The sequence below is a fragment of the Crateriforma spongiae genome (genome assembly GCF_012290005.1).
In the GTDB taxonomy this organism is placed as follows: domain Bacteria; phylum Planctomycetota; class Planctomycetia; order Pirellulales; family Pirellulaceae; genus Crateriforma; species Crateriforma spongiae.
The window spans coordinates 1-230,686 of sequence record NZ_JAAXMS010000003.1 but is presented as its reverse complement, the minus strand read 5'-3'; the positions used below and the strand labels follow the sequence as shown (position 1 = coordinate 230,686).

171 protein-coding genes and 1 riboswitch (1 of these 172 cut by a window edge) are annotated in these 230,686 nt (G+C 59.1%); of the genes, 107 read left to right on the top strand and 64 right to left on the bottom strand.

Translation table 11 applies throughout. From position 1 onward, the window contains the following. The 4 genes from HFP54_RS08915 to HFP54_RS08900 all read left to right on the top strand — a co-directional run. Nucleotides 1-1,830, top strand: partial view of a leucine-rich repeat domain-containing protein gene (locus tag HFP54_RS08915; RefSeq protein WP_168564869.1) — the 3' portion only. 957 nt of this gene lie to the left of the window's left edge; 1,830 of the gene's 2,787 nt are visible here — the last part of the coding sequence; the start codon falls outside the window, past its left edge; it ends in the stop codon at nucleotides 1,828-1,830. Further along, nucleotides 1,830-2,090, top strand: coding sequence for an RNA-binding S4 domain-containing protein (locus HFP54_RS08910; protein ID WP_146415530.1), 261 nt, complete (start codon nucleotides 1,830-1,832; stop codon nucleotides 2,088-2,090). The genes HFP54_RS08915 and HFP54_RS08910 overlap by 1 nt, the downstream gene beginning before the upstream one ends. A gap of 180 nt (nucleotides 2,091-2,270) precedes the next feature. After that, on the top strand, nucleotides 2,271-2,921 hold the full coding sequence (locus tag HFP54_RS08905) for a hypothetical protein (RefSeq protein ID WP_197138151.1): 651 nt from the start codon (nucleotides 2,271-2,273) through the stop codon (nucleotides 2,919-2,921). 368 nt (nucleotides 2,922-3,289) lie between these two features. After that, nucleotides 3,290-4,627 carry a tetratricopeptide repeat protein gene (locus tag HFP54_RS08900; protein WP_168564868.1) on the top strand — a complete coding sequence of 446 codons (1,338 nt, stop codon included), beginning with the start codon at nucleotides 3,290-3,292 and terminating at the stop codon, nucleotides 4,625-4,627. Between the two features lie 30 nt (nucleotides 4,628-4,657). Here HFP54_RS08900 and HFP54_RS08895 read toward each other — a convergent pair whose 3' ends face one another. Continuing rightward, nucleotides 4,658-6,424, bottom strand: a complete 1,767-nt coding sequence (locus HFP54_RS08895) for a hypothetical protein (RefSeq protein WP_168564867.1) — start codon at nucleotides 6,422-6,424, stop codon at nucleotides 4,658-4,660. A gap of 321 nt (nucleotides 6,425-6,745) precedes the next feature. Between HFP54_RS08895 and HFP54_RS26155 the strand changes: the two genes are divergently transcribed. Beyond that, on the top strand, nucleotides 6,746-8,467 hold the full coding sequence (locus tag HFP54_RS26155; protein WP_168564866.1) for a BBP7 family outer membrane beta-barrel protein: 1,722 nt from the start codon (nucleotides 6,746-6,748) through the stop codon (nucleotides 8,465-8,467). Between the two features lie 579 nt (nucleotides 8,468-9,046). Continuing rightward, nucleotides 9,047-14,116, top strand: a complete 5,070-nt coding sequence (locus HFP54_RS08885; RefSeq protein WP_168564865.1) for an Ig-like domain-containing protein — start codon at nucleotides 9,047-9,049, stop codon at nucleotides 14,114-14,116. Between the two features lie 39 nt (nucleotides 14,117-14,155). Here HFP54_RS08885 and HFP54_RS08880 read toward each other — a convergent pair whose 3' ends face one another. The 3 genes from HFP54_RS08880 to HFP54_RS08870 form a co-directional block, all read right to left on the bottom strand. Then, on the bottom strand, nucleotides 14,156-15,994 hold the full coding sequence (locus HFP54_RS08880) for a DUF4129 domain-containing protein (RefSeq protein ID WP_168564864.1): 1,839 nt from the start codon (nucleotides 15,992-15,994) through the stop codon (nucleotides 14,156-14,158). Between the two features lie 233 nt (nucleotides 15,995-16,227). Continuing rightward, nucleotides 16,228-16,452 (bottom strand): DUF4339 domain-containing protein, encoded by a 225-nt coding sequence (locus HFP54_RS08875; RefSeq protein WP_174820133.1) that lies wholly within the window; start codon nucleotides 16,450-16,452, stop codon nucleotides 16,228-16,230. 282 nt (nucleotides 16,453-16,734) lie between these two features. Further along, the gene (locus HFP54_RS08870; RefSeq protein WP_168564863.1) at nucleotides 16,735-17,508 is read right to left on the bottom strand and encodes a DUF6690 family protein; all 774 of its coding nucleotides are present in this window, start codon (nucleotides 17,506-17,508) and stop codon (nucleotides 16,735-16,737) included. Between the two features lie 144 nt (nucleotides 17,509-17,652). Here HFP54_RS08870 and HFP54_RS26520 point away from each other — a divergent pair, with 144 nt between their 5' ends. Together HFP54_RS26520 and HFP54_RS08860 are read left to right on the top strand one after the other, a co-directional pair. Further along, complete coding sequence (locus tag HFP54_RS26520) at nucleotides 17,653-18,981, top strand: class I SAM-dependent methyltransferase (RefSeq protein WP_168564862.1); 1,329 nt, start codon at nucleotides 17,653-17,655, stop codon at nucleotides 18,979-18,981. A 176-nt stretch (nucleotides 18,982-19,157) separates the two neighbouring features. Next, entirely contained in the window at nucleotides 19,158-21,914 is a 2,757-nt protein-coding gene (locus HFP54_RS08860; RefSeq protein ID WP_168564861.1) for a hypothetical protein, read from the top strand. Nucleotides 21,915-21,956: 42 nt separating this feature from the next. Here the strand turns inward: HFP54_RS08860 and HFP54_RS08855 are convergent, their stop codons facing one another. Beyond that, nucleotides 21,957-22,703, bottom strand: a complete 747-nt coding sequence (locus HFP54_RS08855) for an SDR family NAD(P)-dependent oxidoreductase (protein WP_146415538.1) — start codon at nucleotides 22,701-22,703, stop codon at nucleotides 21,957-21,959. 681 nt (nucleotides 22,704-23,384) lie between these two features. Between HFP54_RS08855 and HFP54_RS08850 the strand changes: the two genes are divergently transcribed. Together HFP54_RS08850 and HFP54_RS08845 are read left to right on the top strand one after the other, a co-directional pair. Then, nucleotides 23,385-23,708, top strand: coding sequence for a hypothetical protein (locus HFP54_RS08850; RefSeq protein WP_145294087.1), 324 nt, complete (start codon nucleotides 23,385-23,387; stop codon nucleotides 23,706-23,708). A gap of 176 nt (nucleotides 23,709-23,884) precedes the next feature. Further along, the gene (locus tag HFP54_RS08845) at nucleotides 23,885-25,213 is read left to right on the top strand and encodes a hypothetical protein (RefSeq protein ID WP_197138155.1); all 1,329 of its coding nucleotides are present in this window, start codon (nucleotides 23,885-23,887) and stop codon (nucleotides 25,211-25,213) included. A 26-nt stretch (nucleotides 25,214-25,239) separates the two neighbouring features. Here HFP54_RS08845 and HFP54_RS08840 read toward each other — a convergent pair whose 3' ends face one another. Then, nucleotides 25,240-25,443 (bottom strand): hypothetical protein, encoded by a 204-nt coding sequence (locus tag HFP54_RS08840; protein ID WP_146415539.1) that lies wholly within the window; start codon nucleotides 25,441-25,443, stop codon nucleotides 25,240-25,242. On the opposite strand from HFP54_RS08840, the gene HFP54_RS08835 reads away from it, so the two are divergent. Further along, nucleotides 25,442-26,755, top strand: coding sequence for a beta-ketoacyl-[acyl-carrier-protein] synthase family protein (locus HFP54_RS08835; RefSeq protein WP_168564860.1), 1,314 nt, complete (start codon nucleotides 25,442-25,444; stop codon nucleotides 26,753-26,755). The genes HFP54_RS08840 and HFP54_RS08835 overlap by 2 nt on opposite strands. Nucleotides 26,756-27,046: 291 nt before the next feature. Next, a complete protein-coding gene (locus HFP54_RS26150; RefSeq protein WP_168564859.1) occupies nucleotides 27,047-28,762 on the top strand; it encodes a SpoIIE family protein phosphatase in 1,716 nt (571 codons plus the stop codon). Between the two features lie 103 nt (nucleotides 28,763-28,865). On the opposite strand, the gene HFP54_RS08825 is transcribed toward HFP54_RS26150, so the two are convergent. From HFP54_RS08825 to HFP54_RS08815, 3 genes are all read right to left on the bottom strand, one after another. Then, nucleotides 28,866-29,747: a hypothetical protein gene (locus HFP54_RS08825; RefSeq protein ID WP_168564858.1), complete on the bottom strand. Its 882-nt coding sequence runs from the start codon at nucleotides 29,745-29,747 to the stop codon at nucleotides 28,866-28,868. A gap of 252 nt (nucleotides 29,748-29,999) precedes the next feature. Further along, on the bottom strand, nucleotides 30,000-32,015 hold the full coding sequence (locus HFP54_RS08820) for an ATP-dependent helicase (protein ID WP_146415543.1): 2,016 nt from the start codon (nucleotides 32,013-32,015) through the stop codon (nucleotides 30,000-30,002). Nucleotides 32,016-32,129: 114 nt separating this feature from the next. Continuing rightward, nucleotides 32,130-32,756, bottom strand: a complete 627-nt coding sequence (locus HFP54_RS08815) for a hypothetical protein (RefSeq protein WP_146415544.1) — start codon at nucleotides 32,754-32,756, stop codon at nucleotides 32,130-32,132. Between the two features lie 175 nt (nucleotides 32,757-32,931). Here HFP54_RS08815 and ispD point away from each other — a divergent pair, with 175 nt between their 5' ends. Together ispD and tyrS are read left to right on the top strand one after the other, a co-directional pair. Further along, nucleotides 32,932-33,795, top strand: a complete 864-nt coding sequence (gene ispD, locus HFP54_RS08810; protein WP_235951498.1) for a 2-C-methyl-D-erythritol 4-phosphate cytidylyltransferase — start codon at nucleotides 32,932-32,934, stop codon at nucleotides 33,793-33,795. Nucleotides 33,796-33,879: 84 nt separating this feature from the next. Continuing rightward, nucleotides 33,880-35,157, top strand: a complete 1,278-nt coding sequence (tyrS, locus tag HFP54_RS08805) for a tyrosine--tRNA ligase (RefSeq protein ID WP_315853866.1) — start codon at nucleotides 33,880-33,882, stop codon at nucleotides 35,155-35,157. A gap of 9 nt (nucleotides 35,158-35,166) precedes the next feature. On the opposite strand, the gene HFP54_RS08800 is transcribed toward tyrS, so the two are convergent. Then, on the bottom strand, nucleotides 35,167-36,321 hold the full coding sequence (locus HFP54_RS08800; RefSeq protein ID WP_168564857.1) for a hypothetical protein: 1,155 nt from the start codon (nucleotides 36,319-36,321) through the stop codon (nucleotides 35,167-35,169). 243 nt (nucleotides 36,322-36,564) lie between these two features. Between HFP54_RS08800 and HFP54_RS08795 the strand changes: the two genes are divergently transcribed. Both HFP54_RS08795 and HFP54_RS08790 read left to right on the top strand, forming a co-directional pair. Continuing rightward, nucleotides 36,565-37,881, top strand: coding sequence for an amidohydrolase family protein (locus tag HFP54_RS08795; RefSeq protein WP_168564856.1), 1,317 nt, complete (start codon nucleotides 36,565-36,567; stop codon nucleotides 37,879-37,881). Between the two features lie 216 nt (nucleotides 37,882-38,097). Then, on the top strand, nucleotides 38,098-40,659 hold the full coding sequence (locus tag HFP54_RS08790; RefSeq protein ID WP_168564855.1) for a YidC/Oxa1 family insertase periplasmic-domain containing protein: 2,562 nt from the start codon (nucleotides 38,098-38,100) through the stop codon (nucleotides 40,657-40,659). Between the two features lie 28 nt (nucleotides 40,660-40,687). Here HFP54_RS08790 and HFP54_RS08785 read toward each other — a convergent pair whose 3' ends face one another. After that, on the bottom strand, nucleotides 40,688-41,767 hold the full coding sequence (locus tag HFP54_RS08785; protein ID WP_168565201.1) for an aldose epimerase family protein: 1,080 nt from the start codon (nucleotides 41,765-41,767) through the stop codon (nucleotides 40,688-40,690). 587 nt (nucleotides 41,768-42,354) lie between these two features. Between HFP54_RS08785 and HFP54_RS08780 the strand changes: the two genes are divergently transcribed. From HFP54_RS08780 to thrS, 13 genes are all read left to right on the top strand, one after another. Then, a complete protein-coding gene (locus HFP54_RS08780) occupies nucleotides 42,355-45,363 on the top strand; it encodes a PSD1 and planctomycete cytochrome C domain-containing protein (protein WP_168564854.1) in 3,009 nt (1,002 codons plus the stop codon). Nucleotides 45,364-45,372: 9 nt separating this feature from the next. Then, nucleotides 45,373-46,818 carry a DUF1501 domain-containing protein gene (locus HFP54_RS08775; RefSeq protein ID WP_168564853.1) on the top strand — a complete coding sequence of 482 codons (1,446 nt, stop codon included), beginning with the start codon at nucleotides 45,373-45,375 and terminating at the stop codon, nucleotides 46,816-46,818. 244 nt (nucleotides 46,819-47,062) lie between these two features. After that, nucleotides 47,063-48,907 (top strand): tetratricopeptide repeat protein, encoded by a 1,845-nt coding sequence (locus tag HFP54_RS08770; protein WP_168564852.1) that lies wholly within the window; start codon nucleotides 47,063-47,065, stop codon nucleotides 48,905-48,907. A gap of 232 nt (nucleotides 48,908-49,139) precedes the next feature. Further along, entirely contained in the window at nucleotides 49,140-50,273 is a 1,134-nt protein-coding gene (gene carA / locus HFP54_RS08765; RefSeq protein WP_168564851.1) for a glutamine-hydrolyzing carbamoyl-phosphate synthase small subunit, read from the top strand. 70 nt (nucleotides 50,274-50,343) lie between these two features. After that, on the top strand, nucleotides 50,344-51,042 hold the full coding sequence (gene mqnB / locus HFP54_RS08760; protein WP_168564850.1) for a futalosine hydrolase: 699 nt from the start codon (nucleotides 50,344-50,346) through the stop codon (nucleotides 51,040-51,042). Nucleotides 51,043-51,157: 115 nt separating this feature from the next. Beyond that, entirely contained in the window at nucleotides 51,158-52,033 is an 876-nt protein-coding gene (locus HFP54_RS08755; RefSeq protein ID WP_168564849.1) for a 1,4-dihydroxy-6-naphtoate synthase, read from the top strand. A gap of 86 nt (nucleotides 52,034-52,119) precedes the next feature. After that, nucleotides 52,120-55,692, top strand: a complete 3,573-nt coding sequence (locus tag HFP54_RS08750; RefSeq protein ID WP_206036117.1) for an ABC transporter permease — start codon at nucleotides 52,120-52,122, stop codon at nucleotides 55,690-55,692. Nucleotides 55,693-55,696: 4 nt separating this feature from the next. After that, entirely contained in the window at nucleotides 55,697-56,440 is a 744-nt protein-coding gene (locus tag HFP54_RS08745; protein ID WP_315853865.1) for a lipoate--protein ligase family protein, read from the top strand. A 129-nt stretch (nucleotides 56,441-56,569) separates the two neighbouring features. Next, a complete protein-coding gene (locus HFP54_RS08740; protein ID WP_168564847.1) occupies nucleotides 56,570-57,970 on the top strand; it encodes a UTP--glucose-1-phosphate uridylyltransferase in 1,401 nt (466 codons plus the stop codon). A gap of 489 nt (nucleotides 57,971-58,459) precedes the next feature. Then, entirely contained in the window at nucleotides 58,460-60,241 is a 1,782-nt protein-coding gene (locus HFP54_RS08735) for an HlyD family efflux transporter periplasmic adaptor subunit (RefSeq protein WP_168565199.1), read from the top strand. Then, on the top strand, nucleotides 60,238-61,071 hold the full coding sequence (locus HFP54_RS08730; RefSeq protein WP_146415556.1) for an ABC transporter ATP-binding protein: 834 nt from the start codon (nucleotides 60,238-60,240) through the stop codon (nucleotides 61,069-61,071). Before HFP54_RS08735 ends, HFP54_RS08730 begins: the two co-directional genes overlap by 4 nt. A gap of 24 nt (nucleotides 61,072-61,095) precedes the next feature. Continuing rightward, the gene (locus tag HFP54_RS08725) at nucleotides 61,096-62,427 is read left to right on the top strand and encodes an ABC transporter permease (RefSeq protein WP_146415557.1); all 1,332 of its coding nucleotides are present in this window, start codon (nucleotides 61,096-61,098) and stop codon (nucleotides 62,425-62,427) included. A 275-nt stretch (nucleotides 62,428-62,702) separates the two neighbouring features. After that, nucleotides 62,703-64,913: a threonine--tRNA ligase gene (thrS, locus tag HFP54_RS08720; protein ID WP_146416209.1), complete on the top strand. Its 2,211-nt coding sequence runs from the start codon at nucleotides 62,703-62,705 to the stop codon at nucleotides 64,911-64,913. Between the two features lie 239 nt (nucleotides 64,914-65,152). On the opposite strand, the gene HFP54_RS08715 is transcribed toward thrS, so the two are convergent. From HFP54_RS08715 to HFP54_RS08705, 3 genes are all read right to left on the bottom strand, one after another. Further along, entirely contained in the window at nucleotides 65,153-66,595 is a 1,443-nt protein-coding gene (locus HFP54_RS08715; RefSeq protein WP_168564846.1) for a trypsin-like peptidase domain-containing protein, read from the bottom strand. Nucleotides 66,596-67,040: 445 nt separating this feature from the next. Further along, nucleotides 67,041-67,892: a glycerophosphodiester phosphodiesterase family protein gene (locus tag HFP54_RS08710; protein ID WP_168564845.1), complete on the bottom strand. Its 852-nt coding sequence runs from the start codon at nucleotides 67,890-67,892 to the stop codon at nucleotides 67,041-67,043. Next, a complete protein-coding gene (locus HFP54_RS08705; protein WP_168564844.1) occupies nucleotides 67,889-68,824 on the bottom strand; it encodes a hypothetical protein in 936 nt (311 codons plus the stop codon). The genes HFP54_RS08710 and HFP54_RS08705 overlap by 4 nt, the downstream gene beginning before the upstream one ends. 230 nt (nucleotides 68,825-69,054) lie before the next feature. On the opposite strand from HFP54_RS08705, the gene leuC reads away from it, so the two are divergent. The 3 genes from leuC (at nucleotide 69,055) to HFP54_RS08690 (ending at nucleotide 72,591) form a co-directional block, all read left to right on the top strand. Continuing rightward, on the top strand, nucleotides 69,055-70,476 hold the full coding sequence (gene leuC, locus HFP54_RS08700; RefSeq protein ID WP_146415561.1) for a 3-isopropylmalate dehydratase large subunit: 1,422 nt from the start codon (nucleotides 69,055-69,057) through the stop codon (nucleotides 70,474-70,476). A 125-nt stretch (nucleotides 70,477-70,601) separates the two neighbouring features. After that, nucleotides 70,602-71,195: a 3-isopropylmalate dehydratase small subunit gene (leuD, locus tag HFP54_RS08695; protein ID WP_145294019.1), complete on the top strand. Its 594-nt coding sequence runs from the start codon at nucleotides 70,602-70,604 to the stop codon at nucleotides 71,193-71,195. Nucleotides 71,196-71,202: 7 nt separating this feature from the next. Beyond that, complete coding sequence (locus tag HFP54_RS08690; protein ID WP_168564843.1) at nucleotides 71,203-72,591, top strand: BNR repeat-containing protein; 1,389 nt, start codon at nucleotides 71,203-71,205, stop codon at nucleotides 72,589-72,591. 45 nt (nucleotides 72,592-72,636) lie between these two features. On the opposite strand, the gene HFP54_RS08685 is transcribed toward HFP54_RS08690, so the two are convergent. Beyond that, entirely contained in the window at nucleotides 72,637-73,635 is a 999-nt protein-coding gene (locus HFP54_RS08685) for an adenosine kinase (protein WP_146415563.1), read from the bottom strand. Between the two features lie 296 nt (nucleotides 73,636-73,931). Between HFP54_RS08685 and HFP54_RS08680 the strand changes: the two genes are divergently transcribed. The 6 genes from HFP54_RS08680 to HFP54_RS08655 all read left to right on the top strand — a co-directional run bounded on the left by HFP54_RS08680 (nucleotide 73,932) and on the right by HFP54_RS08655 (nucleotide 77,918). Further along, nucleotides 73,932-74,258, top strand: a complete 327-nt coding sequence (locus HFP54_RS08680; RefSeq protein WP_168564842.1) for a prepilin-type N-terminal cleavage/methylation domain-containing protein — start codon at nucleotides 73,932-73,934, stop codon at nucleotides 74,256-74,258. A gap of 232 nt (nucleotides 74,259-74,490) precedes the next feature. Next, nucleotides 74,491-74,904 (top strand): GspH/FimT family pseudopilin, encoded by a 414-nt coding sequence (locus tag HFP54_RS08675; RefSeq protein WP_168564841.1) that lies wholly within the window; start codon nucleotides 74,491-74,493, stop codon nucleotides 74,902-74,904. Beyond that, nucleotides 74,901-75,344, top strand: a complete 444-nt coding sequence (locus tag HFP54_RS08670) for a type IV pilus modification PilV family protein (RefSeq protein ID WP_168564840.1) — start codon at nucleotides 74,901-74,903, stop codon at nucleotides 75,342-75,344. Before HFP54_RS08675 ends, HFP54_RS08670 begins: the two co-directional genes overlap by 4 nt. Beyond that, complete coding sequence (locus HFP54_RS08665) at nucleotides 75,341-75,877, top strand: hypothetical protein (protein ID WP_168564839.1); 537 nt, start codon at nucleotides 75,341-75,343, stop codon at nucleotides 75,875-75,877. Before HFP54_RS08670 ends, HFP54_RS08665 begins: the two co-directional genes overlap by 4 nt. Before the next feature lie 10 nt (nucleotides 75,878-75,887). After that, nucleotides 75,888-76,268 carry a hypothetical protein gene (locus tag HFP54_RS08660; RefSeq protein ID WP_168564838.1) on the top strand — a complete coding sequence of 127 codons (381 nt, stop codon included), beginning with the start codon at nucleotides 75,888-75,890 and terminating at the stop codon, nucleotides 76,266-76,268. Between the two features lie 192 nt (nucleotides 76,269-76,460). After that, the gene (locus tag HFP54_RS08655; RefSeq protein WP_168564837.1) at nucleotides 76,461-77,918 is read left to right on the top strand and encodes a sulfatase family protein; all 1,458 of its coding nucleotides are present in this window, start codon (nucleotides 76,461-76,463) and stop codon (nucleotides 77,916-77,918) included. A gap of 36 nt (nucleotides 77,919-77,954) precedes the next feature. Here HFP54_RS08655 and HFP54_RS08650 read toward each other — a convergent pair whose 3' ends face one another. Continuing rightward, nucleotides 77,955-79,805: a UbiD family decarboxylase gene (locus tag HFP54_RS08650; RefSeq protein WP_168564836.1), complete on the bottom strand. Its 1,851-nt coding sequence runs from the start codon at nucleotides 79,803-79,805 to the stop codon at nucleotides 77,955-77,957. A 209-nt stretch (nucleotides 79,806-80,014) separates the two neighbouring features. On the opposite strand from HFP54_RS08650, the gene HFP54_RS08645 reads away from it, so the two are divergent. Beyond that, the gene (locus tag HFP54_RS08645; RefSeq protein ID WP_168564835.1) at nucleotides 80,015-81,490 is read left to right on the top strand and encodes a leucyl aminopeptidase; all 1,476 of its coding nucleotides are present in this window, start codon (nucleotides 80,015-80,017) and stop codon (nucleotides 81,488-81,490) included. 14 nt (nucleotides 81,491-81,504) lie between these two features. On the opposite strand, the gene HFP54_RS08640 is transcribed toward HFP54_RS08645, so the two are convergent. Beyond that, nucleotides 81,505-82,140, bottom strand: a complete 636-nt coding sequence (locus HFP54_RS08640; protein ID WP_168564834.1) for a TetR/AcrR family transcriptional regulator — start codon at nucleotides 82,138-82,140, stop codon at nucleotides 81,505-81,507. 158 nt (nucleotides 82,141-82,298) lie between these two features. Between HFP54_RS08640 and HFP54_RS08635 the strand changes: the two genes are divergently transcribed. Continuing rightward, nucleotides 82,299-83,987: an efflux RND transporter periplasmic adaptor subunit gene (locus HFP54_RS08635; RefSeq protein ID WP_146415573.1), complete on the top strand. Its 1,689-nt coding sequence runs from the start codon at nucleotides 82,299-82,301 to the stop codon at nucleotides 83,985-83,987. Next, complete coding sequence (locus HFP54_RS08630) at nucleotides 83,984-87,355, top strand: efflux RND transporter permease subunit (RefSeq protein WP_168564833.1); 3,372 nt, start codon at nucleotides 83,984-83,986, stop codon at nucleotides 87,353-87,355. Before HFP54_RS08635 ends, HFP54_RS08630 begins: the two co-directional genes overlap by 4 nt. 4 nt (nucleotides 87,356-87,359) lie before the next feature. Here HFP54_RS08630 and HFP54_RS08625 read toward each other — a convergent pair whose 3' ends face one another. The 5 genes from HFP54_RS08625 to HFP54_RS08605 all read right to left on the bottom strand — a co-directional run bounded on the left by HFP54_RS08625 (nucleotide 87,360) and on the right by HFP54_RS08605 (nucleotide 92,935). After that, nucleotides 87,360-88,586: an AAA family ATPase gene (locus HFP54_RS08625; protein WP_168564832.1), complete on the bottom strand. Its 1,227-nt coding sequence runs from the start codon at nucleotides 88,584-88,586 to the stop codon at nucleotides 87,360-87,362. A gap of 83 nt (nucleotides 88,587-88,669) precedes the next feature. Further along, entirely contained in the window at nucleotides 88,670-90,238 is a 1,569-nt protein-coding gene (locus HFP54_RS08620) for a type II and III secretion system protein family protein (RefSeq protein WP_197138176.1), read from the bottom strand. A 178-nt stretch (nucleotides 90,239-90,416) separates the two neighbouring features. Beyond that, complete coding sequence (gene cpaB / locus HFP54_RS08615) at nucleotides 90,417-91,466, bottom strand: Flp pilus assembly protein CpaB (protein ID WP_146415577.1); 1,050 nt, start codon at nucleotides 91,464-91,466, stop codon at nucleotides 90,417-90,419. 366 nt (nucleotides 91,467-91,832) lie between these two features. Beyond that, nucleotides 91,833-92,390, bottom strand: a complete 558-nt coding sequence (locus tag HFP54_RS08610; RefSeq protein WP_145293972.1) for an A24 family peptidase — start codon at nucleotides 92,388-92,390, stop codon at nucleotides 91,833-91,835. A gap of 365 nt (nucleotides 92,391-92,755) precedes the next feature. Continuing rightward, complete coding sequence (locus HFP54_RS08605; protein WP_145293969.1) at nucleotides 92,756-92,935, bottom strand: Flp family type IVb pilin; 180 nt, start codon at nucleotides 92,933-92,935, stop codon at nucleotides 92,756-92,758. A gap of 175 nt (nucleotides 92,936-93,110) precedes the next feature. After that, nucleotides 93,111-93,220, bottom strand: a riboswitch (cyclic di-GMP riboswitch). Between the two features lie 263 nt (nucleotides 93,221-93,483). On the opposite strand from HFP54_RS08605, the gene HFP54_RS08600 reads away from it, so the two are divergent. Next, complete coding sequence (locus HFP54_RS08600; RefSeq protein ID WP_168564831.1) at nucleotides 93,484-96,894, top strand: hybrid sensor histidine kinase/response regulator; 3,411 nt, start codon at nucleotides 93,484-93,486, stop codon at nucleotides 96,892-96,894. A 28-nt stretch (nucleotides 96,895-96,922) separates the two neighbouring features. On the opposite strand, the gene HFP54_RS08595 is transcribed toward HFP54_RS08600, so the two are convergent. The 5 genes from HFP54_RS08595 to HFP54_RS08575 all read right to left on the bottom strand — a co-directional run bounded on the left by HFP54_RS08595 (nucleotide 96,923) and on the right by HFP54_RS08575 (nucleotide 103,348). Next, on the bottom strand, nucleotides 96,923-98,926 hold the full coding sequence (locus HFP54_RS08595) for a hypothetical protein (RefSeq protein WP_168564830.1): 2,004 nt from the start codon (nucleotides 98,924-98,926) through the stop codon (nucleotides 96,923-96,925). A gap of 76 nt (nucleotides 98,927-99,002) precedes the next feature. Then, nucleotides 99,003-100,271 (bottom strand): M16 family metallopeptidase, encoded by a 1,269-nt coding sequence (locus tag HFP54_RS08590; RefSeq protein ID WP_146415580.1) that lies wholly within the window; start codon nucleotides 100,269-100,271, stop codon nucleotides 99,003-99,005. A 103-nt stretch (nucleotides 100,272-100,374) separates the two neighbouring features. Further along, nucleotides 100,375-101,634: a M16 family metallopeptidase gene (locus HFP54_RS08585; protein WP_146415581.1), complete on the bottom strand. Its 1,260-nt coding sequence runs from the start codon at nucleotides 101,632-101,634 to the stop codon at nucleotides 100,375-100,377. An 80-nt stretch (nucleotides 101,635-101,714) separates the two neighbouring features. After that, nucleotides 101,715-103,160 (bottom strand): tRNA (N6-isopentenyl adenosine(37)-C2)-methylthiotransferase MiaB, encoded by a 1,446-nt coding sequence (miaB, locus tag HFP54_RS08580; RefSeq protein WP_146415582.1) that lies wholly within the window; start codon nucleotides 103,158-103,160, stop codon nucleotides 101,715-101,717. Then, nucleotides 103,157-103,348, bottom strand: a complete 192-nt coding sequence (locus HFP54_RS08575) for a hypothetical protein (protein WP_146415583.1) — start codon at nucleotides 103,346-103,348, stop codon at nucleotides 103,157-103,159. Before HFP54_RS08575 ends, miaB begins: the two co-directional genes overlap by 4 nt. A gap of 204 nt (nucleotides 103,349-103,552) precedes the next feature. Here HFP54_RS08575 and HFP54_RS26145 point away from each other — a divergent pair, with 204 nt between their 5' ends. Continuing rightward, entirely contained in the window at nucleotides 103,553-104,374 is an 822-nt protein-coding gene (locus tag HFP54_RS26145) for a carboxylesterase family protein (RefSeq protein WP_168564829.1), read from the top strand. A 23-nt stretch (nucleotides 104,375-104,397) separates the two neighbouring features. On the opposite strand, the gene HFP54_RS08565 is transcribed toward HFP54_RS26145, so the two are convergent. Further along, complete coding sequence (locus HFP54_RS08565; protein ID WP_146415585.1) at nucleotides 104,398-105,423, bottom strand: vWA domain-containing protein; 1,026 nt, start codon at nucleotides 105,421-105,423, stop codon at nucleotides 104,398-104,400. Nucleotides 105,424-105,755: 332 nt separating this feature from the next. On the opposite strand from HFP54_RS08565, the gene metK reads away from it, so the two are divergent. Next, a complete protein-coding gene (metK, locus tag HFP54_RS08560) occupies nucleotides 105,756-106,949 on the top strand; it encodes a methionine adenosyltransferase (RefSeq protein WP_146416210.1) in 1,194 nt (397 codons plus the stop codon). A gap of 166 nt (nucleotides 106,950-107,115) precedes the next feature. Here the strand turns inward: metK and HFP54_RS08555 are convergent, their stop codons facing one another. Together HFP54_RS08555 and HFP54_RS08550 are read right to left on the bottom strand one after the other, a co-directional pair. Continuing rightward, nucleotides 107,116-107,493, bottom strand: a complete 378-nt coding sequence (locus tag HFP54_RS08555) for a hypothetical protein (RefSeq protein ID WP_168564828.1) — start codon at nucleotides 107,491-107,493, stop codon at nucleotides 107,116-107,118. Then, nucleotides 107,490-107,882: a 4a-hydroxytetrahydrobiopterin dehydratase gene (locus HFP54_RS08550; protein WP_168564827.1), complete on the bottom strand. Its 393-nt coding sequence runs from the start codon at nucleotides 107,880-107,882 to the stop codon at nucleotides 107,490-107,492. The genes HFP54_RS08555 and HFP54_RS08550 overlap by 4 nt, the downstream gene beginning before the upstream one ends. Nucleotides 107,883-108,254: 372 nt before the next feature. Here HFP54_RS08550 and rplA point away from each other — a divergent pair, with 372 nt between their 5' ends. The 3 genes from rplA to rplL all read left to right on the top strand — a co-directional run bounded on the left by rplA (nucleotide 108,255) and on the right by rplL (nucleotide 109,998). Continuing rightward, nucleotides 108,255-108,932, top strand: coding sequence for a 50S ribosomal protein L1 (rplA, locus tag HFP54_RS08545; protein WP_145304643.1), 678 nt, complete (start codon nucleotides 108,255-108,257; stop codon nucleotides 108,930-108,932). Nucleotides 108,933-108,970: 38 nt separating this feature from the next. Further along, entirely contained in the window at nucleotides 108,971-109,495 is a 525-nt protein-coding gene (gene rplJ, locus HFP54_RS08540) for a 50S ribosomal protein L10 (protein ID WP_168564826.1), read from the top strand. Nucleotides 109,496-109,575: 80 nt separating this feature from the next. Then, nucleotides 109,576-109,998, top strand: a complete 423-nt coding sequence (gene rplL / locus HFP54_RS08535; RefSeq protein ID WP_146415588.1) for a 50S ribosomal protein L7/L12 — start codon at nucleotides 109,576-109,578, stop codon at nucleotides 109,996-109,998. 362 nt (nucleotides 109,999-110,360) lie between these two features. On the opposite strand, the gene HFP54_RS08530 is transcribed toward rplL, so the two are convergent. After that, nucleotides 110,361-111,971, bottom strand: a complete 1,611-nt coding sequence (locus HFP54_RS08530; RefSeq protein WP_146416211.1) for an amidophosphoribosyltransferase — start codon at nucleotides 111,969-111,971, stop codon at nucleotides 110,361-110,363. Nucleotides 111,972-112,224: 253 nt separating this feature from the next. Here HFP54_RS08530 and proB point away from each other — a divergent pair, with 253 nt between their 5' ends. Next, complete coding sequence (gene proB, locus HFP54_RS08525; RefSeq protein ID WP_168564825.1) at nucleotides 112,225-113,445, top strand: glutamate 5-kinase; 1,221 nt, start codon at nucleotides 112,225-112,227, stop codon at nucleotides 113,443-113,445. A 22-nt stretch (nucleotides 113,446-113,467) separates the two neighbouring features. Here the strand turns inward: proB and HFP54_RS08520 are convergent, their stop codons facing one another. Further along, nucleotides 113,468-114,334, bottom strand: coding sequence for a DUF2141 domain-containing protein (locus HFP54_RS08520; protein ID WP_168564824.1), 867 nt, complete (start codon nucleotides 114,332-114,334; stop codon nucleotides 113,468-113,470). 478 nt (nucleotides 114,335-114,812) lie between these two features. Here HFP54_RS08520 and rpsD point away from each other — a divergent pair, with 478 nt between their 5' ends. The 3 genes from rpsD (at nucleotide 114,813) to HFP54_RS08505 (ending at nucleotide 118,497) form a co-directional block, all read left to right on the top strand. Further along, nucleotides 114,813-115,421, top strand: a complete 609-nt coding sequence (gene rpsD / locus HFP54_RS08515) for a 30S ribosomal protein S4 (protein ID WP_145293918.1) — start codon at nucleotides 114,813-114,815, stop codon at nucleotides 115,419-115,421. Nucleotides 115,422-115,672: 251 nt separating this feature from the next. Beyond that, a complete protein-coding gene (gene lpdA, locus HFP54_RS08510; protein WP_146415592.1) occupies nucleotides 115,673-117,121 on the top strand; it encodes a dihydrolipoyl dehydrogenase in 1,449 nt (482 codons plus the stop codon). A gap of 53 nt (nucleotides 117,122-117,174) precedes the next feature. Then, nucleotides 117,175-118,497, top strand: a complete 1,323-nt coding sequence (locus tag HFP54_RS08505; RefSeq protein ID WP_168564823.1) for an MFS transporter — start codon at nucleotides 117,175-117,177, stop codon at nucleotides 118,495-118,497. A 36-nt stretch (nucleotides 118,498-118,533) separates the two neighbouring features. Here the strand turns inward: HFP54_RS08505 and HFP54_RS08500 are convergent, their stop codons facing one another. Genes HFP54_RS08500 through HFP54_RS08490 form a run of 3 tightly spaced genes read right to left on the bottom strand, consistent with a single transcriptional unit; the run spans nucleotide 118,534 to nucleotide 123,388 of the window. Continuing rightward, nucleotides 118,534-120,450 carry an IRE (iron responsive element) gene (locus HFP54_RS08500; RefSeq protein WP_168564822.1) on the bottom strand — a complete coding sequence of 639 codons (1,917 nt, stop codon included), beginning with the start codon at nucleotides 120,448-120,450 and terminating at the stop codon, nucleotides 118,534-118,536. Beyond that, nucleotides 120,447-122,333: an ABC transporter permease gene (locus HFP54_RS08495; RefSeq protein WP_168564821.1), complete on the bottom strand. Its 1,887-nt coding sequence runs from the start codon at nucleotides 122,331-122,333 to the stop codon at nucleotides 120,447-120,449. Before HFP54_RS08495 ends, HFP54_RS08500 begins: the two co-directional genes overlap by 4 nt. 2 nt (nucleotides 122,334-122,335) lie before the next feature. Then, nucleotides 122,336-123,388, bottom strand: coding sequence for an ABC transporter ATP-binding protein (locus HFP54_RS08490; protein WP_146415596.1), 1,053 nt, complete (start codon nucleotides 123,386-123,388; stop codon nucleotides 122,336-122,338). 525 nt (nucleotides 123,389-123,913) lie between these two features. Here HFP54_RS08490 and HFP54_RS08485 point away from each other — a divergent pair. From HFP54_RS08485 to HFP54_RS26140, 16 genes are all read left to right on the top strand, one after another. After that, nucleotides 123,914-125,443 carry a bifunctional folylpolyglutamate synthase/dihydrofolate synthase gene (locus HFP54_RS08485; RefSeq protein ID WP_168564820.1) on the top strand — a complete coding sequence of 510 codons (1,530 nt, stop codon included), beginning with the start codon at nucleotides 123,914-123,916 and terminating at the stop codon, nucleotides 125,441-125,443. A 194-nt stretch (nucleotides 125,444-125,637) separates the two neighbouring features. After that, nucleotides 125,638-127,437: a DUF1800 family protein gene (locus HFP54_RS08480; protein ID WP_146415598.1), complete on the top strand. Its 1,800-nt coding sequence runs from the start codon at nucleotides 125,638-125,640 to the stop codon at nucleotides 127,435-127,437. A gap of 73 nt (nucleotides 127,438-127,510) precedes the next feature. Continuing rightward, nucleotides 127,511-128,983: a DUF1501 domain-containing protein gene (locus HFP54_RS08475; protein ID WP_206036114.1), complete on the top strand. Its 1,473-nt coding sequence runs from the start codon at nucleotides 127,511-127,513 to the stop codon at nucleotides 128,981-128,983. Nucleotides 128,984-129,201: 218 nt separating this feature from the next. Next, on the top strand, nucleotides 129,202-131,658 hold the full coding sequence (locus HFP54_RS08470) for a secretin N-terminal domain-containing protein (RefSeq protein ID WP_168564819.1): 2,457 nt from the start codon (nucleotides 129,202-129,204) through the stop codon (nucleotides 131,656-131,658). A 55-nt stretch (nucleotides 131,659-131,713) separates the two neighbouring features. After that, nucleotides 131,714-133,285, top strand: coding sequence for a GspE/PulE family protein (locus HFP54_RS08465; protein ID WP_206036113.1), 1,572 nt, complete (start codon nucleotides 131,714-131,716; stop codon nucleotides 133,283-133,285). Beyond that, complete coding sequence (locus HFP54_RS08460; RefSeq protein ID WP_168564818.1) at nucleotides 133,285-134,490, top strand: type II secretion system F family protein; 1,206 nt, start codon at nucleotides 133,285-133,287, stop codon at nucleotides 134,488-134,490. Before HFP54_RS08465 ends, HFP54_RS08460 begins: the two co-directional genes overlap by 1 nt. 88 nt (nucleotides 134,491-134,578) lie before the next feature. After that, the gene (gene gspG / locus HFP54_RS08455) at nucleotides 134,579-135,013 is read left to right on the top strand and encodes a type II secretion system major pseudopilin GspG (protein ID WP_168564817.1); all 435 of its coding nucleotides are present in this window, start codon (nucleotides 134,579-134,581) and stop codon (nucleotides 135,011-135,013) included. A 10-nt stretch (nucleotides 135,014-135,023) separates the two neighbouring features. Continuing rightward, nucleotides 135,024-135,557 carry a prepilin-type N-terminal cleavage/methylation domain-containing protein gene (locus tag HFP54_RS08450; protein WP_168564816.1) on the top strand — a complete coding sequence of 178 codons (534 nt, stop codon included), beginning with the start codon at nucleotides 135,024-135,026 and terminating at the stop codon, nucleotides 135,555-135,557. Then, entirely contained in the window at nucleotides 135,554-135,982 is a 429-nt protein-coding gene (locus HFP54_RS08445; RefSeq protein WP_168564815.1) for a type IV pilus modification PilV family protein, read from the top strand. The genes HFP54_RS08450 and HFP54_RS08445 overlap by 4 nt, the downstream gene beginning before the upstream one ends. After that, complete coding sequence (locus HFP54_RS08440) at nucleotides 135,979-136,599, top strand: pilus assembly FimT family protein (protein WP_168564814.1); 621 nt, start codon at nucleotides 135,979-135,981, stop codon at nucleotides 136,597-136,599. Before HFP54_RS08445 ends, HFP54_RS08440 begins: the two co-directional genes overlap by 4 nt. Before the next feature lie 4 nt (nucleotides 136,600-136,603). Next, nucleotides 136,604-137,599 (top strand): hypothetical protein, encoded by a 996-nt coding sequence (locus tag HFP54_RS08435; protein ID WP_168564813.1) that lies wholly within the window; start codon nucleotides 136,604-136,606, stop codon nucleotides 137,597-137,599. A 28-nt stretch (nucleotides 137,600-137,627) separates the two neighbouring features. Then, nucleotides 137,628-138,347, top strand: a complete 720-nt coding sequence (locus HFP54_RS08430; protein ID WP_168564812.1) for a hypothetical protein — start codon at nucleotides 137,628-137,630, stop codon at nucleotides 138,345-138,347. Between the two features lie 33 nt (nucleotides 138,348-138,380). Then, nucleotides 138,381-139,715 carry a hypothetical protein gene (locus HFP54_RS08425; RefSeq protein WP_168564811.1) on the top strand — a complete coding sequence of 445 codons (1,335 nt, stop codon included), beginning with the start codon at nucleotides 138,381-138,383 and terminating at the stop codon, nucleotides 139,713-139,715. Further along, nucleotides 139,712-140,254, top strand: a complete 543-nt coding sequence (locus HFP54_RS08420) for a ubiquitin family protein (protein WP_146415609.1) — start codon at nucleotides 139,712-139,714, stop codon at nucleotides 140,252-140,254. The genes HFP54_RS08425 and HFP54_RS08420 overlap by 4 nt, the downstream gene beginning before the upstream one ends. A gap of 61 nt (nucleotides 140,255-140,315) precedes the next feature. After that, nucleotides 140,316-141,230, top strand: a complete 915-nt coding sequence (locus HFP54_RS08415; RefSeq protein WP_168564810.1) for a tetratricopeptide repeat protein — start codon at nucleotides 140,316-140,318, stop codon at nucleotides 141,228-141,230. Between the two features lie 274 nt (nucleotides 141,231-141,504). Next, complete coding sequence (locus HFP54_RS26140) at nucleotides 141,505-142,161, top strand: PEP-CTERM sorting domain-containing protein (protein ID WP_168564809.1); 657 nt, start codon at nucleotides 141,505-141,507, stop codon at nucleotides 142,159-142,161. Between the two features lie 39 nt (nucleotides 142,162-142,200). On the opposite strand, the gene HFP54_RS08405 is transcribed toward HFP54_RS26140, so the two are convergent. From HFP54_RS08405 to HFP54_RS25515, 3 genes are all read right to left on the bottom strand, one after another. Next, nucleotides 142,201-145,455: a protein kinase domain-containing protein gene (locus HFP54_RS08405; protein WP_168564808.1), complete on the bottom strand. Its 3,255-nt coding sequence runs from the start codon at nucleotides 145,453-145,455 to the stop codon at nucleotides 142,201-142,203. A 137-nt stretch (nucleotides 145,456-145,592) separates the two neighbouring features. Continuing rightward, nucleotides 145,593-146,855 carry a hypothetical protein gene (locus HFP54_RS08400; protein ID WP_168564807.1) on the bottom strand — a complete coding sequence of 421 codons (1,263 nt, stop codon included), beginning with the start codon at nucleotides 146,853-146,855 and terminating at the stop codon, nucleotides 145,593-145,595. 538 nt (nucleotides 146,856-147,393) lie between these two features. Continuing rightward, complete coding sequence (locus tag HFP54_RS25515) at nucleotides 147,394-148,014, bottom strand: hypothetical protein (protein WP_235951489.1); 621 nt, start codon at nucleotides 148,012-148,014, stop codon at nucleotides 147,394-147,396. A gap of 43 nt (nucleotides 148,015-148,057) precedes the next feature. Between HFP54_RS25515 and HFP54_RS08390 the strand changes: the two genes are divergently transcribed. Beyond that, entirely contained in the window at nucleotides 148,058-148,837 is a 780-nt protein-coding gene (locus tag HFP54_RS08390; protein WP_315853863.1) for a 4'-phosphopantetheinyl transferase family protein, read from the top strand. Here HFP54_RS08390 and HFP54_RS08385 read toward each other — a convergent pair. Continuing rightward, nucleotides 148,834-151,386 carry a U32 family peptidase gene (locus HFP54_RS08385; RefSeq protein WP_168564806.1) on the bottom strand — a complete coding sequence of 851 codons (2,553 nt, stop codon included), beginning with the start codon at nucleotides 151,384-151,386 and terminating at the stop codon, nucleotides 148,834-148,836. The genes HFP54_RS08390 and HFP54_RS08385 overlap by 4 nt on opposite strands. 241 nt (nucleotides 151,387-151,627) lie before the next feature. On the opposite strand from HFP54_RS08385, the gene HFP54_RS08380 reads away from it, so the two are divergent. Both HFP54_RS08380 and HFP54_RS08375 read left to right on the top strand, forming a co-directional pair. Continuing rightward, a complete protein-coding gene (locus tag HFP54_RS08380; protein WP_168564805.1) occupies nucleotides 151,628-153,493 on the top strand; it encodes a glycoside hydrolase family 2 protein in 1,866 nt (621 codons plus the stop codon). A gap of 166 nt (nucleotides 153,494-153,659) precedes the next feature. Beyond that, nucleotides 153,660-155,096: an arylsulfatase gene (locus HFP54_RS08375; RefSeq protein ID WP_168564804.1), complete on the top strand. Its 1,437-nt coding sequence runs from the start codon at nucleotides 153,660-153,662 to the stop codon at nucleotides 155,094-155,096. 61 nt (nucleotides 155,097-155,157) lie between these two features. Here the strand turns inward: HFP54_RS08375 and HFP54_RS08370 are convergent, their stop codons facing one another. The 3 genes from HFP54_RS08370 to HFP54_RS08360 form a co-directional block, all read right to left on the bottom strand. Beyond that, the gene (locus HFP54_RS08370; protein ID WP_168564803.1) at nucleotides 155,158-156,420 is read right to left on the bottom strand and encodes a hypothetical protein; all 1,263 of its coding nucleotides are present in this window, start codon (nucleotides 156,418-156,420) and stop codon (nucleotides 155,158-155,160) included. A 62-nt stretch (nucleotides 156,421-156,482) separates the two neighbouring features. Beyond that, complete coding sequence (locus HFP54_RS08365; protein ID WP_168564802.1) at nucleotides 156,483-157,901, bottom strand: SGNH/GDSL hydrolase family protein; 1,419 nt, start codon at nucleotides 157,899-157,901, stop codon at nucleotides 156,483-156,485. Nucleotides 157,902-157,929: 28 nt separating this feature from the next. Further along, complete coding sequence (locus HFP54_RS08360; RefSeq protein ID WP_146415620.1) at nucleotides 157,930-158,796, bottom strand: formyltransferase family protein; 867 nt, start codon at nucleotides 158,794-158,796, stop codon at nucleotides 157,930-157,932. Nucleotides 158,797-159,058: 262 nt separating this feature from the next. Here HFP54_RS08360 and HFP54_RS08355 point away from each other — a divergent pair, with 262 nt between their 5' ends. The 9 genes from HFP54_RS08355 to HFP54_RS08320 all read left to right on the top strand — a co-directional run bounded on the left by HFP54_RS08355 (nucleotide 159,059) and on the right by HFP54_RS08320 (nucleotide 166,425). Next, nucleotides 159,059-159,529 carry a YkgJ family cysteine cluster protein gene (locus tag HFP54_RS08355; protein ID WP_390657139.1) on the top strand — a complete coding sequence of 157 codons (471 nt, stop codon included), beginning with the start codon at nucleotides 159,059-159,061 and terminating at the stop codon, nucleotides 159,527-159,529. A 63-nt stretch (nucleotides 159,530-159,592) separates the two neighbouring features. Then, nucleotides 159,593-160,951: a histidine--tRNA ligase gene (gene hisS, locus HFP54_RS08350; RefSeq protein ID WP_168564800.1), complete on the top strand. Its 1,359-nt coding sequence runs from the start codon at nucleotides 159,593-159,595 to the stop codon at nucleotides 160,949-160,951. Then, entirely contained in the window at nucleotides 160,936-161,895 is a 960-nt protein-coding gene (gene folK, locus HFP54_RS08345; RefSeq protein ID WP_168564799.1) for a 2-amino-4-hydroxy-6-hydroxymethyldihydropteridine diphosphokinase, read from the top strand. The genes hisS and folK overlap by 16 nt, the downstream gene beginning before the upstream one ends. Nucleotides 161,896-162,119: 224 nt before the next feature. After that, nucleotides 162,120-162,518 carry a hypothetical protein gene (locus HFP54_RS08340; protein WP_168564798.1) on the top strand — a complete coding sequence of 133 codons (399 nt, stop codon included), beginning with the start codon at nucleotides 162,120-162,122 and terminating at the stop codon, nucleotides 162,516-162,518. A 171-nt stretch (nucleotides 162,519-162,689) separates the two neighbouring features. After that, complete coding sequence (locus tag HFP54_RS08335; RefSeq protein WP_168564797.1) at nucleotides 162,690-163,304, top strand: hypothetical protein; 615 nt, start codon at nucleotides 162,690-162,692, stop codon at nucleotides 163,302-163,304. A gap of 39 nt (nucleotides 163,305-163,343) precedes the next feature. Continuing rightward, the gene (locus tag HFP54_RS08330; RefSeq protein WP_146415626.1) at nucleotides 163,344-164,063 is read left to right on the top strand and encodes a hypothetical protein; all 720 of its coding nucleotides are present in this window, start codon (nucleotides 163,344-163,346) and stop codon (nucleotides 164,061-164,063) included. Between the two features lie 227 nt (nucleotides 164,064-164,290). After that, the gene (locus HFP54_RS25510; protein WP_235951485.1) at nucleotides 164,291-165,580 is read left to right on the top strand and encodes a hypothetical protein; all 1,290 of its coding nucleotides are present in this window, start codon (nucleotides 164,291-164,293) and stop codon (nucleotides 165,578-165,580) included. 190 nt (nucleotides 165,581-165,770) lie between these two features. Next, the gene (locus HFP54_RS26350; RefSeq protein WP_390621835.1) at nucleotides 165,771-165,869 is read left to right on the top strand and encodes a 50S ribosomal protein bL37; all 99 of its coding nucleotides are present in this window, start codon (nucleotides 165,771-165,773) and stop codon (nucleotides 165,867-165,869) included. Between the two features lie 37 nt (nucleotides 165,870-165,906). Next, nucleotides 165,907-166,425 (top strand): 3-hydroxyacyl-ACP dehydratase FabZ family protein, encoded by a 519-nt coding sequence (locus tag HFP54_RS08320; RefSeq protein WP_145293847.1) that lies wholly within the window; start codon nucleotides 165,907-165,909, stop codon nucleotides 166,423-166,425. Nucleotides 166,426-166,452: 27 nt separating this feature from the next. Here HFP54_RS08320 and mnmA read toward each other — a convergent pair whose 3' ends face one another. After that, complete coding sequence (gene mnmA / locus HFP54_RS08315) at nucleotides 166,453-167,592, bottom strand: tRNA 2-thiouridine(34) synthase MnmA (protein ID WP_168564796.1); 1,140 nt, start codon at nucleotides 167,590-167,592, stop codon at nucleotides 166,453-166,455. Between the two features lie 128 nt (nucleotides 167,593-167,720). Between mnmA and prfB the strand changes: the two genes are divergently transcribed. Next, nucleotides 167,721-168,834, top strand: a protein-coding gene (prfB, locus tag HFP54_RS08310; RefSeq protein ID WP_235951483.1) for a peptide chain release factor 2 whose coding sequence is annotated in 2 segments (ribosomal slippage) — nucleotides 167,721-167,789 and nucleotides 167,791-168,834 — 1,113 coding nt in all. Because the reading frame shifts where the segments join, the coding sequence is not laid out codon by codon here. A 29-nt stretch (nucleotides 168,835-168,863) separates the two neighbouring features. Here the strand turns inward: prfB and radC are convergent. Further along, the gene (radC, locus tag HFP54_RS08305; protein ID WP_197138192.1) at nucleotides 168,864-169,835 is read right to left on the bottom strand and encodes a RadC family protein; all 972 of its coding nucleotides are present in this window, start codon (nucleotides 169,833-169,835) and stop codon (nucleotides 168,864-168,866) included. 73 nt (nucleotides 169,836-169,908) lie between these two features. On the opposite strand from radC, the gene HFP54_RS08300 reads away from it, so the two are divergent. Together HFP54_RS08300 and bioF are read left to right on the top strand one after the other, a co-directional pair. After that, entirely contained in the window at nucleotides 169,909-170,247 is a 339-nt protein-coding gene (locus HFP54_RS08300) for a histidine triad nucleotide-binding protein (RefSeq protein ID WP_146415629.1), read from the top strand. A gap of 92 nt (nucleotides 170,248-170,339) precedes the next feature. After that, the gene (bioF, locus tag HFP54_RS08295) at nucleotides 170,340-171,500 is read left to right on the top strand and encodes an 8-amino-7-oxononanoate synthase (RefSeq protein ID WP_146415630.1); all 1,161 of its coding nucleotides are present in this window, start codon (nucleotides 170,340-170,342) and stop codon (nucleotides 171,498-171,500) included. A 35-nt stretch (nucleotides 171,501-171,535) separates the two neighbouring features. Here bioF and HFP54_RS08290 read toward each other — a convergent pair whose 3' ends face one another. Continuing rightward, nucleotides 171,536-173,398 (bottom strand): vWA domain-containing protein, encoded by a 1,863-nt coding sequence (locus HFP54_RS08290; protein ID WP_168564795.1) that lies wholly within the window; start codon nucleotides 173,396-173,398, stop codon nucleotides 171,536-171,538. A 370-nt stretch (nucleotides 173,399-173,768) separates the two neighbouring features. Here HFP54_RS08290 and HFP54_RS08285 point away from each other — a divergent pair, with 370 nt between their 5' ends. Both HFP54_RS08285 and HFP54_RS08280 read left to right on the top strand, forming a co-directional pair. Further along, nucleotides 173,769-176,819 carry an amidohydrolase family protein gene (locus HFP54_RS08285; protein ID WP_168564794.1) on the top strand — a complete coding sequence of 1,017 codons (3,051 nt, stop codon included), beginning with the start codon at nucleotides 173,769-173,771 and terminating at the stop codon, nucleotides 176,817-176,819. A 98-nt stretch (nucleotides 176,820-176,917) separates the two neighbouring features. Then, complete coding sequence (locus tag HFP54_RS08280) at nucleotides 176,918-178,249, top strand: amidohydrolase family protein (RefSeq protein WP_168564793.1); 1,332 nt, start codon at nucleotides 176,918-176,920, stop codon at nucleotides 178,247-178,249. Between the two features lie 10 nt (nucleotides 178,250-178,259). On the opposite strand, the gene HFP54_RS08275 is transcribed toward HFP54_RS08280, so the two are convergent. The 4 genes from HFP54_RS08275 to HFP54_RS08260 form a co-directional block, all read right to left on the bottom strand. Next, nucleotides 178,260-178,619, bottom strand: coding sequence for a TadE family protein (locus HFP54_RS08275; RefSeq protein ID WP_235951481.1), 360 nt, complete (start codon nucleotides 178,617-178,619; stop codon nucleotides 178,260-178,262). An 89-nt stretch (nucleotides 178,620-178,708) separates the two neighbouring features. Further along, nucleotides 178,709-179,731, bottom strand: a complete 1,023-nt coding sequence (locus HFP54_RS08270) for a vWA domain-containing protein (RefSeq protein ID WP_235951478.1) — start codon at nucleotides 179,729-179,731, stop codon at nucleotides 178,709-178,711. Between the two features lie 86 nt (nucleotides 179,732-179,817). Continuing rightward, nucleotides 179,818-180,291, bottom strand: coding sequence for a TadE/TadG family type IV pilus assembly protein (locus tag HFP54_RS08265; protein WP_168564792.1), 474 nt, complete (start codon nucleotides 180,289-180,291; stop codon nucleotides 179,818-179,820). 56 nt (nucleotides 180,292-180,347) lie between these two features. Then, complete coding sequence (locus HFP54_RS08260) at nucleotides 180,348-180,824, bottom strand: hypothetical protein (RefSeq protein ID WP_146415634.1); 477 nt, start codon at nucleotides 180,822-180,824, stop codon at nucleotides 180,348-180,350. A 320-nt stretch (nucleotides 180,825-181,144) separates the two neighbouring features. On the opposite strand from HFP54_RS08260, the gene HFP54_RS08255 reads away from it, so the two are divergent. The 7 genes from HFP54_RS08255 (at nucleotide 181,145) to HFP54_RS08230 (ending at nucleotide 189,844) form a co-directional block, all read left to right on the top strand. After that, the gene (locus tag HFP54_RS08255; protein WP_168564791.1) at nucleotides 181,145-182,338 is read left to right on the top strand and encodes a hypothetical protein; all 1,194 of its coding nucleotides are present in this window, start codon (nucleotides 181,145-181,147) and stop codon (nucleotides 182,336-182,338) included. Continuing rightward, nucleotides 182,335-182,568: a putative signal transducing protein gene (locus HFP54_RS08250; protein WP_146415636.1), complete on the top strand. Its 234-nt coding sequence runs from the start codon at nucleotides 182,335-182,337 to the stop codon at nucleotides 182,566-182,568. Before HFP54_RS08255 ends, HFP54_RS08250 begins: the two co-directional genes overlap by 4 nt. A gap of 98 nt (nucleotides 182,569-182,666) precedes the next feature. After that, on the top strand, nucleotides 182,667-185,522 hold the full coding sequence (locus HFP54_RS08245) for a DUF1549 domain-containing protein (protein ID WP_168564790.1): 2,856 nt from the start codon (nucleotides 182,667-182,669) through the stop codon (nucleotides 185,520-185,522). A 66-nt stretch (nucleotides 185,523-185,588) separates the two neighbouring features. Beyond that, entirely contained in the window at nucleotides 185,589-186,980 is a 1,392-nt protein-coding gene (locus HFP54_RS08240; protein WP_168564789.1) for a DUF1501 domain-containing protein, read from the top strand. Between the two features lie 168 nt (nucleotides 186,981-187,148). Then, nucleotides 187,149-188,783, top strand: coding sequence for a PQQ-binding-like beta-propeller repeat protein (locus HFP54_RS08235; RefSeq protein WP_206036112.1), 1,635 nt, complete (start codon nucleotides 187,149-187,151; stop codon nucleotides 188,781-188,783). A 54-nt stretch (nucleotides 188,784-188,837) separates the two neighbouring features. Beyond that, nucleotides 188,838-189,191, top strand: coding sequence for a hypothetical protein (locus HFP54_RS25205; RefSeq protein WP_206036111.1), 354 nt, complete (start codon nucleotides 188,838-188,840; stop codon nucleotides 189,189-189,191). A gap of 35 nt (nucleotides 189,192-189,226) precedes the next feature. Further along, the gene (locus HFP54_RS08230) at nucleotides 189,227-189,844 is read left to right on the top strand and encodes an RrF2 family transcriptional regulator (RefSeq protein WP_235951476.1); all 618 of its coding nucleotides are present in this window, start codon (nucleotides 189,227-189,229) and stop codon (nucleotides 189,842-189,844) included. A gap of 42 nt (nucleotides 189,845-189,886) precedes the next feature. On the opposite strand, the gene pgl is transcribed toward HFP54_RS08230, so the two are convergent. Then, nucleotides 189,887-190,591, bottom strand: a complete 705-nt coding sequence (pgl, locus tag HFP54_RS08225) for a 6-phosphogluconolactonase (protein WP_168564788.1) — start codon at nucleotides 190,589-190,591, stop codon at nucleotides 189,887-189,889. Next, a complete protein-coding gene (gene panB, locus HFP54_RS08220) occupies nucleotides 190,588-191,394 on the bottom strand; it encodes a 3-methyl-2-oxobutanoate hydroxymethyltransferase (RefSeq protein WP_168564787.1) in 807 nt (268 codons plus the stop codon). The genes pgl and panB overlap by 4 nt, the downstream gene beginning before the upstream one ends. A gap of 312 nt (nucleotides 191,395-191,706) precedes the next feature. Between panB and HFP54_RS08215 the strand changes: the two genes are divergently transcribed. The 3 genes from HFP54_RS08215 to HFP54_RS08205 all read left to right on the top strand — a co-directional run bounded on the left by HFP54_RS08215 (nucleotide 191,707) and on the right by HFP54_RS08205 (nucleotide 195,100). Then, nucleotides 191,707-192,750 (top strand): serine/threonine protein kinase, encoded by a 1,044-nt coding sequence (locus HFP54_RS08215; RefSeq protein ID WP_168564786.1) that lies wholly within the window; start codon nucleotides 191,707-191,709, stop codon nucleotides 192,748-192,750. Between the two features lie 276 nt (nucleotides 192,751-193,026). Continuing rightward, nucleotides 193,027-193,668: an FKBP-type peptidyl-prolyl cis-trans isomerase gene (locus HFP54_RS08210; protein ID WP_146415643.1), complete on the top strand. Its 642-nt coding sequence runs from the start codon at nucleotides 193,027-193,029 to the stop codon at nucleotides 193,666-193,668. A gap of 184 nt (nucleotides 193,669-193,852) precedes the next feature. Next, nucleotides 193,853-195,100 (top strand): PQQ-dependent sugar dehydrogenase, encoded by a 1,248-nt coding sequence (locus tag HFP54_RS08205; RefSeq protein ID WP_168564785.1) that lies wholly within the window; start codon nucleotides 193,853-193,855, stop codon nucleotides 195,098-195,100. Nucleotides 195,101-195,115: 15 nt separating this feature from the next. On the opposite strand, the gene HFP54_RS08200 is transcribed toward HFP54_RS08205, so the two are convergent. The 6 genes from HFP54_RS08200 to HFP54_RS08175 all read right to left on the bottom strand — a co-directional run bounded on the left by HFP54_RS08200 (nucleotide 195,116) and on the right by HFP54_RS08175 (nucleotide 203,576). Further along, nucleotides 195,116-197,284, bottom strand: a complete 2,169-nt coding sequence (locus HFP54_RS08200) for a hypothetical protein (protein WP_168564784.1) — start codon at nucleotides 197,282-197,284, stop codon at nucleotides 195,116-195,118. Nucleotides 197,285-197,377: 93 nt separating this feature from the next. Beyond that, complete coding sequence (locus HFP54_RS08195; RefSeq protein ID WP_168564783.1) at nucleotides 197,378-198,433, bottom strand: hypothetical protein; 1,056 nt, start codon at nucleotides 198,431-198,433, stop codon at nucleotides 197,378-197,380. Between the two features lie 201 nt (nucleotides 198,434-198,634). Then, a complete protein-coding gene (locus HFP54_RS08190) occupies nucleotides 198,635-199,534 on the bottom strand; it encodes a hypothetical protein (RefSeq protein ID WP_168564782.1) in 900 nt (299 codons plus the stop codon). Beyond that, the gene (locus HFP54_RS08185; protein ID WP_168564781.1) at nucleotides 199,534-201,774 is read right to left on the bottom strand and encodes a serine/threonine-protein kinase; all 2,241 of its coding nucleotides are present in this window, start codon (nucleotides 201,772-201,774) and stop codon (nucleotides 199,534-199,536) included. Before HFP54_RS08185 ends, HFP54_RS08190 begins: the two co-directional genes overlap by 1 nt. A 172-nt stretch (nucleotides 201,775-201,946) precedes the next feature. Next, entirely contained in the window at nucleotides 201,947-202,528 is a 582-nt protein-coding gene (locus HFP54_RS08180) for a hypothetical protein (protein ID WP_168564780.1), read from the bottom strand. Between the two features lie 238 nt (nucleotides 202,529-202,766). Then, nucleotides 202,767-203,576: a hypothetical protein gene (locus HFP54_RS08175; protein ID WP_168564779.1), complete on the bottom strand. Its 810-nt coding sequence runs from the start codon at nucleotides 203,574-203,576 to the stop codon at nucleotides 202,767-202,769. A 740-nt stretch (nucleotides 203,577-204,316) separates the two neighbouring features. On the opposite strand from HFP54_RS08175, the gene HFP54_RS08170 reads away from it, so the two are divergent. The 4 genes from HFP54_RS08170 (at nucleotide 204,317) to HFP54_RS08155 (ending at nucleotide 208,131) form a co-directional block, all read left to right on the top strand. Beyond that, nucleotides 204,317-204,547: a hypothetical protein gene (locus tag HFP54_RS08170; protein ID WP_146415651.1), complete on the top strand. Its 231-nt coding sequence runs from the start codon at nucleotides 204,317-204,319 to the stop codon at nucleotides 204,545-204,547. Between the two features lie 429 nt (nucleotides 204,548-204,976). Next, the gene (locus HFP54_RS08165; protein WP_206036110.1) at nucleotides 204,977-206,062 is read left to right on the top strand and encodes a hypothetical protein; all 1,086 of its coding nucleotides are present in this window, start codon (nucleotides 204,977-204,979) and stop codon (nucleotides 206,060-206,062) included. Nucleotides 206,063-206,160: 98 nt separating this feature from the next. Then, nucleotides 206,161-206,970, top strand: a complete 810-nt coding sequence (locus tag HFP54_RS08160; protein ID WP_146415652.1) for an SDR family oxidoreductase — start codon at nucleotides 206,161-206,163, stop codon at nucleotides 206,968-206,970. A gap of 72 nt (nucleotides 206,971-207,042) precedes the next feature. Continuing rightward, nucleotides 207,043-208,131, top strand: a complete 1,089-nt coding sequence (locus HFP54_RS08155; protein ID WP_168564778.1) for a sugar kinase — start codon at nucleotides 207,043-207,045, stop codon at nucleotides 208,129-208,131. A gap of 26 nt (nucleotides 208,132-208,157) precedes the next feature. On the opposite strand, the gene HFP54_RS08150 is transcribed toward HFP54_RS08155, so the two are convergent. After that, nucleotides 208,158-209,654, bottom strand: a complete 1,497-nt coding sequence (locus tag HFP54_RS08150) for a sulfatase family protein (protein WP_168564777.1) — start codon at nucleotides 209,652-209,654, stop codon at nucleotides 208,158-208,160. A gap of 73 nt (nucleotides 209,655-209,727) precedes the next feature. Here HFP54_RS08150 and HFP54_RS25945 point away from each other — a divergent pair, with 73 nt between their 5' ends. From HFP54_RS25945 to HFP54_RS08140, 3 genes are read left to right on the top strand one after another with little or no spacing between them, the layout of a single operon-like run. Continuing rightward, entirely contained in the window at nucleotides 209,728-209,850 is a 123-nt protein-coding gene (locus HFP54_RS25945) for a hypothetical protein (protein WP_261346784.1), read from the top strand. Nucleotides 209,851-209,865: 15 nt separating this feature from the next. After that, a complete protein-coding gene (locus HFP54_RS08145) occupies nucleotides 209,866-210,912 on the top strand; it encodes an ROK family protein (protein ID WP_235951474.1) in 1,047 nt (348 codons plus the stop codon). A gap of 26 nt (nucleotides 210,913-210,938) precedes the next feature. Continuing rightward, nucleotides 210,939-212,885: a 6-phosphogluconolactonase gene (locus HFP54_RS08140; protein WP_146415655.1), complete on the top strand. Its 1,947-nt coding sequence runs from the start codon at nucleotides 210,939-210,941 to the stop codon at nucleotides 212,883-212,885. Here the strand turns inward: HFP54_RS08140 and HFP54_RS08135 are convergent. From HFP54_RS08135 to pepT, 3 genes are all read right to left on the bottom strand, one after another. After that, nucleotides 212,882-214,393 carry a hypothetical protein gene (locus HFP54_RS08135; RefSeq protein WP_168564776.1) on the bottom strand — a complete coding sequence of 504 codons (1,512 nt, stop codon included), beginning with the start codon at nucleotides 214,391-214,393 and terminating at the stop codon, nucleotides 212,882-212,884. The genes HFP54_RS08140 and HFP54_RS08135 overlap by 4 nt on opposite strands. 89 nt (nucleotides 214,394-214,482) lie before the next feature. Continuing rightward, complete coding sequence (locus tag HFP54_RS08130) at nucleotides 214,483-215,061, bottom strand: hypothetical protein (RefSeq protein ID WP_168564775.1); 579 nt, start codon at nucleotides 215,059-215,061, stop codon at nucleotides 214,483-214,485. Between the two features lie 170 nt (nucleotides 215,062-215,231). Beyond that, nucleotides 215,232-216,476, bottom strand: coding sequence for a peptidase T (gene pepT / locus HFP54_RS08125; RefSeq protein WP_168564774.1), 1,245 nt, complete (start codon nucleotides 216,474-216,476; stop codon nucleotides 215,232-215,234). A gap of 210 nt (nucleotides 216,477-216,686) precedes the next feature. Here pepT and HFP54_RS08120 point away from each other — a divergent pair, with 210 nt between their 5' ends. The 3 genes from HFP54_RS08120 to HFP54_RS08110 all read left to right on the top strand — a co-directional run bounded on the left by HFP54_RS08120 (nucleotide 216,687) and on the right by HFP54_RS08110 (nucleotide 221,513). Next, nucleotides 216,687-217,679 carry a 3'-5' exonuclease gene (locus HFP54_RS08120; RefSeq protein WP_168564773.1) on the top strand — a complete coding sequence of 331 codons (993 nt, stop codon included), beginning with the start codon at nucleotides 216,687-216,689 and terminating at the stop codon, nucleotides 217,677-217,679. Between the two features lie 208 nt (nucleotides 217,680-217,887). Then, a complete protein-coding gene (locus HFP54_RS08115; protein ID WP_168564772.1) occupies nucleotides 217,888-221,124 on the top strand; it encodes an LPS-assembly protein LptD in 3,237 nt (1,078 codons plus the stop codon). Further along, a complete protein-coding gene (locus HFP54_RS08110; protein WP_146415661.1) occupies nucleotides 221,121-221,513 on the top strand; it encodes a diacylglycerol kinase in 393 nt (130 codons plus the stop codon). Before HFP54_RS08115 ends, HFP54_RS08110 begins: the two co-directional genes overlap by 4 nt. 11 nt (nucleotides 221,514-221,524) lie before the next feature. Here HFP54_RS08110 and HFP54_RS08105 read toward each other — a convergent pair whose 3' ends face one another. Beyond that, entirely contained in the window at nucleotides 221,525-223,036 is a 1,512-nt protein-coding gene (locus tag HFP54_RS08105) for an MATE family efflux transporter (RefSeq protein ID WP_235951472.1), read from the bottom strand. A 337-nt stretch (nucleotides 223,037-223,373) separates the two neighbouring features. Here HFP54_RS08105 and HFP54_RS08100 point away from each other — a divergent pair, with 337 nt between their 5' ends. Next, on the top strand, nucleotides 223,374-225,395 hold the full coding sequence (locus HFP54_RS08100) for a LamG-like jellyroll fold domain-containing protein (RefSeq protein ID WP_168564771.1): 2,022 nt from the start codon (nucleotides 223,374-223,376) through the stop codon (nucleotides 225,393-225,395). 78 nt (nucleotides 225,396-225,473) lie between these two features. Here HFP54_RS08100 and HFP54_RS08095 read toward each other — a convergent pair whose 3' ends face one another. Further along, on the bottom strand, nucleotides 225,474-226,211 hold the full coding sequence (locus HFP54_RS08095) for an RsmD family RNA methyltransferase (protein ID WP_168564770.1): 738 nt from the start codon (nucleotides 226,209-226,211) through the stop codon (nucleotides 225,474-225,476). A 175-nt stretch (nucleotides 226,212-226,386) separates the two neighbouring features. On the opposite strand from HFP54_RS08095, the gene HFP54_RS08090 reads away from it, so the two are divergent. Together HFP54_RS08090 and HFP54_RS08085 are read left to right on the top strand one after the other, a co-directional pair. Beyond that, nucleotides 226,387-227,700, top strand: coding sequence for a peptidylprolyl isomerase (locus HFP54_RS08090; protein WP_168564769.1), 1,314 nt, complete (start codon nucleotides 226,387-226,389; stop codon nucleotides 227,698-227,700). A 268-nt stretch (nucleotides 227,701-227,968) separates the two neighbouring features. Beyond that, nucleotides 227,969-229,342 (top strand): Gfo/Idh/MocA family protein, encoded by a 1,374-nt coding sequence (locus HFP54_RS08085; protein ID WP_168564768.1) that lies wholly within the window; start codon nucleotides 227,969-227,971, stop codon nucleotides 229,340-229,342. 977 nt (nucleotides 229,343-230,319) lie between these two features. On the opposite strand, the gene HFP54_RS08080 is transcribed toward HFP54_RS08085, so the two are convergent. Next, a complete protein-coding gene (locus HFP54_RS08080; RefSeq protein WP_168564767.1) occupies nucleotides 230,320-230,634 on the bottom strand; it encodes a hypothetical protein in 315 nt (104 codons plus the stop codon). Nucleotides 230,635-230,686: the final 52 nt, after the last annotated feature.

Genomic DNA, 230,686 nt, shown 5'->3' with positions numbered 1-230,686 from the left:
TACGGCGGCATCGGCGACGTCAAATTGTTGCGTCGCCGCATACGTGAACTGATTTTGGAGTGCCCCGAATACGGCAGCGAGATCATTCAGGTCAGTGAATGGAGTAACCTGCGTCGCATCGCGCTTTTGCGGCGAAAAAGTGGCACCAATCCCGATGTGCTTTCGATGTCCGTGGCGGACTGTCCGACGTTGGAATCCATCATGGTTTCGCCTCGACAAAGGATCAGTTTTAGCGCCCGTGATCTAAGCGTTTTCCGTGGCGTGTACGCGGTCGATGACGTCGATTTGGGCCAGATCGTCCGATTCCGTGGCCCCAGCGGCCCGCCAGAGATCACGACCGCCGGATCCGACGGCAAACCATCACGACCGCTGGCCCCCTGGGTCGCCAACACATCGCTGTTCGACTGTGACGGACTGGAATCGCTGATCTTGGACGCAAAGTCGATCGGGATTTTCACGATCGAAAAGTGCAAGGATTTGAAATACCTGGTACTGCTTGGATCCAAAGCGGGCTTGAGTCGCGACGCGGATGTTCCGCCGATCGATCGTGATGTTCGGCAAAAATTGCTGCAATCGTTGGCCGAGTTCAAGGATCCCGAACAGGTCGCGCTGCCGGGCATGAAATTGGACGACGTCAAGTTGGAACCACTGACCTACAACGTCAACATCAAGCGACTGGATTTGACCGGCGCCCAAATCGATTTGGCCAGCATGCGAACACTGGAATCGATGATCGGGCTACAAGAGTTGAATCTGACCGATGTTCCGTTGACTCCGAAAACGTTTGCCTGGATCAATCACGCATTCGCCAGCTTGGTCCGACTGACGATCAGCCCCGAAGCGGCCAACGCCCTGGCGTTTTCCGATCACGAGCATTTGGCCGAGATCCGCATCGGAGATTTCCAATCCACGCCGACACAGATTTTGGGTTTGGTGCGTCTGCCTCGTTTCCGAACGCCGATGTTGTTGTCCGACCAGTCACGCGAAGTCCGTATCAAAGACGTTCCGGAGCTTGGCGGGCTGGGCATCCCGAACCAGTGCGAATGCGAAATCTCCGGTGTCAAAGGTTTGCAGTGGTTTGCCAGTGGCGGCACCAATTGCGATGACGCGGCGGTGTCCGAAGTGTTGCAAGCCGATCAGATGAAGCGACTGGCGATCATCCGTCCGGTAGCCGCGGGGGATTCGTTCGGCGGCATGAAGCAGATGAAACTGCTGCGTCAGGTCGACATCACGGGCTGTCCGCTGGGCGATGAATTTTTGAATTCGTGGGACGTTCCGGCATCGTTGAACACGCTGGTGCTGGACGAATGCCCGATCAGCGACGCCGCGATCCCCAACTTGTTGTCTTGCGGTCAATTGCAGGCCCTGGGACTGGCCAAGACCAATCTGTCGGAATCAATGCTTCAGGCACTGGGACGATTAGGACGTTTGAAAGCCCTAGGATTGAGCGGATTGGATCTGGACGGGATCGACGAAGCAGGGCGTCCCATCGGATCACCGGCATTGGAAAGCTTCGCGGGGCTGGAAGAGTTGCATTATCTGGACCTTAGCGAATGCCAATTGCCGTCCAACGCGATCGACGTATTGGCGAAGTATCCGGCGCTGCGGGTGGTCAATTTGCGAGGTTGCGGTTTGTCCGCCGAAGCCTTGCAATCACTGCGTCTAGCCAAGCCGGACCTGCTGCTGGACGACGCATTGGAATCGCACGACTTTTTGCGATTGCTGCATCGTCCCGATGATCGCGACGATTCGATGCCCGGATATTCCATGCCCGATTTGGACCGATCCCAGTTTCCCGCGCGGGATGCCGCGGATCGTGACGACAGCTGATGCCAGATTCTGATGACACCCCACGGTCCGATCCGCCCGAAACCACACCGGCGTCCCCATCCAGCATCATTCGGCTGGACGACGTGCTGAAACGCAGCGGATTGGTCGGCACCGGTGGCGAAGCGAAACAGTTGATCCAATCGGGCGATGTTACGGTCAACGGCGAAGTGGAAACACGTCGACGTAAACAGTTGTCGATCGGTGATGTCATCGAATTCTTTGACCAACGCATTGTCGTCACGCCACTGGAAGACATGTGAACGCCTCGTCTGCATGCCCCCATCTGGGAAACTGTGCCGATTGAGAACGACTTTTCACTCGCGCACCCGGATCGTGGTTTCAGATTTTCGATTGTTAGAAAAGGTAGCCACCCGCGTCGGTCGATTGCTTGAACGTAGGTGATTGGACCCAACCCACCCCTCGAACGGAATCGATGCGGTATGAAAACCCAGTTCTCCGCCAAAGCCGCCGTCTTGACGCAACGATTCGGACGGATCGGATTGACCCGCCGAACAGCGCGTGTCTTGTTGCCGCTGACGCTGATCGTGCTGGGTGCGTCCACCGCGTCGGCGGACTGGCACAGTTTCTGGCACAGTTTCCACATCAAGTATGCCCGCAACCGTGCCTGGCCTGAACCGTTCACGGAAGTCGACGCGGCACAGACGATGGCACCGTTTGAGGTGATGAAACACAACGGTTGGCGGGCCCACAATACGATCGGACACGACCTGTTCCGGCGGGGTGATGGTGCGTTGTTGGCCGCCGGACGCGAACGGATCAAGTGGATCGCCACCCAGGCCCCTGAACAACGCCGCGCGGTGTACGTCTTGCAGGGCGAAAACGATCAAGAAACGCAAGCCCGCGTGACTTCGGTCCACGACATGTTGGAGCGTTTGCACTTCAACGGTGCACCGCCACGAGTCATGGTGACGCACATCGAACCGCCGTCCGCTCCCGGACCTTGGGCGGAAAAGATTCACCGCGAATGGCTCAATCGCTTGCCCGCACCTGTCCTGCCGTCGACGACCGCGGCGGGAACATCGGGCATCACCACGGCCTCCGGTGCAAGTGGTGGTTCATCCGGCCCGTGATCGCGTGACGGATTCAACCAAGACGTCTTGATCTGACGAACATGGCCGCGGCCGCGTTTCCCAAGTTTGGTAACGCGGCCGCGGCCTTTTTTTGGTTTGTGTGAATGTTTCACGCGGTGCGTCCGCCGATGCTGCGTTTCCTCGGCCGGCCCCACCGGGTGACGGCTCGGAACACTCGTGCTGGCGGTGGACGCGCAGGCGGCGTGATCAAACCGCAGGAAATTTCTCACGCGTCTTGGCACAAAGAACCCGTTCAGGCTGAAGAATCATTCTGATTGCGTCGATTCCTACCAACGGTACAAATCGCGCCACGTTATCCAGGATTGGCAGCGTTCGCGGTGACGCGTCGCCCGGGGAATCGAATTCGCATGAAGAAGACTATTGCAACCAAACGCAGCACCGGCGTTCGCCGTGCGTGGCTGGCCTGTCTGTTGGCTTGTGGCACCGTGGCAAGCACCGGGTGTTCGACCGGCGGCATGTCGCTGGCATCGATGAACCCGTTTTCGCGAAAAGACACCACCGGTGCACCGCCGGTCGGATTCGACGGCAGCGAAGCGATTGCCAAGAAAGACGACAAGAACGTCTTTTCGACGGTCAGTTCATCTACACGGGATGCGTTGAGCAAGACCGGACAATCGATCACCGGTGTGTTCACCCGCAAACAGGCCGAAGTCAACGGCGAAAAGATTGCCGAAGACGATCCGCTTAGCCTGACCAACGAGCCGGACGACATCAGTTCGGAAGTCTATGTGGCCAACGGTCAACTTTGGGAATCGACCGGAAATTTCCAGCGGGCGATGGAAGCGTACGACCGAGCCCTGGAAACCGATCCCAAGGATGCGGCGGCTCTGGCCAGCGTTGCCCGACTGCATTTCCGGCAAAACAACCACACCGAAGCGGCCAAACACTTCCATCAAGCGATCCAACAGAACCCCAAGGACGCGGGTCTGTACAACGACTTGGGGCTGACCCTTAGCCGGTTGGGCCAACACGGTCCTGCGGTCCAAACGCTGCAACAAGCTTTGAATTTGGCACCGGGAACGTCGCGATACGTGAACAATCTGGCCAGCGTCCAATTTGAATCGGGCGATGCCGCCGCCGCCATGAAGACGTTGGCGGAGGCCAATCAACCGGCGGTGGCCCACTTCAACATGGCGTACCTGTTCTATCGCAAGGGGCAGGTTCCCCAAGCGACCCAACAGTTGAATCTGGCGCTGAAGTACGAGGCGGATCAGTCGGCCGACCCGTCCACACGCAAGGCCGTCGAGCGTTCCAAGGAAATGCTGGCCCAGATCCAGCGTGGAACAACGCCCGGCAACACCCCCGCACAGCCGGGACAGCCCGGACAGCCGTCTTGGCCGGGAGCCAGCGATCCGGAAACGCGTATTGCCGCGGCACCCACGACGCCAACGGCGAGCGCACCCGCGACAGCTGCCCAGACAGTTTCCGCGCCCAAAACCGACGCGACAGGCCAATTGCCCACGTACCGGATTTCGCCCTACGGCGTGACGACGGTCCCGGCCTCGGCCACCACGCCATCGCCGCAGCCAGCGGCCACCCAGACGGCACCGGCACAAGCGGCACCGGCACAAACGCCGCCAACTCCGGCCGCACCTGCCGCGAACACACAGGCTCAGCCGGCCGCATCGCAACCGTCGCCCGCCACCGGTGGGACCGAAGGCGGATTTGCTTTGCCACCGAGCTGACCGACTGCTGTTGGGTCGGTCCAAATCAGGCTACTCGGTCGCCAGGATTTCGCCCTGGCTGCCCGTCACACGGACGTCAATCTTCGCTTCGGCGGCGACGTCATGGACCAGCGTGACCAGCTTGGCAACGCGGTCACCCAAGTCACTGATCCGCTGCGACGCCTGCTTGACGGTGTCGCGTCGTTGCCGGATCTCCGCCCGCTGGCTGCCCGATAGCGACGACATTTCGATGCGATCAATCTGGGCCAAAAACCGGTCCAGCTGCACCGCTTGGCTGGCCACCGTCGCGGCATAGGCTTCCATCTGGCCGGTGGTCACTTCCAGCCACGGCGTCATCGGCCCCAGCCGGACCGCGTACCGTGTCCGCACGCTCATCTTGCTGCCGGTTCGGACATCCAGCCTGACCGCCAGCACGGGAAAACCGAACCCGGCGGCCGGCAGAACTTCGGCGTCGCTGGGGAACAAAGCCACCACACCGCGGCAGCGGCGGGGCGACGCGTCCGCGATGGGCATCACCCAATGCGGGTTGACCGAATCGGGGGTTCGCACTTGGATTTCCAGCGTGGTTTCACGATCCAGATCCGCGGTGGAAATGGCAAAGGCATGCGTTTGGTCGGTCGAATCCAGCACGACGGCGATCGGATCGACGGGTTCGGCATCGCCCCCGGTCGCGGCGACGGGCGGATCGTCTGGCATATCATCGCCGCCGTCGACACCGGATTCTTCATCCCAGTCCGGCGGCAATGCCGTGGGATCGGCGACCGAATCCCCCATCGCTTGCCCCAAGTTTCCCGGATCGGGCAACGCGTCGCCGCTGGACGACAGGTTGGGACCGGTCAACAGTGGATCGTTCAGCCCCATCGTGTCAGCCGGATCCGGCGTTTCTGCGGTGGCGTCGCCTTCGGTCGCTGGCGTGGAGCTCAATACGGGCGGCGTTAGATCCAATCCCGGAATCGGGCCGCCGGCCAACAATTGCCCGGTCAAGTCGTCATCGTCAACGGGCAAGTCGGCCGAGTCCAAGGTTCGTGGGACGGCCGCAGGTTCGTCAAAGGATTCCACCAGCTCCATCGATTCCTGCGGGGCCGGCCCAGGGTCGGTCGAATCGATCGCGTCGGTCGAAACCCGGGCATCGGCCGGTTGCGTTTGGGAATCCGACGCTGGCGATGCGGGTCGTGTGGCGACGTAGCCGACACCGGCGATCACCAGCGTCGCCGCCGCAGCAGCCCCCCACATCCCGGCGGACGATTTTCGCCGTCGTCCAGGCGAATCACCGTCCGTGACATCGGCCGTCGGGGTCGTATCGTCGCCGGACTCCGTGACCGTCCAGGGCAGGGCGTTGTCGGTACCGGACGGAGCTTCGTCACTGGCATCCGACGCGTCGTCGTCAGGCTGAAAAGCATCGCCAGCCGTCTTGGTGTCTGACGACGAGCGCTCCGCCGATCCGGCCGTCGAGATCGATTTCGCATGCACCGCCGAGTCCGCCACGCCCAAAGAATCGGCGAGTTGTCGCAACCACAATTCGGAATCCGCGGCATCCCGCGGACGCTGTGAGTCCGTCGGACCATCCGGGGCGGCTGAGCCATGCAGCCGGCCGTCGCGTCCGATCGCCAAGTGGTCCCAAGCTTCTTTACCCGGCGGATGAATCGTGAAAACGGGGTCCGATCGGTCGCGATCGGCCAGATCGCATACCCACCGCTGAGCGACCGCTGCCGGCGGCGGCCCGAGCCGATCGATGGTCTGACGCAGAGTTTCGCGGGCACCGTTTTTTGCGGGGCGGAGCGGATCTGAACGGGTCATCAAGCAGCTTGTTTCCAGGCGGTATTTCAGACGAGCCGCACTTCGCCCCGGCGGCAGGCGGTAACGATTTTAACGGCGGGCGACAAGAGCGATTGGCAGGACCGGAAAACTTTTCCCACCCGGATCTCGCGGAATAACCGAATCTCGGGGTCAGTTCGTGCCGATAAGTCCGCCTGAAGCGATTATTCGGCAACCGCCGCGACGTGCACCCACAGGACGTGGGTCTGTGCCCGGCGTCCCTGTCGTCAGTCGTATGGAAAAGCCTTCCGGATTTCGGGGGCTTCGCCAAGGGGGGGAAACATTCGTGACGACCTGTGTCACGTGAGCATCGCTGAACGGATTCGGCGACGCCCGCGTGGCCGGTGCATGCTGCGACGTGATTCTCTGCTGGGCGAAGACGTGACCGGGCGCACATTTGTGGCGGCGGTGGCCGCGGAGACGTTTGCGATGCAACGAATGACTCAACAGAAACGATTAAACAGAGTGGCGAAGCCGAAACGGATTCGTCGTTGGTTGGGCGGCGGGATCATGGCGGTCATCGCCGTGGCTTGCTTTAGCACCGCAACGGCGTCACATCCGTCCGACCCGTCATCCGAAGTGGACTTCTTGGGCAGCGGATTCGCCAGCCCGGCCGGCTTGATGATGGCCCCTGGTGCTCCCAGCGGTGTCATGACGGCGGGAGGCATGCAACCGATGGGCCCAGCGGGTGTCCGCCAAGTCGGACTGCTGCAGGGCGGCCCCGGCTGGTTGAACTCCGGCTGCGATTCCTGTGATTCCATGGGATGCCAAAGCTGTGCCGGCGGCCCGATGATGGGCTGTGGCATGTGCGGCGGCGGCGGTTGCGGTGCCTGTGGCGGCGGCATGGGGTGTGGCCCCATGGGTTGCGGCCCGATGGGCGGCGGCTGTGGCATGTGCGGCGGTGCGGGCTGTGGTGCCTGCGGCGGCGGGGCATGCGGACCGGGCGGCTTGATGGGCAATATCCCCCGCTGCAACACCAGCACTTGGGACGCCCTTCGGTACCACTTGGGAACATTCAATCCGGCCGCGGTCGTGGCTTGGATGGCGCCCTACACCGACGGCGGTTGCTGTTCACAACGCTGGTACGACGTGTCGGTCGAAGCCCTGTTCTTGGGACGCAACACCAGCGGGCTTGGCAACGGCGGCGTGATCACGCGGCAAGGTGCCGGCCTGGGCGGACCCGCCGTATTGACCACCGACGACCTGGATGGTGGCGACCTGGAAGCCGGCATTCGCATCAGCGGTGCCTGGATCTTTGGTCCCGGCGGTAACCTGGAACTGACCTACATGGGCGGCCAAGAATGGGGCAGCTACGCACAGGTCAACGGGACCGACTTGTACAGCTACATCACCGATTTCGGCACCGACCCGCCGGGCGGTCTGGACGATGTCGACCGATCGACCATGCAGGCGGCTTCGTCGTGGGGCGATTTCCACAGCGGTGAATTCAACTACCGTCGTCGCACCGTCGGACCCTACTGTCGCTTCCAAGGATCGTGGCTGTTCGGGCTTCGCTACCTGCGATACGACAACGGTCTGGGCATCAACACGCTGAACGCGACCGCGTCGCCCAACGACTTCTTCAACGGCAGCGACGCCGTGAAGAACAACCTGTTCGGAGCTCAAATCGGCGGCGACCTGTGGTGGATGGTCATGCCGGGCATCAGCCTGGGCATCGAAAACAAGTTTGCCTGGATGAAGAACGACATCGATTCGCAACTGACTGTCAGCTCCAATTCGCTGAACAACGGTGGTGCGGGCACCCAATCGTTCGCTCGCAGCGTCGACAAGGGCACCCTGGCGTACGAATTCCAGACCAAGTTGGTCTATCGATTCAGCCACAGTTGGTCCTTCCGGTCGGCTTACTACTTGATCGCGATCGATGACGTCGGCCGGGCATCGCTGGACGGCGACTACCTGCAGAACTTCGCCGTCACGCCCATCGCCAGCGGCGTGGACCCCGGCGTGGATATCGGTTCGGTGGTCGTCCAGGGCTTCTCGTTCGGTACCGAATACATCTGGTAGCAACGGGAATCCGCCCGACGCTCCCCGACGTCGGCGAACCGCCAACACCAATCGACGACGCGGCCGCGGGTTTTCCCGTCGCCGCGTCTTTTTTATTGCCACGACGCGTTGCCGCAGCGGATTAGACTGGCCCCTGCAATCGTCAGTGCCGCGGCATGTCCTGCAGCGTCTGGCCCAAAGATGCCCCAGGACGGGGAGCATTCCCGCACCCCGATCCACCGGGTCCGAACCCCGGCGGGGGTGTAGGTTGTGACGAATTCACCGATTTAGCGGTGGATCGGGGAACTTTGGCCGGCCGACTACGTCGGACTTCAGGCTGTTCGTTGACACTAATACGGGTGCAACTAGAATCGCCCTTACCGCTTTTCTATCCACTGCATCTACCCCAAAGTGCCACAGTCGCTCAGTGATTCAATGTCACTGGTCACTCTGTTTCCCTTACCGGGACTGATCGACGCCGCACTCCGGGCCTATCCCCCTTCCACACAATCGCGACCCGATCGGCAAATCCGGTTCACCGGCCCCCACGAAGCCGCCGTTGAATCCGATCTTTGCCGTGACGCTTGGTAGAGACCCTCGATGATCAAACGAAGTGATTCGAAAATGCTGTCCGACAACACTTCTCGGCGAATCAATAAGAAGCGTCGCCGGGCCAAGGCGACCGGCAGCCAAGCGTCGGTGCGATCACGACGATTGTTAATGGAAGGATTGGAACAACGTCAACTTTTGGCGGCGGAAGTCGTCGACATCCCGACGGTCGACCCGGCCTTGTTCGCGCCGCAAACGCCGATGAACGTTGGGACGGTTCCCGCCTTTACGGTGAACGAACCGGAACACCTGGGCGGTGCATCGAACGACTCCTTCGCCAGTGCGACCTTGCTGCCATTGGGCACGCTTCCCGGACAAGAACCGGTGATCGATGTCCAAGGATCCTTGCCGGTTTCGGCGACGGTCCAGGGCAACACGACCACGGACATCGATTTCTACGCGGTTGACTTGCGTGCCGGTGACATTTTGGACATCAGCGTCCTGGGTGCCGCGGGCCGTTTCAACGTGTTCTATGACAACGGCGCCCTTTGGTTCGGATCCACCACCCAGCGTTTGGGCGGCCCGGACAATTCACCGCTGATGACCCAGGGCAATGCGGTCGCCGCACAAGTGGTGCCAGAAGACGGACGTTATTACATCCAAATTTCGCCGTCCAGCACGATGTCGTCATACGATGCAGGACTGCGTGTCCACCGGCCGATCTCCGAAAGCCTGCCGGTCGGTGCTCAGCAAATTCTGTATCTTGACTTTAACGGTGGCTACTTCCCCGGCACCATGTTCGGGCTAGGCACGCCCAACTTGATTGATCTGCCGGGCCTGCCCGAATCCGCCCCGCTGTTGAACATTGACATCCGTGACATCGATTCGCAAAACGAGTTGATCGATGGTGTTTTGGCGGAAGTCGAACGCGGCCTGGGCACGATCGCGACCAACGGAGGCAACGGCGACTTCAACGAAACCGGCGTTCCGGGCCAATATGCCGTCACCGTCTTGAACAGTCGTGACCACGCCGACCCCGGCTTTGACAACCCGTTGGTGACTCGAATCATCGTGGGTGGTGATTCGACCAGCAGCGGTTTTGCCACCATCGGTCTGGCCCAGTACGCCGATGTCGGCAACTTCGATCTCAGCGACACCGGCTTTGTCTTGCTGGACCAAATCTACGCCGCCGCAACGGCCTTTACGGTGGCCCCGACGGCCAGCGAATTGGACGTGGTCGCTCAGTATCTTGGGTTTGTGGTCACGCACGAAGCAGGCCACCTGTTCGGGTTGGAACACACCAACGGTGACAACCTGATCGGAAGCATCTCGGATGAAGGCCCCGGATCCTTCAGTGCCGAAGTCGCCACCGGTGTCGGACCGGACCAAATTTACGGCACCATCGACGACACCACGTTCGGCTTTGTCACCGACCAATTCAGCACCACCGAAGGCATCCTGATCGGTTATCAGCGTTCGGCCGAAGCGTTGGCCCACACTGTGGTCACCGGCACCCAAGGTGGAAGCATCACCGGCACGGTTTATAACGATCAGAACCGCAACGGTTCGCTGAACAATGAACCGGGCATCGGCGGCGTGCCGGTCTTCGCCGACATCGATGGTGACGGCGAACGTGATGAACTGGAACCGTTGACGGTCACCGCCGCCGACGGGACCTACAGTCTGTTTGTGTCCCCCGGCACATACAACGTCACGGCACTGATCCCCGACACCCTGGCTCCGATCTCCTCCCCCGCACAGTCGATCAGCGTTTCGCTGAACCAGTCGGTTGGTGGCGTGAACTTTGGCGCCGTTCCGGTGGGCGAATCGTTCACCGGCCGCGTGTTCTATGACGACAACGGAAACGGCCAACTGGACGACGGCGAACGAGCTTTCCCCGGTGTCTATGTCTATGCCGACTTGGACGGCGATGACCGTCCCGACCTTGGCGAACCACACGCCAAGAGCGGCGCCGACGGGACTTACACGCTGAACTTCCCCGCCGCGGGCACCTACACCGTCCGTGCCGTTGCCGAACCCGGTTTGGAATTGACCTACCCGGCCGACGGCGAACACGAAGTCACCTTCAACGGCTTGGTGACCAACGGAAGCAATTTCGATTTCGGTTACCGTCAATCGCTTGACTACAGCGACGCGGCTGCCAGCTACGGCACCGCCGCCCACGGCTTGATCAGCGGAATGAACTTGGGCGACTTGGTCGACCGCGACTTCAGCGTCTTCCAAACCGCACTGGCCAACGGCGACGACTTGGACGGCGCCGATGACGAAGACGGCGTGACGCTGAACGGACCGATCAGCCCGGGCAACCAGGCATCGATCACCGTCGACGTGACCAACACCACCGGACTAGCCGGCTATCTGCATGCTTGGGTCGACCTGAACCAAGACGGCGATTTCGCCGATGCCAATGAAAAGATCGTCAATGGGGTGCAACTGGCCGACGGTGCCCACACGCTGACCTTTGACGTGCCCAGCAGCATCGCCGTTGGCAGCACCACGGCACGGTTCCGCTACGCGACCGAACCCACCTTGGGACCGACCGGAACCTCGGCCGGCGGTGAAGTCGAAGACTACGTCTTTGACGTGATCCAAACCAGCGGCGTTGCCGTCGATGACGCGTTCAACGTGCCTCGTAACAGCAACGCGTTCCCGCTGGACGTGCTGGCCAACGATTTCCAAACTGCCAGCAACCCGCTGCAGATCGTCAACATCAACACCGCCGGTACGCAGGGTACGGTGGTGGTCGCCGGCGACGGCCAATCCATCTTCTACAGCCCTCAAAACGGATTCCTGGGCCAAGAAGAATTCACCTACACGGTGCGTGACAGCTTCGGCAATATGGAGACCGCCAATGTCACCGTGAACGTGACCTTCCAGTCGGACGTTCCGATCGCCGTCGATGACACGTTCGAAGTCCCACAAAACAGCAGCGACCGCCCGTTGAACGTCCTGGCCAACGACTTGGCTAGCACCGCCGGCGGTCTGACGATCACCGGCGTCACCCCCGGTTCGGCCGGCGGTATCGTTTCGATCATCAGCGGCGGCCTGTCGATTCGATACACCCCGCAGCCTGGTTTTGCGGGCACCGAAGAGTTCACCTACACGGTGCAAGACCCCGCGGGCAACCTGTCGTCCGCCACGGTGACCGTCAACAGCATGCCGGGTGCCCTGAACGACGATGTGGTCGACTTCACCTTGGTCACCTCCGGCTTGAACGGTGATCCGATCACCGACATCCAGGTCGGCGAAGAATTCAACCTGACCGTCTTTGTCGAAGATCTGACCAACCCGGTCGCGGGCGATCCCGAAGGTTTGGCTTCGGCATTCTTGGACGTGCTTTACAACGATCAACTGGTTTCGGTGATCGAAGAAGCCGGCATCATTTATGGTCGTCCGATCTTCAGCAATCCCAATGGCACCGGATCGTTCACCCAAGGTGATTTTGATACGCCTGGATTGATGAACGAAATTGGCGCGGTTCAAACCGATCTAAACCTGCAGACACACGACGAAGCCGTCCCGCTGTTCACCGTGCGTTTGAAAGCCGTCGCGCCCGGCGTGGCCGACTTTGTGGCGAACCCCGCCGATGAACTGACAAGCGAAACGGTGTTGGTGTTCAGCGACACGGCCGTTCCGGTTCGCCAACAACGTCTGGGATCGACCAGCCTGAACATCGTCAGCGACGGTCAGCCATTTGCGACCGCGGTGGACGATGCCTTCCTTGCCCAGTTGAACGACCAAGGCGGTATCCAGATCGCCAAGGACAGTATCGGGGCGGACATCGTTGCCGGTGCGACCAACCGCTTGAATGTCTTGGCCAACGACAGTTTCGGATCGACGGATTCGCTTCAAGAGTTGACCATCGAAGCGGCCCCGGGACAGGGCATCGTCAGCATCAATGACAACGGCACGCCGGACGACCTGACCGACGACTACATCCTTTACACCTCCAACACGAACGCATCCGGCTTCGATTCATTCGTCTACGGATTTGTCGCCGGCGACGGCGTCCGCAGCACCGCACGTGTCGACCTGACGGTCGGAACGATCAATGCGAACGACCTGTTGGTCGGTGTCGATCTGGCGATCGTGGATATCGACGGCAACCCGATTGCATCGGACGAATCGGTCGAGGTTGGCGACGTGTTCGGCGTCCAAATTGACGTCGATGACTTGCGATCTGCCTTGGATTCGACGTTCGTCTTTTCCGCCTACACCGATTTGCTGTACAGCCAACAGCTTGTCACGCCGGCAACGGACCCCGCTGACTTTGCCGGTCAGACGGACATCGATTTCCGACTGGGCTTTGCGGTCCGCTATGGCGATGAAGACGGTAACCCGTCGACCGGATTCAGCAGCACCGCGGCGACCGGCTTTATCGATCGCCCGGGCGTGATCGATGAGTTCGGCACCAGCGACCAAGACAACAATCCGTCGCCCAGCAGCTTCACCGATCCGCGTCGTCTGGCCACGCTGTTCTTCGAAGCCACCGCTGATGGCACGGCAACCTTCACCAGTTCGCCTGCCGATTCGTTCCCCTTCAGCGACACGCTGTTGTTCCGACGCGATAATCCGGTTCCGACGACTCAGATCGCATTTGATTCGACTTCGATCACGATTGGCGGAGGCGAAGGCGAATCGCCTCGCCAGAACTCGACGATGCCTGTCGATGTCAATGATGACGGCTATGTGACCGCGATCGACGCCTTGTTGGTGATCAACGAAATCAGTCGCGGTTCATCCAGTGCCGAAGGCGAATCGGCCGGTTTGGCCAGTCGCTACTTCACGGACGTGACCGGCGACAATCGCATCACCGCTTTGGATGCCCTGCGAGTCATCAACCACCTGAATCGCACACCGCAAGGTGGTTCTGCCGAAGGTGAAGCCGCTCCGCTGACCACTTCGGTCGTCACGCCGGCATCGGAATCCGACAACGACGCGGTCTTCAGTGAACTGGGTGGATCGACTCGCGTGGTCGGTGGCGGCGAAGCCAACGATAACCCGGTTGCCGTCCCGCAACTGACGTCCGACAACGCTTCGGATGGTGATGACGACGATGATTTGATTAGCGTCTTGGCGAACGACTTGGGCCAGTTCTGATTCGCTGAAACATTGGGCCGGCATCGCCCGCCGGCCCATCTATCTCAGGTGCTTCCACAAGTCACGCGCGGCTTGAACGTCATCGGCGTTCGGCCGCGTTTTTGCATACGCCAGTCGGTTGTAGGCATCGACGATTCGGCCGAACGGTCCGACCAAGGGTGCTAGTCTTGCGTCCCGGGATGCTTGTTGCCGCAATCGATGTGCAAATTCGCTGGGCGTTTCGTCATCACGCCGGGGAGTGACGTTTTCACGCATCCATGCATCGGCCGCGCCGAACGTGGTGGCAATGATTCGCGCGGCATCATTGTCGCGGCCCAGAGGATTGCGAAACTCTGAAAATCGACGCGGCGGTTCGAGTGAAGCCATGGGGTCGTCGATCAGCAATTGCTCCAACGCATCGGGTGCGTCCGATCGGCCAGCAAACAGGGACGTCAACCAAGCCCAAAAGCGACGCCCATGCCGCAGCAGATAGAAGCCGACAAAGGCCAACAGCGCTAGCGGTAGCAACCATCGTACGGCGTCCAACAGTCCGCGCACCATTGAAGTGACGCCGCCAAACGACTGGCTGGATCCGCTTTGGCCGGACGAAGACGATTCGCTCGAATCACTCGCCTCCCGCTGATTTGCATCTGCCTCCCCCGACTCTTCGCCACCTGATTCTTCGCCACCTGATTCTTCGCCACCTGATTCTTCGCCACCTGATTCTTCGCCACCTGATTCTTCGCCACCTGATTCTTCGCCACCTGATTCTTCGCCACCCGATTCTTCGCCACCCGATTCCCCGTCACCCGATTCCCCGTCACCCGATTCCCCGTCACCCGATTCCCCGTCACCCGATTCCCCGTCACCCGATTCCCCGTCACCCGATTCCCCGTCACCGACCTTTCCCGCCGGCGCTCCTTTCTCCGGCCGCTGGCCGCCCACTTCCTTTTCCGGATCTTGATCTTGGGATGTCGATGCGTTGCCTTCGGTTGATTTCTTCGCGGCTTCCTTTCCCCAGCCGAACCGACTGGCGGCGAAGTCTTTTGCTTCGGCAAGCGAGATGGGCGGTTCGCCTCCCGTGATGATTCGCCCCGGCGTGGGCAACAGGAACGCGGTGGCCACGATCGCGGCCACCAGCAAAGCACCGCCGCCAAGCCACCCGACCGTGACATCGACCGGCATGTCCACCCCGCGTTGTCGCAGGTAACGCCGTAATCCCAAGAAGCTGGTCGTCATCAGTAGAGCCAACGCGGCAAACAGATAGACCCCCAGGAATGTCTGCGCCGATGCGGAGGCTTGCGGATCCGAAATCCACACTTGGCCCAACCCGAATAACGGCAACGCGGCCAGGGCCAAGTACATGACGGTCCGCCCGGGTTGGTAAGCCCGTCGTCGCTTTCGTTGACTCGGTTGGGGTGCGGCAGAAGGTTCTGAATCTTTCTTTCTTGAATCACTTCCCTGGAAAAACAGTCGCCCGCTATCGATCAGCCCCTCGCCACTGCTGTCTTTGGATTCGTCGATCAGGGTGCAATCGAAGACAATGCGGTCGCTGAGATAGACGATCAGCGCGACCAGAATAAAACCGACCGCGATGGATCCGACGAACTGCGAAAGCACAACAACGCCGGCGGCCGATAACGCCAACATGTAGCCCATCGCGTACTTGCGGTCTTGCTCGATCGCCAACCGCGCGACCGCGACCGATCCCATCGTAAAGAACAGAACGACCCACTGGACCCGTCCGGAATAGCCGCCGCGGTACAACAGCGTGCACACGAACAGTGTCAGCGCGCTGATCATCAAGAAGATCAGCACCGGAGCGACGGCAATCGCCGCGTAATCGGCTGCCGTTTTGGACCGCTTGATCAATAGACTCGGTTCCCGCCGCAAATTCACCGGATCAAATCTGCGGCGATGGCATCAAACGGGGGTTCAGCCCATCAGTTCGATCGTTCGGCACCGTCCGCAGGCCCCGCCTGACAACCAAGGGGGCAACACCAAATCTTACTGCGGACGAACCTTTGGCGGGACGATGCCCGATCCAGAATCGGCACCGAAGAACTTCCGTGGTGGCTGTCGGCGTTTGCCAGATTCGCACCGCGGAAGTCGCGAGAAAAAGAGTCGACCGTTTAGTTCAGCGATGCATCGGGGTGATGTTTCCGCCAGCGGATCAAAGCCGGCTTGATGCTGGACATCGGGACCCACTTTTCGCGAGTCTTACAACTCCGCAACATCGTCGACGGCAAAATCTTTCCGGCATCGATTCGGTGCAACAGATCCGACTCCGAAATCGGGCCGACTGTCTTGGCCGTGCGGAACCAACGAGGCTTCATGTAGAACCATTGAGCACTCATCGCAAATCACCCTGTGCTAGATAGACGATTCTCTCTTCTTTCGCGGCAATCAAAATCCCGGCGATCGTCGCCGAACCGAGCGTTGATTGGCCCTGATCCTTCTATCGGTCATTAACACCGAACTAGACCGCCTAGTTCCGGCGTTAACGCGGTAAAACACATCCCTAGCGAAAGTATGAAGTCGAAGAGAACCTTCAGTGTTTGCATTGCGGATTCAGCTTGAAGAAAAGCGACAAAGGACCGCACCTCCACAGGACCAAGGCGTCCCCACCTCAACTGTGATCACCAACGTCCGGTGTTGCGATCCGCGTGGATGATCCGCTGTGCTTCTTCGCTGATCCCGTACCCCAAGTTGGGTTGGTTCAGTTCAATGAACACCGTGTATTTCTGGTGCACCGCGTCGGAATAAACGACAGGGGCGTGAGTGAGCCGCAAGAACTGAACCGGCATGCCGTTCCAGCGTTTGGTGTACACACCGGCTTCCAAAGTCGGTTCAGGCTTCAAGCCATAGAACTGAGTCATCGCTTGGATCAACCGAGAAGGATCGCCGGTGAACCCGTGCAACTGGATGCGTTGAAGCACGCCACCGTGATCGAAGTAATAGGTCAGTGTTCCGGCCAGATCACTTGCCTGGGTTCCAGTCACGATTGGAACACGAAGGCCTTCCAATCGCGTGTCGGCCAAGACCGTGCTGACACGAGCGAAACGCTCGATCACCCACCGATCATTGATGTCGAACCGCAGCACTTCACGCAGATCAGGGATCTGACCGCCCACCAGCGAATTGTCGTCTTCCAAGGCGGGCAATGATCCGCCAAGCTTGCGAGTCAAATCCGCTTCATAGCGATATCGCTGTGGATCTTGCGCCCGCAACGCTTCGACCTCATGATGGGAATGGATCGCGTATTCGTCCGAAAAGTTGACCGTCGAACCGTCCGTCGAAACCATTTGCACGACGGCATCGGAGGCACCGCGACCAAGGTCGGTTTCGGTCACCACGTAGGGTGTTCCGGCGGCGGTGATGATAAGAGCTGCTAGCCTGGTGCGTTTGAACATGACGATGTCGTTGCAACGAACGAAGTAGGTTGGGGGAGAGGAGACGACGGCACGGGCGTCCGTGGACGATGCATCATCCACAGCCGAACGGGCGCTGCGGGTCATCGAATTGTTTCGGCAGCAAAGACGCGGCGACTGTGAATCATGTCACCCACCTTGCGTGACCGATGCGTTTGCGACCACCGTTACGACCCGAACAACATGATTTCCGAACAAGCTCACCAAGCGTTGGCCGCCCTTTGTAAGCAGCACCCCGACGGGAATATCCCGGCCTCCGGTGCATTGATTCGTCAACTGAAGCAACAGCTCGGTGGCGACGCGGTTCACCAATGTGTCGCCGTTGCCATGCTGCAACCGAAAGCCAGACGCAAGTTCGGCGATGGCATTTGGTGGGCCACCGAAAGGTCGTTGCAACAGGCGACTCCATCGCAAGTTGCAAAAATCAAATCGAATTGGCTGCTTGATTCAGCCGGCCCGGAATGCCGAATCGTCGATGCCTGCTGTGGCATGGGGGGCGATACACTGGAATTGGCTCGTGCCGCAAAGGACGGTCAATGGATGTCACCTATCCTGGCGGTCGATCAGGACGAAACCCTGCTGCACATGCTGGAACAAAACGCCGCGCAATCGGGACTGTCGGACTGGGTCTGCCCGCTGCGACAAGACGTGCAATCGGTTCCGCTGGACGATCGCTGCGTTCTGCATATCGATCCGGATCGTCGATCCACGCCGGGTGGACGCACGGTTCATCCGGACGCTTATTCGCCGCGTTGGGACGAATTCGTGCCGATCGCCGTGCAAGCTCGATCGGCCGCAATCAAGTTTGCTCCCGCCGCACGATTGCAGCCTTTGATCGACGAGACCGAATCACTGCAACAGTGCCCGATGCACCGCAGCTGGTTCTCCTGGCGTGGCGACGTCCGGGAGCAAACGCTGTGGATTGGGTCCGTGGTCCAGACGGCGGGCTTGGCCGAATCATCCGTTTCGGCGGTGGTCGTGCGTGGCGACGGCAGCTTGCGCCACTTCGCACCCAGCGAATCCGAATCGGTGGACGAAAACGCGGTCCCAATCATTGCATCGATTGGCGAGGGCGATTGGATGGTCGATCCCGATTCCGCAATACGGGCGGCCGGGTTGACCACCGCGTTTGCACATCGAATCGGTGCCGGGCTGTTGCACCGGGCCAGCGGGTTTCTGTGTGTTCAAGACGCGGCACGGGACATCGCTGGCGATCTAGCCGGATTTGCGATTCATGGACGTGTGATCTGGGCGGGAACCGCCGACGATCGCAAGTTGCGCAAGCTGTTGCGACAAAACGATTGGTTCCCGCAAACGATCAAGGTTCGCGGCACCGATCACAATCCATCGTCATTGCAAAAGCGTTATCGCGAATGTGGCCAAACGCCGATCACGTTATGGATTGGCCGCCAAGGCAAGCGGGTTTTCGCCGCTGCAACCGAAGTTTTGCGATGATCATCCGGCACAATCGATACAGCCGATAAGCTTCGCGTGGTCACGTTGCTTTTTGGCATCATCCGACGTTGCGTTTTCGCATCATCGTCACCAACGGCGTGGTAGGTTTCGACGGCCGAACTCTGTTCGTCCCGAAAGCTTTACCCGATCGACAGGAATGTCCAAGCGCCGAAGTGATGAACGTGTCCATTGCAATCACCGCCGATACCCCGGAATCATCGTCGCTGCGACGACGAGGGCTCCGGTGCATCGCCGTGTTGGTGCCGCTTCTGGTGGTCGCCACGCTGGGAGGATGCAGCCGTCTTCGATTGCCGGCGGTGGATCCGACCGGCAGTTGCCTGTTCCAACCACTGCCCACCACGACATCTTTGGCCTTGCCCTGCACCAATGGCGAGGGCTGTCAGTGCATGCGTTGCATAACGGGCATCGGAGACTGCTTGGGAAATTGCCCGCTATTCCAAACGCCCAATCCGGCTTTTGAAACTCCGGTCGATCCGCCCGATTGCTTGGAACCCGCACCGGCCGGTGTGGCGGCAAGCGACGAACCCTGCGTTCCCGGCCCCGGGTGCAGCGGATCCTGCGCCACCGGACCGCCGGCGGTTCTGTTGGGTGCCGAAATCGATTCCGATCCGGCAACCTTGCCCCAGCGTGGACAGCGCGGCTGCATTTTGCTGACACCCCAAAAGATCATCGCACCGGTCGGTGGTGAGGTGATTCTGATGTCCGGCATTTGTGGTACCGATGGCTACCTGCAAATGGGCCAGCCTTTGGAATGGATGCTGTCACCTGAAAGCGTCGGACAATTCATCGACGTCGGTGATGATGATCCAGGCTTGCTGCACAAATTGGCCGGCATCAAGACATCTGAAAAGAAAGATCCGGGCTTTGCTCGTGGTGTGACCAGCACCAAGGCTGCCTTGATCACCCGCGGCAATCTGGATCCGCGTGACGATGTGAAGTTGGAAAAGGGTCAAACCTGGCTTTCGATCAACAGCCCGACCGAAGGCGTCAGCCGCGTTACGGTGCTGGCCCCGGAAAGCGATTGCTGGGACCAACGCAAAGCGACCGCAACGATCTACTGGATCGATGCCGTCGTTCAATTCCCGGCAACGCAAATCGTCCCCGCGGGAAGCCCTGTTTCGCTGACCACGCGTGTGATGCGAAGCGAAAACAATATTCCCGCCAAAGGTTGGCGTGTTCGCTATCAGCTTCGTCAAGGCGACCTGGCACGTTTCGGTGGCACCGAAGGTTCCGACGTCGTGGAAGTCGAAGTCGACGAAAACGGCAACGCGACCGCCGAACTGCTGCCGATCGAAGGCACCTCCGGCACCGCCGATATCGACATCAGCGTCATCCGGCCCGGCGGGCAAACCGACAACATGCCGACACTGACCCTGCGTCGCGGACAAACACGCGTGACGTGGAGTTCCCCGCAACTGCGCGTCGAAGCGTTCGGCCCCGAAGTCGCCGGTTATGAGCAACCGTACGTGGTCAAGGCGATCGTGTCGAATCCTGGTGACCAACCGGTGACCGACGTGCAGATCACGCTGAATAAACCCGACGGCGTCGTATTGGGCACCCAAGACCAGTTCGCCGTGGTCACGCCGGGCCAAATCGTCTGGAACGTGCCTCGGATCGAACCCCAGACCGAGCTGGAAATCCTGGCGGATGTGACCGCACGCAACAGCAACATCCTGACCTTCGTCGCTCGTGGCGAACCCGGTTTGGCCTCCCAAGCCGCCGTGCGGACCAACGTTTACCAGCCATCGCTAAGCATCGAAGTTCGGCCGCGACAGGACCGCGTGGAAGTCGGCAAGACCGCGGTGTTTGATGTCCTGGTTCGTAACACCGGCGACCGTCCACTTAGCAATGTCTTGCTGCGTGCCGAAGGCGACCAGGCCATGACTCACCTGCAAACCCAAGAACGTGTGGGTGAAAGTCCACGTGAAGAAGGACCGCTGCAGGCGGGCGGCACATGGGAAAGCATGGTCGAATACGTGCCGTCCGAGCCCGGGCAACGATGCATCACGGTTCAGGTTACCGCCGACGGCGGGCAACGTGACGTCGCGGAATCATGCATCATCGCGATCAATCCGGTTCCGCCGACGCCCGCAATGTCGGTCACCCTGGAATCCAACGAATCGTTCACCGTCGGCGAAACGCGATTCTTTAACGGGCGTGTGACCAACACCGGTCAAGTTCCGCTGGAAGACGTCCGTGCCGTGATGGTGTTTGACCCGCAATTGCAATTGCAACAAGCAACGCGTGGTGCCGATCAGTCTCGCTTGGGCGAATATCTGGTTTCATGGGCGATCGGCCGCATGGAACCGGGCCAGTCCGTATTGCTGCAAGGTCAATTCCTGGTGATCGCACCATCGGATCGATGCCAAGTCATCTTCACCGCGGAATCCGACCAGGGGGCTCGTGGCGAAGACAGCCGGATCGTCCGCATCGCTGCCGGAGCCAACGCCGGTCCACCGGAATCACCATCGGATCGCCCGGGTTTGCCGCCCACCGTTCCAAATACGAATCCACCCGCGGCCGGCAATCCGCAGGCCGGCGGCCCGCTTCAGCTGAACGTTCAACAACGTGAAATCAGCCCCCGGGCCAATCTGCCGATTCCCTACACGGTCACCATCACCAACAACACCACCGCCGTCGAAAGCGACGTGACTCTGGACATCATCGTCCCCGCAGGGGTTCGGGTTGAAAGCATCTATCCGACGCAAAATCCATCGGCCAATCAGTTCACCCGTTTCGGCGATCGCGTTTCGCCCGAACCGATCCGCAGCTTGTTGGCGGGTGAATCGTTGCAGTACCAGCTGACGGTGACCAGCACGATCCCGCAGGACTTTCAACTGGTCGTCGAAGCCACCAGCAACCGACCTTCGGCCGCCACCCGCGCCGTCGCGCAGACTCGCGTCACCCAGTAGCCCTTGAGCTCCGGTGCAATGCGATGCAACGAAAAATGCGTCTCATGATTTCACTGATTTGATCGACGACAAGCCGCCATCGACGGCAATCTCTTGTCCGGTGATCCAAGTCTGGTCGGGATGCAATAGCCAGACAATCAACGACGCGATGTCCGTCGCCGCGCCCAAGCGGCCCAGCGGATGCATCGCCAGACTGGCCGCTGCGGCGCGTTCGTTGCCCCAGACTTTTTCGCTGACCGGCGTTTGGACCAGACCGGGTGACACGGTGTTGATACGAATTCCCGCGCCGGCGTAGGTCGCCGCGGCGGATCTTGCCAATGCAGCGACACCTGCTTTGGCCGCCGCAATTGCTTCGTGATTGGCCAAACCAATGTCGGCCGCGGCGCTGCCCATCAGCACCACCGATCCACCACCACCACGACGCAAAATCGGTGCAACCGCTTTGATCAGCCCAAAGGCGGTGGTCACATTTTGGGCGATCGTTTCCTGATATTCGTCGAAACCCGTGATGTGTGCGGGTTTCAGCAACACCGATCCGGCCAGATTCACCGCCCCGTGTAGTCCGCCGTGGGTTTCCACACATTCCTGTGCCGCTTGGGCCAACGCATCCCAATCTTGGGCGTCGGCGACTCTGTGCGGTTGTCCCAGTTCCGTCGCCAAAGCCTGAAGAGGTCCGCTCGTCCGACCGACCAACATCAATCGGTGACCCTGAGCCACCAAACGACGACAAACCTCGGTACCGATGCCACCGGCGGCACCGACGACAAGCTGAACGGGAGACGATTCCATGGGAATTGGTTTCTGGGGCGAAGGGAAGCCGTTGAAAAGACAAACGTTGCACAGGACAGATTGGCTGCCCAATTACCGTACCGGGTGGGCAATCGCCGGCCCCAAATCCACTGCATGCCGACATGGTCGCGTTTGCGATCGCTGTCCATCCCCCCCCTGCCATTGGTCGCATCTCCGGATGTAACGCTTGGTCGCATTGAAGCTTTCGATCCAACTGGCGCGCTCATTCGCACGACAACGTTCGTTTGCAGCAAGCCAATCATGCCTGTGAAGCCAATGGTATCCGGCGCACCAGTTACACCTCGTACAAGGGCGAAACCGGGAATCGTCGTTTTTCGCTGGGCGTCGGTCCGATGCATGTAGGGAAGCGACACTCGTCCGCCTTTTCGAATCTTGCCAGGACGTGAACCCAGACCTCCGATCAAGTTCATCCATTGCCGCGTCGGTGTGCGGGTGAACGGTCATGAACGGATCACGGTTTTCACACCGACGGCATCGACGGCGGCATTCGTAGTCCTGAGTGCTCCGCGGAACACGACCTTTGGGTGACCCTCCCTAACAGCCCATCTGGTTTGCCAATCGCGAAGCCGACGAATGCCGCCGCCGACCGTCCTGGACGGATGCGGACGTCAATGAACGCCACCGATCGCACGAATCCCTCCCGCCGAAATCGGAGACACCATGGCCAAGAAAGACACATTTCGCGTCGTCACACGCGGCGGCGACGGATCGTTGTTGATTCGCGACTACCCGACGCTCGATCCGTTGATGGACCAACACACGCAAATCGGAATCGACGATTGCAGCACAGACCTGGCCCTGCGTGGCATGCCCGTGTTTCGCGGTTTGATCGGTCCGATGCCCGAGGGCAAGCATGTGGTCCGCTACGAATCGCCGGACGTTTTCGAAGCCCTGACCAAAGAATGGGGTGCGACCAAGCCCAAACGTCGCCGACGCCGTGCGGCCAATAAAGATGCCGCCGAAACCACGGCCGCCGCGTCTTGATCGGACGCCATTGACGAACGTCGAAACCGAAACCTTCATAACGCCAGCCCCGCCGACGAGCCTGATTCGTCGGCGGGGTTTCGTTTTTGATTCGTCTTGATTCGTGGCTCGGGAAACTCGTATAGCCGGGGATGAAATTGTCCACCCGACACGCGAGATCCCCGGGAATCCCATCGATGCTTCGATCGGTCACGCTGCTCAGCCTCTGTTTCGCCCTGTTGATCGTCCTGACCGGCGAACCGACCGTGGCACAGAACTTCCAGATGCCCAGTAGTCCATCGGTGGGCAGCGAAGGCTTCACCAGCCGCGCTCCGGCCCCCAACGCCCAAGCGAATCCGGCTGCCAGCACCGCTCGGGCCCCCAGCACTGCGGCACAAGCCTCCCCACAAAGACCTCCCCAACAACGAAACCAAGCTCCCGCAGCCAACCGGGGCACCGCCACCAGCCAGTTGGGCCAGGGCGGGAACAACAACGCCCTGTTGGCGGCCGCCGCGGCCAGTGGAAAATTGCCATCCACCCACGGCCAGTACCTGGAACGCTATGACTTGCGTCCGTACACCGGCTATCTGACCAAGATGGATCACCCGCAACAGGCGATCGTCGATTGGATCGTCCGCGAAACTGGCAGCGACGCATGGTTCCACGAACCGTTCGGCTACATGAGCGCCAGCCGCGATGAATTGTTGGTCTACCACAGCCCGGCCATGCACGAAGTGGTCAGCGGAATCGTCGATCGTTTTGTTGCCGGCGAAAAAGACCCTCAGGTTTTGCACCTTCGTGTGATGACCGTCGGCAGCCCCAACTGGCGCAGCCGAGCCCATTTGCTGATGCAACACGTTTCGGTCGATTCACCGGGGGTACAAGCCTGGCTGTTAACGAAAGAAAACGCTGCCGTGGTGATGAGCCAGTTGCGTGCCCGCACCGATGTCCGCCAAGTCCAGGCGTTGGACCTGATCACCCAAAATGGTCAATCGCAAAAGCTGGCCAGCACCCGCGGGCGTAACTACATCCGTAACGTCCGCCCGGCCCCCACCGGATGGCCACCCTATGAACCGGAAACCGGCGAAATTCAAGAAGGCTATCGCCTGGAACTCAGCCCGCTGCTTAGCGTCGATGGCCGGACCATCGACTGTGTGCTGAAAGCCGACATCGATCAAGTTGACAAACTAGTCCCCGTTGACTTGGACCTGCCCCTGCCCAACGCTCAGACCCACCGGGCACGAATCGATGTGCCGCAAGTCGTTAGCTGGCGTTTGCACGAACGGTTTCGCTGGCAAAGCGACATGGTTTTGCTGCTGTCATGCGGCGTCGTGGCCAGCCCCGAACGTCAATCTTCACCGCTGCCATTCTTGAACACCAATGTGTTCACCGGCACGACCGTCGGCCGCGCCGACGCGTTGATGTTTGTCGAATTCCGTGGGCGGGCCAGCGAGAACTTGACCACCACACCACTGGTCCCGCAAATGGCCAGTCAGCCGGGTGCCCCCAACCGCGGTCGTTACTAATTTCTGCCCCCGTAATTGTCGCTGTCTCACCACACCTCCGCTGCCGCCAACGGTCTGCCACCGCACTGGGAAATGCTGTCGGTGGCCGTCCCGATCCGACCATTCCACAGATTGCCGCATCCCCGTGTGGCCCGCATGTGAAAATGACGTGGGATCGCTAGAATGCCCGCTTTGCCACGCTCGCGGCGTTGATCATCGCGGACCCGACGATTCTTCTTTGACACGTTCATGCACACTGATCCTTCGCAACGCATCGTTATCACCGGACTGGGTGTCGTCACGCCTTTGGGTAACGACATCGAACCTTTGTTGTCCGGCCTACGCGAAGGCCGTTCGGGGATCCGCACGCTGACCCGTGTGCCGTTGGGCGTTCTGCCCGTCAACCACGGTGCCGAAGCAGCAGAATTCACCGGCCACATCGACGACTACGGCCCCCTGGAAAAAACCGTCAAGCGGAACATCCGAAAGGGCAGCAAAGTGATGTGCCGCGAAATCGAAATGGGTGTCGCGGTCGCCCAGCGTGCAATGGCCGACGCGGGGTTCACCCATGATGCCTTCGATCGTGACCGGACCGGCGTGGTCTATGGCTGTGACTACATCATGTCGTTGCCCGATGAATACGCCGCCGGCATGCAAGCTTGCTTGGACGAGGAAGGCAAATTCAGCTTCACGCGTTGGGGCGAACAGGGGCTGCCGAAAGTCAATCCGCTTTGGCTGCTGAAGTACCTGCCCAATATGCCCGCCAGTCACATCGCGATCTACAACGATCTGCGCGGTGCGAATAATTCGATCACCGTTCGCGAAGCATCCGCCGGCAATGCGATCGGTGAAGCTTATTCGACACTGCGGCGGGGTCACGCCGATGCGTTGGTGGTCGGATCGACTGGATCACGGATCCACCCGCTGCGAACGTTGCACGCATCGATGCAAGAAACCTTGGCGTCGGACCGTGACGATTGTGAATCGATGAGCCGTCCGTTCAATCGCGACCGCGACGGCGGCGTGTTGGGCGAAGGTGCCGGGGCGATGATGCTTGAAACGCTGGCTCATGCCGAAAAACGCGGTGCCAAAATCCTGGGCGAAGTCGTCGGCTATGGAAGCAGCGCCGTCGGCCCGGCGGCGGGCGACGAATATCTGAAAACCGCGATCGTCAACGTGTTGCGCGCCGCTTTGGGAACGGCCAGCCCGAACGAGATCGGTCATATCAACGCCCATGGCTTGGGCACACCGCAATCCGATGCGGGAGAAGCCGCTGCGATCGCCCAAGTCTTTGGCGACGCGTCATCCCAACCGCCGGTGACGACCGTCAAAGGCCACTTCGGCAACTTGGGTGCCGGCGGCGGAATGGTCGAAGCAATTGCCAGCCTTTGCTCTCTGGGCGATGAACTGTTTCCGATCCGCAACTTGACCGACTTGGACTCGAACTGCCCGATCAATGCAGTCACCGGATCGGGAACCCCTTCGGGCGATTCTTTCATTAGCGTCAACGTGACGCCGCAAGGCCAAGCCAGCAGCGTTCACATCCGCCGCTTCGCCGCCTAACGCAGCGTTGTTGCGAATCACTTGGCCACCTTTACGTGATCGATGCGATGGTGGCGTCTGGATCGATTAATTCGATTGTGCCAGCGTCTTTGTGATTTAGGCGATGCCCATCGACTTTTCCGATCAGCTTGACCGTGCCGCTGCGCCGATGCCTGTTTCTGAACCAGGACCAGTTCACGCCGCGTTGCAATGAAACCGTGGCGTCTTGTGGCTAGGAAGCCGTGCTGTACCCACGACCGGAATGTGACACCGACAATTGGTGTGACATCCCAAGCAACGGAATCCTCGCTCGTGTCAAAGTCTGATCAACGCCCTCATCATCTGCGTCTTCACATCAACCGTGGCGACGATTCAACGACGATCGCCACTTCCACACGACGTCGACCTTCGCGACGTGCCGGCGCATCAAAGGTGCGAACCGGATCTCACCTTGCGGACAACGATGCGATCGATCGTTTCCTGCGTGCCTACACGGACGTGACCGGATGGCGTCTGGATGACGGCGATGCGGCGATGAAAGGATTGAAAGGCCCCAATTTTCAGCTGACCGCCGACGACGCTTTCGACGCGATGATGACCGCCGAAGACTTTGATTCGGGGATCCTGCCGGCGATCGGAAAAGCCGATGCGGAAAAGTTGGCCGCCGCCGCAGCCGAACTGACACGCCAGTTGACCGACAGCCAAGCAGCCCTGCGTTGTCGCGAAGCGGAACTGGCGGTGCTGGAATCCAAGTTCGGACGTGCCAGCGTCAAAATCCCATCGATCGCAGATGAACTGCAACGGATCTTGTCCGACGGTGTGGCGGCAACCGGATTCGACGCCGCCGCGTTGTACTTGCTGAACGAAGACACGACAGAGCTGAAACTACGATGTCTGTTCGGCCTGGATCCAACACGGTTGCTGGACCCGCCCCGCGACTTGGCCGATTGCCGTGCGGACTTGGAAGCGATGGTGTGTGGCGTTTGCACGATCGAAAATCAGCACGCCGTGTTGATGGACACTTGGAACTGCCCGGAAAGCGAATTCGGTCGCGCGATCTGTGCGACCGTCAATGCGGATGACCTTCCGCTGGGAACGCTGTGGTTCTATGGCCAACAACCCGTCGATGAAATCAGTGATGCCCAGGCCGCCGCCGCACGCCTGACAGCATCGCAGATCGCCAATGAAATGAATCGTGTGTCCATCACGGGCGACGCACCAGACATTGCACCGTCGTCATCCGAATCTGGTCCGACAATTCGTATCGCTGACGTCACCGAATCAGCCACGGACAAACAAGTGACGGCGCGGCCCGATCGTGCCGACGACGCATCGCTGGCATCACACCTGAATCGCCTGGCCGCCTGGCAATACGAAACCTTGGCGATTGGAACGCGAATCAGCGAAGACTTGTTTGTCGATGGATTGATCGAGTCCCCCAAAACCTGGGCCGTCGGATGGCATCACTGGGACGTCTTGCCCGACGGCATGGTCGCCTGGCTGATGGCCGAAGCGAACGATCCGACCACCGCTGGCGCAATGACCGCCGCATTCGCAAAGGCTGCAGCGATCGCGCACCTGGGATACCGACATGAGCTGTCGGGACTGCTGCGACGTGTCGGCGACAGCCTGTGGCAAATGGGCGTCACCGGCCAAACGTGTTCGCTGATGTACGCACGCCTGTCACCCGACAGCGGCGAAGGTGAAATCGTTGCGGCCGGAAACTTGTCCGCCATGATCGGCGGCGCGTTCGGTCATCGGCCATTGATCGCGGCGAATCATCGCCCGTTGGCGACCGATTTTGATCCCAGCTTTGCCGAATCTGAGTTTCAGTTGCAGCCTGGCGAATCGCTGCTGGGTTACAACGCGGGTCTCATCGAATCCAGCACCACGGATCACCTCGGCGGGCTGCTTCGCAAGTCGTCGCGTGGCGGATCACGACGTCCGCTCGCACGCATCGCCAAAGACTTGGACGGCACTCGGCTACTTTCCGAGCGATCCGCTGCCGTGATCACTCGCCGCGGCTAAGTCCTGAATCTCAGCACTGTCACCAGCGCACAAAAAAGGGCTCACCGGAATCATCCGACGAGCCCTTAGTGTGTCTTAGCACGGTCTGCCTTCAGGCAACCGATCAAGCAACCTTCTTACGACGCACGCGGCGTGCAATCCAGCCACCACCGGCCATCAAAGCAAACGCAAACGACGACGGTTCGGGAACTGCCGTTGCCGTAAACGTCCCCGTTTGGAAATCATCAATGATGTAATTCTCTGTCACGCCTCCAGTCGGAGTTCCGCTGAACGTGATCTTCACGCGGTTGAAGTTTCCTGGATCCAACGGCCCTCCGATACGTTCGTAACCTACGAATCGCGGGGTCATCGATGATCCGCCCGTAATACCTAAATCCTCATGGATTACGAAATCACCACCTGATTGCGTTTGGAGGTACTGCACATCAACTGAAACCCCGGCGGAAACAATCAAGTCGAATGCGACCGCATCCAAGTACGCTGGATCACCAGCCACACCACCGTCCGGGGCAGGAGTGTCTCCGAATCGAAAATCGATAAACACGGTTTCAGGACCGGAGAAGACGGTGCCGCCAGTACCGGTAACGCCATTTGAAATGCGTTGGTCAGGTCCATTGAGCGGGCTACCGCCTTCCGAAATAGCATTTCTACGAAGGACTGGGTTCGGGCGTCCGTTACTTGACCCGCCGTCATTAAAGTAGACCCCACCTGCGACGGAGGAATCTTCGTAACTGAAGAAGATCGAGGGGTTCAACGAAGTCGAGTTCAATTGTGTCGTAACTTGTTGGACACCTTCGGGATTCTGGAAATTCCAACCGGAACCCAGACCATCCGTTTCGAATGTCACGACCTGAGAAGCAGACGTCGTCATATCGTTGATGTCGTCAACGATCCCCACAGATTCGCTGATCGCCCCTTGTGAGTAACTCGCAAAGAAAAGCGTCGCTGTGGCTGACAGTACTAGTGTCGAAAAATTCACTCTCATTGCTGGTCGTCTCAAAGCTGAAGATTTTGGGGGGGATGGCCGGCGAAGGGACCCCGTTCCATGCATCGACCGATGCTAGGAACTTAATCCGAGTTTGACGGCTATTCAACGCGACAAACGCCCCAAGCCGCAGGATGTGCTCACAAGAAAGTGATCGCGGGGGAAGATTTTCACGCTAGGCCGACACCCTGCCTTGCTCAAACCCCGCGTTTTACGCATTCATTTCGACGACAATCGGGCGTTTTCCAGGGTTTATCTTCTCTGAAAACCCGCACTTTTTTTTCGAAACTTTTTCGGATTTTCTGCCTTCCCCGTGATTTCGTACAGAAAGGGGCTGGGGACCGTCGGACGTGCCTTCCCCCATTTGCGGCGTGTCAGCGAAAGCGACAGCGTCAACTTCTCCTGCGCTCGGGTGATGCCGACGTAGCACAGTCGGCGTTCTTCGGCGATGTCTTCCTCCACTCCGCTCTTGACGCTGCGGCTGTGCGGCAGGATGCCTTCTTCCAACCCCACCATGTAGACGACCGGGAATTCCAGCCCCTTGGCGGCGTGCATTGTCAGCAGCCAGACCGAATTTTTCAGAGCCAGCTTGTCCTTTTCGTTCCCCATCTCGCGTCCCGACAACGCAATGTCGGCCAAGAATCCGGTCAGGTCGGCTTCCTCGCGAGAATCTTCGAAGGCCGAAACCGCGTTGGCCAGTTCGCCCACCGACGCCGAGCGAGCGTCCCGTTCGTTGGGGTCTTCATAGTTGCGGGCGATTTCATCCATGTAGGCGGTCCGAGCCAACAAGGTCTCCATCGCTTTTCCGATCCCCTCCCCATTGGCCCGATCGGTGACGTCACGCTGGATCGCGATCAAGTCGTTGATGCCGCGAAGCGCCTGGCTGTTCAAGCCTTCAATCGAATGAGCGTCATGCATGACCGACCAAATCGGCTGGCCACGCCGCACCGCATGCTCCATCAGCGTGGAAATGGTCTTTTTGCTAATTCCACGCGCCGGCTTGTTGATGATCCGCAACAGTGCGACCTCGTCATCCGGCTGGGCGACCCATTTCAAATACGCCACAACGTCACGGACTTCGGTGCGATCGAAAAACGACTGAGATCCCAGCATCACGTAAGGCACGTCGGCTTTGCGAAGTTCCGTTTCGAACAACCGCGGCTGTTCATTGGTCCGAAACAGAATCGCGATGTCGCGTGGCTGGATGTGTTCGTTTTCGATCAGGTGTTTGATTTCGCTGACCGTGACTTTGGCTTCGGCAATTTCGTCCTTGTGCTGCAGAATTCGTGGCCGTGGGCCTTGGGGCCGACTGGGCTTGAGAATCTTGTCGTGCCGATGGGTGTTGAAGGCGATCAACCGGTTGGCCATCTCCAGGATCGCCCCGGTGCTGCGATAATTGTCCTCCAGCCAGACCACTTTGGCATCGTTCCAGTCGTCCGCAAAGCTAAGGATGTGCGAGACATCCGCGCCGCGCCAGGCATAAATCGACTGATCGTCGTCACCCACGACGCACAAGTTTCGGTGACGCATCGCCAAGTGCTTGGTGATCCGATACTGACACCCGTTGGTGTCTTGGTATTCATCGACCAGGACATGGTCGTACCGCCCGGCCTCTTCGTCACGAATGTCGGGATGCTGGTCGAACAGCATTTCGGTGTGCAGCAGCAAATCGTCAAAATCCATCGCCCCGCGAAGCCGCAGGCCTTCCTGGTAGCGACGGTACCCCGACGCGGCGAAGTGTTCCTTGTCGGTCGACGCCACCGAAGTCGATTCTTCCGGATGAATTCCCGCGTTCTTCCATCCGCCAATGATCGACAGCATGTCGGCCGGTTTGAGCGCCGTGTTGGGCAAGCGCAGTTCGCGCAGAATCCCGCGAGCCAGCGATTCCTGGTCGCTGCGGTCATAGATGCTGAACTTCGCCGGAAACCCGATCGCAGGAGCATGTCGGCGCAGAATCTGAACACACTGGGCGTGGAAAGTGCTGATCATCGGCTTGGGCGGTGCCTTTTCGCCGCGGCGGGTCCGCCGGCCCTTCATGCCCAGCAATTCTGCCACGCGTTCCTGCATTTCACCGGCCGCTTTGTTGGTGAACGTCACGGCCAAAATGCGATCCGGCGCGGTACCGTGCCGGATCAGATTGGCGATGCGAAAGGTCACCACCCGAGTCTTGCCGGTTCCCGCGCCCGCCAGCACCAACATGGGGCCGCTCAGCGTGCGCACCGCTTCGGCTTGCGGGGGATTCAACCCCGACAAATTGAATTCAGACAATTCGTTTGCCTTCGATCCGTCGTCGACAGTACCAAGCGGAAAAGGCGGCCCAGCGGTGACGTCATCACCGACGGTACCGCCGCAAAGTCATTGGGAAAAAGCTGAACAGAAGGTCTATCGCAATCGATCCCGATCGGGGACCAAGCTTGCCCCGCCGTTGGCCAACGGGATCAGCGTTCCCGTTTGCGGCTTGCGCGAATTCTGCATCGCTTGGCTGAACGGCACGGCAAAGCAGACGAAGTTACCGGTCGAAGTGTCCAGCACGTACAAGACCGACGGTGCCAAACGTTGGTTGGCCGATCCCTGAAAGTTAGCCGCGCCGGTCACCATGATGTACTTGCCACCTTTTCCACCGGTGCCCAGCGCATCGTTGACGTTGGCCGTAAAGCTGGCCATGAACTGGTTCAACCGAGGATAGATCACGTGACACTGCAGCAGGCCGCTGTTGTGATCCAGTACGAACAAGCCTTCGGCACGATCGCTGATCGGTCCCGTGGCGATGCTGTAATCTTCGCTAGCGACCGCGGCGGTCGCATCGATCAACGGCAGCGAATTCAAATCAACGGTTGCACTCTGGGATTGCCGACCGGCGAAAAACGCGGCTCCCACTCCGGCCACTGCCACCAGTGCCGCACCGGCAAACCACAGACGCCGAAGTCCGCCACAGCAACCGGTCACGGGGCTGGCCGGCTGATCGCCGGGCATCGCGTCAACAACTGGCAATCGACTTGAGTCAGACATCGTTCGCTCGGCTCCGAAGAAAAGCGGGGACAGGGCAGGATTGTGGGTTCGAATTTCACAGGTCGACGGTCGGCAACGGGAATTTTAGCCCGCGCCGCGGTGCGGCTTCGCATTGCGATCGACCCCCGACATCATTGTATGGCCGCAGCGATCACTTTACGATTCGCGCCATTGAATGCAAACCCTGTCGCCGACCAACGCATGGCAGAGCCCGACGATCGGCCCGCCGAACAGCCCTATCGAAATGTTGCCAGACCGTGACCCCGATGCCTCCGACGATCGCCCCGAACGGGCGGAGAGCGAATTTGCCGCGACCGATCGATCGCAGCGCGACATCTGTGTGATCTTGCCGGCCGGCGGCAGCGGTCGTCGATTTGCATCGTCCGACAACAAGGTCTTTGCGGCTTTGGCAGGGATCCCGCTGTGGATTCATACCGCCAGGCGACTTTGCCGGTCATCTCAAGTTTGCCAGCTGATCGTGGCGGCGTCCCCGACCGATCAGCCCACGTTTCGGCAGCACCTGGAACGCTGGCCACTGCCACGCCCGGTCGAAATCGTCGACGGTGGCCGCGAACGATTTGACAGTGTCCGAAACGCGATCGCCGCCGTCGACACCGACACAGCCAACTGGGTTGCCATCCACGATGCCGCCCGCCCCCTGGTCCCGACATCGGACATCGATTCGGTATTTGACGCCGCACGAGAAACCGGAGCGGCCATTTTGGCCAGCCCTTTGGCCGGATCGATCAAGCGTGACATCGGCCAGGATTGCCGGAACGTCGACCGACGCGACCTATGGATGGCGCTGACACCCCAGGTTTTCAAGCTGGACTGGATTCGTGAGGCTTATCAACGTCATCGCGGCTACCCGGTCACCGATGACGCGGCGATGGTCGAAGCGATGGGGCGACCGGTGCAACTGGTCCAAGGGTCACCGGCCAACCTGAAAATCACCTACCCGGACGACCTTGCCGTTGCCGAAGCCCTGATGCAAGCCCAAACATCCGATGCCCAGAAAAACTCCGGTGCAACGAACTGAAACCCAGCCCCCGATCCATCGCTAGATGATCCGGCCCCGACGATCCATTTAAAAATCGACGCCTTCCAAAAACACCCGATAATCGTGAACAGTCTGTTAGAAGATCTTCAGTGGCGTGGTCTGATCCACCAATGCACCGACCAAGACGCGTTGTCCAAATTGCTGGATTCCGGGTCGCAAACGATCTACATCGGCTTTGACCCGACGGCGACCAGCCTGCACGTCGGCGGGCTGATGCAATTGATGATGCTGCGACGCTTTCAGCGTGCCGGCCACCGCCCCATCGCATTGGTCGGCGGCGCCACCGGCATGATCGGTGACCCCAGTGGAAAGAGCGAAGAAAGAAATCTGCAAACCGCCGACCAGTTGGAACGCAACGTCGCGGGTGTCGAAGCTCAGATGCGACAGTTCCTGGATTTCGACGGCGATGACGGCGCGATCCTGTTGAACAACTATCAATGGATGAAGGATTACAGTTATCTGGAATTCCTGCGCGACGTCGGCAAAAACTTTCCCGTCGGCACGATGCTGGGCAAAGACTCCGTGCGTTCGCGACTGGGCAGCGATGCGGGACTGAGCTACACCGAGTTCAGCTACATGCTGTTGCAAGCCTATGACTTTGTCTACTTGGCCCAACATCACGGCTGTCAAATTCAGGCCGGCGGAAGCGATCAATGGGGCAACGTCACCGCGGGCATCGACCTGGGTCGGCGAATGCTGGGCAAGACGCTTTACGGATTCACCGCGCCGTTGCTGACGACCAGCGATGGCCGAAAGATGGGTAAGACGGAAAGCGGCGCGATCTGGTTAGATCCCCAGCGAACCAGCCCGTATGCGTTCTACCAGTATTGGATCAACGTCGAAGATGCCGACGTGATGAAGTGCATCGCGTACCTGACAGAAATCGATCGCGAGGAATACGAATCGCTTCAAAGCGACACGGAATCCAACCCGGGCGCCCGCGCCGCACAGAAACGACTGGCTCAGTGGATGACCGAATTTGTCCACGGACAACAAGGTCTGGATTCGGCCCTACGCGCATCGAAAATCTTGTTCGGTGGCGAAATCGGCGACGCAGATGACGCTCAATTAAAAGAGATCTTTGCGGACGTCCCCAGCGAAACGGTGCCGCGCGACCGCTTGTCGGGCGAAGGCCTGTGGATCGTCGAAGCACTGCAGATTTCAGGGCTGGTATCCAGCAGCGGCGAAGCCCGCCGTGCGATCAAGGAAGGCGGCGTTTATGTGAACAACCAACGTGCCGGCGATCAGCAGATGAAGCTGACCATCGATGACTTGGCCAGCGAATCGATGCTGGTGTTGCGCCGCGGCAAACGCAAATACTCGCTGCTGCGTTTCGAATAACCGGAGCGATCATTCGCCACGGTGATACAAGCGGTTGAAACGTTCGGGATCAAACGGGTCACCGACCGGCGGCAATCGTGATGGTTGATCCGAGTTCACTGTGCTTGTGAAATCCGTTGACGATTCCTTTGCTTGCCAATCATCCCGATCGATCACCTCATCTGACTCACTATCACTTGCACCGGAGACGGTATCCGACGCGGGACGGTTGCGAATCCATTCTCGCAAACCATCCACCAGCGCTTTTTCACTGGGCTTGATCGGCGGATGCCCCGCACCACCGTGGGCGGTAGTCGCCAATTCGATGAATGACGCACCGCCGGTGCGATCCAACCGAGCCAGCAAGCCGTCCAGATTGCGACGCGTGCCATCGGTCGATGGTCGGCGACCACCACCGGGTACGACCATCTTCCAAGCCGAATCACCGGTGTGGCTGTGGCATCCACCACATCGGTTGATCAACAGCGGCTGGATCCGCCGCGTGAACTGGATTTGTTTTTCATTGTGCCGGCGACTAGCAGAACGTCGGCCGGGGGCTTCGATCGGATCATCGGTGTGATAGGCCACCGGACGAATTTCCGCATCACCATCGGATTCATTCACCCGCGTTTGCAAATCGGAAATTGCGACCGCTGGGGAGATGTCTTGCGTTTCGCTCGCCCGCGTCGCACGCAATCGTTGAATCTGTTGTTGCAAAACGGCGACTTGGCGATTGCCGGGATCGAAACGGTCGATCTCCGCCAGTGCCATCAGGGCATGATGCCACAAGCCGTACCGTAAACACCATCGAGCGTCGGCCAACCGGGTTTCCACGCGATCACCGCGTCGATGAGCCACTCGATACTGATAAATCTGTTCGATCGAATCCGCCCAGCATTTCACATTCTGGTAGGGCACCGTTAGTGCGGCGCCCGCGTCCTGTCGGATCTCCACCTTGGAACCGACCTGTTTCGCGACGCCGAAGATCACGTTGTCGTTGCTCAGCAAAACGCACGGCCGGGACCCAGCGTCTGAAGCGGAATCCGCCGATTCCAAATCCGCAGCGGATCCGGCAACACCGAAGCCCAGCAAGTTGACACACAGAAAACCGACGCACAGAAAACTGGCGCGAAGCAAACCGAACGTCATCGCACATCGCGCCATGCGGTCTTCGTGTTGCCACAACGCGTCGGCTGTCCGTGGGAAGGGGCAATGGCGTGGCTGGTCGAAACGTTGGATCCGGTGCACTTTCATGCATGGTGGCTATCAAACGATGGCGGTCGAAGTCAAGATTTTCTTGACGCTCGGCCGTTCAGCGTGCGGGTCTGTTCGACACAGGTGACCGGACGGCCCCGCCTTCTTTTCATCAGGCACAGCTCAACTTGTCAGGCACAGCTCAACAGGCTCAGATCAACAGGCACAGCGACGATGCACCTTTCCGGCCAACTGCTGCGACTTCGCATCCCCGACCGTGGCCCCATTCGAGCCGGCCAGCCGGGTCGCGCCGCCAGTGGCGACACTGCCACCGATCCTTCACTCGACCGCCCAGTTCCGCTTGATTCACACCCCGTCGAACTGGTCCCCGGCCAGATCTGGATCCGGCACGGGCGGATCGAACGCGTTGCGTGGGGCGAAACTAGCCAAGATGCGGACCTGGGGGGTGATGACTGTGTGATCATGCCGGGCTTGGTGGACGCCCACCTTCACTTGCCCCAGTTCGACGTCATCGGTGCCCACGGGACCACGCTCCTCCGCTGGCTGAACGAATCCGTCTTTCCCGCCGAATCTCTGTGGTCCGCTCCCGAATACGCCGCGGCGATGACCGAGCGTGTGATACGCCAACTGCATGGCGTGGGCACGACGGCGATTGCCGCCTACGCGACCGTTCATCACCAGGGGACGATGGCGGCCCTACGAACGGCCCAAAGAATGGGCGTGAAAGGAGTGATCGGCCAAGTCTTGATGGATCGCGAGGCCCCCGAAGCTTGGCTGGAAAATTCCGACCGCCAGATCGAAACCGCGTCGGCGACCTTGGACGCCTTTCCGCCCGGATCCCCGTTGTCAGCGGCCGTCACACCGCGATTCGCCGTCGCCTGTTCGATGGATCTGCTAAGGCGGGCCGGTGCACTGGCGAAGCAGACTCGAGCCATCGTTCAAACGCATTTGGCCGAAACGGTCGCCGAGTGCGATTTGGTTTCCCAGCGTTTCGATGGTCTGGATTACGCCGGCGTTTATGACCAGGCGGGACTATTGCATTCGCGATCCATCCTGGGCCACGGGATCCACCTGGATGAAAACCAAAGGAGAAGGCTGGCGGATCGCGGTGCCCACATCGCCCATTGCCCGACGGCGAACAGTTTTCTGCGTTCAGGTGTGATGAACCGAGAAACGCTGATCGAATCGGGCATTTCCGTCGGCTTGGGCAGCGATATCGGTGCCGGTTACGAACGCAGCATGGTCCGCGTCGCCCGCGCAATGATCGAAGCGGCCGCTTCGATCGGCCAGCGATTCCCGACGGCCGCTCAGGCCTGGTGGCAAATCACCCATGGCAATGCCCGTCTGATCGGCATGCCGCCCGGTGAACGCCTGTCGCCGGGCCGACCAGCCGACCTGATCATCGTGCGGCCGGATGACGATTGGCACAGTCGCCTTGCGGATCCGCTGGCGGGTCTGATGTTCGGTTGGGACGACCGCTGGATCCGGCAAACGATCGTCGACGGCCGGATCGTCTATCCATCGCGTTGAGCCGAATCGGACGACTTTCGCGAGCCGGGAACTTGCAACCATCGGCCAAGGTGTCAGGTTCGCCTTCCCAAGAACGGTCGGCCTGGACAGAATACCCAGCCAACATCCCTCGCTCGCGTGCGGGCCAGGTTGCGGCCGACCGTTCCCCGTTGCCCGCCGCCGACTTTCCATCGGCCTCGCACGCTTCGTCCAAGCACCGCCCAATGCGGAGTCATTGTGGAACGCCGCCTGTTTACCTTTGTCCTTGCCTCCTCGGCGTTTTTCGTCGTCTACATGGGTCTGCGGATCCTGTTCGATGTTCAACCGCCGCCCCCCGCCAACGGCGATCCTGCCGGAGTGCGACCGGCCGCGGAATCGCTGGCCGACGCCGACACCCCGTCGGATGCCGATGACGCGACGGCCGCCGACGATTCGGAGACCGCCGACAACGCGGAGGCGACCACCGATTCCGATCCGATTGTCGCAGCTGAATCCGCCGACGAATCCGCCGCCCAAACGCAGGCCGAAGACGCCGAAGCGGTGGACCGTCCCGGCCGTCAAACTTGGGCGTCCCTAGGGTCGATGGCCCCCGATTCGCCGTACTTCATGATGGTCACCCTGACCAACCGAGGCGGCGGAATTGAACGGATCGAGCTGACCGAACGCAACGAAAACGGCCGTCTAAAGTACCGCCGGGTGGACACCCGCAGCGGATACATGGGTTACCTGGCCGGCCAACCCGCGTCACGGATCGATGGCGTCGCCGTCAACGTCGTGGGGCAGGGGACCCCGGCGGCCACCGCGGTTGCCGAATCCGGCGAAATCGGGCTGCGTGTCGGTGACGTCGTGATCGCGGTCGCGGGCACCCCGGTCACGACTGCCGATGAAATCGATCAGGCATTGATCGACACCGAACCGGGCGACGAAGTCACGTTGGAAGTCATCCGTGGAAAGCCGCAAAACGATCCGGAAAGCGACAGTGCTTCGTCGTCAGATCAAACGTTGGTGTTCAAGGTCACGCTGACCGAACACCCATTGGATTTGGTTCGCTTGGCGTCCCAGGGTGGTCCGGAACAGGTCCCCGGCAACCTAACGCGGCTGTCGTGCCTGCTGTCGCTTGAAAAAATCAATCGCAAATCCATCCCGGCCGGCGGCAGTCGGATCAACGGGATGCTGGACGCGACCGCTGCGCTGTGGGAAAGCGAAATCACGCCGGCCGACGATGGCGATGCCGACAAACCGGCCGGCGATTTGCGGGCCGTGTTTCGGCTGCCCTTATCGGCGGCCGATCTGGATGACGCATCGTCGGGCCTGGAAATGCAACGCGGTTACACCGTGCGTCCTGGCAGCTATGACATCGGGTTGGATGTCCAGATTCGCAACCCCGGTGATTCACCCCAAGAAGTCGCCTATCGCTTGGAAGGCGTCAACGGGATGACGCTGGAAGGTTGGTGGTACAGCAACAAAATCAGCCCGAACTGGGGCGGTGCGGCCGCCCGCGATGTCGTCTACAAGACGCCCGCGATGGGTCACGATTTGATCAGCGGTTATGCGATGCTGAAACAAGCACGCAACGAACCGCAAAGCCCCAATCATGTGATCTTTGCCCCCGACGGTGATGACCGATCCAAACAGCTCAGCTACATCGGCGTGGACGCCCAGTATTTCACCGTGGCGTATGTGCCCGGCGAAGGCGAAGCGATGAATTCGTTCCGCCGTGCGGTCGCGGGAATCGTCGCGGACCCCAAGGCGATCCCGGATGATCAAGAACGTGCCGTCAACGTTTCGTTCTACGTCGACAGTAATGTGGCCCAACTGGGACCCGGCGAATCATTGCAAGAACAGTTGGTGCTGTTCGCCGGCCCCAAGCGGCCCGAACTGCTGGCCAATTATGGACTGGGCGACACGATTTATTACGGCTGGTTTTCCTGGCCCGCCAAATTGCTGGCCGGTGTCCTGCACTTCATGTATTCGCTGATCGGCAACTATGCGGTCGCGATCGTCATGCTGACGGTCGTGGTGCGTGGCATGATGTTTCCGCTAAGCCGCAAGGCAGCGATCAACGCCCAGAAGATGCAAGAACTTGCACCGGAGATGAAAAAGATCGCCGAGAAGTACAAGGACGACATGGAAGGTCGTTTGAAGGCCCAGCGGGAATTGCAACAACGCGTCGGGTTCAATCCGATGGCCGGTTGTCTGCCGATGTTCCTGCAGTTGCCGATCTTCATCGGTTTGTACCGCGCGCTGTCGGTCGACATTGAATTGCGACAAGCGGCGTTTGCGTCATGGACCAACTGGGCATCCAACTTGGCCGGTCCTGACATGTTGGCCTACTGGGGCGATTGGTTGTGGGAATACCTTTCCGGGCGTGGAACCGGATGGTTGGGACCGTACTTCAACATCTTGCCGGTGGTCGTCATGGGCCTGTTCTTGATGCAACAAAAGATGTTCATGCCGCCGGCAACCGATGAACAGACCGAAATGACACAGAAGGTGATGACCTACATGACCCTGGTCATGGGGCTGTTTTTCTTCCGTGTCCCGGCCGGGCTGTGCATCTATTTCATCACCAGCAGCCTGTGGGGCATCTGCGAACGCATGATCGTCAAACGCACGATCCCGCAGGGCAAGCACTTTGACTCGGCGGTCTTGGAAGGCACCGCGGCACGTTCGTCGTCGTCATCCAGCCTGGCCGACCGCTTGCGTCAACAGCTTGCACCGGAGGAGCCGCAAGCCGAGCGGCCGAACAAACGCAAACGCCCGGTGATCACTCAAAAGGGCGGCAAAAAGCGACGTTAATCCTTGGCCCAATCCGGTTGCCGCCGACCTATTCCTTCACGGTGAATTTCCACTTCGTCGTCGTTTCGTAAGCCTTACCAGGCCGCAGGATCGTCGACGGAAATTCGGGCTGGTTCGGACTATCGGGAAAGTGTTGGGTTTCCAAGCAGAACCCGCCACGATGCACGTAGGGTTGTCCCGACTTGCCCGTCAAACGACCGTCCAAGAAGTTGCCACAGTAAAACTGAACCCCCGGTTCGGTCGTGGTGACTTCTAGCACGCGACCGCTGATGGGTTCGTGAACGCGGGCGGCCAAGGCCATGCCCTTGCCTTCGCGGTCCAGCACAAAGTTGTGGTCGTATCCGAGACCGAATTTCAGTTGCTGGTGATCTTGGCCGATGTCACGGCCGATTGCTTTGGCCTCGGTGAAGTCGAACGGGGTACCGCTGACCGGTGCCAATTCGCCGGTGGGGATCAAGGTTTCATCGACCGGCGTGAATCGCTTGGCGTTGATCAACAACTCGTGATCCAAAATCGTCCCGCGACCTTCGCCCTTCAGATTGAAATAGGTGTGCTGGGTCAAATTGACCGGCGTCGCCTTGGTGGTCGTCGCGTGATAGTCGATGATGACTTCGTTATCGTTGGTGAGGGTGTAGGTCACCGTGACGTCCAGCTTGCCGGGATAGCCTTCTTCCATGTCTTTGGCGGTGTACCTCAACACGACCGCGTCACCCCGGTCGGTGGACTTTGTTTCGGCGTTCCAAACCACTTTGTCGAATCCAATGATCCCCCCGTGCAAATGGTTCGGCGGATTGTTCTTCGCCAGCGTGTAAGTCTGGCCGTCCAATTTGAAGGTCCCTTCGGCAATGCGGTTGCCATAGCGGCCCACGACCGCACCAAAGTACGGCTTGTCGACCGCATTGATGTACTTGTCGACGCTGTCATACCCCAGTGCGACATCGTCAAACTTGCCGTCACGATCCGGGACTTTGATGCTGGTAATGATCGCGCCAAAGTTGGTCACGCTGATTTCCATGCCCGACGAATTTTTCAGCGTGTAAAGCCGGATCGAATCAAAATCCGCCTGCTGGACATCCGCCATCACGGGACTTGCAACAAAGACCGCCATCAACACCAAGCACAGCCGCCGACAAATTCTCGGCAGTCCGATCGCAATGCGTGGTTTCGCCGGTCGGGTGTTCGAGGACGCAGCCAAATCGAATTCGGACATTTTCAGTTTCGTCGATGATGTGGAGTCGTGGGCCGTGAATCGGATCGCGCCGCGTAGGACGGACCGAGCAGAAATCTGATTGTGGTTCGCTGGACACGGGCGTGCAACGCAGGCGAAAGCCATCAGGCTAATCCAGCGAAAGCCATTGGGCACCGCAGGCAAAAGCGACTGGGCACCGCAGCAATTGACCACCTCACCGCGGCAGGGGCTACACTGAAGGCACTGGTGAACGTCGGTCTTGGTGAACGTCTTGAGACATTCCCCGTGCCGCTGCGAACGGCTTCGCTGCAAACGTTTTGCCAGGCCCGATACGTTTTGCCAGGCCCGATACGATGGATTGTCATCGTCCCGCCCCGACGCCTTGCTTCAACCCGCCGCCTTGCTTCAATCCCCTCATGATACGATCGTTCCCGCCACGATCTCGACCGGCAATTCGACCGAATCCCATTGGGGGTCTGCTGGCCGTGATGGCTGTCGCCCTCACGATGCCAATCTCGATTACCGTGCGTGCGGAATCGCCGGACACCCGGCCCGTGGATTTCGCACAAGAAATCAGGCCACTGCTGTCCAATCGATGCTTTGCCTGCCATGGTCCCGACGAAGCCGAGCGGGCCGCGGGTCTGCGTTTGGACACCGCGGAATCCCACGAAGACCTGGGGGGCTATGCGGCAATCGTCCCTGGCGACCCCGATGACAGCGAATTAATGCTGCGCGTGATGTCGGACGATCCCGACATGGTGATGCCGCCACCGGACAAGGGTTCGCCGCTGAGTGAAGAAGAAATCGCGTTGCTGCGTCGCTGGATCCAAGCCGGCGCGACGTACGATCGGCACTGGTCCTACACACCTCCCCGGCCCGCGCCGGTTCCCGAGATCGCAGACGACACCTGGTCGGCCGATCCGATCGACCGCTTCGCTTTGCAGAAGATGCAGCAACATGATCGACGCCCCAGCACCCGAGCGTCACGCCGTACACTGGCCCGTCGTGTCGCGTTAGATCTGACGGGGATCCCACCGACATGGGATCAGTCCGAGCGCTTCGCCCGAGATGACCGCCCCGACGCCTATTTGCGTTACGTCGATCGCTTGTTAGCCAGCCCAGAATTCGGAGAACGCTGGGCGCGACTCTGGTTGGACTTGGCTCGCTATGCCGATTCGGCCGGATACGCCGACGATCCTCCGCGCGAGATCTGGGCGTATCGCGACTATGTCATCGATTCACTGAACGCCAGTAAACCGTTCGACCAATTCACGATCGAACAGATCGCCGGCGACTTGTTGCCCGACGCCGACACGTCGCAACTGATCGCGACGGCCTTTCATCGCAACACGATGACCAACAACGAAGGCGGTACGAATGACGAAGAGTTTCGTAACGTCGCCGTCGTCGATCGCACCAACACCACCTTCGCCGTGTGGATGGGGACAACGATGGCGTGTGCCCAGTGTCACACGCATAAGTTTGATCCGATCACCCAAGAGGAATACTTTCGGATCTTTGCGTTCTTCAACAGCTCCGCCGACCAAGACCGCAAGGATGAATCGCCGACTATCGAAATCGTCACTCCACAGCAGCGCCAACAACGCGCTGACTTGAAGCGAGAAATCGAATCGCTGCAAAAACAGTTGCGGCAACCGTCCGCCGAGATTGACACGGATTTTACGCGTTGGTTGGACGAACATCGGTCGGCGCCACGTTGGCAAACCCTGACGCCGATCGCCGCAGAATCGGAATCTCGATCCTTGGAAATCCGTGACGACGGTACGGTCCAAGCGAATGGCCAAAAGGCGGACAAGGATCGCTACCGCATTCAGGTCAGCTTGGATCAACAGAACGCCCCGGCCGAATTCGAACATCTGCGTCTGCGGGTTCATCCAAAACAAACGGCCAATTTCGTGCTGACATCTTTGGAGATCCGCACATCGGCGGGTGAAGTGGTGGCGATACAAAAGGTCGCCAGTGACTATCACCAAAACGGTTTTGCCCCCGAAGGCATTCTGAAATCCGAAAAACCGAACGATCATGGATGGGCAATCGCCGGTCAGACCGGCCGCGAACACGACTTGACGGTTAGGCTGTCGCGAACGCTGACACCGGCCGATGGACCGCTAGAAGTGTTTTTGACACAGCGATCCAAGCACAAACGTCACCTGTTGGATCATTTTTCGATCCAGGCGACTGCATCGGACGATGCCATGCGTTGGGCCGAATTGCCGGTCGACGTGCGTCAAAAACTAGTGATCAAGAACGCGAATCGTTCCGACGCACTAATCAAGCGTTTGCGAGAATACCACCGTGGCATCACCCGTGTTCTGCGACCGACGCGACAGCGATTGGCCCGGGCCGAAAAAGAACTCGCCGCGATCCGGCCGCAAACGACGGTCCCGGTGATGAAAGAATTGCCGGCCGACCAACAACGCGTCACTCACATCCAAATTCGCGGCAACTATCAAAGCAAGGGCGATGTCGTTACGCCCGGAACGCCGGCGGCCCTGCATCCGCTGGTGCCACATCCGTCCAAACCGGCGCCCGACCGCATGGACCTGGCCCGTTGGTTGGTCGCCGCGGATAACCCGTTGACCGCCCGCGTCATTGCGAATCGCCACTGGGAAACGTTGTTCGGCATTGGCATCGTTTCCACCAGCGAGGAATTTGGTTCGCAAGGCGAACTGCCATCGCACCCCGAATTGCTGGATCACTTGGCCAACGAGTTGACGACCGGTGGCTGGGACCTGAAACGCTTGCTTCGCCAGATCGTCAACAGCCAGACTTACCGTCAATCATCCACCGTGGATGCGGCCTTGGCGGCAACCGATCCAGACAACCGCTTGCTGAGCCGCGGACCACGCCATCGCATTCCAGCCGAAATGATTCGCGACCAAGCCCTGGCCGCCGCCGGTTTGCTGTCGCACAAAATGCACGGCCCGCCGGTTCGGCCACCGCAACCCGAGTTGGGGCTGAAGGCGGCGTTCGGCAACGACACCGACTGGACCACCAGCACGGGCGAAGACCGATACCGCCGCGGCCTGTACACGATGTGGCGGCGATCGAATCCGTACCCGTCGATGGCCGTTTTCGACGCCCCCAGTCGCGAGGTCTGCACCGTTCGACGCGACCGCACGAACACTCCGCTGCAAGCACTGGTAACACTCAATGACCCGGTGTATGTCGAAGCCGCGCGAGGACTGGCGTTTCGACTGATCGCCCGACACGACAGCGATCTCCAGCGGGTCACATGGGCGTTTCGACACGCGCTGGCCCGTTCGCCAACCGACGCCGAAGCCCAGCGGTTGATCGGATTCGTTCGTCGAATGCGACAGCACTACACCGACCATCTGGATCAAGCCCGACGGTTGACCCGCCCGGAACATTTGCCGCCGCCGATGGCGGGATCGAGCGTTGCGGACGATGAAATGGCAATCGCGGATCAAGCCGCGTGGACGGTCGCCTGTAATGTGGTGCTTAACTTGGACGAAATCTTGATGAAGCGGTAACGCCCTACGATGCATCCAATTTTAGAACGACTGCAATTGCAAACGCGGCGGCATTTCCTGTCGCATTCAACCGCGGGTATTGGGGCCGCCGCTTTGGCGCACCTGGTCGACGGTGACGTCGCCGATGCGTCCAGTGACGACGACGAACGAGGCGAAAAACGCCCCGGGTTTGGGACGGCCAAGCGGGTCATTTACCTGCATATGACCGGATCGCCGCCGAACCTGGACCTGTTCGATTACAAACCTGCACTCCAGCAGCGTGACGGTCAAGATTGTCCGGATTCGTTCTTGGCCGGCCGCGAATTCGCCTTCACCACCGGCGTTCCCAAACTGATGGGCACGCCACGTCAGTGGAAACGAGTCGGCAAGTGTGGGATGTGGATGTCCGACGCGATTGAAAAACTGCACGACGTCGCCGATGACCTGTGTGTGGTGCATTCAATGCACACCGACCAATTCAATCATGCGCCCGCCGAATTGTTGGTCTACACCGGATCGCCGCGCCCCGGTCGCCCGTCGATGGGATCGTGGGTGACGTACGGCCTGGGCAGCGAAAACGAGAACCTGCCCGGCTTTGTGGTGTTGATCAGCAGCGGAGTCCAACCCAATGGCGGCAAAGCGTCCTTCGGAAGCGGTTTTCTGCCGTCGGTGTACCAGGGCGTTCAATGTCGCAGCCAAGGCGATCCCGTTCTGTATTCCTCTGACCCGCCGGGGATGCCAAGATCGATCCGTCGTGCCAGCCTGGACTTGTTGGGCGAACTGAACCAGATTCAAGCAGCCGAGATGGGGCACCCGGAAACGACGACCCGAATCTCGCAATACGAGCTGGCCTTTCGGATGCAAACGGCGGTCCCCGAAGTGATGGACATTCGCCAGGAAAGCCAAGCGACGCTGGATCAATACGGGGCGCGGCCCGGTGAATCCAGCTTGGCCAACAATTGCCTGCTGGCACGACGGTTGGTGGAATCCGGCGTCCGCTTTGTGCAGTTGTTCGACTGGGGCTGGGACTTCCACGGCACCGGTGAAGCGACGGGGCTGACCAAAGGATTGACCGAAAAATGTGCCACGATGGATCGGCCGGTCGCCGCGTTGATCCAAGATCTGAAACAACGTGGCTTGCTGGATGAAACGTTGGTGATCTGGGGCGGCGAATTCGGCAGGACTCCGTTCCGCGAAGGCCGAACATCCGGCAGCAAGATTCTGGGTCGCGATCACTACCCCGATGCGTTCACCATGTGGATGGCCGGCGGCGGTGTCAAAGGCGGTTTCGAATACGGCCAGTCGGACGAACTGGGATTTGGCGTCACCGAACATCCCGTGCACGTTCATGATTTCCAGGCGACCGTGCTGCACCTACTGGGCATCGATCACGAACGATTGACCTATCGGTTCCAAGGGCGTGATTTTCGCTTGACTGATGTTCACGGCAACGTGGTGACGCCGGTCCTGGCCTGAGACGCATCCGCGCCTGCCCAAGTAATCGTCTTCGCCCGGCTTGCCGGATCGGTCATAATGTGCCGGCCCGTTCGTTGCCGGTTCCTTGCGCAGACGACATGTCGATGTGACTTGTCCCGATCCGCCGCGAACGCTTAGCCAATACCGATCGAACACTACTTCCCTTTTGGGTGACTTCATGCCAACGCGATCCGGCCACCAGCGAAGCGACTTTCCGAACGTCCCAATCCCCTCAGCGACCACGATGATGTTTCGTGACGTCCGAGCTTGCCTGATGGTGACGTTGTTGGGTGGGCTGGTTTGTGTTGCCGCCCCGGCGGTGGCTCAAGAAGCGGGAACTCAGGACGACACCGGCGCGCAGGCCAACGACAGCGGGCAAGCCGATGACGGTGCGATCCAAATCGATCCCCTGCCGTCGCTGGACACCGCCCAAGATCCGGGCCAAGCCGATTTGGATGAAGCCGTTTCCAAACGGATCGACGCCAAAACGGCCGCTGAACTGGAATCCGTCGCCGCATTGTTGGAATCGGCGTTGTCCAAGGGCCTGGGCGATGAAAACAGCCGCTTTGCCAAGCAAATGCTGGGCAGCGTTCAGCTGCAACTGGGCCAAGGACTGTTCGGAGCCATGATGCGAGGCGCCGGCGGGAACGCGGCGGCGGTTCGTTTGGAAGCCCTCGAGCTTTTGAAGAAGGCAGTCGAAAACGATGACCAACTTGCCGACGCTCACGTCTTGATCGCCCAGTTAAATTCCCCCGCGGTGTTCCCCGACGCCGACGGCGCGCTGGCGGTCCGGTCGATCACCAAGGCGATCAAGCTGTACGAAGACGACCCCAAGAAACAAAGCACCATGTTGGCGATGCGTGCGGGTCTGCGTGATGATCCGGAGAAGCAGATCAGGGACTTGAACCGAGCCTTGAAGCTGGACCCGAAGAACACCAAAGCATTTCAAGCCAGAATCGTGCTGCGACTGGGTGATGGCCAAATCGACAAAGCCGTTGCCGACGTCCGTGAAATCTTGGACGACCAGCCGATGAACTTGGCGATCGTCGCGGCGGCCGTCGAACAATTGATGGATGCCGATCGCGATGACGAGGCGGTCGAACTGCTGACCGAAGCGATCGAAAAGCAGGCTTCGGACAACGACATTTTGGAACGTCTGTATCGAATCCGTTCACGAGTCCACACCAAACGACTGGATCAAGAATCAGCGATCGCCGACTTGAACAAATCGATTGAACTGCGTCCGGGCGACCCGCGCAAGCTGATCGAATTGGCCCAGCGTTGCTTGGAGAACGAAGATGTCACGGCGGCCAAGGGTTACGTGCAAGACGCGATCAACCTGAACCCGCGGGTGGCCGACTTGCCCGAAACGATCTTGGTCCAGTTCTTGATCGCATCCCAAGAGAAACGAATTCCCGATGCCATCAACGAAGTCAAAAAACTGATTGAATTCCAGAAAGACGATCCGCAACGCCAAGCGTTCTGGCAGGAACAATTGGGCCAGCTTTACATGGTGGACGACCGCCCGCGTCAGGCAATCGATGTCTTCGAACAGATTTTGGAAATCCAACCTGAAAACACCAACGCCCTGCGATCGCGCGGCGACGCGTTGCTGGCGATCGGCGAACATCAAACGGCGATCCGAGACTACGAAGACGCTTTGAAAATCTTGCAGACTTCGGACACCGGACCGGCCGAAAAGCTGAAGTCGACCGATATGGTGGCCCCGGATTACGCCGGCTTGATGAACAACTTGGCGTGGGTCCTGGCGACCAGCCCCAAAGACGATGTTCGTGATGGCCAGCGAGCCTTGGAATTGGCACGCCAAGCGGCACGACTGACGGATTACCAAAAGCCCCACATCCTGAGCACGCTGGCGGCCGCCCATGCCGAATCGGGAGACATCCCCAAGGCGATCGAATACAGCCAAGCCGCCGTCGACTTGGGGGCCGCCCAAGAAAACGACCAGCTGGAACAATTGCAGGAAGAATTGGATTCCTATCGCGCGGGCGACCCATGGCGTGAAAAACAGGAAACAGAAGAAAACGAAAAACCGATTCTGAGCGCCGAAGACCTGATCGACATTTAACGGCCGGATCAGCCTAACGGCGAACCATCGGCCGCTAGAGCGGTTCGCCGTGGGTCACCGGATCGGGCGCGAACGTTTTTGCCACATTCGCGTCCCAACCACCGGCCGCGATCCTTCGATAAATCGCGATTGTCTGTTAGAACGTGATATCAGTACGCGCCGGGCCACGGTGTGATACGAGACCGTGGCCGCGTCTGAACAAAATCGAGAGATCCCACGCGAGAGCTATTGCATGCCGATCACCGCCAAACTGGCCTTGGAAGACGGTTCCGTGTTCCCCGGCCAAGCCTTCGGAGCCGAAGGCGAAGTCACCGGTGAAGTCGTTTTCAACACCGCAATGACGGGGTATCAGGAAATCCTGACCGACCCCAGCTATGCCGGCCAGATCGTCACAATGACGTATCCGGAAATCGGCAACTACGGCACCAACACGGTCGACATCGAACATCATCGTCCGTCGTTGTCGGGATTCGTCATTCGATCCGAAAGCCGAATCCACAGCAATTATCGCAGCGAAGCGGCGCTGTCGGACTTCTTGAAACAGAACAACATCATCGGCATCAGCGGGATCGATACCCGCGCGTTGGTTCGTCGCATTCGCATCGAAGGTGCCATGCGAGGCGTTCTGTCGACCACCGATTTGGACGACGCCAGCTTGGTCGCCAAAGCCAAGGCCAGCGAAAGCTTGGTCGGCCGTGACCTGGCCAAGACCGTGATGCCCGCACAGGGGGTCCAGTGGGACGACCAGTTGCACGAATGGATCACCGTCGATGAAGCCGGCCAGCAACCATCGGGCGACCAGCCGCACGTGGTCTGCATGGACTTTGGCATGAAGTGGAACATCCCGCGGCACCTGCGTTCGCGTGGCAACCGCGTGACCATCGTCCGTGGTGATGTGTCAGCCGATGAGATTTTGGCACTCAAGCCGGACGGGCTGTTCATTTCCAACGGGCCGGGCGATCCGGAACCGCTGTCGTATGCGAAACAAACGATTTCGGAATTGGTCGACAAGATGCCGGTGTTCGGCATTTGCTTGGGGCACCAATTGCTTTCGCTGGCTTGTGGCGCCCAAACCTACAAGCTGAAATTCGGACACCGTGGTGTGAACCAACCGGTGCTGGATTTGACGACCGGCAAAGTCGAGATCACGACACAAAACCACGGCTTTGCGGTGGACGAAAAATCGTTGCCGGATTGCCTGGAAATCACTCACCGGCATTTGAACGATGACACCGTTGCCGGCGTTCGACACAAGACGTTGCCGGCGTTCAGTGTGCAATATCACCCCGAGGCATCGTCGGGTCCGCACGACAGTCACTATCTGTTCGAACGATTTCAATCCAGCCTCAGCGGGTCGCCGGCTTGACCCTGCTCTGGTGATCCTCCACCAGCGGTCGTCCCACGTTGTTGCGGTGCCGACCGCGGAGTCTATCTGAATGAGCATCCTGGTCCTGGTGCCCACGTCGGCGGAATACCGGATGGTCGATTGGCCGGCCATCCGCAAATCAGCAGGAGGTGATTTCACCACCGCCATCTGTGGTTTCGGCTTGGCCGCCGCGGGCATCGGCGCCATGCGACTGTTGGCCGAACAAACGCCTGACCATGTCTTTCTGGTCGGTCTGGCCGGCGGATTCGTCACAGAACCTGATGCCGACCCTCCGGCAATCAAGGTCGGTGATGCGGTCGTTTTTCATCGCGTGACCTGTCACGGCATCGGTGCGGGTGTCGACATGGCCGCGGCCCCCGATCAATTCTTGTCAGCAGATCAGATGGGATGGCCGCATCTGGAAATGGATGGCTCGGCCGTCACCGACCGACTGGATTTGGTCGTGCCCGATGCGGACGCCCGAGCGATGGGCCGACAGAAAACACTGCTGTCGGTAACCGCAGCATCGTCATCCCCGGACCACGCCCGGTGGCGGCGGAACACTTACCCGGATGCCGTCGCCGAAGACATGGAAGGCTTCGCCGTCGCGGTCGCTTGTCGGGTCAGCCAAGTTCCACTGACAATCGTGCGTGGCATCAGCAATCCGGTCGGAAACCGCGACACTCGAACGTGGCAGACCGCACCCGCGATGCACGTGGCGGCCCATCGTGTTGCCGAGTTGATCGCGGGTCTAGAATCAAACGTCTGAATCGGCCGCACGTCCTTCGCGGCAAAGCCGGGTCAGCCGCTTCAAACCGTCTCAGGCGGCTCTTTGTGACTCTTGCCGCACACACATCACGCACACGCAAACCGTTCCAAACAACATGGGCCACCGTATCCACATCGGCATTTCGACGTGTCCGAACGACACGTTCGCATTCGACGCGTTGATGCGGAACTTGGTGGACACCCGAGGCTTGGATTTCCATTTTGAACTGCTAGACATCCAACAACTGAACGACGCTTTGCGGGCGGGACGCTTTGATGTCGCCAAAACCAGCTTTCATGCCGCTTTGTTGTTGGCGGATCAATTGCGTGTCTTGCCATCCGGTTCGGCGTTGGGATTTGGCGTCGGCCCGCTGTTGTTGGCAGCGCGGGACGGTGCCGTTCCCCGCAATGCATCACAGCGGACACTGTGCCCGGGAAGCGATACCACCGCGACGCTGTTGATGCGGATTTTTTATCCGTCGACGACACAGATCGACCATGTGGTCTTTTCCCAAATCATGCCAGACCTGAAGTCAGGGAAAGCGGATTTCGGCGTCTGCATCCACGAGGGTCGATTCACTTGGCAGAACGAAGGGCTGCACCTGGTGGAAGACCTGGGTCAACGCTGGGAAGGCGAAACGAAGTGCCCGTTGCCTCTGGGCGGATTGGTGGCCAGGCGGTCGCTGGACGACGAAGTGACGGGGCGGATCCAAGAGTGCATTGCCGATTCCATCCGTTGGGGGCTTACCCATCGCGACGAAACGCTGCCGACCATGCGTCGCTATGCCCAGGAATTCGATGATGCGGTCTTGATGCAGCACGTCGATTTGTACGTCAACGACTGGACGGTGGACTTGGGGACGGTCGGTCGCCAAGCCCTGGCCACCCTTTCGACCTTGGCTCGCCGATCCGGTATCGTTGGCGACGACGCCCCACCGATCGAAGTGTTCGAATCCACCGACACTCGCCCGATGCTGCCCGCAAAAGACTAGCCTTGTGGGAATCCTTTGATCGGGAAAATTCGATCGATCGTCATCGCCATTTATCATCTGCGCCACCAACACACGAACCTGCCGCCATGAACACAACCGCCTCGGTCCCGTCCGGCAAGACCGGCCTTGGTGTGTGGCACATGCGTTTGGCATCGCTGTGGTATCGCGGCCGTGTTTCGATCGCTTTGGCGTTGGGTGTGGCCATCGCAACGGCGGTCATCGTGGGTGCTTTGCTGGTCGGCGATTCGATGCGTGGCAGTTTGCGTGCGTTAACGCTGCAGCGACTGGGTTCGATCGACACCATCGTGTCGCCGGGTCACTTTTTTACCGCCGATGAAATCGTGGATTCGTCGATCGGCGCCCAAGCAGTCTTTCTGTTCCCGGCGGGCGTCGCTGAATCGCAACCGTCCGACGATGAACCGGCACGCCGCAGCGGATCCGTTCAAATCCTTGGCATCACGCCATCTTTTTGGAAGCTAGGCGAACCATCTGATGCACCGGAGACCAATCCCGACGATCAGTCCGTTGTGTTGAACCGTGCCTGCGCCGATGAACTCGGGGTCGGTGTGGGCGATCAAATCACGATTCGGCTGCCCATCGAAAGTGCCGTCCCCGCCGACAGCCCGCTGGGCCGGCGCGAATCCGAAACCGAGGGACTGCCACGCATGACGGTTGCCGCGATCGTCGACAACCGCGGGCTGGGCCGTTTTTCTTTGTCGGCCAGCCAGTCCACGCCGCTGTGTGCCTACCTGAAACGTGAATTGATCGCGGACGTTCTTGACCGACCGGGCGCCGCAAATCTGCTTTTGTCACCCGAACCTCTGACGCGGGACGATTTGAGTTTGGATCTGGGTGACCTCGGGCTGAAGCTTTCACGCGTCACCGCGATTCAGCCTCAAAACGCCGAACCGGATGCGGAACCTGTTTTTCAATACGATTCGCTGACCAGCGAGCAGTTGTTGATCGATGACGTGATCGTCAACGCCGTCACCGATGCTATCCCCGGCGCGGCAACGCCGGTGATGACCTATCTGGCCAATGCGATTGAAAAGCTGGATGACGCAGGCAATGTCGTCGCGTCGGTTCCGTACAGCATCATCACGGCGATTGATTCGACGGAATCACTGCCGCTGGATTACGAAAGCGAAACGAGCCCGACCGCATCGGCGCCGGAAAACAGCGACACGGCGACGGATTCACGACCGTCGCCGATTGTCATCAATGATTGGGCCGCCGACCGACTGAACGCGAAGGTCGGAGATCGTTTGCGGATCGCCTACTACGAACCGGAGGTCGATCGCGGCCGTGAAGTGGAGCGTTATTTTCCGGCGGTGGTGACACAGATCGTCCCGATCACGCGTCCGTCCCGACCTTACCGCCGCAATCGTGACGCGGTGTATGACGATCCACCGACGGTGTACAACGACCCGGACCTGACGCCGACGGTCCCAGGCGTGACCGACCAAGAATCGATCAGCGATTGGGATTTGCCATTCGAACTGGAACGAAAGATTGAACCGGAGGACGACACCTACTGGAACGAGCACCGATTGACCCCCAAGGCGTTTATCCCGTTGAAGGTCGGTCGACGTTACTTCGCCAGCCGATTCGGTAAGACCACCAGCCTGCGAATCGCGCCCGACCCGCCGCTAAGTGAACCGGAATTGAAATCCCGCATTGATGCGGCCGTCCTGAAAGTCGCCGACCAGGTCGGATGGCGGCCGATTCCGATCCGCAGCGAACAGTTGAGTGCATCTCGCGGCACGACACCGTTTGACGCGTTGTTTCTGTCGCTCAGTTTTTTCGTCATCGCCGCCGCATTGATGTTGATCGCGATGTTGTTCCGCTTGGGCCTGGGCGAACGCTTGAAAGAATTGGGAACTCTGTTGGCCGTCGGTTGGCAGCAACCCCAAGTCTCTCGTCTGATCTTGGGCGAAGGCTTGCTGGTCGCAGCGATGGGCGTGCTGATCGGAATCGCGGGCGGCTTCGCCTACGCCTGGCTGGTCCTTTGGGGGCTGCGCACGGCATGGGTGGGCGCGGTGACGGTTCCGTTTCTGCGATTCGATTGGACACCGACCAGCCTTGCCATCGGCGGGATATCCGGCTTCGCCGTCTCCGCTGCAACGCTTTGGTTGTCGGTCCGCAGCCTGAGCCGAATCCCGGCGACCGATCTGCTTGGTGGGCGGGACCAGGCGTCCGATTTGCTTCACGCCGATGCGTCGTCTTCCACCAAACGCTGGATCCGCTACCTGGTCATCGGTTGTGTCTTGGCGGCGATCGCGGCATCGATTGGAGGCGTGACCGCCGGCGGGACCGCGGCGGCCGGTGGCTTTGTTGGTGCGGGGATGCTGTTGCTGTTGGCCGCACTGGCCGCGGTCTATTCGCATTTCCGCTTTTCGTCCGCCGGCGAAAGTTCATCAGCCGCGGCAGGCGTCACGTCGGGGCCCGGCGGCCTGACCGCCTTGGCCACCCGCAGCGTCGGCCGAAACCCGCTACGCAGCACATTGACGATCGGCTTGATGGCGACGGCGACGTTTTTGATCATCGCCATGTCAGCCTTTCAGTTGCGACCGACCGACGAGGGCACCGGCGGCTTTGATCTGATCGGGACATCCGCCCAGCCGCTGTACCGCGACATCAACCTGGTAGAAGTTCGACAGAACTGGTTCGGGCAAGACATCGACCGATTGGCCGATGTCGACATCGTGGCGATGCGTCAACGTCGCGGACAGGATGCCAGTTGCAACAACCTGTACCAGGCCACTCAACCCACGATTTTGGGATTGCCCGAAGATTTCGGAACCACGGTCGTCGGAGGAGCACCCGAAGGCTCCGGTGCAAGCACTCGCTTTGCCTGGGCCGGTCACGACGAAGTGGCAGGTGACGCCAGCCCGTGGACGCTGCTAAACGAAGTGGCAAGTGGCACGGAGGATGATCCGATTCCGGTGATTCTGGATCAGGGCACCGCGATGTGGAGCCTGCAGATGCGGGGCGGCGTGGGCGAAGTCCGGTCGTTCGACTACGACAACGCGGACATCCATTTTCGCGTCGTCGGCCTGCTTAGCAATTCAGTCTTGCAGGGAAAACTGATGATCGGCGAAGCAAACTTCCAACGCCTGTTCCCCGATGTCAGCGGTTATTCCAGCTATCTCGTTCGTGTCCCCGATGGGGAAAAGGTCGACGAAGTATCCGCCATTTTGGAGAACCGTTTAGGCGACTTGGGGATGGACCTGTCATCGACAAGGTCCGTCTTGGCAGGCTTGTTGGCGGTTCAAAACACTTACCTCAGCACGTTCCAAAGTCTGGGCGGCCTGGGGTTGTTGCTGGGAACCATCGGTTTGGCGGTGGCACAGTTGCGAAGCGTTCTGGAACGAAGACGTGAACTGGCCGTGTTGGGGGCTCTCGGGTTTCCGCGTGGAAAGTTGGCCCAATTGGTCATGACCGAAACGGTGACGTTGCTGTTGATCGGACTGGGATGCGGAGGGCTGTGTGCTGCTTTGGCCGTATTGCCTTACGGAATCCTTAGCGGACTAACGCCGCCGATTGCCGGCCCGATTTTCATTGTCGTCGCGATCCTGATTTTGGGCAGTCTGGCCGGCCTGATAGCGGTGGTTCGCGTGATACGCATGCCGCTGCTGGATGCGTTGCGAGGATCATGACGCTGTGATTCGACTGTGTTTGACGGGGCCACCGCTTTGCCCGCGCAGCCAACTGGCGATGGACGAAGCCGTCTTGAATCTGGCGGATGCTTCGCGTCATCCGCCCGCGTTGCGGACATGGCAGTTCGATCGCCCGGTGGTGGTCCTGGGGCGGTCGTCGAAATGGGCCGTCGAGGTGGATCATGGATACTGTGATCGCCAAAACATCCCGGTGCTGCGGCGTGTCACCGGCGGTGCGTCGGTGGTCGGCGGCGCGGGATGCCTGATGTACAGCGTGGTCATCAGCCTGGAAGAACATCCACATCTGCGGCATGTCGACGCGGCCCACGAATACGTGATCCGCCGCGTTTTGACCGCTGTGCAGCGACAGCAACCCGACGCCCAGTGGCAAGGCATCTGCGACCTGACGTGGCAAAATAAGAAGTTTTCAGGAAACAGCCTGCGAATCACCCGTGGTCACTTGCTGTACCACGGGACGATTTTGCACGCTGCGGATTTGGACCAGATCGCCTCGTGCCTGGCCGTCGCACCACGCCAGCCCGAGTATCGCCAGGGTCGCCGACACCGCCAGTTCATCACCAACGTCCCTTGCGAACCATCCCGATTAGCCGAAGATTTGGCCAACGAGTTTTCGGCACACCAATCGCTGACCGTTGCAACCGACGATTCATCCGACCCACGCGTCGCCATGACCGACCAGCTGCGTCGCGAACGATACGATTCGGACGCCTGGCATCAACGGCATTAACGGCAACCGATGCAACCTGCAGCGCCTGGGCCCCGGATTGATTCGCATCGTCGGTTCGACAGGATGTCGCCGGATGAATGTTTCGACCTTGTCTTCTTCCCATTCTTGTTGACCCCTTAGCGCAGCCCGATGGACAAAACGCAACTGACCGCCGCCCTGGAAGCATTCGACCAGCAACACATCCTGCGGCACTGGGACGAACTGGATGATGCCGGCAAGGCACAGCTAGCCGATCAGATTCAGGACATCGACCTGTCTCTGCTTTCCAAGCTGGTTGCTGACGAAGACGAGAAGCCGGACTTTGCGGCGATCGCCAAAAATTCAGATCCGCCGCCGGCGGTGGGTGCCGACGGGACCGGCGTCGATTGGTCGACCGACGATGCCCGCAAGGCCGGCGAACAGGCGATCCGCGAGGGCAAGTTGGCCGCAATCGTTGTCGCCGGTGGCCAGGGCACCCGCCTAGGATTCGACAAACCCAAGGGCATGTTTCCGGTCGGCCCGCTAAGCAATCGGACGCTGTTCCAAGTTTTTGCCGACCGCATTGCCGCGACATCCAAACGCTATGACGTGACGATCCCCTGGTATGTGATGACCAGCGAAGCGACCGATGCGGCGACGCGACAGTATTTCGAAGACAACGATTACTTGGGACTGCCTCGTGATTCAGTTCGAATCTTCAAGCAAGGCACCATGCCGGCGGTTGACGCTGAATCGGGCAAGTTGTTGCTGGCATCGCCCGACAGCTTGGCGCTCAGCCCGGACGGTCACGGCGGGACGGTGGCCGCGCTGGCACGCAGCGGATCGCTGGACGACATGGAAAAACGTGGCGTGCAGTACCTGTTCTATTTCCAAGTCGACAATCCATTGATTCAACTGATGGATCCGACGTTCATCGGCCATCACTTGCTGGCGGATAGCGAACTGACCAGCCAAGTGGTTCGCAAACGTTACCCGACCGAACGCGTGGGCAACGTGGTCCAGGTCGGTGACCGCATGCAGATCATCGAATACAGCGACTTGCCCGACGAAGCCGCCGAAGCGACCAACGACGACGGCTCATTGCGATTGTGGGCGGGCAGCATTGCCGTTCACGTCTTCAACGTCGACTTCCTACGTCGGGCCAGCGAATCGGCCGAAGCGTTGCCGTTTCACCGGGCCAACAAGAAGGTTCCTTACTTGGACGAATCTGGCCAAATGGTCAAACCGGATTCGCCCAACGCGATCAAGTTTGAAAAGTTCATCTTCGACTTGTTGCCACAGGCCCGTCGCGGGATCGTGGTCGAAGTCATCCCGGCCGATGCATTCGCACCGGTCAAAAACGCCGAAGGTGCTGAAAACGACACGCCCAGCTTGGCTCGTCAGGCGATTTCGGACCTGCACAAACGCTGGCTGCGACAGGCCGGCGTCAGCGTTGCCGACGATGCGACGGTGGAAATTTCGCCAAGCTTTGCGCTGGACGCCGATCAAATCCGTGACTCGGCCGCCGACTTGGGCAGCATCGACGGCGACCAATTCTTGACTCGGGGCTAATCTGGAACGTGTCGAGATTGCGGCAACATCGCCGCTTCGATGCCACCACTTGGTCGGTGATTTCTGCGAATCGATCGGTCCCCAGACTTCGCCAAGATGCACTGGGGGCTCGGGTCCTGGCGCAACGTGGACGCTCGTGATCCCGGTGCGATGCGCCCGGTCGGGTCGGTCATGATTGATACAAACCGCCGCCGATCGCACGATCGACCGGATCGCTTGGTCGATTTGGCGCAAAAGTGGTTGTATCGGGTCCGCCCGTTTCGACTAAGATCGTTGGGTTCGCCCGATGCGGGAATTTCGCCCCGACAAAATGACGCAGAAACGGCGAAACCAAATGAGCACGGAGGTGTTTGAACACTTACGGCTCGGTTTACTTGGTCCTTCCCCCTCCTCCTGCCCCCCGCCACTGTCATGCCGCTGATCCGCCCACGGGTCGTCGCTCCCGTACTTGCGACACGTCGATTGGCCGATTCGCGACGCGGCGGTCTGATGACCGCAGTTGTCGTGTTGCTGGTCCTTGTCGGCGTGTCAGGGTTTCTGAGTTACAAGTTCTACTTTGGCGCGGAAAAGACGATCTCCCTGGATGATCTGATCACAACGCCCGTCAGTCGCGGCAGTTTCGATCACGTCGTATTGGAGCAGGGCGAAATCGAAAGTAGCAGCAACATCGAAGTCATTTGCGAAGTCAAATCGCGTGGCACCGGCGGGACACCAATTTTGTGGGTGATCGACGAAGGTGCACGGGTCAAGAAGGGCGACAAGCTGGTCGAACTGGATTCGTCATCGATCGAAGAACTGCTGAACGCCTCCAAGATCTCGGTGATCACCGCCGAAGCCAGTGTCGCGACGGCGGAAGCCGCGGTGGAACAAGCCAAAATCGCCCGGCAAGAATATCTGGAAGGTGTCTTCAAGACCGAAGAACGAGCAATCAAGAGCGAGATGGCGGTCGCCGAACAGGAACTGCGAAAGGCCCAACTGGCTTTACAGTCCAGCGAGCGACTGGTCGCCAAGGGATTGGTCAAATCGCTGCAACTGGAAGCCGACAAGTTTGCCGTCGCCAATGCCAGGAACCAGTTGGAAGCCGCCGAGGGTCGGCTTCGCGTGCTGCAAAACCTGACTCGCCAAAAAATGCTGGTCCAGTTCGACAGCGATATCGAAGCCGCGGAGGCCACCCTTGGCGCCGCGCGAAGCGATTTGATGGAGAAGGAACGCGAGTACAACGACCTGCAAAAGCAACTGGACGGCTGCGTCATGTACGCTCCGGCCGACGGCGTCGTCGTGCACGCCAACAAGTTCAGCAGCCGCGGTGGTAACGCCGAATTCGTCGTCGAAGCGGGGGCCAACGTTCGCGAACGCCAAGCGTTGATCAATCTGCCCGACCCCACACAAATGCAGATCAAATGCACGGTCAATGAATCTCGCATCACCTTGATCCAAGCCGGCATGCCCGTGCGAATCCGCATCGATGCCCTGCCGGGGACCGATTTGCGTGGCGTCGTGACCAAGGTCAACCGGTATGCTGAACCCGGTAGCTGGTTCAGCAGCAGCGTCAAAGAATACGCGACCATCGTCAAAATCATCGATCCGCCGGACAACATCCGAACCGGCATGACCGCCGAAGCCCAGATCTTCGTGGAACAACTGGACGATGCGTTGCAGATTCCGATCCAAGGTCTCTACGAACATGGTGGCGAAATGTATTCGCTGGTGAAGACCGGCGAAATGGATTTCGAAACTCGCCAGGTCGATGTCAACGCGACCAACGACACCATGGCCAGCATCGACAGCGGGCTGGAAGAAAACGAAATCGTCGTGCTGAACCTTCGCGAACACTTGAACCTGATGGATTTGCCGGAGCTGACAGCCGAGGACAACAGCGACCTGAAAGAACTGCGTGACGAAGACGCCGCCCGAAAAGGCGACTTCGATGGTCCCAGCGGCCCGCGAGCCGGCGGGCCCGGCGCGGGTGGACCTGGTGCAGGTGGGCCTGGCGGACGTCCCGGTCCCGGCGGACCTGGCGGTGGCGGTCCCGGCGCGGGTGGTCCCGGCGGCGGTGGTGCCCCCGACATCAATACGATTGTCACCCGCAGCATGGAACGCAACGACACCGACGGTGACGGCAAGCTGTCGGCCGAAGAAATCCAAGCGGTCGACGGTCGATTCCGCAGCCGCCTGGAGTCCGCCGACGCCGACGGTGACGGCGTTGTGACTCGCGCCGAATTGACCAAAGGCCTGCGTTCGGCCATGGGCAGCGGAGGAGGCCCGCAGTGAGCTTAAGCGATGCATACGGAACGACGACCGAACCGGGCCCCGTCAGTGCGACCGGCAATTCCGCCGACGCCCCGAGACGACTGGCCACGTCGATCCGCGATCTGACCAAAGAATACGTGCTGAAAAGCGAAACCGTCCGAGCGTTGCGCGGGGTTTCGTTTGACGTCCCAGAAGGCGATTACGTTGCCATCATGGGACCGTCGGGAAGCGGTAAATCAACGTTGTTGAATCTGCTGGGATGCCTGGACAAACCGACCAACGGCAGCCTGCTGTTGGGCGACGATGACATTTCCACGATGACCGACGACCAGCTGGCGGAAATCCGCAGCGAACGGATCGGGTTCGTGTTCCAGTCGTACAACCTGATCCAACAATTGACCGTGGTTGAAAACATTCAGGTGCCACTGTTTTACCAGGGTCGCATCGGTGCCAAAGAACGTGATCGTTCGATTGAATTGGCCGAGCGGGTCGGGTTGGCGGATCGCTTGGACCACCGCCCCAATCAGCTTTCCGGGGGTCAGCAACAGCGTGTGGCCATCGCACGCAGTTTGGTCAACGATCCCTATTTTGTCCTGGCCGATGAATCCACCGGTAACTTGGACTCGATCACGACCGAAGAAATCTTGACGCTGTTTGAACAGCTGAATGAAGAAGGTCGAACGATCATCATGGTCACGCACGAGGACGATGTGGCCGACCGCGCACGGCGGGTGATTCGCTTGAAAGACGGAATGTTGCATAGCGATACGGACAATTCCGAAGAACATCGGCAACAGGCGCGTGATCGCCAACGTGCCAATGTCGAACTGTTGAAACAACGCGAACACTAGTCGTCTGGCCAAGAGTCATCCGCCATGCAATGGATCCGAACGCTTCGCTTGGGCATCAAAACGTTGATGCTGCACCCGCTGCGAACCGGCCTGACGATGCTGGGCATCCTGATCGGTGTCTGGGCCGTGATCGTGCTGACCGCGATCAGCCAGGGTGCCAGTGATCAAGTCCAACGCCAGATCGAATCGTTGGGTGCCAACACGATCATCATCCGCAGCGTTAAACCGCCCGCTGAAAAAATGGCGGGCCAGCGTGCCGCCGACTATGGGCTTATGCGCAGCGACCTGGATCGTGTCTTGTCGATGGTTCCCACCATCACCCAGGCGACGCCGATCCGTGAAATTCGTCGCCAATTCATTTATGGCGATCGCACCGTCGACGGACGCTTGGTGGGATGCACCCCGAACTATGCCGATGTCAATCACTTGGTGATTCGAGATCGGGGCGGCCGATTTCTGACCGATGCCGATCGGGTCAAGGCCGACACGGTGTGCGTGATCAGCGCCGGTGTCGCCGAGAAATTGTTCCCGTATGAAGAACCACTGGGCAAGCGGATCTACATTCCCGAACACACCGATTACTACCGCATCGTCGGCGTGTTGGAACATCGCGAAGCGTCCGCGGCCATCGGCGGCAGCCTGGATTCGCAAGACTTTTCCAAAGACATCTATGTTCCCATCGAAACGGTCCGGCGACGGATCGGGGACACGGTCGTTTCGCGGCGTGGCGGCCAGTTCGAAATCGAAATCATGGAACTGAACCAGATCACACTGCAGGTGGAGCGTCTGGAACAGGTGGAAGCTTCCGCGGCCATGGTCAAATCCATCATCGGTGAAACGCATGACGAAATGGACGACGTGGCGACGGTGGTCCCCAAGGAATTGCTGGAACAGGCCCGGAACCTGCGTTTGATGTTCCTTGGCATCGGGATCTTGATCGCGTGTATTTCGCTGATCGTCGGCGGTATCGGGATCATGAACATCATGCTGGCCAGCGTCACCGAGCGGACTCGCGAAATCGGGATTCGTCGCGCACTGGGTGCGAAGCAGCGTGATATCGTCCAGCAATTCTTGATCGAAACGATCGTCCTTTCCTTTGCCGGTGCGTTCCTTGGGATTCTGCTGGGCTTTGCCGGACCGCTGATGTATCGCGGGTTCATTTACGTCGTCAGCCGCAGCTTCCCCGACCAATTTGCGGCGCTTCCCGATGCGATTCGCGAAGCGGAGCCGACGATCGTTTACGCGACCATCCCGATCGCGGTGGCCATCGCCGTATTGGTCGGCCTGGTCAGCGGGCTTTATCCGGCGATCCGGGCGGCCAAAATGAACCCGATCGACGCCCTGCGCCACGAGTAAGGGATTTCCGCACGCACGTCCTGACCGTGCGAACCGGTCGGCCGTCCAATGGGTCATCGATGACGGCGTGGAACCGGGCATGCGTTGAAGCGACGATGCTGCGGCCTGTCCATCGCCGTCCAGCGCGGCATCGTCTGGTCCACCGTTTTGGCATTGGATGAAGGTTGTCACAACGGGATTGACGCTGGCCGCGCCGAATCATCATCCTTTCTGGTGATCCGCGCCCCCGTAACGCGCGGACAGATTCGATGACCACCCAACCGGCCCCCAATTCCATGAGCACGGCTTCCGCTTCCAACATTCAAATTCAACTTCCCGACGGCAAACTGCTGACGCAGCCGACCGAAACGACCGCGATGGACGTGGCGTTGGGAATCAGTGAGGGGCTGGCGCGCAGCGTGATTGCCGCAGAAATCGATGGCCGAATCGTCGACGCGGACCGGCCTTTGGGTGACTTTGCCGATGACGATTCGCCGGTGCCCCTGAAACTGTTGACCTCACGCGACGCATCGGCTCTGGACGTTCTGCGCCACAGTGCCGCACACGTGATGGCGCGGGCCGTGATGCGTTTGTACAAAGGCGTCTCACTGGCGTTCGGCCCGACGACGTCCGGAGGTTTTTATTACGACTTCGATCTGCCCGAAAAAATCAGCGAGGATGATTTTCCCAAGATCGAAGCCGAAATCAAAAAGATCATCAAGGAAAAGGAACCTTTTGAAAGGTTCATTCTGCCACGCGACGAAGCTCGTTCGCTTTGTGAAAGCCTGGGCCAAGATCTGAAAGTCGAACACATCGACACAGGATTGGCCGACCAGTCGACCGTCAGTTTTTATCGCCAAGGCGAATTCGTCGACCTGTGCCGTGGGCCCCACATTCCAAATGCGGGCAAGATCAAAGCAATCAAACTGATGAGTGTCGCCGGCGCTTATTGGAAAGGCGACGCGTCGGGACGACAACTGCAACGTTTGTACGGCACCGCGTTCTTTGACAAAAAGGAATTGAAGCACTATCTGGAACAACTGGAAGAAGCCAAACGCCGCGACCACCGCGTGCTTGGCAAACAGCACGGGTTGTTTGCAATCAATCCCGAGGTCGGCCAAGGGCTTTGTCTGTGGCTGCCCAAGGGGGCTCGCGTGCGTGTGGCGTTGGAAGACTTCCTGCGCAAGGAATTGCTCAGCCGTGGCTACGACCCGGTGTACAGCCCGCACATCGGTCGCGTGGACCTGTACGAAACCAGTGGTCACTTTCCCTATTATCGTGACAGCCAATTTGCACCGCTGTTCGGCAGCGAAGTCGGCGGCATGCTGGACGCATGGAGCGAACGTCTGGAACGTGGCGAAATCGATGCCGACGGCGAAGACAAATTGATCGCCGCGGCCGAAGTGTTCGGCGTCAAGTTGCCCGATTACAAGCCGTCAATGTCGGCGGACAAGAAACGCGAGGTGTTGCATCGATGGCAAGTGGAGCATGAACGGTATCTGTTGAAACCGATGAATTGCCCCCACCACTGTCACATTTTCGCCGCACAGCCGCGGTCCTATCGTCAGTTGCCGCTGCGGCTGTTCGAATTCGGCACCGTTTACCGGCACGAACAAACGGGCGAACTGAACGGGCTGTTGCGGGTCCGCGGATTGACCCAAGACGACGCGCACATCTTCTGCACGCCGGACCAAGTCGAAGCCGAATTCCGTGCAACGATCGATTTGACCAAATTTGTGCTGAAATCCGTCGGCTTGGACAATTACCGCATCCAGTTGTCACTTCGCGATCCCGACAGCAGCAAGTACGTCGGTTCGGAAGAAAACTGGGATCGTGCCGAAGCGGCGCTCCGCGGCGTGTTGGAACAGTCCGAGGTGAACTTCAACGAACAGCCCGGCGAAGCCGCGTTCTATGGCCCCAAAGCGGACTTCATGGTCAGCGATTGCATCGGCCGATCATGGCAACTGGGCACGGTGCAACTGGATTACAACCTGCCCGAGCGATTCAAGCTGGAATACAACGGCAGCGACAATGCCGCCCACCGACCGGTCATGATCCACCGTGCACCGTTCGGTTCGCTGGAACGATTCACGGGCATGTTGATCGAACACTTTGCCGGCGCGTTCCCGATGTGGCTGTCGCCCGAACAGATCCGCGTCTTGCCGCTAAGCGACAAATCCGCCGAATACGCGGTCGCGGTCGCTAAACAGTTCGACGACGCGGGGTTGCGTGTGACCGTCGACAACAACGACGGAAAGATCCAGGCAAAGATCCGCAACGCCCAATTGGACCTGGTCAATTACATGGCCGTTGTCGGGCCCAAAGAAGCCGAAGCGGGCAAGGTCGCGCTGCGTGACCGGATCGACGGCGAACTGGGAACGATGCCGGTCGCCGAAGCAATCGCGCGGTTGACCCAAGAAGTCAAAGATCGGGTCGTCCGCCAAGCAGTTCAAACCGGTGTCCCGGCAGTCGCCGTTGATTCGGGCCAGACCGGTCACGAGTATTGATCGATCGCGTCACGCTTGATCAAGCGAATTCGATTCGCAGAACCGATTCGGCGTCACCATCCGATGCCGCGTCGGTATCCCGGCTGGGTCAGCAAGTCGATGTGTGTGTCGGGCACACGTCGCGGTGGGTGCATCCGTGACATCCGCTATTGACCGCTTGGCGGACGTGGCGGGGATTGGGACACACACGTTGCGATTCGGCTTGCCCCGGGATTCCCGCGGCACCGGATCGACCGGCCTTATCGCTTCGCGGTGCTGCGACCGTTTTGTGCGGCCAGCTGCAGGTGGCCGTAAAGCGTTTGATTGCGGCGAACGATGTAGAACTTCGCACGCGGTCCGGGCTGCATTTCCGGGTGTCGCAGAATGTCGGCCAAGTCTTTCAGCCGCGCGGTTTGCCACTCATGGATGCCCAACAGGATGTCCCCCGGGGCGATGCTTTGTTCGGCGGCCGGAGAACCCGGACGCACCCGAGTGATATACAGGCCACCGCCGTAACTGGTTCCCAAGCGGCGATTCAGCTGCTGCATCGATGATGCCGCCATCGGTTTGGCTTGGATGCCGATCACGCTCCAGGCCAGTTCTTCGGTCGTCTGAGGCTTGGCGATCGACCGTCCCGACTGGTCCAAGGCAAACATCATGTCTTGGCCGTCACGCTGGACTTCGATTTGAATCGATTCCCCAGGTTCGGATCCCAAGACGGCCAACACATAATCCAATTGATCGTCGACCTTGGTTGAACCGACGCGGACCACGCGGTCGCCCGGCTTCAGTCCTTCCCGTGCGGCAGGACTGCTGGCGGTGACATCGGTGACGGTGACTCCATCGCCATCGCGGGGTCCGCCGTCGGTTCGAATTCCAAGGGCAACACGCTGGGCATTGTGCTGCTTGATCATTTCGGTCACCGTTTCGACGACTTGGTCGATCGGCAAGGTGAACGCAATCTGTGACGCACCCACACGAACGGCGACGTTGACTCCGATGATTTCGCCATCGATATTCAACAGCGGCCCACCGGAATTCCCCGGGTTGATGCCGGCACTGATTTGAATCAGATCGACGTAGTCCTGGGTCTCGTTGACCGGAACGTCGCGGTGCAGGGCGCTGATGATGCCTTGGGTACATGTGTGGTAGTACCCAAACGCATTACCGATGGCAATCACAGTTTCACCGACCATCAAGTCTTCACTCGTGCCACGCGGAATGGTCGGCAACGGTTTGTCGGTGTGGACCTTGATCAACGCCAAGTCATTGCGAACGTGCGAAGCGATCAAGTCGGCGTGCGTGTTGGTGCCGTCTTGCAACGTCACGCGAATGTCGTTGACGTCTTCGACCACGTGATAGTTGGTGATCACGTAACCACGGGGGTCAACGACCACGCCGGTTCCCATGCCGTTGACTTGCCGGAACGAATCCTGGCTGTTGGCACCGACCATGCCGGCCGCGGTCGTACGAACGGTCTTTTGGCCATGGATATTGACCACCGCCGGCGAAGCGCGACGGATCGCGCGGACCGTGGGCGTCATCCGTGCGTCGGAAATCGATTCTTCTTCGGCAGCATGACAGGACCGCTGTGTTTCCAGGCCGGCCGGGCCGCCCACCGATGACACGATCGACGTGGACGACGCGAGGATCATGCCAATGGCAATCCGTCGTGCCAGGGACAGCTTTGTGGTCAATCGCATAGATCCCCGCACCTACCGCATGCAGCCTCATTGAATGTCCGCCCGAAGACCAGACCTGCGGCCCGGCTTCGGCCGACCTACGGGGTTTCCCGCCGGCCGGCAAAATCACGTGATGGAGAATCCGGCTCAGCCGACATCCCCGTCACGGGCCTTTGCATCGGTACATTCCGCTCAGACGCTTGATGCCGCTCAGAGTGCCCCGCAAGGTTTACCAGGCTTAACAACGAAGCCGCGACGACGGGTCCAGAAGGGTGGCTATGAACGGCCACGGGGCGGATATTTCGGGCGAATCAAGGCACTTTGATTCAACCGCGTCGGTCACAGGGTCCGCCCGCCAGGAGGCGCCCACCGACGGGAAACTGGCGGCATGGCAACGCGACCACCAAGCGGGGCGATAGCGTGCCCCGAAGAACTCAAGAATTTGATCCTGCCGGCGCTCATCCGGCTAGCGAACGGCGGGTCCGACCACAGCGGGAACGTTGGTCGTGACCCCTGATGCCCCGAGCCGGGCGAAGTACTGTGCATCGGCCGGATCGTCGATCGTCCAGACGTGAAAATCGTCGCAGCCTCCGCGACGAAGCTCGGCGATAAAGGCGTCATCAATGACGTCGCGTTTTCCCTGCATGCCCACACCGTCGGCCGACGTTTCTCGCACGGTTTGTGCGATCTGCGCCGCCGTCGGTCGAACAACACCGTCGTCTCCCTGACGAAAACTGGTCAGCCAGTGAACGGGAATCTGCGGCAACAGTTCCTTGCACTTGGCGACCGTGTCTTCCTGGAACGCGATGATCAACAAATCGATCTGGCCGTGATGCAGGCGATCCAATTCGGCTTTCAGCGGAGCAACGATTTCGGGACCGACTTTCAGCTCGATCACAAAACGCTTGCCTTCCGGCACGCTTTGATAGACCTGTTGGAAAGTCGGGATGACCGTCCCGTGAAACTCGGGGGCTTTCCATTGGCCGTATTCCAAGCCACGCAGTTGGTCCAGCGTGCAATCCTTCACGACCAACTTTTTGCCGCCGGTCCGTTCGGTGTCCTTGTCGTGGTGACAGACGATCTGCCCGTCGATGGTCAGATAAAAATCGCCTTCGACGCCATCGGCCTGTTGTTCGAACGCCAATTCGAATGCGGGCAGCGTGTTTTCCGGGGCGTCGGCCGATGCGCCGCGATGGGCGATCACCAACGGTTTTTCAGCAATGGTCGGATGAACATTCACAAAGGCAAGCGTGATCGGCAGGGCGAATCGCAAACACGTCACGGCGGGGCGGCACAAAGTCGTCGTGTCAAAGATCATGGGGTCCAGCGTTTCCAATAGTCCGCCAAGGAAAACCGCAGATCGTCACGGTGTTTGTCGATCGACCGGTTCAGCTTGTCGGTAAGTTTCTCGTTCAGTTTGTCCAGCCAGAATCGCTTCAAATTCCGTTCGACGACCGTCCCGATTTCCTCGGCCACTTCGCCGCCAACGTGGCTGACGCGATGCAGGTCGAATGAAACCAGTGTCAGCTTCGCGGCCGCCACATGCGGTGCGATCACCAGGGCCGGAGGAAGTTCGGTGTAGTCGGTCGCGAAATCAACGCCCATGGTCGCATCAATGCGGACCTGCATGTTGCCATGCGTGGTCAAGCTGTACCATTTGACGCCCAGATTCCAGCGTTGCAATTGTGCCGTGAAATCCAGCGGCGCCGATGCAACCACATCAATCCACCACCGTTTTTCTTCTTGTCTTAACGACCGGACCTCGATCTGAACGGGTAACCGTGATCCCGGGCGGTGGTCGCGGGCCCAGGCGGGCCGGTCGGTCTGTCCAGGCGAAAAGATTTCATAGCGGAACCAGCGGCCGTGTTCCTGATCGTGCCACTTGCGATGGGTCCGCAGCTTCAGCCCGTCCAGTTTCATGTCGACACCGGCCCAGACACGCTTCACGCGTCCCCAATCCTTGTCGCCTCGATACACGGGCGGCAATTGATCCAGGCCCCAATTGACCAACCACTGAACCGAATCGCGGACTTCGGTGTCCGAAACCACGGCGGACGAACCCGCGACCGAAGAATCAATCGATTGTTGCCCCAGCGACAGGCGACGATTCCCGGCGATCCAGGCGGCCGCCAAGGCGACCAAGCGGCGACGATCCAGCCAGGTCGTCAGCGGGTTTCCCCTGACAGCACGACCAGGCGGATCCGAGACACGCGAGCGGTCGCTAGGGACAGAATTCGGTGATCGTGACACGGCATCGGACTCCTTGTTTCGCTGACAGTCGGCCACGCTTGGGCGTGTATCGCAGAAGCCCGCTGGGGGTGTCGAGCCCGCTGTTGCCGACCTCGCCACGCCGCGGCAAACCGCTCGGCGTCCCGATTGACCGAAAATGGCCGTCCGAACGGCCGTTGACATCCCGCCACTGACAGTTGACAGTTGCGGGAATCCTTCCTGTTTTTCCACCCGGAACCGACCATCGACCCATGCCCGACGGCTCATCGTCCGCACCGCAGACCCTTTTGGACAAAATCTGGGACCAGCACGTGGTCCACCAACCGGAAAGCGGTCCCGCAATTCTGTACATCGACCTGCACTTGGTCCACGAAGTCACCAGCCCCCAAGCGTTCGAAGGATTGCGGATCAACAACCGCAAAGTCCGACGACCTGAACGCACGCTGGCCACTCCGGACCACAACGTCCCGACGACCGACCGCAGCCTGCCGATCGCTGATCCGATCAGCAAGAAGCAGATCGAAACCCTGCGTCAGAACTGCAAGGACTTCGGTGTCACCCTGTTCGACATCGGCGACGTCCGCCAGGGCATCGTCCACGTCATCGGCCCGGAAAACGGCTACACCCAGCCCGGCATGACGATCGTTTGCGGCGACAGCCACACGGCGACCCACGGGGCCTTCGGCGCTCTGGCCTTCGGCATCGGCACCAGCGAAGTCGAACACGTGATGGCGACCCAAACGTTGCTGCAGTTCAAACCCAAGACGTTCGAATTACGCGTCGACGGCGAACTGGCCCGCGGCGTGACCGCCAAAGATTTGATCCTTTATCTGATCGGGCAAATCGGCACCGCCGGTGGCACGGGATACGTCTTGGAATACACCGGTGATTGCGTCCGCGCTCTTTCGATGGAAGAACGCATGACGGTGTGCAACATGTCGATCGAAGCGGGTGCCCGCGCCGGCATGATCGCTCCCGACGAAACCACGTTCGAATACCTGCGTGGCAAACCAGAAGTCCCGAAGGACTTCGATGCCGCCGTGCAGCGCTGGCGTCAATTGGTGACCGATCCCGGTGCGTCTTACGATCGGTCCAACGTTTACCAGGGTGCGGACATCCAACCGCAAGTCACCTGGGGAACGAACCCGGGCCAGGTCCGCAGCATCACCGATCCGATTCCCGACCCGGCCGACTTTGACGATCCGGTCGAACAAAAATCAACCGCCCAGGCGCTCCAGTACATGGGGCTGACCGCCAAGACGCCGATGACCGACTTGACGCTCGATCGGGTTTTCATCGGGTCGTGCACCAACGCCCGCATCGAAGATTTGCGTGCCGCAGCGGAGGTCGTCAAAGGTCATCGCTGCAGCGATCGCGTCAACGCGATGGTCGTTCCGGGCAGCGGCCAGGTGAAGACTCAGGCCGAAAAGGAAGGCTTGGACAAGGTTTTCCGCGAAGCCGGATTTGATTGGCGGGAAGCGGGTTGCAGCATGTGCCTGGCAATGAACCCCGACAAGCTGTCACCGGGCGAACGTTGCGCCAGCACCAGCAACCGGAATTTCGAAGGCCGGCAAGGCAAAGGCGGACGGACCCACTTGGTCAGCCCCGCGATGGCCGCCGCCGCAGCGGTCGAAGGTCATTTCGTCGACATCCGCCAGTGGGATTATCGATAGACCGGAATGCCACAGCGGCACGGTCGATCATTCGCACCTGCCGCGATTCGCCCGGTCATGATTCGCCCAGCGCGGCACCTTCCGCCGCTTCAATCGTTCGCAACCACAACCGTTTTCGATCCGACATGCAAAACTTCACCATCCACACCGGCGTGGTCGCGACCCTGGATCGCGCCAATGTCGACACCGATCAGATCATCCCCAAGCAATTCCTGAAGCGTATCGAACGCACGGGATTCGGCCAGTTTTTGTTTTATGACTGGCGTTATCTGGACGACGGCGAAACCCCCAATCCGGAATTTGAACTGAACCGCGTCAACGTCAAAGGCGCGTCGATCTTGGTCGCCGGCCCGAACTTTGGCAGCGGCAGCAGTCGCGAACACGCCGTTTGGGCGCTGGACGATTACGGCATCCGCTGCGTTATCGCTCCTTCGTTCGCCGATATCTTCTTCAACAACTGTTTCAAAAACGGACTGTTGCCGATCGTCTTGCCCCAAGCCGATGTGGACGAACTGTTCCAGCGGACCGAAGCTCATTCGCCGTATCAGTTGACGGTGAACCTGGAAGATCAAACGATCACCGACAACAAAGGCTTTGATCGTTCGTTCGAAGTGGACGAAAGTCGCCGGCACAAACTGCTGCACGGTCTGGACGATATCGCCCAAACCTTGCAGCACGAAGAAAAGATTACGGCCTACGAAAACGCGCGTACTTGGTGATCCGGCCATGCTCGGACGATTCGTCGCGGTGGTGTTTGTCGCTGTTCAACTGGCAAGCATCACGGACGCCGCCGAACCAAAGACCAAAGCCCGCGGACAGACCGCGGGCCAAACGTGGAACATTGCCCAGACATGGGAAATCGACCATGTTCCCGCCTCGTTTCCGGTCGGCTTCTGTTTGCTGACCGACGGTCCGAATCAATACGTCGCGTACTACGACGAGGACCATCAAATGGTGGTCGCGTGTCGCCGTCTTCACGAAAACCAGTGGGATCGTGTTGTCTTACCCAGCAAGGTCGGCTGGGACAGCCATAACTACATCACGATGGCGGTGGATTCCCGGGGAAGTCTGCACGTTTCGGGCAACATGCACGCCGTGCCACTGGTTTACTTCCGCACCGATGTTCCCGGTCAGATTCAAACACTGCGGTCTGCCTCGATGACCGGCAACGACGAAGATCGGTGCACGTACCCACGTTTTTTACAGGATGCGGACGGGAACCTGCTTTACACCTATCGTTCCGGTGGCAGCGGCAACGGGCGGCGTTTGTACAACCGATTCGATAGCGAAACCGGCCGCTGGCATCGGTTTCTGGACGTCCCCCTGTTCGACGGATTGGGGCAATGCAACGCCTATCCGATCGGACCGACCCAAGGTCCCGACGGCCACTTTCATGTGTCCTGGGTTTGGCGAGACACGCCCGATTGCGCGACCAACCACGACCTTTCCTACGCACGCAGTGCGGATTTGAAACATTGGGAAACCGCCCACGGCAGCCCGCTGCGTTTGCCGATAACCCCTGATCAAACAGCCGCGGTCGTTGATCCGGTCCCGTCTGGCGGTGGGATCATCAACAGCGGGATTCGCATGACATTCGATCGGGCAAACCAACCGTTGTTGGCGTATCACAAACGTGATGCAAATGGACACATGCAGGCGTTTGTTGCGACGCCTCGCAAGGACCACTGGTTATCACAAGCGATCACCGATTGGGACGCACCCATTTTGTTTGCCGGTCGTGGATCAATGCCGTTCATCGGCATCAAGGTCTCCACACCAAAGGTGGTCGACGAAAAATCAATCGTTGTCGGATTCCGGCATCAAGAACACGGCAGTGGCCGAATCGTTTTAGATGCTGGAACTCTGCGGCCAGTCGATCGGAAAGTCACGATTGAACGTGAGTTTCCACCAACACTTAGCCGAGTGCGGATCGACTTTCCCGGCATGCAACATCGCTTGACAACCGACATCGGCGCATCACCCGATGCCGACGAACGCTATGTGCTGCGTTGGGAAACCCTGGGGTCGCACCACGACCGTCGGCCGCCCGACCCGCTGCCGCCGCCGAGCAAGTTGCAGCTGGTGCGACTGGTTCGCGGGGCGGTGCAGGATTAATCAGGATCAAAACATGGGGCCGAATTCAGTCGTCCCGACGTTCGACTAGACGGGCAGCTTGCCGAAGCTTTCGATTTCTTCGGCGGTGAATTTCTGTCCCAGCCGCGCGCCCATCTGCGACACGATTCGAGCCGCCGCGTGGGAAGCCAGATGGCCGGCCTGGCGCCAATTCATGCCGCTGGTGATGCCGTACAACATCGCCCCGGCGTACATGTCACCAGCACCGGTGGTGTCGACGGCATCCACGACGACGCCTTCGATCGGAAACGCTTCGCCGCCGTGCATGATGATCGAACCCTTCGGTCCCAACGTCAGGGCGACGTTCTCACAGTGTTCATGAATCTTGCCCGCCGCGACGATCGGATCTTCTTCACCGGTCAGACTCTTGGCCTCTTCTTCGTTGCAGAAGAACAAGTCGACCGGTCCGGTGATCAGATCCCAAATCTCGTCACGGATCATGTTCACCAGAAACGGATCACTTGCGGTGAACGCGACTTTGACGCCATGCTGTTTCGCCAATTCCATGGTCCGGTACGCGGCCTGCTTGGTGCCATCACCGGGCAACAAATAGCCTTCGACATAGACATACTTGGATTGCCGAATCATGTCATCGGTGACGTCTTGGTCACTGAGCGTCGCCGAGGCCCCAAGGTTGGTCAGCATCGTTCGCTGTGCGTCCTCGGTGATCAGAATCGCACAGGTTCCGGTCCGCACACCTTCGGTCGGTTCGACATCGATACCAATGCCAAGTTTCCGCATATCGTCCAGAAAGAAGTCGCCGATTTCATCCTGGCCGATCTTTCCCAAAAATGCGGCGGACCCGCCAAAGTCGGCCAAGGCCACGACGGTGTTGGCCGCCGACCCGCCGGCGCAACGATTCAGGGGCGTCCCGTCGACCGCTTTCAACACGGCCGCTTGGCGGTCATCGTCGACCAGCGTCATGACCCCCTTATCCAATTCCAGCTCGGACAAAACCGCGTCACCGACACGGGCCTGGATGTCGACCAAGGCGTTGCCCAGAGCGAACACGTCATACTTCGTCATCAAACAATCAATCGGGTTTTCGGACCGGACGCTCCACCAACCGGAACAGGAAATCGGGCGGCGACGATGGACCGGCGGAGCGGCGGTGATGATCGTCGGCCTAGAAACGTGACGGCTGGCAGCCTAGTGACATCCGCCGCTGACATGAAGGGATGGACACCACCAGGGCGAGGGCAGATTTCCAAAATTTTGGCCGACATGCTGAATTTTTGTGACCTAGGTTTCGAGTGAACGCAGATCTTCTGCGGTCTTCTCACACGCCTAGTCGAAACAAAAATCACCGGAGCATTCATACCATGAAACGCTGCAAAAAGTCAGGTTTTTCGCTGCTTGAAGTCATCGCCGCCGTCATCATCCTTGCCGTCGTTGCAGCCGCCACTGTGGCAACGGTCGCACCGATGCGGGCCAAGAGCGAAGAAAAGATGGACGTCCAAACCAAGGCTTCGTTGGACGCGATGAGCCAGACCTATTTCCTGGAAAACCAAGCCTTTCCCCGCAGCATCAACAACTTGGTGACCTCCGGCTATCTGAAGAACGATACCCAGGCAGAACAAGACTACGTGCGAGCGTTGAGCCGCAAATGGAAAGTCGACCGCAACACCGGTGAGTGGACCGAACGCTAAGACCGCCTCTGGCGAATCTTTGCCCCACACATCGACGAAAGAAGTCCGCCCTGGGCATGTCTGGCATTTCCCGTGTCCGGCCGGTTCCTGTGGCGGACTTTTTTATTTCATGGTCAATCCTCAGGCTCTGTACCGCTTGCCCGGCATGGTGTTTCGAACAATGAATCACTCGCATCGCACGACCGATCCGGCGTTCGCTTCGCCGCGGCCGTCAGGGCGCCGACGTGACGGAATGTCATTGATCGAAGTCACCATGATCTTGATCGTCATCAGCGGTGTTGCCTTGATCGGGATGACACAACTGGACGGACAGTGGTACGCCCGACGAAACGTTCGCGGCGACGCCGAACAATTGCGTCAGGCCCTGCGCACGATTCGCAACACCGCGATCGAACAACAAGCCGATGTTCGGGTGACTATGGATACACGCAACGACCAATGGCAGATTGACCAAGCCGCTGGACCGATGGGACCGGCCAAACAATGGACGATCGCCTTGCAGTCAACCGCCAGCCTGCGTCCGACACGAAACAATGTGACCTTCTATCCGACCGGTTCGGCCGATCGCGACGTCCAACTGCGTCTCAGTGACGGCACCGTCACCGATGAAGTCCGCATCACCGCCGTTTCAGGAACGATCCAATGATTCGATGTCGTCGCAATCATCGTCGTGGGGCCACGCTGATCGATGTCGCCGCGGGCAGCATGTTGCTGGCGGTGGTCTTGATCCCTTCGGTCAAAATGCTTCAGCAGAACGAAAGCCTGCACCGGAGATCGTCGCTTCGCGAAACGATGCTTCACGAAGCCGAACAGTTGCTGGAACAAACCAAAATCCGCCTGACCGATCCTTCGGTCTTCGATTCGACATTCCGGCGCAGTCGCCCTGTGGTCCAAAACCTTAGCTTGACCGCAACGGACGGTCCGCCCCTGCGTGCAACTTTGACAACCGCCGCTGATACGACGTTGCCCGCGGGAATGGAAGTGATCACCATCGATGCCCTGGTGTGGCGAGACGTCAACAACAATCGGCGCTACGACATGGATGAACCGGCCGAATCCTTGCGAACGCAAAGGGCCGCGCCATGACGACACGCAAAGCAGTGCCTCGCGAGATAACGCCGGACCGTGCAAAGGCCTGCCCGCCGAGGAGACCTGTCCGCCGAACTCGTGCCGGCATCAGCATCCTGGAAGTGATCGCGTGCACCATGATTGTGGCCGTGATGATGGTCCCGATCGCCGGCGTGATGCGATCAAGTTCTCAGGCAATCGCCCGTGCCCAAGGTGACGGAAGCATCGAAAGTCAGGGGCGACGTTCGCTGCGATGGTTGGCGGATCAAATCCGTATGAATCCACACACTCAAGTGGTTTCCGGGGGACGTGCCTTGCGGATCACGACCCTGGCCGGCCGCACCGCGTTGGTTCGCATCAATCGCAGCCAACTGGTCATGGACGATGGCATCGCCACCACGGTACTGGCGGAATCGGCCAGCGCGTTTCGTGCGACCGAATTGAAATCGACCGCGACGGGCAATCCGGTCGTGGGGCTGGAATTGCAACTGGACATTCGCGATCCGGCGACTCGGGTTACCAAGTCAGCCGCTATGACGGTCGCCCTCTAGGATCCACAACATGTCTGCGCAACGCCCACAATCGACACTTCGCCACCGTCATCGCCAGGGCGGTGCGGTTTTGCTGTGCACCTTGGCCGCGGCTGTTCTATCGATCAGCGCGATTGCCATCCTGCGTGCCGGCACCCATCAACGCCAGCGCATCAACAGCCTGCGTACGGCGGCCCAGGCTCGCCAAACCGCCGCCGGCCTGATTGCCCGTGCCGAAGCTTTTGTGCACCAAGACACCGCCTTTGCGGGAAACGTGGTCGATCCAACCGCAATGATCCCGGGTGCTTTCGCCGTGGTGACCAATGACGGCATGGGCAATGTGACCATCGCGGCCTATTTGTATCCCGGTGCAACCGCTGCGGCGGCAGCCAAACGCATCACGCTGCCCTGATCCCCCCTGCGAGTGCCGGGATTGCATTTGATGGGATTTCCCCATCCCGACGGCTGGTCTGTTATCTTCACGAGTCATCCGCGACGCGATCATCCGTCGGGCTTCTGTGTCGACATTGCTTTCGACCGGCGCCCGTACTCGTCGACTTCGCCCCCGCCTTCCACGCCCCACCTCCATCGATCAATTCTTGCCATGATCTTGCGCCCCAAGGTTTGCTTGTCCGCACTTGTATTGTTGTCTTTACCCACCGGATTGCCTTGGCCCAGTCCGACAACGACACAGGCACAAGACGCCTCATCGCCAAACTTTGTGGTCTTCATCGCCGATGATGCCGCCTGGGACGATTTCGGTACCTACGGCAACGAAACGATCCGAACGCCCAATATCGATGCGCTGGCCGAGAATGGGCTGCGGTTCGACCGCGCCTATTTGACGTGTTCGTCGTGCAGCCCCAGTCGTTGTTCCATTCTGACCAGCCGATACCCACATTCGACCGGCGCGGGCGAGCTTCACCTTCCTTTGCCGGCCGATCAGGTCATGGTCACGACGCCGCTTCGGGAAGCCGGCTATCACACCGTCGCCGCCGGAAAGTGGCACCTGGGAAACGACGCCAAATCGCAGTTTGATCGTGTCTTGGATACCAATGGTGGGCCCGGCAACAACGGTCGCTGGGTCGAAGCGGTCACCGATCGTCCGGCGGATCAGCCCTTCTTTGCGTGGTTGGCCAGTAGCGACCCACACCGCGGGTACCAGCCCGGTGCCGTGGATCCACCGCACGATCCGGCCGACGTTCGCGTTCCCGCAATTTTCCCCGACACCCCGGCCGTTCGCGAAGACATCGCGTTGTACTACGACGAGATCAGCCGTTTCGACCAGTACATCGGCAAGGTGGTCGAAACCCTGGACCGGCAAGGCGTGCTGGAAAACACCGTGGTGTTTGTCATCAGCGATAACGGCCGGCCGTTCCCACACTGCAAGACGCGCGTCAACGTCGACGGCGTACGGACGCCGCTCGTGGTCCACTGGCCGGCCGGATTGAAGGCCACGGGATCGACCCAAAGTCTTGTCAGTGTGATCGATCTGGTCGCAACCATGGTGGATTTGGCCGGTGTCGACCGACCGCCAACCTTTCAAGGCGTATCAATCCGCCCAATCCTAAACGACTCCGATGCAACGGTCCGTCGCTTTGCGTTCGCCGAACACAACTGGCACGATTATCGGGCACGTGAACGAGCCGTGATCACGCAGGACCACCTGATGATCCGAAACGACCTGCCCGAGTTGCCCGCGACACCGCCGGCCGATGGGGTTCGCAGTGCTACGTACCAGGAAATGCAACGACTGCGAGACGAAGGTCGCCTAACAGGACCGCCCACCGACGTTTTCATGGTGCCACGACCCCGCTTTGCCCTGTACGACGTCGCCGCCGATCCGCATTGCTTGGATAACCTGTACGACCGCCCGGCCAACGAATCGGTGCAGCAATCATTGCGCTCGGCGTTGGACGCCTTTGCCGACCTGACCGCCGACAATTTTGACGGCAACGCCGAAGGTCTGACTCCAGACGGATTTGATCGCGATACCGGACTTCGGTTGCCCGCCAATCAGCGATCCTCTGGAAGCAAACGCAAGAAGCCCACCGCAAAATAGTCATTCGCGATTCGTCAACGCCCAAGACGATGCCGATCACAAGTAACGTGCCAGCGGTCCGCCACGTGCGGCCCGCGCGTCCACCTTGGCCGTCACCTGGGGATCTTCGATCAGCGGCGGTGCGTGAAAGTCTTTGCTTCGCGCATCGATCACCAATGGCCCCACGCACCCCCAATGCTTTTGAACGATTGCGGCACCGACCCCTGCGATGTCGACCGCGGGATTGCTGCGGGTGAACGTCAGCCATAGCCAGTTGTCGATCGTCTTGGCGGCGAATTCCGAATCGTCGACGACGGTGATCAGCGGCCAAGCACGCAGCGATTCGTCGGGCTGTCCGCCTGGGCCGCCGGCCAAACTTTCGCACAGCCGCCGCAGATCATTGGCCGCCGAGTCCACACCATGTCGCGGCCCGCAAATCGCCAGCACGCCCGGTATCACAACCCTAGGACCAGAAAAACCATCAGGTAGTTTCAAATCCGCGGGCACCTCCGTTCCAAGCGTTCGCACCGGAGCCCCCGTCGCAGCCACAACGACTTTGGATCCTTGATTGAATCCATGACCGCTGTAGTCCAGCGTGTCGATCGTGGTCTTGGTTTGGAAGTGCAAGTCGCGACGCCAATCAACCCGGCACAACAGATGATTCATGAACGATGCGATATCGTGAATCTTCAACGTCTGATCGGGATCATCGGTGATCCACAAATATTTCGCCAGCGACAACTGACCATTGCCCAAAATGGCATTCGCCTGGGTCAGCAATTCCTGGGGCTCGCTTCGTTCCATGTATGGCATGTATCGTTCGCTGCCGATGGCCAACAACAGCGGATGAACGCCGGCCGCATCGACCGCGTGAACCGCCTTCACCCCCGGGATGACCGTGGGGATGATCGGATCGGTCAGTTCGTGAATGAGCTGACCGAACGTGGTGTCTTCCTGTGGCGGACGCCCCACCACGGTGAAAGGCCAGATAGCGTCGTCGCGGTGCCAGACATGCTGGACACGAAGCACCGGGTAATCGTGCCGCAAACTGTAATAGCCCAAGTGATCTCCAAAGGGGCCTTCGGGTTTGGTGCGACCGGGATCGATCGTTCCCACAATCGCAAAATCGGCATCGGCATAAACCGGTGCGTGATCACCGACGATCATGCGAATCCGGCGACCGGCAAGCGCCCCGGCAAACGTCAGTTCCGTCAATCCTTCTGGCAATGGCATCACCGCCGCCAAAGACATCGCCGGACTGCCGCCAACGGTGATCACCACCTTTAAAGGTTGGCCCAGGTCGAGCGCACGGCGATGGTGCACGCCGATGCCGCGATGGATCTGATAGTGCAATCCGGTTTCGCGATCCGTTTCGTAGTCGTTGCCATCCAGCTGGACCCGATACATTCCCAGATTGATCTTCATCAGATGATTCGGTTGATCCGGATCACTGCTCAGGACCTGTGGCAGCGTCACAAAGGCACCACCGTCATCGGGCCAGCACTTGATCGGCGGCAACTTGGACAACGCCGTCTGATGTCCCATCACCGCGCCACGGCGGACCTTTCGAGGCAACATCCGCACAGCCGTCACGGGAACTCCGGCGTAGCGTAGCGGCCGCTTGGGCAATGCGGACGGATCCACCTTCATCTCGATCAGACGGCGTACCGATTCCAGTGTGCTACGAAACAGATAGCGTGCCTGGTCCAAGGAACCGAACAGATTCGATACCGCAGGAAACGGAGTCCCAGTCAAGTGATGGAACAGGACCGCGGGACCGCCGTTGGCATAGACGCGGCGTTGGATCTCCGCGGCTTCCAAGTGGGGATCCACTGGATCGTCGATCTCGATCAACCGACCGCCGGCACGAAGGTCGTCAACAACGTCACGGGTACTTCGATGCTTCACGATCGGGAATCTCTTGCACGTACTGTCGATCGCCCCCTTTTTGCCTTTCACCCGAGCCGTCAACTGGCGGATTTAATCAGGGGAGCTGGCTGTGATAACCGTTACCGCGGCGCTACACTAACGCGTCGGTGCCCCCGTGGCGATGCCCGGATCCGTTTCACCGTGCAACTTTGCCGACGCCGCTTGCCTTTGACGCCCCTGCCGGTCCTATGCCCAACAGCCTTCCGTTGCCCACGCCCAAGTTGAACGCCGTTTCCGACCTTGATAGTCGATGCGATTGTCTGGTCGTCGGCGTCGCATCGGGCACTGATGCCATGCCGGAAATGCCTGGCATTTCGGCAATGCAGCGGAAGCTGATCGACGACTGGATCCGGCGAGGTGAAATCAGCGGCAAGTGCGGCGAAGTGTTCATGGTCACCACCGGCGATGCCGATGTGCCGCTGATCATGACCATCGGAACGGGTGCCAAGCAACAGCGTTCCGATGGATTCGATCTGGCCGCGACGGCGATCCGCAAACTGACCAAACGTCAGCGTCAACGTGTGGTGATCGACGCCGCAAGCTTGGCGGGCTCCGATAACGCGGATGCCGTCGTCGCCGGTGCTTTGGCCGGGTGTGAAACGCAGGGCATCTATCAGCAGGGTGACCCACCCCAGTTCTATGCCCCGACACAAATCGACTTTTTGGGTACGGGCCAACAACAGGTGACCACGGGCAAGATCATCGGGGACGCCGTCAATCGGTGCCGACGTTTAGTCAACGAACCGGCAGGTATTCTGTATCCCGAAAGCTTCGCCGCTCGGGCACAAAAGTTCGGCAACGAGGTCGGGCTTGAGGTCGAAGTTTGGGACGAACACCGTTTGGAATCCGAAGGCTGTCGCGCGATCTTGGCCGTCGGCCAGGGTTCCGCACGCCGACCGCGACTGGTCATTCTTCGACATAACGGGGCCGCGGATCCCAATGAGGCGCCGATCGCCCTGGTCGGCAAAGGCGTCACGTTTGACAGCGGCGGTTTGTCGCTGAAACCCAGCGAAGGCATGGTCGACATGAAGTGCGACATGGCCGGTGCGGCCACGGTTGCCAGCGTGATGCGAGCGGTGGCCCAACTGAAGATCCCGCGGAACGTCATCGGGTTTTGTGGGTTGGCCGAAAACATGGTCAGCGGGTCCAGTTACAAACTGGGTGACGTGGTCGAAACGCGGCAAGGCACGACCATTGAAATCCTGAACACCGATGCCGAAGGTCGTGTCGTGTTGGCTGACACCTTGGACGTGGCAGTCGGACATCAACCACAAGCGATGGTCGATCTGGCGACCCTGACCGGTGCCTGCATGGTCGCACTGGGGCGCGAAGTCACCGGTCTGATGAGCAACCGGGATGACCTGTGCGGCGAAGTTCGTGCCGCGGCGGATGCCGAAGGCGAACCCGCTTGGCAATTGCCCATGTTTTCGCTGTACGACGAGAAGATCAAAAGCAAAGTCGCGGACATCAAGAATGTCGGCGAAGGACGCTGGGGCGGTGCCATTACGGCGGCCAAACTGTTGGAACAGTTTGTCGGCGATACCCCGTGGGTTCACATGGACATCGCCGGCCCGGCGTTTGCCGATTCGCCGCTGCCCCATCGCGATGCCGGCGCGACCGGCGCGATGGTCCGAACGCTGCTGCGTTGGATCCAATCACGCTGAAACCGCGACGATGATTAAGGTTTCGGCGCGTAGGCATTGACGATCACTCGCGCGCAGTCCCGAACATACGTCTTCGGACTGACTTGATGCACCTGTTTGGTGACGCCGATCAGCCTTGGCCAGAATTCGTATTCCATCAGCATTCCGATGAACTGCGAACTGGCCACTTTCGGACGCGGGACGTTCAACATCCCAGCGTTCTTTGCATCGGCGAACCACTGCGTCACCTGCATCGTGATCGCGTTGGTCGTTTCCTCCAACGCGCCGCTGGCATGCGGGGCGTTGATCAGCCGGGATAGCACCACCCGCGCCAGATCTTGAAATTCGGGTTCCCCGATCGCGGCAAAGATGTTGTCGCCGATGGCCCGCAATTGCGATTCGGCCGACTTCTTTGACTCGAACTCAAACTCGGGAATCACATCGGCAAGCTCGGCGATTCGCTCGATGATGACCGCGAACAAATCTTCTTTGCCGGCGAAATGGTTGTACACCGTCCGCTTGGACACCCCGGCGGTGGCGGCGATCTGGTCCATGCTGGTGTTGTCGAACCCCCGCCGCTGAAACTCCTTCACCGCAGCTTCCACGACCGATCGCCGCTTTCGATCGGTAAGCTTTTCCGCCATTTCCCGCCCCATCTTTCGACTTGCCATAACTAAACCGAGTAGTATACTTTTCGGCACAACGAAAGTACACCACTCAGTTTACTTCGTCGGCTCCAGGCGGTGGCGTCTGTTGTTCCGCTGACCGCACGCGACAGGTTGTCGCGGCATCCATTGTTTCGCCATTTTGCGTTGACTGAAACCGATTCATGCGTGGAAATCTTGGGCCCCGGTGGGCAATCGCGACGGTCCTTGGATTGGCGGCTCTGGGCTGTGAAGAACCTCCGCCGCTGCCGACCGAAAAACCACCGCTGCCGGTCAGCGTGATGACGCTGACGCGAAGCACGCCGGATGTTTCCTTTTCCGCATCCGGCACTGTGAAGTCATGGAAAACAGAATCCATCGGCTTTGAAATTCCCGGTCGGGTGCAATGGGTGCTGGAACCCGGCCAGAACATTTCCGGACACGTCGAAGACGCCGACGGCAACGTGATCGCCGAAGGCACGCCGCTGGCAAAGATCGATCCGGATCGGTACGAGGTCGCCGTCGCTTCGGCGGAAGCCGATTTGGAAGTTGCCAAACTTCAGGAAGAGATCGCCGAAATCCGTCTGAAAGAAACGTTGCCTGCTGATATCCGGTCGGCCGAGGCGGATTCGAAGCTTGCCGCCGATGAATTTGAACGAGCATCCAAACTGCGACGCCAAAGCGCGATCGCCGAAGCCGACTACGACGCGGCCGCCAATCGGGTCGCCCAAGAAAAGGCGCGACTGTCGTCGCTGAATTCGACACTAAAACAAGCGTCGGCTGAACTGCGATCGGCGAAAGCCAATGTCCAACGCGCCCAGCAAGCACTAGCCGATGCGCGTCGTGATTTGAAAAACACTGTTCTATACGGCGGATATCGGGGACAAATCTCCGAAGTCGACGTTGTTCCAGGCAGCGTTGTCAGTGCGGGATCACCCGTTCTGAAGCTTCAGATGATGGACCCGATCAAAATTGAAATCGAGGTGTCCGCCGAACAGTCACGACGTCTGCGGCGACGACAACAGGTGCCGGTGACGTTTACCGACACATCGGGAAAGCCACAAACCGTTTTCGGTCTGGTGTATGTCATCGATCCCAGTGCGGACCCGGCCACACGGACGTTCACGGTCACGCTGTTGGTCTTGAACTCGCAATACCGCGATCCGCTGCCGAAGGGAATTCAAGGCAAACACGTCGCCCGCACACAAGACGTTTGGCCGCTGGACGTGAATTCGATCATCGGGGTCGAACCGGGGACTCATCTGGTCGAAGAACAGGCGATCGAAACCGTTGATGGACAACACTTTGTGTACCTGATGACCAATGCGGTCAAAGGCCAATCGATTCCGGACATCGTCAAACTGCAGCGTCGCGAAGTCGAAATGTTGCCGCTGCGGATCCCTTACTTGGGCAACTGGGTGTTTCGCCAAGTGCGCTTTGTGGAAACGCCGCCTGGGCCCGACAGTTTGTTGGCCGGCGCCCTGGAATTTCCCAACGAAGACAGGGATCAATGGGACGGTTGCACCTTGGTGTTTGACGCCGGTCCCCAGTGGATGCTGCGTCCAGGCGATCTGGTCAGTGTGAACCTGTCGACTCGAAAGGCAGAAGACGGATTTTTCGTTCCGCTGGACTGCATCCACGAAGAATCCGGCACCACATCGCTGTTCGTTCTACGTAGCGAGGGGGACCAAGAGATCGCGCACCGCGTGAAGGTCAACGTGATTCTTCCCGATCACGTCGAAGCGGGGACGATGGTGCAAGTCCAAGCGATTGAACCGGAGTCCATCACCCAGGGAGATCAAATCATTGTCGGAGGCGTCCATTATTTGAATGACGGCCAGGTGGTCACGGTTCGCAAAGGAGAATCGTGGTGAATCTGTCAGCGTTATCGGTCAAATATCGTCCGATCGTCTTTTCGCTAATCATCTTAATGATGGTTTGGGGGACAATCACGTTTTTCACGATGCCACGTCGCGAGGACCCCGAGTTCACCATTCGTGTTTGCGTCGTCACGACCAGTTGGGCAGGTGCACCGGCCGAAAAGGTCGAAGAACTGGTCACCGACAAACTGGAAGAGAAGATCGTCAGCTTGGAGGAGGTCGAAACCCTTCGATCGACATCCAAAACGGGACAGTCGATCATCTTCGTTGAATTGAACGACGACATTCACCCGTCAGACATTCAAAACGTGTGGGACAAAGTCCGCGCTCGGGTGGAACAGGCGGAAATGCCGGAGGATTCCGTCGAACCTGTCGTCAACGACGAGTTCGGTGACACGGCGGTTCTGCTGCTGGCCATCCACCAAAAACCGCTTGACGGTGATGCCGACATTCTGCCGGAAAATCGTTACACGCCGCGTCAGTTGGAACAGTTTGCCGAACTGATCGAAGACGAATTACGGTTGTTGCCCGGCGTTGCCAAGGTGGACAAATTCGGCATCCAGAAGGAAGCGGTCTACATCCAAACGGATCTGGGGAATTGGGCACAGCAATCGTTGACCACGTCACGATTGAAGCGGTTGGCGTCGGAGCGGAACATCATCAAGCCCGGCGGGCAGCTATCCACCGACGACGGTTTCTTCACCGTCAAACCGGGCGGCGAGTTCGACGCGATTGACGAAATTCGACAAATCGGCAGTGTCGTGCGAAGCGACAAGGATGGCGATGAAGCCAACAGCGTCACGCTGTCCAATTTGGGACTGACCGTTCAACGATCCTATGAGGATCCGCCGGCGTATCTTTGTCGATTCGGCAATCGTGATTATGCGACCACGGCGGTAACGGTCGCGGTCACAATGCAGTCGGGTTCGAACATCATCGACATTTGCCAGCGCAGCCTGCAACGTGTCGACGAGCTGACGGAGATCGAACAACGATTGCCCCCGGACGTGATGGCGACCGCCATTTCCAACCAAGCGATCAATGTCGAATCCAAAATCTCCGACGTCATCGTCAACGTGATCGAAGCGATCCTGATTGTGGTGCTGGTCGTCTATCTAGTGGTCGGGGCACGAACCTCGCTGGTGATGGCGGCGAACATTCCTGTCGTCGTGATCACATCCGTGGCGATGATTTCGATGATGTACGTCCAGCTGGAACAAATCTCTTTGGCTGCCATCATCATTTCGTTGGGATTGCTGGTGGACAACGCGGTCCAAGTATGTGACCAGGCAAGATCCAATCAGATCGCCGGACTTCCACCGTTTCGCGCAGCCGTCGAAGGCGCCAACACACTGGCGATTCCCATGTTGGTCGGAACGCTAACGACAATGGCCGCGTTCATTCCGATGCTGTACGCATTGAAAGGCGGGGCCCGCGAATATGTGTACAGCTTGCCGGTAACGGTGGCGACGACGCTGGGAATCAGTTGGCTGATGGCCATGACTTTCTGCGTGGTATTGGCGGGGCTATTCATTCGAGCACCGAAGAATCACGCGCCCGCATCGCCGCCCATTCGCTGGTACATGTTGCTGCGGAACCGATTGCCCGAAACACTTCGGCGTCTGTTTCCCCAACCATCGACTGCCGGTGAATCGACGATCCAACGTTTGTATGGCCGTTCGCTGAAGTTCGCGTTGCGATACAAATGGTCGACATTGATTTTCACGCTGATGGCCAGCATGACAGTCTTCATGTTGCCGGTCAGTTCCGAATTTTTCCCGGAGGCGGCACGTGATCAGTTCGCCGTGGAAATCGAATTACCGGAAACCGCAACGATCTGGCAAACCGATGCGATCACTCGTGAAGTCGAAGACGTGATTCGACGGCTAAGCCCCGCGTCGCCAGACCAACAGATTGGCGAACAACGGGAACGCTTGAGTGTCATGCGGACGCTGGTCGGCGGTGGGGGATCGCGTTGGAATTTGACGTGGGAACCGGAACCGCAGAACCGAAGCTATGCCGAGATCCTGGTTCAAACGACAAACTGGCAATACACGGCGGATTTTGTGGAAGAAGTCCGCATTGCCTGTCATCAGGGTCGCCCCGACTTGGGCATCGAACCCATCGTCGGTGCCCGAGTGGTGCCGCGAAAGCTTGCGCTCGGACCACCGGCCGATCCGTTGACCTTCCGGATTATTGGAAATGGATTCGCCGATCCGGCGATGCTGCGAAACATCAGCAACCGGGTCAAGGCAATGGTCAGGCAACAACCGGAAACCTGGAACGTTCACGATTCGTGGGGAACCAACGGGTACCAGATTCAGGTGGATGTCGATCGTGACCGAGCCACCTTGGCGGGAGTGACCAACGCACAGATCGCCGAAACGTTGAACAGCTACTATTCCGGATTAAAACTAACCACGTTTCGTGAAGGCGATCACCAAGTCCCGATCTACTTCCGTTTGCGACCGGAGGGTCGACAGTCGGTCCGCGGCCTACAGGAATCCTTTGTTGAAGGCGACGCCGGAAAGGTGCCTTTGGAATCGTTGGCCGACTTTCGGTTCTCCTGGCAACCGGAAAGGATCGAACGGCGGAACATGAACCGGACCATCGAAGTTTCATCTCGTGTGTTACCCGGCGTGCCAGGTAACGACATCGTGCTGCGTGTGTGGCACAGCGACGCGATGAAAACGTTGATGAATGAACTGCCGGCCGGTTATCGCATCGAACCTGGTGGTGCTTACGAAGAAAGCATTGAATCGGGCGGCCAGATGATACAGTCGTTCGGCTGGTCTTTTGTCTTGATCGTGTTTTGCCTGGTGTTTCAGTACAACGGCTGGGCAAAACCTTCGATGGTCTTGTGCACACTGCCGATGGCGTTGGTCGGGGCTTACCTTGGCTTGGCGCTAACCAACAACACCTTGGGATTCATGCCGCAGTTGGGCATCCTGGCGTTGTGCGGGATCGTGTTGAACACGGCGATCATCTACATCGAGTTTGCCGACATCCTGATCCGCGAACACTTTGCGTCGTCGTCAAAACCGGATGCCGAACAGAAGATCGACCACGACGTTTTTCATCAGTGTCTGATCGATGCTGGCAAACAACGGATGCTGCCGATTTTCTTAACCACCGCGACGACGGTGGGCGGTTTGTTACCGCTGGCGATTTCCGGCGGGCCACTGTGGGTGGGTTTGGCCTGGTGCATGATCAGCGGACTGATTTTGACGACGTTCCTGACGCTGTACGTCTTGCCCGCTTTGTATGCGGTCCTGGTCGAAACCTTTGGAATCCGTCCGGTCCCGGTGGAGTCCACGGAACTGGACACCGTGGCGACGTCCGCTTTGCCGCAACCGTCGTGATCGATCAGGCCTTGGCCGACTTGACCGGCCAGAAACGTTTCCATCCGCTCTCGTTAGCGCCCCCCGCTTCGTCGCCATCGACAGCCTCGGTGGTTTGAGGCGGCTCAACGATCTTGTGCGCCATTTCGCGATACGCTTGCGTGATCGCGGCCTTGGGGGCTTGGGTCACCAAAGGCACACCGTTGTTGCGGACCTCGATCATTGTCCGATAGTCGTTGGGCAACAGAGCAAAGATTTCACGGCCAAGTGTTTCCTTGGCCTTCTTCAAACTGATCTGGCCGCTGTCCAAGCCGGCACGGTTAACGACGATTTCGACTTTGTCTTGCAAGCCTTCGGTTTCGTCGAAGCTCATCATCAAACGAACGACGTTTCGCAGACAGGGCAGATCCAACTGCGTGACCAAGATGACGCGGCTGGCCGATTCGATCGCCACCATGTCAATCGGGCTGTACGTTTTCGACAGGTCGACGATCAGGTGCGAAAACGAAGCCTTCATCAGCCCCATGACTTTTCGCAAGCTTTCCGGATCGACCACCTCGGTGTCGCGCAGTTCAACCGGTCGCGGCAGAAGGTACAGGCCGCTGGAGTGCTTGGTCAGCGACTTTTTCAGCAACTGGATGTCCAGTCGCGAGATGTTCTGGACCACATCCGCCAGGGTGTAGTCGGGGATCGCATCCAAGAAGACGTCGGCATCACCCAGCGCAAGGTCCAGGTCGACCAAGGCCACACTGTTCTTGGGATCCTCGGCCAGTACACAGCCCAGGTTGACCGCGACGCTGGTGGTCCCCACGCCACCGGTCGCGCCGGCCACGGCGATGATTTCGCTACCACGGCCGCCACGTTCGGCGGAACCAAATTTCTGCTGGCTGACACGCTGAAGCGCCGATGCCAGTTCTTCCTCGCTCAGGGGTAGCGTCAAAAATTCCCGAGCACCGCTTCGGATCGCGGTCAGAATGAGTTGCCCGTCGTTGCTTTCACTGGCGGCCAAGATCACCGTATCGGGCGACGACTGGGACAGCCGCGAAATCAGATCAATGGCCTTGTTTTGGTCCGAGTCCAAGTTGACCACGCCGACATCGGGTGATGTTTGATCAACGATGTCCGGAAAAAATTCGTATCGTGAACAGTCGGCTTCCAACCAAACCGTTTCCAGCCCCAACAACATCGCTTTGACGGTTTCACGAGTCGAATCGTTGGGATCGACTAGTGCGAGTCGCAGTACGTTGCTCATGGATGCGGGCTCAAATCAATTGGGTTTCAAATTCAGAATCTCTTTCGGCTTGTTCGACATCTCGAACCATCAGCCGCGACGACTTATTCGCCTGGCGACGAAATCACGACGCCTTCGCCGACGACCGTGGGCATTTCCCCGGGGGCGTACACACCCGGCGGCAGGGTTTCGCCCGAAACGATCGCACCGCCCGATGACGACATGTCACCTTGCATGGCGGTGGGGTGACCGTTGACCATGATCGATCCTTCACGGCAATCTTCTTTGCATTGGTGGCCCATCAGGTTGGGCGTTTCGATGTAGCCATCGAAGTACAGTTCGCAATCGGTCGGCGACATCGAATTCAATCCCGGTCCGCCCGGCGGGACTTCGCAGGGATCCATCGCGTCGACGATCTCGGGCGTGACCATGATCAGCAACTCGATTTCGTTCTTGCGTTCACGGACCCGGCGGAACATGGTTCCGATGTAGGGCAGTTCGCCGAAGAACGGTGTCGATCGGACATAGGCATCGACGCGGCTTTGCAGCAAACCGGCGATCGCGATCGTTTGACCGGCGTCCATTTCCACGGCCACATCGACGTAGCGTTGGGTAAAGGCGGACACGCTTAGACCGTTGACGGTAACGCTGCGTGATTCATCCGGCTCGGACACTTCCGGTCGGACTTCCAAACGAACGCGTCCCGGACCGACGACGAACGGCAGAAAGTCGACGGACGTTCCGTATTCTTCGTATTCAACTTGGACGGCACCGTTACCGGTCGGCACGACGTTGGGCACACGACCGCCGACGGTGAACCGTGACGGACGACCATGCGTGGCGACCACGGTGGGTTCGGCCAACAATTTCAACAGATTGTTTTGACGCAACGCACGAATCAAAGCTTCGAAGTTGGCGTTGGCAAAGAAGAAACGGTTGGTCATGTCACTGACCGCACTGTCGGACGGGTCCAGCCCGGTGCCGATGCTGTTGGCAACGTTGGACAGTGTCGTCGGAGCTTGGTGATAGAAACTGGTACCGTCGGAAATACTCCAGTCGATCCCCAAGTCTCGTAGTTTGGTTCGTGACACCTCCATGATCTTGGTGTGCAGCATGATTTGCTGGACGCCGGAGACTTGGATGTTGTTGACCGGGGCGGTGTAGAACTGTTCGACGATGGCCATCGCACGATCGACGTCATCCACGCTGGTGACGAATCCGCTGACGACGGCACCGCTGCCGATCGGCATGACTTTCAATGAAGCCAGCGGCAATTGCGATTCCAGGATGCCTTCGACTTCCCGCGAATCGGCCAGGACGATCACATCGACGGTGTACAGTTTTTCGTCGGTGTCCCAGATGTTCAGCTGGGTGGTGCCGGGCTGTTTCGCCGAAATCTGGATCTGATTCTGCGAAATCGGCTGGGCACCAACGATTTCTTCGTTGTGAACCTGGAACTTGGGGATGCGTTCTTCCAGCGTCAAGATGCGGCTGCTTTTCACCAGCATCTCGATTCGTTCGACGGCCTGCGTGATGTTGGTATTCACGCTGGACGCCGTCGCGGTGACCAGACGGTCGCCTTGTGCCCACGTCGATCCGGGAAGGATCGCAGCGGTGACGAACAGACAACCTGTCAGAATCAGCTGGTTCGCTGGCCGAAGAAACGTTTTCATCGCGTGGTGCATCCTTGCTTGACCTGTCGGATCCTTCCAACATTCCGCCGGCACGAACAGATGTGGAATCCGTGTCGTGCCGCCAGGTGGTCGATGGCGATTAACGGGTAAAGGTTAGATCCGGCCGATCTCAACCGACCGGATCAAAGTTCGCTTCAATCAAATTTCACTCAGGCGATCATCGCCCGAGCAAGTCATCGGCATCATCGGCCGTTCCGGCTTCCTCGGCGGGAGGCTGAAAGAACGGGCTGGCTTCGCCGTTTAGGTAACTGTATTCGTCGTCTTGCGGGTTCGGCGACGTGGCGGTCGCGGCCGGAGCCGCAGGTGCCTTGCTTTCATCGCCACCGGTTTCGCTCAGGATGTGAGGCATGTCGTCTTGGCCGGTCCAGCCGTACTGTGTGATCTTGCCGCCCGAGAGCTTCTGCATTTTGAAGTTTTCGGTTGGTTCGACTTTGCGAGTTACAACTGTTCTCGGAGCCGGTTCGACTTCCTCTTCCTTCGTCTCGTTGGCCTTGGCGTGGTCAGCAATCCACTGCAAGAACTGCTGACCCGGATCCTCACGGTCGCCATCGTTTTCGTAATCGGTAAGGTTTCCCAACGTCAGACGAATCTTGCCCAGTTCCGAGGCCCAAGTCCAAACTTCGGCATCTGTCTTTTTGATCAGCAACGAGATCGTCTTAGCGGCCTTGGTCGCTTCATCGTTGTCTTCGCGCTGGGTCTGTCCGTCCAATGCGAACACGCGGACACCGCGTAGGATCGTTTTGGCGGTCGTTTCCGGAACGACATCACTTTTCTTGAAGTATCCCATCACGTCGACACGGTCACCGGGGCGGACCAGGTTGGCGACCGCGTTTTCCGGGTCGGCTTCCATCGCCACGACGGTGTAGCCGCGAGGGATCTTTTGGGACGATCCGTTGGAATCGTTCATCAACTTGACCGGCATGACGGGCTCACCAGCGTAGAAACGCTGGCGTGCGTACTTGCCTTCCAAGTCTTCCAGGGTGCTGGTCGCGCCTTCGGGAATCCGATCGGCGGGCCATTGTTCCAGTTTGATTTTTTCGCCTGTGATTTCCTCGGCAACGTCGATCGCCTTGGTGGTCACGAAGATTTCCACCATCTTGATCTCGCTGCCTTGCGAACTTTGGGCTTGCATCCAATGGCTAAGCCCGACAGCAGCGATCGCACCGCAAACGCAGGCAACCAGCAGGACGAGAGTTTTGTTACGCATGATTCGTTCGACAGTGGTGTTCAGGGTTGGTCCGGGAAACACGTTGTTTCCGGATAACGGTTCGCATCAAAACGAAGAACCGCACCGAACCGAATGAACGCGATCTGACGCTTCTGTGTATTCGGTGAGGTCCCGGCGACATCTGCACCCCATACGCTAGATGGGATATTGTCGCCCCGCTTGGCAGACTTGCCGCAACCGGCAAGGTCAACCAAAGCTTCCCAGCCTGACCGTTTCCTGCGTTTCATTCGCGTCCTCAGGCGGCGGACGCGTCGCATGTTCGTGTTCGGTTCAGCACGACGACGCGGTCACGTAGGTCGTCGTGTGACTCGGTGTTTCACGCCTCCGGTGTTGCCACCGTTGGTGTCAAATCAGCATTCCGGCGAAGGCGAAGTAGATCACCGAACCGATGGCCATCGGGATGCCATAAGGCAACAGGGTCATCGTCGGCTTACGTTCGCGGGCGATCGCGGCCAACTTGCTCGGTCGGCGAACGGTCTTCCACTCTTCCAGGATTTGCATCGCCATTGCGTAATGCTTGAAAGCTTTTCCGCTACGCAGAATCATGACCGCGGCGATCAATCCGCCGGCCAGTGCACCAGCGACGAACAGCTTCAGGCTGATCAGCGATCCCAGCCAAGCGCCCGTTCCGGCGGCCAGTTTGACGTCGCCCGCTCCCATGCCGCCGACATTACGCAGCAGCAACAGAGGCATCGCACCGATGATGGTGCCCAAGAAGCTCCAGCCCAATCCGCCAACGCCATCGGCGTAGCACCAGTAGCACCAGCCGCTGATGATGAACGGCAAGTTCAGCCAGTTGGGGACCTTCAAGATCATGCCGTCGATGACGGCGGCGACGATCAGCACAACGCTGACGAACCAGACGATCCAGTGGTCGGCAATACTTTGCAGTAACGTGTCCATGTTATGTTTCCCCGTAACGATGGCGATCCGGACGATGATGGATCGATGGTTTGTGTTGTCCCCGTGACAGCTTGATCTTTTTCTTATCGCGGTCCGATCAACCAAGTGAACATCGCGAACAGCAGCGTCACGACGCAGCAAGCCAGTTGCCAGGCATAGGCGGCGGCATCAGCGGGAAGCAGCGGATAGTTCATGGTGGGATCTTTGCGAAAGGCCAAGGAACAAAGGCCAAACGAGTGACCGGGATTCGAAACGACCGGCGCGGACCAAAGCGTGGCCCGCACCGGACGTCGTATTCAAACCCGCATGCGAAGGTCCGAGCCGTCAAACAAGTCGACCCGGCCGTCCGCAATGCAGAAGCGAGATCAGTTACCGGCGATTGCGGTACCGACAGCGTCGAACTTGGTAGCAGCGTTGGTACCGACGGTACCGACAGCGGCCAAGCAGACCACGACGATCAACGCCAACATGACGGCGTACTCAACGGCGGTCGGTCCATCTTCTTCCTTCAGGAAGTTCACAAAGCTGGTAGCGAAATTCTTCATTTGTCTTTCTCCAGGAGTGAGTGCGGCCCACAGGGGGACCACAAACAACGACGAAAACGGTTGACCCAACGCGGGTCAATCCGGTCGAGTGGGCAGCCTCATCTCCGACTCTCGTCTGACATGCCTTGGCGGCGGTCTCGGCGGGATTCACATCCGAACCATGACAACCGTTTCCCTCGGCAACCCGGCTTTCCTGAGGCTACGCCGACAAATCGCTTTGCCGGCTCACCCACGGACCCGTGGTTTTGCGCGATCATCCTCTCGGACGTCTTGCCTTTGTCAGGGAGCAAGGCTGACCAAGCCTCGACGTTCGGCATCAACCGACCGACAAGACTTAGCGATTGGACCAAGGACTGGCCCGCTCACTCTCTAAAGGGACACTACGACACGTTTTCGACGTGGGTAAAAAAGACGGGTCCCGCAAACCCTGCGGGCAACCGAATCGATCCGTTTGTGACTGTTGTGACGGCCAAGACAGGTACAATGGGGCAATCGGGCGTCGGCAAGGGTTCGTCTTGCCCGGCAAATCGCGATGACGACGACGGCTGATGAATCGACTGACTTCCAATTTGTTGCGACCGTCACGTTGGCGGTACCGACCACTTCCCTGGGTCATTCCGGCGACCCTTTTGGCGACCATCGACGGATTGTCGCCGCCGTGGCTGCATGTCTGTGTGGTCGCGACCTTCGTCGTGCCGCTGGCATGGAGCTATTTGCCGCGTCGCCACATGCCGTTATTGATGACGTCGCTGTTGCTGGCGGTCGTCATCCCGGGTTTGGCACCCATGATCCGCAGCGTCGCGGCATCGGCCGAATTGATTGGTGATGCCGTCGGACCGCACGAAGCGACTTGGATGTCGTCGATCGAAGGTTTCGGGATGGAGCGGGTTTGGACCATCCTGGCCCTGCTGGCGCTGTGGTGGTTTCATTACCGATTGCAAGACCGACGACGACGACGCTTGGCCCTGCGTCGTTCGTTACAACAACGGGTGTTCCGTCGCACCCAACAAGTGCGACGTGCCAACCGTGCCCTACGCAATGAAGTCATCCGTCGCCAGGAAACGCAACACCTGCTGGACCAGAGCGAAAGCACGTTCCAAGCGTTGATGGAACGGATGCAGTTGCAGGTCAGCCGAAAGAATCGCGACGGCGTGGTGACGTACGCCAATGAGATCTACTGTCGCAACCTGGGCCGGGAATTGAACGAGGTGATCGGGTCGACCGATGACGACTTGTTCGCACCGGAAATCGCACAGAAATACCGGTCCGACGATCTTCGCGTGATGGATTCCGGACAAAGCGTCGACCAAATCGAGCAACATCCAACGCTGGACGGCAAGACAGGCTACGCCCAGGTCTTTAAAGCGCCTGAATACGACCGCGACGGCAACTGTGTGGGTATCCAGATCATCTTCTGGGACGTGACGCGAAAGTATCTGGGCGAAATGGCCCTCCGTGCCAGCGAAGCCCGCAAGCGGGCGTTGTTCGATTCGGCCGCCGACGCGGTCGTTCTGTTGGACGCTCATGGGATCGTGGTCGAAGCCAATCCGGCGGCCACGATTCTGTTCGGCGACGGGATGGTGGGACAGCGTTTCGAAGACATCGCCATGCCTTTGACCGGATCCATCTTTGGTTCACCAAACTTCAGTGCACGCAATCGTTGGGCCGCAATCCCTCGTGCCGCACGACACGAATTGACGATCGTTCGCAAGAATGAATCCGAGTTCGAAAGCGAGGTGGCCGTTCATACGATTCCCGTCGGCGATGAACAGGGCTGCGCGGTCATCGTCCGTGACGTCACCCTGCAAAAACGTGCGATCGAAACGCTTCGCAGTGCCAAGGCGGCGGCCGAAGCCGCCAACCGCACCAAGACAGAATTCATGGCGGGCGTCAGCCATGAATTGCGGACGCCCCTGGGCGGAATCACGGGCCTGATCGATTTGCTGTCCAAAACAGAGCTGACGCCGCGAGGGCATCAATATGTTCAGATGATCCGCCAAAGCGCGCAATCGCTGAGCGATGTGATCGAAGACATCCTGGATTTCGCCGCCATCGAAGCCGGGCGTGTGGAGATCGCCCCGCGTCCGTTCGACCTTCACGACTGCTTGAACAACGCATTCAAGTCGTTGGCCGTCCGGGCCGCCGATAAACCGCTTCAACTGATCTTGTCGATCCAGCCGGATACACCGCGGGACGTGGTCGGTGACCCCAAGCGTATTCGCCAAGTCTTGATCAACTTGATTGGCAATGCCATCAAGTTCACCCCGCTGGGCGAAGTCCGCGTGCGTCTGTCGCACGAAAGCGACCCCGACGTCGCAGGATCGCGGCCATTCTTTTTGATCGAGGTCGCCGACACCGGTGTGGGCATTCCAACGGAAAAACAACGCGCCGTTTTTTCCGCGTTCGAACGAGGCGAAGTCGGTACGAAACGATCCTTCGGCGGAACCGGACTGGGGCTGTCGATCAGCGATGGCTTGGTGCGACGCATGGGCGGACGAATCGATTTGGTCAGCCAACCGAATGTCGGCAGCTGCTTCAGTTGCCGATTGCCATTGCCATTGCCGATCCAATCATCCAACGATCCAGAAATCAGTCACGAAGATGCGCCGCATCAGGCAAAAAGCAGCCCGCCGCCGCTGGCCTCGGATGCAACCGCCGTGATCCAGACGGGCGTCCCCAACATGGATTCGGCGATCGAAGAAACCGTGGACTTCCTGGGGATCAAACGATTGAATCTGAAAGACACGTCCGCCTTGAAACAAAACGGACGTATCACCTGGATCGTCCGGTGCAGCGGTCCCACGTCATGGCAACGCTGGGTCGATCGCACTCGTGACGACATCATCTGGATCCAAGTCGTGGGTGTCGACACGCCGCGGATGGGAACACGGCGTGAATTTGCGTTGAATGAACCCGTCACTCCCGATGAACTGATCGAAACCCTGCGGTTTCTTTGGGATCCTGACGATCCGGATGGAACACGTCGCCTGTCACCGCCACGCTTGGAAGAAACGACTACCGACCGGTTCGATCTTTCGCCCGCTTGGTCCGAAGATTCGACGAATCCGGCCGCATCGGCCGTGCCGACCGAAGGGCATCTGTTGCTGGTCGACGACAGCGAAGTCAACCGATTGGTGATCCGGCAACAGTTGGAACAGGCCGGATATGCCGTGACAACGGCGGTCGATGGCCAGGCGGCAGTCGGTGAAGCGACGGCCGGAAACTTTGATTGCATCTTGATGGACCTACAAATGCCCAAGATGGATGGAACCGAAGCGACGGCGGAAATCCTGAAATACTTCCAAAAGCGAAAACGTACGCCGCCGCCGATCATCGCATTGACCGCGCATGTCACGGCGGAGCATGAAACGATTTGCCAAAACGCGGGCATGTCCGGCTTTGTCACCAAACCGGTCGACCTGTCCACGTTGGTCGCCACCATCCGCGGACTGACCGATCCGGATAGCGTGCCTGCCCGGGAATCAACCGCGGACCAGCAGCAATCGTCTCTAGGTGATCCACCCGGTGCCCCCGCCGCCAAGCAAGTCACATCTGCCGAAGAACAACCTGACGCGTCGCAGACGGATCAAGGCGACGAATCGATCGACATCGACACGATGAAGCAGCGGTTGATGCGGCACAGCGCCGGAAGCGACGAGATCGCAGTTTCGCTGTGTGATGCTTTCTTGGAAGAAGTGCCCGAACTTTTGCGTCGCATCGACCGCCACCATCGCCAAGGACGTTTTGCCGAACTGACACGGGCTGCCCACACGCTGAAAAGCTGCCTGCGGTATGTCGCCGATGACGAAGATGTTCGCTTGGCGGCGGATTTGGAGCACGCGGCGAAGGAAGAACAAACGACCGATGCCGAACACCTGAATCAGCTAAATGAGGTCAGTCAACGTTGGATCGATCGGGTCCAGTTATTGAAGGAAACACTTGGGGCCAACGCGTCATAAACAAAAAAAGCCAGACCGACGTCGGCCATCAAATCTTGCGAATGAATTCTTCGGCGTAACTGCGCACTTCGCTGCCGTTCAATACATGAACCATCCGCAATTGCTTGACCTGTTCATCGCTGAATGATCCCAGCGGCACGTGCACCAAGTGCTTTTTAAACCTGCGTGCCAGTCGCCGGAATCCCGCACCGGGCGGCAACGCGGACAACAAAACGATTTGTCCGCTGTTGCTGTGCAAACACGCGGCAGCCAACAAGCGTTCTTCCAACGTCTCGGTGAAATCCAACCTCGGATCCAGCCATACGTCGGGAATGATGATCGGCGGATACAAAAACAGGGCACCGCCATAGACGGACAATCCAATCCCGGGGCCGACCATTTCACGCCGAAAATCAGTGGCAAACAACGCCAATGTTGATTCCGTTTCGTGTTCGGCAAACCAAGTCGTCCGCCACGGATAGTCACGCGGATCGGCCGGACTGTCGAACAACATGACACACGCGTCCAACGTTCCGCGGCTGGGCGGAATGACTTTGACGTAAATCTCTTTCTCGTACCAATGCCGCAACGTGTCGCGGATATCGATGCCGTCTTTGACACTGGTGGTGAACTTTTCGGTCCGTGCCAAATCATTGCCCATGATGGCTTTGGCCCGTTCAAAGACTCGTGTCCGAAAGTTTTCGATCCGCAAGTCTTCCGGCGGATAGCTGCATTGGCTGTAAGGGTTCCATTGATAAGCCCAACGTTGTTTATCGTTGGTGCGTGGACGTCGTTGCAACTGAAGCGTTCGCCATGTCATGGGCGGGCCCGGCAATCGATTGACCATCGACACCGTTTCACCATCGGCCAGCCGCGCCTGGTCGATGCCCAGCGTCGCGACCGGCAACCCCATCGACGTGGCCGATTCGCCGTCGAAAGGATCGACGTAGGGATAGTCGTTGGCATTTTCGGCAACGTGCACCGCGAACTGGTCGCCCAAGATTTGCTGCGCCGCAGTGACGATCGTGACCAGGTCCGGTGTCATCCGTCGATGAATCAGCGACAGGTTTCGGATGTACTGCAGACACTTGGACAACAACAACGGCGTCACGTTTCGGGCTCGATTGCCCAGTTCGCTGCGATAGGAAGATCGGGCGGCGATCAACAGTTCTTTGACGCCATCGATCTGCAAGTCTTCGTCGTCTTCCAGTTCGCTGCGGGCACGTTCGTACAGACCAGTGATGAAAGGCAGTTCGCCGAACAGAAATGTCAGCGTCCTAGGATCAACCGCGTAGCGAACCGGCGGTTGAACATCGTCATGTTCGGGCAACACCATTTGGGTCGCCGACCGGTCATCGGCTTCGGCGTCATCGTCCATCAAGTGATAGGCTTCGCGGACCCACGGCCAATGCAACACGCTGGTGACGAACAAAATCTTTTCGCACCGTTGTTCCAATTGACGCAAACGATGCGCCATGTGAACGATCCGGTTTCGCGTTTGTTCATCCGGCGGTCGTGTGATACCAGGCAATAACGCCGCGGCGAATCGTTCCGGAGACACATGACGGACGGCGTACGGGTCAGGCATCACCGATGAATACGGCCAAAACGGATCCGTTTCCAAGTCGACGTACGCTCGAGCGATGTGTTCGCCCATTGCGGCGCGGATCGCCATGATCACTGGCTGGCACGGGTCGATCGGCACATAGCTGACCGGTTGGACCATGTCGAAATCGTCTTCATCATCGTCGTCCTCCTCCCAGGCGGATTCTGACCATGACGACGCTTCGCCCGGCGCGTCGCTGTAAATCCCATGGGGCTGAATCACGATCGACGGGCTGGGCAAATCCAAGACGGCGGATTCGACTTGGTCGCGAAACGACGGAGGCAACGGCAGTGCCACACAATCGTATTCTTCTTCCAGCAACCAGCGGCGAACGGTCAACGCGAATTGACCGCTGCCATGAATGACGGGCAAGACGGCAATTCGATCACCCATCCGCAACAGATCGGGCACCGACGGCAGCGATGATGATGAATCCGGCGTCGACATTCAGAATCCTGCGACAGTCACGTGGACGGTGCGTCATGGGCGACGGCAATGCCGTCCTGACGCGATGCCGTTCAGCTTATCCGACGGGTTCGGTGTCGGCAGCGGCCAACACCCGAGTCACGCTGGTGGGCTGTAGGTATTTTTCGGCGGCGTTCATGACGGCGGCCAAATCCACCCCCCGATACAAATCCAGCAACTGATCGGTGCTGACGTATTCACCACACGTCAACCAGCGACTGCCGATGCCGAACAAACGGTTTCCGGGGCGTTCGCTGGCCATGATGCAAGCAGCAGATGCTTTGCCGATCGCTTGCATCAGTTCATCGTCGGTCACCGCGAACTGCTCCGGCCGCTGGACAAGTCGTCCCAGCAAATCGTCCATCAGTTGTTCGCAAGAATCCAATTCCGAGGGTGGGCAAACCAGATAGCTGAAAATCGCCCCGTCGTCGATGAATTCCTGAGGCCACATCGCGGCGACTTCCGCGCGGCCGGTGTCGATCAATTCCCAAAACAGTCGGCTGCCGCCGTCATCGGCCAGTACCGACAACAACATTCGTGCCGCGTACCGGTCGGCGTCTCGCATCGACGGCCCCGGCATCATCTTGACCAAGTAGGCCTGCGACGCGTCATGAATGGGCAAGCGTGATTCGTCCGACACGCCATCGGGAACGGTGTCGGCCGGATCGGCCTTGGGCGTGGGGCATTCCGGACGTTGCGACCACGGGGCGGTCAACGTCGCGACGTCATCGACCAGCGAATCAAAATCGACGTTCCCGGAGGCTGCCAAGACAATGTTCTCGGGCCGATACATTCGATGGAAATACGCTCGCATGTCGGCCGACGTCATCGCCGCGATCGATTGCGGGGTGCCCAACACGCGACGGCCCAGCCCGCGTGGTGTGAAGTGGTTTTCCATCGCGCGTTCAAACGCACCAAAGGGCGGCTGGTCTTCGTACTTGGCGATTTCTTCCAAGATGACTTGGCGTTCAGTGTCAAAGTCTTCGTCCCGCAGGGCGGGCGAAAGCATGTCGGTCAACAATTCGACCAAGCGATCTTGAAACTTGGGCAACACCGCGGCGTAGTAAACCGTTTGTTCTTCCGTCGTGTAGGCGTTGCTGTTGCCCCCCAATTCGTCCAGTTCGCGATTGACGTCGGCGGCCGATCGCTTGTCGGTTCCTTTGAACATCATGTGTTCCAGGAAGTGGCTGAGCCCCGCTTCGCGATCGACTTCGTCTCTGGCACCGGCGCGGACAAAGTAGCCCATCGCCGCGCTGTATCCACGTCGGTCGATTTCGGCAACGATCCGCAACCCGTTCGGCAATTCGGCTTGTTTGAATTCTGGCATTCGATTTGTCTTTGGTAACGCTATCGGTCAAGACGCGATCGTTTCGTTGATGCGTGATGGCCCGAACGTTTGCACGATTCCCGAACCATCACCGTCACAACGCTCAGGCGTCGTTCGCTTCGACTTGCAGATCGTCGGGCCCGAGAACAACGATGCGAAAACGCTGCGGCGGATGGTCTTGGTAATACTGCCGGATCTGGTCCAGCGTCAGCGATTCGATTTCGGATTCCAATTGCTGTAACGACATCAACCGTCCCAGTTGGTACCAATCGCTGACCAAGGATGACGCCCGCGATGAACTGGATTCCTGTTCCATGATCAGATTGCTTTGGATCCGGACTTTCCAGCGATCCAATTCCGCCTGTTGCAAATCATCGGTCAGGTTCCGAATTTCCCGCAACGTCACGTCCAAGGTTTCTTGTGCACGTGGCGGTGTCGTTCCCGCGTACCCGAAAACGCCCGCGGTCTGTTTCAAAGAGTTGCAGCTGAGCGAAACCGTGTAACACAGCCCACGCTGTTCGCGGACACGATCGAACAACCGGCTGCTCATTCCGTCGCCCAGAATCCCGATTCCGGCACGCATCGCAAAGTAGTCGTCGTGCCCATAGGGAAGCGAATCGAATGAAAAACCCAAATGCGTCTGGTTGCTGTCGGCGGCGATGTGTTCGCGGGCTGGTTGCCCATCGGGCGTCATCGGCGGCTTGGCGGTGCCGGTCTTCCAATCCCCAAAAAGTTGCTCGGCCCAGTCGATCACCCGGGATGCATCCACTTTGCCGGCAACTGCCAAAATCGACTGACCAGCGTGATAGTGACCGGTGAAGTAATCGCGGACGTCGTCCTGGGCGATTTGACCGAGTCCGTCGATGGTGCCACCGGCGCTGCGGCCCAGTCGTTCTCCGTATTGCAACTGACGCACGCGGCGCATGACTTTTGACGCGGGCTCGTCCTCGATCGCACGCAATTCCTGCATTGCCATCATCCGAGCGTCATCCAACTGGTCGGCGGGCAAGTGCGGTCGCCGAGCGACGTCGGCGTACAGTTCCATTGCTTTGTGCAGCGAATCGGCAGGCATCGCTGCGTTGAAACTGGTCAACCGATTCGAAACTCCGCTGGACCGATCGATCCCCAGTGCATCTTGAATCGCCACCAAATCGCGGCTGCTGTGGGAACCGGCACCGCGTTGGACCATTTCGCAAACGATCGACGCCAAGCCCGGCCGATCGTCCGGTTCCGATTCGGTTCCCGCGGCCATCGACAATGAAAAGGCGGCGGTGCGTAACCACGGCATCGGCTGGACCAGCACGGTCATGCCGTTGGCCAAGGTGTGGATCACGCAATCATCGACAGTTATCGCATCAGACATATTGAAAAAGAATCACAAGAAAAGAACCGGACAACCGACAACCCGTTGCACCGGAGAAGCATCATCTGTCCGGCGGAGGATCAGACACCGATGCTGACCACATCGACGGTTTTGACACGACCGATCAGGGTATGACAACTGGCATCGTCCACGACGACGTCCATGAGTTGCCCGGCTTGGCGACGGTTGCCATCGAAGACGACGATCCGGTCACAGATGGTCCGTCCCGTCATTTGGATCAATGCCGATGCGTTGTCTTCATCGCCGTCGTCGGCCTGTGCGTCGTTGTTCATTTCCCGCAACGCTTTCTTGCTGGGGCCTTCGACCAGGACTTCGACTTCACGACCGACAAACTTCAAGTTGTCTTCCTTCGCAATTTCATCCTGGACGGCCAACAATTCATTGTTGCGACGTACTTTGACGTCCCGCGGAATGTCATCCTCGAAGCGTTCGGCCGCCTTGGTGCCGCTGCGGACGCTGTACTGGAAGATAAAGCTGTTCTTGAACCGACAGCGACGAATCAGATCGACCGACTTTTGAAAATCTTCCTCGGTTTCGCCACAGAAGCCGACAATGAAATCGCTGCTGACCGCCGCTTCGGGCAGGAACCGTTCGATACGTTCCATCATTTCCAGGTAATCGCTGACGGTATAGCCGCGTTTCATACGACGCAGCACGTCGTCGCTGCCGCTTTGCGCGGGAACATGCAGGTACGGCGAACACTTGGGCAATTCGGCGACGGTGCGCAACAAGCGTTCGGTCATGTCCTTGGGATAGTTCGTCACGAACTTCAAACGTTCGATCCCATCAATCTCGTGCAGATCGATCAGCAGGTCGGCCAGATCGGACGTATCGTCGCCATCGCGATACTTGTAACTGTTGACCGTTTGCCCCAGCAGCGTGATTTCACGGCATCCCTGATCGGCCAAAACTTTTGCTTCCGCCAAGATCTGTTGCGGCGGTCGTCCCTGTTCGGGCCCGCGTGTGTTGGGCACCACACAGTAAGTACAGAACTTGTCACAACCGATTTGAATCCGCAGATAGGCCTGGAAAGGCGTCGGCCGCATGCCGGGATCACGCAACGGGTCAAACGTTTCGTGGCTGCGTGCGACGATCGCCTGCTTGCCGTCTTTGCGTGCCAGCGAAACCGCCATCTGACGCCCTTGGCCCGATTCGATGCGTTGCAGCATTTCGGGGATCGTGTGCAATTGGCCGGGGCCGACGACCAAGTCGACATGCGGGGCGCGACGGAAGATCGTTTGCTGGTCCTTTTGCGCCATGCATCCCATCACACCGATCGTTTTGTCGGGCTGATGGTCTTTGACGTTTTTCAGTTTCCCCAGGGCACTGTAAATTTTTTCTTCGGCGTGTTCCCGCACGCTGCATGTGTTGTACAGAACGCAATCGGCTTCCTTGGCCGAATCCACCACGGTGTAGCCGTGGCGTTTCAGATCGGCGATCACCATTTCGCTGTCCAGCACATTCATCTGGCAGCCCACGGTATGGATGAAAACGCGTTTGGTCATTCTTTGGTTTCGTCGGTGGTTTGGTCGTCGTCGGGCATGTTGCGTTTGACGAAGTCGCGAAGAATTTCAACCAAGGACGTTTGTCGCCGGTTGGCCGAAGCCGCCAACAGCCCGACGGCGATCGCGACGCCGACCGCCCACAGCACGGTGCTGGTGTTGAAGGCCGACGAGGATTCTTGCGCGAACATGGACGCCAGGATACCCACGGACGGCCGATTTTCGGTAGGGCTTTCGGCGAATCCGTTCGGCCGGCCCCCCGGCTTTGGCGAACCCCACGCGGCCGTGTCGACTGCGATACACTGCGAAAAATTGAACCGCCCAGTCGCCCAGCGGGTTCGCCCAAACGTGCTGGCCCGGCTTGGCGTCCCATCGCCGCCCGGAGCCCAACCATCGTGCACCACACCTTCGACTGCAACCAGCCACGTCTTTGCCGCAGCATCCTTGGCCTCATCGCCGTGACGGGAATACTGGCGGTCTTGATCGCACCGGCGGCGTCCGCCCAAGACGCGGGACGCCGGGCGTCCCAAGAATCCGAACAGCCCCAATACGACATCGGTGACCAGCAACAAGCGTCGTTGAAAACAAGCGACGGCGGCGAAATCCAGTATCTGCTGTCAGTCCCCGACGACTTCAAAGGCGACAAGGTGCCGATGATGCTGTTCCTGCACGGCCGCGGGGAAAGCAACGGCCCGCTGTCACTGGTCGCAAAATGGGGTCCGCCGATGAAGGCCGCCCGTGGCGACGCGATGCCGTACCTGCTGGTCAGCCCACAGTGCCCGCGCGACGACCAATGGCGAAGCCCGACGCAACAACAGCGTCTGGTCGAATTGCTGGATCACATCATCCAGCAGCACGACGTCGACACCGACCGCATCTATCTGACCGGACTTAGCATGGGCGGGTATGGATCGTGGACGCTAGCCTGTGACCATCCCGATCGCTTTGCCGCGGTCGTTCCCGTCTGTGGCGGCGGCGAACCGGAAAAAGCGTCCGCCCTAGTGAATGTTCCCGTCTGGGCATTTCACGGCGACCAGGACAAAGCCGTACCATTTGAAAAGAGCGTCGACATGGTCGAAGCGATCCGCCAGGCGGGCGGCGAAAAGATCCGCTTCACCACGATGGAACACATCGGGCACAATTGTTGGTCGGCCACCTACGCGACTCCGGAACTGTACGACTGGATCAGCCGACATCGGCTAAGCGACCGCCAGTAACGTCGCCGGTCGGCCATGCCGTTTTACAGCTTTCGCACATCGACGTATTGGTACTGGCCTCCGTTTTGGCCGGCCAAGTCGATCAGAAAGCTGTCGGTCGGTCGCGACGGTTCGGTGCCGAATTCGATGGCGTGAATCGTGGTACCGCTTTCGACGGCCCGATGGCGAATTTCACGCAACTGAGACGACGACAACCGCGGGATCCGGGCGTCGGTCAGAAAGAAAATCACGTCGGGTCTCATCCGCAAAGCCATCTTTAGTGCCACGGCGTGCTCGGTGCCTCCGAACGCACGCATGGACCGAACGTAGTTCTTGGCCGCATCGACCAAGTTGGACTGGCCTTGGATCAATTGGACGGAACCGCCGGACTGAAAGGCGGTGGGTTTGTCGTTGTAAAAAACGATTTGAAACTGCTGCAATTCTGACAGCGTCCCCAGACTGCGCAGCAGTTCCGACTTGGCGGCTTTCAGTGGTCGTCCGCCGTGACCGTTCATGCTGTCGCTGCGATCCATCACATAGACAAACCGTGACCCGAAACCGCTGACGCCAAACAGAGACGCTTTTTTCTTGGTCAGGTTTTGCGGCCGCCCCTTGCCGTTGTCGCCGGCCAGGTCGTCGCCGTCCACGTTGCTTTCACCGGCCAGCCCGGTTCCCGTGACCGGCCGCGCGTCTTCGGTCAACTGTTTCAGCACGCCCGCCATGTCAATGGGCGGAGCAAATTCGGCGGGAGGGGCGGCGGAGCTGCTGGATGACGCATCGGTGCTGGCGTCGGGGGTGGGTTCGGTCTGCAATTCGGCGGCGTCGGTGTAGCGATCCCGGTCGGGCATCCGCTGGACCACCGCGATGCCGATTTCCCGATCCGGCGGACCGCCGGTGCCCTTACTGCGCCGCACCAAGGCGAATCCGATCGCCACCATCAAAAAGAAGTGCAGGGCCAGCGAAGCGGCCAGCGCCGGGGTCACCCCATGCTGCGGCTGGGCGACATCGATCCCTGCCGCCGTCGGCGGGGTGGTCGGTGCGGCTTTCGGCTTGGACAGGTTCAACGGCACGAGCAATAGCGGGGTGCGACCAAGGGGGAAGGCACGAGAAGTGGTGGGTGCCCACACATTTGTTGTAAACGTTATCGGCCGAACGTGAATCTGGCCCGCCACGGCGGCTCAGTTCTTCTCAATTTTAGGACGACGGGTTAATGTAGCGGCGTGTCGGAACTGGCCCGTGAGTCCGCGACGTCTGCCCGCCGAATCATTTCTGACCCGACGCGTTCCGGTTTCCCTGCTTCTATTGCCAACGGAGCCCCAACGACTGTGCGCGTCCCCAACCTCGGAGACACGTTTTGACTAACGAATCCAACACTTATCTGTTCACCAGCGAATCGGTCAGCATGGGCCACCCTGACAAGGTGTCTGACCAGATTTCCGATGCCATCGTCGACGACATTCTGGCGAACGACCCCAATCCGGGCGACGCCCGCGTTGCGGTGGAAACCCTGGTGACCACCGGCCAAGTCGTCGTTGCCGGTGAAGTCCGCACATCGCATTACGTCGACGTCCAAAAAGTCGTTCGCGACACCATCAAGAAGATCGGCTACATCCACAGTGACGTCGGCTTCAGCTACGACGCCTGCGGGGTCTTCAACGCGATCCACGAACAATCGGCCGACATCGCCCAAGGTGTCGACAAGGCCAGCGACGTCGAAGGCGAACAAGGTGCCGGCGACCAAGGCCTGATGTTCGGTTACGCCTGTAACGAAACCGACGTGCTGATGCCGCTGCCGATCCACCTGAGCCACCGGATCGTCGAACGCCTGGCACAATTGCGTGAATCGGGCGAATTGCCCTGGTTGCGACCGGACAGCAAAAGCCAAGTCACCGTGGAATACGGCGCCGACAACAAGCCGATCCGCGTGCACACCGTCGTCGTCAGCACCCAGCATGACGAATCGATCCTGACGCCCGACGGCAACTCGATCACCGACGAAGCCAAGCAACAGATCATCGAAAAGGCGATCAAGCCGGTTTTGCCGCCCGAATACGTCAAGGGTGACATCACCTATCACATCAACCCGACCGGGAAGTTCGTCATCGGTGGACCGCACGGCGACACCGGTCTGACCGGCCGCAAAATCATCGTCGACACCTACGGCGGCCGCGGCCGTCACGGTGGCGGTGCGTTCAGCGGCAAGGACCCGTCAAAGGTCGACCGCAGTGCCGCCTACATGGCCCGCTACGTCGCCAAGAACTTGGTCGCCGCCGGCTTGGCCGACGAAGTCGAAGTTCAATTGGCCTATGCGATCGGCGTGGCCGAACCGGTCAGCGTGAATGTCAACACGTTCGGCACCGGCAAGATCGACGAATCGTCGCTGGTCCAACTGGTCCGCGACCACTTCAGCCTGACGCCGCGCGGTCTGATCAAAGAATTGGGCCTGACGCGACCGGTCATGAGCGCCACCGCGGCGCACGGTCACTTCGGTCGCGAACCCGGCCCCAACGGCGAATTCAGCTGGGAAAAGACGGACAAAGCCGACGCCTTGGCCGAAGCCGCCAAGTCGATGGGCGCCGCCGTCGCATCCGCCTGAGCCAGCCGCCCCGGGATGTCCATCGCGACATGAACGGGGGAAGTGAACCTTGCTTCTTGGCGTGCGGCTTGCCGCACGCCAAAGCCGGCGATCCACGGTTCCCCCTTGGGCACCGTAACATCTGACAGGGCAACCGCACCGGCGCGTTCACGCGCGGGACCGCGACCTATTCGCCTTCTTCGATCGCTTGCTGGATCTGGTGAACGACGCGGCGGCGGGTCATTGACGTCGCCTGGTAGCGGTCCACGTCCAAGCCAAACTGTCTGGCGATGGCGATGGCCAACTTGACGTCCGACACCCCGGCGTACTGGTTGGTGATGCGTTGTCGGCCTGGACCGGCGGACGATTCGCCCAGCGAGGCGTCGACGTAAATCGTCTGGCCGTCGTGGACAAAACCTGACTCGTGGACGTCCAAAAGTGCGTCGATCCACGATTCGGGGACCCGTTTTTCGCGGCACAGTTCGGGGCTCCACAAGTAGTCCCCCTCGCATTCCATCAACAGCGCCAAAGCCCGAGCCCGCGGGATCGGTGGTAAATCCTTCATCGGTCGCTTGAACCCTGGCCGGGCGAATCCGCCAACTGGTCAATTTTCGCTGCCAAGATGACGTCGTTTTCACTCAGTCCGCCGATCGCGTGGGTGGTCAGATCGACCGTCAAGTGCCGATAGCCGGTCAGGTGCAAGTCCGGGTGGTGTTGTTCCCGTTCGGCCAGGGCGGCGATTTCGTTCAGCAAGCCCACGGCTTCGACGAAATTACGGAAATTGAATTTGCGGCCTATCCAACGACCGTCGTCCGACACCGACCACCGGGAAATCGTCGGCATCAAAGCGTCCAATTTGTCACCGGTCAGCGTGGGCACACCGCCTTCGCACGGCCGACAGTGCTTCTGCAGGACAGATTCCAAGTTCGGTTGGGGGCGATCGTCATCTGGCATGGGGTCATCTTTTCAGCCCTCAGCCCCCGGGGCAAGCAATCCGAACGCCGTGACGTGCCAAATTCTTACACAAATCCTTCAACTGGCGTTGACGTCACGTGAATCTTTCGACACGATCCTTGGTCCTTCGGGCGTCCGCCCGACCCGTCGCCATCACGGCCGACGCGATGTCCAACCGGAACGGCAAAATCTGGTTCGGAGACGCGTGCGAAAGTGGGCAACGGTGAAGTGGGAGAATCTTGCCGCCGACGGTGGCGTCCCGTCCACGCGATGACCGTAAAACTCGGCATCGCCCCACAGACGGTGACGTCGGCCCGACGGGACAGGTGAGCTTCGCCAAACCACCCGACACAACCGATGAGTCGTGACCCTATGGGTAAAAAATCCAAGCGTTATCGCGCTGCGCTCGAAAAGCAGCCGTCCAGCCCGTTGCCGCTGGGCGAAGCGGTCGAAGTGCTGAAGAAGTACGATTCGACCAAGTTCGACCAAACGGTCGAAATTCACATGCGTCTGGGCATCGATCCCAACCAAGCCGACCAGATCATCCGTGGCAGCCTGGTGTTGCCGCACGGGATCGGCAAGACGCAGCGTGTTGTCGTGTTCGCCAAGGGCGACGCGGCCAAAGCGGCCGAAGAAGCCGGTGCCGATGAAGTCGGCCAGGACGATTTGGCGAAAAAAATCAAAGACGGCTGGACCGACTTCGACGTCTGCATCGCCGCCCCCGACATGATGGGCCTGGTCGGCCCGCTCGGTCGTGTCTTGGGTCCGCGTGGCTTGATGCCCAGCCCCCGTGCCGGCACGGTCACCCCGGACGTCGGCAAAGTCGTCTCGGAATACAAAGCCGGTAAGGTCGAATTCCGAAACGATAAAGGCGGCAACGTCCACGCGATGGTGGGCAAGCTGAGCTTCGAAGCTCCGAAGATCGCCGACAACGTTTCGGCGTTTATTGATTTTGTCACCGGTATGAAGCCACAGTCCGTCAAAGGCACCTACGTCAAGGGCATTGCGATCTGCGGCACGATGAGTCCCAGCGTGAAAGTCGCCTTGTAACTGAAAGGCGGCCCCAGAAAAGGTGGCCTGAGAATCCTATGAGCAAATACGTCAAAGATCTCGTCACTCGAGATATCAAGAACCGCTTGGAAGGCGTCGCCGATGCCGTCGTAGTCAGCTACGTCGGGATGGACGTCAACAAGACGAATGAACTTCGCAGCGAATTGGCCGCGAAGGAAATCAACCTGATGGTCGTCAAGAACTCGCTGGCACGACGTGCGACCGAAGGATCTTCGTTGGCTCCGGCCTTCGAGGGTGCCGGCGGTCAAATCGCTGTGTGCTGGGGAGCCTCCGACTTCGTCTCGTTGGTCAAGGAAGTTGTCCGGCTGGACAAGGACGAAGACAAGTTTGCCGAGTTCAGCGCCGATGGCGGCGTGATGGACGGCGAACGTCTGGATGCCGATGGTTTGAAAGCCGTCAGTAAGTGGCCCAGCCGCGAAGAACAAATCTCCATGCTGGTCGGTCAAATCCTGGGACCAGGTGCAACCCTCAATGGTGCACTGCTTGGCCCCGGAAAGACGCTGAACAGCCAAATCAAGCAAAAGGGCGAGGGCGACGAGTAGTCCCCGGCCGCGGTGACGCACCGTCGTCGCCTTTTTTCCTTTCCTTCCTGCAACCCACTATCGTTTTTTGAGGTCCGAAGATGTCTGAAGAAGCAACCGCGGTCGCCGAATACAGCGCCGAAACCAAAGAAATGGGCGACAAGATCGCCGAAATGACCCTGAAGCAAGCCAAAGAGCTGAGCGATTACCTGAAGGACGTTCACGGTATCGAGCCGGCCGCCGGTGGCGGAGCGGTCGTCATGGCCGGTGGCGGAGCCGGTGCTGATGGCGGCGGCGCAGCCGAAGCCGAGAAGACCGAGTTCGACGTCGTCCTGACCAGCTTCGGCGATAAGAAGCTGAACGTCGTCAAGGTCGTCAAGAACATCACCGGCGCTTCGCTGATGGAAGCCAAGAAGATGGTCGAAGGCGTTCCCGCCACCTTGAAGGAAGGCGTTTCCAAGGAAGATGCCGAGAAGGTCAAGACCGAAGTCGAAGAAGCTGGCGGTAGCGTCGAGCTGAAGTAAGCGTCCCGACGCGGCTTCCCTCAATCGCCCGCGATCGCGTTCGATCCGAATGTCGTGCGGGCGACAAACCTGGCAGTTGCCGGATCATCCGATCCGCAGCCAAATCCAACGAAGACCCTGACCGTTGTTTTGCAACACCGGTTGGGGTCTTTTTCATTGCGCTAGCCAGTGACGATAGGCCGCCGAATCAGTGTCATACGGGCAGCAAACGACTGCTGCCGCGGCGCACCAGCGTGCCCCCTAAAAATCATGGGCCGCAAAAACCGGCCAACTGAGCAACCAGCAGGCACCGGGAACACCCGCGGCGACGGGCAAAGCCACACTGCAGGCGAAAGGCAAAAACGACGCGAGACGGAAACGGATCACCCCGCTTCGATTGCCGCAGCCAACTGCTCGTACGTCCGTTGCTGATCGACCGAAGCCCCGCGGTTGTCCAGAGCGATCTGATACAGATGCTGGCCACACGGTGTCGGATACTGGCCGGTGACACAGGCGCGGCACAACTGATCGCTTCGCATGCCGATCGCACGACTGATCGCTTCGACGGGCAGGTATCGCAACGTGTCCGCCCCCAGATCGTCGGCCAAACGCTGCTGCGCGTCATCGCTGAGATCTTCACCGGCTTCGAAATATTTCGGCGCAATCAGCTGATCGACCGTCGACATATCGATGCCGTAAAAGCACGGTGCGATGATCGGCGGACAGGCGACACGGACGTGAATTTCACGAGCCCCACCGACATCACGGATACGATCCAACAGGACGTTCATGGTCGTGCTGCGGACGATCGAATCTTCCACAAGGATCACACGTTTGTCCTGCAGGACTTCACGCAGCGGAGTGTATTTGGTGGCCGCCTTGGCCTTGCGATTACCGCCCTCGATAAAAGTGCGACCGGCATAACGGTTTCGGATCAGACCTTCGCGAGACGGGATCGACAACTCGAAAGCCATCGAATCGGCGGCGGCTTTACTGGTGTCGGGAACCGGAACAATGATCGTGTCTTCGGGATTCAGATCGACTTTATTGAATTCTCGCTCGGCCATCGCCAGTTCTTTGCCCAAGCTGGTCCGGCTTAGATAGACACTGCGGTCATCCAGGGTGCTGGCAACGTTGGCGAAATAAATCCATTCAAAGAAACAGTGCGCGGTCTTTTCTGACGGCATGAACGATTCGATTCGCACGCCCTGTTCCGGATCGACCAGGATGGCGTGTCCGGGCGGCAGGGATTTGATCTGATCGTTTTCGAATCCCAGGTTTAACAAAGCGACGCTTTCGCTGGCCGCGGCCACCAACGGACCTTCGTGCACATAACACATCGGCTTGATGCCCAGCGGATCGCGGGCGACGATCATTTCGCCTTCGGCGGTCAGGATCGCCAGACTGTACGCACCGTCGAACCCACCACAGGCCTCGCGCAAAACACTGACCCAATCAACCGGACCGGTGCTGCGAGACAGGATCCGGCCGAATTCATGCATGATGATTTCGGTGTCGGTGTCCAACCTCAGATGGTGATCGCCGTTGGCCAGCAAACGTTCCTTCAACAGGCCATAGTTGGACAGTTGGCCGTTGAAACAGAACGAAAACCACTTTCGCTTGTGGATGTGGACGCGTTCGAACGGCTGGGCGTATTCGCGATCATCTTGCCCACACGTCGCGTACCGCGTGTGACCGATCGCGGCCCGACCGGCCAGCTGCTTCATCAACGCTTCGGTCTTTTCCCGATGGTTCAGCCGGAACACCTCGGTCACCGTCCCCACGTCTTTGCGGATCTGCAACAGGGAAGGTCGGTCCGGATCATAGGTGGCCATTCCGGCGGCCAGTTGCCCACGGTTTTGAATGTCCAACAACATTCGGGGCAGCACGCGGGAAATTTGTCGCGGGCCGTGCTCGGTGCACATCGGGCTGCGACCACGGCCGGACAGATGGTAGATCGCCGCGACACCGCACTCGTGATTCAGTTCGGCCATGAAGATCGGGGGGTTGCCGTAATGGGGGCCAAGAATTTGTCGTCGCCGGTGGTCATTCTCGGACATTCTTCGCCCGGCACCAGACCGGCCCGGTACTCAATCAATCTTAACGGTCGATCGACCCTCCGCAAGAAACGAAAAACGGCGACCCGGCACCACCCGCCGGAATGCCGATCGACCGGCAATCACGCACTACCACCGCTTTGGCAGCGCCCTAGCCGACAACGCGGCCGCGTGGAAAATAGTGGAATCCATGGACAAGCCTAGCCAAGAATCGTCGTCGAACGCTGATACGCCCGATTTCGCCGTCCGCGAAATCCCGGGGACCGAACAACTTTTGCGACAGGCGGTCGTTGAAAACGCCGAGGCGGTCGTCGTCAAAGTCGGCACCCGCGTGCTGACCCGACCCGACGGCACGTTGGACATCCAGCGTGTCCAGCGGCTTTCGTCCCAACTGTGCCGCATCGCCGATTCGGGGCGGCACACGATCATGGTCAGCAGTGGGGCCGTCGGTGCCGGTGTCGCCAAGCTAAAACTTCCCGGCCGACCCAAATCTTTGGGGCCATTGCAGGCCGTCGCCGCGATCGGCCAGACCGATTTGATCCGCGCTTACGAACAGTCATTCGCCAACCACGGACGCCACGCGGCACAGGTTCTGTTGACCCGGAACGATCTGCGTCGCCGCAGCGGTTACCTGCATGTACGCAATGCGCTGCTTGGCATTCACGATCTTGGGGCGATCGCGATTGTCAATGAAAACGATTCGGTCGCCGTTGCCGAACTGCGAACGACCTTTGGCGACAACGATCGCTTGGCCGCCCACGTCGCGGGCCTGTTGGAATCCGCACTGCTGATCATCCTGTCGGACATCGAAGGGCTGTATGACGGACACCCCGATGAACCCGACAGCAACCCGATCGGCCTGATTCGTCGCCTGGATGACGATGTATTGGGCTTGGCATCGGACAACACCAACACCGTCAGCAAAGGCGGCATGCGTTCCAAACTGAAAGCCGCGCAGATCGCCGTTTCCCACGGCCACCCGACCATCATCGGCCCCGGTCGGCAAGACGACGTGTTGGATCAGATCATGGCGGGTAATCCGGTGGGCACACTGTTCATGCCCAAGGAGAAAACGATTCGAGGCCGGCGTCGCTGGATCGGTGTCGCGGCCAGCGTGATCGGTGAAATCAGCATCGATGCAGGAGCCGCCCGCGCATTGTCCGAACGCGGCAGCAGCCTGTTGGCGATCGGCATCACCGCGGTCAAAGGCAATTTCCCACGCGGCAGCGTTGTGCGAGTCGTGGGCCCCGACGGTCGAACGGTCGGACGTGGGCTGAGCAATTACCGCAGCAGCGAGATCACCAAGATCAAGGGTCACAACAGCGACCAGATCGGCGATCTGTTGGGCCACCGCCCCTACGAATGCGTGATCCATCGCGACAACTTGGTCGTCGATGTTGTCGAAGATTGATGCGACGCAATCAAGCGACCGCTCAGCGAACCGCTATCACCAACCGGTCGGAATGATCCGACTTCTGCACGACCGCTTGGTCAAACGATGGAGGCCCGGTCAGCGAACGGGCGTCATTGGAAAACCCATAGCGTTCGGTCGGAATGCCCCACAGATTTCGATTCAAACGGCTGTCGGCGTTTTCGTCATGGTAAACGGCCACCGCGAAACGGCGGGGAAGCTTGGCCGCCGGCAACTGAAACGTCGCGCCGCCATCTCGGACCCCCACGCTGTCACGATGGATCGCGGATGCCGGATCATTGAAACCATCGGGAGAATCGTAGACGGCCAGCATCATGTTGCCGCGATCCGCCGCCGCTCCGCGAGCAATGATCCGGTAGGACGGAGCCCCCGATGACACGTTGGTCGACTTCGCCTTGGACACTGCGGCGGACACTGGTTTCTGGAGCGACGTTTGGATCACCGGCTGGATCGCCCCGACAAGCCCATCGTAGTCCGCATCGGCTTCGTCGCCGGTGGTGCCCAAGTCATCGACCGATTCGGCGCCGGTCTCAGGAATCGGGATCAGTGAATCTTCCGGTGGCTGGATCGCTCGTCCGTCGGGAAAACGGGGCGGGACAAAACGCAGTTGGCGACAAGCCAGCACTCCGGATCCGAGAACGAAGATACCGACAGCGAACATCACCAGGAAATTGCCGTTATTTTCCTGCCACAGCGAAGCCGCCGGCTCCGCCGCAAATCCCGTGGCCCCACTGTCCCAGCCGCCATTCCAAGGGCTGGTCGTGGAGGACGAATCAGCCGTCTCGACTGATATTTTCGCATCGCTCGTGTCTTGATGCTGTGCCATGCCACCTGTAACCGGTCCTGAGGTGAAAATTCGTGCCTTCATGTTGATAAAGGGTTGCGGGATCGGCAAGCCTACCCGGTCATGTTCCACCACGATCCCCCCGGAAAGAACATCACCATCGCCATAACGATTCCGCCGCGCATCTCCGCCGGGCTGTCTGGCCCCGGGACATCACGACCAATCCCGTCCACGGTGATCGCTTGGCCTTGCCAAAACGCGGACGAATTGCCACACTTCCTGGTTGCAAGCTGCAGCCCTGGGCGACGCCCAGCGACCGCTGCCGCGTGCACTGTTTCCCAACATCGCAGCGCGAACGCTTTTTCATTCCGCTTCATTTTTGCCGACGGTTCGGCCCCTCCTCGGGCCCCGCGGTGCGTCCCAGCGTCAATCCATTGGGACCAAGTGACGGAAGACCGAAGTCAACGAAACGCGGATCGCGTGGTGTGAAGGGCATCGTCCCCACACCCTGGCTGTTCCACCCGTGGCATCCCAGGATGCCGAAAAGAGAGTTTCCGAACACATGGCACGCTATACCGGACCCAAAGCCCGCGTGAACCGACGCCTGGGCACCCTGATTTACGAAACCGCCGGCGCCGCACGTGCGTTGGACCGTCGTGATTCGCCCCCGGGAATGCACGTCCGCGGCCGCCGCCCCAGTAACTACGGTGCGGCATTGATGGAAAAGCAAAAGATCAAGCACTATTACGGCTTGGGCGAACGTCAGCTGCGACGCTATTTCGAAAATGTCAGCCGCAAGGTCGGCAACACGGGCGAACTGTTGTTGTTGATGTGCGAACGTCGGTTGGACAACGTGGTTCGACGCGTCGGATTCACCAAGACTCGTCCGCAAGCACGCCAAGGCATCACCCACGGCCATTTCCGTGTCAACGGTGTCAAAGTCACCAAGCCCGGATACATGCTTCGCCCCGGTGACATCGTCGAAGTCCGCAACCGTGAAAACTTGAAGAACCTGTATCGTGGCGTCATCGCCAATGCGTCCCCCGACGCGTTGGACTGGGTGACCTTCGATAGCGAAAACCTGACCGCGACCATTTTGGGTCTGCCCGGCGCCAGCGACATCAGCCTGCCGGTGGACGCGAACAGCGTGGTCGAATTCCTGTCTCGCTAGTTTCGGATTCGTTCGCGATTCCCGAATAGGGACAGAAAACAAACGCCAAGGTATCTTCGGGTGGTGGTCCCAGCGGGCCGGATTCGAAGGTACCTTTTTTGTTGGCTGATGATTGCCGTCCGGCCTCCTTCGGGACTTCCGGTTTCGGCCCCTCGGTTTGCCACCGATGACACACATCCATGCCAGTTCGGTCGGCCGACCGTTTTGACCGCTTCCCTGATTTTTTACTTCGCTGAAACACAAACAAACTCATGCACGCTCCTGTTGTCGTTCTCGGTGGTGGCCCCGGCGGATACGCGGCCGCGTTTTTGGCAGCCGACGAAGGTTTGGACGTCACCATCGTCGAAGCCGAACCACGCCTGGGTGGCACCTGCCTGCTGCGTGGCTGTATCCCCAGCAAAGCTCTGCTGCACGTCGCGAAAGTCATCAAAGAAGTCGACGAACTGCGCGAAGACTGGGGGGTCGTCTATGACGAAAAACCGAAGATCGACATCGACGTCGTGCGTGGACGCAAAGACAAAGTGATCGACACGCTGACGTCCGGCTTGGGTGGCTTGGCCAAGCGTCGTAACGTGACGGTTATCCGCGCTCGTGGATCGTTCATCGATTCCAACACGATGAAGCTGGAAGGGGACGACGAATCGATCCCCGAAGGCGGCCAACTGACCTTTGACCACTGCATCCTGGCCACCGGCAGTGTGCCGGCCATGCCCGGCGCGTTCAACATCGGCAGCGACCGCGTGATGGACAGCACCGGCGCGTTGGAACTGAAAGACGTTCCGGAAACCCTGCTGATCGTCGGCGGTGGCTACATCGGTCTGGAAATGGCCACCGTTTACGCTCACTTGGGCAGCAAAGTCACCGTCGTCGAATTGGCCGAACGACTGTTGGCCGGTGCCGACCAAGACCTGGTGAAACCGCTGGTCAAACAGATCGACACGATGTGTGAAGGCCGCGTGCTGCTGCACACCAAAGTCGGATCGATGGCCGAAGTCGATGACAAAATCGAAGTGACGTTCGAAGGGCCAAAGCATTTCGGCAATGAACGCTTTGACCGCGTCTTGGTCAGTATCGGTCGTCGACCGGTCACCCAAGGCCTGGGGCTGGAAAACACCAAGGTTGAAGTCAATGAACGCGGCTTTGTCGTTTGCGATCGTTCACAACGAACGGCCGACCCGTCGATCCTGGCCATCGGCGATGTCGCCGGGGATCCGATGCTGGCTCACAAGGCGACCCACGAAGGCCGTGTCGCCGCGGAAGTTTTGGCCGGCAAGAACGTCGCGTTTGACAAGTTCGCGATCCCCGCGGTGGTCTTCACCGACCCGGAAATTGCATGGGCGGGAATCACCGTCGAAGAAGCCAAGGCGCAGGGCCGAAAGGTGGATGTGGAAGTCTATCCCTGGGCGGCCAGCGGTCGTGCCCAGGCCCTGGGGACCACCGACGGTTTGACCAAGTGGATCATCGACCCGGAAACGCACCGCGTGATCGGTTGCGGCATCGTCGGCACTGGTGCCGGCGAACTGATCGCCGAAGCCGTGCTGGCAATCGAAATGGGTTGCGAAGTCCACGACATCACCGATGCGATTCACCCCCACCCGACGCTGTCGGAAACGTTGATGAACGCGGGTGAGATCCACTTCGGAACCGCGACGGAAATCTATAAGCCGAAACGGCGTCCTTCGTCCGCATCGGCTGGCTGATCGGCCAGCTTGATCGACGCAGTCGTTCCCAGTCACGATCAAGCAACGACGGTTTGTCTTTCAAATCAATCGCCGGTTCGCCCCTGTGGCGTCTGTGGTCCGTGGTGATCGCCGGCGAAGCCATCTTTGTGCTGCCGTTCGTGCTGCCTCGTTTGTTTCGGCCGGTGATGCTGGCGCAGTGGGGCATTTCCAATACCGAATTGGGCTTGGCGTTTTCCGCTTACGGGATCGTGGCCGCGGTGGCCTATTTTGCCGGCGGTCCGCTGGCCGATCGATTTGGCCCTCGCGTCATGATGATGTTGGCACTGCTTTCAACCGCTGCTTGCGGATTGGCGTTGTGGGGACAGCCCAGCGCCACGCGTTTGCTTTGGACGTATGCCGCATTTGGCATCACCACCATTTTGCTGTTCTGGGCTCCAATGATTCGGGCCACCCATGACCTGGCACGAACACAAACCCAGGGCAGGGCGTTCGGAATCCTGGACGCCGGACGGGGCCTCTTTGCAGCACTGCTTGCCAGTCTGCTCAGTTTCGTCTTCGCTAGCCTGGTCGCCGACGGTGGCGAAGCCGACGCGTTTGAAGCAATCCTGCTGTTGGCAATCCTGTCGGTCGCCGCCTCCGGTGCATTGGTTTGGCTCGGACTGAACCAGCCGAACACTGAACGCTGCGAAACGACGAACCTTGGACAGAACGCAGCCACCCCCGGCCACAGCATCAACGTCCAGGCAATCGGTCGGGTTCTGCGTCGGCGATCCGTCTGGCTGCAAGGCTGGATCGTGCTGTGCGCCTACTGTGGCTACAAGAGCATTGATAACTATGGCATCTACGTGGTCGACGCCTACGACGCATCCTCGTCGCGCGCCGCATGGGTCACAACGCTGGCATTTTGGGCCCGACCGATCGCCGCGTTGTCGGCCGGGCTGGTGGCGGATCGCGCCGGACGCATGGGATGGCTTGCGGTGCTGTTCGCCGTTGTCGCGATGGGCAATGGTTGGCTGGCCATCGATCATCGACCGACAAACGGACCGGTCGCGGTCACCCTTTCGGCCACCCCAGTCTTGTTGACCTTGCTGGGCTGCACCGCGGCCGCGATCTATGGACTGCGCGGCGTCTACTTTGCCGTCTTTGATGATTTAAGAATTCCACCGACCTTGGTCGGCACCGCGGCGGGCCTGGTGTCGCTGGTCGGATTCCTGCCGGACATCTTTTTCGGCCCCGTGACCGGATGGGTCATCGACCAATATCCGGGGATCACAGGTCACCGAATGGTGTTTGCCGGAATTGCGGTCATGTCGGTGATGGGCGTCGCCGCATCGCTATGGCAACGCCGTGACGTGCGACAGGCCACAAATTCACTGGACCAAACATCCGCTTAGGCCGCTGAACGATGTGAGCTGCCGAAGCCCCAGAAATCAATTCGACGATTCGTCCGCGGCATCGGATTCATCGGCCGTGGACGAGTCTTCCGGGGCAGTCTCGGCGTCGGCGGAATCCGACGATTCGCCAGTTTCATCCGTTTCCTCCACCGACGATTCTGGTTCGTCCGATTCAGCTGCCTCCGACTCTGGCTCCTCAGACGCTTCGTCCTGGTTCATCTGTTCGGAACCGGGCGATTCGCTTTCTGATCCAGAATCGGACTCTTCGGATTCGGCTTCTTCCTGCTGCTTGGCCTTCTCAGCGGCTTCCAACTTGGCGGCTTCTTCAGCCAACCGCTTCTCTTCGGCTTCCTTTTCCTTCTGGCGTTCTTCCAATTTGGCCGCCTGAGTCTCACGGACCTTCTCATACAAGTCCGGATCCATGTAGCCGTCTTCGTCCATCATTTCGACGAAGGTCTTCAACGGGAAATCCTCGTCGAATTCCTGGCTGTCAATGGCGATCGCATAGCGGCGAATCGAATCACGCAAATCTTCGGCGGTATCGTCGATGATCAGAATCGGATAGTCGTCGAAGATGTCGGCCCAAATTGCGAACGATTCTTCGTACAGTTCGATCGCTTTGTCCAGTTCGGCGTCCGCGTTGGCTTTTTCCGCTTCGTAAACCAACCGCCGTGCACGCACGGTTCGTTCTTCCTGCTCGGCGATGGCCAGTGTTTTCCAGTACTGGTAATTGATCTGCTTCCGATAGCCTTCGGTCTTGTTGATCCGTGCTTCCAGGTCATCAATTTCGCCGGCCAGACGGATCGCCCGCAATCGGACATCCGGATCGGTGCGCCGCGCGACATCGGCCCGCGCCGGCTTGGTCTTGAATTCGGCCCCGCGACGAAGATTGAATTCGTCGCCGGTCATTTCGCTCAGCGGTCGATTCAACAACTCACGTTCGGTTTCCGAAAGTTTCGATATCAGTTCATCGCGAACCGTCTGTGTGGTGTCGCCGACCAATTCGATGAACTGTTCATCCTTTTCGTCGCGTTGACGCTTCAGTTCATCGATGCGATCCAGCTTGATCGTGAAAGGCGCGGTGACCGGAATGCTGCGGTTACCCAAGACACCCCAGTCCTCCGATGCAAGTTCCCATGCGTTCTGGGCTCGTTCATCCAGCACACCTTCTTTCTCGATGGCCTCAGCGTGCTTGAACCGCCACTTGGGACCGGTTTCGTAGAAGTTAATCGGCGTTTGGCGGCGGATTTTGACGCCGGAATCCACCAGGTCATAACCACGATTCAACCACAGCCGACCGACCAACCAGTTGTCTGGTTTTCCCATCGGCCCGCGGGCTTCGGGACTATCGACGGCAATGCCTTCGCCCAGCAGTTCTTCGTGCCAGACTTCGTCGTCGGCAAACAATTCGCGGAATTGCTTCCGTTCGTCGCTCATGCCCAGCTTCTGGCCATAGAACCAACCGGTGTACCAGACCAAACGCGATGCGTGACGATTCTGTTTGACGCCGCGGGTCAGGTAATCGGTGCCTTCGCCAACCATGTTGTAACGCTGGCGGTAATCATCGAATTCGCTGGAAACGTTGTAGGCCAGGTTCCATGCTTGGAATTCCCAGACACGGTCGAAGTGTGGCTGCAGAAGCGCGATGTTGTTCAACGTCGCTTTCAGGCGGTCCCATTCGTGGCGAACGCTGAAGTCATGTGCCTTGTTCCACAGCAACGTCGATGCAACGCCGCGCATCCCCAGCGAAGCCAGCTTCATCGTTTCACTGGCGGGACTGATTTCACCAAGATCGCTTTCGGCGATGTTGAACCGCTCGCGCATTTCCGCCAATTGGCCCGCTCGGTCGCCTTTGCCGGTCGCCGGCTGTCCCAACAGGAACAGCGGCACCAACATGACGACCAAGACGCCCAGATACAGAATTTTGCGTCCGAATGCCGATTTCAAATTCATGCCGCGATCTCACGCGATTTCAAAAAGAAGTAACTGACAAGAAACGCTAGCAGGCAGTAACCAAAAGTCGCCGCGGCATGCCGCGCCAGCAAAGCATTGAAGATGTCGAAGCCCGATGCCGCGTATTCCGCCGTACTGACCATCTTGGGCAGGTTGGGCAGCGCCGTTGCGATCGCGTCCAGCGAGTAAACGATTGCCGCGTCAGCCGTCTTGATCACCTTGTTGGCCAACACATCGACGTCCAATTCGGTGGTCACCGAATCCTGACGCAGCATCCGAACCATCGCTTCGATCGGACCGCCGCCACGGTTGACTCCCGAATCGATGTAATGCCGCGTGTCATAAATCTGTTCGGCCGAAAAGCCCAACAGAACACAAACCGCGGTCGCGATCATGGCGACCGGTCCGCTAAGGAACGTGCTGAACATCACACCGAATGCGATGACCATCGTCATCTGCAACCAGATGGAAATGTAAGCCTTGGCCATGTTCCATTCGAATGAACTTTCGCCAGGACGCAGATAGACACTGCTCTTGGTCACGCCCAGGTATTGGCCACGGTCGACACAGCGAATGACAACCTTGATACGGCCTTCGTCGTCGACGAGATCGTCGAAAAGGCTCAGTTCGCGAGTCTCATCGCCGTCGCTGCCTTCCATCGTCAACGGCATCAAACGCTCGTCAACTTCGTACTCGTTGACTTCGAAAACGATCGGATTGGTTTCGATCTCTTTGGTCGGATGCTTCAGCGACAATGACGCCCGCAGGGTCGATTCAATGTCCCCTTTGTGTGTCCGGAAGGCGCGGATGGTTAGATCCAACGGGATACCGTCGGGGAAACGTTCCGGCGTGACATCATCAAACGTGAAAACGGCGGCGCACAACGTTCCGCCTTCGATGTAACCGTGTTCCAGTTTCTTGGGGCCTTGGGACATCCCGATCACGCGACTGATACCGCTGCTGCCGTAGCCACCGGGCAACGATTCGTCGCCGACGTTCAGACCGATTTCCTTTTCTTCACCACGACGGTCAAAGAAGACGACTTCGCCATAGTGGGGAATGCGAGCCCGCAAATCACCGGTCGGCGGACCGATCACGAACTGGCCGTCTTCGTCCCGAGTCACCACGTGACGGTGCCCACGCACCACATCGGTCAAACCACGACCATCGGCGTCCAACGTAAAGCTGTGTTTGTGGGATCGCACAAAGTCGGTTTCACCTTCGAACTGGTCACCGATCTGACGCACATCGGCGACTTCCAGGTGAGTGTGCCGCAAACCACGCTTCACAAACACGTAACTGACCAGGCCCATTGGAACCAAAATCATCGTGCCCACGCCGATGAAACCCAGCATCCGTCCCAGCACGATCTCCGTCGCCCGAACGGGTTTGGTGACGATCGTGTAGATCCGGCGGCTTTCGATATCCGATGGCAAACTGAAGGCGCTGATGAACAACGCCAATGCCAACACCAGGTAATTCGTACCGGTCAAAACAAAGCTGATGTACAGCCGGGCGGGATCACTGCTGTTGGGGTCCAAGAACCAGCCGGCCAACAACAGACCGACGACAAACAGCCCGATCACAAACAAAACTTTGCGTCGAATGGCTTCCTTGAACGCCAAACGCGCCAACGCGATGACACGACGCGGTGACGTACCGGGCAGATCAAACCGCACCAGGTCACGCACGCCACGCGCGACGGCATAGAAACCTTCGGATGGCCCATAGCGTGCGGCGCTGATGATGTATCCGACCAACAACCCCACGACGATCGCCAAGACGATCAGAACCGCACCTTGCAACAAGGCGCTTTCCAAAAACGCGTCCGGGCGGATCAGCCATTCATAGAAGGACCAAAAATCTTCTGGCTGCAGATTCATTCTTAGCCCTCCGCCTGATCATCAGCGGACGCACCGTCATCACGACGCGAGCCGGCATCGGCTCCTTCGCCCGCCGCCTGGTTCTCACCAGTCGCCGGGGCGGACACGCGGCGTGCCCCGGGTCGAGCCTCACTTTCGCGAACGATGTTCAAGAACAGGTCTTCCATCGTCGCGGTCGGATTATCGATCGACTTCACCTCGCCGCCATGACGTTGGATGACTTCGGCGATTTCTTGTTTGGCTTGATCGGACAGACCGCTGGCGTGGACTTCGGTGACGTCCTGGACCTTCAACAGATCCGTGACACGCCCCAGTTCTTTCAGTTCGCCCTGGTGCAGGATGGCCACGCGGTCGCAAACGTCTTGGACGTCCGCCAACTGGTGGCTGCACAATAGAACTGTCTTGCCCTGGTCCCGCAGGCTAAGAATCAGATCCTTCATTTCTCGAGTCCCGATCGGGTCCAGACCCGTCGTCGGTTCGTCCAACAGGATCAGATCGGGATCATTGATCAGTGCTTGGGCCAGACCCACACGTCGGGTCATCCCTTTACTGTATTCCCGCAACTGGCGGTGCTTGGCCCCGTGCAGACCGACCATCTGGATCAACTCGGCGACGCGTCGCTTCCGGTCGGCCGCCGACATGTTGAACAGCCGCCCGTAAAAATCCAGCGTCTCTTCGGCGGTCAAGAATTTGTACAGGTACGATTCTTCGGGCAGGTACCCGATGCGTTCGTTCTTCTGGGTCTCCGACGCATCCTTGTCAAACACCAACACCCGACCGCTGCTGGGGAACAACAGGCCCAGGATCAGCTTGATCGTGGTCGACTTGCCGCTTCCGTTGGGTCCAAGCAGACCGAAGATCTCGCCAGGGCGGACCTCGATATCCAGCGATTTCAGCGCGTTGACTTTGCGACGCCCCCAGAAATCGCGGTACACCTTGCTGAGGTTTCGAGTCTCGATCACCACCCCCGAATCCGGGGCCCCTGCCGGAGCCGAAGTGGGATCGGTGTGGGAGTCCGGTTGAGATTCGGCGACTGCCGCTGCGTCATTTGCCACGGGAAACGATTCCGACAAGAAGATCACGAAGAAAAATGCAATTAATCGCGGGCCTAGAATAGACTCCGAGCCTGCGTACGCAATCGAGGCTACCGGGGTTCGCCGGCCAGAAAATTCGGATTCGCCCTGGCCGTGGTAGTGGACATGACGGTTCGGCCATGATCGGCCCGACATTGGGGCTTGCCATTGAGGCCGCTGAACCGGTCAACTTGGACATTCGGTCGTCCGTCTCTGTGTGATGAAACGCGTGTCCGCTCAGAACGGTGCGTTTACGCCACAGGCCGGTCCCGACGTCAAAAGCACTCGACCCAACCCGTCTTCTCCGTATTTCTCTCTCGTTGCCGCGACGTGGAAGAATCAGTCCCCCCCGCTCGCCCGCGTGACGCAGTCGGCCCACAAGATGCCGCTTGCTCATCTGATGTCCCGTCAGAATCGTCGCGTACAACAGCGGCGACGGGCCCCTCCGCGTCCGTTTTGGCGGCTTCCCCCGGACCGTCGTCGAAACGCCCCGCCGTCGACTTTCTGATGGGTCTGATCAATTTCGAACGTCCTTCGGCGAGGACGCAAGATTTCCAGTTTCGTCTGCAACGGATGCGTGACCTGCTGCGGCGTTTGGATTTGGGCGACTTACTGCATCAAAAATCGGCCCCCAAACCGGCTCCGATCCCGACGATTCACATCGCGGGCACCAAAGGAAAAGGATCCGTGGCAATGATGATTGCCGCCGGTCTTTCCGCCGCCGGGGTACGCACCGGGCTGTACACGTCCCCGCACTTGCACCATTTGGAAGAACGTTTCCGCATCGATGGGAAACCTTGCCGGCCGGACCAGTTGGACGATCTGATCGAACAGTCCATCCCGATTTGCCGACAAATGGCGGATCAAGAGGTCGGCCAACCGACGTTCTTCGAACTGACCACCGCATTGGCCCTGCTGCACTTTCGCCAGCGGGGCTGCCAGGCCCAAGTGATCGAAGTCGGGCTGGGCGGACGCCTGGATAGCACCAACGTGATCCAATCCAGCCTATCGGTCATCACCAGCATCGGCCTGGACCACCAGAACGTCCTGGGGCACACCAAAGCCGCCATCGCCGCGGAAAAAGCGGGCATCATCAAACCGGGTGTTCCGGTGATCAGCGGTGTCCGGTGCCGAACCGTGGATCCCTCCCGGACCGGCACCGCCTGTGGCCAAACCACACCTCCAAAGAACAACGTGGCCTGCGACATCCAGGCAGACGATGATCCCGAACCGGTCATCCGCCGGATCGCCGGTGAAGTCGGCACACGGTTGCTGACCCTGGGCGAAGACTTTGATTTCCGCTGTCGGCCCACCAGGGCATGGGGCAGCGACGTCGAATTGTTCGATCTGCCGGCCCCCACCCGAAACGACGACGCTTGTCCGCCGCCATCCCCGCACATGCCGCCGCCCGCCAAGCTGCAATTCCACTTGGGCGTCGAAGGGATGCATCAAGCCGGCAACGCCGCGTTGGCTGCGAAATCGCTGCAAATCTTGGCCGATGCTCAACTGCTCCCGGACGATGAACCAGCCGGATTTCAGCTACCCAGCCTGGACATTCAACGATGTGTCCGCGCCTGGCATTCGATCAATCTGCCTGGACGAATCGAGCGTTTTCGTTTGCCCGACGGACCGATGTTGATCATCGATACCGCGCACAACGAGGACTCGATCACCGCCTTGGCGACGACGCTTGAAAACCGCTTTGGCCCTTCGGCCCCCGATCGACGCCGCATGGTCATCGTCTTCGGAACCAGCCGGGACAAAGATGCGGGATCAATGCTTCGCGTGCTCAGCCGGCTGACCGATCGACTGGTGCTGACACGATTTCAAGACAATCCGCGGTACCTGCCGCTGGATCGATTGGCCGACGCGGTCCCCCCGCGATCGTTCCGCGACGTTCAATCCAGTGAATCGTCCCAAGACGCGGTTGCGATGGCCTGTCGCGCCACGGGCCCCGATGGCGTGGTGGTCGTCTGTGGGTCTTTCTTTCTCGCCGACGAAATCCGGCGTGGGATTCAAATCGAAACCCTGATTTGACGACAAAATAGCCCACAGCTACGGTGAAACCGCCCAAGGGCCGACTCACCAACCTTATTAGCTGGGTACTTTTGGCATGCCGCCGCTGTTTTCACTTCGGCGCAGCTCCGCTAGATGCGGGGCAATGGGCTCTGGACGACGGGCAGTCCACTTTTCCACTGATCTACTCCTTGTCTGCTTTACCGGAGAGACGCATGGCGATGCGACTCGGCGTTCGGTGTGCCATTTTGTTGGCCGCCGTCATGTCTTGCTTCCACGGCACCTCTGCCCGCGGCGGCGATTTCGAAGTCTTCAGTCGCAACGAGATGATCGATGTGATGGTCCGTGTGCGGGCGACTCAGTTTCTGCAACGTGCCACGTTCGGTCCCACCCAGGACGAGATCGACGCGATGACAATGCGGATGCGCCAGATCGGCGTCACCGCCGCCGCGGAAGAATGGATTGACCAACAGTTCGCGCTGGAACCCACGTCTCACGTCGCCACCGCCCGAGCGATGATGGCGGCCGACGGCTGGGCGGAGAACGAAGACGGGGTGAACATCACCCGCTATCGCGACCACGCATGGTGGCACATCGCGATCACCGCCCCGGATCAGTTGAAGCAGCGAATCGCCTGGGCGTTGATTCAAATCTGTGTGATCAGCAACCAGGGCGCCGGATTCAATAACCGCGGGTTGGATAACAACCAGAATGCCGACTGGTTGGGACTGTCGAATTACTACGACATGCTGTTGGAAAACAGCGACGACACGTATCGCGAAGTGCTGGGGGACGTGACCTTCAGCCCCGTCATGGGCACGTACCTGAGTCACCTGCGGAACAAGAAGGGCGACCCGTCGAAAGGGGTTTTTCCGGATGAAAACTACGCCCGCGAAATCATGCAACTGTTTTCAATCGGCCTGTACGAAATGGATTCCGACGGCCAATTGAAAGTCGACGCCGAAGGCAACGATATCCCGACCTACGACAACGAAACCATCAAAGCGTTTGCGCGTTTGTTTACGGGACTGACGTTCGCGGGCAGCAGGACCATCAACAACGGGCGGCGCGACCTGCACAACCCGATGATGATGTTCAACGATTCGCACGACCAAGACCCCAAGACGCTTCTAAACGGCGTCACATTGCCCGCCAATCCCAATGGCATCGCGGACATCAATGCGGGACTGGACAATCTGTATGCCCATCCGAATGTCGCACCTTTCATCAGCCGCTTGTTGATCCAACGATTAGTTCGTTCCAATCCCTCACGCGCCTACTTGGGTCGGGTCGCGGCGGTCTTCAATGACAACGGCCAGGGCGTCAAAGGCGACATGAAGGCGGTCATCAAAGCCATCCTGCTGGACCGCGAGTGTTGGAATTCGATTCGTGTATCGCGCAGCCGTCGTCCCGTCCGAATCATCGTTCGACCGACCGGGACCGAACGTAGTCGGTTGGCCGAACCGGTGGTGATGTACGCGGGCTTTCTGCGTCGATTCAGTTCCCCAGAACCCGACGGTTGGTATCGCTTGCCCGCGTTGAATTACAACTGGGTCCAAGCCCCTTATCGATCGCCCAGTGTGTTCAACTTTTACCTGCCCGATTTCCAACCGGCCGGCCCGATCACCGCCTACCAGGCATCATCGCGAATCCCCAACGGCAGCATCTACGCTCCGGAATTTCAACTGTTCGATGCCGTCGTCGCCAACCGAATGGCCAACCGCATTCGAGGCGACATTGCTGATGCCAATGCCGACTACACCGCCGTGAACAACCAAAAAGCGGGACGTCATGATGTCGATTTGCCGATGGATTTTTCGGTGGAAGAAACACTGGGTGAAGACCCGATGGCCTTGGCCAAACACTTGGACATGACGCTGTGCGCGGGAACGATGACCAACGAATTCCGCGAAGCCCTCGTCGACGCGTTGCAACAGGAAACCAACGTGCAACAGCGGACACGAGGTGCCATTCTGTCCGTGCTGATGTCACCCGCGGGAATGATTGTCGAATAAGTCATCCCCGTCAAACCACGCGGCTTACCGCCCTTGCCGTTCTTCTCGTCTTCTTCTTTTCAGTTTGCCCGCCATGAAACGCCAAAGCCGCGAAGCCACCTTGTCCGGTATGAATTCTCCTCAGCTGGATCCATTGTCACGCCGCAATTTTTTGAAATGGTCGGGCGGTTGTGCGTCACTCTCATCAACGGCAATCCTGTCCCAGATCCTGAATCTGCAGCTGACACAGTCGGTCGCGGCGGATACGACCGGCGGGTCCGATTACAAAGCCTTGGTGTGTGTGTTTTTGTTGGGTGGTGTCGACAGCTACAACATGATCACACCGCACGTGCAAAGCGAATACGACGCCTATGCCGGTATCCGCACCAACCTCGCATTGCCGCGGGAAGACCTGCTTTCGATCCCCATGGATTCGTCGTCACCCGGCGGACGCACACTGGGCATTCACCCCGGAATGCCGGAAATGCAGACGCTGTACAACGAGGGCAATGCGGCCGTGGTCGCCAACGTCGGCAGCTTGGTGTTCCCCACCGACAAGTCCAACTATTCGACCGTCAAATTGCCGTTGGGTTTGTTTTCTCACAGCGACCTGATCAAGCATTGGCAAACGTCCGTTCCCCAATCACGTTCACAAGTCACCGGATGGGGTGGACGCATGGCGGACATTTTGAACGCCACCACCAATGACAATCCCAACATCGCGATGAACATCGCGTTGGGTTCGCTGAACGTGTTTCAAACCGGCGGACAAATCGTTCCCTACGTGGTCAACACCAATGGTGCCACACCGTTGTACGGGTATGGGAACAACAACGCACGCGATCGCGTCTACCGGCGTGTCATCGATCACATGTATCCGTCCACGGCCGACAGCGAACTTGGGCAAATCTACAGCGATCTGCTGCAGCGAACTTTGGCAAAAACGAAGCGTGTCAGTATCGACGCCGCCGATGCATTCAATTCGGCAACCGACGTTACCTTGAACACGACCTTTCCCGCCGAAAATCGTCTTGCCGAAAACTTGGAGATGGTGGCGAAGACCATCGCCGGTCGGCAGACGCTGGGGCAAGGAAGGCAGATCTTTTTTGTGTCCGCTGGTGGCTGGGATCACCACGACGAAGTGATAGACAATCAAGCCGCCATGCTGCCGCAAGTCAGCCAAGCGTTGCATGCGTTCTATCGAGCAACCGAAGAATTGGGGGTCGCTGATTGCGTGACCACTTTCACCGCATCAGACTTTGCCCGAACGCTGTCCTCCAACGGCAACGGCAGTGATCACGCGTGGGGCGGCAACCATTTCGTGATCGGGGGTGCGGTCCGGGGCGGCAATACCTACGGTGACTATCCCGAATCGCTGGCGCTGAACAATGACTTGGATGTCGGTCGCGGGCGTTTGATTCCGACGACATCGGTGGATGAGTACAACGCGGAACTGGCAATGTGGTTCGGCATCCCTAATAACCAAACGCTTCAAGACGTCCTGCCCAACATCCGAAATTTCTACGCCAGCGGCGGATCATCGGCTCCGATCGGGTTCTTGGCCTGACGTCTGGGGCTTGTCGTGCTGGGCCTGACGAGCTGGTCTTGACGGCGGCGGAAAACCACACGTTGACGCCACCAGCCCCGACTTGGTAGTGGACATTCATACGTTGACATCCCCACCTCCGATCGCGGCGTCCGTTTGTGACCTTCCCAGCCACAACCCAACGACAAGTCGCTGACGGTTTTCACGGGGCGCACCGACGAAAGCCGGCGCTGGTTCTTGTGGCCGCAACGATCCTGCTTTGGATCGGTTTCTGTGGTTCGACATTGCTGGGCCAGGAACAGGAACTGCCGCGGCCCGTGGTCGTGGACACCCCCGGCCCCGATGTTGAATTGAACCTGGACGGTACTGTCCCGCTTGACGCGTTGATCGGTTACATCGCCGGTCGCCTGAACTTGCGTATCGAATACGACGATGCCATCGCGGCCCGAAAGGTGACGGTGCGATCCCCCGGCACTTTGCCGGTCAGTTCACTGCCGATTCTGCTGGGCAATGTATTGCGGACCGAACAATTGGTCCTGATTGAAGACCCAAGAACCGGATGGAAGCGTATCATTCCCGCCGACCAGATGACGTCGGTTTCGCAAGTTCAACCGGGGATCCGAGGTCCAGCCACTTCGATCACCGATCCCATTTCGATCAATCCCCCCATGCAGTCGGCCCCGACCGATGCATCACCACGGGTCGTGTCGCCAACCAATCCGGCCACTCCGATCACCCAAGTGTTCGTGCTTGAAAACCTGAGCGCCGAATCGGTCACTCAGGTTCTGCAACCCTTTCTCAGCGGCACGTCGGCCAACCTTTCGGCCGTTCCGGGTTCAAACACGCTGATCGTGACCGACTATGCCGCGGCCATCGAAACCTTGTCAGATCTGATCACCCTGATCGACAAGCCGGCGGGTTCGGCCGGATTCCTGTTATACGAAGCCAAACATCAATCATCGGATCGATTGAGCGAACAGGTCATCGGATTGCTGAAGACGTCGGGCGACAACGACATTGATACGCGACAGATCCAAATCATCCCACAGCCGCTGGGCAATCGCATCATCGTCGCGGGCTCCACCGCCGTGGTTCAGAAGGCCGAATCGCTGTTGAAGCGTCTGGACGTCGCCTTGGGAGTGACAACATCGGTCTATCGAATCCGCAATACTTCGGCGCAGCGAATCGACAAACTGATTGGTGGCTTCATCGAACCGCCGAACGATAGCGAATCGGCCTATCAATCAACGGTGGATGAAGAAGGCAATCTGCTGATCGTGCGAGCCAGCAGTGATGTCCATCGCCAAATTGCCGATTTGATCGAACAGTTGGACCAAGCGGTCGAAAGCGATGGCAGCCCGATTCAATTTTACAAGCTGAAGAACGCAAGCGCGATCGATGTCCTTTACTCCCTGTTGGCGTTGCAAGAGGCGGTCGGTGCGGGACCCTATGCAACCGCTTCCGGCTTTGGGCCGTTTGGCGGAATTGCACCGACCGCGTTGAACGCCCTGACGCCAATGGGATTGGCCGGACCGAATTTGGTTTCGCCCCTTGCGACTGCAACGGGACAGACCGTCCCGATGACTTCGCTGCCGCTGCCGCCGGCCAGTGGGTCTCGGTTCGACCAAGAATCCCCCACCACCAACAATCCGTTGGCACAACCGACGCTTGCCGCAGGTCCGCAGGCCAACGGTTTGGCGCGCGGATTCGCGTCGGGCGTCGAAGCCGCTGGCGGCTATTTGGCCGGCGGCGGCGTGGCCACGCTGCCGGGTGGCGCCAGAGTATCGGCCGATGTATCAACCAACAGCCTGATCGTCTTCGCGCCGGCCGGCGTCCAACCGATGTACGCCAAGCTGATCGAATCGTTGGACCAACGACGTCCCCAGGTTTTGATCGAAGCGAAAGTCATCGCTGTCAGCACGTCAGATGACTACACCTTGGGGGTGGAAGTGTCCGTCGGAGACCGCGAAGGGATCAAGCGTTTGTTCAAGTTCAGCTCTTTTGGCCTTAGCGAAGTCAATCCGGACACCGGAGCCCTGCGTATCATTCCGGGGCTGGGATTCAATGGAACGTTGATCGACCCCGAGGTCGCCGATGTCGTTGTGCGTGCACTTGCGCAGCACGAACGATCACGCGTCTTGGCGGCCCCCAAAATTCTGGTCAATGACAACAGCACCGGTACGCTGGAAAGCGTGGTCAGCGTCCCCTTTGCCAGTGTCAACGCATCGGACACGGTTGCGACGACCAGCTTGGGAGGCGACCAGACCGCCGGGACGATCATCACCGTCACACCGCACATCAACGAAGACGATCATTTGCAGCTTGAATTCGATGTCGAATTCAGCACCTTTTCCGGACAGGGGGCCGACGGGCTTCCCCCCCCACGCCAGATCGATCGCGTCGGAAGTATCGTCACCATCCCCAGCGGCAAAACCGTGGTGGTGGGGGGACTGAAACGAACCAGCGAAGACCACAACTTTGCCGGGATTCCATGGGCCGAAAAGATTCCGGTTATCCGGGAATTGACCAGTCGAACCGACGACGGATATTCGACCACGTCCTTCTTTCTATTCATTCGCCCCATCGTGTTGCGAGATTCGCGGTTTGCGGACCTGAAGTATCTGTCGCAAAATGAACTCAGCGAACAGTGTTTGCCCGGTGACTATCCATCCAGCCGGCCTGAACTGATTCCATAAACGGCGGACTTTATCCATCGCTTCCGGCCGCAATGACCCAACGATTCATGAACCGGTGTTTTTGTCGGTGTTGCCTTTCGACCAACTGAGCTTCGAAGATTCGCTCGATCGTTTCGACGGCGACCCGGTATTCTTGGATCGCATTCCGATCCAACACGCCCGACGTCACAAGATCATTGGCATTCGCCCCACCACGTCGGGTTCGGCAGAGACATCTACCGGATTGCTATTGGCGATCGGCGACCAACGATCCTTGCCGCAGTGCGACATCGTTGCTCGTCGTCTGCGAACTCCGGTGCAACCGATTCGTTGCGACGCTGGAGTTGTCACGGCCAAGATCGATCAAGTGTACGCGCAACGCGATCGCGACGCCCGGCACTTGCTGCATTCAATCGATACCCAACGCGTCGGCGAACCGACCATCGGCACCAGCATCCGCCCCGAAGACTTGTTGGACAGCGACCGTCGGCCTCCGGTTATCCAGTTGGTCAATCAATTGCTGTTCGATGCCGTCGTCGCGGGCGCGTCGGATCTGCACGTCCAGCCCCGGGACGACCGCCTACAAATTCGACAACGCATCGACGGCGTGATGTTCGATGTGGTGGAAGTGCCAAAATCAATCCAGGAAGAAGTGATCAGCCGGATCAAAGTCCTGGGTCGGATGAACATCGCAGAAAAACGACTGCCTCAAGATGGACGCGCAACGGTAACCCTTGGTGATCGCAATGTCGACTTGCGAATCGCATCACTGCCGACCAGCCACAGCGAACGCATTGTCATTCGACTGCTGGACAAAAGCGTGCGTCGTTACACGCTGGGTGAACTTGGCATGCCACCGGCTATGCTGCAGCAATGGCAACAACTTATCTCCGTGGATCATGGATTGATCCTGGTGACCGGACCAACGGGAAGCGGCAAGAGCACGACCCTGTATGGCGCGCTTCAAACGCTAAATTCATCGGAAACCAACATTCTGACACTCGAAGATCCGATCGAATATCAACTTCCCGGAATCAGCCAAACACAGATCAATGAAAAGAAGGGGATGACGTTCGCCTCGGGACTGCGAAGTCTGCTGCGTCAGGATCCCGACGTGATCATGGTAGGAGAAATTCGCGACCAGGAAACCGCGACCATGGCTATCCAGGCATCGCTGACAGGCCATTTGGTTTTCAGCACGCTGCACACCAACGATGCGGCCAGCGCGATCACCCGGATGCTGGATCTTGGCGTCCAACCTTACTTGTTGGCCAGTTCCCTTGTCGGATCACTGGCGCAACGTTTGGTTCGCACATTGTGCCCCCAATGTAAAACACCCGTGGGCACGACGATGCCGGGTGATGAACCAGAACGGGCCACGGCAGCTGGCTGTCCCCAATGTCGCCAGACTGGATACAGCGGTCGAATCGGCATTTTCGAACTGTTGGTCGTCGATGAAACCATTCGACGGCACATCCAAGAACGCAGCGGCGCCCGCACGATCCGCGATTCCGCACAGGCGGCAGGAATGCAACTGCTTAGCGATGACGGACAACACAAAATCGCTCAAGGCTTGACCACGGCCCAGGAAGTTGCCCGCGTGACGGTTGTCAATCAACCGAATGCCGATGGGAATGTGGTGACGTAATGCCCGTGTTCGGTTATCAAGGCACGGGGACCGACGGCAAACGATTGCGCGGCAGCATTCACGCGGAATCGGCGCGGGCCGGACGTGATTCGCTTCGACAACAAGGCGTTACCGTCACAGCCATCCGGCCGATTGACGAATCTGCCCAGCGGTCATGGCTGCAATACCTCCGACAACATCGTGCACGGGCCCAATGGGCGGTGGCTGCCCACGAACTGTCCATGCTGTTAAGAACCGGCATGGGCGTCGACGAAGCGGTGGACACCTTGGCCGACCAGTATCGTGGTGGCCTTCGGATCGCTCTTCGCCGGATACACGATGACGTGACGGCCGGCCGTTCGTTGGCGGAATCGATGGCCATGCAGCCCCATGTCTTTGACGCCGCATCCGTGCGTCTTGCCGAGGTGGGCGAAAACGCGGGAAACTTGGACGCCGTGCTTGACGAACTTGCGCAGCTGAAGCAACGCATGGCCGAGTTCGGTGACAAGGTTGCGACCGCTTTGATGTACCCGATGTTTTTGTTGACCTTCGGGGTCGCGGCGATGATCTTCTTGATGACTTGGGTGCTGCCACCACTTCTTGAAAACTTGCAAGAAACGCTGACGCAGATTCCTTGGCCCACTCGAATCGCTCAATCCATTAGCACGTTTCTTGTAAACAATGGCCTCATGCTGCTGGTCGTCTCAGGTGCGTTGTTGGTGATCGGCGTTTGGATGGTATCGACCGAACGGGGCAAAACCTGGATAGATCGCAAGGTCTTGAAACTGCCGGTGATCGGTCCGATTCTGATCAAACAAAACGTCGCAAGAATCGCCATGGTGTTGGGAATGCTGCTGCGCAGCGGCATCCCGCTGCGTGAAAGCATGCAACTGGCTTCACGATCCACCCGAAACACATCGCTGCGTCGAACACTGGCAAAATGCGTCGACGATCTGTCGGCCGGTGGAAACGTTGCCACCGCCCTACAGGATCAAGGCTTGTTTCCTCCCTTGGCGATCCGCGTCTTCGCGGTCGGCCAGGAAAGCGGTGAACTGGATCAGATGCTGATCCGTTTAGCGGACGACTATAATCAACAGGTGCAACGCGCCACGTCTCGCCTGACCACCATGTTGGAACCCGCGCTGATTTTGTTCATGGCTGTTCTGGTCGGGTTTCTTTTAGTCGCCACGATGCTACCCATCTTGCAGGCTGGACAGGTCACCTGAAATCCATACTTCGCCATCGGTCAAACGAGCACGCACGCCAAACCTGACCTGACTTTCCTTTTCTAAAATCTGAATCGCATCCCCCGTCATGTCGTCACTTCATCACCATCGCCTACGTACAAAGACCGGTTTTTCCTTGGTCGAATTGATCGTCGTGATGGTCATCATCGGATTGCTTAGCAGCTTGGTCGCAATCCAAACCCGCAGCTATTTGATCGCCAGCAAGCAAAACGCTGCGAAAGCCGAAATCGCCACGATCGTAAGCGCACTGGAGACGTTTTACGCCGACCAGGGACGATATCCGACAAGCGAAGAAGGAATTGAGATTCTGTCGCTGGGAACGGACAGTTTCCCAGACGGCTTCTTGAAAACGATCCCCCAGGATCCTTGGGGACGCGATTACGAATACATCAGCCCGGCCGACGAATCCCCTTTTGAAATCTTGTCATTGGGCGGTGACGGACGTGAAGGCGGCGACGGCGGCGACCAAGACATCAGCAGCGATAACCTTGATGTGTCTTGAATTGCCTCGAATGAAAATCTTGAAAGACCACCGTGGGTTCACCCTGATCGAATTGGTCGTCGTCCTGATCTTGGTAGGCCTGGTCGCGGGGATCGCCATCGGTTCAACGCGCGGGCTGATTCGCAAAGCCACTACCGAGCGATGGATTGAAAGTTTTCTGCTGACCGAACAGATCGAACGCCATGAAGCCGCGAAACAGAATCGTTCAGGCGGAATAATCGTGGGTTCTAATCGCGACCTGACGTTCATCGCAGCCGACCGACATCTTACCATTCCGCCGGGCCTGCAATTGGAGCGTTGGCAAGTATTGGAAGCAGCGGAAATGCGTCCCAGCGACAACCGCGTGCCGTACTTCGCCAACGGCCAAAGCCGCACGCATCTGATGGAACTTCGGTGCGGTGATGTAACCGAATGGGTTCTGGTCATGGGGTTAAGCGGCCAGGTTCGTCACCTGCGATCACAATCCCAATTGGAAGCCGTACTTTCGACCTTGCGATCTGGTCACACCTTGGATGCGGTGCCGACGGAGCGATTTCAACGATGACGTTTGCGACATCAAAACCTCGCCGCCTTTTGCAAGGCTTCACGCTGATCGAGGTCGTCGTCGGGATCACGTTGTTTTCCACCATCATCGTTTCCGTGCTGCTGGCCATCAGCCGATTCCGTGTTGCCGCCACCGAGGTCCGAGACCGCAAAGAAGCAATCAAGATCGCCGACCAACTCATGTCACAATGGGTCGACTTGCCGACAGGCTTACCTGGTGTGGTCGCCGGCCCGATAATGGGACACGACACAATGCGATACCAGACACGTCAATTGGATCGCCGCCCAATTTGTGGTGTCTGGTGCGACGTGATGCGTTTGGAGATTGTCCAGTTTCGCACCAATGGAACCTACAAACCGTTGACATCGATCGAATACGTTCGCCGAGACAATCGCCGCACCGCGCCGAGGACGTACCAGCCATGAATCAGTCGAACGTTCGACCGCGGCGTCCTACCTTGGCGATGGGCAAGGTCCATCCCGGATTCACCTTGATGGAACTGATCGTGGCTGTGGTGCTATCGGTGATCGCATCGGGGTGCGTTTTGGTTGCCGGCCGCCAGATCATCACCGCCTCCAATGACATCCGCGACGACCTTCGAACATCGATCAACCCACGGCTGATTGGCGATCAAATGCGGCGTGACTTTATCCACGCTGATCGTATCCAGTGGTGGAATGACGGTATCCAGCTGTCAGGACTGATCCACCGTGACACATCCATTGGAACGCCCACGGGTCGATCGGCCACGGTCCGCTATCAGGTCGTCCCCATTTCACAAGGACAAAATACACGTACCAACGATCGCTTCAATCGATGGCTGCTGAGGCATCAGTGGCAAACCGACCCGTTGACCGGTCGAATGGTGAACTATCAAGTCGAGCCGATTTCCGACGACGTCGGCCGACTGGACGTAACGCATGATCTGTGGCAAGACGACCTGCGATCTGATGTTATGCCACCGGTGATTCGAATTCGCTTGACCGATTCACGGGGAATGGAACAGATCGCATTGGTGATACGACACCATGAGGGTCTTTAGTCCAATGAAGTCACACCAAAGTCGCGATCGCCGCCCTGCCTTTGTCCTGTTGATCGTGCTGGTCGCGTTGATCACCAGCAGCGTGATACTGGTACAGACGGCCAATCAGACGGCAATGTTCCAACGCATGACCATTCGTCTGAACGAGGATGTCCAACAATCCTGGGGGCAACAAAGCTTAGAAAAGGCCATCCTACCCGCCTCCGCAGGATTGTTCGCCACGAACATCGCACGTGACGACGTCGACGCAGGCCCCATGTTTGCTGACAAATCACAACATGCCATCGTGGCCGACCGAATCGTTCTGGGCGGCCAAAGGTTTGATCTATTGCTATCCGACGAGGACGCGAAAGCCAACCTGAACGCGGTTTACGATTTTGCCGGCGAACGTGCATGCCAACGCCTGGTTCAAGACATGGTTCAGCCGATGCAATACCGATGGCTGACCTTAACCCCCGAACGTCGAAGCCTGGCCGATCGCACTGCGAAGGATTCGCAACGCGAAGAGTCACGCATCAACGGCTTTGGCGACAACAGCCCGACCGTCCCCACCGTGGACTTTGCCAACATGCCCCCGGCATTCCGATCATGGGGGCAAGTCTTTGATCAATCGCAGATCGTTCAACAGCAGGGCAGTCTACGTGTCTTGGCGGAACTGAGCCGAAACTTGACGATCTTCGGCAGCGGTCGCCTGAACGTCTGGTCGGCGAATGAAGCAGCCATCGTTGCCGTGTGCCGCGATGTGGTGCAAGATGGACTGGCAAGACGTCTGGCGGAGCGGATTTCCGACACCTCCCTTCGCCAAGTCGAACTGGTGTTGAATCAAACCATTACAAATCAGCAACATCGGCAGACGCTTCGGCAACGTCTAGCCGACGCCAGCCAAGCGACTTCACTTTGGATCGAAGCCAGCGGGCCATCACGTCGTCGCCAATCACTGGCCGTTCGCCGGATCGATGATGCGGGCATCTACCAAACGCGACGATTCGTTTATCCATAAACTCGTGATGCCGATTGGTTCTGCGAAAATGTCGACCACCGATGACCGGACGAAACGATGGCTTTGGATGGGAACCGCGTTTTGGGTTGCGATTTCGATCATCGCAGTCGCGTGGTCGCGATCGGACGTCCAAGCGATGGCCAGTGGTACCCAATCGCGACAACTGAGACAGGAAATACGAACGCAGATCCAGACGCCGCCGATCGACTTGGAACCTTTCCAGACGCTGTGGAGTCGCCGGTTTCAAGGAAAACCTTACGAAACGGTGACCGCACCGAAACCACAAGACCCGGCCCCGAAACGTCCTGCGACACCTCCCGCGGCACAAATCGTACGGCCTGCACCTCGCATCTTGGGGCTGCGTCTGTTGGGCACTGCCGTCGAAAGCGGACACGATGTTGCCATCTTCATGTCGGAAAAGGATGGGCTATTGTTCCTGCGCACCGGCGAGACGATCCCATCTGTAACCCCGGCCATGGTCGTTCGTTCCATCGATTCGCGCAGGGTTCAAATGCAATCCCAAGACCAATGGATTGAAACCCCCGTTGGTTCACCGGTTCAGATCCCACCGAAGTCATCACCACTCGCGTCCCCAACGTCGCCACCAAAGCCGCTTCGCAATTCCAACGCCACATCGGATTCGCCAAACACCGCACCTGTATCACCACCGCTCGACGATCCGATTCAACCGGGCGATTTGAACGACATGTCATTGGAAGACGAACTGGACTGGCTGAATGGTCAATAATCGTCGGATCAAAACATCTTGGATCGCAGACAGATGATGCTTGTTCGATTACTGGACCAGGCCCTTGAAGTGGTCACCCAAGAGGGTTCAACGCGTTGGTTCGCCGCGGAAGAAAACGATCTCGCGACGGCAATCACCGATGCGCCGTGGCCGGATGAACTGCGCAATCAAGATGGCCAAACGATTCGCCAATGGATTGCCCAGCGGACCGAGGGTCGATCGGAGTCTGCCGCGGTGACGATCGGATCGATGGACTGTTACATGCTGACGGCGGACATGCTAGCCACCGACGCAGGTTCATCCTATGAACAGCTGAAGTTTTCTTGTGAAGACATCTTGCCGATCGATGCCGAACAGATCGAAGTCGCGCAATACACGACGGCAACACATCGGACGCTGGTCGCGATCGATACGTCGCGGGCTGAACCGTTGGTGGATCTGCTGGAACAAAACGGAATCCGGGTCATCACCGTCACCTCCGATTCCATGCTGGTGTTGCAACAGATCATCGCGTGTTGCCCCGTTCCCAAGTCGTGTCATCTGATCATGCCGTCGCCGTCACTATCTGGCGGTCTGACGGGGGAATTGTTCACACTGAAATCGGGACGCCCGGTTCAGTGGCGTCTACTGCCGTCCGGCGACCACCCAAGGATTGAATCGCTCCCCGACACTCTAGCGGAGGATGATTCTACGTTGCCCGTGGTCCAACTTCGTGCACCGGAAGACACAGCGTCGTTGCCGGCTATTGCCGGTGCGACTCAGTTGCCATTCGATGAATCTGGAGCCTTGCGTGATGCGATGCTTCAATCGCGGTCGCATCGCCCCTGGTTTGATTTACGCAGGGGCGTCTTGGCCCGTCACGATCGGCTGCGCAATGTGCGTTTTCCTTTGCGTTGTTTTGCGTTATCGACATCCATTGCCTTGGCGTTGATCGCCGCCTCGGTTTGGTTCAAGACTTCGCAACTTCAACAGCAATCGGACGCGGCCTATCAAGCAATGCGACAGGAGTTCAAGCGGACCTTTCCCGGGCAGAAAGTTCCAGAGGCCCTTGTCAAACGGATGCGTAGCGAACAGCGTCGTGCTCTGGGCCAGCGGGCAGACGTGTCACAGGTGGAAATCCCGACCAGCGCCTTGCCAATCCTGATGCGTCTATTGGAATCGATGCCCGATGGTTTTTCCTTTGCCATCGAATCGCTCCGCATCCGTGAATCTGAATTCGTCGCCGACTTGCGATTGGACGACTATGCCGATGCCACCGTGATTGCCGACGCTTGGGCGAGCGAGGGTTTTCAGATCCAGCCACCATCAAGCGCACGGATCACGCGGCAACAAGTCCGGACTCGGTTCGAAGGCAGCTTTGCACCATGAGTCAGTCAAAGGAACCCGCGCAAAACGTCCTAACGATCGTTTGGGTCATGGTCTGTGGATTGACATTCATTGCGATCGTTTTGGGCGTTGTCCGGTATCGAAGCACCAAGGCGGAACTGACGCAGTTGCGAAGTGATGCAGCCGACGTTTCCAAGTGGGCGGGCGACATTCGAGCCGCCTCGCGGCGGCCGAAGGTTGCGGCACTGCAGGCGGAATCTCCCAGCCACCTGGCCGTTCGAATTGAAGCCGCGCTGGAACAGTCTTCCACGGCTCCGACACAACTGATGTCCGTCGAACCGCAGGCTCCCAGTCGTGTGCCGCGGTCGGACTACGCGACTCGAACCACGCTGATTGAACTGCGTGGTGTGACGTTGCGGCAGCTGGCGGTTTTCGCGCTGGCTTTGCCCGATCCGGAACAGGGAATGGCGGTACCCCAGTTAAATCTGACCCCCGCCACCGCAAACCAGAGAAACCAGGAGGTCTGGGACGCCCAGCTGACCTTGACCCAATTGATCTTTTCTCCCATAAGCGACTCGTGATGTTGTCCACCCATTCCGGGTGCTTCCGCGAGACCGATAGCCTGGACCGATTCGTCCACCGATGTGCTGGTACACCGCCACCAACGATGATCGATGGATTGGCGTGAACGACGTCGGCGGCGAGGGCGGTGACGACGTTCCGGTGGCGGAAAGTCATCGACGGCAAGTCGGCACGCTTGAGGCAGCATCCCGTTGGGTTTCCCGGTGGTTCCTGTGGGTGATCGTGACGCTGGCCTGCGGCGGATGTAGTTGGCTGCGACCGGAAAACTCTTTTGATGTCGTTTCGGCCGACGCTTCACCGGTGACCAATACCAAAGCACATGCGGCGTTCAAATCCGGTGTGAAACACTACCGCCATGGCAAATTGGATTTGGCCGAGCGGGACTTCATCCATGCGGTTGAATTGGACCCGACCCACGGCAGGGCGCACAACAATTTGGGGCTGGTCTATTTTGAACAACACCGATTGGCCAGGGCCGCATCCGCGTTTGACACGGCGGTGATGTTGCGCCCGGAAGATCCCACCCCGCTGAACAACCTGGGCATGGCGTTGGAGGCCGGCGGGCGCGCGGGGGAAGCCATCGAGTTCTACGCCGCAGCGGCACAACTGTCGCCAGACGAGCCGAAGTACCTGGGAAATCTGGTCCGCAGCAAGGTTCGAATGGGTGACCGCGGTGAACTGGTTCACGCCCAACTGCAACAACTTGCCATGATCGAATACCGCCCCGATTGGCTTCGGTGGGTCCACGATCAACTGGCCTTGGACTTCAATCCGTTGCTGGATCGCGGAAACCCGAACGATTCCGATGGCTGGAACTCGTTGTCGGCTTCAAACGAGGGCCCGCGCGATGAGGAGGACGCCGGGTCGGTCGTTTTGACACCTCAAGAGGTCGAGTGGTTGCCAGCAGGCGTTCTGTCGGAACCGGTGGTCGTCGAGTCGCCCACAGCACCGCCGTCCGCCCCCGCCGTTCCGTAACCGTGACCGGCATCAGTCACTGGCCAGGACGCTTGCCGAATTCCAACCGCCCCGGCCGAGAAGCCAAACACCACCCGGCAGAAGGGCAGACGAAAACTCATGGCAGCCCCATGGGTTTGGACTAAATTGAAGGGTCGTCTTCAGTTCACCTGTCGACGATCTCCTTTCCCCACAGCTTCTCCTCTTCTTGATTCTCATGCGAATTCAAACCTTGCTGCGCGCTGTCCTAGGCTTGCTTGTCGTTTCGCTGACGTTTTGCCAAACAGCAGACGCTGTGCCCACCCGTTTTTTGGACGAGGGTGCGTTCAATACGGAAGTGGCGGGATCCACCGTCAGTGTCGTTGATTTTGATTCTGTTTTGGCCGACGAAACGATCAGCGATGGTGAAATATTTGACGGCCTTCAGTTCACCTATCAGATGGGACTCGCAGCGGACGAGTTGCGTGTTGTCTATAGCCCCACCAGTCAGTTTGGATACGATCCGGTAACGGCACCTGGCTACCTAGGTAACGACACCGAAGAATTGATCGGCGAAGGAGTCAGCTTCGCAATATCACGACCAGGCGGTTTTTCGGCATTCAGCCTACAGTTCCTTTCACCAGAGATGCTTTTGTTCCCGGACGACGTACAAGTCCGAGTGAATGGCGAGACCTTTAACTTCACTGATGGGGCATTTTCCAACGAGCAGGTGAATCCGACAGGATCGGGAAACGGATTTAAGTATTTCTTCGGAGTGACAGACTCAGATACCGTGTTCGAGTCGATTGAAATCCTGACGCCTGTTGCGACCGGTGCTTCCGGGTACTTTGGAATTGATTCCATTCGCTACGTCTCAGCCAGTGCGGTTCCAGAACCCGGGTCGATCGCACTGTTGGGTGGATTGGCAAGTGTCAGTGCATGGCGAGCACGACGCCGTCGTCGTCGATCCTAAGACCTATCGATCGGTAGACGTGACGATGATGGGGAATCGTCACGGTTGGTCGATCGGGGTTTCGTTACGTCGGGCTTTGATGACTTCGGCGTCGTTGATTTGGGCCCCATTGATTGCATAGAACTGACGTGGGCCCGGAATGGATCGAAATTCGGTGTCTGCGACCGTCAGGGTAACGTCACGACTGGCGTAGATCGCCACGGTCCCACAACGATCGAAAACGCTATCGCGGATCGCCAACTGGATGGCATGTTCGGCATCGGGTTGGAACATCATTCCGTGGTCGCAATCGCTAATTTCCATTCGTACCGCTTTGTCCACCGCAGCGGTTTGCAACGCCTGGACGCCGACTGCGGAATTGATCACGGTCAATCCGTCCAACTCCACACGCCCACCGGTCAGGGTCAGCCCCGCCGCAATGCAATTGGTCAATCGACTGTCCAGAATCTTGCAGGACTCGCAAGCTTCAATCCAAATCCCGGTGTCACGCCCCGCATCGACTTCGACATTGCGTAGTTCGATTTGCCCCGCGTCTTTGGCGATGTGAATCCCGGCCAGTTGGCTCTCTCGGATCTGGACACTGTCCATCCCTACGTTGCCCGCCTGAATCAACACAGCGGTCCCGCCGCCTTTGATCTGGCTGTCGCCGGCGACTTTCAGCTGACCACCGGACATGTCGATCGCCGTGTCGCACCGCGTGAACACATCACCGGTGATTTGAACAACCGGTGGCAGCATCATGACGTCGTCGTCTGGGTCCCCAATCAGCGAATCACGATCATGCCGGACCATCCAAACACCGCGGGAACAGTCTTCAAAAGAATTGCCCGACATCGCCAAGCGTCCTCCGGCGGTGACATTCACCGCAAACTGACGCGCCGCGTTGAACCGGCAAGCATCGAGCCGAACCGGACGATCGGTCGGCTCATGGACCTGGATACCGATGTCTCCGGTGAATCGGCACCCGCTGACGACGGCGGGACTGGCGACCAACTGGACACCGCTGGCGGTGAAAGCACAGTCGCTGATCTGAACCGAGGACGCGTCTTTTGCGCTGACGGAAAAACCTGGCGACGACCCAAAGCGACACGCTAGCAATGCCAGCGAAGCGGCCGGGTGGACTTTGACACTGTTGTAATTGTCATCGTCCCCAAAGCTGGCTTTGCTGATGTCGCAGTCCTTCAGGCCCAGGGTTCCCTGCAGCACTTCGATCGTGTTGAAGCGTGATGGTAATGGGATGCCCGATGCGTTTTCGTACAAGTCTCTGGCTGCGATTTCCAATCCGGTCAACGTCACCGTTGCCTGACCATCGACGATGACCGGCGACGCACCGTCACCGATGACCACCGGTCGGCTTTGCGCATCGGGTGCCGCTTCCAATCGAATCGAACGTTGCAAGCGCAGCGATTCACGATAATAGCCCGCGGCGATTTGAATCGTTTCACCGTCCGCAGCGGCATCGATCGCTTCTTGAATCCGTCGGTGGTTGGCTAGACCGTCGACGGCCACGCGTCGGGGACCAGCATCCGCATCATGGGGAACCAACAGCGAATCCACCGGCGGATCAGACGCGTCCTCCGGCAACGGCACGGGATCACCGATGTCCAAGTCCACGCGATCACTGGCAAAGCCGCCGGCAACGGCCGTAGACGGTCCTGAATCGGGAACCAGCGTCGATGGCTCCGGCGACCGCAGCAGCGCCAGAATCGGCTGATGAAAGATCGCGGCGATGATCAGCGTCGCAATGCCCACCGACACTGCGGCGATTCCCGTCAGCCTTCGTTTCCGATCCGGCGCACGTTCCAACGTCCCGCCGACCAAAGTGCGTTGATCGGTCATGACGCCGCGCTGCGACACCAGACTGTCACGCAACGTGGAAAGCCCCGTACGAGCCGAAGGGGATCCACGATCAAACGGCGTCACCGTTGCGCGAACCGAATCCAAGCCCAAGGGCCTTTCGAAATCCTCGGGCTTGGCATGTTGCCGGATCAAATCCAGAAGCGCACTGGACAATTCATCGACCGATGCAAACCGCTGCGACGGTTCCTTGGCGCAGCACCGCCGAAACAGTGCGTCCATATCCTCGGTCAATCGATCAGGATCCCGTTGATGAAGCGGCTTGGGATCGCGCTGGCAAATTTGGTCCGCCAACTGATCGCGTGTTCGGCCCGCAAACGGCAACCCGCCGGACAGCAACTCGTAATAGATCACGCCCAATGCCCAGATGTCGGAACGTGCATCCATGAAATCCACACGACCGCGGATTTGTTCGGGCGACATATAGGGCGGGGTCCCGGCCAGTTCGCGGCGTCGCCCCACCTGTTCCTGTTCGCTGATCGCCAAACCGAAATCAACGATCCAGGGAACTCCATTCACGTCCAACAAGATGTTGTCGGGTTTCAGATCCCGGTGAAGCATGTCTTGGCGATGCGCCGTCATCAGCCCCAAGCCCAGGTGATACATCAAGATCATCACTTGGCCGGGCGACGGTCGATCATGTCGTCGCACCCAGTCGCCCAAAGTGCAACCGTCGATGTACTTTTGAACGATGTACACCGCACCGAACTCAGTCCGGTCCACATGCAACACCGGGACGATATGATCGCCTTCGACCTTGGCCACATTCGACGCTTCGACCAACAATCGCTTTTGATAGGCGACGTCTTCGACCAACGAAAGCTTGATGGCGACCTTTCGGTCCAGCGCCTCATCACGCGCTAAATAGACAACGCCAAATGCGCCGCGTCCGAGTTCGCGAACGACATGAAATTTGCCGATGGATTTGGGAAGCGTCCGATGGCCCACGCTGGAACTTTCAAACCCATCGGCCATCGATGCCGTGAATTCCGCAGGAATATCGATCGTCGGCGCTGTGCCGGAAGATCCGCGATCCGTATCGCCGATAGGAAGATCCGCTTCGGACAATTCGGTCGCCCATAATCCGTCCTCGGACGAATCGTTCGGGACCTGGTCCGGCGGCGGTGCAATCGTGGGCAGATCGTCGGGCGATGGAGTTTCGTCAGCGACAGCGCCGGACGGCTTCAAGATCTCCGATCCAGATGCTGAACCGGAATCCAGCATGGAATCCGATGTCTGTGCGTCGATCGTGTCCAGCGACGCCGCGTCCTCCGAATCGTGATCGTGATCGTCGTGGGATTCCCACTGCCCCGATCGATCCGAATCGATGGGACGCCCGACAACCGATTCATCGGACGACGCGGAATCCGACCGACGGTCGCTGCTGTCGTCTCGATCGTTGTTGGACACGGCCTGGCGGACTGCTTGAGAGTGCAAAAGGATTCACTCGTTCAAGCATATCAGCTGCCCCCAAAAACTGGGATTCAAAAGTCCATTCTTTTGCGGCAGCCGGCCCCCACCAGATGCTGCCGGCGACGTCGCCGCACACCGGCAAAGCGTGAGAAGCGCCGCGACTAAAAGGCGCTTTGGATGGTGAAAGGAACCGCGGGACTGATCGGCGGTGGGACGGGCTGAATCGGCTGTCCCTGATTAAAGTCGTTGTCGTTGCTGTCGAAGATGTCGCTATCAGCCAAGATGGCCAATCCGGCCAGCCCCAGCAGACCGCTCAGGTCACCAAAGCCGCCGCCACCACCGCCGCCGTAGCCGCCACCATAGCTGCCACCGGGGCCGAATCCGCCGCCCGCGGGCGCCGCACCGCTACCGGCAACAGGCGTCCCGACACCTTCGGCGGGAAAAACGCCGTCGGCACCCAGCAAATCATCACGTCGCTGGGCTTCGACCACGGAGGGCACCAATTCCGGGGGCACCATGACGACTGGCAAGACCGACGCGGGTTCGGCTGCTGCGTTGGCGGCGACAAAACCGGCGTCTTGCATGGAGTCGATCGTGCCGTCGCTGGCGAAGGAATCGGTGGGCAATGCTTCGAAACTGAACGACGTGTATCCGGCCGGCCCGGCAGCAACGATACCGTAAACACCAGGTGATAAACCGGCCAGTGCGAACTGACCGCGAGCATCGGAAACCACGCTTTGCAGACGCACGCCATTGCGGATCAAGAACACGTTGTTTTCAGCCAACAAACCGCGGGTGTTCGGGCGATCCGAAGGAATGATGATCTGTCCCGGCAAACGGCCGTTCTCCGACAGTCGGACTTGGTATCCGTGGTCATCGGATTCGTCATAGTCGTAACGAATCGGGTCGACCGATTTCGGTTCGGTGTACGAAACGTATTGTTCGACCAAGCGATCGTTTACCGCACGCCCATCAGGAATCACTGGTACGGTGACCGTATTGTCCGCGCTGCTGATCCCGTCCAGATTGCCGACTTGCTTGGCGTAGAACGGGATGGAGGCGATCGCCGTCGCGGTTTTGGCGACGACGGCGTACAGACCGCTGACGGGATTGGACAGCACAAAATTTCCGTTGCCGTCCGGCGTCAAGTCTTGGGTGGACCCGTTGGGGGTAACGACGGTCAGCTGTGTCTCACTTGGCGAACCGATGTCCGCGAGGTATTGAACATCCAGTTGGATCCGCGGGGCACGCGACGTGAAGGCAACTGTGTTGTCCTTGGGCAATCGCATCGGCTCGTCTTGCACGACCACGTTGGCGACCAGCGTCTTCTGACGCAATGTTTCCTGTGCCGAAACCGTCAGGCCTCCACACATCACGGTCATTCCCAGGGCAACGACAACGGGGCCGAAGCCGAATCGATCCATCAGGCGGGTTCGTTTCGCGTGCGTCATACCAAATTGCTCAATGTCAAAAGCGAACGGATGCGGTGGGTGAACGCATCGACTTGCCAAGATGTACTCGTTCGAATTCGATCTTGGTCGGACAAGCCGGTGCGTTGGATCCCCGTGGCGTGATCCGAGGAAGAACATCAGAAAAGATGACGACGCGTTCAATCGCGTCGCTTGCAGCCGACCGGGACACGCAAAGTGCGGCCGGACGTCCATGCAACCAACCACCTCCCTGTGATTCCCACAGTTCCAATTCGTGGCTGTTCTTCTTTCAGTTTCAGATTAGACGACGTGCCTCCCGTCGCAACACCCGACCGACGGTGATTTAACCCAAATCACATCCGACGATCGCTGCAATCACACCAGGAAGAGCCGACAGCCCCCTTAAGGCAGCAACAAAGGCCAGGAACGCCCCGCAGAATTTCAGTCATGCCGCCCGGACGTCGATCCAAGGCGAACGCCGGCCGACACCCTTTTGCCGGCGACAGACTGCCGTTTTCCCTGCGTGGGCGTATCAGTCCGTTTCCGGCAAATGTGCAACAGAAGCAGCGGACGGTGTCCCCCGAGACGCGTCCGTATCCTGGGACGACACAGACGGAACGGATACCGAGTGCTGGGCCCCGTTCTGATGAGCCCCGCTCTGCTGGGTCCCGTTGCCGCCTCCGGGCGGCGTCGCCAGGGTGGTTTGGTCGCTTGGCGACAGACTCTGCAGGGTTGCGATTCGTTCGTCGACCTGACGCAACAGCGTCTGGACGATGGCGATCCGCGTATCTAAATCGCCTTTCAATTCCCGCTGCAAATCGAACATGGCGACCTGCCAGCGTTGGGTTTCGACGGGCGCGTCGCACAGCGGGACCGCGGTGGAATGGTCGCCCCGAATTTTGGCGGTGGCGTGGTCCATTTCACGCTGTTGGCGGACCGAACGCCGACGTGACCGAATCGTGCGGCGGGCCAAAACCCACCCCAGCATCACCATTCCGCCCAGAAACAACAGGCTGGATCGGTCCAATTCGGCCATCGATAGGATCGCGGGAAAGTTCATACCCAAACGTAGCATCGCTTTTGCAACCGGCTTTGGCACGTCAAACTGGATGCGACCAGAATTCGCCGGATTCATCGCCACAACCTGAATCATCGGCGTATCCACGACTGCACGCTTTCCATCCCGAATCGTTTTCGTGCCCGACGCCATCGCCACTGCCACATCGACAACCGCCCAAATCCAGCTTTGGCATGCGCCTTCATCCGCCCAGCAGCCTGGCCGAATTGAAACTCAGTGCCAACGTTGGATGCCGGTCGCCGAGGTCCAGGCGGCTCAGCGATTCCGTCGTCCCACCACGCGTCACCAGCACATCATCGGGCGTGGGATGAGCCGCCGGTTGTTGGGCGGCGACGGGGTCGATCCACACGCGATTGAATTCCACTGGCTGCCGCATGGCAAACCGGAAGTTCGACGGCCCGATGAAGCCAAGCAGGCGTTCAACGTCGCGCACACCGACGGGTTGGTCGTCTGCGGCATTGCCAACACAGACGACATCTTGCTGGGCGTGGATGTCGAACCGCTGGACCGCAAGACCGATGCGAAGCTGGCCGAGCGATATTTTTCCAAGCCCGAGATTGAACACTTGTCGCGGTGCCGCGATCGAGTTCAGCGACAACAGACATTCCTGCGAATCTGGACGCTGAAGGAATCATTCATCAAAGCGATCGGCACGGGGCTGCACACGCCGCTGGGCCATTTCGCATTCGAAAAGATTGACGACGACCAACCGGTCTTGCGTGTGTTGCAACCGGGACTGGATCAAGGACGCTACTGGACGTTTCGTTGCTTCAGCCCACGCCCCGGCTACATCGCGTCGGTCGCCATCGGCGCGACCGCAGACACGCTCCGGTGCAACTACCTGTTGCAAAGGCTGGAAACGCTTTGCATCGACCCGGACGATCCTGACTTGCCCTAAAGAATCGCCAACGGGTTTCGTTTCGGTTCCAACGTTCCTCGCGTGACGCCGACACGATTGGTCGCTTGCAAAGTTCGCCACACGTTGCCGCCATCGACACGACCGGCCAACAAGTCCTGGTACAGCCGAATGACTCGCCGTGTGTCTTCGGCATCCTGGCTTAGCAGTTCCACCCGATACCAACCGACGCCGCGGCGAATCAAGTCCGCCACCACTTCGGCACCGCTTTGCGGCGAAGCGTTGTACAACGTATTTCGGCACGCGATGTCGGCTTGCAGGGGATGCAAGGCGCCCACCCGGTCACGCAGTTGAACGACGTGTCGATCACAGGGGCGACCACAATTGGTCTTGTTGGTTCCCGGCGAAAGCACGCTGCAAAACACACAGTGCTCCATGTGGAACAACGGCATGTGTTGATGAACGACGACTTCCAATCGGTCCGCCGGCACACTGTCGACCAAGTCTTTCAATTGGTCACGATTCAAGTCATACGACGCGGTCAATCGCCCCACACCCTGCTCGCAAAGCCACTGGGCCGATCGATGGTTGGTGATGTTCAGCGAAAAATCGGCGACGCAATCAATGCCGACCTTCCCCGCATGTTCGATCGCGGCCAAGTTTCTTGCCAAAATCAAATCGGGTTGATACTTGCTAACGGCATTCAGCAAAGCATTTTCCCCCGGCTTGTGCATCCGCACCGTCGCCAGCCCGACGGTCACACCGCGTTGCCGGCCCGCATCGACGGCATGTCGGTAATCGCGAGGTTGGTGAAAATCGGCGTAGACCAGCGACACGCCGGAATCCATGGCCGCTTGGACTTGGTCCATGGTTCGGCATAAAACGGCCAAGGACGGGGCACCAGAGGGCGGTTCGACGCCGGCATTTTGGGCCGCCCTCGGTTGGCCCCACGGCTTGAGCAGTTCAATTCCCGCATCAGGTTGAATCCGCCGGACCGGTGGCGAAGTCAAGCGATCGCGCAACCGGCCGACCAAGTCGCGACGCAGCGATTTCAAGACGCTGACCGGCACCATCGGCTGGTCCTGGATTTCGATTCGAACGTCACCCAGCTGAAATTCGGTGTCGCCTAACTGCCCCAGTTTTTCGCGAATCATGGCCGCATCGGCGGGCCGTTTATTGGCTTTTTCCAGTGGCTTTTCGGAGCGGACCATCTCGCTGATCGCGGTCCCGATCCGTGCTTCCAGTCGCAGTGGCTGGCCGCCGGCGGCGTGCACCGCAAGATCAACCGACAAACCGGCGTCGTCTTGTTTGCCCGTGTACGTTTGTCGTAGCCGCCGATTCAGTTGCGGATCGTCGTTCTTGAAGACCGGATCATCCGCGCCAATCGCGCCGAAATCCAAATCGCCGTGTCCGAATGCCAGCCAGACGACTTGCCCCGCATGGGCCGACCGAACCGACTGTCCGGCTTGCTCGATCGCATAGACACGGCTGCCCTGGAATTTGCCTTGATCGGATTTGGACTGAACCGAAACACCATCGCCAAGCGCGATGTTGCACCGGAGTTTCAATCGGATGCGGTCGCCCCGAACGTCGTCGACCACGCCGGCGGCCAAACCTTGCTTTGCCGAATACAAACCGGGCACCAAGCGTTTGTGATCGTTGCCTTCCAGCCATCCAGGGGCGAACCCACGTGAAAAGGACAGTTCCATTTCTTGCCGGGCTTGCTCGGATAACTCGGTCGATTCACCTTGGACGGCTCGGTCGATCGCACGACGATAATGTCCGGTGATGTTGGCGACATATTCCGCCGTTTTCAGACGCCCCTCGATCTTCAGTGACATCACGCCGGCGTCGATCATGTCGGGGATCGCAGCGTAACCAGCCAAGTCCTGGGGGCTCAACAGATAGCGGACATCGCCCAGGTCACGATCTTCACCGTCACAGACCAATTCATAAGGCAGTCGGCATGCTTGGGCACAGTGACCGCGATTGGCACTGCGTCCGCCCAACGATTCGCTGGTCAGGCATTGCCCGGAATAGGCGACGCATAGTGCACCGTGGATGAAGGCTTCCAGTGGCAAGTCGGTCGCGTCGTGAATCTTGCGGATCTCGGCAATCGACAATTCGCGAGCCAACACGACGCGTTCGATTCCCAGGTCGGCCGCCACACGAATCGTCTCCGCGCTAGTCAAGCTCATCTGCGTCGACGCATGGATGGGCAAATCGGGACACACCGTGTGAACCAACCTGGCGACGCCAAAATCTTGGACCAGCACGGCATCAACACCCGCGGCGGCGACCCGTTGGATCACCGGGACCAATTCAGGCATCTCGCTGGGAAACGCCAGCGTGTTCATCGTCATGTAGCCGCGAACGCCATGCAAACGCAGGGTCCGCATCAATTCGTCCAAATCATCCAAGCCGAAATTCTTGGCCCGGTACCGAGCGTTGAATCCACAATCCAACCCGAAATAGACCGCGTCGGCACCATTGCAAATCGCCGCACGAACGCAGTCCCAGTCGCCAGCGGGGGCAAGCAGTTCAGGCCGCGGACGTGACGGGTGTTCGGCACTTTTTTCACTTGGATTCATCCCGCCGATTGTGACCGCGGCGAGCGGATCCCGCTAGGCAAAACACCGCTTCGGATGTGTCCAGTGGATCGCGGTGGGGTGGCCCCGGTCGACCACCGATCCTGCGACAAGTGCGGTCGCGGGCGACGCAGACTGTGGAAAGCGGCGGGCTGGCGGGCGATACTGGCCGCCTCGGAAAAGAATCGACCAAAGATCGAAACTTACGCCCCTTCCTTCCCGTCCCACCTTTTCCACCCCACCCATGAAACATCCCACGATAAAGAATCACGCGATCGTTGCCCTGGCGATCCTCTGCCTCGTCGCCTCTGTATTGGGTCCGCCCGCCGTGGCCCAAGATTTGACGCCCGCCCAGCCGGCCACGCCGACGATGTTGACCCGCTGGGGAAAGAACGTCACGGCCGAAAACGCTTGGACGGAATACCCCCGCCCCCAGTTTCGTCGCGAAGACGCTTGGCAATGCCTGAATGGGCATTGGGATTACGCGGTGACCGGGCGCGACCTCGGATCTTTCCCCGATCAGGCGGACGGCAAAATTCTAGTGCCGTTCTGCATCGAGTCGACGCTCAGTGGTGTCGGCCGATTGCTACAGCCCAACGAGACGCTTTGGTACAAGCGGACATTCACGCACCAGCCGGCCGAAGGCGAACGGACGCATTTGCATTTCGAAGCGGTGGACTATCAGACAACGGTCTTCGTCAATGGCCAAAAGATCGGCCAACATATCGGCAGCAGTGATCCGTTCCGCTTTGACATCACCGATGCGGTCCACGAGGGCGAAAACGAAATCGTGGTTCAAGTGATCGATGAAACCGCCCCACATCAAACCTTGGGCAAACAAACCAAGAATCCCAAAGGCATCTACTACACGCGGGTCTCAGGGATTTGGCAAACCGTGTGGCTGGAACAGGTCCCCGAGCGTCACATCGCCGGCGTGAAGATGAAACCTCGATTGCACGAAGACACCCTGCGTGTCCTGCCAACCTTGGCCGGTCCGAAAGTCGACGGCGAACGAATGGTCATCCGCGTCCACGACAACGGCCGAACGATTGCAACGGCCGATTCATCGCTCAGTGTCTCTCTGCCCGGTGCAAAACGCTGGAGTCCCGATTCGCCACATCTATACGACATCACGCTGCAATTGATTGACGCCAGTGGCAACGTGATCGATCAGGTCGAATCGTATGCCGCCATGCGTGAATTCGGCATCCAGCGCGATGAAGACGGACATCTGCGTCTGACGCTCAACGGCGAACCGATCTTTCACTACGGACCGTTGGATCAAGGCTGGTGGCCGGACGGATTGCTGACACCGCCCAGCGACGAAGCGATGTGCTTTGACGTCGACTACTTGAAGCAGGCCGGATTCAACATGATCCGCAAACACATCAAGGTCGAACCGCGACGGTTTTACAGCCACTGTGACAAAGTCGGCATGCTGGTTTGGCAGGACATGCCCAGCACCGGCGGGCGTCCCGAATGGACACGGATGAAACCTGGCCCTGATGCCACGACGTGGCCGCCGGAAGAAACCTGGGATGAAGCACGCCGCAACCAGTTTCGGTCCGAACTGAAAGCAATGGTTGAAAAACTGCGCAACAGCCCCAGCGTCGCCATGTGGGTCCCGTTCAACGAACGATGGGGACAGCACGACACGATCGGTGTCGGCCGATTCATGGAAAACTTGGACGTGCGTCGTCCGATCAACATTGCCAGCGGTGGCAACTTCTTCCCCGTCGGTGACGTCGCCGATCACCACAGTTACCCGCATCCGGACTTCCCGCTGGACGATGCCCGCTTTGCCGACTACGTCAAAGTCGTGGGCGAATTCGGCGGGCATGGCTTGGTGATCCAAGGCCACCAGTGGAACCCCAAAATGCGCAACTGGGGATACGGCGGACTGCCCAAGACGCCGCAAGAGTACAAGGAGCGTTATCAAACGACGCTAAAACAATTGGCCGAACTACGAACGCAGGGCATCGCCGCGGGCGTCTATACCCAAACCACCGACGTCGAAGGCGAAGTCAACGGTTTGATGACCTACGACCGTGAAGTCCAAAAACTGTCGGCCGACGAGCTGGCCCAGATGCACCGCGACGCGGGCTTCTAAATCACGATCCCGAAAAGCACGTTCCCAATCGGTTTGCTGACCACACCGGGGGCGTGTCGTTCGTATCGCAATCGCACCGGGGGCTTTGGATCTGGCAACGCTTTTGATCCAAAGCCTCTGCCCCCTGTTACAGCCGTCTCCTTTCCTTCACCCGCAACGAAATCTCATGATTCGAAATCGCATCGTTTGTTCGATCTTCACCGTGATGGCGTTGACCGTCATCGGCGGCACCGCCGCCGGCGCGGAAAAGCCCAACATGATTTTCATTCTGGCCGACGACCTGGGCTACGGTGACCTGGGCTGCTACGGTCAAAAAGTCATCCAGACGCCCCGCTTGGACCAAATGGCCGCCGAGGGCATGCGGTTCACACAGTTCTATGCGGGCAACACGGTTTGCGCCCCCAGTCGCAGTGTGCTGATGACCGGCCAACACATGGGTCACACGTTTGTTCGCGGTAATGCCAACACGGACATGTCGATTCAAGCGCTGCGTGATGAAGACGTCACCGTGGCAGAAGTCTTGAAGACCGCCGGTTACACCAACGGTTTGGTGGGCAAATGGGGACTGGGCGAAGTCGACAACGAAGGCTTTCCGTTACAGCAAGGCTTTGATTCATTCTTCGGATACCTGAACCAAGTCCACGCCCATAATTACTACCCGGAATTCTTGTGGTCGGGCGATCAAAAACTGAAGCTTCGTAACAAAGTCAAACGCAACGACAAATCTTACGGCGGCTTCACCGGCGGCTACGCAACCAAACGCATCGATTACAGCCATGACTTGTTCGTCGAACAGGCCGCCGACTTTATCAATCAGCAACAAGCGACCGACGGTCCGTTCTTTTTGTACTTGGCTTTGACGATCCCACATGCCAACAACGAGGCGACTCGGATGATGGGCAACGGCGCCGAAGTGCCCGACTTTGGGATCTATGCCGATCGCGATTGGTCCGATCAAGACAAGGGCCAAGCAGCGATGATTACCCGCATGGACGGCGACGTCGGACGAATCTTGGACCAATTACGCAAGCTTGAGATCGCCGAAAATACATTGGTATTTTTCAGCAGCGACAACGGGCCCCACGACGAAGCCGGACACAACTTGGACCGCTTTGATCCCAACGGCCCGCTGCAAGGGATCAAGCGAGCCTTATACGAAGGCGGCATCCGAGTTCCCGGAATCGCTTGGTGGCCGGGCACCGTTGCCGAGGGATCCACGAGCGACCACATCGCATACTTCGGCGACTGGATGGCGACGGCGGCGGAGTTGGCCGGCGCGACACCGCCCAGCGACTTGGACAGCATCAGTTTCGCGCCGACCCTGATGGGCCAACCCGACCGGCAAAGGCGGCACGAATTTCTGTACTGGGAATTCTATGAACAGGGCAGCCGCCAAGCCGTCCGCTTTGACCAGTTCAAAGCCATCCGCCAACCGATGTTCACCGGCAAGGTCGAATTGTACGACGTGGACCAAGACATTTCGGAATCCAACAACATCGCCGCCGACCACCCGGAAATCGTGGCCAAGGCGACGAAGATGATGGACGATTCACACCAGCCGAATCCGAACTGGGAAATCCGCGGACGCGCTCCGAAACGCTGATCCGCCCAAACGCGAACCAGGGTGGTGGACACGATGGTTTCATCCGGCCGGCATCCACCTCCTACGCGAACTCCTGACGCAGGTCGGTGGGCTGATCCGTTTCGGGTCGGTCCGTCGCCAGTTTTAACAACAGTGTTTCGGCCACCCGGTCCATCGCCTCGTCGTAGCGGCGACTGGTGACCAGCGAACATGCCGATCCATCGGCGAACCGGATCGTGTGCATCACCCAACCGTGGTGCAACGTCGGTGCGGCCGATTCGGGAATGGGATGCACTGTTGGGGACGTCCACCAGCCAGCCTGTTTCAGTTGCCAGCCCTTTCCATCGGCACCCCGGCAAAGCGTCAGTCGGCTTTTGGCAGGAAACGGCCCGATGTCGTCTTGCGGAAAGACGATCAGTTCGGGCTTTCGGGGTGAACCAAATCCGGTCCAAAGCTTGGCCAAAATCGGATCCAAAACCATCGTTCGATAAAACGTCACGCGGCGGCTGATCCATCGCAGGATCAACGCGGCAACCACCAGCACGCACAAGTTGATGACGGTGGCCAACGTGGGGCTGTAAGCGTAAACCGCCATCAAAGCCGCACAGATGGTTTTGTTACAGACTTCGAACACGGCGTCCAAAAACGGAACCGGCGTCAGCCATACCAAGAATTCAAAGAAGAATTTGACGCTGTTGATGATCAAAATATTGATCACCATGGCGACGGCCAACAGCGTGTCGGCGGTGAAACTGATCACGCCAAACTGGACCATCGTAACTTGAGGTTCCGGATCAGGCGACTCAATCGCGGCGACGACTTTGATCACCAACAAGATCACGATCACCGCATAAGTTTCTAGTCGATCCAACGCTTGGGCGATCGGCTTACTGACCTTGGTCAGTCGCGGCAGGCTGGTCAAAACCGTCAACCCGACGAAGATCCAAAACAGGGTCGGATTCTGTAGCGGCCCGCTGGCCCCAAGCAACGCGTTGTCGGTGATCCAATCGGGGCCGTACAACGCCAAGCCGGACAACAATGCGATTCCGAAAAACGGGGACAAGGCGACCGGTGCCAGGGGGCCCAGCCAATCCGCCAAGTGCAGCGATTCCGCCCAAGCCGTCGTCGCGGCGATGTCCGTGGTATCGAATTCGCCTTCCAGGGTTTCGGTCAGTTTCTCCGTTGACGTTTCATCCGTCTCCGTTTGCGCAGGCCCGACATTGTCGATCGTCACCGCATCGGCACCGGACGTCTTCGCCGACTGCGCCGCTCCGGTGCAAGTCCCTGATAACCAAAACGAAACCGTGGCCACGATGACCACCATGGAAAACCGCACGGGATTCATAGACAAACTCGATCGAAAAGAAAAAAGTCGGCCGAACCGGAACGTCGCAGTGCATCGATCAATCACTGATCAGATTGCCCGACACGTCCGGACGCCCATTGTTGCAGACCACGTAAACGGGCCCGCCCCCGCAGAAAATATTCTTCGCCCAGCGAAGCGAGATGTTGGTCGCGAAGTTGCGAAAATTTCGCTTCCGCGTCAGCGGATACCTGAATCCAACCCGATCGTTGCAAAGCCCGCAGGATGGCTTGGGCGATCCGTTGGTGTCCGGCGATTGACGGGTGGATATGGTCCACAAACCAATCCGGGTCTTCCACCGAATCGTTGTCTTCATCAAACAGTTTGGAAACATCCACTGATGCATCGGCCTCGGCCGTGATCGATCGCACACTGGTGACGATGGGACTGGTCGCACGCAACGGACACACGTCGCAGTCGCGGGCGACGGTCAAGAAAGTACGCGTGGTTTGATCACGGATCCCGCCGTCCCAACGTTGACGCCCCAAGTAGTAATTGGCTCCCGCGTGAAGTGGATCGGTTTGAAGAATTTGTTTGCAAACCGATGATTTTTTCGATGCGTCCTGGCCAGTTAAAACTTCTTGCCACCCATGGTCGATCCATTGCTGTTGTGGATCTGGCAAACTTGGATCTGCAACCGTTTTGAATGGCGGCGTACGGACACGGTCCGACGCGGGAACACAAACCAGAATCGGAACGGCTGCGCGGCGACACCTTTCGACCATCGACCTGATCGAGGCATCAAAGTCAGTTTCGACGCTGCGGCGCCACGAAGGGTCGCGACGGTACGCATCCAAACCGCCGACATGATCCAACCGGGCATCGACCTCCGGTGCAAGCGTCGGTGACAGTGGATTCGCGTTGCCGCCCAGACGCTTCTTGACGAAACGTACCGTCGCCGATGTGGTGGCCATGCCATCCATCAAGCGTTGCCAGCGACCTCGTGCACGTGTCGCCGCGTAAGTGCGGTCTTCCAGGAACTCGTTGTGCCCGGTGTACAGCACGATCAAATCTGGCTGGTGCTGTAGGACTTCTTCCAGCAATCGCGACACGCGATAACTGGCATACGAAACTCCGCCGACGTTCACGACTTCCGGCGGATGATCCGGATCGGCAGCTTGCATCCATAGGGAAAGCCAGGTGGAAAACGCCGTTTCGTGTGCGTAGGGACGGCCTTGAACGGTGGACCCGCCCAACACAAAGACGCGCCGGGTCCCGGCGACCTTTTCGGTGGCGAAAGATGCGGGCCGAAAGTAGTTCCCACGCTGTGGATCGACGATGAACCGGTTGCCCGCTTCATTGGGGATGAACAACGCCGGTTGGCGGGAAACATCGACCAGTGGATCGTCCCAAGTGACCGACGAATCATCGACAATTCGCAGCACGATCTCCGCGGCAACCAGTGGTAACAGACCGATCAAAATCGCCAGTGACCGGAACCACCAAACTTTTCGCCGTGACATTTTCCGCTGCGTCGACATCGGCGTGGCTTTAGCGATGACCGCCGCGCCGGGCTACGACACGGTGGAAACGCAATTGCACCTCGCGGTCGACCACTCGCCGGACACCTTCGACCAGACAGGCGGGTTCGTTTTCGCGTTCACCGCGTGAGATGACCGAATCCAGTGGGGTTCCCGGCGCGACCGAGAAGGTCCGCTGGTTGACCGTTTGGTTGCCCGCGTCCAATTCGGGAATGATGAAGTGACAGGTCGCCCCGAAGGTCAGCATGCGAGCGTTGTAGGCGTCGTGGTAGGGCCGGAAACCGGGAAAGCCTGGCAAGAGTCCGTGATGGAGATTCAAAATCCGTCCGCCGGCAAACTGCCAACACGTCGCCGCAGGCAAGATCCGCATGTAGCGGGCCAGCACGACGTAGTCGACGTCGTAGCGATCCATCACGTGAACCATTTCGCGGTCATCGGCCGCCCCCGCCTTGTCACCGATCATTTCGAACGGGATGTCGAACTGGTCGGCCAGGGGAGCCAGTTTTTTGCGATTGCTGATCAGGACCGTCACGTCCGCGTTGATTTCACCGCTGCGTGCCGCTTCCAGGACCGCCCGCGGGGTGTGTTCGACAAAGGTGCCGCACAGAGCAATCCGTGGCTTGGCGACGTTTCGATCGGGGCTCCAGACTCGGATCGACAGCTTGGTGTGATCACCGATTTGACGCATCGCGTCGATCATCGGCTCGTATTCGGCCGATTCCAGATCGATCCGACACAGCATCGCGAACAGCTGTTCTTCGTCATGGTCATACATCTGAATCTCATTGATTCGGGCGCCCCGTCCGGTCACATGGTGAATGATCGGGTCAGCCAGGCCGGTGCTGTCCGGGCCCAGAGCGGTGATGACGACTTCCATGGTGGGATGACTTTGATAGTGTGTGGCGTGCTGATAACCGTCGATTCCTGACGAATCGGCTGATTTTAGGTCACGACGGGATTTTTTTCACCGCGGGTTCCTTTTCCCCGCCGGCCCGAATCGCGACACCATGATCGGGTCCGGCCGCATCCGCGGGGACCGCCGGAGGTCTTTTGCCTTGCCGAAATCAAAGAAATCCAAATCGCCCCGCCCTCAGAAAACGGGCCCTGCGCCGGAATCGAAATCGGCCAAGGCTTCGACGCTGGCACCACGCCCGCCCAAAAAGCGGCGGCGTGAAGACTATCCTGCCGACGCTAATTTGTGTGAACACTGTACCGCCAAGTGCTGTCACTACTTTGCATTGCCGATCGAAGAACCCGCGTCACGACGCGACTTTGATTTCATGCGGTGGTACCTGCTGCATGATCGCGCGTCGGTCTTCGTGGATTCGGATACCTGGTACCTGCTGGTCCACACGACTTGCAAACACCTGCAGGAAGACCATCGCTGCGGGATCTACGAAACACGGCCACAGATCTGTCGCGACTACACCACCGCTGAATGCGAATTCGAAGACGACTGGTGCTACGAAAAGTACTTCGAATCGCCCGAGCAAATTGACGAGTACGCCGACGCGATGTTCGGGCCACAGTTTCCCGATCCAACGTTGGCCGATCATCATGCCCTGCGTAGCCGCCGCCCGACGGGCCTGCCGATCGCCGCGGCCCATTGAGATACCGATCGATTGCCAGACGACCGCCCTTTCCCCCAAAACAATTGAATCCCCCAACCATCGATGATCCAACCACGTACCCTGAAAGGTTTCCGCGATTATTTGCCCGCGGTGATGATTCCCCGCGAGCGTTTAATGGAAACCGCTCGCGGCGTCTTTCGTTCTTTCGGATTCGCGCCGATCGACACGCCGACGCTGGAGTACTTGGAAATCTTGACCGGCAAGGGCAGCGACGAAACCGACCGACAAATCTATCGCTTCCAAGACAACGGCAAACGCGACGTCGGAATGCGTTTTGATCTGACCGTCCCGCTGGCACGGTTTGCGGCCCAGCACATTGGAACCCTGGGCACGCCATTCAAGCGTTATCACATCGCACCGGTGTGGCGAGGCGAAAACCCGCAAGCGGGTCGCTATCGTGAATTCGTCCAGTGTGATTTCGACACCATTGGAACCGAAAGCGTTCTGGCCGATATCGAAGCGGTCGCGGTGATCGATTCTCTGATGCAAGCGGTGGGTTTTGACGCCTTCACAATCAGCATCAACAATCGCCAAATCCTGACCGGGCTGTTGAATCATCTGGGACTTAGCGATCAGAGCGTCGTGATCCTGCGGGCGCTAGACAAACTGGCCAAGATCGGTCGAGGAAAAGTTGCCGACGAAATGATGAAGGTCGCTTCGATCGACGCATCCAAGGCCGATGCGGTGCTGCGTTTGGCCGACTGTCAGACCGACGGTGACAACGAAGCCGTCTTGGACGCCTTGCCCGAGATCACCGGCGGGGATGAAACGGCGGCGGCAGGCATCGAACGATTGCGCGAGATCTTTCGCGGCGCGGTCGCTTCAGGCGTTTCCCCCCAGCGTATCCACATCGATGTCTCCATTGCTCGCGGCCTGGACTATTACACCGGCGTGATCTTTGAAACGACGCTGAACGATTTGCCGGGAATCGGCAGCGTTTGCAGCGGCGGCCGTTATGACAACCTGGCCGGCCTGTTCACCAAACAACACCTCCCCGGTATCGGCGCGTCGCTGGGCTTGGACCGTCTGTTGGCCGCCATGGAACAGTTGAACCTGTTGCCCGATGCCAAGAAAGCCGCGCCGGTGATGGTGGCTTATTTCGATCGCAACCGTCGCGACGACTACCTGCAATTGGCCAACCAACTGCGTCGCGCCGGGATCGGAGTGGAAGTCTATCACGAACCGAAAAAGCTGGGCGCGCAACTGAAGTACGCCGATGCCCAAGGATTCATCGCCGCAATCATCGCTGGTGAAAACGAATGGCAGGACGGACGCGTCCAGTTGAAAGACCTGCGAAACAAATCCGCGGTCGATGTGGATTATCGGCACGACGCCGCCGAACCGCTGGTCGCGGCGATCGGTGCATTGATTCAAGGCACGGCGTCATGTCCCAGTGCTTGATCAGCCTGGGCAGCAATCTGGGCCAACGCAGCGAATTACTGCATCGCGCCGCCGAACGCGTTGCCAAGTCATCGGTGGTGTCGAATTTTCGTGCCAGCCGCCTGTATGAAACGCCACCGATCGGCGGCCCGGGTGGCCAGGAACCTTTCCTGAACGCCGCGGCGGCGTTTGATACCGAATCGTCGGCGCACGAAATTTTGTCGCTGTTGCAAGAAGTCGAACAGTGGCTGGGCCGTCAACGACTGAGGCGTTGGGACGCCCGATCGATCGATTTGGACGTCGTGCTGTACGGCGATTTGGTGGGCGGCGACAGTCATCTGGTCGTGCCCCATCCACGTTACCCCGCACGAACGTTCGTGCTGCATCCCGCCTGCGACGTGGCCGATCACTATCGCGATCCGCGATTCGGATGGACGATCGGTGAACTTTCACGGCACGTTGCCAAAGCACAACCGTCGTTATGCCTGGTCGGCGGCGATGCAGACCTGCGAAAGTTGATTTGCCGGCGTCTGACCGAAGACCACGGGGTGACCACGTTCCAATCGTCCGACCGTGTGATGACCACCGGAACGATCGCCAACGCGCCACTTCCGCCCAGCCAGATTCGCTTCGCGGAATCTCCGGTGCAAGACGGCGTATCGACTGCCGACGCCGCTATGCCGGCAGGTCCTTGGGTCAGCGATTCGTTGCCTTCGCTGGACATCACCGACCGCACCCATTGGGACGATCCCCGCATGCCAAGACTGATCGCGCGAATCCAACACGTCACCGAAGATTCGTCTTGGCCGGCCCCGCACAAGATTTGGCCCAAGGGCTGGCGATACCCGGAATACCGATTGGAAGTCACCGACGTCGAATGGGCCATCGGGGAAGTCGCGTCGGCGTTGGATTCCATGCGTTGCCCGTGCCGGGCGGTGACCGCCGACGGATCATGGTGGCGATAACCATCGTTGCTTCTGTGCCGGATGTGACATCCAGTCGGCTTGTAACACCACCGCTTCCGGCGAATCAGTGAATCTTTTTGGTGACGCTGAGGGTCGCCTCGTTCTGGTTCCGATACCCACCACTGAACGTGGTTCGATGAAGCCACGCGCCGGACAAAACGGAGATTGTCCTTCGAACACTTTGCACGGATGCTTCCGCATGTCACTTGCAGGAGGCATACCCGATGAGAACGTCACTGACGACTCGGGGCCCTGTCCTATCGATCGCCACGGCCGGCATCTTGTTGGCCGGCATGACCGGTTGCAAATCCGGCTGTTTTCTAACGTCGTTCTATTCGCGTCCGGTCGTCGTTTCCGAAGGAACCTGCAACTGCGAAGTCCATCGCGGCGGGGTTCCCAGCATGACGCCAAACGTCCCGCACGAATCTTTGATGGGTGGGCAGGGGCTGTCGCAGCCCATGCCTGAAATTTCCACCGGCGAAATCCCCCCGATGTCGGCTCCGCCATTGCAGCCGATCCCCGAAACGGTCGACGGACTCAGCTGGCCCGCACAGCCGCCGGTTGACGTGACACCGATCCCCGAAGAACTGGATCTGCCGCCGGGCGAACCTGTCGAACTGTAGCCATCGCCAAGCCCGGCCTTGTCAAAATCATCAGCGACCTTGTCTGAGACCTCAGACAAGGTCTTTTTTCGTTTGGTGGCAAAACAACGGCGGTTGGCCAAAACGGCCGACTCGTTTGTCCCGACCGGTGCCGGCGCAACGCGAGTGGTTCAGGTCGCTAGAATTCCAGCCATGCACCCACCGAAAAGGCCCGACGCCAATCCTTACACGCCGACCGCCGAGATCCCGGAACAGGCGGTGGGCGGTCCGATTCATTTGCCGCCGGACGTCCGCGGGACTTTCGTTCACCAGGTGCCGATCCTGGGCATCTTGATGGTGGTCCAGGGCGGACTGGACGTCCTGATGTCTGCGGCCGTGGGGGTTTATGCCTTCATCCTGCCCGAGGCCATCAGCCAATCGCGTCCCGGCGGTGGCGGCAATCCGCCGCTTCCACCGGAAGCCACCTGGGTCGCCACCGCGTTGATCGCGACGGTCAGCTTTTTCGTCCTGGCGATCGGAATCGCGAACATCTTCGCGGGCATATGGACCGTGCAATTTCGCCACCGTGGTCGCGCCCTGCTGGCGGTCAGTTTCGGCCTATTGTCGGGGCTGACGTGTTACTGTTTGCCGACCAGCCTGTTGCTGTTCATTTATGCCCTGGTCGTCTTGAACAATCGTGGCGTCGTGCTGGCATTCGACTTACGCCGCCGTGGCCACCATCCCCAGGCGATTCAACAGGCGTTCAGTCGCGGTGCAACACCGACCGGGCAAGTCCCGCCCAACGTCTCGGCGACTCCGGGCGAATGACCTTTCGTTTCTTTCCTTTCACAATGCGGAGCCGACGTGATGCCAGGCCCAGAACCGTCCGACCGTGGCGAAGGCGTTTCCGACGATGTCTTCACCGCCAATGTTGCCGGGGATCCGATCGGCAATGTCGGTGCCGCACCGCCACCGGCGTACACCGGCCCGCCGATTCGGCCGTTGGGCCTGACCATCATCATGGTGTTGTGTTTGCTGTTCGGCGTGTTCGGAACTCTGCAGGGCATTCTGGGAATCGGCGGCTTGTTCTTAGGCGACCTGTTCGCCGAAATGGCGGCCAGTTCCGGCGACACCGCCCAGGCCCGGATGCAGATGGAACTGCAAGAAACCAACCGTCGGTTCATGATTCCCAACGTATTGCTGCTGTTGGGTGGAATCACGATTGCCGTCAGCCTGGTCGCCGGCGGCGCGGGCATCGCAATGCGTCGGCTTTGGTCGGTCGGATGCCTGCGCAAAGCATTCCTGGCAGCCGCGGTTCTGGAGGTAATTCGCGTGATCCTGGCCGGATTTCAACAAGCGGCCAATATGCCGATCATGGAACGGTATTTTCGCGAATCATCCCAGCAGATGCCCGGATTCGCCAATCTGACGACCACGTTCATGTGGGCCGGGCTGGTTTTCTGGTTGGTGTGGGCGACCGTCAAAATCGGATTGATGCTGTGGGGGCGGCATTACCTGGGATCGCCTCAGGTCGCCGGCTATTTCGGCGCACCATCGACCGACGGGCGCCAAGAATCTTCTTTTTGACGAATTTCGTTTTTCAGTTTCGCAGTCACAGGGATCCGCTATTTCGCGGGTTTCCGGTGCCAACACCGACGTGAAACGCGTGATTTTGAATCAGCAGATCCGTCTTTCAACTTTTCGCGTGCTTCTCCTAGACTGCGGCTCAAGTCACCGGCGGGATCAGCCGACAAGACGTCGGTCCGCCCTCGTTGGCAGGACAACACAACCTCCAGGACGGAGAAACGTTGGGCATGGATGCCGTTTTTCGCTCACGCCGCACCGGCGGATCGGTTTGCCTCGCACTCGGGTGGATGATTTGGCTGTTGATGCCGACATCGTTCGCCACCGCTGCCAAAGCACGCACGATCAACTTCATGGTCGACGCGCCGACGCCACAATTGGCGCAACAAGTCGCCCGTTCGGCCGAAAAGTACCGCCAAGACTTGGCGATGCACTGGCTGGGTCGCGTGTTGCCGGACTGGCCATCGCCGTGCCCGATCAACGTCGTCGCGGGAAATTATCCGGCTCAAGGCGTGACCACCTACAACCCGCAACCGGTTCGCGATTTCCGGATGGAAGTCGTCGGCACCCCTCAGCGGATCCTGGACAGCGTGCTGCCGCACGAGATCACGCACACCGTCTTGGCAACCCATTTCGGGCGTCCGCTGCCGCGTTGGGCCGACGAAGGCATCTGTACGACGGTGGAACATCCCGACGAAAAACGTAAGCACGAAATCAAATTGCGCGAGTTCCTGCACACTCGGCGCGGCATCAAGATGAACGAGCTTTTCTTGATGAAGGAATACCCCAGCGACATCCTGCCGATGTACGCCCAAGGCTATTCCGTTTGCCGTTTCTTGATCGCCCAGAAAGACGCCAGAACGTTCATCCGCTTTTTGGATGACTACATGAAACAACCGTCGTGGACCCAGAACGTTCGCAAGCACTACGGTTACGAATCGCTCCGCGAATTACAAGAAAACTGGTTGGCTTGGGTCGCCGACGGCAGCGGTGACGTCGACGCGTATGTGAAGTCCGACGCCGCCACATCGCCAGTCACGCTGGCCGCCGCGACGACCACCGCACGCCCCAATGATCCGCCGTCGGTCCGTTTGGCCGGTGCGACCGAGCCCGCACCCGGTGGTGACAGCGCGACCACCGGAAGCGGTTGGTACTTGCGGAATCGCGACAACCCCGAAGCCACGGCGTCTGCATCCACGGCATCCGTCAGTCCGGCATCGCCGCGAACTGCGGCGGCCGAACCTGGCCGATCGTCCGGACACGCCAGCACCCCCATTCAAACGCCACCGTCGGGCACGGCCCTGTCGGCGATCGCACCGCCGCCATCGGTTCGAGGCGACCAGTTCTATTCGACCGCCCACCCGCAAGCCGAACAGCGAATCGCCCGCGGCGATTTCCCGGCGCCCGCTCAGGGCCAGGCCCGAGCACTCCGGGCCGGCGATATCGACCAGGAAGCTTGGCACACCCCCGCGTCGGAGGCCGTTCAGTATGACGCCGACGCGGCCCGCTACCTTCGCTAGGTCGATGCTTTCCTAGGCAAGGCGGCGTCACCCGGCGACCGGGGCGACGGCCTTCCCGCGGAAGCAGCCGCGGGTTTCATTGGCGTTTATGGCCGCCGAAGCCTACCGCCGCAGAGGCGAATTTGCTAACCTGCCCGATCACCTTCCACATTCATTCCCCACGATGACCGCCCCGCGAGGGCACGTTTTCATGGCAAAACCGCAACACAAGCTGAAGAAAGCCAATCACGGCCGACGTCCCGCTAGCGCCAAAGCCCGCAAGGCAAAGCGTAAGAAGATCAAGACCTGATCGCGTTCGACTTGACGAAGCCTGGGAAGATAGCGGCGTGGCAAAAGACGAATTCATCATCGATTTGGACCTGTTGGATCCCGACAAACCGATCGCGGATATCGAAGCGATTCGGGCGGTCAATCCACAGCGTCACGAGATGGAACAGCTAACGGCGATCCTGTACGAGGATTTGGACCGTAACGTCAGTGCCGCGCTGAAAGAGATCACCGCGGACGAATTTTGGGTCCGTGGCCACATGCCCGGCATGCCGTTGATGCCCGGCGTGATCATGCTGGAAGCCGCCGCACAATTGTCCAGCTATCACGCGTCCAAACACGATCTGTTGGGTTCGGCCATGGTCGGATTCGGCGGCTTGGACGAAGTCCGGTTCCGTGGCGTCGTCACGCCCGGCGATCGGCTGATCATCATGGTCTGCTTGGAAAAGGTTCGCCGTGGCCGCATGATCGTGGCCCGATTCCAAGGCGCCGTCGACGGAAAATTGGTCGTCGAAGGTGTGCTTCGCGGCATCAGCATTCCGGTCGAACACGTGACCGGCCAAGCATCGACGTCCTGACCGGACGCCCAAATCGATCCGATTCGCTTACCGGATCCATCCACCGCCCAACACACGATCGCCGTCGTAGACCACTGCGGCTTGCCCCGGTGCGATCGCTTCTTGCGGGTCATCGAATTGGACATCGAACTCGGTCCCGTTTTCGTTGGCCCATTGGACGCTTGCCGGCTTGGCCGTGCTGTTGTACCGAATCTGAACGCCGACCTTGGGCGGCAATTCCGATCGGTCGACCAGCCAGTTCCCATCGACCGCGCTCAGACGCGGACGCTGTAATTCCGGTTTCTTGCCGATGACCACCTGCTTCGTATCCGGGTCGATGCGGACGACGAAGTAAGGTTCCCCCATTGCCACGCCCAATTTCTTTCGCTGGCCGATGGTGAAGGCTTCGATTCCGGCGTGCTGACCCACGACGTCACCTTCGGTGGTCACGATATCACCGGCGGTTGCCCCCACCATTTCCGGGCGGCGGGCTTTGACGAAATCGCTGTGGTGCCCCTGGGTGACGAAACAGATTTCTTGGCTGTCCTTTTTGGCAGCGACCCCCAGCCCCAAAGATTCGGCCATTTCGCGAATCTGTGGCTTGGTGAAATCCCCCACTGGCAACATCATCCGTGACAGCCGATCACGTCCGATCCCGAACAACGCGTACGATTGATCCTTGTTCTGATCGCGTCCACGGTGCAACCGGTTGCTGCCACCCTGACGGACCATTCGTGCATAGTGGCCGGTGGCCACATAATCGGCATCGACACCAGCGGCATAATCGAACAGCCGCCCGAACTTGATCCAGTGGTTGCATTTCACACACGGATTGGGCGTCCGGCCGTTGAGATAATCATCGACGAAGTAGTCGACGATCCGGCGAAAGTCTTGCTGAAGATCCAACGCATAAAACGGGATCTTGAACTTTGCCGCAACGCGACGGGCATCGGCCGCGTCGGTGGCACTGCAACAGCCCTGTTTGTGGTCGGCACGTCCGTGGGCCATCGGTGCGACGACGGGCAACCCGGCGGCGGGTCCGCCGGAATCATCGACGCGGCACTGCTGGGCGGATTCCTCGCCGTGCCGCATGAAGACGCCGATCACGTCATGGCCGGCATCGGTCAGCAGGTGTGCCGCCACGCTGGAATCGACTCCACCGCTCATTGCCAGAACCACTCGTGCCATTTTGTGTCCGTGTGCTGTATAGTCCTAAACGTGTTGGTTCCATGCGGCCCATCGCATCGCCGGTAACCGTCCGGAAGGGTGGCCGCTTCACTTCGTCCCAAAACAAATCCCCGGGAGTCACTGACGTCATGGACGCCGAACTGGTTCAACGTAGCGAAGCGATCCGCGAGCGTTTGACACAACTGCAGGACTCTCTTTGACCACGCTGCCAAGCGAACCGAAATCAAGGCCATCGAGACCAAGATGGGCGAGCCCAATTTTTGGGACAACAACGAAGAAGCGCAAACGACCATCGCCACGTTAAAGGGATTGAAGTCGATCGTCACCCCCATGGATGAGCTGTCCACGTCCGTCGACGACATGGATGCGTTGTTCGAAATGGCCGAAGAAGACGAATCGATCGCGGCGGAAGTCGAATCAGAAATCAGCCGATTGGAAGACGTTCTGGACGACTTGGAACTGAAGGCCCTGCTGAACGGCCCCAATGACCAGGCCGGCGCGATCCTGACCATCAACGCCCGCGACGGCGGCACCGATGCGAACGACTGGGCCGACATGTTGCTGCGGATGTACAGCGTCTGGGCGGTCGGACAGGAATACAAGATCGAATTGCTGGACCGTCAGGAGAACGAAGAGGCGGGGATCAACCATGCTTCGGTCGCCATCCGTGGGCCGATGGCCTATGGGTACCTCAAGGGCGAAGAAGGCATGCACCGGTTGGTCCGGATCAGCCCTTTCAACAGCGAAGGGAAACGCCAAACCAGCTTTGCCGCGGTCAGTGTCGCGCCGGAAATCGACGATTCGATCGAAGTCGAAATCGAAAAGAAGGACGTCCGCGAAGACACCTATCGGGCCGGTGGTGCCGGTGGCCAGCACGTCAACAAAACCGACAGCGCCGTGCGTCTGACGCACGAACCGTCGGGCATCGTCGTGCAATGCCAGAATGAACGCAGCCAACACCAAAACCGGGCTACCGCTTGGAAGATGCTGCGGGCGAAGATGGCACGACTGGAAGAAGAACGCCGCGAAGCCGAAGTCGCACAGAAATACGAATCGCAAGCCCGAACCGGATTCGGCAGCCAGATTCGCAACTATTTCTTGCACCCCGACCAACGTGTCAAAGACGCCCGAACCGGCCACTACGTTGGCAGTTTCAATAGCGTCATGGACGGCAGCGAACTGCAAGGGTTCTTGGACGCGTTTTTACGGTTCCGTGCGGGCAAGGAAGTCAAGACCGACTGAGGGACCACGCCGCGGACATCACGCCGGTGTCAGCCGCTTTCACGCAGGCTGACACTGGCCCGTCGGGCGACCACGATGTGGTCCAACACCGTGATCCCGATCAACTTGCCGGCTTCGGTCAATCGTTCGGTCACTGCGTGGTCTTCGCGGCTGGGCGTCGGATCGCCGCTGGGGTGATTGTGCACCAGCAAGACGGCCGCTGCCGCATCGCGGATGGCCGGCCGGAACACTTCACGCGGGTGGACCAAACTGGCATCCAACGTTCCCACGGTGATGCGATGCGTCCGCAGCGGCTGGTGCTTGGTATCCAGAGTCACGATGTGGAATTCTTCTTGAACCGCGTCGCCCGCCAGGTGCGCGAACCGCCGCGAGCAGAATGCGATCGCTTCGGTCGTGCTGGTGATGCGATCGATTTCCGGTTCGCGGTTGGCTTCCTCCGCTGCAACCCTTCGTCCCAATTCGATGCCCGCCATGATCTGGCAATAACTGGGCTTGGTCACCGCCGGGCTGATCTGACGCAGGTCTTCGTGCGATGACGTCCGCAGGGCCATCAGATCATCAGCGAAACGATTGGCCACCTTGCGTCCACCGGTCGTCGCCGATTCGTTTCGCACGCCCACGCGAATCAGAATGGCCAACAGTTCCGCGTTGGATAGCGCCGCGACGCCTTCGTTCAGCAATCGTTCGCGTGGCCGTTCGTTGACCGGCATCTGTTTCACTTGATCGCCACAGATCTGACGATCGATCCATAGCTGAACTTCTTTGTCCGGTTCGCGAACCGTCCAGCGGTACGATTCGCCGCTGGCCAACTGGTACTGTTCCAGCATCTGGTCACGGACCATCTCGTTCAGCGTGCGGGTAACGAATCCGGGATCCGCATCGGCGACCAGTTCCGCGGCCTCATCCCGTGTGAATCGTTCGCATCGCGTCAGCGGCTGCAGCACATTGGTCAATCGTTGGCGACGTGGATCATCCATCGTTCCGACGGCTCCCATACTCATGGACACAATCAACTTGGGGTATAGTCATCGCGTCATCCATTTTTGCCGATTCCGCGCCGCACGGATTGTCCCCATGGCAACCTTGTTCACTCAGATCGTTCAGCGAGAAATTCCGGCCGACATCGTTTACGAAGACGACCTGACACTTGCATTTCGCGACATTGCCCCCAAAGCCCCGACACATATTCTGGTGATTCCTAAAAAGGAAATCGTGTCGCTGGCCGAATTGACCGCCGAAGACGAAGCGATCGTGGGTCGCTGCGTGATGGTGGCCCACAAAGTCGCCCAGGCCGAAGGGCTGGACGGTGGCTATCGTCTGGTCTGCAACAGCGGCGACGACGGCGGCCAGGAAGTTCCCCATTTACACTTTCACGTCTTGGGCGGACGCAAACTGACCTGGCCGCCCGGTTGATTCGCCGCCGGGTTGATTGGCCACCAGATTGATCCGTCACGCCGCCGCAGACACGTCATCGCCAACCGCTGCGATGGAAAAAATCGATAGTGATGAACCTGGATCGTTTCACCAGCGCCCTTGCCGATCTGGAAACTCGGGGACGGCGTCGACGTTTGGTTCCCCGACGTATCGATGGGCGATTTTTGGTCGATGACGACGGCCGTCGTTTGCTGAACTTCGGCAGCAACGACTACCTGGGCTTTGCGTTGGCCTCGACGCCCCCATCACCATCCACGCACAACACCAACATCGCCGGCAGCACCGCCAGCGCCCTGGTGTGCGGCTGGACGCAACAACATCATCGCTTGTCCGAATCGATTGCGGTATTGGAATCGACCGAATCGGCAGTGCTGTTCCCCAGCGGGTTTGCCGCCTGCAGTGGGACGATCGCGACGCTGGCGGCACCGGGCGATTTGATCCTCAGCGACGCATTGAACCATGCATCCTTGATCGACGGGTGCCGATTGTCCAAAGCCGATGTGGTGGTCTATCCGCACGGCGATGTCGCTTTCGTCCAGCAGCAGTTGCAACAAACCGCGCGGCCGGGACAACGCGTATGGATCGTCACTGACAGCATTTTCAGCATGGACGGCGACATCGCACCGCTGGCCGATTTGGTCGAAGTCGCGCAGCGATATGACGCCGACCTGATCGTCGATGAAGCACACGGGACCGGCCTATTTGGTCAAGCTGGATCTGGTGTGGTGGAAATGTTGGGCCTGAAGAATGAAATCGCGGTTCGAATCGGAACGCTTAGCAAAGCCGTCGGTGCGCAAGGTGGTTTTGTCGCCGGGCCCCAAGCGGTGATTGACTATCTGGTCAACCATTGCCGGCCACTGATTTTCAGCACATCTCTGTCCGCCGGTGCGGTCGCCGCAGCCCAACGATCGATCGATCAAATCCGAAGTGACCCGCAACCCCGGGTCCACGTACGCCGACTTTCCCGCCGTCTGCGTGAAGCGATCGGTCAGCAATGTGGCCCCGACGAACCGGCGGCCGAAGTCCCCATCATCATTCACGTCGTCGGCAGTGATTCCGCGGCGACCCAAGCGTCATCCGAACTGCGGCAAGCCGGTTTTTACGTGCCCGCGATCCGACCGCCCACGGTGCCTGCCGGTACCGCCCGACTTCGTATCTCGCTTTCGGCCATCCACACCGATGAAGACGTCGATCACTTGGCGTCGGCGCTGTCACGCTTGACCAAGGCATGAACAAGATCCGGAAAAACCTGGACCTGACACGCGGATCAGCGAATTTGGACTCGGGTGCCCATCGGGATCTGCAATTCCCAGTCCGCAAACGTTGCCCAAGGGGTTCCCGCGTGAAGACGGACGCACCGATCCAGATGCTTGCGTGCTTGCCCAGCCAGCGGACGGTTCAACGGGACTTGCAACACATCCGTGGGAATCCAGCGAACGTGGTTGGCGACATCCATCGCCCCCGGGGAAATCGAGCGAGTCGTCGCCAAGTATTCGTTCGTTCGCACGATCCAAGCCAACACACGCCCACGCGTCAAATCGAACGCGGCTTTCCATCGCGGTGATGACTCCGCGTCCCACAGCGACTGCCAATCTTGGACGGCCTCAAAGTCGCGTTCCAACATCAACAAGCGGTCGCGTGCGGCGATCAGGGACCGCGTGACTTCGTCCACCGCTAGCACGTACTGGTGGCGTTCTCCGACACGTCGCAAGTGATCCTCCGGTGCATCCATACGAAACGGGTCGACCCGGTAATAGTTGGACGGAAATTGCGTCGGTGGTGGTGCCGGAAAATTTGGATCCAGGCTGATTTGAACCGCCTGATAAACGTACTGTCGAAGCGACGAAATTTGGACGTCACGCAGATAGTCTTCGGCCGATTGCAGACTGGGATGATAGCCGGGGGAATCGATCAAATCGTACTGGCCAATGGTCGGATCCGGATTGTTCCGATCAAACAACGTGTATCCGCCACCGGTTTCCACCGCCAAACGCGACAAGGCATAGGTGCCAAAACCCGATGGAACCGCTTCGCGAAAGATGCCTCCACACCAAGGAAACGCTTTGGCGTGTCGGCGGTCGGTCGGTGGTTCGGTTTGATACCAAAAGCCAGCCAGAAAGGTCTCCGGCATTGGCGTTTCCGGTCCTTTACGAACGCGTGCCACACGACGACCGTCAATCACTTGCCGCGTGATCTCGCGGCCAAAGACGGACGTCGCCCCCAGCACGTGGACGGCCACGCGATAGTGGTTGCAATGCTGAATTGTGTTTTCCAGCATCGGCAAATCATCTCCGGATTCATCGGTCAAGATGACGATCATCATTCGATCGGGACCGACCCGGCGATCGCGATACTGCCGTAGCGTGTCTTGGATGGATCCCATCACGTTTTCATACCCCGACGGATCGACCGGCAATCGACGCATGGCCGCCAGGACGTCAGTCATTTCCTTGGTCGGTCTTTGAATCTCTTTGTGGCGACGACCGTACGCAATCACGGCCCCGTACAACTGCCCTTGATAAACCAATTTGGACCGTGACGAAGACTTCAGCTCATTGAAGAACGCCGACGCCTGATTCGCCATCACCGCGCGATGCTCTTTCAGACTGGTGGAAGAATCGAACAACCAAGCGACCAACAGATCTCCCCGAGCCAATTGCCCCTTGATTGCCGCCTGGACCGATTCCATGGCCTGGGCCACCCCATCGGCGGCATGCAAACCGGCGCCATCGGCCAAGTCGGCCGTCGCCAAAACCGGCGCCGGACTTTCGGCCACCGTGTCGACATCGGTGGATTTCACTGGGACAACCGGGCGATCGGCCGTTTCAATTTTGGGTAACGGCATGGGATCGGACGTCGCAGCCTCGGGCTGGCTTGCCGAAATCGTTTCTTCCTGGGCGGAAGGCTCCGGGTCGGCCGCGGGAAGGACCTCCAACGCTACATCGTTCCACTGCGCCGCGTCTTCAAAGCGTCCGGCCAGAAACAGCGGCGAACCACCCGACCATGTGGGCAATACCCACCAAGCCAGAAACAGCAGCAAAGCCAGATGGCACGCCAGCGAAATCGCCCAAGGACGAGCGCGGACGATCATGGTTTGCCAAACCGGTCGGCGGTGTCCAGGACGATTCATCGTCGGGTTCGCGACTCGGTTGCGGGGAAAGGATTCACTGCGAATTCATCCGTGCGGTGGCCACGGCGGTCTGGTTTGAAACTAAGGGGGACATCGTCTGAACGCAAATCGAATCGATCCCGCCAGCCGTTGACCGACCGCGCAAAGCCCGACGACTGATTATCTTGAGTCCTCCGCAATCCACGGCCGACGTCACCGAAACGCCGCCGACGCCGTTCCCAACGCCCCCGGAGATGACATGACTGGCATTCGACGAACGATCAGCCTGTCTGTTGCAGTTTTTCTTTTCGGCTCCACATACCAAGACTCTTCGGCACAGTCGCCTTTGAACACTCGGCCGGCGGTGGGACTGCGAAAAAGCGAGCCCACGTTGACAGCGTTGACCGGGGCGACGGTGCGGCAAAACCCTCAAGCCGATCCTATCCAGGCGACCGTTTTGATCGATGGTAACCGCATCTTGGATGTGGGACCAAACATCAACATCCCCCCGGATGCTCGACAGATCGACTGCACCGGGCAATACCTTTATCCAGGTTTGATCGACGCCTACAGCGAAACCGACGTCGATTGGTCGTCGGATCAGCAGGCCGGTGGCTACTGGAACCGATACGTGACGCCTCGCCGCAATGCGGATGACGGATCGGTCGTCGGTTCGTCCGCCATGCAAAAACTGCGACAACAGGGCATTGCCATTCGGTTGGTCGCGCCGGCCGGTCGCATTGTCAAAGGCCGCAGCGTCCTGGGGCTGATGACCGACGATGAATCCCAGCGACAGATCCTGTCCGATCCACACTGGGTCCACGTCCAATTGACCGTACCTCGCCAGCGATTGTCTGGCGAAACCTATCCAAATTCGCCGATGGGCGCCACGTCGCTGGTGCGTCAAACCTTTTATGACGCTGACTGGTACGAAAAGGCATGGGCCGCATACCAAGCCGATCGCACGCTTCCGCGTCCGGAACGGAATTCCGATTTGGAAACGTTGGTCGACCAAATCGACGGATGCACGTTCGTTTTTGATGCCCCCAACGAACGCATGGCCGTGCGTGCGGACAAGATCGCTCGCGAATTTTCACTGAAGACCATCATCCACGGCAGCGGTCGCGAATATCGGGCGATCGACGACATTGCCGCGTCCGGCCGACCGATCCTTGTCCCGGTCGACTTTCCCGACAAGCCCGATGTTTCGATGGCTTCGGCGCAGAATGACATGACGCTGCAAACGCTGCTGCACTGGCATCACGCGCCCGGCAATCCGGGCCGTTTGTCGGCCGCCGGCGTCCCGTTTTGCCTGACAACCGACGGTTTGGACGATGGCGAAGGTTTCTTGAAGGCCATTCGCCAATCCATCGAACATGGCTTGGATGAATCGGCGGCCTTGGCGGCGGTGACAACGGTGCCGGCACAATGGCTTGGCATCACCGATGACGCCGGAACCATCGAAGCGGGGAAACTTGCCAATCTGTTTCTCACTGACCAACCGTGGGACCACTTCGATGCCAAAGTCATCCGAACCTTTGTCGCGGGCAAAAGTTTCTGGGGCGATCGCAACGGGGAGACGAACGACGATCCGCTGCCGGGACGTTGGACAGCGTCGGGCACCGTAAACGGCCGAAAAACGCGTTTTGTATTGACGATCAAACGCGACAAGCGAAACCGCTGGTCCGCTCAGGTGCAAAAACCTGCAACCGAGAAAGCCGAATCTGAGCCAGCAAGTGATGATGAAAAGGCGTCGGAACCTAAACCGGTTTCATTGGATGACGTCCGGCGCAACCAGATTCGTCTGACCGGAACGATCGACCAAGCCAACTTTGCCAAGGTGACCAGCACTCCCCTACAGCCCGGCACAGCATTGCTTGAACTCATCACGTTCACCCGCGACGATGCATCCAAAGTCGATGGCACTCTGGTTACCGCCGATGGCAGGCGTTGGTCGATTCAAATGCAACCGGCGGCCATCAAAGACGCTGCGGAAAAACAGGACGGTGGAACTTCGTCCGACACCGCGACGGAATCGGTCGCGGCTGCGAATGACAAGGATGTCACGACCGATGACATTCCTCTGCTGCATCCCTTGGGGGCATACGGCACGACCGGTTTGCCCGACCAGCCACCCGAAGTTCTGTTGACGGGCGCCATCGTCTGGACTTGTGTGGACGATGACCCAAAAGTCCAAGACGTGTTGATACGCGACGGCAAAATTGCGGCGGTGGGAACCGATTTGAAGACCACGGACGACGTGACAGTGGTTTCATGCGACGGCAAACACATCACTCCGGGGATCATCGACTGTCATTCACACATCGCAACCGATGGCGGCGTGAATGAAAGCGGACAAGCCGTCACGGCGGAAGTCCGTATTGGAGATTTCATCGACGACAGTGACATCACCATTTTTCGACACCTTGCCGGTGGGGTCACCACCGCCAACATCTTGCACGGATCCGCCAATCCGATCGGTGGCCAGAACCAAGTGATCAAAATGCGATGGGGCGGACGAATGGATCAATTGCGTTTCAGGGACGCGCCGGCGGGGATCAAGTTCGCGTTGGGGGAAAACGTCAAGCGGAACCCAGGGCGATACCCCAACACGCGGATGGGTGTGCAGGAGATCATTCGAGATCAGCTTTTGGCCGCACGGCAATACGATCATCGTCGACGTTCCATGTCGGATCCTTCCACGCACCAGTTGCCGGTACGTCGTGACTTGCAACTCGACGCATTATCACAAGTGCAGCGGGGCGAACGTTGGATCCACTGTCACAGTTATCGTCAGGACGAAATCTTGGCAACGCTGTCACTGTTGGAAGAATTTGGCATTCAAATCGGCACGTTGCAGCACATCCTGGAAGGTTACAAAGTCGCCGATGCGATGAAGCGACACGGCGCGATGGGTTCATCGTTTTCGGACTGGTGGGCTTATAAGTTCGAAGTCTACGACGCGATTCCTTACAACGGTGTGTTGATGAACGATGCGGACGTGGTGGTTTCCTATAACAGCGACGACGCGGAACTGGGACGGCACTTGAACACCGAAGCCGCGAAAGCGACCAAGTATGGTGATGTCGCTGCCACCCAAGCCTTGCGTTTTGTCACCCTGCATCCCGCACGGCAACTGCGCATCGACGACCGAGTTGGTTCGATCGAATCCGGCAAAGACGCTGACTTGGTGATCTGGAGCGGTCCGCCACTGTCGACCACCACACGCTGTGAACAGACTTGGATCGATGGCCGATGCTATTTCAGCTTGGACAAAGAAGCACAGTGGCACCATCGTGACCAAACACTACGGCAAACACTGATCCAAAAAGTTCTGGCCGATGGCAAACCGTCCGGCGACGATCCGGATGGCGACAACACGGTGGCCGAAGAAGATCGTTGGCTACGTTACGACGCCTTTTGCACCACGCGACAACAATGAACGGTTCACGCCCCAATCCACTGACCGCATGTAACACCGCCGCAATCCGCCACATCCATCCAAGTCGAATGTCCCTTCAGCAGCTCGAGCCAATCGACATGCACCGCTTAAACACACAACGCTTTGCGATCCGCTCGGCACGCCTGTGGGTGGCTGCGATAGGATGGATTTGTCTGTCGGTCGCGTCGGCCAACGATCAAATCCCCGGGCCGCCGCAGTCCCGTCCCATCGTCATTCGCGGCGCCACGTTGCATCGGGTCGATCAACCCGTGATGCAAAACGGTGACCTGCTGTTTAACGACGGTCGGATCACCGGAATCGGTTCGGATATCGACATTCCCGATAATGCAAAGATCATTGATGCATCGGGCAAGCATGTTTATCCCGGCTTGATCGAATCGATGACCGATTTAGGGCTGCGTGAAATCAGCAACCAAAGTGCGACGGTCGACAACACCGAATTCGGCAGCATCAATCCCAACGCAAAGTCATGGGTAGCCGTGAACCCGGACAGCGAATTGATCCCCGTCGCAAGGTCCGGCGGTGTGTTGTTGGCCAACGTCGCGCCGCTGGGACGATGGATTCGTGGCCAGTCGGCGGTCATGATGCTGGACGGGTGGACCTATCAAGACATGGTGCTGTCGGCCCCCTCTGGATTGTGCCTGAATTGGGACCACATCACCGGACGCGGCGGGGATGCGGATCTGGCACGTCGCGACGAGCGCTTGGATGAATTCACAGAACGGTTGGACCAAGCACGACGATATGCGTTGGGACGCCAACGAAATGGCGAATCGACATCCACGGATTTGCGTTTGGAAAGCTTGATCCCGGTTATCGAAGGCCGAGTTCCCGTGATTGCAACGGCCAACCGCCAGTCGGCCATTGAATCCGCGGTCGCCTTTTGCCGCACACAATCGCTGCGTCTGATCATTCACGGTGGGTTCGACGCCGAACAGTGCGCCAAGTTATTGAAGGCCGATGACATCGGCGTTTTGATCCCGGGCACCTATCGTTTGCCGATTCGGCGAAGTGATCGTTATGACGCGGCCTACACGTTGCCCGCCAGGCTACACCGTGCTGGCGTTCGTTTTGCCATCGGGGGCGAAGGATTCGGATCACCCGGCGGTGCTTCGCTGACCCAAAACTTGCCGTACCACGCCGGATGTGCAGTCGCCTATGGGCTTTCTCGCGAGGATGCTTTGCGATCGATCACGCTGTCGCCGGCGGAAATCCTGGGCGTCGAAGATCGTGTCGGTTCGCTCACGGCCGGCAAGGACGCGACACTGTTGATCGCCGATGGCGACATCTTGGAAACGGAGACACAGATCACCGACGCGTTCATCACCGGGCGCCCCGTCGACCTGGGCAATCGCCATACGATGCTGTACCAGAAATACCGCCAAAAGTACCGGCAAGCGAATCGCTAGACCGGTGCGATCAAACGCCTTCGCGGCGCATCGTCAGTTCCCGTCGGATCGAACGGCCCGCGACGAATTGGTTGGGAACAAAGCTGTTTTGATCCAGCGGCACATCGACCTGCACGGTGATCTCCGGTGTATCTCGTTGGATCTGGGCGGGGCGAATCTGGATGTTGTAATTGGTGACACCGATGGTCCCCAACACACGTTCCGCTTCGGTACGTGCGTCGGCCGCGGTTCCACCAGGGATGATTGCAATCCGAGCGGCTTCATAGACCGCGTTGTCGGCCGTGTGGCGGATCATCGCCACGCGGCAAAATTCGAACGCGGCGAAAAAGAACAGGAACACAATCGGTGCCGTCACAGCGAATTCCACCATGGTCGCACCACGGCGGTCACGCCGGGAAGCTGGTCGGCGGGAAACGAGTGCTGCCGAGCGATCCCCGGCCGAAAAGATTTGCTTGGACATCATTCGGTAATCATCGTGCTGAGGGTCAATGCGATTTCGCGATAGATCTGTTCCAACTGCAAACCGTTGTCGGCGTGGTAGTGATTGCCGCCACCGATCGTGGCGACTTCACGCATCCGTGCCAGGTCGGCGTTGCCGCCAAAGGTGATCGTGTGAATCGTGACGTTGTCGGCGGCCAATTGATTGGCGACGATGCGGGGTTCAGGCCCGCGGTTGTGCCGGCCATCGGTCATCACCACCATCGTGCGTTCCACAAAATCGGGCGATCGTCCAGACAACATGATGGACTGACCGGCCGACATCCCACGTGAAATGCTGGTGAATCCTCCGACCCGCATTGCCCCCATCGCGGCGGTGATTTCCGCCAGATTGGCGGTCAGTTGCACGTCTTCGCTGGCACGGTCGTTGTAGGAAGCCAGCCCGACTCGTTCATCGACCGGCGTGTTGTTCAGCGTGTTGACGAAGACGTTGATCGCGTTGGACAAGTCCGCAAACTTTTGACCGGCCATCGACCCACTGCGGTCAACCACCAGTACGACATCGCGTTCGATGTAAGTCGCCGTGGCATTGGCCACCGGTTCAAACGAACTGACACCCAAGATGTTTCCGAAGAACAGTGGCACGGCCCCCGACGGCGAATCCGCAGTCCGGCGTCCGAGCACACGCACGCTGTTTAGCGGCACTTGGTCCGCGGTGAATGCGTAGCGGCCGCCGTTTTGTTCTTGGCTGCGTCCGAATTGGAAATCGCCGGCGGGAATCACCAACGGGTCTCCGTTGACGCTGTTCGCCGCGGCGATCTGCTGGCCACGCTGAACTGCTTGATTGCGGTCCAGGGTGTCCGACAAAGTGGCCGCAGCGGCTTTGGCGGCCGCATCGGTCGCCGTTCGCAATTCAGTACGCGACAGGTGCATCTGAGCGACGTCGACGGAAAAGGCCACCGCCACCATGAAGCCTAAGAGCATCACGGCGATCAAGACCAGCATTGCGCCGCGACGACGACGGGAAGGGGCCGTTCGTTTCATCGTTGGGACAGAACCATTTTTGGAGTTAACAGAGACAACGGAACGGGCGAGCATCGATCGTGACACGCTCGCCAAGTGTCGACACATCACTCTTTGATCATCACGACGCGTGATCGAATGGTTCGATTGGCGATGAATTGCCCGGCCAGCGGACTGTTGGGCTGTGTGGGTGCACTGACTTCGACAACGATTTCGTCGCCGCGATCCGCATCGGCAGATTCGCCCGATGGAAAGGCCACCGCGTAACCTTGGACGCCGCGTGAATTCAAGATGTTTTCGATCCGCTGTTGTGCCGTGGCATTGCTGCCTTCGTTGCGAATCGCGTCACGAACGCCTTCGTAGGCGGCAACACTGATGGACTGCTTCAGGAAAATGAAGCTGGATGCTTCGATCGACCCGAATACCAGCAACACCAGCACCGGCAGACAGACGGCGAACTCCACCGCAGCAGCACCTCGGCGTGCGCGGTGTTGCACCGGAGATCTTCGGTAACCGTTCTGGAATCGCGCGGGCACCTTTCGATCGTCGGTGGGTGAACCGGTGGAAAGCGGAAACAACATCGGCAACGCTTGGTGAATGGGAGTGAACCTGAATCGGAACGACCGGAGAATCTTGATCACGACGCAACTTCGGCATCAACGCCGTTGTCCGAGTCGGCACCGGTACCGGCTTCCTGAGATGCGATGCGGCGAATCAGTCGGTTGAAGTCGTCCGCCATCTCCGCCCAGTAATCGCTGGTGCGGAACTTCAACGGTCCCACCGGACGACCTTCGCCGGCGTCGCGGAGCGCTTGACGCAACCGGCTGATCGGACCGGCAAATCGGTTGGTCAGCTTCAAGGTGTCCCAAATGAAGGCGGGGATCAGCGTCATCGTTACGATGAAGAAGGGCAGGAATCGGGTCCAGCATTCTTGGAACGCTTCGGACCAACCGGCCTCGGGTTGCTCGAACAATCGCAACCAAATCATCAGGGCCAAGGTATTGCAGAAGAACAACGCCACCCAGTGCAGCGCGATTTTTCGCAGAATGCCTCCTTGGACTTCGCTGTCAACGATCGTCTTTTTGCGGCGGGCGGTGGTAGCGGATGCGGACATGGCGTTGGCGTTCGCGGTGGGTCGGAGTCGTCGGTGGAATCCGCGATGAATCCAAATGCTGCGTGTTTGCAGCGATCGGGCGGGAATCCGGTTTATCGAACGCTAGAACACAAACCGTCCCCGTGCAGCCACATCGACGTCGGGGGGATAGAAATTGGTCCTGGCGAACGTCGGGTCGCGTTCGTTGTTTCCGCCGCGACGGGATGTTGCCAAAGCTCCACACGCCCGATAATCGTCGTTTTCAATACGACCCGCCCCCGACGTGACTTTGCGTTCGCGTCGTGAATGATGTTCCCAACCAAGGATTCCGGCTCAACGTCATGACGGACGCCCCCTCACAATCCGAATCCCCCAATGAGTCGCCCGCCGGGAAGCCCTCCAGCGCGGTCGAAACGCATGCCGGCCACGATTTGGAGGGCAGCATGCTGGACCGTGTCCGCCAGTGGACCGATCTGTTGCCGTGGATCCGACTGGTCAGCGTCTTACGGCTGGCCGGTTCGCCTGCTTGGCTGTTGATCGTCACGGTGGTATCGCTGATCTGGGGCGGCGGGTTGTGGATCTTTGGCGGGCCACTGAGCCCTTGGTTTTCCATCAGCGGCGCATCGTCTTGGGTTGGATCGGCGGCGGAACCGTTGTCCTGGTTTTGCACGGTGACCGGATCGATCAATCCGTTGATCCTTGTCTTTGCAGGCTTCTCCTGGCTGGCTTGGCTGACGGCGTGGGTCTGGACATCCGTTTGTTGGACTGCACCGATGCTGGCGTTGGCTCGTCAGGGCGCTCTGCTGACCGCTGGCCGGCCGATCGAATCGATCTCGCGCATCGTCCCCCTTGCCCTGCAGCGTACGCCCCATGCGTGGCTGGTCATGGTCACCCCGGCCGTGTGCACTGCGATTCTGCTGGTTCCCGTTGCGGCAGCCGCCTGGTTGGTTTCGATCGCGGGCGACCCCATCTGGTTTTCCGCTCCGGCGGCGGTCCTGTGCCTTTTGGTGTTGATTCCGGCGGGCATTTTGGGAATGGGCAGCCTGGTCGCCGTCCCCTCCGCGATGGCGGCGATCATCAACGAGCCTTCGGCGGACCCGCTGGATTCGCTAAGCCGAGGCTACGAAAACCTTTTTCGTCGCCCCCTGCACTTGGTCGCTTACCTGCTGATCGGCATGGTTATCGTCGCCGTCGTGTCTTGGCTGGCGGGGATCGTCGCAACCGGCACCGGACAGTTGGCGGCGGGTGTGATCGAACCCTTTGCGATCGTCACCGATGCCGCCCCGTCGTCCGAACCGCCTGGATTGAACGTCGACTTGATCGCCGTCGAACCGAGCCGCTTCGCCGGAGTGATCGTTACGGGGCTGAAATTATTGCCAGCGGTGATCGCGTTTGCGTTAAGCTGGGGACTGATCGGCGGCATCTATCTGTTGCTGCGTCGTGACTGTGGCGGACAAGAAGTGGAAGACCTCTGGGTGCCAAGTGTTCCCGCCACGCCCCTTCCCGAGTTGCCGTCGGCGGCAAAGAGCGAATGAACGATTTGAATCAAGAACGGCTGGTAACGGTCGCCGAACGTTCGACCGAAGTCGCCGCAAACATTTTGGTCAGCGTATTGGCCGAAAACGGCATTCGAGCGATTGCCACGGGAGGCTTCACGGCCGGCTTTCGCGCCGAAGCCCCCGGATGGGTTCAAGTCAAAACCCTGGAAGATCAAGCCGATCGAGCTCGCGAATTGATTGCGGAAATCGAAGAAGTCGAAGAATAATCCCGTAAGGTCCGCCGCGACGCCCAGTCCACCGGATCGCTTCGCCGATCCCCATTCCCACCTTATCCCGCCCCGCCACCGAACGCCCAGGACAGTCCATGTCGTCAGGCAATCGTTATCACGCCGCCGCCTTGATCCGGCCGGTGCTGGTCTTGTTCGTACTCACGATCACGCTCCCGGCGCTGCAGGCCGGCGGTCAGGAAAGCGGGCAAGCCGCCAATGACACGTGGGACGTCACCGAAGGCGAGAAACTGTTCGCGTTAAACGTCTTTCCCGTGCTTCGCGACAAGTGTTTTGGTTGCCACAGCGATGCCGCCGATCCGCTGCAGGGCGGACTGAACTTGCAATCACGCGACGCCATGCTGGCCGGTGGCGACGAATACGGTGATGCCATCATCGAGCCGGGCGAAGCCGAATACAGTGCTTTGGTCGCGATGATCGCCCGCGAAGAAGTCGGATATGAAATGCCGCCCAAGGAAGCCGACCGCCTGAGCGACACGCAAGTCCAAGCGGTCGCGGCGTGGGTCGACGCCGGCGCACCATGGCCGGACGAAGACCGGGTCCAGCAGATCTACGAACGTTTCGCCGAAGGCGTCACCGTGCGAACCAGTGGCGGGCTGGCCGATGACTGGACCCAACGCAAATACAAGCCTGAAGACCTGTGGGCATTCCAGCCTTTGCACCGGAGCTTTGAACATCACTCGATCGACGGATTTATTGACGCAAAGATGCGTGACCGCAACGTCGAACCCGCACCACCGGCGGACCGGCGTACGCTGATCCGACGCGTTACTTTTGATCTGATCGGATTGCCGCCCAGTCCCCGAGAAGTCGACGCGTTCATCAATGACCCGGCGGACGATGACACGGCATTGGCCACGTTGGTCAACCGACTGTTGGAAAGCCCACATTACGGGGAACAGTGGGGCCGACACTGGTTGGACGTGACGCGGTATGCCGACAGCAGCGGATTCGCCAACGACTGGGAACGTCCCAACGCTTGGCGATTTCGCGACTATGTGATCCGGTCCTTCAACGACGACAAGCCCTACGATCAATTTGTGATCGAACAATTGGCCGGAGACGAATGGGCCGATCAATTGAAACAAGCGGGCGATTTGGACGAACAACGACAAGCCGAATTGCTGGTGGCCGCCGGTTTTCTGCGGATGGGACCGTGGGAACACACGGCGATGAGCGTCGCGAAGGTGACGCGACAACAATACCTGGATGACGTGACCGACTCGGTCGGCCAAGTGTTCCTGGCACAGCCGTTACAGTGCTGTCGATGCCATGACCACAAATTCGACCCGATCCCGACCCGCGATTACTACAGCATCCAAGCCACCTTTGCGACGACCCAATTTGCGGAACGCAAAACGGCCTGGATCGACGAAGAAAATCGTGACGGCATGTCGCACGACCGGCGATACCACCAACAAAGACGTGAACACAACGCACAAAACTTGGCGGAGATTTCCAAAATCAAACGTCAACGTGAAGCGGAATGGCTAGCCGACAAAGGCATCCCCTATCCTTCGATGAACGCGGCAAAGAAGGCGGGCGTGGTCGACGAGGATTTGTTGAACCAACCCTTTCTGACGCCTGAAGAACTTGGCGAAGAAAGAATCTGCCGAAAATGGAAAATGCGGTTCGACTGGGAAATGGATCGCTATGAACCGTACGCATTTACGGTCTACAGCGGCACACGGGGACCGGGAAACCAAATGAACTCCCGCTTCAAGATGCCCGCCAACGCGATGAAGGGCCCCCCACCAAATAGTCATATTTTGACCGGGGGCGATCCCTTTGCTGATGGTCCCGCCGTGTCACCCGGTGTCTTGTCGGCATTACCCGGCGTCGTCGACGAAACCGGTACGGTTGTCCGTCAAATGCCATCCTCCGTCAAAGGCCGACGCCTTGCTTTGGCTCGCTGGATCGTGGATGCCGACAATCCGCTGACGCCGCGTGTCATCGTCAATCGCATTTGGTCGTACCATTTCGGACGTGGCATCGCGGGCAATCCGAACAACTTCGGTGCAACGGGCAAAAAGCCGACGCATCCGAAATTGCTGGACTGGCTGGCCGTTCAGTTCCGCGACCAGGGATGGTCAATCAAATCGTTGCACCGGATGATCATCAACAGCAAAGCGTATCGCCGCAGTGCGTCGCATCCGTCGGTTGCCTTGTTGGCCGAATCCGACCCGAATGACGAACTGTACGCCAGGTTCCTGCCGCGGCGTCTGGCCGCCGAGGAAATCCGCGATGCGATGCTGCATGTCAGTGGTGAATGGAATCCGGCCGTCGGTGGCATTCCGATCCGGCCGGACATGAACTTGGAAGCCTCGTTGCAGCCTCGGATGATCATGGGCACCTTCGCCCCCAGCTACGTGGCGGATCCGTTGCCCGAGCGTCGAAATCGTCGTTCGGTCTATGTGCATCGAACGCGTGGGCAACGGATGCCGATGATGGAGACCTTCAACCAACCCGGGTCCGAAACGTCGTGCGAACTGCGTGACCAAAGCAATGTCACACCACAAGCATTCACATTGATCAACAGCGAAGAAACCAACGACCGCGCATTGGCATTGGCCGATCGTGTTTGCCGAGACGTCGAATCAGACGATCGCAAGGCGGTGATCCGTCGATTGTTCGAACTGACGCTACAACGTCCGCCGTCCGATGAAGAAATCGAATGGTCGATCGCCCACTGGGATCGCATGATTCCCTGGCACCAAAAGACAACCGTCGGACGCGCGGATCGCCCTGAAAAAGTCGTGCGTGAAGCGATCGATGAAAACACGGGGAAACCTTTCCAATTCACCGAGCGATTGTTTGGCCACGACGACTATGTCCCGGACCTGCTTCCGGCGGACGTCGCCGCCGATGTCCGCGCGTTGGCCGATGTCGCTTTGATGATTTTGAACACGAACGAGTTCATGTACGTGTACTAGCGGTCGGCTGTCGCCTACCCGCCGCTTCGCCCCTGCAATTGTCACCTTCCAACACCGATCGTCCCCATGCTGCGCCGCGATTTTCTGTACGGTCTTTCGGCTTCGCTCGGGTCGGCCGCGTTCACCGCGATGTTGGCCGACGCGAACCAGGACACCGCTGGGCAATCGCATCAGCGGCAGCCTCATTTCTCGGACGCCAAGGCAAAGCATTGCATCTTTCTTTACATGGAAGGCGGCCCGTCGCACATCGATACGTTCGACCCCAAGCCGACGTTGAACCGGTTGCACCTGAAGAAGTTTCAGCGTCAGGGGGAACAACAATCTGCGATGAGCGGCGGCACACGCTACTACGTCGAAAGCCCGTTCAAGTTCCGCCGCGTCGGACAGGCGGGCATTCCGATGAGCCAACCTTGGCAACATTTGCCCAAGGTCGCCGACGACCTTTGTTTTTATCGCGGATGTCAAGTCGAATCGGTCAACCATCCGACGGCCAACTATCACGTCAACACGGGAAACCGATTTGGCGGTGATCCGTCAATCGGGGCGTGGGTGAACTATGGTCTGGGCAGCCCGAACAAGGATCTTCCAGGCTTCATCGTATTGCCCGAATTGGCGTATCCCCAAGGCGGTTCGGCCAACTGGTCGAACGGTTATCTGCCGACGTCATTGCAGGGCACGCCGCTGCGTCCCAAAGGATCACCGATCCTGGACATTGCCCCGCCGGACGGTGTCACCCGACAACACCAACGTGAAAACTTGGATTTTCTACAGCAGCTGAATGAACGACACGCATCGTTGCACCCGAGCCATGAAGACCTGAAGGCTCGAATGATGAATTACGAACTGGCGTTTCGCATGCAGATGCAAGTTCCCGAGGTCTTGAATATCGACGACGAATCGGAACAGACGCTGCGCGAATACGGCGTGGGGGTTCAGCCAACGGACAACTTTGCGCGCCGATGCTTGTTGGCTCGCAAATTGGTCGAAAAGGGTGTGAGGTTTGTTCAGGTTTATGCCAGCACCTGGGATTCCCATGACTACTTGGCCAAGGCACACGGTGCGTTGATTCCCGCGGTCGATCGTCCGATCGCTGCCTTGATCGCCGACTTGAAACAACGTGGATTGCTGGAAGAAACCTTGATCGTTTGGATGGGCGAATTCGGGCGGACGCCGGACAATGGTGTCCGCGGTGGCGGATTGGCCTATGGACGCGACCACAACCCCAACGCGATGACCATTTGGATGGCCGGCGGCGGCGTCAAAGCGGGGCACGTTATCGGAGCGACTGATGAAATCGGTGGCGAGGCGGTCGAATGCGTTCACCACATCCGCGATTTTCATGTCACGTTGCTGCGGTTGCTGGGACTGGATGACAACCGACTGACGTACTATCACGCCGGACGCTTCAAACAGCTCAGCCAGTTCGGCGGCCAGGTCATCGATGAACTGATCGCCTGATCGTTTGCTGAAGCGGGTGACGCATTTTGCGCGTGCGTCGTTCATTTTGGACGCTTTCCGACATTCCGCCGTTACCCTCGTGACGTGCCGGTGTTCAATTCCGGCACGCGGTCAGCGGACCGCACTTTTCGGAAAATCTTTTCGCACAACGATCGCGGGGATGGCTTGATGAATCGACGTTTTAATCGGGGCTGGCGGTTGTTCGCGTTGGGGGGACTTCTGGCGGCGACGCCGATGCTGTCCGTCAGCGCCGACGACTGGAATCGGTTTCGTGGTCCCAACGGATCCGGCGTCAGCAACGACGGCGGTTCACTGCCCGAACAATGGTCGCCCAAAGCAAACGTGGCCTGGAAAACGGCTTTGCCGGGTGCCGGTGTTTCCAGCCCGATCGTGGTCGGCGACCGTGTCTTCGTGACGGCTTACAGTGGATACGGCTTGGACCGCCAGGATCCCGGCGACATCAATGATTTGGTTCGTCACTTGGTTTGCGTCGATCTGCGAACAGGCGAGCCACTGTGGCAAAAAGACGTCCCCGCGGCACAACCCGAAGATCCCTACACCGGCATCGGCGTGACCGCCCATGGTTACGCATCGCACACCCCGGTCAGCGACGGCAAGAACGTCTATGCGTACTTCGGCAAAAGCGGCTTGCACGCTTTCGACTTGGACGGCAATCCGCTTTGGAACGTCCCGCTGGGTAAAGAATCCGATCCCTGGAAATGGGGTTCATCCTCCAGTCCGATCTTGTTCGAAGACACCGTGATCGTGACCGCTTCGGCCGAAAGCCAAGCGATCGTCGCGGTCGACAAAGCCACCGGTAAAGAAGTGTGGCGACAGGAGGCGGAAGGTCTGGACGGCATGTGGGGCACACCACTGTTGGTCCAGATCGACGACCAGAGAACGGATTTGGTGATGAGCGTGCCGAAGGAGGTCTGGGGCTTGGATCCGCGAACCGGAAAGCTGCGTTGGTATGCGGCGACATCCGACGCCGAACAGGCCCATTCCAGCGCCGTTGCCGACGGTCACCGAGTCTTTGCGTTTACCGGACGCGGCGGCGGCAGTGCATCGGTGCAAGCGGGCGGCAACGGTGATGTGACCGACAGCCAAGTCGATTGGACCGGTCGCGATTCGGCACGCTTCGGGTCGCCCGTCTTTGACGGAAAGAACCTGTACTTGGTCGCCGGTGGCGTGCTGACGGTGATCGATCCGGAAACCGGCGATAAGGTCACCCAAAACCGATTGGAAGGTGCTTCGCGTGGCGGTGGCATGGGGTCGCAAGATTATGGGTCGCCCATCATCGCCGATGGCAAGCTGATCTATGTCAACGGTTCGGGCCAAGCGTTCGTTTATCGCTTGGGTGATGAAGCCGAACTGTTGGGCGTCAACCGCGTCACGGCCGATGCCGAAACCTTTGGCGGCACCCCCGCCGTGGCCCAAGGTCGCTTGCTTCTTCGCAGCAACAAACACCTGTACTGCGTCACCGACGAAAACGAAACGGTCGATCCGGCAGACAATTCCATCGAAGTCGCTGCCACCGATGCCGGCGGTCGTGGCCCCGGCGGACCTGGATTCGGCGGGCGCGGCTCAGGGGGCGGACGTGGGGGATTTGGCAACCGTGGCGGCGGCGGTCGCGGTGGATTCGGCGGCGGCGGTCGCGGTGGATTCGGGGGCGGCGGACGCGGCGGTGCGGGCGGTCGCGGTGGATTCGGCGGTGGCGGTGGCGGCCGGGGAGGATTCGGCGGCGGTGGTGACCGTGAAGACAGTCGACCGGAGCGTCCACAGCGACCGGAATCGGCGTCCTGAACAGGCCTTCGTCTGGTTGCCCCCCAGGGTTGCCAATTGGAGCCGACGCCCGACGTGAACATCGGCCCAGGTGTCTACTCAGACGAAACCATTTTTTCGGCGACTTCGTCGATGATCCAGATCGATGATCGGGATCGGACTGGCCGCACAGAATCGCTTCCGAGGCCGCCGACCGCGCATGAAAAATCCCGCCGTGCCGGTCACGTCCGTGCAAACACGCGGGATGTCGGCCCGGAAGCCATTCGAAGATCCTTCCCCGATGTTCCGAGCAAAACACAAGGTCCAGGGGGCCAGCTGATCATCAACGGGTGCCCCCTCTTGTGTGGAATTCTTATGACAAATGAAAAACTGGATGTCAACATCCAGTTTTTCATTTTTGGTCGGTTCACAGTACGCTCGCCGGACTGACGCATGATTGACGACAGTCACGATGCTGCCTAGCCTTGCGACGACCGCCCTCGGTCTTGGGGGCTTTCCAATTGAGCAACGGGCCGGCCAAGCACGCCGGCTGCCGTTTGCCAGGCCAGTTGAGCACCGGGCACCGTGGGCTGATGATTTCGCAGACAACCGAGTACGCGCTTCGTGCGGTCGTGTACTTAGCCGACCAGGACGGGGCCAGGACCACCGCAATGATCGCCCAGGCGACGCACGTTCCCGCCGGCTATTTGTCCAAAGTCATGCAAGCGCTCTCGCGAGCGGAATTGGTGCAGTCCCAGCGAGGCCTGCGGGGCGGATTTTCGCTGAGGCGTCGGCCGGAATCCCTAACCGCACTGGAAGTCATCAACGCGATTGACCCGATCCAGCGTTTCCACACTTGCCCGGTGAACCTGCACGGCGAAGCCCTGTGTCCGCTGCACCGGCGGCTGGACGAAGCCGGACGTTTGGTCGAAGAAACCTTTGGTGACACGACCATTGCGGACATGATTCGTGATACCGGTGGCAGCAAACCACTGTGCCAACGCCCGACCGAAGACGCCGGCTCTTCCGGCGATGCCGCCGCCCGATCGCTTTCGTCGCGTCCGACAACGGACCCGGACCAACATTCGACACTGGCAACCTGACCGGTTCGACCAACCGAAGCGGCCACCTAAGGGCGACCTCGATTATTCCCCCAGGACGTCGCTGGTCAGGTACCAACGGTCGGGGCGCACCAGTTGAGCCGGGTAATTGCGTACATCGATATCGTGGTGGGTGACCTGTGCAAACGCCTGCTTCTTACCAGCCCCCGCCACGACAAACCAGACACTTGCACCCGAGTTGATTGCGGGGTACGTCAGCGTGTACCGATAGGCGTCCAGCTTGGGTACCCAGTTGGCGACAAAGGTTTGGTCGTCCACACCGATTGCGTCGGTTTGCGGAAACAAGGAAGCGGTGTGGGCATCATCGCCCATCCCCAGCAGGACCAAGTCCCAGCGTGGTGGCAGGTCCCCAAAGTGTTCCAAGATTTCATACTGGTATGCCTTTGCCGCCGCCTGTGGATCGGACACCTTCACGGGCACCGGATGCACATTCGACTCCGGTGCATCGATTTGGTCCAGCCAAGCCGTTTTGACCATCTTGTAATTACTGTCGTCGTGATCATGAGGGACGTTTCGTTCGTCGCCCCAGAACCAATGCACCTGATCCCAGGGCAGTGATTCCTGCGCCAGCAGTTCGTACATCCGCTTGGGCGTCGAGCCGCCTGAGAGCGAAATGGAAAACGAATCGCGGTGACGCAAAGTCGAACGGATCAGGTCTGCAACATCGCTTGCCGCTTGACGTTGCAGCTGTTCGACGGATTCAAAGGCCAAACGTTCGGGCGATTTCATGATTCGAATGTCTCGTCGGGTCCGGGGAAGGTGTTGTCGGTAACGTCATTCCGATATTGCTGCGCCGCGTTTTTCAAAACGTCTTGCAAGTCGGCATACTTACGAACAAACGTCGGCAAATAGCCACTGGTCAGGCCGACCATGTCGTTAGTCACCAACACTTGACCGTCGGTGGAGGGTCCGGCGCCGATACCGATGGTCGGCACATCCAACGCATCGGTGATCGCTTTGCCGATGGAATCGGTCACGCATTCGATCAGCACCGCGAACGCGCCGGCTTTTTGTGCCGCCAGGGCGTCGTCGACCAAGCGTTGTTGGTCGCGGCCGATTCGATAGCCGCCATCGACGTGAATGTTTTGCGGTCGCAACCCGACGTGTGCCATCACCGGGATGCCCGCGGTCACCAAGGCCTCGATTCGAGCGGCCTGTTCGGCGCCGCCTTCCAACTTGACCGCGTGACAGCGTGTTTCCTTGAACACCCGCGACGCGGACTGCAGGGTTTGCTCGATCGACAGTTGGCCTTCGGGGAACGGCAGATCGACGACCACCATCGCCCGCTGCGTGGCGCGACCGACCATTTCAGCGTGGTACAGCATCTGGTCCATTGTCACCGGCAGGGTGGTTTCGTGACCGGCAACGACCATCGCCAGCGAATCGCCGACCAGCAAGATATCGATGCCCGCTTCGTCCAAGACCGCCGCAGTGGGGAAATCATAGGCGGTCAGCATTGAAATCCGCTGGCCGCGAGACTTCATGGTCTGCAGCGTTCGGGTGGTGACGCGTTTGATCTCCGACGCGGTCATGGGGCACCAATTAATCTGGTTGGACGATGGGGTGGCTGGGTTGGTCGTTTTCCGGCACCAGTCTGGCACTTCCCCACGACTTCGCCCAGACCGTGGTTTGGCCCGTGGTGGCGCGCCAGGCGGCGGACTGTTCCGAATCGGCCCAGCGATTGGGTCCCTATGGCCCGTGACAGGACCGGAAACGAAGACGCTATGGCGACCAAGGCCTCAGAAAACAACCTTCAGCGGTATCGATTCAGCCCGCAATAACCGCTAGAAAATGCATACCCACCTTTTGTCCCTACCAGTCCTGTGACGACGGATCCATTCCCCATGCACTCGCCGACCATTGACGATTACGACCTGGGACAGGTCGTCGGCGCGGGAACGGTCGGGACGATCTATCTGGCGACCGAACGCGACACGGGATACCGCGTTGCCATCAAAAAGTTGCATCCTGGTGTCAGCCGAGATCCGCTGATCCGGGCCCGTTTCGAACGGGAGACAACGATCCTGCAGCGTTTGCGTCACCCGAACATTGTGGCCTGTTACGGCGGCGGAGAGATCGACGGCGGGCTGTATTACATCATGGAATTGGTCGACGGCGGGACGGTCAAAGACCTGTTGGAATCCAATGGGCCGCTGCCTTGGCCGTCGGTCGTCGACGTGACGCGCCAGATCTGTTCTGCCCTGCAGTACGCCCACAACCATGGCGTGATCCATCGCGATTTGAAGCCGGGGAATCTGTTTTTGACAACCGACGCCGTCGTCAAGTTGGGTGATTTCGGGATCGCGCGCGACCTGCATTCTGCCGACCTGACCAGCAGCGGGCTGACCGTGGGCACCCACGCTTACATGTCGCCCGAACAGATTACCGGCGATGCGTTGATCAGCGGCAAAACGGATTTGTACGCGTTGGGATGCTGCGTGATGGAAATGCTGACCGGGCGCAAACCGTTTCTTGGCGAAAACTTTGCCCAATTATTCGAACAGCATTTACGAGCCGCGCCGCCGCGGGCCCGTGATCTGGTCGGCGACTGTCCGCCCGAATTGGACGAAGTGATCAACGAACTGTTGGCGAAAGACCCCGAGGACCGGCCATTCAATGCCCGATCCGTCCAAGGCGTGATGCTGGAGATCGGCGAAAAGTACCACCTGGATGCTCCGCTGGATTCCAGCCCGGATTCGGTCGGCCACGACGATCCGGCCGACGTCGCTGCGTCCAGCGCGACCGAGGGGGGACGCCGAATGCTGGAGAAGCAGATCCGCGGCCGCATGGGGGGCGGGCCACGGGCAGACGTCAGTTGGGGCCGGCTGGCGGCGATCGTCGCAGTGGTCGCCGGGTTGATTGGTGCGCTGATGATGGCCCAGTCCTAGGATCCGCTCTGATAGACCGGCCGGCTGATCGATGACTTGGGGGGCCGGCCGATCGCACCGCATGGCATTTTGCCGGGGCTACAGTTATTCTGCGCTCCTATCACCCCGGCACCGACGGTGCCACCGGCCCGAGTCACCGATTCCGTTCGCTGCTCGCCGGGTCGGCTCAATTTCCCGACGCGACCCGCAGGAATCACTTCCTTCATGTCCCTTTCCACCTCCCTCCGGCACGGCTTGGCGATTGGCTCGCTCGCTCTTTCCCTCGGCATTGCCGCCATGTCCCAAACTGCCATGTCACAAGAAACGCCCGACGCCAAATCGGATCCGATCGCCTATTTTCTAGGCCTGGACATCGGCGGGTCGATGGCACAACAAGGTTTCGAAGCCAAGGATTTCGACATCGACGTCTTCGCCCAAGGCTTGCTTGATGCCCTGGCGAAGAAAGATCCGCAACTGACCGAAGAACAACTGCGCGAGGCCCAAGGCAAGCTGCAAGCGATGATGCAAAAACGCGTCCAAGACCGCGCAGCGATGAACAAAGAAAAGGGCGAAGCCTACATGGAAAAGAACGCCAAGACCGAAGGCGTTCGCAAATTGGACGGCGGCGTCCAAATCAAGACGACCAAGGCGGGCGAAGGTGCATCGCCCAGCGTGTCGGACCGAGTCACCGTCCATTACACGGGCAAACTGATCGACGGCACCGTGTTCGACAGTTCGGTCCAACGTGGCGAACCGATCACGTTTGAACTGGGCCGCGTCATCAAGGGCTGGCAAATCGCGCTGCAAAAAATGAAGGTCGGTGAAAAAGCCATCGTCACCATCCCGTCGGATCTGGCTTATGGCCCACGCGGTCAGGGTCCGGTCATCGGCCCCAACGAAGTGCTGATCTTCGAAGTCGAATTGATCGAAATCCCTTAGCCGTCCCGATCGGCTGATCCGTCCGATGCCGCCAAATGGTTAATCCCCGCGGTGTCGAACGGGTTACACTGTGAACCACGCGACGACTCCTGCCAGCGATTATTCTTGGCAGGAGTTTTTCGTGTCCGGTGCCCGGTTCCGTTCCTCCAATTCTCCGTTTCCCCGCCCAACGCAGAAGCCTTTGATGAAATCACCCCGCCGAATCTTGCTTGCCACCGTCGCCGCTGCGGCGACCACGTTGACATCCGGTCTGGGCTTTGCCGCCAGCCCGACGATCAACCTGGCCGATCCGCCGTCATCGCTGAACACGGATCCGATGCCGATCCAGATCGTCGACGCTTATCCGAATTTGCGGATCAGCCGTCCGGTGGTCTTGACCGGCGCCGGTGACGGCAGCGGTCGTCTGTTCGTCGCCTCGCAAACCGGTGAAATTTATGTCTTCGACCAACAGGACAGCGAAGTCGAAGAAGCCGACTTGTTCATGGACATCAACGAAGCGGTCTCGTACAAGGACCGTGAAAACGAAGAAGGCTTTCTAGGCTTGGCGTTTCATCCGAAGTTCAAAGACAACGGCAAGTTCTACGTCTACTACACCACCAGTGAGCGTCCCCACGTTTCGATCATCAGCGAGTTTTCGGTACGCGGCGATGATCCCAACCAGGGTGACCCACGCAGTGAACGCGAACTGATGCGAATCCAACAACCGTTTTGGAATCACAACGGTGGAACTCTGGTGTTCGGCCCCGACGGATACCTGTACGTCGGACTCGGTGACGGCGGCAAAGCAAATGACCCGCTGAAGTCCGGACAAGATGTCAGCAAGTTGCTGGGCTCCATTTTGCGAATCGATGTCGACACGCGAACCGGAGGATTGCCTTATGGCATTCCCACCGACAACCCTTTGGTGGGCAAAGACAAAGCATGGCCGGAAATCTATGCCTGGGGCATCCGCAACATTTGGCGCATGTCATTCGATCCGGCCAATGGCGATTTGTGGGCCGCCGATGTCGGCCAGAACGAATGGGAAGAAGTCAACCTGATCCGCAAAGGCGGCAACTATGGCTGGAGCCTTCGTGAAGCGTCGCACAAATTCACTCTGGGCGGCGGCAAAGGATCCGGCCCGCGGCCCGATTTGATCGAACCGCTGATCGAATATCCACACACCGATGACTGGGGTAAATCGGTCACCGGTGGCGCGGTGTACCGCGGCAAACAAACACCGCAACTGGACGGTTACTACCTTTACGGCGACTATGTGTCGGGCAAGGTCTGGGCGATGAAATACGACAAGGGCAGCCAAACGGTGACCGAGAATCGCGAGATCACTTGGTCCCATCTGCCGGTCTTCACGTTCGGTCAAACCGATGACGGCGAAGTGTTGATGACCACGCAATCCGGCGGCGGTCGCATCTACAAGTTCGTCGCGAAGTAGCGATCCGTCTGCCCGTCAATCATCGGTGCAAACGGGAAACGAACGCCAATCCACACCCAGCCGCTGGAATTCCGCAGCGGCGGTCAGGAAGTGGGCGGTGATCCAGTAGATGTTCCAAGCTTCGCTGTAACCGCCCCGCATCCCCGCGATCGTTTCCCCGGCATCGTGTTGTTGGTAGTTGGTCTGGAACAACTGTTCGCCTTGAACCCCCGTGGCCAGGTCCGTCATTTGACCGCAACTGACCAACATGACTTGTGCCAGCTGGTGATAACGTGAATCGCCGGTCCAGTCGCCCAGTTGCCAGATGACGGGGGTAAAAACAACGCCGAACACATCCAAGTGTTGGTTCTGAACCGACACGTCCGTCCAGCCACGCGTCTTGACGGCTTGGTCGGCCAATCGTCCCGGCGGCAAATCGACGTCCCAAACGTACAAGTAACTCAGACAGACATCCGCCGCGTGAACGGCGGCGTCCAGGTATCGCTTCTCTCCGGTGGATTCGTACAAAGCCGCGAATCCTTGCAATGCGGCCCACGCCCCTTCCTTGTCTTCGCAACGCGCATCCAACGTGCCGCCCCAATAGGGTTCGACCATCGTCAAATGACGATCGATCGTATGGTCGGCCAACCGCCGCGCGGCATCCATCCAATCTTCACGCTGCATCAATTTGCTGCCCAAAACCAACGGCGCGATTGCAAACGCTTCGTTGGTCGAAACGGGGTGCCAATCGGCACGCCCGACCCGGTCGCGGATCAGATCCAATTGTGCCGCCAGAAACGATTCCCAACGGGACACATCAACGTCCGGTTCGCCATCGCCGGAACGATGATCACGCACGCTGCGGATCGCCCGCGCGATCCCGGTCAACGCCTGGGCGGTTGAAAGGGGATTGGTTCGCTGCAGCCAGCGATGCTGTTGATAGTCATAGACGATCGAAAACATCGGATCGGCCTTCTTGCCCACCGTCGGCGCTTGGCACAGAAAGTCCAACGAATCCGCGGCGCGACGTTTCCACAGGGCCGGGTCATCACACCGCCCCGTCAAGTCCAGCGTCAACAACGCGTGACCGGGGACCTCTGCGCGGTCGGCCCATCCCATCATCATCCAACTTTGGGCTTGAGGCGGACGCGTACGAAAGCCACGACAATGCGCGTCCTGATGCCATCGATCAAACGTGTCGCGAAGCTTGGCCGACATGACGTCTTCGATCGCGGGCATTGACCGATCGGCGACCGGATCAAACAAGTCGATGGATGTCCAAAGTGGCTTTTGAAACTCGTGACCAACCACGGGCGCATCGGCCAACTGAATCCAAAACTGTTTCTCGATCACCGTGCCCGGCTTAACCGCAACCAAGTGTGCATCGTCAAATGGCAACAGCTTGGTCTGGCGTGCCTTTGCCATTCCCGGCAAACCGTTGGTGGCCACCGGCCCGCTTTGCAGCGTCAATTCGACACCGTCCTCGCGTTGAATCAGCCCCAACGACCACCACAAATCGTCCCGTGCCGCGGCGGGCAACTTTGACGGCCGACTGTGTAATGCCGCAACGCCACGTCCGGAATCGATCGCGGCGGCAAAGGGCATCGGGTACCGGTGTTCTTGGTACAGCGCCGAAAACCCTGGATCGGATTGCCAAGTCGGCACACGCGTGGGATCGATGCGGGTCCCCGATGGATTCCCATAGTACTGAATACCGGGCAAAAACGGCTTCAGTGAATCGTCGCCACGCGGGCTGACACGATACCGGACCGATAACACGACTGGCCCACTGGGCGCATCACCGAGGTATTGCCAACGACGCTTGGCATGGATCAAGCCGTTGTCATCGATGCGATATTGATCGCTGACACGCCAAGGACCATCGGGGGTCTGCACCGTACCGGTGAAATGCGTCCATGGTCCCAGTGTTTGCGTGTGGATCGGCGATGCGTGGTGCCAAGCCTGTGGGGCCTGTTTGGACCAACCCGTTCCGATCGTCCAAAGCCCATCGGCGGGCGATGCCATCGCCCAGTCATCGCCGTCTTGTGTGATCACGATGCCTTCGTCGGTTGCCGTCAGCAACACTTCCGCCGAAACCGCCGACATCCAAAGCAAGGTCGTGATACCGCACAATGCGACGGCAACAGCTTGATGAATCGCAAACTTGCGGCCGCCAAACCGCATATCAAAAATTGACATTCCCATCAAAAAATTCGCCAGGATTTGCAAGAACGATTGACCGACAACAGCGTTGTCAGAATACACCAAGCCCTGGCCGAAAAGATGGCCTGTCAATCATTAACGTCCGGAACGCATCCGCTGCATGGCTTCGCGCTGCGCGTCCAGAACGGCGCGTTCCAATTTCGACGCGTTATCACGCGGTGGCGTTCCCGGTGGCGGCGCATCGTCGACCAGCGGAATGATCGTGCCCGCGTTATCGGCGGCCTTGGCGGCTCCGTACACATCGACGCGTCCGCCACGGAACCGTTGGCCCGCGGGCAAGCTGAACCGTCCGACACCCTTGCCCTGAAAATTCACGTCTTCGATCACGTTCGGGCTCTTACCGGTTCGGTCAATGGCGACCGACTGCATCGCCCACTGGTGCACGGTGATCTCATACCAGACCTCCGGTGCAATATCATGCCGCACGGTCCGACTGTAAGGACGGCCCAGTGCATCGTAAGTGTCATAGACCTGCACTTCTTCGCTGCCACCGTCCCGCTCGATCGTCACGCTGACACTCTGCCCCGGTGCGACGCGAAACTGCTGGGGGTTTTCCGGACGTCGCAGATCCGTCAGCGTCACCTGAATCTCTCGCGGACCGGTGTTGACCAATTCTGCTTGAACCGGCTGCAACGGCGGCTTGGCGACCACTTCGGTATCGACCAGTTGTGGTCCCGCCGGTCGCTGCGGAACGACCACCGGTGCCGGCACAACTTGAGGTGCGGGGACGACCTGGGGTGCCAATGGAACGCGGGCGGCCGAAAACGCATTTCCAAAGCCGTTGTAGCTGTACCCGTATCCATAGCCGTAGGTGGAATATGGATAGGTGTATTCGCCGTAACCCGAGTAGGGATCATAGCGGAACCCCAGTGGATAACCGCCATAGCCCAGGCCGTATCCATAGTTCGGATAGATATGCACATTGATATCCCGCCCCGGGCGACCATAGCCCGGTCGATCGGGACGAGGTCGCGGACGATCCGGCTTGGGCGCCGGTTTGGGTGGACGCCGCATCGTCTTTAGCGTGGGACGCGGCGGTGCGACGGGCGAAGTGGTCTGTGCATCGACCGGTTCAGAGGTCATCGCCTGCGTGAATCCGATGGCTGCGGTGATGCCGACGATCACAACCATTCGGCATCGGCTTGTTGAAGCATTTCGGACCATCATTGCCGGATTCCCACGTGCATAAGAAAAGTGTCCGAATGGTCTCAAACGCAAGACCATCGGGCACTTTCAATTCTACGGGGCTTCCTTCGGCCGGGCAAAAACGATTCCTTCGTCGGTGCGATCGCAGGGCCGGAAACGGCGGGGAAACGGCGCCGCTTGGTTTCACTAAACGCCGCCGCAGGCCGCGGGGCCCGAACCTTTGCACTGTCGCCGGCGGCTTAACAGGCCAAAAACGCCTGTTCCGACCGCCAAAGCCAACAGGCCCGCAGTCGTCGCACCGCCCATCCGCACCAGACGTCGGCCGACCAGTCGCGATTCCAGTTGTCCACGCATCAAATCGCGTGCTTCATTGCCAAACGTCAGCAGTACAGCCGCCTCGAATCGTTCATCACCATCGCCACGTTGAACCACACCTTCGTACCGCTTGTGGATCAACAAGTCTTCGACCTGTGACGGTTGCAGACGAATCGATTCCGATCCCGGCATGTCCGCGAACGTTTGCTCGGCGTACATCTGAATCGTCGTTTGGATCATCACGTCGAGGGACTGGCGGGCAATTTCGGCAGATTCTGCGGGCACCGAAACCACCGGCCAGATATCAACGCCGTTCATGTGCGTCGGTGCATCCGCCAACCACTCGGGACGATCATCGGGATAGCTGATGAACTCCGATGGCGGAACGGACAATTCGCTGACTTCAGGCCGCGTCGAACCTTCGCTGCCCATAGCTTCTTCGATGCGTTCATCGTCGCCGGAAACGTCACCGCCCGAATGCTCCCTCGCGTCGACACCGGCCTCCGGTGCAACCGAGTGTCTCGCACCTGAATCAGTCTCGACGACTTCAGCCGCCACGGATTCACCATCGGCGTCCTGATTTGCCGGCTTCGTATCCGGTGACACCGCCAACGCGGGTGCGACGCAAAAACAAATCGCCAGCACCGCCGCGGTCAACGTGGATTGCCGCACAAGCGCGGACCAGAATCCGTCCCTGTCCGGGCAACGATCCGAATCACAAACACAGCAATCGCATCGACGCTGGTCAAGGGTTCGTTCGCGATACTTCATCAAACCATTCCCTCCGAAGCGGTTGTCGCTTCATGACGATTCGGCCCGACGGCGCGACGTCCCGCATTCATCACGTCCTTGTCTTTTGCCAACGCGGGATTCACCCAGGGGGCCGACATTTGGACGGCGATCGCAATACCACCAGCCAGCATCATTCCGGTCGGCTGTGGGATCGGCAAAACCTGATGGATCAACCACTCACCGACAACAGCAACGGCGACCGACCACAACGACAAACGACGTTTTCGAAGCGGGTCGACCATCTTCCACCATCGCAGCCCCGCCAACAGCAGTGCGAAGTGGGCCACAAAGGCGGCACCATAGGGAACACCATTGTCCGCATAAAACGCTTGCGGCAGATCAGTCGAATCGATCTCTCGCGCAAGTCCGGCATCGACCGGCAACATCAGGTATTGGCTGATGGCAAAGGTCGCAAGGCCGATGCCGGCGCCCAAACCAGCCAATGCGATCCGGCGACGCAGACTTTCGCCTTCCTCGCGTTCCCACAGTTTGCCCAGCAGCAACAGCGGCAGCGTCGCGATCATGCCGATCGCGGCCAACAAGCCGTAGGGTGCCAGTTCCGCCGGCCCGACCGGCCCGCGGCGGAGCCCGATCACCCCGGCGGCGACCGCCAGAAACAAACAAGTCAAAATCGCCGCGATGGACGATGTGCCCAGTTCCGCGACGCGTGTCACAGTGTGCTTGGCCCGCAATCCGTTACGCATTTGTCGTCGCCACGCATCGCGGGTGATCGGATGATGGGGGACGGCATGCGAATCGGCGATACGTTGAGCCTGGGCATAGGTCGGTTGCTGTCGCACGTGCAAGACGATGTTCCGCACAACGTAGTAGGGCACATAGATGAAGCCCAACACCCACAACATCGGCACCAACCAGTGCGTGTTGAAGACCAGGGTGATGATGCCGATGATCACCAAAGCCGTCTTGGCGCCGGGCGATCGTTCCAGACCATCCCACCATCCGCCAAGCTGTCGAAAACCGTGACGCACGGCACGCGCGATCGGCTCTTCCTGCATCGTCGGATTCGACGCATGGACCGGACCAGTGGGTGAAACCGCACGCCCAACAAAAACCTCCGGTGCATCTGCCTGTTTTCCGGCCGGCTGACCGTTTTTCGGTCGAGGCTTCTTGGCGGCATCGCCGGTGACCGTTGCCGTATAAACAGGATCCACACCAGCCGGCGGCGACGATGACAATTGACCGACCGCCGGCGATGCGGTGGTCAGTCCCAGCGGTTGCAGCATTTCGGCGATCGATGACGGACGACGCGCCGGATCTTTCTGCAACGCGCGGTCGATGACTTCGCGATAAGGCGATGAAACGGACGACAGATCCGGCAACGCGGTCAAATGTTTGACGATGATTTCGTGACAGCTTTCGCCGTCAAACGGGACCCGACCGGTCAACAGTTCGAACAGAATCACGCCCAAGGCGTAAATGTCGATCTCTCGTCCGTATTCACCACGACCGATTTCCGGGGCCATGTAGTGGAACGTTCCGACCGATTCGGTATGCCCGCCGCGATGCGAAGCACTGATGAACTTACTCAGGCCATAATCACCGACCTTCACGACGCCCATGTCGTCGAACAGGTTTCCCGGCTTCAAATCCCGGTGGACCAGCCCCGCGCTGTGCAGATGATCCACACCGGCGCACATCTCGCGAAACCAACGACGTGCTTCCGGTTCGGGTAATCCGTTGGGGTTTTCGTCCAGGATCTGGCGCAGGTTTTTGCCCGCGACATACTCCATCACCACCCAAGCGCCGTCGTTTTCGTCGCGGCAAATGTCGTACAGCGCGACCAGATTGGCGTGCTTCAGATTCAAGCACTGCGACACGCCACGCAATTCGACATCCAGATTTCGCTGGATTCGTTTCAGCGCGACTTCTTTCCCAGCCTCGCTGACGGCGAAATAGACTTCACCGAAACCGCCAACACCCAATCCACGACGGATGGTGTACCGGGGCAGCGGGGTGGATCCGGGTTCGTACAGAAAACGCATGTTTGCTTGGTTGTCGCCGGGCGGCGGCAACGCGACATCACGCGACGCATTGGCCCCGACAGGCGTGGGCGTGGTTTCGGCCAAGCGATTTCGGTCGATGGCCATCGGCGACTGGGTGGCCGGATCCGACGATTCCTGATCCGAGGCAGAGGCCTGGCCGGCCTTTGATCGGGCTTCATCGGTGCTTGTTTTGATTGTATCGATCACCGCAGACATGATTGGACACGAGCCAGACGGGTTCGGATTGGAACGACGATTTTTTGGGCAAAGCAGTTTCATGGCATCCTCCTGGGCACCGCGACAGGCGGATGGGGGCGCCCAAAACGGCACGAAAAATATCGTGCGGGCGAAAAACGGTCCTGGTGATCGTCGCTCATGTCGGCACCGTTTATCCCTTCACCAAAGTCAAAGAAATCTCATCAACCTCGACACGTTGTCCGGGTACCAATTCCAGCATCGGACGCCCGGGTCCGACCATGACCCAGGTTTGATTCCGCTGTGTCAGCGTCCAGCGTCGCTGCAGCAGATCACAGCGAACATGACAGCCCACGCCGGGACCGATCAGAACCGTGTCGCTGACCAAAATCACGCCGTCGACGTGGTCGGCAAATCGGTGCGGCGGCCGCAGCGTCAACAGCGCCGAACCGCTCAACGGGCTGGGCGTGGCCAACCACAGTGATGCCGATCCGGGCAACGGCACCGGTTGCTGGGAATCAATCAGCGTCTTGTCGCCTTCGCGGGGCACCCAAAAGTAATCTTGGCCGCTGCGATCCAGACGACCGGCCAGGCGGGGCAAGTCCGCGCCGACTCGAATATCGGCGGCCCGGCGGCCACTGAGGTCCATGCCACCGATGGTCCAGCGGGATCCCGGCAACAAAACGAACCCGCCACATCCGTCGATCCACAGCTGAGCTTGGTCGACCGCGGCGGGCAACGCATCCGATGATGGCGGTTCCGACGAACGGGTCATTTCATCGTTCTCAGTGGGGACGGCGGTAGTCATTGAGTCCGACTTCCAGACATGGCGGGATCGACAAAAAACTCGAGTCGCGTCACCGGCGCGACGGCGAATCGCCGTGGTCGATCGTTCACTCAGTATGGACGGCGACGGTGGGCGATGGCACAAGAGCCGGCAAATTTCACCGACACAAAAAAAGGGCATCCGGCGGCACCAAGTCCGCCAGACGCCCACGGCTGAAGCCGGGCGATCAGTCCAGTTGGATCGAAACCAGCTTTTCTTCATCGACCGACGGGTCGTCTTTCAGGATCGAGCTGACCAGGGCATCCAAATCCGCTTCGGTCGGTTGGCCCAGATCGATTTCGCCGAAGTATTCGACGTCCACGGCCAACGTTTCTTCTTGAACGTCAATGCGAGTGGCGATTTCGTCCAAAAGGTCGCGGGTCTGGGCCAAACGACTGTCGTCCAAGTTCAACTGGCTGTTGGTTTGGGCGACACGCAGGGCAGACATCCGGGCCTGCAGGTTTTCCACTTCGACTTCCAGTTGACGGCGGGCATTCAGCATGGCGTCCATTTGTTGCTGAGCCGCTTGCAACGATGCTTCGCGTGCGGAAAGCATTTGACGCAGCTTGTCCGCGGTCGCTTGGCGGGTTTGGTGTCGCTTGGCACGGTTGGTCAAATCCGCTTTGACTTGAGCGGACGTGTAAGTCCGACCGCCGTACGCATAGACGACACTGTCTTGTTGCAGGTCATCGTGCAGGCGTGCGATGTCGCTCTTGGACTTCGCCAGCCGTGACTCGGTGTCCTCCAACTGCTTGGCCAGCCGCGCGGTTTCGACCTTTTCACGGGCGATCCGATGGGCGTTGGCTTCAATTTCCGGCTGCAAATCGTGGATCATTTGCCGGGCTCGCTTCAGTTCCCATTCCAGCGGCATGGCGTCGCTGGCTGCGGTGCTGACGCTGTTGAAGCCGCACTTGGCATAGCTCCAGAACGGAACACCGATGGAAAGACTGGACAGCAGGGCCAACGCCCCGCCGGCGATCAACATTTTTTTCAGCATGGCGTTTTTCCCTTGAGTGATGGTTTGCCTTGGGTCCAAGAAGGCGTTCTTGCCCTCATACAGGCAACCATTCGCGAGCCCCGGCGGCTTCTTGGCGGATCGGTAGGGAAAATTTTTCGGTCCTGCGGATTTTTTTGTGTCACCTTCGCATCCAACCTTCCGCTTGGCTCGTTGGACAGCCGCCCCTGCGAATCACTTGCTTCCGGGGTCGGCCCGCCGAGACGCCAAGCGACCGATCGGCCGGCCGAATCACCGCACGCCCGCAAAGGGCCATTTCGCAAGGCTGTCACCGTTGAGAACCGCGAAAGTCACGGCGTCGGCAAAGTCCGATCGACCGGCGGACCGATAAAACCAATGGATCGCCGAATTCCCCGGCGGCTTTCTCACCACCCCAAAGGCGACCTGCCAGGGAGTGGGAGCCAAATGGGGACACCGATTCGCGACGTGGCGTCGATGCCCGCCTCGTTGGCATTTTGCAACGATCCTGTGGCCGAATTGCCGCATTGGCAGCGACCACTGAAATCTCATGTTTTTACGTAAACCACTTTGAATCAAGCACTTACAACGGAATCGACGGCCTCCAGCTGATACGGCACAGCGATTGCGGTGAACCTAGATCCGAAAAACAGGTCTTGGCAGACAACCGCATAGATCCACAATGGCCTTGCCGGTCCACTGGTCTGCCAAAGCTGGCCCGATCGACGATCGCAAGGAAGCTAGAACGCAAAAGGAGCGAACCGATGACCGCCTCCAATCCCCACGGAAATAACGGCACCACCGCAGCCGCCCAGACGACGGAAGATGTTTCCGCCGAAACCCTGGGCCAATGGGGCGAACTCCGTGCTTCGATGCTGACCGTCGACGCGACCGAGTTGTCGCAATGGATCGGCGATGATCTGTCGCAAATGGAAGCGGAACTGATTCGCTTTTCGTCGCCGAAATCGCGCGGCGGAAAAACCAGCCGTCGCTGAGCAAATGTGACCGCAACACTCGCGGCGTGGCTCAGGTCACGTCGCCTCGGATGCAGGCAGCCATGACCACGGCGGTGGTTGGGCTGCCTATTTTTTTGGCACCGTGTGTCTTTACTGACGCCACGCCCTAAGCAATGGCGATCGAACACGTCGCCGGACTCAGTCGCAGCCGATTTTCACTCGTTGCTTGCCGTTGATTCCCGTTGGGCAGACTAGTCCCGGTCGGGCAAATTAGATGGGCCGTATCGGACGGCTGATGGGGACCGCGCCGCACAGCGGTCAAATCGTTAGACTGGCGGTTTGTCCAGGGATGTCTCGCTTGCCGCGACCGATCGATCGCTTCGTCGGCCCGCTGTCGCCCGTGAGCGCCGTTTCCGGTGATCACCGGTTCCCGTGATCTTTCGTTCGGTTCAAGAGTCGGAACCAGCCATGGCCAAAGGGCTGTTCACCCAAGGGATGTGCGTGCTTTTGCGGGCACCGATGCCCAATGTCGAAATTCAACGTCGCTTGTCGATGTTCGAATTGGTCGGACGCCAAGAATCGATCGATGATGATGCGGCTCCCGAAACACTGGTGCTGCAGTTTCGCCCCGAGGTCCAAGGGCATTTGATGGTCACGCCGTCCTCGGCGCGTTGGCCCGACGACATGGGCGAACCGGACGAAAATCCCGAAGCCTTCGTCGCTTGGTCACTGGGGCAGTATGGACCGCTGACCTATCCCGGATGCCTAGACCGGGCCGTCCACGACCCCACATTGACGCCCGCGCTGCGTCGCGATGTCAACGATCACGTCGCCCACATTCGTTTGCTGATCAGTTACGTGGTGGGGGCCGATGATGATTCGGACAGCGAAGATTTGCCGGAGATGCCCGAGGGCTATGATGCCGAGGCCGAGTTGGCGGCGATGACTCGGGCCGTGACGGCACTGTTGGAATCACCGCTGGCGATCGCCTATTTCAATCCAGGCGGTGAAATCATCTTGGACGCCGACACGATGCGTCGCGGACTTAACGAAGCCTGGACCCGTGACGAACCGGCCATCGATATGTGGGTCCAGTCGCGTTGTTTGGTCGAACACAACGGGACCTCGGCCGAAGGTTGGGAAGTGATCGACACGGTGGGGCAGGGGCAATTGGATTTGCCCGATTTGGAAGCCGTCTTCTTCGGCAAGCTGTATGCTCGGGACGAGGTCGTCGATTTCCTGCGTGGCATCACCCACGAATTACTTGATCCGCACGTCGGGATCGATTCCTTCATGGAAGGCCAGATCCGCAAGGGTCCCGGCGGGATCCAGTGGCACTGCATTGCCTGCGGCGATTCGCTGAATTCGCCTCCGCGGCCGACGCTGCGGTGGTTCGCCGACGACGGCCTGGAAATCCCCGCTCCGGCGTTGGCGGACGCCGACGATGCCGATGACGACAGCGACGAAGACGGGCCGTCGCTGCATGATTGGTCGGATGATTTCGAGGAACTGGACCTGGAATCGGACGATGAAGAATGGGACGAACCGTTCTGATCCGGCGGGCGACCGCCTCACGCGGCGCGGGCCCGGGATGATCGTCAACACTTAGCCACCTTTGGTCGGCGGCGTGGATCTCGTATCCTTTGGCCGCCATGAACACACTATTTGATCTATCCAATGACGTGGCCGTTGTTGTCGGCGGCACGGGCGAACTGGGCGGCCACATGGCCCAGGCGTTGGCATCGGCGGGTGCGAAAGTCGCGGTCGTCGGTCGCAACGAACAGCGGGGTCAAAACCGCGTCGATGCGATCACCGGTGACGGCGGTACGGCGAAATTCTTCGCGGCCGACGGATTGGTCACCGAATCGCTGGAATCGGCCCGCGACGCGATCACCGATTGGGCGGGCGTCCCGACGGTGTTGGTCAACGCGGCCGGCGGCAATCATCCCGACGCCACGATCCCGCCGGGCGGCGATTTCTGCAAACTGCCCGGGGAAGCTTGGCAGAAGGTTTTCGATTTGAACCTGGTCGGCGGGGCCCTGCTGCCCAGCCAAGTCTTCGCCCCCGCGATGATCGAAGCCGGCGTGGGCAGCATCATCAACATCGCGTCGATGTCGGGCATCATCCCGCTGTCTCGTGTGGTCGCCTACAGCGCGGCCAAGGCGGCCGTGATCAACCTGACGCTGTGGCTGGCCCGTGAATGGGCCACGACGGGCGTGCGGGTCAACGCGATCAGCCCGGGATTCTTTCCAGCCGAACAAAACAAAAAACTGTTGTTCAACGACGACGGCACCTACACCGAACGTGGTGGGCAAATCATCGGCCATACGCCGATGGAACGCTTCGGCAAGCCTGAGGAACTGGCCGGTGCGGCAATCTGGCTGGCCAGTCGGCAAGCATCGTCGTTCGTCACCGGACAGAACATCGCCGTCGACGGCGGGTTCGCCTCGGTCACGATCTGATCCGGCTGCGAATTCCCCAAGCAACATCCCAAATTTCCCCCATCGTTTCCCCGCGAAGAGAAGACAGCTGACATGAGCGCGCTAGACGTATTGCCCGCAGGTTCCGATTTGGATTTTTGCGCCCTTGGTGCTCTGGTGCATCGTTTGGATCCCGGCGTGATCCCGTTCCGAACGGCCAACAATTTTGATGTCCATGTCAGCGGCGGTGAATACAACTGTGCCGCCAACCTTGCCAGTTGTTTCGGGCTGAAAACCGGCGTCGCCACGGCCATGGTCGACAACGGCATCGGCGAACTGATCCAGCGTCAGGTTCGCGCGATGGGCGTTCGTCCGTTCTACAAACACTTCCAACACGACGGCGTGCGTGGCCCCAACATGGCCACCGTGTACAGCGACCGCGGCCAAGGCGTTCGACCGCCGGTCGTGTTCTACAACCGCGCCAATGAAGCCGGTGCGATGTTGAAGCCGGGCGACTTTGATTGGAAATCGATCTTCGCCGGTGGATGCCGCTGGTTCCACAGTGGCGGGATCTTCGCAGCCCTTTCGGAAACCACTAGCGAATTGGTCGTCGAAGCGATGAAGGCCGCGGGCGAAGCGGGCGCGATCCGATCGTTCGATTTGAATTACCGGGCCAAGTTGTGGGACACCATCGGTGGGCTGGAACAGGGCCAGAAGATGATCGCACAGATTGCACAGAACGTGGACTGCTTGATCGGCAACGAAGAAGACCTGCAGAAAGGTTTGGGCATCAAAGGCCCGGACGTGGAAGAGAAGAAAGCCGCCAAGCTGGACCCCAAAAACTTCTTTGCCATGATCGGCAGAGCAGTTGAAAAATTCCCCAACATCAAGCTGGTCGCCACCACGCTGCGTGAAGTCCACAGCACCAATCGACACAGTTGGTCGGCCGTGCTGTGGTACGACGGCAAAGAATACGTCGCCCCGACGGCCGAACTGGACGTCATCGACCGCATCGGTGGTGGCGACGGATTCGCATCGGGTTTGATCTACAGCCTGTTGGACGGCCGCGATCCGCAGGAAGCCCTGCGAATCGGATGGGCACACGGCGCGTTGTTGACGACGTTCCCCGGCGACGTGTCACGAGCCACCTTGTCGGAGGTCGAAGCCTTCGCCAAAGGCGGGTCGGCTCGGGTGCAACGCTAAGCAACCGGCCGCTGCCAAGCTTTCAGTTACGGCGACAAGCATTGCCGCAGCGATGCGGCAATCTTGGCGTTATCGAAATGAGGATCCTCGGTGGCCTTGGCATACTCAGCCAATGCGCCGGCCAAACGACGCACCACGACATCCGAGTCCCCGCGTCCATAGAAGTTCAATAGTTCATCGGGATCGGCCTGGTTGTCAAACAGCCATGGCCGATCACTGACCGACAGAATCAGTTTGTAACGTGGGTCAACGGCCGCCACCCAGCCGGCCTTGGCACCGGCGTTTCGTAAGAACGTGACCGGCGGATCACCGTCACTTGCATTGCCGGAACTGGCAAAAACACCGCTCAGGTCTCGTCCGGCAAACGTCGCGTCACAAGACACACCGGTCATGCCGACCACGGTCGGCGTCAAGTCGACGGTCCCCATCGGCTGGTCAACGACCACACCGGCCGGCACGGCGGCGGGATACCGAATCAGCATCGGGACACGAGCCGACCCTTCGTACGGGTTGCCTTTGTTCAATCGGTCGTGTTCAAAACACAAGTCACCGTGATCGCTGGTCATCAGCACGATTGTGTTGTCCAGCTTCCCGCTCGACTGCAACAGGTCCAACATTCGACCGATGTTGTCATCAATGCACTGGACCATGCCAAAATACTGGGCCATCAGGTCGCCCTGAAACTTGGGATGTTTTTTGGCGCTACCCAACCAGTTTGGTGTCGGCAAATCATCGCGGCCGTAAGTGCGTGGCGGCAAAAATCGCATCGATTCGAACCGGGTGTCATACGGCTTGCGGACGGTGTTCGGGCCGTGCGGATCCGGATAGCTGACCACAGCCAAGAACGGCTGGTCACGGCTGTCACGGATAAAGTCCATGGTCCGGTTGGTCAAAAAATCCGTCGTGAAAGTCTGGTCATCTGCATCGGCGACCGCATAACTGGGTTCCCCCCGCTTATCCCGCGCGGCGACTTCGGGGCCGTCATCGGTGACCTGCAATTTCTTCCAGTGTCCACGGTTGAACATGAATTCGCTGTGCTGGAAACCGCCGTCAATTTTCGGGGCCCACCCCGGTTTCGAATCGCCGCCCAAATGCCACTTTCCGACAAACGCGGTTCGATACCCGGCATCCCCCAACACGGTGGCCAACGTGGGAATGTCTTGCCGCAATTCCAAATCATTGGCCGGCACGCCGGTCGTATGTGGATACAGCCCGGTGATCATCGCGGCGCGACTGGGCGAACACACCGGCGACGTTGCAAAGGCCCGCGTGCAGATGCCACCTTCCTTGGCCAAACGATCCAGGTGAGGCGTCGGCACGATCGCGCCGGGCCCCCACATCTCCGCCTGCTCGGCGGGCATCAGGTCGCGATAGCACCCCAGTGTTCGAAAGTTATGCTCGTCCGTGATGATGACCAGGACATTGGGAGAAGCCGCGCCGGCCGATTGGCTAAGGACAATTACTGCCCCAACCAAAGCGACCAAACGTGGGTAAAGCAAACGGATGCATCGGCAAAGGACCATGAGTGCCTACCGGGGAATCAAGAACGAATCGAAACGTGCTGACGACCCTGCGGGCCGATGTGCCAAAGCGTCTATGATAGTCATCGCCGATGGCCCCGATGTCGCCGTTGCGTTGGATTCAGTGGCTGGCAAACGGATCCTGAACGTGGTGAATACACTGGGTGATCCACGCTATCGATTGACGCCCCGCCTTTGACAATGTCCCCCGTCCATGCCGTCTTTGATCACGCCGAAAGCCACCGCCGCGAACGAAACGATGTCTCACGAATACGTCCTGGGCATCGACGTCGGCGGCACTGATGTCAAAGTGGGCTTGTTTGATTACCAAGGACAGATCGTCGCAAGCGACCGAACGCCGACACCATCATTGGGGACACCGATCGCCGTGTTCGAACATGCGTTGCGGTTCGGCAACGATGCCTTGGGGTCGGAGACAACGGTCACGGCGAAAGAGCATTCCCACATTGCCGCGGTCGGGCTGGCGGTGCCAGGCGTCTTGGATCAGGCGACCTGCCAGTTGAAGGAAGTCGTCAATCTGCCCGGTTGGTTGAACGTCCCGTTGCTGGATCAGATGCAAGCCCAATCGGGGCTTCCCTGTGCCGTGCTGAACGACGCGAACGCCGCGGCCTTGGCCGAACATGCGATGCGAAATCTGGGGCACCAGTCGCTTGCGTTGGTCACGCTGGGAACCGGCATCGGATGCGGATTGGTGCTGGGTGGACGACCACACGGTGGGGACCACGGATGCGCGGGCGAACTCGGGCACATCGCGATCGATTTTGGCGACGCGGCATGGCCTTGTACCTGTGGCAGCCGCGGGCACCTGGAAACCTATGCCGGTGCGGCTGGTGTGCAGCGACGCCTGAAAGATCGGATCGCCGATGGTGTGGCGGCGAACGAGCCCGCTGACATCACGCCTCGCGAAATCGCCCGACGCGCCGAAGCGGGTGATCCGGATTGCATCGCGACGATCCGGGAAACCGCCGCTTATGTCGGCAGAGCCATCGGCATGCTCTGCCAAAGCGTCGACCCGGCGGTCGTCCTGTTGGGCGGCGCAATGACTTTTGGCGGCCCCGATCGACCGACCGGTCGCAAATTCTTAGACGACGTCATTGCCGAAGTCCGCGCAACGACGTTGGTGCAAGTCGGTACCCAGGTGACGATCGACTTCGCCAGCCTGAAGAACAATGCCGGAATGATCGGCGCCGCAAAGTTCGCCAGTCTTGCCGCACAAATCGACCACGACGCACACCACTAAACGAACACACTTAGTTGCACCGGAGCATGGAGACCTGCATCGTGAAGACGGATTTCACCAGAATCGAGCGACTACCAATCCGGGTTTTTCCGCAACCCACCGATGCAGCCAAGGTGGTTGCCGGTGAAATTGCCCAGGCCATCCGCGAAGCGGATTCGGGCGAGCGAAATTTCGTCCTGGGATTGGCCACCGGATCGTCGCCGGTCGACACCTACGATGAACTGGTTCGTTTGCATCGCGACGAAGGCCTATCGTTCGCGAAGGTCACCGTTTTCAGCTTGGATGAGTTTTACCCGATTTCACCCGACCAATTGCAAAGCCACGCGCGGTTCTTGCACGAACATTTGATCGACCACATCGATATTCACCCCGACAATGTTCACTTTCCCGATGGCACCATCGATCGCGAAAATGCGGCGGCGTACTGCAACGATTTCGAAGCCAAGATCACGTCCGCCGGCGGCATCGATTTCCAATTGCTGGGCGTCAGCCGCATCGGCCATATCGGATGCAACGAACCGGGCAGCGATCCGGGGTCACGCACACGGTTGATCACGCTGGACCAAGTCACACGCACCGATGCGGCCAGCAATTTTTTTGGTGCCGACAACGTGCCACGACATGCGATCACCATGGGTGTGGCCACGATTCTGGAAGCCAAGCGGATCGTGTTGCTGGCCTTCGGCGAAGGCAAATCGCAAATCATTCGCCGCACGGTCCAGGATGATGATCATTGGTCGATTCCGTCGACGTTCCTGCAACGACACGCCTCGGCCGATGTGGTGGTCGATCAATCCGCAGCAGCGGCGTTGACCCGTTTCGCTCGTCCCTGGTCGCTGGGGCCGATCGCCTGGGACGAATCGATAACGCACCGCGCGGTGATCGACATGGCGCTGCGTTCGGAAAAGGCCATCTTGAAATTGACCGAGGCCGATTACAACGAACACGGATTGCAAGATTTGTTGGCCGATCACGGCAGCGCCTATGACATCAACCTGCGCGTCTTTCGCCGCTTGCATGCGACGATCACCGGTTGGCCGGGCGGCAAACCCGATAGCCGAAAGGAAGCGGGTGACCGCCCGGGCCATCGCGACGATCTTTTTCCCAAACGCATCTTGTTGTTTTCCCCCCATCCCGATGACGACGTCATATCAATGGGCGGCACCCTGATTCGTTTGGTCGATCAAGGCCACGAAGTCCACATCGCTTACCAAACGTCCGGCAATATCGCGGTGTTCGACGACGACGCCTTGCGATTCGCAGAGTTCGCCGGCGACTTTTGTCGTGAGTTTGAAATTCGAGCCGAAGGCCTGGACGAGTTGGAATCGCACGTCGATGAATTTTTGCGGAACAAGAACCCCGGCCAAGTCGACAGTGAACCCGTTCAACGTATCAAAGCACTGATTCGACGCGGCGAAGCACGCGAAGGGGCACGATGCTGTGGCGTTCCCGATGAACAACTTCACTTTTTGAATTTGCCGTTCTATCAAACCGGTCGGGTCCGCAAAAAACCGCTTTCTCAAGACGACATCCGGCTGACCGTCGACCTGATGCGTCGCGTCCGCCCTCATCTGATCTACACCGCAGGCGATCTTTCCGATCCGCATGGCACCCACCGCACGTGCTTGCGTGCAGTGCTGCAGTCGTGCCTGCAGTGCCAACACGATGAATGGTATTCCGATAGCCAAGTCTGGTTGTACCGCGGAGCCTGGCAAGAATGGCCGGTCGAACGTATTGAGATGGCCGTGCCGCTTAGCCCGGCCGAAGTCAAACGAAAACGCAATGCGATTTTCAAACACGAATCGCAGAAAGACCGTGCGTTGTTCCCGGGGTCCGACATGCGGGAGTTCTGGGAACGCGCCGAATCAAGAAACGCAGACACCGCGGCCAAGTACGACACGTTGGGACTGGCCGAATATGCCGCCATCGAAGGCTTCGTTCGCTGGGACGGACAATCGGGACTGACCGTCTAGCCGCCCAGCTCGGCTTCGCGTTGATAGACGGCTAAGGTCGTTTCAAAGGTCTCCGCGCGTACACGAAATTCGGGGACCGAATCGGTGTGTTTGTTGCAGTGTTCGACCAACACCCGATACAGGAACCGGAACAGGTGCCGGGGTACCCGCAGCGATTGAAACGCGGTCAACATTCGGTTGTACGACAGGTCGTCGGCGAACAAATCCTTCGGTTCCGGCGATGCACCTTCGGCGGCGCACGCCATCATGCGGGCACGCGCCAAGTCGTACAGCGATTCACCGGTCCAAGCGAACGAGGGCACCACGTTCTGCTTGTCCAATCGGGCCCGTTCGTGGAAATCGCGGTTTTCGCGTTCCACATCCCGGTACAGTTCTTGAGGCAACATCAGCTTGAATCCGATGCCGGGCTGCTTCAGCAATTTGTTGTCCAGCATCGGCCAGACGAATCGCTTCATCAGTTCCTGTTTGCCGCCGGTCAAATGTGGTTCGTCCACGCGGTCCATCAGCACGATGATACCGCGATAGCCCAAACGTTCGATCAAACCTTGAAACTTGTTCAACAGTTCATAGCGATCATCGGTGCGGTCGTAGCGAGGAATCGGCTGGTTGGCCAACTCGCGTCGCGGGAACCGCAACAGCACCGTGCGAAGCGATCCGACTTCGCGTTTGCCGACCCGCATATGACGGCGGATGCCCATCGCGGCAAAGTGACACTTGATCCATCGCCACAAAAAAGGCGATGAAAACAGCAAAGCCAACGCCGGGGCCAGCCACAGAATGGTCAGGCTGCGACCACCGTCCTCGCCACCGTTTTGCCGCATGAACAGGTATCCCGTCAGGACCACGGCGACGATGGTACCGATCATTGCCAGGGACACGTCCCACAAAGCCAACCAGTTGGAAAACGACAGTTTCTTTCGCAATTGACTCCATCGCCCCACCGACGTCGACGCGGTGGATTGATCGTACGCCATCGCCAACAACAGAAAATCGCGGGCTGCGGTACGGTCCAGTTTCGCCAAATGGGCGGTGGTGATTGCGTCTTCGCTGGAGGCGTCTTCACGAGTCGATCCGATCGCCAGCACTCGGTCGACCAGGCTGGTCACACCGATGCACAAAATCGCGTCCATGTGGTCCCACAATCGCCATGCATCCAGGACCTTTTCCGGCTTGCGTGCCACCCGCCGACTCATCCGTTCGCTGAAGTGATCCAGAAACGGATTGAAGTCGTCATAGCGAATCACGAACACACGTTGTTCGGGATGCTGGGCGTTGTAGCGGGCCAGATGTCGGTCGACTTGCAACCGCATCGCCGTTTTCCCGCTGCCCTTCGGTCCGAACACGATCGCCGTGGATGGTTCGGCCGGGTCCCCGTACACCTTGTCCCAGACCGGATGGTAGGCACTGCTGATGCAGTGTTCCTTGAAAACCTGGTCGGTCTGCGCGTCTTCCTCGGCAAAAGGATTGCGAGAGATACCGTGATGCTCAAGCAAAGATTGAATGTTCATGCAATATCCGGTGCATCCGTTTGCAACGAAAGGTTCAGCGTAGCGACAAGGGCGTTGATCACAGACAAAAACTGAAAGGGTATTCCCGATCAGGATGCATCCAGGCTTTTGATCATTTTGACAAAGTCATCACGATTGGCCTGAACGACTTTGGCCGGCCCGATCATCTTGACGAAATACAAGCGCCCTTTAGGGCTTTGCAGAATAGCGCCGGTCATCGCGTAATCTTCGCGTTTGACCATTCGGCCACCCGCAAAGGGACCACCGCCCATGCGTTCGCTGAACGAACCAGCGTGGTCGACGATCACGACTTGCCAATCGCCCAGCTTCATCGCTTCACGCTTGAACGCACCTTCGGGGCTTTCGCTGAATTGACCTTTCCAGCGGGCGATGTTCGGTTCCAAGCCACCGCCACTGGCCATGCCATAAACACGGGCGGTCACTTCGTCATCACCCTTGCCATCGGTGGCGACAAACTCGGCTTCGACGATCCGCGATTTGGGCGGTGATTTTTTGAACGCCGCGGGCACCGTCAGTTGGGCTTCGTTAAGAACGTTGATTTTTTCAGTCGTCTTTGTCGCCGCGTCATCGGCCAAAACCGGGGACGACGCCAAGACCGTTAACAAACCGAACGCGGACAAAGTCAGGGGACCGGTGAAGGATCGCATGGCGATGGGCTCCGTTGGAAATTCGTATGGGACAATGCATTCGCGAAAAGGAATGCACGCGACCGCGAAAAAATTTACCGCAGTCGGACGGTTTACCGTAGTCCCGAAGAAAGCCGACCGACACATCCCTGCTGCCCCAAAATCCTGGTTCACAGCGACCGGGGATCCCGCTAGCGACGAATCGATCCCCACAATTTCGCCAATTCGACCAAGTGCTCGGTGGCGGCGACCATTTCATCCAGGCACGCAAATTCCGTCACGCTGTGGATATTGTGCTGGCCGCTGGACAGGTTCGGCGTCGGCAATCCTTTTTCGGTCAACTGGCTTCCATCGGTGCCGCCACGAATGATCGCTTTGGTGCAGGTTCGCCCCAGATTCTGAAACGCTTTTTCGGCCAGAGTCACGGATTCGGGCAACTTTTTCAGCCCGTCGGCCAGATTGCGATACTGTCGATAAACACTGACCTCATATTCGATGCCCGGATGATCGGCAGCCACTTCGGCGGCGATTCGTCGGATCAGCTTGGCGTATTCTTCCAAATCAGCGGTGTCGAACGAACGTAAAATCAGTTCGACGGTGCCTTCGCCCGTTCGCGCCTTCATGTCATGGGCGTGAATGAAGCCTTCGCGACCGTCGGTGGTTTCCGGGGTGCAGTGATCTTTGGGCAATCTCGCGACGAATTCCGCGACCGGGCGCATCGCGTTGATCATGCGATCCTTCGCGATTGCCGGGTGAATGTTGTGTCCGGTGAAACGGACCGTCGCCCCATCGGCCGAGAATGTTTCGACATCCAACACGTCCGCTCCGCCACCGTCGATGGTGTAGGCCACATCGGCCCCAAGTTTGTCCAGGTCGATCTTATCGGTTCCGTGACCGATTTCTTCGTCACAGGTGAACAACAACCGAATCGGACCGCGTGGCAACGATGGATTTTCGATCAGCGTGTGTGCCAATTCCATGATGATCGCCACCCCGGCTTTATCATCACCGCCAAGCAATGTGGTGCCGTCGGTGGTGATCAAAGTCTGCGACACCATGTCTTTCAGGTCCGGACAGCCATCGACCGTGATCACATTTCCCGCGGGAAGTGGAATATCGCCGCCGGCGTAGGACTCGATCACCTGCGGCTTGACCGACGTGGCCGGTGCCTCGGGTGAGACATCCATGTGGGCGACCAACGCTATCGTCGGAACATTGCCGGAATCGCCGACGGCGGGTACGGTCGCCCAGACCAAAGCGTTGTCGTCGATCTGAACATCTTCGGCCGACATGGCACGCAATTCTTCGGCCAGCACTACCGCCAAGTCACGCTGCGCCTCGGTGCTGGGGTATGTCTTGCTGTGCGGATCCGCCGGCGTGTCGATTTGGACGTAACGCAGAAAGCGATCCAGCAGGCGTTGGCGATTGATTTGCATGGGGATAAATCGTTCGGTGACAATTGGCGATTCGGAAAGAGCGGCGTGGACGCGGTTCAACCGGGGCATTGGTAGAATTTATCCGCACCGGCGTTAAATTGGACGCCAATCCCGTGTGGAAGCAACCCCGCGTCGTCACCCAGCAGCGTGCACCGGTGGCCGAAGCAGCGGGCGACAAATTTCGACAGCTTTCAATCCAGCGACGACGGCATGACGCAATCGGTCACCTACCTAGTATTTGATGTCGAAAGCGTGGCCGATGGCGATCTGATTGCCAAAGTCCGATACCCCGGCGAAGGGCTGACGCCGGCCGAAGCGATCACGAGGTATCAATCGGAAATCTTCGAAAAGTCCGGAACGACGTTCATCCCGCATACCTTTCAAATCCCGATCGCGGTGGTCATCGCCAAACTGGACGCGGAATTTCGGATGCTGGATTTGGTTTCACTTGACGAACCCCATTTCCGCAGTCATGTGATCACGGCGAATTTTTGGAAGGGGTGGGACATGTACCGTCGGCCCACCTGGATCACCTTCAACGGACGATCGTTCGATCTGCCGATCATGGAAATGGCGGCATTTCGTTACGGCATCTCGCTGGCAAAATGGTTTTCCGGTTCCGGTTACAAAGCCCTGCGCAACCGTTTCAACAGCGAAGCCCATTTGGACCTGCAGGACCTGTTGACCAATTTCGGCGCCGCACGATTGAACGGTGGATTGAACTTGGCGGCACAGTTGTTGGGCAAGCCCGGCAAGATGGGCTTGAACGGCGAAGCGGTCCAACAGAAATACGACGAAGGCGGCAAGATGGAAATCAGCGACTACTGTCGCTGTGACGTCTTGGACACGTACTTTGTCTTTCTCCGGTGCATGGTTTTGACCGGCAAGTTGACACTGGAACAAGAGATCGAATTGGTCCAGCAGGCCAAGGATTTCATCCAACAACGTGCCGCCGATTGCCAGGCCTATCAGGACTATCTGGGGCAATGGGGTGAATGGGTCGACCCCTGGGAAGCCGAGGCGGTGGACGAAGCCGACGAGAACGGTGATGCGACGGGGCCATCGGAATCGGGCGACAGCAACCACGGATCCACCGCCGAACAAACGACTGATTCGGAACCGACTTCATCGCCGGTGGAAGCCGATTCCACGGCAAATCCCCAGTCTGATTCGGCCACCGACGTGACCCCCAAAACGTCCTAACTCGGCCCTTGGAAAATGCCCGTGAAACTCGTCGGGCCTCCCCAGCGATCTGACTTGTGATTCCCAGATCGGCTTTCGTAGACTTCGACCGTTCATCCCGGTGTCAAACACCATAGTTTTGATCGGAAAGTCTGCCCCCTTGGTCGGCACGGATGCCACCGCTGAATGTCTCGCCCGTTTCGGATGCAGGAAGCAGATCCGGACCGGGATGTCTGCTGCGCAGGTCCGACGACGGCTTTCAACCGCATTGACCCTGATCTGCGGGTTGATGCTGGCACTCTCAGGCATCGGTCCCGCGTCCCGAACCGCGACCGCCCAATTCCCGGCATCCGACGCGGCGACCACGGATGAATCGGCACCACAAATCTCGCGACAGCCGCCCCGAGTCGATGGCGACCGAATCGCCAAATGGAATCGCGGCGGGGCCGACATCAGCTGGCTGCGAGACAATTGTCGACTGATGTTCGAAGACCGCATCTATCTGTGCGATCAGGTGCTGTTGGTCGTCGATGGTCCGCCCGGGCGCGTCCGAACGCGATTCGTAATTTCTGGTGTTTCCGACGGCAAAGGCGGGCAAACGGGTCCGCTTTCGGGCGTGATTTATTCGGCATTGGAACCCCAAATTCAATCGCCTACTCCGATCCCGGTGCCGCAAAACCTGCCCGCATTGGCGTCACACCTTCCCGGTGGTTGGCCCGACGTACGATTGCCTCAATCGTCATCCAACCAGGGTGATCTTCGTCTGGCAGGTCATTCGGAATCGCCCGCCGAAGGCTCGGGAACGGGCGACGGTGGGGTTCGGCAAGCCCAATACGCATCGCCGCTTCCGGTTCCCGATTCGCTGCCGGACCAGATGTTCGGGCCCACATTGGTGCCGCCCCCGGCCACAAGTTTTCCGGGCACGCCCGGCGTGGGCACCCCGGTGCCGAACCAGACGACGCTGCCCGATGCGCCGCGAATTCAAAACGGCGAAGGACAATTTCGAATTTTCTCGGCCGACGGTCGACACGAAATCGAGTTTGTTTCACGCAATCCCGCCGCCCCACTTTCGATTCAAAACGTTCCGCGTCCGGCCTTGGGGGAAGAGGTCTGGGTCGCCCGCGGTGGAGCCACCGTTCTGATCCGCGACGTCCAAGCCCAGTTACCCGGCGGACAGTTTCTGGACCTCGGCACGATCTCGTTGTCCGCCCATCGCATCGTCGCGTGGACGCCCTTGCTGAATGATTTGATGCAAGGCCGCGCTGACATGACGTCCCATGATTTGGAGCTGTATCTGGAAGGCGACATCGTGTTTCGGCAAGGAGACCGGATCATCTATGCCGAATCGATGTATTACAACGTGACCCAGGAAACCGGGATGGTGCTGGACGCCGAAGCCATCAGCACGATTCCCGATTACCAGGGCGTGGTGCGATTGAAAGCGGATGTGCTGCAGCAGGTCGCCGAAGGCAATTTCCAAGCGTTCGGTGCCGCGGTGACGACCAGCCGTCTGGGCGTGCCGCGCTATTGGCTGCAAAGCGATCAATTGTCATTTCGCCAGCGTTTGCGGACCACCGTCGACCCGATCACCAATCAAACGATCCAGGCGACCGATTCGTACGTTTCCAGCCGCGACAACTTCATTTACTTCGGCAGCGTTCCGGTTTTCTATTGGCCGCGTTTAAGCGCCAGCATCCGCAAGCCGCCGTTGTATCTGACCGGGGCCAATTTCAAGAACGATGACATCTTCGGAACACAGGTCATGTTGGAATGGGACCTGTTCCAACTGCTGGGATACGACTCGGCCCCGGACGGCGTCGATGTGCGCATCAAAACGGACTACCTCAGTGACCGTGGCCCGGCGTTTGGCACCCGCACCACGTATGACCGCACCAGCTTCTTTGGCATCCCCGGACATGTTCGTGGACAAACCGACGGCTATCTGATTCACGACACGGGCCTGGACACCCTGGGGCAGGACCGCCGTGACTTGACGCCGGAAAAGACTTGGCGTGGCAAGTCCTGGCTTCAACACCGTCACACGTTCAACAGCGGCTGGGAATTCATCGCCGAGGTCGGTTACATCAGCGATCGCAATTTCTTGGAACAATACTTTGAAAGCGATTGGGACCAGCAAAAAGACTACACCACCGGTGCAAGGCTTCGTCGTTACGGCGGCAGCCAATTGTTGGATTTGTCCGTCGAAGCAAGAGTCAATGACTTCTTCAAAGAAACACAGCAACTGCCCGTCCTGGAACACTATGCGATCGGACTTTCGCCGCTGGGCAACGCGTTGACGTGGACGATGAACAACAAAGTCGGCTACGTCGATTTGAATATCGCTGACACGCCGGTCGATCCGGTCGAAGCCGCATCGATGACGACACTGCCGGGTGAAGTCGATGCGCAAGGCTTGATCGCATCAACGCGACACGAATTGTCCGTTCCGCTGGACTTGGGTCCGCTGAACCTGAGCCCCTTTGTCGGTGGCGATGCGACGTATTTCGGCGAAGACATCAACGGCGATTCGCTGACACGTTTGACCGGACAAGCGGGCGTCCGAGCCAGTTTGCCGATGTACCGTATCGATCCGACGATTCAAAGCGCGTTGCTGAATGTCCGCGGCTTGGCCCACAAGATCGAATGGGTGGGCGAATACTTTTATGCCGACAGCGACGCGAACTTTGACGACTTGCCGTACTACGATTCGCTCGATGACAACGCACAGGAACAATTTCGCCGTCGATTCATCATCGATCAATTTGGCGGTGTGTTACCGGCACAGTTCGATCCGCGCGATTATGGATTCCGTCAAGGGATCCAACGCTACGTCACCAGCCCCAGTGATGTGGTGGTGGCCGACCAGCAACAGATTCGCTTGGGGGTTCACCAACGATTCCAAACACGACGTGGCTTGCCGGGCCGGGAACGCATCACGGACATCTTGCGGTTGGACATCGACACCATCCTGATGCCCGACGCCGATCGTGATAATTATGGCGAAACGGTCGGACCGACAACGTACGACGCAAGCTTTCACCTGGGCGATCGCGTTTCATTGCTAAGCGACGGCTACATCGATTTCTTCGACGATGGTTTGCGCAGCATCAGCGGTGGCATACGCATGAGCCGACCGGGCTTGGGCGATGTCTATGCGGGGTTGATCAACATCGATGGACCGGTGACCAGCACAGCCCTGCGGACATCATTGGATTATCGCTTGAACGAAAAGTGGATCGTCCGCGCGGGATCCACCTATGACTTTGCCGACGTTGGTAACGTCGGACAAACGATCGGACTGACTCGCATCGGTGAATCTTTCTTGACGGGATTCGAGGTCACGGTGGACGCCGGACGAGAAAACGTCGGCTTCAACTTCTTCGTTCTGCCGCGATTCTTCCCGACGGGTCGAGGCCGTGTGGGTGGCCAACTGATTCCGCCGCCAGGTGTGGAGGGCTTGGAATGACCGATCCCCATTCACGATCTACATGGCGTCAAAAGTTTGCCGACGCGAGCCGCGGTATCGGCGTCGCGGTCCGGGGACAGAAAAGCTTTTGGGTCCACTTTCCGGCCGGCATTCTGGTTTTGATGACGGCGTTTGCACTGCGTCTGCCCGCCACATCCATGGCGATTCTGTGGCTGACCGTCGGCGTGGTGATCGCGGCGGAAGTCGCCAACAGCGCCTTCGAGGCGTTGGTTCACACGGTGCACCCCAGCTTCGATCCGCGGATCGGCCGCGCGCTGGACATGGCCGCCGGCGCGGTCTTGGTTTTATCGATTGCCGCGGTGGCCGTGGGCATCTGCCTGCTGGGCTGGCCGTTGTGGAAATTTGTCGTCGGGGTGGCAGCCGCCTGAACAGAAAACGCCTACACCATCCGCATCGATTTCCAGCGTCCTTGCAAGAATCGCCCCACCATTGATGCGGCCAGCAAGAACACCCACCCGGTGACAACCCACCACCACCAAGTCAGCCGTCCCGTTTCCGGTTCGAAAACGATGCCGATGCTGCAAGCGATGATCGACGCAAACAATCCGGACAGCAAAACGAACCAAGTGTCACCGGCCCCTCGAAGCGATCCGGCCACGATCAATTGCGTCGCATCGACGATTACATAAATGGCGACGAACCCCAACAAGTTCCGCGCCAGCGATATCGCCACCATCGAATCTTCCGATGCGTCCCCCCACTGATAGAGCGCCAGCAGTTGATCGGGAAACGCCAGGTACAACACCGCCCAAACCATCGAATAGATCCAACCGATCGATAGAGCCCCGGCCACCGATTTGACCGCTCGTGACGGACCACTTTCGGTCAAATGCCGCCCCACCAGGACCGATGCGGCGATCGCGACGCCGACCAACGGGACATAAGCGATCATGTTGAAATTGATCGCCATCGTGGTCGCTCGCAGTGGCAAGTCCCCCAGTTGTCCGATTTGCAAGACGATCGCGGTGAACCCAGCCGCCTCGGTTAACGACATCAATCCCGAAGGCAAACCGAAGAACAACAACTTGCGGATCAACGCGGGATCAAAAGAGATGCCGGCCAGAATCCGATAGCTTTCCTGAAACTTGGGCCGTGCCAACAAGAATGCGAACAACCCGCCCTTGAACCAGAACGAGATCAAACTGGCCCAACCGGCACCGATGATGCCCATCGCTTCGATTTGCAGCGGCCCCATGTTCATTCCAAAAATGAACATCCAATCCAAAACCAGATTCACGACGCCCGATGCGATACTGGCCCACATGATCACGTGCGTCCGTTCCGTACCGGCAAAGAAACCGCTTAAACCGGATTCCAGAACGATCCCTCCGGCCCCCCACATCAGCAGCCGAAGGTATGCCGATTCCAATTCGATCAAGCCCGCGGGTTGACCGGTCAGTGAAAACAACGTCGGCGCGAGCGTTCCGATCAAACCGAACAGCGGCAACGTGGCCAAAGCAAACCAAACGACCTGCCATAGAAAGCGACCGATCATTTCACGTTGTCGGCTGCCGACGTACTGGCTGACGACGGCGCCGGTCATGCCCGACACGCCGACCGGAACACAGATCAGCGTCCAGAACAAATTGCCCGCAGCCATCGATGCGCTCATCGCCGCACCGTCGTACCACAGCAAGAACGTACGATCGGCAAACAGCACCACCGAAAACGTGCCCGTGCTGATCATCAGCGGCATCGCCACGCGAATCACTTCGGCCATGGCCTGGCCCAACGTGTCGGTCGACGGATCACCGGGGTCGGGCGCAACATCGCCGGATCGAACTTCGCCGGTGGGCGAAACGACATCGATCAGCTCCGACGATTCGTGGACCTGCTGCACCTGGTCGGTGAACTCCGTTGGCACCGCTGCATCCTTTTCCATGCTTTTCATGATCGCGAAACGACTGTTCCGACCGCCCGGCGATCCTCGGTTTTGCACGCCGGCATCGTCAACGGTCCCATCGGCATGCCGGCCAAAGACTTTAGACCACGCTTTTCCCATCTGTGACACGTGGCACCTGTGGGACGATTAACATGGACCCCAGACGAGGGTCCTGCGGTGCGAATTCACTGAATCTTCTTCGCGCCGATCCCTTTCAGATCGTTGTCGACCTGCCGGGGTTCGCGCATGATACCCGCGACCTTGCGGCCACCTTCAATCTGAACATCCCGTGGGCCTCTTTGACAGTCCACGACGACTTGATTCCATCCTGCCAAGAGCCAATTCGATGCGATCCAACGCGTTCCTTTCCCTCGTTTTATGCCTTGGGCTGGTGCACGCCATCACGCCGGTATCGGCACACGACGGTCACAGCCACGACGGCCATGATCACGATCACTCGCACGTCGCCGATGCGTCGGCAGCGATCATGACCACGCGCCCGGCCGCCAAAAGCCTGCCGCCGGTCCAAGCGGATGACGTTTTTCACTTTGTGGTTTACGGCGACCGAACCGGTGGCGTGCCCGAAGGATTGAAGGTGCTGGAACAGGCGGTCGTCGACACGAATCTGTTGGATCCCGATTTGGTCATGACGGTCGGCGACTTGATCCAAGGATACAACCAAACGCATGAATGGTTGGACCAAGCGGCCGAGTACCAAGAAATCATGAACCGGCTAAACATGCGGTGGTATCCGGTGGCGGGCAACCACGATGTGTATTGGCGCGGACCTGACGCGCCGCCCCAAGGCCATCACGAATCCAATTACGAAAAACACTTTGGGCCGCTGTGGTATTCGTTTCAACACAAGAACGCCGGCTTCATCGTCCTGTACAGCGACGAAGGCGATCCGGAAACCAATGAAAAGGCTTTCAATCAAGGACGTCTGCAAAAGATGTCCGACAAGCAATTGGAGTTCTTGGAAAAAGCGTTGAAAGACCACAAAGACGCCGATCACGTTTTCTTGTTCCTGCACCATCCACGTTGGATCGGTGGCGGCTACACCGGCGGCAACTGGGACGTCGTGCATGACATGCTGAAGTCCGCCGGAAACGTCACCGCCGTTTTCGCGGGCCACATCCACCACATGCGATTCGACGGTCCGATCGACGGCATTGCCTATTACACCTTGGCCACCACGGGCGGACACCTGTCGGCGGAAATTCCCGGTGCCGGTTACCTACATCACTTGAACATGGTCACCGTTCGCCCTGATGACATCAGCGTCGCATCATTGCCGATCGGTTCGGTGATGGACCCCAAGGAGTTCACGCCGGAGTTTCTGGCGACCGTGGATCAAGCTCGCTCGGTTCGCCCGTCGTTGCAGTCCGGCGAATTGCGACTGAACATCGACGGCAGCGCCAGTGGTGAATTGACATATGCGATCAAGAACACCACCACGCGACCGCTGCAGGGATCGCTGGTGTTCGGTTCACCGGACCGTCCGTCTCGCGATTGGACTTCCGATTTGGATCACCAACACTACGAAATCGCGCCCGGACAATCGCGTCAATTCACGTTCAACGTGAACCGACCGGCCGGCAGCATGCAAACCCTGACCATGCCCACGGTTCGCACCGAATTGGATCTGATCGGCGAAACCACCCGCATCCGGTTGCCCGCCATCGACCAACCCTTGCCTTTGCGGGTCAGCGCTGTGCCCGCTGACTTCTTCACCGCCGGCAAAGACTTGGCTTTGCGCGTGCAGACGCCGCAGTCGGCGGTTCGCATCCCCAGTGATGAATTCGAACTGCCCGACGGTCCCTTCACCGTCGAAGGCTGGTGCCGGTTGGATGAAGCCGCCGGTTACAACGCCGTGATCGCGAAAACCCAAAGCTCCGAATTCGCCATCTTCATGGACGAAGGCGCACCCGTGTTCGACGTCAATTTGAACGGTCGATACGTTTCGGCCAAAAGCGATCAAACCATTGCCATCGGCCAATGGACTCACATCGCCGGCGTCTTCGACGGCAAAGAAGTCCGCTTGTACGTCAACGGAAAACAGGTCGATTCACGCCCGGCCCGGGGCAAGCGTCGCACGAACAAATTGCCGTTGTTCTTAGGAGCCGATCCGGACGCGGGCGGGAATCCGACACGCAACTTTGTCGGCTTGTTAGATGAAGTTCGCTTGTCGACCGGCGCGGTCTACGAAGCGGACTTCACCCCCGAATCACGATTCTTGCCGCAAGATTCAACGGTCTTGCTGATGCACCTGGATCGACGCGTCGGCCCCTTTGTTCTGGACCACAGCAATTCCGCAGCCATGGGAACGCTTGGCAAAGCGGCGGACTTGGTTTCTCACGGCCGCTAATACGTTGGTGAAGTCGACGCGTTTTTGCCCGGCCGCAAGTCAGTCCTGCGGTCGGGCCCAAAGCGAACGGTCGACCCGCTACAGATTCATGCCACAAATGACCGCGGGTTCGACAAAACACAGCCGGACGTTGCCGTATTCACGAAAGTCCCACGCCGCGGCGGGCAAACGCGCGGTGTCGAAAAACTTGTCCGTTTCGGCGACCAACACGCTGCCCAGCGGCGCGTGTTCCAGAAACGCGCGGATCATCTGGTTCAACTTGCCCAGGGTCGTTTCGTCTTCCCACATTCGGTAGGGCGGGCACAGAAAAACGATCCAGGGCGTGTCGGCATCGGGCGGCCCCAACAATTTCAATGCGATACGAAAGGTGTCGCCGATGATCAGGTTCAAACGGTCTTCGATGCCCAACTGAGACGCCGAGTCTTTCAACGTCGTCATGGCATGCCGCGATTGTTCGACCACGGTCACGCCATTGGCGCCCCGGCTGATCGCTTCGAAAGCAATCGCGCCCGTCCCGGCAAACAAATCGAATCCGACGGCCCCGCGGACCGCCGGCCCCAAGATGTTGAACAAGTTTTCGCGGACGCTGTCCTTCATCGGTCGTGTGTATGCGGCGCCGTGATATCGGACCGTGCGACCACGCATCGAACCGCCAATGATTCGCAGAGTCGTCGCGTGTGTTTTGGCAGCCGACTTGCCGCCACGCGGTGCCTTGGCAGCGGAATCATCCGCATCGCCGTCCTGATGCCCCGTTTGGGCTGCATCAAACTTGCGTGACGATCGGGATTTTCCGCGACGAGGGTGCTTCTTGCTCATTCGGGGCAGTATAACCGCGGTTGTGAAAAGGTCTGCGGGGCGCGCAAACCATCGCGGGGCCCCCCACGTAACAGGTCAAATCGCCTCCCTCAGGCGACGCGTCCCGTCGTCACCGATTTCACCGCCCGTCCGTTTCGTTCTTTCATCGTCTTCGTCGGTGCCCCGAGTCCGCCCTATGCCCCGTCGCACGTTCCGAATGTTCATGATCACCCCGTCGCGGATCGCCGGTTGGACGGCTCTGTTGGCCCTGTCCATTCTTGTTTTCGGCTGGGACGCGGCAACGCTGGCGGCCCAAGACGAAACGACCGAAGCCGCACCGACCCAAGACGCGTCATCGGAATCGCCAGATTTCGGATCGCTGGAAATCGAAAGCCAGTTGCCGCCCGACGCCACCGAAGAAGAACAGTTGGCCGAACTGGAACGGCTGTTGGAAACACCGGAAGTCCAGGAGGCAATCGCCGCATTCGACCAATCACATCAAGAATTGGTCGAAGCGATGGGCGACCTGAACGAAACGTACTTGCGATACCGCAATGAAATCGACCAAACAGAATCCGGCAAAGCCACCTTCCGTAAACGTCGTGAACGGGTTCGCAAGCTGATCCATCAAACGCACCGGTTGGCCAATCCGATTTTGCCGTTTTATCGCGAAGCGGCCACCTATGCGTTGACGATGGTGCAAAGCAACGAAGAACGCAGCATCTACGACGGCGCAACCTACGAAAGCGCCGCCCGATTCTTGGATGCCAAGCGGAATGAAAAATACATCTTCCAAGCCGCGATGCGTTCGGCGGTTTGCACGGGACAGTTCGACGTCGCGCGAAAGATCTTCGACGTCCTGCAAGGCCAAGAACTGCCCCAAATCGACACCAATATTCGCATCAATTTGGACCAGATCGAAGAAGATTTCAATTTGGAAGCGGAGCGCCAGCGGCGCGACGCGGACAAAGTGTTTCCCAAAGTCAAACTGCACACGACCAACGGTGACGTCGTCGCCGAACTGTACATCGATGATGCCCCCAGCGCGGTATCGCACTTCATTCAATTGGTCGAAGACGGCTATTACGAGGACGCCGAATTCATGCAGGTGATCGACAACTTGTTGGCCCTGTGCAGCCACGCGGCGGAATCACCTCCGCAAAAATTCCTGGTCGACGAACACCAAAAACCCGACGCCCGACGTCCGCTGCGGGGATCGTTGGTCATGGCGGGCATCCCGGCCGAAGCCGGCCGATTTGTTCCCAATTCCGCCAACCGCCGATTCGCGATCATGATGATGCCGATCCCGATGGTCGCCGATTCGCAAACCGTGTTCGGCCGCGTCATCGAAGGCATGGAGGTCGTGTCGACGTTCCAGCGGGTCGATCCCAGCAAGCCGAAGGAAAAGGGCGAATTGGTGCTGCCACCCGATCGGATTTTGGAAGCCACCATTATCGATCGCCCCGAAACGCTGCCGGAACCGGAATACATCGAAAACCCGTCTCGTTAGCGGCGAGGTTCATTTTCGATGATTTCGACGCCGATTGCCGGCCCGACGGTCGAATCGTCGCATCCTTTGTCGACGAAGCGGCGACGGGTTATCCTGGCATGTGCCAACCGACAACGATGGCTAGCCCGCCCTTACGGCCTGACTGGACACTGGATTGCCCCAATCCGTCTTCCCGCCCAACCATTTCCCCACCTTCCTTCGCGGACGAACCGCTGCCTCGGTTTCGACGCGACACCGCCTTCTTTTTGACGCTTGACCGATTGCCGTTATGAACGATCCGAAAAAATCTCTCTCCGAAGCCAACCACGACACCAAACAAGAATCACGACGCCGATTCATCAAAGGCGGCGGGATGATGCTGGCCGGCGGTGCGATCGCCGGCAGCCAAGTTTCCGTGGCTCGTGGTGCCCACGCCTACGGGACCGACACGATGAAGATCGGCTTGGTCGGCTGTGGAGGACGTGGCACCAAGGCCGCGATGCAAGCACTCAGCACCTCCGGCGGCGAAGTCAAGTTGGTCGCCCTGGCAGACGTTTTTGACAACAACGCACAAACGACTTATCGAGGCATCAAAGGCAAGCACAAAGACCAAGTCGACTGTGCCGATCGCATCTTCGTCGGCCTGGACGCTTTCGACAATGTGATGCAGTCCGACGCCGACGTCGTCATCCTGGCCACCCCTCCGGGATTCCGCCCGCAACACTTCGAAGCGGCAATCGATGCGGGCAAGCACGTCTTCATGGAAAAGCCAGTTGCCACCGACGCGCCAGGAGTTCGTCGCATTTTGGCGGCCAATGAAAAGGCCAAGGAAAAAGGCCTGGCGGTTCAGGTGGGTCTGCAACGCCACCACGAATTCCGCTATCGCGAATGCATCGACCGGCTGCAAAACGGTGCCATCGGTGACTTCATCTTGGCCCGCGCCTACTGGAACGGTGCCGGCGTTTGGGTGCGTCCACGCAAACCGGAAATGAGTGAATTGGAATACCAGATGCGCAACTGGTACTACTTCACCTGGCTGGGCGGTGACCACATCGACGAACAACACATCCACAACTTGGATGTGATCAATTGGTTGATGGACGGCCCGCCGGTCGAATGCCAGGGGCAAGGCGGCCGCGAAGTCCGCAACGGGATCGACCACGGCCAGATCTATGACCACCACATGGTCGAATTCACCTACGGCGACACCAACTATGGCAACGGCATGAAGATGCTTAGCCAGTGCCGTCACATCCGTGGTTGCTGGAACAGCGTCAGCGAACATGTCCACGGCACCAAGGGCTACTGCGATATCAGTAAAGCGCGGATCTACAAACCCAACGGTGACTTGGCCTGGGAAAGCGATGCGACCGAGATCAGCGAAAAGGGCTGGCAACAAGAACACCACGACCTGTTCAGCGCACTGCGTCGTGGCGAAGTCCCCAACGAAGGCGAATACGGCGCGTACAGCACGATGACCGCGATCATGGGACGCATGGCCACCTACAGCGGCAAGCCGGTCAAATGGGACGACGCATTGAACAGCGAAATCCAGCTGGCCGACACCGATTCGATGACCAGTTTCGACAGCGCCGCTCCGATGCAGCCCGATGAAAAGGGGCGCTACGAAGTCGCGGTCCCCGGCCAAACCAAAACGGTCTGACCTGAAGATTCTTCTCCAGATTCAGATCATCGATCCAACATCCCGCCCCCGCCGTTCGTTTTCGAACTCGCGGGGGTTTTCCTTTTGGGGGCTCGCACGTGTTCGCACCGGAGGGCGATTGATTGTTGCGCCCCGGCGACTGGAATCAGCGATAGGCATCCGCGGGACTCGGCGGTGACGTCTCCATTTGTGGAAACGCATCACCGGGCCTTCGGCGCGCATCTTGGTGATCCGCCTTTTCTGTCAACGATGTCCAGTTCAAATGATGAGTCTGACCTTTGTCGCTCACGCCTCAAAAAAGCCGGTAGATAATTGCACGTCCTGGATGTGCAGGTGACGTACTGTAGAATCCGATTGAATCATCAACACGCAGGTCGACCTCTGCGTGCCCGGGTAGCTACCATTGAAGGTATCTGGCAGCCGAACGCTGTATCGGTTGGGGCGCAGACATGACGCTTGCAGAAATCGGTGTGTAGACCGTGTGGTAAAACGTATCGCTCCATGAGTTAGAGGGAACGCCGTTCGTGTAGTAAATGTGTGCTGCATGTCGATTGGAAAAACGTCGAGTTGCAGGACCATAGGTCAAGAACCAGACTGAAAAAACGACGGAAGTGATGGTTGCGCAAATCGTCCACGACCGCGGCATCCGGGCGTTCCCGAGAAGGAAACCAACGATCGCAGCGATGAAGGAGGCTAACCACCATAGCAACAGTGCGAATGCATGAAACTTCAAGAGAGTCCCAACTGTGAAAGCAGCAATGGTGGTGAGGCATAGCAGTGTCGACAGTCGGTATTTCGAGCTGAGCACGAGTGCGAATCCTCTTTCAGTGCGGATAACGTCTGCTGTAACCGGGCACGAACGGAAGATTTTGATTTCAGTTGCCGCGTGAATGAGTGCTCTGGATCACGGCGTTGTTATCCGACGGCTCTGTCACATCGGTTCACGTGGTGCGTGCTGCACAGAACCGCCGTGTCATTCATGACAGAAAATGCCGTGGCCTCAGACCAAATAAACCGAGAACAGTCACAGAGCACAAGAATGAACCGCTGACACAGAGCAGCCCAACAATCCAGTGTGTGCCTGCGGCTTCACAAGCGATCGCGATGACCACAAATGCGATTGCCTGAAGGAACGCAAGGACAGCAAGCCAAATTCGCCAGGGTTTGGGATTCGAAATTGCTGCGGCTTCGCTTTGGCTGCCTTTTCGTCTTGCACGAATCGCGTTCGGCAGGAACATGAGGACAAATCCCAGCAACAAAAATGTCAGGATGCCGATTTCGTGATCGTCCATGTCATTCCTCCGCTGTTAATGAATTGAGGATTGGGCGAACTGTGTGTCGGAT

Excerpts from the sequence above, each read along its gene's own strand:
- HFP54_RS08910 (WP_146415530.1), top strand. The coding sequence starts at position 1,830 with ATGCCAGATTCTGATGACACCCCACGGTCCGATCCGCCCGAAACCACA.
- HFP54_RS08905 (WP_197138151.1), top strand. The coding sequence starts at position 2,271 with ATGAAAACCCAGTTCTCCGCCAAAGCCGCCGTCTTGACGCAACGATTC.
- HFP54_RS08900 (WP_168564868.1), top strand. The coding sequence starts at position 3,290 with ATGAAGAAGACTATTGCAACCAAACGCAGCACCGGCGTTCGCCGTGCG.
- HFP54_RS08895 (WP_168564867.1), bottom strand. The coding sequence starts at position 6,424 with ATGACCCGTTCAGATCCGCTCCGCCCCGCAAAAAACGGTGCCCGCGAA.
- HFP54_RS08885 (WP_168564865.1), top strand. The coding sequence starts at position 9,047 with ATGATCAAACGAAGTGATTCGAAAATGCTGTCCGACAACACTTCTCGG.
- HFP54_RS08875 (WP_174820133.1), bottom strand. The coding sequence starts at position 16,452 with ATGAGTGCTCAATGGTTCTACATGAAGCCTCGTTGGTTCCGCACGGCC.
- HFP54_RS08870 (WP_168564863.1), bottom strand. The coding sequence starts at position 17,508 with ATGTTCAAACGCACCAGGCTAGCAGCTCTTATCATCACCGCCGCCGGA.
- HFP54_RS26520 (WP_168564862.1), top strand. The coding sequence starts at position 17,653 with ATGTCACCCACCTTGCGTGACCGATGCGTTTGCGACCACCGTTACGAC.
- HFP54_RS08860 (WP_168564861.1), top strand. The coding sequence starts at position 19,158 with ATGAACGTGTCCATTGCAATCACCGCCGATACCCCGGAATCATCGTCG.
- HFP54_RS08855 (WP_146415538.1), bottom strand. The coding sequence starts at position 22,703 with ATGGAATCGTCTCCCGTTCAGCTTGTCGTCGGTGCCGCCGGTGGCATC.
- HFP54_RS08850 (WP_145294087.1), top strand. The coding sequence starts at position 23,385 with ATGGCCAAGAAAGACACATTTCGCGTCGTCACACGCGGCGGCGACGGA.
- HFP54_RS08845 (WP_197138155.1), top strand. The coding sequence starts at position 23,885 with ATGCTTCGATCGGTCACGCTGCTCAGCCTCTGTTTCGCCCTGTTGATC.
- HFP54_RS08835 (WP_168564860.1), top strand. The coding sequence starts at position 25,442 with ATGCACACTGATCCTTCGCAACGCATCGTTATCACCGGACTGGGTGTC.
- HFP54_RS08840 (WP_146415539.1), bottom strand. The coding sequence starts at position 25,443 with ATGAACGTGTCAAAGAAGAATCGTCGGGTCCGCGATGATCAACGCCGC.
- HFP54_RS08825 (WP_168564858.1), bottom strand. The coding sequence starts at position 29,747 with ATGAGAGTGAATTTTTCGACACTAGTACTGTCAGCCACAGCGACGCTT.
- HFP54_RS08815 (WP_146415544.1), bottom strand. The coding sequence starts at position 32,756 with ATGTCTGACTCAAGTCGATTGCCAGTTGTTGACGCGATGCCCGGCGAT.
- ispD (WP_235951498.1), top strand. The coding sequence starts at position 32,932 with ATGCAAACCCTGTCGCCGACCAACGCATGGCAGAGCCCGACGATCGGC.
- HFP54_RS08795 (WP_168564856.1), top strand. The coding sequence starts at position 36,565 with ATGCACCTTTCCGGCCAACTGCTGCGACTTCGCATCCCCGACCGTGGC.
- HFP54_RS08785 (WP_168565201.1), bottom strand. The coding sequence starts at position 41,767 with ATGGCGGTCTTTGTTGCAAGTCCCGTGATGGCGGATGTCCAGCAGGCG.
- HFP54_RS08780 (WP_168564854.1), top strand. The coding sequence starts at position 42,355 with ATGCCAATCTCGATTACCGTGCGTGCGGAATCGCCGGACACCCGGCCC.
- HFP54_RS08775 (WP_168564853.1), top strand. The coding sequence starts at position 45,373 with ATGCATCCAATTTTAGAACGACTGCAATTGCAAACGCGGCGGCATTTC.
- HFP54_RS08770 (WP_168564852.1), top strand. The coding sequence starts at position 47,063 with ATGATGTTTCGTGACGTCCGAGCTTGCCTGATGGTGACGTTGTTGGGT.
- carA (WP_168564851.1), top strand. The coding sequence starts at position 49,140 with ATGCCGATCACCGCCAAACTGGCCTTGGAAGACGGTTCCGTGTTCCCC.
- mqnB (WP_168564850.1), top strand. The coding sequence starts at position 50,344 with ATGAGCATCCTGGTCCTGGTGCCCACGTCGGCGGAATACCGGATGGTC.
- HFP54_RS08755 (WP_168564849.1), top strand. The coding sequence starts at position 51,158 with ATGGGCCACCGTATCCACATCGGCATTTCGACGTGTCCGAACGACACG.
- HFP54_RS08750 (WP_206036117.1), top strand. The coding sequence starts at position 52,120 with ATGAACACAACCGCCTCGGTCCCGTCCGGCAAGACCGGCCTTGGTGTG.
- HFP54_RS08740 (WP_168564847.1), top strand. The coding sequence starts at position 56,570 with ATGGACAAAACGCAACTGACCGCCGCCCTGGAAGCATTCGACCAGCAA.
- HFP54_RS08735 (WP_168565199.1), top strand. The coding sequence starts at position 58,460 with ATGACCGCAGTTGTCGTGTTGCTGGTCCTTGTCGGCGTGTCAGGGTTT.
- HFP54_RS08725 (WP_146415557.1), top strand. The coding sequence starts at position 61,096 with ATGCAATGGATCCGAACGCTTCGCTTGGGCATCAAAACGTTGATGCTG.
- thrS (WP_146416209.1), top strand. The coding sequence starts at position 62,703 with ATGAGCACGGCTTCCGCTTCCAACATTCAAATTCAACTTCCCGACGGC.
- HFP54_RS08715 (WP_168564846.1), bottom strand. The coding sequence starts at position 66,595 with ATGCGATTGACCACAAAGCTGTCCCTGGCACGACGGATTGCCATTGGC.
- HFP54_RS08710 (WP_168564845.1), bottom strand. The coding sequence starts at position 67,892 with ATGATCTTTGACACGACGACTTTGTGCCGCCCCGCCGTGACGTGTTTG.
- leuC (WP_146415561.1), top strand. The coding sequence starts at position 69,055 with ATGCCCGACGGCTCATCGTCCGCACCGCAGACCCTTTTGGACAAAATC.
- leuD (WP_145294019.1), top strand. The coding sequence starts at position 70,602 with ATGCAAAACTTCACCATCCACACCGGCGTGGTCGCGACCCTGGATCGC.
- HFP54_RS08690 (WP_168564843.1), top strand. The coding sequence starts at position 71,203 with ATGCTCGGACGATTCGTCGCGGTGGTGTTTGTCGCTGTTCAACTGGCA.
- HFP54_RS08685 (WP_146415563.1), bottom strand. The coding sequence starts at position 73,635 with ATGACGAAGTATGACGTGTTCGCTCTGGGCAACGCCTTGGTCGACATC.
- HFP54_RS08680 (WP_168564842.1), top strand. The coding sequence starts at position 73,932 with ATGAAACGCTGCAAAAAGTCAGGTTTTTCGCTGCTTGAAGTCATCGCC.
- HFP54_RS08675 (WP_168564841.1), top strand. The coding sequence starts at position 74,491 with ATGTCATTGATCGAAGTCACCATGATCTTGATCGTCATCAGCGGTGTT.
- HFP54_RS08670 (WP_168564840.1), top strand. The coding sequence starts at position 74,901 with ATGATTCGATGTCGTCGCAATCATCGTCGTGGGGCCACGCTGATCGAT.
- HFP54_RS08665 (WP_168564839.1), top strand. The coding sequence starts at position 75,341 with ATGACGACACGCAAAGCAGTGCCTCGCGAGATAACGCCGGACCGTGCA.
- HFP54_RS08660 (WP_168564838.1), top strand. The coding sequence starts at position 75,888 with ATGTCTGCGCAACGCCCACAATCGACACTTCGCCACCGTCATCGCCAG.
- HFP54_RS08655 (WP_168564837.1), top strand. The coding sequence starts at position 76,461 with ATGATCTTGCGCCCCAAGGTTTGCTTGTCCGCACTTGTATTGTTGTCT.
- HFP54_RS08645 (WP_168564835.1), top strand. The coding sequence starts at position 80,015 with ATGCCCAACAGCCTTCCGTTGCCCACGCCCAAGTTGAACGCCGTTTCC.
- HFP54_RS08640 (WP_168564834.1), bottom strand. The coding sequence starts at position 82,140 with ATGGCAAGTCGAAAGATGGGGCGGGAAATGGCGGAAAAGCTTACCGAT.
- HFP54_RS08635 (WP_146415573.1), top strand. The coding sequence starts at position 82,299 with ATGCGTGGAAATCTTGGGCCCCGGTGGGCAATCGCGACGGTCCTTGGA.
- HFP54_RS08625 (WP_168564832.1), bottom strand. The coding sequence starts at position 88,586 with ATGAGCAACGTACTGCGACTCGCACTAGTCGATCCCAACGATTCGACT.
- HFP54_RS08620 (WP_197138176.1), bottom strand. The coding sequence starts at position 90,238 with ATGAAAACGTTTCTTCGGCCAGCGAACCAGCTGATTCTGACAGGTTGT.
- cpaB (WP_146415577.1), bottom strand. The coding sequence starts at position 91,466 with ATGCGTAACAAAACTCTCGTCCTGCTGGTTGCCTGCGTTTGCGGTGCG.
- HFP54_RS08610 (WP_145293972.1), bottom strand. The coding sequence starts at position 92,390 with ATGGACACGTTACTGCAAAGTATTGCCGACCACTGGATCGTCTGGTTC.
- HFP54_RS08605 (WP_145293969.1), bottom strand. The coding sequence starts at position 92,935 with ATGAAGAATTTCGCTACCAGCTTTGTGAACTTCCTGAAGGAAGAAGAT.
- HFP54_RS08600 (WP_168564831.1), top strand. The coding sequence starts at position 93,484 with ATGAATCGACTGACTTCCAATTTGTTGCGACCGTCACGTTGGCGGTAC.
- HFP54_RS08595 (WP_168564830.1), bottom strand. The coding sequence starts at position 98,926 with ATGTCGACGCCGGATTCATCATCATCGCTGCCGTCGGTGCCCGATCTG.
- HFP54_RS08590 (WP_146415580.1), bottom strand. The coding sequence starts at position 100,271 with ATGCCAGAATTCAAACAAGCCGAATTGCCGAACGGGTTGCGGATCGTT.
- HFP54_RS08585 (WP_146415581.1), bottom strand. The coding sequence starts at position 101,634 with ATGTCTGATGCGATAACTGTCGATGATTGCGTGATCCACACCTTGGCC.
- miaB (WP_146415582.1), bottom strand. The coding sequence starts at position 103,160 with ATGACCAAACGCGTTTTCATCCATACCGTGGGCTGCCAGATGAATGTG.
- HFP54_RS08575 (WP_146415583.1), bottom strand. The coding sequence starts at position 103,348 with ATGTTCGCGCAAGAATCCTCGTCGGCCTTCAACACCAGCACCGTGCTG.
- metK (WP_146416210.1), top strand. The coding sequence starts at position 105,756 with ATGGGCCACCCTGACAAGGTGTCTGACCAGATTTCCGATGCCATCGTC.
- HFP54_RS08555 (WP_168564828.1), bottom strand. The coding sequence starts at position 107,493 with ATGAAGGATTTACCACCGATCCCGCGGGCTCGGGCTTTGGCGCTGTTG.
- HFP54_RS08550 (WP_168564827.1), bottom strand. The coding sequence starts at position 107,882 with ATGCCAGATGACGATCGCCCCCAACCGAACTTGGAATCTGTCCTGCAG.
- rplA (WP_145304643.1), top strand. The coding sequence starts at position 108,255 with ATGGGTAAAAAATCCAAGCGTTATCGCGCTGCGCTCGAAAAGCAGCCG.
- rplJ (WP_168564826.1), top strand. The coding sequence starts at position 108,971 with ATGAGCAAATACGTCAAAGATCTCGTCACTCGAGATATCAAGAACCGC.
- rplL (WP_146415588.1), top strand. The coding sequence starts at position 109,576 with ATGTCTGAAGAAGCAACCGCGGTCGCCGAATACAGCGCCGAAACCAAA.
- HFP54_RS08530 (WP_146416211.1), bottom strand. The coding sequence starts at position 111,971 with ATGGCCGAACTGAATCACGAGTGCGGTGTCGCGGCGATCTACCATCTG.
- proB (WP_168564825.1), top strand. The coding sequence starts at position 112,225 with ATGGACAAGCCTAGCCAAGAATCGTCGTCGAACGCTGATACGCCCGAT.
- HFP54_RS08520 (WP_168564824.1), bottom strand. The coding sequence starts at position 114,334 with ATGAAGGCACGAATTTTCACCTCAGGACCGGTTACAGGTGGCATGGCA.
- rpsD (WP_145293918.1), top strand. The coding sequence starts at position 114,813 with ATGGCACGCTATACCGGACCCAAAGCCCGCGTGAACCGACGCCTGGGC.
- lpdA (WP_146415592.1), top strand. The coding sequence starts at position 115,673 with ATGCACGCTCCTGTTGTCGTTCTCGGTGGTGGCCCCGGCGGATACGCG.
- HFP54_RS08500 (WP_168564822.1), bottom strand. The coding sequence starts at position 120,450 with ATGAATTTGAAATCGGCATTCGGACGCAAAATTCTGTATCTGGGCGTC.
- HFP54_RS08495 (WP_168564821.1), bottom strand. The coding sequence starts at position 122,333 with ATGAATCTGCAGCCAGAAGATTTTTGGTCCTTCTATGAATGGCTGATC.
- HFP54_RS08485 (WP_168564820.1), top strand. The coding sequence starts at position 123,914 with ATGGGTCTGATCAATTTCGAACGTCCTTCGGCGAGGACGCAAGATTTC.
- HFP54_RS08480 (WP_146415598.1), top strand. The coding sequence starts at position 125,638 with ATGGCGATGCGACTCGGCGTTCGGTGTGCCATTTTGTTGGCCGCCGTC.
- HFP54_RS08475 (WP_206036114.1), top strand. The coding sequence starts at position 127,511 with ATGAAACGCCAAAGCCGCGAAGCCACCTTGTCCGGTATGAATTCTCCT.
- HFP54_RS08460 (WP_168564818.1), top strand. The coding sequence starts at position 133,285 with ATGCCCGTGTTCGGTTATCAAGGCACGGGGACCGACGGCAAACGATTG.
- gspG (WP_168564817.1), top strand. The coding sequence starts at position 134,579 with ATGTCGTCACTTCATCACCATCGCCTACGTACAAAGACCGGTTTTTCC.
- HFP54_RS08450 (WP_168564816.1), top strand. The coding sequence starts at position 135,024 with ATGAAAATCTTGAAAGACCACCGTGGGTTCACCCTGATCGAATTGGTC.
- HFP54_RS08445 (WP_168564815.1), top strand. The coding sequence starts at position 135,554 with ATGACGTTTGCGACATCAAAACCTCGCCGCCTTTTGCAAGGCTTCACG.
- HFP54_RS08440 (WP_168564814.1), top strand. The coding sequence starts at position 135,979 with ATGAATCAGTCGAACGTTCGACCGCGGCGTCCTACCTTGGCGATGGGC.
- HFP54_RS08435 (WP_168564813.1), top strand. The coding sequence starts at position 136,604 with ATGAAGTCACACCAAAGTCGCGATCGCCGCCCTGCCTTTGTCCTGTTG.
- HFP54_RS08430 (WP_168564812.1), top strand. The coding sequence starts at position 137,628 with ATGTCGACCACCGATGACCGGACGAAACGATGGCTTTGGATGGGAACC.
- HFP54_RS08425 (WP_168564811.1), top strand. The coding sequence starts at position 138,381 with ATGATGCTTGTTCGATTACTGGACCAGGCCCTTGAAGTGGTCACCCAA.
- HFP54_RS08420 (WP_146415609.1), top strand. The coding sequence starts at position 139,712 with ATGAGTCAGTCAAAGGAACCCGCGCAAAACGTCCTAACGATCGTTTGG.
- HFP54_RS08415 (WP_168564810.1), top strand. The coding sequence starts at position 140,316 with ATGTGCTGGTACACCGCCACCAACGATGATCGATGGATTGGCGTGAAC.
- HFP54_RS08400 (WP_168564807.1), bottom strand. The coding sequence starts at position 146,855 with ATGGATCGATTCGGCTTCGGCCCCGTTGTCGTTGCCCTGGGAATGACC.
- HFP54_RS25515 (WP_235951489.1), bottom strand. The coding sequence starts at position 148,014 with ATGATTCAGGTTGTGGCGATGAATCCGGCGAATTCTGGTCGCATCCAG.
- HFP54_RS08385 (WP_168564806.1), bottom strand. The coding sequence starts at position 151,386 with ATGAATCCAAGTGAAAAAAGTGCCGAACACCCGTCACGTCCGCGGCCT.
- HFP54_RS08380 (WP_168564805.1), top strand. The coding sequence starts at position 151,628 with ATGAAACATCCCACGATAAAGAATCACGCGATCGTTGCCCTGGCGATC.
- HFP54_RS08375 (WP_168564804.1), top strand. The coding sequence starts at position 153,660 with ATGATTCGAAATCGCATCGTTTGTTCGATCTTCACCGTGATGGCGTTG.
- HFP54_RS08370 (WP_168564803.1), bottom strand. The coding sequence starts at position 156,420 with ATGAATCCCGTGCGGTTTTCCATGGTGGTCATCGTGGCCACGGTTTCG.
- HFP54_RS08365 (WP_168564802.1), bottom strand. The coding sequence starts at position 157,901 with ATGTCACGGCGAAAAGTTTGGTGGTTCCGGTCACTGGCGATTTTGATC.
- HFP54_RS08360 (WP_146415620.1), bottom strand. The coding sequence starts at position 158,796 with ATGGAAGTCGTCATCACCGCTCTGGGCCCGGACAGCACCGGCCTGGCT.
- hisS (WP_168564800.1), top strand. The coding sequence starts at position 159,593 with ATGATCCAACCACGTACCCTGAAAGGTTTCCGCGATTATTTGCCCGCG.
- folK (WP_168564799.1), top strand. The coding sequence starts at position 160,936 with ATGTCCCAGTGCTTGATCAGCCTGGGCAGCAATCTGGGCCAACGCAGC.
- HFP54_RS08340 (WP_168564798.1), top strand. The coding sequence starts at position 162,120 with ATGAGAACGTCACTGACGACTCGGGGCCCTGTCCTATCGATCGCCACG.
- HFP54_RS08335 (WP_168564797.1), top strand. The coding sequence starts at position 162,690 with ATGCACCCACCGAAAAGGCCCGACGCCAATCCTTACACGCCGACCGCC.
- HFP54_RS08330 (WP_146415626.1), top strand. The coding sequence starts at position 163,344 with ATGCCAGGCCCAGAACCGTCCGACCGTGGCGAAGGCGTTTCCGACGAT.
- HFP54_RS25510 (WP_235951485.1), top strand. The coding sequence starts at position 164,291 with ATGGATGCCGTTTTTCGCTCACGCCGCACCGGCGGATCGGTTTGCCTC.
- HFP54_RS26350 (WP_390621835.1), top strand. The coding sequence starts at position 165,771 with ATGGCAAAACCGCAACACAAGCTGAAGAAAGCCAATCACGGCCGACGT.
- mnmA (WP_168564796.1), bottom strand. The coding sequence starts at position 167,592 with ATGGCACGAGTGGTTCTGGCAATGAGCGGTGGAGTCGATTCCAGCGTG.
- radC (WP_197138192.1), bottom strand. The coding sequence starts at position 169,835 with ATGAGTATGGGAGCCGTCGGAACGATGGATGATCCACGTCGCCAACGA.
- HFP54_RS08300 (WP_146415629.1), top strand. The coding sequence starts at position 169,909 with ATGGCAACCTTGTTCACTCAGATCGTTCAGCGAGAAATTCCGGCCGAC.
- bioF (WP_146415630.1), top strand. The coding sequence starts at position 170,340 with ATGAACCTGGATCGTTTCACCAGCGCCCTTGCCGATCTGGAAACTCGG.
- HFP54_RS08290 (WP_168564795.1), bottom strand. The coding sequence starts at position 173,398 with ATGAATCGTCCTGGACACCGCCGACCGGTTTGGCAAACCATGATCGTC.
- HFP54_RS08280 (WP_168564793.1), top strand. The coding sequence starts at position 176,918 with ATGCACCGCTTAAACACACAACGCTTTGCGATCCGCTCGGCACGCCTG.
- HFP54_RS08275 (WP_235951481.1), bottom strand. The coding sequence starts at position 178,619 with ATGGTGGAATTCGCTGTGACGGCACCGATTGTGTTCCTGTTCTTTTTC.
- HFP54_RS08270 (WP_235951478.1), bottom strand. The coding sequence starts at position 179,731 with ATGAAACGAACGGCCCCTTCCCGTCGTCGTCGCGGCGCAATGCTGGTC.
- HFP54_RS08265 (WP_168564792.1), bottom strand. The coding sequence starts at position 180,291 with ATGTTGTTTCCGCTTTCCACCGGTTCACCCACCGACGATCGAAAGGTG.
- HFP54_RS08260 (WP_146415634.1), bottom strand. The coding sequence starts at position 180,824 with ATGTCCGCATCCGCTACCACCGCCCGCCGCAAAAAGACGATCGTTGAC.
- HFP54_RS08255 (WP_168564791.1), top strand. The coding sequence starts at position 181,145 with ATGACGGACGCCCCCTCACAATCCGAATCCCCCAATGAGTCGCCCGCC.
- HFP54_RS08250 (WP_146415636.1), top strand. The coding sequence starts at position 182,335 with ATGAACGATTTGAATCAAGAACGGCTGGTAACGGTCGCCGAACGTTCG.
- HFP54_RS08245 (WP_168564790.1), top strand. The coding sequence starts at position 182,667 with ATGTCGTCAGGCAATCGTTATCACGCCGCCGCCTTGATCCGGCCGGTG.
- HFP54_RS08240 (WP_168564789.1), top strand. The coding sequence starts at position 185,589 with ATGCTGCGCCGCGATTTTCTGTACGGTCTTTCGGCTTCGCTCGGGTCG.
- HFP54_RS08235 (WP_206036112.1), top strand. The coding sequence starts at position 187,149 with ATGAATCGACGTTTTAATCGGGGCTGGCGGTTGTTCGCGTTGGGGGGA.
- pgl (WP_168564788.1), bottom strand. The coding sequence starts at position 190,591 with ATGAAATCGCCCGAACGTTTGGCCTTTGAATCCGTCGAACAGCTGCAA.
- panB (WP_168564787.1), bottom strand. The coding sequence starts at position 191,394 with ATGACCGCGTCGGAGATCAAACGCGTCACCACCCGAACGCTGCAGACC.
- HFP54_RS08215 (WP_168564786.1), top strand. The coding sequence starts at position 191,707 with ATGCACTCGCCGACCATTGACGATTACGACCTGGGACAGGTCGTCGGC.
- HFP54_RS08210 (WP_146415643.1), top strand. The coding sequence starts at position 193,027 with ATGTCCCAAACTGCCATGTCACAAGAAACGCCCGACGCCAAATCGGAT.
- HFP54_RS08205 (WP_168564785.1), top strand. The coding sequence starts at position 193,853 with ATGAAATCACCCCGCCGAATCTTGCTTGCCACCGTCGCCGCTGCGGCG.
- HFP54_RS08200 (WP_168564784.1), bottom strand. The coding sequence starts at position 197,284 with ATGGGAATGTCAATTTTTGATATGCGGTTTGGCGGCCGCAAGTTTGCG.
- HFP54_RS08195 (WP_168564783.1), bottom strand. The coding sequence starts at position 198,433 with ATGGTTGTGATCGTCGGCATCACCGCAGCCATCGGATTCACGCAGGCG.
- HFP54_RS08190 (WP_168564782.1), bottom strand. The coding sequence starts at position 199,534 with ATGAAGTATCGCGAACGAACCCTTGACCAGCGTCGATGCGATTGCTGT.
- HFP54_RS08185 (WP_168564781.1), bottom strand. The coding sequence starts at position 201,774 with ATGTCTGCGGTGATCGATACAATCAAAACAAGCACCGATGAAGCCCGA.
- HFP54_RS08180 (WP_168564780.1), bottom strand. The coding sequence starts at position 202,528 with ATGACCCGTTCGTCGGAACCGCCATCATCGGATGCGTTGCCCGCCGCG.
- HFP54_RS08175 (WP_168564779.1), bottom strand. The coding sequence starts at position 203,576 with ATGCTGAAAAAAATGTTGATCGCCGGCGGGGCGTTGGCCCTGCTGTCC.
- HFP54_RS08170 (WP_146415651.1), top strand. The coding sequence starts at position 204,317 with ATGACCGCCTCCAATCCCCACGGAAATAACGGCACCACCGCAGCCGCC.
- HFP54_RS08165 (WP_206036110.1), top strand. The coding sequence starts at position 204,977 with ATGGCCAAAGGGCTGTTCACCCAAGGGATGTGCGTGCTTTTGCGGGCA.
- HFP54_RS08160 (WP_146415652.1), top strand. The coding sequence starts at position 206,161 with ATGAACACACTATTTGATCTATCCAATGACGTGGCCGTTGTTGTCGGC.
- HFP54_RS08155 (WP_168564778.1), top strand. The coding sequence starts at position 207,043 with ATGAGCGCGCTAGACGTATTGCCCGCAGGTTCCGATTTGGATTTTTGC.
- HFP54_RS08150 (WP_168564777.1), bottom strand. The coding sequence starts at position 209,654 with ATGGTCCTTTGCCGATGCATCCGTTTGCTTTACCCACGTTTGGTCGCT.
- HFP54_RS25945 (WP_261346784.1), top strand. The coding sequence starts at position 209,728 with ATGATAGTCATCGCCGATGGCCCCGATGTCGCCGTTGCGTTGGATTCA.
- HFP54_RS08145 (WP_235951474.1), top strand. The coding sequence starts at position 209,866 with ATGCCGTCTTTGATCACGCCGAAAGCCACCGCCGCGAACGAAACGATG.
- HFP54_RS08140 (WP_146415655.1), top strand. The coding sequence starts at position 210,939 with ATGGAGACCTGCATCGTGAAGACGGATTTCACCAGAATCGAGCGACTA.
- HFP54_RS08135 (WP_168564776.1), bottom strand. The coding sequence starts at position 214,393 with ATGAACATTCAATCTTTGCTTGAGCATCACGGTATCTCTCGCAATCCT.
- HFP54_RS08130 (WP_168564775.1), bottom strand. The coding sequence starts at position 215,061 with ATGCGATCCTTCACCGGTCCCCTGACTTTGTCCGCGTTCGGTTTGTTA.
- pepT (WP_168564774.1), bottom strand. The coding sequence starts at position 216,476 with ATGCAAATCAATCGCCAACGCCTGCTGGATCGCTTTCTGCGTTACGTC.
- HFP54_RS08120 (WP_168564773.1), top strand. The coding sequence starts at position 216,687 with ATGACGCAATCGGTCACCTACCTAGTATTTGATGTCGAAAGCGTGGCC.
- HFP54_RS08115 (WP_168564772.1), top strand. The coding sequence starts at position 217,888 with ATGTCTGCTGCGCAGGTCCGACGACGGCTTTCAACCGCATTGACCCTG.
- HFP54_RS08110 (WP_146415661.1), top strand. The coding sequence starts at position 221,121 with ATGACCGATCCCCATTCACGATCTACATGGCGTCAAAAGTTTGCCGAC.
- HFP54_RS08105 (WP_235951472.1), bottom strand. The coding sequence starts at position 223,036 with ATGAAAAGCATGGAAAAGGATGCAGCGGTGCCAACGGAGTTCACCGAC.
- HFP54_RS08100 (WP_168564771.1), top strand. The coding sequence starts at position 223,374 with ATGCGATCCAACGCGTTCCTTTCCCTCGTTTTATGCCTTGGGCTGGTG.
- HFP54_RS08095 (WP_168564770.1), bottom strand. The coding sequence starts at position 226,211 with ATGAGCAAGAAGCACCCTCGTCGCGGAAAATCCCGATCGTCACGCAAG.
- HFP54_RS08090 (WP_168564769.1), top strand. The coding sequence starts at position 226,387 with ATGCCCCGTCGCACGTTCCGAATGTTCATGATCACCCCGTCGCGGATC.
- HFP54_RS08085 (WP_168564768.1), top strand. The coding sequence starts at position 227,969 with ATGAACGATCCGAAAAAATCTCTCTCCGAAGCCAACCACGACACCAAA.
- HFP54_RS08080 (WP_168564767.1), bottom strand. The coding sequence starts at position 230,634 with ATGGACGATCACGAAATCGGCATCCTGACATTTTTGTTGCTGGGATTT.